This window comes from Pauljensenia sp. UMB10120, from assembly GCF_030212035.1.
GTDB lineage: Bacteria > Actinomycetota > Actinomycetes > Actinomycetales > Actinomycetaceae > Pauljensenia > Pauljensenia radingae_A.
Genome location: NZ_JASODH010000003.1, coordinates 1 through 230,686 on the forward strand (window position 1 = coordinate 1; position 230,686 = coordinate 230,686).

Annotated in this window: 191 protein-coding genes, 6 tRNA genes, 2 pseudogenes and 2 riboswitches (1 of these 201 cut by a window edge); of the genes and pseudogenes, 61 read left to right on the plus strand and 138 right to left on the minus strand. The window is 59.4% G+C overall.

The features are described 5' to 3' along the window. Positions 1 to 617: 617 nt before the first annotated feature. The 11 genes from QP093_RS03490 to QP093_RS03540 form a co-directional block, all read right to left on the minus strand. Positions 618 to 4,523, minus strand: a complete 3,906-nt coding sequence (locus tag QP093_RS03490) for a DNA-directed RNA polymerase subunit beta' (RefSeq protein WP_285014737.1) — start codon at positions 4,521 to 4,523, stop codon at positions 618 to 620. A 150-nt stretch (positions 4,524 to 4,673) separates the two neighbouring features. Next, entirely contained in the window at positions 4,674 to 8,153 is a 3,480-nt protein-coding gene (gene rpoB / locus QP093_RS03495) for a DNA-directed RNA polymerase subunit beta (protein WP_058237177.1), read from the minus strand. Between the two features lie 760 nt (positions 8,154 to 8,913). Continuing rightward, positions 8,914 to 10,263, minus strand: a complete 1,350-nt coding sequence (locus QP093_RS03500; protein WP_058237178.1) for a serine hydrolase domain-containing protein — start codon at positions 10,261 to 10,263, stop codon at positions 8,914 to 8,916. Positions 10,264 to 10,662: 399 nt separating this feature from the next. After that, a complete protein-coding gene (gene rfbB, locus QP093_RS03505) occupies positions 10,663 to 11,676 on the minus strand; it encodes a dTDP-glucose 4,6-dehydratase (protein WP_070725390.1) in 1,014 nt (337 codons plus the stop codon). Positions 11,677 to 11,931: 255 nt separating this feature from the next. Continuing rightward, entirely contained in the window at positions 11,932 to 12,318 is a 387-nt protein-coding gene (gene rplL / locus QP093_RS03510) for a 50S ribosomal protein L7/L12 (protein WP_070725389.1), read from the minus strand. Positions 12,319 to 12,420: 102 nt separating this feature from the next. Further along, on the minus strand, positions 12,421 to 12,942 hold the full coding sequence (gene rplJ, locus QP093_RS03515; RefSeq protein ID WP_058237180.1) for a 50S ribosomal protein L10: 522 nt from the start codon (positions 12,940 to 12,942) through the stop codon (positions 12,421 to 12,423). 1,008 nt (positions 12,943 to 13,950) lie between these two features. Beyond that, positions 13,951 to 14,664, minus strand: coding sequence for a 50S ribosomal protein L1 (gene rplA / locus QP093_RS03520; RefSeq protein ID WP_058237181.1), 714 nt, complete (start codon positions 14,662 to 14,664; stop codon positions 13,951 to 13,953). A 74-nt stretch (positions 14,665 to 14,738) separates the two neighbouring features. Next, positions 14,739 to 15,170, minus strand: a complete 432-nt coding sequence (rplK, locus tag QP093_RS03525; RefSeq protein WP_058237182.1) for a 50S ribosomal protein L11 — start codon at positions 15,168 to 15,170, stop codon at positions 14,739 to 14,741. Positions 15,171 to 15,370: 200 nt separating this feature from the next. Beyond that, positions 15,371 to 16,360, minus strand: a complete 990-nt coding sequence (gene nusG, locus QP093_RS03530) for a transcription termination/antitermination protein NusG (protein WP_307876267.1) — start codon at positions 16,358 to 16,360, stop codon at positions 15,371 to 15,373. Positions 16,361 to 16,460: 100 nt separating this feature from the next. Further along, positions 16,461 to 16,757, minus strand: a complete 297-nt coding sequence (secE, locus tag QP093_RS03535; protein WP_058237861.1) for a preprotein translocase subunit SecE — start codon at positions 16,755 to 16,757, stop codon at positions 16,461 to 16,463. Positions 16,758 to 16,840: 83 nt separating this feature from the next. Beyond that, a tRNA-Trp gene (locus QP093_RS03540) sits at positions 16,841 to 16,914 on the minus strand. 205 nt (positions 16,915 to 17,119) lie between these two features. Here QP093_RS03540 and QP093_RS03545 point away from each other — a divergent pair. From QP093_RS03545 to QP093_RS03560, 4 genes are all read left to right on the plus strand, one after another. Next, on the plus strand, positions 17,120 to 18,334 hold the full coding sequence (locus QP093_RS03545; RefSeq protein ID WP_058237183.1) for a pyridoxal phosphate-dependent aminotransferase: 1,215 nt from the start codon (positions 17,120 to 17,122) through the stop codon (positions 18,332 to 18,334). A 197-nt stretch (positions 18,335 to 18,531) separates the two neighbouring features. Beyond that, complete coding sequence (locus QP093_RS03550) at positions 18,532 to 19,371, plus strand: alpha/beta hydrolase (protein ID WP_058237184.1); 840 nt, start codon at positions 18,532 to 18,534, stop codon at positions 19,369 to 19,371. A gap of 25 nt (positions 19,372 to 19,396) precedes the next feature. After that, on the plus strand, positions 19,397 to 20,497 hold the full coding sequence (locus QP093_RS03555; protein ID WP_480295296.1) for an adenosine deaminase: 1,101 nt from the start codon (positions 19,397 to 19,399) through the stop codon (positions 20,495 to 20,497). A gap of 1 nt (position 20,498) precedes the next feature. Next, a complete protein-coding gene (locus QP093_RS03560) occupies positions 20,499 to 21,479 on the plus strand; it encodes an esterase/lipase family protein (RefSeq protein WP_285014747.1) in 981 nt (326 codons plus the stop codon). Here the strand turns inward: QP093_RS03560 and QP093_RS03565 are convergent. The 6 genes from QP093_RS03565 to QP093_RS03590 all read right to left on the minus strand — a co-directional run bounded on the left by QP093_RS03565 (position 21,476) and on the right by QP093_RS03590 (position 24,679). Continuing rightward, positions 21,476 to 22,690: a UDP-N-acetylmuramate dehydrogenase gene (locus QP093_RS03565; RefSeq protein WP_285014748.1), complete on the minus strand. Its 1,215-nt coding sequence runs from the start codon at positions 22,688 to 22,690 to the stop codon at positions 21,476 to 21,478. The two genes, QP093_RS03560 and QP093_RS03565, sit on opposite strands and share 4 nt — an antisense overlap. Position 22,691: 1 nt before the next feature. Beyond that, positions 22,692 to 23,924, minus strand: coding sequence for an MFS transporter (locus QP093_RS03570; RefSeq protein WP_285014750.1), 1,233 nt, complete (start codon positions 23,922 to 23,924; stop codon positions 22,692 to 22,694). Between the two features lie 151 nt (positions 23,925 to 24,075). Further along, complete coding sequence (gene rpmG / locus QP093_RS03575; RefSeq protein ID WP_074026201.1) at positions 24,076 to 24,246, minus strand: 50S ribosomal protein L33; 171 nt, start codon at positions 24,244 to 24,246, stop codon at positions 24,076 to 24,078. A 55-nt stretch (positions 24,247 to 24,301) separates the two neighbouring features. Next, positions 24,302 to 24,375, minus strand: a tRNA-Met gene (locus tag QP093_RS03580). Positions 24,376 to 24,408: 33 nt separating this feature from the next. Beyond that, a tRNA-Thr gene (locus QP093_RS03585) sits at positions 24,409 to 24,481 on the minus strand. Positions 24,482 to 24,597: 116 nt separating this feature from the next. Further along, a tRNA-Tyr gene (locus QP093_RS03590) sits at positions 24,598 to 24,679 on the minus strand. 137 nt (positions 24,680 to 24,816) lie between these two features. Between QP093_RS03590 and QP093_RS03595 the strand changes: the two genes are divergently transcribed. Further along, a complete protein-coding gene (locus QP093_RS03595) occupies positions 24,817 to 25,320 on the plus strand; it encodes a YajQ family cyclic di-GMP-binding protein (RefSeq protein WP_285014753.1) in 504 nt (167 codons plus the stop codon). Positions 25,321 to 25,671: 351 nt separating this feature from the next. On the opposite strand, the gene QP093_RS03600 is transcribed toward QP093_RS03595, so the two are convergent. The 19 genes and pseudogenes from QP093_RS03600 to QP093_RS03690 all read right to left on the minus strand — a co-directional run bounded on the left by QP093_RS03600 (position 25,672) and on the right by QP093_RS03690 (position 47,662). Continuing rightward, positions 25,672 to 26,562, minus strand: a complete 891-nt coding sequence (locus QP093_RS03600; RefSeq protein WP_070725378.1) for a M48 family metalloprotease — start codon at positions 26,560 to 26,562, stop codon at positions 25,672 to 25,674. A 12-nt stretch (positions 26,563 to 26,574) separates the two neighbouring features. Further along, entirely contained in the window at positions 26,575 to 28,074 is a 1,500-nt protein-coding gene (locus tag QP093_RS03605) for an FAD-dependent oxidoreductase (protein ID WP_117394388.1), read from the minus strand. A gap of 123 nt (positions 28,075 to 28,197) precedes the next feature. Next, positions 28,198 to 29,223, minus strand: a complete 1,026-nt coding sequence (locus tag QP093_RS03610; protein WP_257590299.1) for a polyprenyl synthetase family protein — start codon at positions 29,221 to 29,223, stop codon at positions 28,198 to 28,200. Further along, positions 29,220 to 30,788, minus strand: a complete 1,569-nt coding sequence (gene nuoN / locus QP093_RS03615; protein WP_285015070.1) for an NADH-quinone oxidoreductase subunit NuoN — start codon at positions 30,786 to 30,788, stop codon at positions 29,220 to 29,222. The genes QP093_RS03610 and nuoN overlap by 4 nt, the downstream gene beginning before the upstream one ends. A gap of 5 nt (positions 30,789 to 30,793) precedes the next feature. After that, entirely contained in the window at positions 30,794 to 32,437 is a 1,644-nt protein-coding gene (locus tag QP093_RS03620; RefSeq protein WP_285014756.1) for a complex I subunit 4 family protein, read from the minus strand. An 18-nt stretch (positions 32,438 to 32,455) separates the two neighbouring features. After that, positions 32,456 to 34,411 carry an NADH-quinone oxidoreductase subunit L gene (gene nuoL / locus QP093_RS03625; RefSeq protein WP_285014758.1) on the minus strand — a complete coding sequence of 652 codons (1,956 nt, stop codon included), beginning with the start codon at positions 34,409 to 34,411 and terminating at the stop codon, positions 32,456 to 32,458. Between the two features lie 15 nt (positions 34,412 to 34,426). Then, a complete protein-coding gene (gene nuoK, locus QP093_RS03630; RefSeq protein ID WP_058237190.1) occupies positions 34,427 to 34,726 on the minus strand; it encodes an NADH-quinone oxidoreductase subunit NuoK in 300 nt (99 codons plus the stop codon). Positions 34,727 to 34,917: 191 nt separating this feature from the next. Further along, positions 34,918 to 35,811 (minus strand): annotated as a pseudogene (locus tag QP093_RS03635) (NADH-quinone oxidoreductase subunit J); the annotation flags it as partial. A 20-nt stretch (positions 35,812 to 35,831) separates the two neighbouring features. Beyond that, positions 35,832 to 36,524 (minus strand): NADH-quinone oxidoreductase subunit NuoI, encoded by a 693-nt coding sequence (gene nuoI, locus QP093_RS03640; RefSeq protein WP_285014761.1) that lies wholly within the window; start codon positions 36,522 to 36,524, stop codon positions 35,832 to 35,834. Continuing rightward, positions 36,517 to 37,857 (minus strand): NADH-quinone oxidoreductase subunit NuoH, encoded by a 1,341-nt coding sequence (nuoH, locus tag QP093_RS03645; RefSeq protein ID WP_285015073.1) that lies wholly within the window; start codon positions 37,855 to 37,857, stop codon positions 36,517 to 36,519. The genes nuoI and nuoH overlap by 8 nt, the downstream gene beginning before the upstream one ends. Continuing rightward, the gene (locus tag QP093_RS03650; protein WP_285014763.1) at positions 37,857 to 40,451 is read right to left on the minus strand and encodes an NADH-quinone oxidoreductase subunit G; all 2,595 of its coding nucleotides are present in this window, start codon (positions 40,449 to 40,451) and stop codon (positions 37,857 to 37,859) included. The genes nuoH and QP093_RS03650 overlap by 1 nt, the downstream gene beginning before the upstream one ends. Then, entirely contained in the window at positions 40,448 to 41,749 is a 1,302-nt protein-coding gene (gene nuoF, locus QP093_RS03655) for an NADH-quinone oxidoreductase subunit NuoF (RefSeq protein ID WP_058237193.1), read from the minus strand. Before nuoF ends, QP093_RS03650 begins: the two co-directional genes overlap by 4 nt. Next, positions 41,746 to 42,435 (minus strand): NADH-quinone oxidoreductase subunit NuoE, encoded by a 690-nt coding sequence (nuoE, locus tag QP093_RS03660; protein WP_092648796.1) that lies wholly within the window; start codon positions 42,433 to 42,435, stop codon positions 41,746 to 41,748. Before nuoE ends, nuoF begins: the two co-directional genes overlap by 4 nt. Next, positions 42,432 to 43,787, minus strand: a complete 1,356-nt coding sequence (locus QP093_RS03665) for an NADH-quinone oxidoreductase subunit D (RefSeq protein ID WP_092648797.1) — start codon at positions 43,785 to 43,787, stop codon at positions 42,432 to 42,434. The genes nuoE and QP093_RS03665 overlap by 4 nt, the downstream gene beginning before the upstream one ends. After that, positions 43,787 to 44,473, minus strand: coding sequence for an NADH-quinone oxidoreductase subunit C (locus QP093_RS03670; protein WP_070725414.1), 687 nt, complete (start codon positions 44,471 to 44,473; stop codon positions 43,787 to 43,789). The genes QP093_RS03665 and QP093_RS03670 overlap by 1 nt, the downstream gene beginning before the upstream one ends. A gap of 53 nt (positions 44,474 to 44,526) precedes the next feature. Next, positions 44,527 to 45,081: an NADH-quinone oxidoreductase subunit B gene (locus QP093_RS03675; protein WP_058237196.1), complete on the minus strand. Its 555-nt coding sequence runs from the start codon at positions 45,079 to 45,081 to the stop codon at positions 44,527 to 44,529. Between the two features lie 16 nt (positions 45,082 to 45,097). Continuing rightward, positions 45,098 to 45,457 (minus strand): NADH-quinone oxidoreductase subunit A, encoded by a 360-nt coding sequence (locus QP093_RS03680; RefSeq protein ID WP_058237197.1) that lies wholly within the window; start codon positions 45,455 to 45,457, stop codon positions 45,098 to 45,100. Between the two features lie 73 nt (positions 45,458 to 45,530). Further along, entirely contained in the window at positions 45,531 to 46,811 is a 1,281-nt protein-coding gene (locus tag QP093_RS03685) for a geranylgeranyl reductase family protein (protein WP_058237198.1), read from the minus strand. A gap of 158 nt (positions 46,812 to 46,969) precedes the next feature. Next, positions 46,970 to 47,662: a class I SAM-dependent methyltransferase gene (locus tag QP093_RS03690; RefSeq protein WP_285015077.1), complete on the minus strand. Its 693-nt coding sequence runs from the start codon at positions 47,660 to 47,662 to the stop codon at positions 46,970 to 46,972. Between the two features lie 114 nt (positions 47,663 to 47,776). Here QP093_RS03690 and QP093_RS03695 point away from each other — a divergent pair, with 114 nt between their 5' ends. Continuing rightward, positions 47,777 to 49,063, plus strand: coding sequence for an isochorismate synthase (locus QP093_RS03695; RefSeq protein ID WP_285014770.1), 1,287 nt, complete (start codon positions 47,777 to 47,779; stop codon positions 49,061 to 49,063). 431 nt (positions 49,064 to 49,494) lie between these two features. Here the strand turns inward: QP093_RS03695 and QP093_RS03700 are convergent, their stop codons facing one another. The 4 genes from QP093_RS03700 to QP093_RS03715 form a co-directional block, all read right to left on the minus strand. After that, complete coding sequence (locus QP093_RS03700; protein WP_285014771.1) at positions 49,495 to 52,086, minus strand: glycoside hydrolase family 31 protein; 2,592 nt, start codon at positions 52,084 to 52,086, stop codon at positions 49,495 to 49,497. 77 nt (positions 52,087 to 52,163) lie between these two features. Beyond that, on the minus strand, positions 52,164 to 54,077 hold the full coding sequence (locus QP093_RS03705) for a S1C family serine protease (RefSeq protein ID WP_285014773.1): 1,914 nt from the start codon (positions 54,075 to 54,077) through the stop codon (positions 52,164 to 52,166). Between the two features lie 66 nt (positions 54,078 to 54,143). Further along, positions 54,144 to 55,820 (minus strand): 2-succinyl-5-enolpyruvyl-6-hydroxy-3-cyclohexene-1-carboxylic-acid synthase, encoded by a 1,677-nt coding sequence (gene menD / locus QP093_RS03710; RefSeq protein ID WP_285014775.1) that lies wholly within the window; start codon positions 55,818 to 55,820, stop codon positions 54,144 to 54,146. Next, entirely contained in the window at positions 55,817 to 56,920 is a 1,104-nt protein-coding gene (locus tag QP093_RS03715) for an o-succinylbenzoate synthase (protein WP_285014777.1), read from the minus strand. The genes menD and QP093_RS03715 overlap by 4 nt, the downstream gene beginning before the upstream one ends. Before the next feature lie 26 nt (positions 56,921 to 56,946). Here QP093_RS03715 and QP093_RS03720 point away from each other — a divergent pair, with 26 nt between their 5' ends. After that, positions 56,947 to 57,291 (plus strand): hypothetical protein, encoded by a 345-nt coding sequence (locus QP093_RS03720; RefSeq protein ID WP_070725357.1) that lies wholly within the window; start codon positions 56,947 to 56,949, stop codon positions 57,289 to 57,291. On the opposite strand, the gene argF is transcribed toward QP093_RS03720, so the two are convergent. Beyond that, complete coding sequence (argF, locus tag QP093_RS03725; RefSeq protein ID WP_285014779.1) at positions 57,248 to 58,279, minus strand: ornithine carbamoyltransferase; 1,032 nt, start codon at positions 58,277 to 58,279, stop codon at positions 57,248 to 57,250. The two genes, QP093_RS03720 and argF, sit on opposite strands and share 44 nt — an antisense overlap. A 31-nt stretch (positions 58,280 to 58,310) precedes the next feature. Between argF and QP093_RS03730 the strand changes: the two genes are divergently transcribed. Continuing rightward, positions 58,311 to 59,291, plus strand: a complete 981-nt coding sequence (locus QP093_RS03730; RefSeq protein ID WP_285014781.1) for a 1,4-dihydroxy-2-naphthoyl-CoA synthase — start codon at positions 58,311 to 58,313, stop codon at positions 59,289 to 59,291. Between the two features lie 99 nt (positions 59,292 to 59,390). Here QP093_RS03730 and QP093_RS03735 read toward each other — a convergent pair whose 3' ends face one another. From QP093_RS03735 to QP093_RS03755, 5 genes are all read right to left on the minus strand, one after another. Continuing rightward, positions 59,391 to 60,047, minus strand: coding sequence for a TenA family protein (locus QP093_RS03735; RefSeq protein WP_285014782.1), 657 nt, complete (start codon positions 60,045 to 60,047; stop codon positions 59,391 to 59,393). Next, entirely contained in the window at positions 60,044 to 60,844 is an 801-nt protein-coding gene (thiD, locus tag QP093_RS03740; RefSeq protein WP_285014783.1) for a bifunctional hydroxymethylpyrimidine kinase/phosphomethylpyrimidine kinase, read from the minus strand. The genes QP093_RS03735 and thiD overlap by 4 nt, the downstream gene beginning before the upstream one ends. Before the next feature lie 129 nt (positions 60,845 to 60,973). After that, a complete protein-coding gene (thiE, locus tag QP093_RS03745; protein WP_285014784.1) occupies positions 60,974 to 61,708 on the minus strand; it encodes a thiamine phosphate synthase in 735 nt (244 codons plus the stop codon). Beyond that, complete coding sequence (thiM, locus tag QP093_RS03750) at positions 61,671 to 62,471, minus strand: hydroxyethylthiazole kinase (RefSeq protein WP_285014786.1); 801 nt, start codon at positions 62,469 to 62,471, stop codon at positions 61,671 to 61,673. Before thiM ends, thiE begins: the two co-directional genes overlap by 38 nt. Further along, positions 62,461 to 62,548, minus strand: a riboswitch (TPP riboswitch). (Overlaps the previous gene by 11 nt.) Before the next feature lie 55 nt (positions 62,549 to 62,603). Beyond that, complete coding sequence (locus QP093_RS03755) at positions 62,604 to 64,076, minus strand: L,D-transpeptidase family protein (RefSeq protein ID WP_285014787.1); 1,473 nt, start codon at positions 64,074 to 64,076, stop codon at positions 62,604 to 62,606. Positions 64,077 to 64,203: 127 nt separating this feature from the next. On the opposite strand from QP093_RS03755, the gene QP093_RS03760 reads away from it, so the two are divergent. Genes QP093_RS03760 through QP093_RS03770 form a run of 3 tightly spaced genes read left to right on the plus strand, consistent with a single transcriptional unit; the run spans position 64,204 to position 67,052 of the window. Next, on the plus strand, positions 64,204 to 65,520 hold the full coding sequence (locus QP093_RS03760) for an AMP-binding protein (RefSeq protein WP_285014788.1): 1,317 nt from the start codon (positions 64,204 to 64,206) through the stop codon (positions 65,518 to 65,520). Next, positions 65,521 to 66,402 (plus strand): 1,4-dihydroxy-2-naphthoate polyprenyltransferase, encoded by an 882-nt coding sequence (locus QP093_RS03765; RefSeq protein WP_285014789.1) that lies wholly within the window; start codon positions 65,521 to 65,523, stop codon positions 66,400 to 66,402. Positions 66,403 to 66,443: 41 nt separating this feature from the next. Further along, the gene (locus tag QP093_RS03770) at positions 66,444 to 67,052 is read left to right on the plus strand and encodes a hypothetical protein (protein ID WP_285014790.1); all 609 of its coding nucleotides are present in this window, start codon (positions 66,444 to 66,446) and stop codon (positions 67,050 to 67,052) included. 13 nt (positions 67,053 to 67,065) lie between these two features. Here QP093_RS03770 and QP093_RS03775 read toward each other — a convergent pair whose 3' ends face one another. The 4 genes from QP093_RS03775 to QP093_RS03790 all read right to left on the minus strand — a co-directional run bounded on the left by QP093_RS03775 (position 67,066) and on the right by QP093_RS03790 (position 68,789). Further along, entirely contained in the window at positions 67,066 to 67,263 is a 198-nt protein-coding gene (locus QP093_RS03775; protein WP_285014792.1) for a hypothetical protein, read from the minus strand. Between the two features lie 348 nt (positions 67,264 to 67,611). Then, positions 67,612 to 68,280: a histidine phosphatase family protein gene (locus tag QP093_RS03780; RefSeq protein ID WP_285014793.1), complete on the minus strand. Its 669-nt coding sequence runs from the start codon at positions 68,278 to 68,280 to the stop codon at positions 67,612 to 67,614. A gap of 97 nt (positions 68,281 to 68,377) precedes the next feature. Beyond that, positions 68,378 to 68,476, minus strand: coding sequence for a 30S ribosomal protein bS22 (locus tag QP093_RS03785; RefSeq protein WP_003792170.1), 99 nt, complete (start codon positions 68,474 to 68,476; stop codon positions 68,378 to 68,380). Positions 68,477 to 68,570: 94 nt separating this feature from the next. Next, entirely contained in the window at positions 68,571 to 68,789 is a 219-nt protein-coding gene (locus QP093_RS03790; protein ID WP_070725342.1) for a helix-turn-helix domain-containing protein, read from the minus strand. A gap of 161 nt (positions 68,790 to 68,950) precedes the next feature. Here QP093_RS03790 and QP093_RS03795 point away from each other — a divergent pair, with 161 nt between their 5' ends. The 6 genes from QP093_RS03795 to disA all read left to right on the plus strand — a co-directional run bounded on the left by QP093_RS03795 (position 68,951) and on the right by disA (position 76,725). Further along, on the plus strand, positions 68,951 to 70,024 hold the full coding sequence (locus tag QP093_RS03795; protein ID WP_285014795.1) for a LacI family DNA-binding transcriptional regulator: 1,074 nt from the start codon (positions 68,951 to 68,953) through the stop codon (positions 70,022 to 70,024). A 223-nt stretch (positions 70,025 to 70,247) separates the two neighbouring features. Further along, positions 70,248 to 71,903, plus strand: a complete 1,656-nt coding sequence (locus tag QP093_RS03800; protein WP_285014797.1) for a glycoside hydrolase family 32 protein — start codon at positions 70,248 to 70,250, stop codon at positions 71,901 to 71,903. Positions 71,904 to 71,950: 47 nt separating this feature from the next. Next, entirely contained in the window at positions 71,951 to 73,492 is a 1,542-nt protein-coding gene (locus QP093_RS03805) for a TrkH family potassium uptake protein (RefSeq protein WP_083314336.1), read from the plus strand. A gap of 40 nt (positions 73,493 to 73,532) precedes the next feature. Next, the gene (locus tag QP093_RS03810; RefSeq protein ID WP_058237217.1) at positions 73,533 to 74,201 is read left to right on the plus strand and encodes a potassium channel family protein; all 669 of its coding nucleotides are present in this window, start codon (positions 73,533 to 73,535) and stop codon (positions 74,199 to 74,201) included. Positions 74,202 to 74,245: 44 nt separating this feature from the next. Then, the gene (radA, locus tag QP093_RS03815) at positions 74,246 to 75,616 is read left to right on the plus strand and encodes a DNA repair protein RadA (RefSeq protein WP_092649142.1); all 1,371 of its coding nucleotides are present in this window, start codon (positions 74,246 to 74,248) and stop codon (positions 75,614 to 75,616) included. 38 nt (positions 75,617 to 75,654) lie between these two features. Continuing rightward, a complete protein-coding gene (gene disA / locus QP093_RS03820) occupies positions 75,655 to 76,725 on the plus strand; it encodes a DNA integrity scanning diadenylate cyclase DisA (protein ID WP_070725337.1) in 1,071 nt (356 codons plus the stop codon). An 18-nt stretch (positions 76,726 to 76,743) separates the two neighbouring features. Here the strand turns inward: disA and QP093_RS03825 are convergent, their stop codons facing one another. The 10 genes from QP093_RS03825 to dacB form a co-directional block, all read right to left on the minus strand. Continuing rightward, positions 76,744 to 77,412: a hypothetical protein gene (locus tag QP093_RS03825; RefSeq protein WP_070725335.1), complete on the minus strand. Its 669-nt coding sequence runs from the start codon at positions 77,410 to 77,412 to the stop codon at positions 76,744 to 76,746. 101 nt (positions 77,413 to 77,513) lie between these two features. Beyond that, positions 77,514 to 78,002 carry a DUF3180 domain-containing protein gene (locus QP093_RS03830; protein WP_285014802.1) on the minus strand — a complete coding sequence of 163 codons (489 nt, stop codon included), beginning with the start codon at positions 78,000 to 78,002 and terminating at the stop codon, positions 77,514 to 77,516. Then, positions 77,999 to 80,098: a dihydroneopterin aldolase gene (gene folB, locus QP093_RS03835; protein ID WP_285014803.1), complete on the minus strand. Its 2,100-nt coding sequence runs from the start codon at positions 80,096 to 80,098 to the stop codon at positions 77,999 to 78,001. Before folB ends, QP093_RS03830 begins: the two co-directional genes overlap by 4 nt. Before the next feature lie 8 nt (positions 80,099 to 80,106). Further along, positions 80,107 to 80,931, minus strand: a complete 825-nt coding sequence (gene folP / locus QP093_RS03840; protein WP_285014805.1) for a dihydropteroate synthase — start codon at positions 80,929 to 80,931, stop codon at positions 80,107 to 80,109. Continuing rightward, positions 80,928 to 81,497, minus strand: a complete 570-nt coding sequence (folE, locus tag QP093_RS03845) for a GTP cyclohydrolase I FolE (protein WP_058237224.1) — start codon at positions 81,495 to 81,497, stop codon at positions 80,928 to 80,930. The genes folP and folE overlap by 4 nt, the downstream gene beginning before the upstream one ends. Then, positions 81,494 to 83,599 carry an ATP-dependent zinc metalloprotease FtsH gene (ftsH, locus tag QP093_RS03850; RefSeq protein WP_285014806.1) on the minus strand — a complete coding sequence of 702 codons (2,106 nt, stop codon included), beginning with the start codon at positions 83,597 to 83,599 and terminating at the stop codon, positions 81,494 to 81,496. The genes folE and ftsH overlap by 4 nt, the downstream gene beginning before the upstream one ends. 54 nt (positions 83,600 to 83,653) lie before the next feature. Then, a complete protein-coding gene (gene hpt / locus QP093_RS03855; RefSeq protein ID WP_058237226.1) occupies positions 83,654 to 84,220 on the minus strand; it encodes a hypoxanthine phosphoribosyltransferase in 567 nt (188 codons plus the stop codon). A gap of 135 nt (positions 84,221 to 84,355) precedes the next feature. Continuing rightward, positions 84,356 to 85,600 carry a tRNA lysidine(34) synthetase TilS gene (gene tilS / locus QP093_RS03860; protein WP_285014808.1) on the minus strand — a complete coding sequence of 415 codons (1,245 nt, stop codon included), beginning with the start codon at positions 85,598 to 85,600 and terminating at the stop codon, positions 84,356 to 84,358. Further along, on the minus strand, positions 85,590 to 86,477 hold the full coding sequence (locus QP093_RS03865) for a zinc-dependent metalloprotease (protein ID WP_083314334.1): 888 nt from the start codon (positions 86,475 to 86,477) through the stop codon (positions 85,590 to 85,592). The genes tilS and QP093_RS03865 overlap by 11 nt, the downstream gene beginning before the upstream one ends. 93 nt (positions 86,478 to 86,570) lie before the next feature. Further along, the gene (dacB, locus tag QP093_RS03870) at positions 86,571 to 88,004 is read right to left on the minus strand and encodes a D-alanyl-D-alanine carboxypeptidase/D-alanyl-D-alanine endopeptidase (RefSeq protein ID WP_227469101.1); all 1,434 of its coding nucleotides are present in this window, start codon (positions 88,002 to 88,004) and stop codon (positions 86,571 to 86,573) included. Between the two features lie 173 nt (positions 88,005 to 88,177). Here dacB and QP093_RS03875 point away from each other — a divergent pair, with 173 nt between their 5' ends. Then, positions 88,178 to 88,684: an inorganic diphosphatase gene (locus tag QP093_RS03875; RefSeq protein WP_058237230.1), complete on the plus strand. Its 507-nt coding sequence runs from the start codon at positions 88,178 to 88,180 to the stop codon at positions 88,682 to 88,684. A gap of 21 nt (positions 88,685 to 88,705) precedes the next feature. On the opposite strand, the gene QP093_RS03880 is transcribed toward QP093_RS03875, so the two are convergent. Continuing rightward, a complete protein-coding gene (locus QP093_RS03880; RefSeq protein WP_227469098.1) occupies positions 88,706 to 90,082 on the minus strand; it encodes a C40 family peptidase in 1,377 nt (458 codons plus the stop codon). Between the two features lie 515 nt (positions 90,083 to 90,597). Here QP093_RS03880 and QP093_RS03885 point away from each other — a divergent pair. The 3 genes from QP093_RS03885 to QP093_RS03895 are packed head-to-tail and all read left to right on the plus strand — an operon-like array spanning position 90,598 to position 94,288. Next, entirely contained in the window at positions 90,598 to 91,968 is a 1,371-nt protein-coding gene (locus QP093_RS03885; protein ID WP_070725321.1) for an O-acetylhomoserine aminocarboxypropyltransferase/cysteine synthase family protein, read from the plus strand. A gap of 3 nt (positions 91,969 to 91,971) precedes the next feature. Then, a complete protein-coding gene (metX, locus tag QP093_RS03890) occupies positions 91,972 to 93,120 on the plus strand; it encodes a homoserine O-acetyltransferase MetX (RefSeq protein WP_285014811.1) in 1,149 nt (382 codons plus the stop codon). 4 nt (positions 93,121 to 93,124) lie between these two features. Continuing rightward, on the plus strand, positions 93,125 to 94,288 hold the full coding sequence (locus tag QP093_RS03895; protein ID WP_285014812.1) for an alpha/beta hydrolase: 1,164 nt from the start codon (positions 93,125 to 93,127) through the stop codon (positions 94,286 to 94,288). A gap of 59 nt (positions 94,289 to 94,347) precedes the next feature. On the opposite strand, the gene QP093_RS10005 is transcribed toward QP093_RS03895, so the two are convergent. Next, positions 94,348 to 95,478 (minus strand): hypothetical protein, encoded by a 1,131-nt coding sequence (locus QP093_RS10005; protein ID WP_350309955.1) that lies wholly within the window; start codon positions 95,476 to 95,478, stop codon positions 94,348 to 94,350. Between the two features lie 243 nt (positions 95,479 to 95,721). On the opposite strand from QP093_RS10005, the gene QP093_RS03905 reads away from it, so the two are divergent. Further along, positions 95,722 to 96,354 (plus strand): hypothetical protein, encoded by a 633-nt coding sequence (locus QP093_RS03905; RefSeq protein ID WP_058237233.1) that lies wholly within the window; start codon positions 95,722 to 95,724, stop codon positions 96,352 to 96,354. A 34-nt stretch (positions 96,355 to 96,388) separates the two neighbouring features. Beyond that, the gene (gene mscL, locus QP093_RS03910) at positions 96,389 to 96,802 is read left to right on the plus strand and encodes a large conductance mechanosensitive channel protein MscL (RefSeq protein ID WP_058237234.1); all 414 of its coding nucleotides are present in this window, start codon (positions 96,389 to 96,391) and stop codon (positions 96,800 to 96,802) included. Between the two features lie 39 nt (positions 96,803 to 96,841). Here mscL and QP093_RS03915 read toward each other — a convergent pair whose 3' ends face one another. From QP093_RS03915 to QP093_RS03960, 10 genes are all read right to left on the minus strand, one after another. After that, complete coding sequence (locus tag QP093_RS03915) at positions 96,842 to 97,051, minus strand: hypothetical protein (RefSeq protein WP_058237235.1); 210 nt, start codon at positions 97,049 to 97,051, stop codon at positions 96,842 to 96,844. Between the two features lie 3 nt (positions 97,052 to 97,054). Continuing rightward, positions 97,055 to 101,389 (minus strand): PDDEXK-like endonuclease domain-containing protein, encoded by a 4,335-nt coding sequence (locus QP093_RS03920; RefSeq protein WP_285014814.1) that lies wholly within the window; start codon positions 101,387 to 101,389, stop codon positions 97,055 to 97,057. Between the two features lie 298 nt (positions 101,390 to 101,687). Further along, positions 101,688 to 104,705: a beta-galactosidase, LacZ type gene (gene lacZ / locus QP093_RS03925; RefSeq protein ID WP_285014816.1), complete on the minus strand. Its 3,018-nt coding sequence runs from the start codon at positions 104,703 to 104,705 to the stop codon at positions 101,688 to 101,690. Positions 104,706 to 104,908: 203 nt separating this feature from the next. Then, positions 104,909 to 105,826, minus strand: a complete 918-nt coding sequence (locus QP093_RS03930) for a carbohydrate ABC transporter permease (protein WP_285014817.1) — start codon at positions 105,824 to 105,826, stop codon at positions 104,909 to 104,911. Then, on the minus strand, positions 105,823 to 106,764 hold the full coding sequence (locus QP093_RS03935; protein ID WP_092648818.1) for a carbohydrate ABC transporter permease: 942 nt from the start codon (positions 106,762 to 106,764) through the stop codon (positions 105,823 to 105,825). The genes QP093_RS03930 and QP093_RS03935 overlap by 4 nt, the downstream gene beginning before the upstream one ends. Positions 106,765 to 106,892: 128 nt before the next feature. Continuing rightward, positions 106,893 to 108,221, minus strand: coding sequence for an ABC transporter substrate-binding protein (locus tag QP093_RS03940; RefSeq protein ID WP_285014818.1), 1,329 nt, complete (start codon positions 108,219 to 108,221; stop codon positions 106,893 to 106,895). Positions 108,222 to 108,733: 512 nt separating this feature from the next. Then, positions 108,734 to 108,806: transfer RNA gene (locus QP093_RS03945), tRNA-Arg, on the minus strand. 188 nt (positions 108,807 to 108,994) lie between these two features. After that, positions 108,995 to 109,924 carry a universal stress protein gene (locus QP093_RS03950; RefSeq protein WP_285014820.1) on the minus strand — a complete coding sequence of 310 codons (930 nt, stop codon included), beginning with the start codon at positions 109,922 to 109,924 and terminating at the stop codon, positions 108,995 to 108,997. 188 nt (positions 109,925 to 110,112) lie between these two features. Continuing rightward, complete coding sequence (locus tag QP093_RS03955; RefSeq protein ID WP_285014821.1) at positions 110,113 to 110,781, minus strand: C40 family peptidase; 669 nt, start codon at positions 110,779 to 110,781, stop codon at positions 110,113 to 110,115. 110 nt (positions 110,782 to 110,891) lie between these two features. Next, positions 110,892 to 111,063, minus strand: a riboswitch (cyclic di-AMP (ydaO/yuaA leader). 96 nt (positions 111,064 to 111,159) lie between these two features. Then, positions 111,160 to 111,849 carry a metal-dependent transcriptional regulator gene (locus QP093_RS03960; protein ID WP_092649147.1) on the minus strand — a complete coding sequence of 230 codons (690 nt, stop codon included), beginning with the start codon at positions 111,847 to 111,849 and terminating at the stop codon, positions 111,160 to 111,162. Between the two features lie 262 nt (positions 111,850 to 112,111). On the opposite strand from QP093_RS03960, the gene serC reads away from it, so the two are divergent. Continuing rightward, on the plus strand, positions 112,112 to 113,269 hold the full coding sequence (gene serC / locus QP093_RS03965) for a phosphoserine transaminase (RefSeq protein ID WP_285014823.1): 1,158 nt from the start codon (positions 112,112 to 112,114) through the stop codon (positions 113,267 to 113,269). Positions 113,270 to 113,285: 16 nt separating this feature from the next. On the opposite strand, the gene QP093_RS03970 is transcribed toward serC, so the two are convergent. The 4 genes from QP093_RS03970 to QP093_RS03985 form a co-directional block, all read right to left on the minus strand. Beyond that, entirely contained in the window at positions 113,286 to 114,602 is a 1,317-nt protein-coding gene (locus QP093_RS03970; protein ID WP_092648822.1) for an MFS transporter, read from the minus strand. 30 nt (positions 114,603 to 114,632) lie between these two features. Then, complete coding sequence (locus QP093_RS03975) at positions 114,633 to 116,006, minus strand: NCS2 family permease (protein ID WP_257590441.1); 1,374 nt, start codon at positions 116,004 to 116,006, stop codon at positions 114,633 to 114,635. A 225-nt stretch (positions 116,007 to 116,231) separates the two neighbouring features. Further along, entirely contained in the window at positions 116,232 to 117,044 is an 813-nt protein-coding gene (locus QP093_RS03980; protein ID WP_092648824.1) for a DUF3027 domain-containing protein, read from the minus strand. After that, positions 117,037 to 117,414 carry a cold-shock protein gene (locus QP093_RS03985; RefSeq protein WP_058237249.1) on the minus strand — a complete coding sequence of 126 codons (378 nt, stop codon included), beginning with the start codon at positions 117,412 to 117,414 and terminating at the stop codon, positions 117,037 to 117,039. The genes QP093_RS03980 and QP093_RS03985 overlap by 8 nt, the downstream gene beginning before the upstream one ends. 271 nt (positions 117,415 to 117,685) lie before the next feature. On the opposite strand from QP093_RS03985, the gene QP093_RS03990 reads away from it, so the two are divergent. Further along, complete coding sequence (locus QP093_RS03990; RefSeq protein ID WP_285014824.1) at positions 117,686 to 119,761, plus strand: hypothetical protein; 2,076 nt, start codon at positions 117,686 to 117,688, stop codon at positions 119,759 to 119,761. A gap of 101 nt (positions 119,762 to 119,862) precedes the next feature. Here QP093_RS03990 and QP093_RS03995 read toward each other — a convergent pair whose 3' ends face one another. Continuing rightward, a complete protein-coding gene (locus QP093_RS03995) occupies positions 119,863 to 120,969 on the minus strand; it encodes an alpha/beta fold hydrolase (RefSeq protein WP_285014826.1) in 1,107 nt (368 codons plus the stop codon). Between the two features lie 139 nt (positions 120,970 to 121,108). On the opposite strand from QP093_RS03995, the gene QP093_RS04000 reads away from it, so the two are divergent. Together QP093_RS04000 and QP093_RS04005 are read left to right on the plus strand one after the other, a co-directional pair. Then, the gene (locus tag QP093_RS04000; RefSeq protein ID WP_285014827.1) at positions 121,109 to 121,825 is read left to right on the plus strand and encodes a PspA/IM30 family protein; all 717 of its coding nucleotides are present in this window, start codon (positions 121,109 to 121,111) and stop codon (positions 121,823 to 121,825) included. A gap of 138 nt (positions 121,826 to 121,963) precedes the next feature. Then, positions 121,964 to 122,527, plus strand: coding sequence for an NYN domain-containing protein (locus QP093_RS04005; RefSeq protein ID WP_058237253.1), 564 nt, complete (start codon positions 121,964 to 121,966; stop codon positions 122,525 to 122,527). Positions 122,528 to 123,218: 691 nt separating this feature from the next. On the opposite strand, the gene QP093_RS04010 is transcribed toward QP093_RS04005, so the two are convergent. Further along, positions 123,219 to 124,967 (minus strand): glycerol-3-phosphate dehydrogenase/oxidase, encoded by a 1,749-nt coding sequence (locus QP093_RS04010; RefSeq protein WP_058237254.1) that lies wholly within the window; start codon positions 124,965 to 124,967, stop codon positions 123,219 to 123,221. Positions 124,968 to 125,161: 194 nt separating this feature from the next. On the opposite strand from QP093_RS04010, the gene QP093_RS04015 reads away from it, so the two are divergent. Further along, positions 125,162 to 126,139: a sugar-binding transcriptional regulator gene (locus QP093_RS04015; protein WP_285014828.1), complete on the plus strand. Its 978-nt coding sequence runs from the start codon at positions 125,162 to 125,164 to the stop codon at positions 126,137 to 126,139. On the opposite strand, the gene QP093_RS04020 is transcribed toward QP093_RS04015, so the two are convergent. From QP093_RS04020 to QP093_RS04050, 7 genes are all read right to left on the minus strand, one after another. Beyond that, the gene (locus QP093_RS04020; protein WP_058237882.1) at positions 126,136 to 127,152 is read right to left on the minus strand and encodes an ADP-ribosylglycohydrolase family protein; all 1,017 of its coding nucleotides are present in this window, start codon (positions 127,150 to 127,152) and stop codon (positions 126,136 to 126,138) included. The two genes, QP093_RS04015 and QP093_RS04020, sit on opposite strands and share 4 nt — an antisense overlap. A gap of 501 nt (positions 127,153 to 127,653) precedes the next feature. Further along, a complete protein-coding gene (gene lysS, locus QP093_RS04025; protein ID WP_082628583.1) occupies positions 127,654 to 129,261 on the minus strand; it encodes a lysine--tRNA ligase in 1,608 nt (535 codons plus the stop codon). Between the two features lie 10 nt (positions 129,262 to 129,271). After that, positions 129,272 to 129,796, minus strand: a complete 525-nt coding sequence (panD, locus tag QP093_RS04030) for an aspartate 1-decarboxylase (protein ID WP_371935775.1) — start codon at positions 129,794 to 129,796, stop codon at positions 129,272 to 129,274. Then, positions 129,789 to 130,703: a pantoate--beta-alanine ligase gene (gene panC, locus QP093_RS04035; RefSeq protein ID WP_058237255.1), complete on the minus strand. Its 915-nt coding sequence runs from the start codon at positions 130,701 to 130,703 to the stop codon at positions 129,789 to 129,791. The genes panD and panC overlap by 8 nt, the downstream gene beginning before the upstream one ends. Positions 130,704 to 130,848: 145 nt before the next feature. Further along, positions 130,849 to 131,838: a Rossmann-like and DUF2520 domain-containing protein gene (locus QP093_RS04040; protein ID WP_285014830.1), complete on the minus strand. Its 990-nt coding sequence runs from the start codon at positions 131,836 to 131,838 to the stop codon at positions 130,849 to 130,851. A gap of 11 nt (positions 131,839 to 131,849) precedes the next feature. Then, positions 131,850 to 133,769, minus strand: a complete 1,920-nt coding sequence (locus tag QP093_RS04045; RefSeq protein WP_154955712.1) for a PH domain-containing protein — start codon at positions 133,767 to 133,769, stop codon at positions 131,850 to 131,852. A gap of 5 nt (positions 133,770 to 133,774) precedes the next feature. After that, the gene (locus QP093_RS04050) at positions 133,775 to 134,257 is read right to left on the minus strand and encodes a PH domain-containing protein (RefSeq protein ID WP_058237886.1); all 483 of its coding nucleotides are present in this window, start codon (positions 134,255 to 134,257) and stop codon (positions 133,775 to 133,777) included. Between the two features lie 125 nt (positions 134,258 to 134,382). Here QP093_RS04050 and QP093_RS04055 point away from each other — a divergent pair, with 125 nt between their 5' ends. The 4 genes from QP093_RS04055 to QP093_RS04070 all read left to right on the plus strand — a co-directional run bounded on the left by QP093_RS04055 (position 134,383) and on the right by QP093_RS04070 (position 138,282). Next, positions 134,383 to 135,105, plus strand: a complete 723-nt coding sequence (locus QP093_RS04055) for a response regulator transcription factor (RefSeq protein ID WP_058237257.1) — start codon at positions 134,383 to 134,385, stop codon at positions 135,103 to 135,105. 59 nt (positions 135,106 to 135,164) lie between these two features. Next, a complete protein-coding gene (locus tag QP093_RS04060; protein WP_285015084.1) occupies positions 135,165 to 136,607 on the plus strand; it encodes a sensor histidine kinase in 1,443 nt (480 codons plus the stop codon). 132 nt (positions 136,608 to 136,739) lie between these two features. Continuing rightward, on the plus strand, positions 136,740 to 137,774 hold the full coding sequence (locus tag QP093_RS04065; RefSeq protein WP_285014834.1) for an HD domain-containing protein: 1,035 nt from the start codon (positions 136,740 to 136,742) through the stop codon (positions 137,772 to 137,774). A 220-nt stretch (positions 137,775 to 137,994) separates the two neighbouring features. Continuing rightward, positions 137,995 to 138,282, plus strand: a complete 288-nt coding sequence (locus tag QP093_RS04070) for a WXG100 family type VII secretion target (RefSeq protein WP_058237260.1) — start codon at positions 137,995 to 137,997, stop codon at positions 138,280 to 138,282. Between the two features lie 126 nt (positions 138,283 to 138,408). Here the strand turns inward: QP093_RS04070 and groL are convergent, their stop codons facing one another. From groL to QP093_RS04090, 4 genes are all read right to left on the minus strand, one after another. Further along, the gene (gene groL / locus QP093_RS04075; RefSeq protein ID WP_058237261.1) at positions 138,409 to 140,031 is read right to left on the minus strand and encodes a chaperonin GroEL; all 1,623 of its coding nucleotides are present in this window, start codon (positions 140,029 to 140,031) and stop codon (positions 138,409 to 138,411) included. A gap of 289 nt (positions 140,032 to 140,320) precedes the next feature. Then, positions 140,321 to 141,016 carry a glutathione S-transferase C-terminal domain-containing protein gene (locus QP093_RS04080; RefSeq protein WP_285014835.1) on the minus strand — a complete coding sequence of 232 codons (696 nt, stop codon included), beginning with the start codon at positions 141,014 to 141,016 and terminating at the stop codon, positions 140,321 to 140,323. Positions 141,017 to 141,034: 18 nt separating this feature from the next. Beyond that, complete coding sequence (locus tag QP093_RS04085; RefSeq protein WP_285014837.1) at positions 141,035 to 141,397, minus strand: glutathione S-transferase family protein; 363 nt, start codon at positions 141,395 to 141,397, stop codon at positions 141,035 to 141,037. Between the two features lie 28 nt (positions 141,398 to 141,425). After that, positions 141,426 to 142,049, minus strand: a complete 624-nt coding sequence (locus QP093_RS04090) for a LytR C-terminal domain-containing protein (protein ID WP_285014838.1) — start codon at positions 142,047 to 142,049, stop codon at positions 141,426 to 141,428. A gap of 146 nt (positions 142,050 to 142,195) precedes the next feature. Here QP093_RS04090 and QP093_RS04095 point away from each other — a divergent pair, with 146 nt between their 5' ends. Both QP093_RS04095 and QP093_RS04100 read left to right on the plus strand, forming a co-directional pair. Next, the gene (locus QP093_RS04095) at positions 142,196 to 142,891 is read left to right on the plus strand and encodes a uracil-DNA glycosylase (RefSeq protein WP_285014841.1); all 696 of its coding nucleotides are present in this window, start codon (positions 142,196 to 142,198) and stop codon (positions 142,889 to 142,891) included. 489 nt (positions 142,892 to 143,380) lie between these two features. Continuing rightward, positions 143,381 to 143,773, plus strand: a complete 393-nt coding sequence (locus QP093_RS04100; protein WP_285014844.1) for a hypothetical protein — start codon at positions 143,381 to 143,383, stop codon at positions 143,771 to 143,773. 528 nt (positions 143,774 to 144,301) lie between these two features. Here the strand turns inward: QP093_RS04100 and QP093_RS04105 are convergent. From QP093_RS04105 to QP093_RS04115, 3 genes are all read right to left on the minus strand, one after another. Next, a tRNA-Thr gene (locus QP093_RS04105) sits at positions 144,302 to 144,377 on the minus strand. A 108-nt stretch (positions 144,378 to 144,485) separates the two neighbouring features. Next, on the minus strand, positions 144,486 to 145,292 hold the full coding sequence (locus tag QP093_RS04110) for a DsbA family protein (RefSeq protein ID WP_285014846.1): 807 nt from the start codon (positions 145,290 to 145,292) through the stop codon (positions 144,486 to 144,488). Positions 145,293 to 145,426: 134 nt separating this feature from the next. Beyond that, positions 145,427 to 147,397 (minus strand): serine/threonine-protein kinase, encoded by a 1,971-nt coding sequence (locus tag QP093_RS04115; protein WP_285014847.1) that lies wholly within the window; start codon positions 147,395 to 147,397, stop codon positions 145,427 to 145,429. Positions 147,398 to 147,765: 368 nt separating this feature from the next. On the opposite strand from QP093_RS04115, the gene QP093_RS04120 reads away from it, so the two are divergent. Together QP093_RS04120 and QP093_RS04125 are read left to right on the plus strand one after the other, a co-directional pair. Continuing rightward, on the plus strand, positions 147,766 to 148,920 hold the full coding sequence (locus QP093_RS04120; RefSeq protein ID WP_285014849.1) for an ABC transporter ATP-binding protein: 1,155 nt from the start codon (positions 147,766 to 147,768) through the stop codon (positions 148,918 to 148,920). A 752-nt stretch (positions 148,921 to 149,672) separates the two neighbouring features. Continuing rightward, positions 149,673 to 152,603 (plus strand): Cna B-type domain-containing protein, encoded by a 2,931-nt coding sequence (locus QP093_RS04125; RefSeq protein WP_285014851.1) that lies wholly within the window; start codon positions 149,673 to 149,675, stop codon positions 152,601 to 152,603. A 133-nt stretch (positions 152,604 to 152,736) separates the two neighbouring features. Here the strand turns inward: QP093_RS04125 and QP093_RS04130 are convergent, their stop codons facing one another. Next, positions 152,737 to 153,030 (minus strand): putative quinol monooxygenase, encoded by a 294-nt coding sequence (locus QP093_RS04130; RefSeq protein WP_285014852.1) that lies wholly within the window; start codon positions 153,028 to 153,030, stop codon positions 152,737 to 152,739. Positions 153,031 to 153,179: 149 nt separating this feature from the next. On the opposite strand from QP093_RS04130, the gene QP093_RS04135 reads away from it, so the two are divergent. The 4 genes from QP093_RS04135 (at position 153,180) to QP093_RS04150 (ending at position 158,656) form a co-directional block, all read left to right on the plus strand. Next, a complete protein-coding gene (locus tag QP093_RS04135; RefSeq protein ID WP_285014853.1) occupies positions 153,180 to 154,265 on the plus strand; it encodes an SGNH/GDSL hydrolase family protein in 1,086 nt (361 codons plus the stop codon). A gap of 157 nt (positions 154,266 to 154,422) precedes the next feature. Then, on the plus strand, positions 154,423 to 155,688 hold the full coding sequence (locus tag QP093_RS04140; RefSeq protein WP_257525571.1) for a DUF4032 domain-containing protein: 1,266 nt from the start codon (positions 154,423 to 154,425) through the stop codon (positions 155,686 to 155,688). 46 nt (positions 155,689 to 155,734) lie between these two features. Further along, complete coding sequence (locus QP093_RS04145) at positions 155,735 to 156,535, plus strand: glycerophosphodiester phosphodiesterase family protein (RefSeq protein ID WP_285014857.1); 801 nt, start codon at positions 155,735 to 155,737, stop codon at positions 156,533 to 156,535. A gap of 156 nt (positions 156,536 to 156,691) precedes the next feature. Beyond that, the gene (locus tag QP093_RS04150; RefSeq protein ID WP_285014859.1) at positions 156,692 to 158,656 is read left to right on the plus strand and encodes a glycoside hydrolase family 127 protein; all 1,965 of its coding nucleotides are present in this window, start codon (positions 156,692 to 156,694) and stop codon (positions 158,654 to 158,656) included. 57 nt (positions 158,657 to 158,713) lie between these two features. Here QP093_RS04150 and QP093_RS04155 read toward each other — a convergent pair whose 3' ends face one another. From QP093_RS04155 to QP093_RS04170, 4 genes are all read right to left on the minus strand, one after another. Further along, on the minus strand, positions 158,714 to 160,021 hold the full coding sequence (locus QP093_RS04155) for a hypothetical protein (protein WP_285014861.1): 1,308 nt from the start codon (positions 160,019 to 160,021) through the stop codon (positions 158,714 to 158,716). A gap of 214 nt (positions 160,022 to 160,235) precedes the next feature. After that, positions 160,236 to 161,261 carry a class II fructose-bisphosphate aldolase gene (fbaA, locus tag QP093_RS04160; RefSeq protein WP_285014864.1) on the minus strand — a complete coding sequence of 342 codons (1,026 nt, stop codon included), beginning with the start codon at positions 161,259 to 161,261 and terminating at the stop codon, positions 160,236 to 160,238. A 138-nt stretch (positions 161,262 to 161,399) separates the two neighbouring features. Beyond that, the gene (locus QP093_RS04165; protein ID WP_285014867.1) at positions 161,400 to 162,044 is read right to left on the minus strand and encodes a TrmH family RNA methyltransferase; all 645 of its coding nucleotides are present in this window, start codon (positions 162,042 to 162,044) and stop codon (positions 161,400 to 161,402) included. A 5-nt stretch (positions 162,045 to 162,049) separates the two neighbouring features. Then, positions 162,050 to 162,250 carry a hypothetical protein gene (locus QP093_RS04170; protein WP_285014870.1) on the minus strand — a complete coding sequence of 67 codons (201 nt, stop codon included), beginning with the start codon at positions 162,248 to 162,250 and terminating at the stop codon, positions 162,050 to 162,052. On the opposite strand from QP093_RS04170, the gene QP093_RS04175 reads away from it, so the two are divergent. Next, a complete protein-coding gene (locus QP093_RS04175) occupies positions 162,249 to 163,073 on the plus strand; it encodes an HAD-IIA family hydrolase (RefSeq protein WP_058237281.1) in 825 nt (274 codons plus the stop codon). The genes QP093_RS04170 and QP093_RS04175 overlap by 2 nt on opposite strands. Before the next feature lie 93 nt (positions 163,074 to 163,166). Here the strand turns inward: QP093_RS04175 and pyrE are convergent, their stop codons facing one another. From pyrE to QP093_RS04200, 5 genes are all read right to left on the minus strand, one after another. Next, positions 163,167 to 163,733, minus strand: coding sequence for an orotate phosphoribosyltransferase (pyrE, locus tag QP093_RS04180; RefSeq protein WP_058237282.1), 567 nt, complete (start codon positions 163,731 to 163,733; stop codon positions 163,167 to 163,169). A gap of 152 nt (positions 163,734 to 163,885) precedes the next feature. After that, positions 163,886 to 164,731, minus strand: a complete 846-nt coding sequence (locus QP093_RS04185) for a carbohydrate ABC transporter permease (protein WP_058237283.1) — start codon at positions 164,729 to 164,731, stop codon at positions 163,886 to 163,888. Further along, positions 164,728 to 165,807, minus strand: a complete 1,080-nt coding sequence (locus QP093_RS04190; RefSeq protein ID WP_070727678.1) for a carbohydrate ABC transporter permease — start codon at positions 165,805 to 165,807, stop codon at positions 164,728 to 164,730. Before QP093_RS04190 ends, QP093_RS04185 begins: the two co-directional genes overlap by 4 nt. 77 nt (positions 165,808 to 165,884) lie before the next feature. Beyond that, the gene (locus QP093_RS04195) at positions 165,885 to 167,207 is read right to left on the minus strand and encodes an ABC transporter substrate-binding protein (RefSeq protein WP_070727680.1); all 1,323 of its coding nucleotides are present in this window, start codon (positions 167,205 to 167,207) and stop codon (positions 165,885 to 165,887) included. Positions 167,208 to 167,422: 215 nt separating this feature from the next. After that, positions 167,423 to 168,202, minus strand: coding sequence for an SDR family NAD(P)-dependent oxidoreductase (locus QP093_RS04200; RefSeq protein ID WP_070727946.1), 780 nt, complete (start codon positions 168,200 to 168,202; stop codon positions 167,423 to 167,425). A gap of 106 nt (positions 168,203 to 168,308) precedes the next feature. Between QP093_RS04200 and QP093_RS04205 the strand changes: the two genes are divergently transcribed. Beyond that, the gene (locus QP093_RS04205; protein WP_285014873.1) at positions 168,309 to 169,196 is read left to right on the plus strand and encodes an exodeoxyribonuclease III; all 888 of its coding nucleotides are present in this window, start codon (positions 168,309 to 168,311) and stop codon (positions 169,194 to 169,196) included. Between the two features lie 133 nt (positions 169,197 to 169,329). Here the strand turns inward: QP093_RS04205 and QP093_RS04210 are convergent, their stop codons facing one another. The 9 genes from QP093_RS04210 to dnaK form a co-directional block, all read right to left on the minus strand. Beyond that, a complete protein-coding gene (locus QP093_RS04210) occupies positions 169,330 to 170,124 on the minus strand; it encodes a serine hydrolase domain-containing protein (RefSeq protein WP_285015087.1) in 795 nt (264 codons plus the stop codon). Positions 170,125 to 170,145: 21 nt separating this feature from the next. Continuing rightward, the gene (locus tag QP093_RS04215; RefSeq protein WP_285014876.1) at positions 170,146 to 170,886 is read right to left on the minus strand and encodes a TetR/AcrR family transcriptional regulator; all 741 of its coding nucleotides are present in this window, start codon (positions 170,884 to 170,886) and stop codon (positions 170,146 to 170,148) included. 197 nt (positions 170,887 to 171,083) lie between these two features. Beyond that, positions 171,084 to 173,783: an ATP-dependent chaperone ClpB gene (clpB, locus tag QP093_RS04220; RefSeq protein ID WP_285014879.1), complete on the minus strand. Its 2,700-nt coding sequence runs from the start codon at positions 173,781 to 173,783 to the stop codon at positions 171,084 to 171,086. A gap of 149 nt (positions 173,784 to 173,932) precedes the next feature. After that, on the minus strand, positions 173,933 to 174,679 hold the full coding sequence (locus QP093_RS04225) for a type 1 glutamine amidotransferase (RefSeq protein WP_285014882.1): 747 nt from the start codon (positions 174,677 to 174,679) through the stop codon (positions 173,933 to 173,935). Next, on the minus strand, positions 174,672 to 176,036 hold the full coding sequence (locus tag QP093_RS04230) for a Mur ligase family protein (protein ID WP_285014884.1): 1,365 nt from the start codon (positions 176,034 to 176,036) through the stop codon (positions 174,672 to 174,674). Before QP093_RS04230 ends, QP093_RS04225 begins: the two co-directional genes overlap by 8 nt. A gap of 173 nt (positions 176,037 to 176,209) precedes the next feature. Continuing rightward, on the minus strand, positions 176,210 to 176,743 hold the full coding sequence (locus tag QP093_RS04235) for a heat shock protein transcriptional repressor HspR (protein ID WP_285014886.1): 534 nt from the start codon (positions 176,741 to 176,743) through the stop codon (positions 176,210 to 176,212). Positions 176,744 to 176,746: 3 nt separating this feature from the next. Beyond that, entirely contained in the window at positions 176,747 to 177,793 is a 1,047-nt protein-coding gene (locus tag QP093_RS04240) for a DnaJ C-terminal domain-containing protein (protein ID WP_285014888.1), read from the minus strand. 79 nt (positions 177,794 to 177,872) lie between these two features. Beyond that, a complete protein-coding gene (locus tag QP093_RS10100) occupies positions 177,873 to 178,739 on the minus strand; it encodes a nucleotide exchange factor GrpE (RefSeq protein WP_502929376.1) in 867 nt (288 codons plus the stop codon). Then, entirely contained in the window at positions 178,736 to 180,619 is a 1,884-nt protein-coding gene (gene dnaK / locus QP093_RS04250; RefSeq protein ID WP_285014890.1) for a molecular chaperone DnaK, read from the minus strand. Before dnaK ends, QP093_RS10100 begins: the two co-directional genes overlap by 4 nt. Before the next feature lie 213 nt (positions 180,620 to 180,832). On the opposite strand from dnaK, the gene QP093_RS04255 reads away from it, so the two are divergent. The 3 genes from QP093_RS04255 to QP093_RS04265 all read left to right on the plus strand — a co-directional run bounded on the left by QP093_RS04255 (position 180,833) and on the right by QP093_RS04265 (position 183,688). Continuing rightward, a complete protein-coding gene (locus QP093_RS04255; protein ID WP_285014892.1) occupies positions 180,833 to 181,984 on the plus strand; it encodes an RsmD family RNA methyltransferase in 1,152 nt (383 codons plus the stop codon). A gap of 314 nt (positions 181,985 to 182,298) precedes the next feature. Then, positions 182,299 to 183,081, plus strand: a complete 783-nt coding sequence (locus QP093_RS04260) for a CPBP family intramembrane glutamic endopeptidase (protein WP_285014895.1) — start codon at positions 182,299 to 182,301, stop codon at positions 183,079 to 183,081. A gap of 151 nt (positions 183,082 to 183,232) precedes the next feature. Beyond that, complete coding sequence (locus tag QP093_RS04265) at positions 183,233 to 183,688, plus strand: GNAT family N-acetyltransferase (RefSeq protein ID WP_285014897.1); 456 nt, start codon at positions 183,233 to 183,235, stop codon at positions 183,686 to 183,688. Between the two features lie 33 nt (positions 183,689 to 183,721). Here QP093_RS04265 and QP093_RS04270 read toward each other — a convergent pair whose 3' ends face one another. Then, positions 183,722 to 184,249 (minus strand): MarR family winged helix-turn-helix transcriptional regulator, encoded by a 528-nt coding sequence (locus tag QP093_RS04270; RefSeq protein ID WP_285014899.1) that lies wholly within the window; start codon positions 184,247 to 184,249, stop codon positions 183,722 to 183,724. 6 nt (positions 184,250 to 184,255) lie between these two features. Between QP093_RS04270 and QP093_RS04275 the strand changes: the two genes are divergently transcribed. Continuing rightward, complete coding sequence (locus tag QP093_RS04275; protein WP_285014901.1) at positions 184,256 to 185,566, plus strand: M18 family aminopeptidase; 1,311 nt, start codon at positions 184,256 to 184,258, stop codon at positions 185,564 to 185,566. 317 nt (positions 185,567 to 185,883) lie between these two features. Here the strand turns inward: QP093_RS04275 and QP093_RS04280 are convergent, their stop codons facing one another. From QP093_RS04280 to QP093_RS04290, 3 genes are all read right to left on the minus strand, one after another. Beyond that, complete coding sequence (locus tag QP093_RS04280; protein ID WP_285014904.1) at positions 185,884 to 186,321, minus strand: Ohr family peroxiredoxin; 438 nt, start codon at positions 186,319 to 186,321, stop codon at positions 185,884 to 185,886. Between the two features lie 238 nt (positions 186,322 to 186,559). After that, the gene (locus tag QP093_RS04285; protein ID WP_285014908.1) at positions 186,560 to 187,084 is read right to left on the minus strand and encodes an NUDIX hydrolase; all 525 of its coding nucleotides are present in this window, start codon (positions 187,082 to 187,084) and stop codon (positions 186,560 to 186,562) included. A gap of 29 nt (positions 187,085 to 187,113) precedes the next feature. After that, positions 187,114 to 187,590, minus strand: a complete 477-nt coding sequence (locus QP093_RS04290) for a ribose-5-phosphate isomerase (protein WP_285014911.1) — start codon at positions 187,588 to 187,590, stop codon at positions 187,114 to 187,116. A 177-nt stretch (positions 187,591 to 187,767) separates the two neighbouring features. Here QP093_RS04290 and QP093_RS04295 point away from each other — a divergent pair, with 177 nt between their 5' ends. Beyond that, entirely contained in the window at positions 187,768 to 188,238 is a 471-nt protein-coding gene (locus QP093_RS04295; RefSeq protein ID WP_285014914.1) for an RNA-binding S4 domain-containing protein, read from the plus strand. Positions 188,239 to 188,272: 34 nt separating this feature from the next. On the opposite strand, the gene QP093_RS04300 is transcribed toward QP093_RS04295, so the two are convergent. Then, the gene (locus QP093_RS04300) at positions 188,273 to 189,034 is read right to left on the minus strand and encodes a hypothetical protein (RefSeq protein WP_285014917.1); all 762 of its coding nucleotides are present in this window, start codon (positions 189,032 to 189,034) and stop codon (positions 188,273 to 188,275) included. Positions 189,035 to 189,176: 142 nt separating this feature from the next. Between QP093_RS04300 and QP093_RS04305 the strand changes: the two genes are divergently transcribed. From QP093_RS04305 to QP093_RS04320, 4 genes are all read left to right on the plus strand, one after another. Further along, positions 189,177 to 191,006, plus strand: coding sequence for an ABC transporter ATP-binding protein (locus QP093_RS04305; protein ID WP_285014921.1), 1,830 nt, complete (start codon positions 189,177 to 189,179; stop codon positions 191,004 to 191,006). Further along, positions 191,003 to 193,066 (plus strand): ABC transporter ATP-binding protein, encoded by a 2,064-nt coding sequence (locus tag QP093_RS04310; RefSeq protein WP_285014924.1) that lies wholly within the window; start codon positions 191,003 to 191,005, stop codon positions 193,064 to 193,066. The genes QP093_RS04305 and QP093_RS04310 overlap by 4 nt, the downstream gene beginning before the upstream one ends. Positions 193,067 to 193,151: 85 nt before the next feature. Next, a complete protein-coding gene (locus QP093_RS04315) occupies positions 193,152 to 194,030 on the plus strand; it encodes an aldo/keto reductase (protein ID WP_285014927.1) in 879 nt (292 codons plus the stop codon). After that, a complete protein-coding gene (locus tag QP093_RS04320; RefSeq protein WP_285014929.1) occupies positions 194,027 to 194,830 on the plus strand; it encodes an LmeA family phospholipid-binding protein in 804 nt (267 codons plus the stop codon). The genes QP093_RS04315 and QP093_RS04320 overlap by 4 nt, the downstream gene beginning before the upstream one ends. A gap of 171 nt (positions 194,831 to 195,001) precedes the next feature. On the opposite strand, the gene QP093_RS04325 is transcribed toward QP093_RS04320, so the two are convergent. After that, a complete protein-coding gene (locus QP093_RS04325; RefSeq protein WP_285014932.1) occupies positions 195,002 to 195,460 on the minus strand; it encodes an Hsp20/alpha crystallin family protein in 459 nt (152 codons plus the stop codon). 208 nt (positions 195,461 to 195,668) lie between these two features. On the opposite strand from QP093_RS04325, the gene QP093_RS04330 reads away from it, so the two are divergent. Next, positions 195,669 to 196,199, plus strand: a complete 531-nt coding sequence (locus tag QP093_RS04330; protein ID WP_285014935.1) for an ACT domain-containing protein — start codon at positions 195,669 to 195,671, stop codon at positions 196,197 to 196,199. Here QP093_RS04330 and QP093_RS04335 read toward each other — a convergent pair. Beyond that, on the minus strand, positions 196,196 to 197,404 hold the full coding sequence (locus QP093_RS04335) for an oxidoreductase (protein WP_285014936.1): 1,209 nt from the start codon (positions 197,402 to 197,404) through the stop codon (positions 196,196 to 196,198). The two genes, QP093_RS04330 and QP093_RS04335, sit on opposite strands and share 4 nt — an antisense overlap. Positions 197,405 to 197,628: 224 nt before the next feature. Between QP093_RS04335 and QP093_RS04340 the strand changes: the two genes are divergently transcribed. Together QP093_RS04340 and QP093_RS04345 are read left to right on the plus strand one after the other, a co-directional pair. Beyond that, positions 197,629 to 198,954: a DUF4921 family protein gene (locus QP093_RS04340; protein WP_070727727.1), complete on the plus strand. Its 1,326-nt coding sequence runs from the start codon at positions 197,629 to 197,631 to the stop codon at positions 198,952 to 198,954. 365 nt (positions 198,955 to 199,319) lie between these two features. After that, entirely contained in the window at positions 199,320 to 199,475 is a 156-nt protein-coding gene (locus tag QP093_RS04345) for a hypothetical protein (protein ID WP_285014939.1), read from the plus strand. 888 nt (positions 199,476 to 200,363) lie between these two features. Here the strand turns inward: QP093_RS04345 and QP093_RS04350 are convergent. Next, on the minus strand, positions 200,364 to 201,905 hold the full coding sequence (locus QP093_RS04350; RefSeq protein ID WP_285014942.1) for a type 2 periplasmic-binding domain-containing protein: 1,542 nt from the start codon (positions 201,903 to 201,905) through the stop codon (positions 200,364 to 200,366). Between the two features lie 214 nt (positions 201,906 to 202,119). On the opposite strand from QP093_RS04350, the gene QP093_RS04355 reads away from it, so the two are divergent. Together QP093_RS04355 and QP093_RS04360 are read left to right on the plus strand one after the other, a co-directional pair. After that, positions 202,120 to 202,368 (plus strand): DUF4235 domain-containing protein, encoded by a 249-nt coding sequence (locus QP093_RS04355; protein WP_058237309.1) that lies wholly within the window; start codon positions 202,120 to 202,122, stop codon positions 202,366 to 202,368. A 71-nt stretch (positions 202,369 to 202,439) separates the two neighbouring features. Next, complete coding sequence (locus QP093_RS04360) at positions 202,440 to 204,143, plus strand: phosphoenolpyruvate--protein phosphotransferase (RefSeq protein ID WP_285014945.1); 1,704 nt, start codon at positions 202,440 to 202,442, stop codon at positions 204,141 to 204,143. Here the strand turns inward: QP093_RS04360 and QP093_RS04365 are convergent. The 3 genes and pseudogenes from QP093_RS04365 to QP093_RS10010 form a co-directional block, all read right to left on the minus strand. After that, positions 204,132 to 206,516, minus strand: coding sequence for an AAA family ATPase (locus QP093_RS04365; RefSeq protein ID WP_285014947.1), 2,385 nt, complete (start codon positions 206,514 to 206,516; stop codon positions 204,132 to 204,134). The genes QP093_RS04360 and QP093_RS04365 overlap by 12 nt on opposite strands. A gap of 12 nt (positions 206,517 to 206,528) precedes the next feature. Continuing rightward, complete coding sequence (locus QP093_RS04370; RefSeq protein WP_350309956.1) at positions 206,529 to 206,942, minus strand: sterol carrier family protein; 414 nt, start codon at positions 206,940 to 206,942, stop codon at positions 206,529 to 206,531. Beyond that, positions 206,939 to 207,190: pseudogene (locus tag QP093_RS10010) on the minus strand (NAD(P)H-dependent oxidoreductase); the annotation flags it as partial. The pseudogene QP093_RS10010 and the gene QP093_RS04370, both read right to left, overlap by 4 nt. Before the next feature lie 157 nt (positions 207,191 to 207,347). Between QP093_RS10010 and QP093_RS04375 the strand changes: the two are divergent. Both QP093_RS04375 and QP093_RS04380 read left to right on the plus strand, forming a co-directional pair. After that, positions 207,348 to 208,397: a zinc-binding dehydrogenase gene (locus QP093_RS04375; protein WP_285014949.1), complete on the plus strand. Its 1,050-nt coding sequence runs from the start codon at positions 207,348 to 207,350 to the stop codon at positions 208,395 to 208,397. Positions 208,398 to 208,621: 224 nt separating this feature from the next. Further along, the gene (locus tag QP093_RS04380) at positions 208,622 to 209,083 is read left to right on the plus strand and encodes a hypothetical protein (RefSeq protein ID WP_285014952.1); all 462 of its coding nucleotides are present in this window, start codon (positions 208,622 to 208,624) and stop codon (positions 209,081 to 209,083) included. Positions 209,084 to 209,593: 510 nt separating this feature from the next. On the opposite strand, the gene QP093_RS04385 is transcribed toward QP093_RS04380, so the two are convergent. The 4 genes from QP093_RS04385 to QP093_RS04400 form a co-directional block, all read right to left on the minus strand. Then, positions 209,594 to 210,712, minus strand: coding sequence for a glycoside hydrolase family 172 protein (locus QP093_RS04385; protein WP_502929378.1), 1,119 nt, complete (start codon positions 210,710 to 210,712; stop codon positions 209,594 to 209,596). Next, on the minus strand, positions 210,709 to 211,584 hold the full coding sequence (locus QP093_RS04390; RefSeq protein WP_285014958.1) for a carbohydrate ABC transporter permease: 876 nt from the start codon (positions 211,582 to 211,584) through the stop codon (positions 210,709 to 210,711). Before QP093_RS04390 ends, QP093_RS04385 begins: the two co-directional genes overlap by 4 nt. A 7-nt stretch (positions 211,585 to 211,591) precedes the next feature. Next, on the minus strand, positions 211,592 to 212,398 hold the full coding sequence (locus tag QP093_RS04395; protein ID WP_285014961.1) for a carbohydrate ABC transporter permease: 807 nt from the start codon (positions 212,396 to 212,398) through the stop codon (positions 211,592 to 211,594). A gap of 131 nt (positions 212,399 to 212,529) precedes the next feature. Continuing rightward, the gene (locus QP093_RS04400; RefSeq protein ID WP_285014963.1) at positions 212,530 to 213,810 is read right to left on the minus strand and encodes an ABC transporter substrate-binding protein; all 1,281 of its coding nucleotides are present in this window, start codon (positions 213,808 to 213,810) and stop codon (positions 212,530 to 212,532) included. A 264-nt stretch (positions 213,811 to 214,074) separates the two neighbouring features. Here QP093_RS04400 and QP093_RS04405 point away from each other — a divergent pair, with 264 nt between their 5' ends. Both QP093_RS04405 and QP093_RS04410 read left to right on the plus strand, forming a co-directional pair. Beyond that, entirely contained in the window at positions 214,075 to 215,088 is a 1,014-nt protein-coding gene (locus QP093_RS04405) for a LacI family DNA-binding transcriptional regulator (protein WP_285014966.1), read from the plus strand. Between the two features lie 808 nt (positions 215,089 to 215,896). Then, positions 215,897 to 216,646, plus strand: a complete 750-nt coding sequence (locus QP093_RS04410; protein ID WP_285014969.1) for a GntR family transcriptional regulator — start codon at positions 215,897 to 215,899, stop codon at positions 216,644 to 216,646. 93 nt (positions 216,647 to 216,739) lie between these two features. On the opposite strand, the gene purL is transcribed toward QP093_RS04410, so the two are convergent. The 8 genes from purL to QP093_RS04450 all read right to left on the minus strand — a co-directional run bounded on the left by purL (position 216,740) and on the right by QP093_RS04450 (position 226,144). Beyond that, the gene (purL, locus tag QP093_RS04415; protein ID WP_285014972.1) at positions 216,740 to 219,139 is read right to left on the minus strand and encodes a phosphoribosylformylglycinamidine synthase subunit PurL; all 2,400 of its coding nucleotides are present in this window, start codon (positions 219,137 to 219,139) and stop codon (positions 216,740 to 216,742) included. A 156-nt stretch (positions 219,140 to 219,295) separates the two neighbouring features. After that, the gene (gene purQ, locus QP093_RS04420; protein WP_285014975.1) at positions 219,296 to 220,042 is read right to left on the minus strand and encodes a phosphoribosylformylglycinamidine synthase subunit PurQ; all 747 of its coding nucleotides are present in this window, start codon (positions 220,040 to 220,042) and stop codon (positions 219,296 to 219,298) included. Beyond that, a complete protein-coding gene (locus QP093_RS04425) occupies positions 220,039 to 220,317 on the minus strand; it encodes a phosphoribosylformylglycinamidine synthase subunit PurS (protein ID WP_058237317.1) in 279 nt (92 codons plus the stop codon). Before QP093_RS04425 ends, purQ begins: the two co-directional genes overlap by 4 nt. 58 nt (positions 220,318 to 220,375) lie before the next feature. After that, entirely contained in the window at positions 220,376 to 221,275 is a 900-nt protein-coding gene (locus tag QP093_RS04430) for a phosphoribosylaminoimidazolesuccinocarboxamide synthase (RefSeq protein ID WP_285014978.1), read from the minus strand. 46 nt (positions 221,276 to 221,321) lie between these two features. Next, a complete protein-coding gene (gene purD / locus QP093_RS04435; protein WP_285014981.1) occupies positions 221,322 to 222,659 on the minus strand; it encodes a phosphoribosylamine--glycine ligase in 1,338 nt (445 codons plus the stop codon). Between the two features lie 265 nt (positions 222,660 to 222,924). After that, complete coding sequence (locus QP093_RS04440; RefSeq protein ID WP_285014983.1) at positions 222,925 to 224,127, minus strand: tetratricopeptide repeat protein; 1,203 nt, start codon at positions 224,125 to 224,127, stop codon at positions 222,925 to 222,927. After that, positions 224,117 to 225,115: a VWA domain-containing protein gene (locus QP093_RS04445; RefSeq protein WP_058237321.1), complete on the minus strand. Its 999-nt coding sequence runs from the start codon at positions 225,113 to 225,115 to the stop codon at positions 224,117 to 224,119. The genes QP093_RS04440 and QP093_RS04445 overlap by 11 nt, the downstream gene beginning before the upstream one ends. Before the next feature lie 369 nt (positions 225,116 to 225,484). Then, positions 225,485 to 226,144 carry a TetR/AcrR family transcriptional regulator gene (locus tag QP093_RS04450; RefSeq protein WP_285014986.1) on the minus strand — a complete coding sequence of 220 codons (660 nt, stop codon included), beginning with the start codon at positions 226,142 to 226,144 and terminating at the stop codon, positions 225,485 to 225,487. 20 nt (positions 226,145 to 226,164) lie between these two features. On the opposite strand from QP093_RS04450, the gene QP093_RS04455 reads away from it, so the two are divergent. Further along, positions 226,165 to 227,709: a carboxylesterase family protein gene (locus tag QP093_RS04455; RefSeq protein ID WP_285014989.1), complete on the plus strand. Its 1,545-nt coding sequence runs from the start codon at positions 226,165 to 226,167 to the stop codon at positions 227,707 to 227,709. Positions 227,710 to 227,821: 112 nt separating this feature from the next. Here QP093_RS04455 and QP093_RS04460 read toward each other — a convergent pair whose 3' ends face one another. The 4 genes in view from QP093_RS04460 to QP093_RS04475 are tightly spaced (at most 21 nt apart) and all read right to left on the minus strand, a layout consistent with a single transcriptional unit that may run on beyond the window. Continuing rightward, complete coding sequence (locus tag QP093_RS04460) at positions 227,822 to 228,877, minus strand: vWA domain-containing protein (RefSeq protein ID WP_285014991.1); 1,056 nt, start codon at positions 228,875 to 228,877, stop codon at positions 227,822 to 227,824. Then, the gene (locus QP093_RS04465; RefSeq protein WP_285014993.1) at positions 228,874 to 229,332 is read right to left on the minus strand and encodes a hypothetical protein; all 459 of its coding nucleotides are present in this window, start codon (positions 229,330 to 229,332) and stop codon (positions 228,874 to 228,876) included. Before QP093_RS04465 ends, QP093_RS04460 begins: the two co-directional genes overlap by 4 nt. Further along, positions 229,322 to 230,215 carry a DUF58 domain-containing protein gene (locus QP093_RS04470; RefSeq protein WP_058237326.1) on the minus strand — a complete coding sequence of 298 codons (894 nt, stop codon included), beginning with the start codon at positions 230,213 to 230,215 and terminating at the stop codon, positions 229,322 to 229,324. The genes QP093_RS04465 and QP093_RS04470 overlap by 11 nt, the downstream gene beginning before the upstream one ends. 21 nt (positions 230,216 to 230,236) lie before the next feature. Beyond that, positions 230,237 to 230,686: the 3' portion of an AAA family ATPase gene (locus QP093_RS04475; protein ID WP_058237327.1), read on the minus strand. It continues 549 nt past the right edge of the window; only the last 450 of its 999 coding nucleotides appear in the window; the start codon falls outside the window, past its right edge — the gene reads right to left on this strand; its stop codon occupies positions 230,237 to 230,239.

The following is a 230,686-nucleotide window of genomic DNA, read 5'->3' on the forward strand; positions in this document are numbered from 1 at the left end:
ACACACTCATGGCAAAACGAATCACCCCACCAAACCGTCACACTCACCACCACGTGGGACGTCACACTAACCAACCCATTCACCAACACCACGCACACAATCCCTAGCATTACAAGCACAAGAGAAACCAGCGCCCCATTCCTGTTAACAAAACCCCACCAAGTCCTCACCGACCACGCCGAAAAAACCCACGGACACTAACCAAACAGAGAAACCACAAAGTAAACCGAGAAAACACCAGCTCATTCAAGAAAGATAACCGCCTCGACATCGCAATCGGTACTTCCTTGAAAGAGACAGTGACTGAGCGGGGAGGGAGTCGCCAGACCACACAATGAATCTCTCTCGCGCACCTTAAGCTTTCCCTCACCGCACAAGCTCTCCTTCACCGCACAAGGAAATTCGCCACTCCACAACGAGGAGCCTCCACCACACCGCTTAAGGCAACTCGCCCAGTCGCGGAGGAAATACTCCCCTCAGCGCACAAAGAGCCTCACCACGCCGTAACGAGGGACCTCATCACACCGTGCAAGGCACCATACCGCGCCATAAAAAGAAGCGGCTGGTGCAAGCCCGCCGCAATTCGCGGGCTTACACCAGCCACCTGAGGTTAACGGTCAGTTCTGGCCGTGGAACGGAATTCCGAAATCGATCGAGTCGAGCGAGGCCAGGAAGGACTCAGGAACTTCTCCATCCTGGAAATCCAGTTCGGAATAGTTCGCATCGGCCATTGCCTCAGCAGTGGGCTCCACGACAACCTCGTTGTAGCGAGCCAGGCCGGTGCCGGCCGGGATCAACTTTCCGAGGATGACGTTCTCCTTCAGACCCACCAGGTGATCAACCTTGCCGTTCATGGCGGCTTCGGTCAGGACCTTTGTGGTCTCCTGGAAGGACGCAGCCGACAGCCACGAATCCGTTGCCAACGACGCCTTGGTGATACCCATCAGCATCTGGCGACCTGACGCGGGCTGACCGCCCTCGGCGGCAACTCGACGGTTGGCCGACAAGTACGCTGAACGATCCACCAGCTGACCCGGCATGAACGAGGTGTCGCCCGGCTCCAGAATAGTGATCTTGCGCAGCATCTGGCGCACGATGACCTCGATGTGCTTGGCGTGAATACCCACACCCTGATCGCGGTAGACCTTCTGCACCTCATCAACCAGCTGCTTCTGAGCCACATTGCGGCCCATAATACGCAGGACCTCCTTGGGATCCAACTGGCCTTCAGTCAACGGGGTTCCAGCTTCGATGTGGTCGCCCTCGTTCACCAGGAGTTTCTGGCGACGAGTCACCTCGATGACTGAATCCTCACGGCCATCATCGCGAGTGATCACGATCTTACGTGAACCGGGATCTTCGTCGTCAATATGGACGCGACCGGCGGCCTCGTTCATCTTGGCTTCAATCTTCGGGCTGCGCGCCTCGAAAAGCTCCTGAACACGCGGCAGACCCTGGGTAATGTCAGCAGCCGACGCAGCACCACCGGTGTGGAACGTACGCATCGTCAGCTGGGTACCAGGCTCACCAATCGACTGAGCTGCGATAATACCGACAGCTTCACCGATCGAGACGCGCTTACCGGTGGCCAGCGAACGGCCGTAGCAGCTGGCGCACACGCCCACCGCCGACTCACAGGTCAGCACGGAACGGGTCGTCACCTCGGTCACACCGGCGGCAACCATCTGAGCAATCAGGTCATCACCAATGTCGGTGCCAGCCTCCGCCACGACAGTGCCATCTTCACCCACCGCATCGCGGGCAAGCGTACGGGCGTACGCAGTAGTCTCAACCGCTTCAACGGCTTCCCACTCGTCAAACTCGTTCTTGCGGGCGATCGGCACGCGAATGCCGGCGCGGGTACCGCAGTCCTCTTCACGCACAATCACGTCCTGCGACACGTCGACCAGACGGCGGGTCAGGTAACCAGATTCGGCGGTACGAAGAGCGGTATCAGCCAGACCCTTACGAGCGCCGTGAGTTGCGATGAAGTACTCCAGAACCGTCAGGCCTTCACGGTAGTTTGCCTTAATCGGACGCTCAATGAGCTTCTGCTTCGGGTCAGACACCAGGCCACGCATACCGGCGATCTGCTGGACCTGGCTCCAGTTACCACGAGCACCCGACGACACCATGCGGTAGACGGTGTTGCGCGCATCGAAGTTCTGACGCATGTCGTCAGCAACTTCCTCAGTGCACTTCAGCCACAGCTTGACCAGTTCCTCGTACCGGGTTTCTTCCAGGATGATACCGGTGTCGAACTGGTCCTGAATCTCCGCAGCCTTGGCTTCGTAACGCGCCAGGATTTCTTCCTTGCGGTCTGACGCCTGAATGTCAGAGAACGCGATTGTGATGCCAGACCAAGTTGACCAGTGGAAACCGGCAGCTTTCAGTGCGTCCAGAGATTCGGCGACGAGGACGTTCGGGTAACGCTCCGTCAATGTGTTAACGATCGTTCCCAGCTGCTTCTTACCCACAACGTAGTTGACGAACGGGTAGTCGACCGGCAGAGTCTCGTTGAAGATCGCGCGCCCCAGCGAGGTTTCCAGCAGGATCGGATCGCCCTCTTCCCAGTTCTCCGGGACTTCCCAGCCCTTGGGCGGCACAATGTCGGTGAAGCGGATCCGTGCACGGGCATTCAGATCCAGTTCGCCACGATCAAACGCCATACGTGCCTCAGCCACTGACGAATAGCACGGCACAACCGGCTCACCGTTTTCATCAGTCGCCACCTCAACAGCCGGATCAGGATCACTGGTCAGGTGGAACAGACCAATGATCATGTCCTGCGACGGCATTGCAACAGGGCGACCGTCGGAAGGCTTGAGGATGTTGTTCGTCGACAACATCAGGATGCGTGCCTCAGCCTGAGCCTCAGCACCCAGCGGGAGGTGGACTGCCATCTGGTCACCGTCAAAGTCAGCGTTGAACGCGCCACAGGCCAGCGGGTGCAGCTGAATAGCTTTACCTTCAATCAGCTGCGGTTCGAAGGCCTGAATGCCCAGGCGGTGCAGTGTAGGTGCGCGGTTCAGCAGCACCGGGTGCTCACGAATAACGTCGTCGAGGACGTCCCACACCTCGGGGCGCTGGCGCTCAACCTTACGCTTGGCTGCCTTGACGTTCTGCGCGAACGACTTCTCAACCAGGCGCTTCATCACGAATGGCTTGAACAGTTCCAGAGCCATCTGCTTGGGCAGACCGCACTGGTGCAGTTTCAGCTGCGGGCCCACCACGATGACCGAACGGCCCGAGTAGTCCACGCGCTTACCGAGCAGGTTTTGACGGAAACGACCCTGCTTGCCCTTGAGCATGTCAGAGATCGACTTCAGCGGGCGGTTACCAGGACCGGCCACGGGGCGGCCACGACGGCCGTTGTCGAACAGCGCGTCCACAGACTCCTGCAGCATGCGCTTTTCGTTGTTGACAATGATCTCGGGCGCACCCAGCTCCAGCAGCCTCTTCAGGCGCGTGTTGCGGTTGATGACGCGACGGTACAGATCGTTCAGGTCCGAGGTCGCAAAGCGGCCACCGTCCAGCTGAACCATCGGGCGCAGATCCGGCGGGATGACGGGGATAGCGGTCAGCACCATCGACTCCGGCTTGTTACCGGTTTGCACAAAGGCGTTGACGACCTTCAGGCGCTTGATCGCACGGGTCTTGCGCGGGCCCGACTCGTTGGCGATCGTGTTGCGCAGGTTCTCCACTTCGGCATCCAGGTCGAAGGTCTGCAGACGCTTCTGAATGGCGGCTGCACCCATATCGCCCTTGAAGTACGTGCCGTAGCGCAGCTGCATGGCGCGGTACAGGCGCTCGTCACCTTCCAGGTCACCAACCTTGAGGTCGCGGAAACGCTCCCACACGGTCTCCAGCTGTTCCAGGTCGCGGTCGAAACGGCGGCGAATCTGCCCCATTTCGCGTTCCCCTGCCTTGCGTTCACGGTCGCGATCGGCAGCTTTGGCGCCATCGGCTTCCATCTGTGCCAGGGTCTGCTCCAGCTTTTCGGCGCGCTGGTTGATCGCGTCGTCACGCTGGGACTCCAGGTGGCCCTTTTCAACTTCGAGCTCGCTGCGCAGGTCGGCAAGGTCCTCGTCGCGACCCTTTTCGTCAACCTCGGTGATCATGTAGGCAGCGAAGTAGATAACCTTTTCGAGGTCCTTCGGAGCCAGGTCCAGGACGTATCCGAGGCGTGAGGGCACGCCTTTGAAGTACCAGATGTGCGTGACAGGCGCTGCCAGGTCGATATGACCCATGCGCTCGCGACGCACCTTCGAGCGTGTGACTTCGACGCCACACTTTTCACACACGATGCCCTTGTAGCGCACGCGCTTGTACTTGCCACACGCACATTCCCAGTCGCGGGTCGGACCAAAAATCTGTTCACCGAACAAGCCGTCGCGCTCAGGCTTGAGGGTGCGGTAGTTAATCGTTTCGGGCTTTTTTACCTCGCCGTGGGACCATCCTGAGATGTCATCTGTCGTTGCCAGGGTGATCTTGAGGCTGTCGAACGTCTTAGCGTCGATCAAGGTCTCGCTCCTTGCATTAGTTCGTCGGTTCCAGCGTAAGTGGTCTGCTCAAGCCCGCCGCTGGAGGGGCTGAGGTTCCCCGCAAGCGCGTCGCCCTCGTTCGTCGTCTTGATTGACGAGGGCGACCTGTGCGCCGCGGAACCGACTGAGCTAAATGGCGTCAATGGTTGCTGCTGCGTTCGGACGGGCATCCAAGGTGATGCCCATATCCTCTTGCGCATCGTACGATTCGTCCTCGTCGCGCAGGTCAATCGGGTTGCCTGCCGCGTCGAGTGCTTCAACGTTCAAGCACAGCGAGCGCATTTCCTGGATGAGGACCCTGAAGGACTCTGGAATACCAGGTTCCGGGATGTCTTCACCCTTGACAATGGCTTCGTAGACCTTGACACGTCCAACGGTGTCGTCCGACTTGATGGTGAGCAGCTCCTGGAGGGCGTAGGCGGCACCGTAGGCCTCCAGTGCCCACACCTCCATCTCGCCGAAGCGCTGGCCACCGAACTGGGCTTTACCACCCAGCGGCTGCTGCGTAATCATCGAGTACGGGCCGGTTGAACGGGCATGAATCTTGTCGTCAACCAAGTGGTGCAGCTTGAGCATGTAGGCGTACCCCACTGCGATGGGGTACGGGAACGGTTCACCCGAACGGCCATCAAACAGCTGAGCTTTACCTTCATCGTTGGTCAAGCGCTCTCCATCGCGGTTGGGACGAACTGAACGCAGCAGGCCTTGCAGCTCCTCTGCTTCCAGACCGTCGAACACGGGGGTTGCAACCAAGGAGCCGGGCTCGGCGCTGATGCCGTTCTCAGGCAGGAACTTCGTCCAGTCTTCGCCAGCTTCCTTCGCCTTCGTGGCATCCCAACCCTGGTGGGCCAGCCAGCCGAGGTGGTACTCGAGCACCTGACCGACGTTCATACGTCCAGGAACACCCAGCGGATTCAAGATGATGTCCACAGGTGTGCCATCTTCCAGGAACGGCATGTCTTCGACAGGCAGAATCTTGGAGACGACGCCCTTGTTTCCGTGACGGCCAGCCATCTTGTCACCAATGGTGATCTTGCGGCGCTGAGCCACGTACACGCGCACCGTCTGGCGCACGCCGGGGTTCAGATCGTCTTCTTCGTCATTGAACTCGCGCACGCCAATGACGATGCCCTCTTCACCGTGTGGGACACGCAGGCAGGTGTCGCGCACTTCGCGCGCCTTCTCACCGAAGATGGCGCGCAGCAGGCGCTCCTCACTGGTCAGTTCGGTTTCACCCTTCGGGGTGACCTTGCCGACCAAGATGTCGCCGGCCTGAACCTCAGCACCGATGCGGATGATGCCGCGTTCGTCAAGGTCAGCCAGTGATTCCTCGGACACGTTCGGAATGTCGCGCGTGATTTCCTCGTCGCCCAGCTTCGTTTCGCGGGCGTCAACCTCGTACTCCTCAATATGGATGGAGGTCAGGACGTCATCCTGCACGACGCGGCGTGACAGAATCACGGCATCCTCGTAGTTCAGGCCTTCCCACGACATGTAGGCGACCAGCAGGTTCTTTCCGAGGGCGACTTCACCGTTGTCGGTGGCCGGGCCATCAGCCAGAACGTCTGCTTCTTCAACGCGTTGGCCTTCCTCGACAATGACACGCTGGTTCGTGCAGTTGCCGGGGTTGGAGCGCTCAAACTTTTCGAGTCGGTAGGTGTCGCGGCCACCCTCGTCAGTTTCAACGACGATCAAGTCGGCGCTGACCTCGGTGACGACACCGGCGCGCTCAGCGATCACCATTTCGCCTGAGTCCTGAGCGGCGCGGCGTTCCATGCCGGTGCCGACCAGTGGAGCTTCGGTGCGCAGCAACGGGACAGCCTGGCGCTGCATGTTCGCGCCCATCAGGGCTCGGTTGGCGTCATCGTGCTCGAGGAACGGGATGAACGCGGTGGCAACAGAGACCATCTGACGTGCAGAAACGTCCATGTAGTCAACGTCGTCGCGTGCAACGAGCAACGGGTCTTCGCCGGAGAGACGGCACAGAACCATCTCTTCGGCAAAAGTGTTGTCCTCCGTCAGCGGCGATGATGCCTGAGCGATGTAGTGGCCGTTCTCGTCATCAGCGGTCAGGTACTCGACCTCGTCGGTGACGTGGCCGCCACGCACCACGCGGTACGGCGTCTCGATGAAACCGAAGGGGTTGATGCGCGCGAACGTCGCCATCGTGCCGATCAGACCAATGTTTGGGCCTTCAGGGGTTTCAATCGGGCACATGCGTCCGTAGTGCGACGGGTGAACGTCACGGACCTCCATGCCGGCACGGTCACGCGACAGACCGCCAGGGCCCAGTGCCGACAGGCGGCGCTTGTGCGTCAAACCGGCCAGCGGGTTGTTCTGATCCATGAACTGTGACAGCTGGGATGTTCCGAAGAACTCCTTGATCGCTGCGACAACGGGGCGGATATTGATCAGCGACTGAGGCGTGATCGAATCGGCTTCCTGCGTTGTCATGCGTTCACGCACGGTGCGTTCCATGCGCGCCAGGCCGGTACGCACTTGCGACTGGATCAGTTCGCCCACCGCGCGGATACGACGGTTACCAAAGTGGTCAATATCGTCCGACTCAACGCTGACTTCCACGGCTTTGCCGCCACGCACGCCGGTGAACGTCTTGTCACCCTTATGCATCGAGAGCATGTATTTGATGGTCGTGACGATGTCTTCCAGCGTCAGAACGGAGGTACGAGGATCCGCATCCAGAGCCAGCTTCTTGTTGATCTTGTAGCGGCCAACCTTCGCCAGGTCGTAGCGCTTGGAATCGAAGTAGAAGTTGTTCAGCAGTGTCTGAGCTGCGTCGACGACTGCGGGCTCACCGGGGCGAATCTTGCGGTAGATATCCAGGAGAGCTTCCTCCTGGGTGTCGACCGTGTCCTTCTCAAGGGTTTCCAGCAAAACCGGGTAGTCCGCGAACTGTTCACGGATCTCAGCTTCGGTCATGCCGATAGCCTTGAGGAAGTGAGTCACCGACTGCTTACGCTTGCGGTCGATACGCACACCCACTGCGTCGCGCTTGTCGATCTCGAATTCGAGCCAGGCACCGCGGCTGGGGATGACTTTGGCTCCGAAGATTTCCTTATCGGAGGAGCGGTCAGATGTGCGCTCGAAGTACACGCCAGGCGAGCGGACCAGCTGGGAGACGACGACGCGCTCCGTGCCGTTAATGATGAAAGTGCCGCGCTTGGTCATCAGGGGGAAGTCACCCATGAAGACGGTCTGCGACTTGATTTCGCCGGTCATGTAATTCATGAACTCGGCGGTGACGTACATCGGTGCTGAGTACGTGTAATCCTTGGCCTTTGCCTCTTCGACCGAGTACTTCGGGCGTTCGAGTCGATGGTCGCGGAATGACAATGACATGGTTTGTGCGACGTCTTCAATCGGCGAGATCTCCTGGAAGATTTCTTCCAGCCCGGAAACGTCCGGCACGTCGAATCCGCCTGAAGCTTTCGCAGCCTCAACGCGTTGTTTCCAATTGTCGTTCCCCAGAAGCCAATCGAAGCTCTGAATCTGCAGACCCAGCAGGTTCGGGGCCTGCAAAGGTTCGCGAAGCTTCGCAAATGAGATACGGTTCCTGGGCTGATGTGCAGTGGTGCTACTGGCAGCCAAAGGGTGTCCTTCCCTGCAGTCGGTGAGTGCGCGCTCCCGCCTGCCGCCCCTATCTGATACTGTGTCGCTAGCACACTTAGCGCTGGTCTCGCGTGCGGGCACAGCTCACCTCGGGCGTCATCAGGCGCAAATAGTTATGTTAGAATCCTTCGCCGCCGTCGGCAAGGGGTATGCGCGAAGCTGTGCCCAATCTCACGGACCCCACCGCCGTGTTGCTTGGGGCCTGACCGGCGCTTTCACTTTTCTCTGCCCCTCCCGTTCACTGTTCTTTGCCCCCGTCTACTTTTCTCTGTCCCTCCCCTTCACTGTTTTCCACCCTTTCCATTCGCTGTTTCTGCCCTTTCCGTCTGGCTGGTTGTTGCCGGCGGCTGGTCGCCGTCTTTTCCCAGCCCCGAGTGCCGCCTCTCCCTCCTCCTCCCTCTCCCCCTCTCCCTCTCTCCTCCTCTCCCTCCGCTTCCCTTCTGTCGATCTCGACCGGTTTTCTTCGCAATTGACGAGGGTACCCATCCGTTTATGCAGGTCGCAGGCGCGGACGTGCAATGACACCCGAACTGAGTGCGCTGAGATCGACAGATGGGTGAATCGAAGGGAGGAAGTCAAGATCGACGGTCGGGTAAATGAGGGGAGAAAGTCGAGATCGACAGACGGGAATAGTACGGAAGGGGGTGGTGAGAGAAAGCGAGCACGGGAACGAACGGCGAACCGAATTAGGAACCGCTCGCCAGGTGCTCAATACACGCGAGCCAGCAGACACCAGGCCCTACCGGCCGCCGCCAAGGATGTCGCGAATACAAGCAGACAGCAGCACTGACTTCGGGTCCAGTCCGCCAGGCTCGTTCATGCGGCGCACATTGTATCCGAATGCCAAGCCGTAGAACGGATCAGCAAAGCCCAACGCTCCGCCCGCACCGTCGTGCCCGATAGCCTGATAGGAGCCAAACGGGAACATACCATTGGGCTTTTGAAACACCCGAGCAAAGCACATGACGTTTTGCAGCACTCGATCCATCCCGAACACCTGCTGCGTTCCCATTAGTTTCACCGTGTCAGGCGTTAAGAACGGCTCAGACAGATCATGGCGTGGGTTTCCCTCGTCAATTCGTGAAACAGAACAGTCGTTGAGACCGGTGACAGCTGCTGCGTACAGGCGAGCCAGGCCGCGAGCGGAACCGACCCCACCTGTCGACGCAACGCCGGCGGCACGAATATGGCGGTGGTTCGGTGTGGGTGTGTTGTCTGGCTCAATGACGCCGCCACCGAGTGCGGACAGCGCGCCAAGCGAATCTCCGAGCTCGCACTGGCCTACCGCTGCCGCAAGCTCATCAGCGCTGACAGGCCCGGCGCCAGGATCGTCGGACAGAGCGGCCGTTCCCGGAACCCGTTCGCCACGCTTGTCACGTTCCGCCAGGGCTTTCTCGAAGGGAAGAGACGGCAGGATGGGTTCGTAGCGATCATCTTCCGATTCAGGAAAGCCGATATAGAAGTCAATGTCACGTGGGGCACGAACCTCACGCTCGTAATGGGTTTGCAGGTCCTCGCCGGCGACTCGACGGAAAAGTTCCTCCATCAGCGGTCCGATCGTGCGGCCGTGGTAGCCAAACGCCGTGCCCGGGCGCCACAGCGGTGACATGGCTGCCAACTTTGCCGCCATCCCGCGCGAGTCATAGGGCACATCCATCAAACGCATCGATTCTTCGCCAAGCAGTCCCGCCTGATGGGACAGCATTTGACTGACTGTAATCTGGTCTTTGCCACAGGCGGCAAACTCCGGCCAGTAATACGCAACTCGCTGCTCAAGATCCAAGTCACCTGAGTCAACCAAGCGCGCCAAGGTCAGTGCGGAAGCACCTTTTGTTGCCGAGAAAAACCCTGTAACCGTCTGCCCATCCATGAGACCGCCGCCCCATAAGTCAACGATCTTGTCACCGTTGACGTAGGCGCACACCTGAGCAGAGTAGGTGGGATCGCGCTGGAGCATGCGTGCGAAAAGAGTCTTGACCGACTCGAATCGTTCGTCGACCCAGCCGTGCACCTCTCCGGCGCGGCGCGGCTCATCCGCGTCGATGTCACGTGCGGCTGCATCTGTCCGGCTGTTCATTTCCGTATTCATGGCACTCTCCTTTGCGCGCTTGCACTGTCAGTTTCTCGCAGGTTCACCGCCGCTGCCACCGCTACCGCCGCACGGGCCGATCCGCATACCGCCCTTCGCTCCCTCACACCCCTCGTCCCCCATCTGTCGATTTCAACGGGTCTGAGTGACCTATTGCCGAGCAGACTCCGCTCCTTTTGCAGGTCAGAAGCTCGCGAGCATATACGGCGTGTCTGCAAACGAAGTGAGATCGACAGTTGGGGAATGGAATGGAGGGCGGAGTTGAAGCTGCCGCCTTTGCCGAGAGCTTCGGGAGCACAGAAAACCCGCATACCTGCAATTACACGACGCACCAGTCGCGGCTTGGCGCCCCAGTACACATCCTGCCCCCACACAGCGAGGATGCAGACGGCGAGATCTTCAGTGCCCCCAGCGCGCGTACTGATCTTCAATGACATCCTTGCCGTCACGCCACCACGATTCATGTGAGCGATACCAGGCGATCACCTCAGCCAGCCCCGCTTCAAAATCCCTCTTTTCCGGCTCCCACCCAAGATCCCGGCGCAGTTTGCTCGCATCCAGCGCGTATCGGCGATCATGGCCGGGCCGATCCCCGACCCAGTCGAAGTCATCCTCGTCCCTGCCCATGAGGCGCAAGATCGAGCGTAAAACGTCAAAGTTGGAACGCTCCCCTTCGGCGGAAATCAGGTATGTTTCTCCGGGTATGCCGCGACACAGGATCTGCCAAACGGCCGCCGAATGGTCGTCGACATGGATCCAGTCGCGAACGTTTCGTCCATCGCCGTACAGCTTGGCGCGCCGGCCGGTCAAAATGTTCGTGATCTGTCGAGGAATGAATTTCTCAATGTGTTGATATGGTCCGTAGTTGTTCGAGCTGTTCGAAATTGTCACCCGGACACCGAAGGTGCGAAACCATGCGCATGCCAGCAGGTCAGACGAGGCTTTGCTGGCGCTGTAAGGGCTTGACGGCTTCACAGGTGATTCTTCAGTGAATCGCATGGAATCATCGAGAGCCAGGTCGCCGTACACTTCGTCGGTGCTGACGTGATGAAAGCGCCGCTCATGGTGCCGGCATGCCTCCAGCAGTCTGTAGGTGCCTGAAATGTTAGTGTGGATGAAAGGCTCGGGGTCAGCAATCGATTTGTCATTGTGGCTTTCGGCGGCAAAGTTCACGACGGCCTCGTGGTCAGCGACCAGGGATTCAACCAGCTCCTCGTCACAGATATCCCCAACGACGAGGGCGACTCTGCCGGGCGGCAAACCATCAAGATTGTGCCGGTTCGCGGCATAGGTCAACTTGTCGAGCACCGTGATGCGAATATGAGGATCGCGTTCGAGTGCGAATCGCACAAAGTTACTGCCGACGAAACCGCAGCCACCGGTGACCAGCAGGGAGTTCATGGTGTCCGACATGGATCCTCCTTTCCCCTCGTCAATTGTCACACGGAAAGCACTCCCACTCGGAGCAGCGGGGCGCGGCATTCGCGTGCAGACATCGCGGCCGGGCGGCTAGCGTGCAGACATCACGGTTGCGGGGCTCGCGCGTCACCGCCTGCCCACACTGCGCACAGTGGCCACACCGCCCATATACAAGTGTCGCGGCCCAGCTGATGCTGAACCGCGACAACTTGATATGCGCTTAAGCTAGCGCGAGAGTTTCAAGTGAAATCACTTGAGGGTGACGGTGCCGCCAGCCTCTTCGATCTCTGCCTTGGCCTTCTCGGCGTCTTCCTTGGAAGCGTTCTCGAAGATGGTCGACGGTGCGCCGTCAACCAGGCCCTTGGCGTCCTTCAGGCCGAGGCCGGTGAGGGACTTGACAGCCTTGATAACGGCAACCTTCTTGTCGCCGGCTGCTTCGAGGACAACCTCGAACTCGGTCTTTTCCTCAGCTGCTGCTTCTTCACCGGCAGCGGCTGGTGCTGCAACAACGGCGGCGGCCGGTGCGGCAGCCTCAACGTCGAAGACCTCTTCGAACTGCTTGACGAAATCGGACAGCTCGATCAGGGTCATTTCCTTGAAAGCTTCGATGAGCTCATCTGCGGAGAGCTTAGCCATGAGTGGCATCCTTCCTTGTTTGGCCTGCTACGCGAGCAGATTACGTTGTGTAAATGAGTCCGGGTGCATGGCGGTGAGGCCAGTAACCCGGGGCCTGTCGCGTCAGGCCGCTTGCTCCTGCTTGTCGCGAAGAGCATCGATTGTGCGCACAGCCTTGGTGGGCAGTGCATTGAATGCGTACGCAGCCTGGGAGAGCTTCGCCTTGAGGGCACCTGCAGCCTTGGCCAGCAGGACCTCGCGGGATTCCAGATCAGCAAGCTTCTTGACGGCGTCAGCATCGAGTGCGACACCATCCATAGCGCCAGACTTCAAAACCAGCGCCGGGTTATCCTTGGCAAAATCACGCAGCGTCTTGGCGGCCTCAACCGGCTCACCGCTGACGAATGCAATAGCTGTCGGGCCCTTCAGGTCGTCCTCGAGGAAATCGAATCCGACTTCGCGGGCCGCCAGCCGTGCCAGCGTGTTCTTCACCACGGCGTAGCTCACGTCATTGCCCAAACCGCGACGCAGCTCCTTGAGCTGTGCAACGGTCAGACCGCGATACTCAGTCAGCAGCACGGCATCCGAGTTGCGGAACTTCTCCGTCAGCTCGGCGACAACTGCCTCCTTGTCAGACCTCGCCATGGTCCTCCTTCCGAAAAGTCAGCCGCCGTACCCACGAAAAAGCCCGACACGCAGGTTCGTGTCGGGCTTGCACCACGCTTGTCCAGTTTCCCGCAAGGGAGCTGTTCAAGTCACGTTACCTGCGTCGGTCGCTCTTGCGCTTCGATCTACTGTCAGTAGATGTCCGACGGTCTTTGGCTGTTCCACTATACCAAGATCGATGTGCGGCCTCTACTGTGCGCTGTGTGCAACAAAGCACGTTTGCGTGCCGCTATTTATTCCCGCCCTTATGCCTCTGGCATCCTGCACATTCCCACGTGTTCTCCTCTCGCTTTTTCTCGCCGTTCTCTCCGCTCGCTCTCTTAGCTCCCCTCGGCATCCCTCTTGGCCTGCTCTCGACCTGCTCCTCAGCCTTCCTCTCCGCCTTCCCTCATCTTCCCCCTCCCCCTCATCCTGTCCGCATTAATCCCCAACTGTCGATCTGGAGCTCCCGTTATCGTCCTAATTGACGAGGGAGGCCCACACCTTCCGCGAATAACACTCTCTGACCAGTGAAAACGTTCGTCAGTGTTGAAAGCCAGTAATCCAGCCCGCCTTCTTGGTCCATCGAGATCGACAGTTGGGATTGGTAGGGGTGGGTGGGCTTCGGGAAAAGGGGGCTGCCGAGAGTAAGACGAAATGCGGATGAGACCGGACGCGGAAAAGGTGGCACGCAACGAAGACGTTCCACTAGAGAGTCGCCATTTGCTGAAGTCGGCTCAGGTCAAAATGCCATGCGCTGGAGACGGCGTGCTAGAAAGGGGCCGCGCATTCAAGACAGGGCTCATCGATGACGGCACACAATGGGGGTGGGTTCGCACACGCGTGCGAACCCACCCCCATTTATCAAGATTGCGACGTGACGCGGGCGCTGCGGCACCCTCGTCGAGGATCGCTCAGGCATCAATCCGCCTGGTCATCAACCCAACCGGTCATCTCTGCAACCGATCGCCGAAGCACCGAGAATCAATGCCGTCAGGCATCGAACAATCAGTCGTCAGTGCCGAGCAGATCGCGCGTCTTGGTCGGATCCAACGGGATGCCAGGGCCCATCGTCGTTGAAACGGTGGCCTTCGTGATGTAGCGACCCTTGGAGGAGGACGGCTTCAGACGCAGGACTTCATCGAGGGCAGCGGCGTAGTTTTCCGTCAGCTGCTCAGCAGTGAAGGATGCCTTGCCGATGATGAACGCCAGGTTCGCGTGCTTGTCCACACGGAACTCGATACGGCCACCCTTGATCTCCTTGACAGCCTTGCCAACTTCCATCGTGACCGTTCCGGTCTTCGGGTTCGGCATGAGGCCACGAGGACCGAGGACGCGACCCAGACGGCCAACCTTGCCCATCATGTCAGGGGTTGCGACGGCCACATCAAAATCGGTGTAGCCCTTCTGGACCTTCTCAATCAGTTCGTCGCCGCCGACCTCGTCAGCTCCGGCGTCGATCGCTTCCTGCGCGCGCGGGCCCACAGCGAAGACCAAGACCCGTGAGGTCTTGCCAGTGCCGTGCGGCAGGGAAACGGTTCCGCGGACCATCTGGTCTGCTTTACGGGGATCGACACCCAGTCGGAACATCACCTCAACGGTGGCGTCAAACTTGGTGACAGTGGTTTCTTTTGCCAGTTTCATGGCTTCAAGAGGTTCGTATACCTCACCGGCGTGGATCTTCTCCGCGGCGGCCCGGTAGCTCTTCGAGCGCTTTGTCATTCTGCTATCTCCTTGCAGGTGTGGTGTGTTCGGGCAAGCGCTTGCCCTTCCACAAAGATTGGTTTGGTGACGTATCAGTCGCTGACGGTGATGCCCATGGAACGGGCGGTGCCGGCAATGATCTTGATCGCGGCTTCGATGTCGTTGGCGTTGAGGTCCTGCATCTTGGTCTCAGCGATCTCGCGAACCTGATCTTTGGTCAGGTTTGCCACCTTGGTGGTGTGAGGCGTCGGTGAGCCCTTGTCCACGCCAGCCGCCTTCTTGATCATCTGTGCAGCCGGAGGCGTCTTGAGAACGAACGTGAACGTACGGTCTTCATAGACGGTGATCTCAACAGGGACGATATTGCCGCGCTGAGATTCGGTTGCAGCGTTGTACGCCTTGGTGAACTCCACGATGTTCACGCCGTGCTGGCTCAGTGCCGGGCCAACTGGCGGAGCCGGAGTTGCAGCACCGGCAGGGATCTGCAGCTTGATCAGGCCGGTGACCTTCTTCTTTGGTGCCATATAAGTTACGGGTCTTTCATTGGTGATTCGAAGCGAACCGACGGTTGCCGATCCGCCTGCGCGTCCTACACGCAAATGCAGACGCACAAACAGCGATGATATCGCGTCAGATACCTTGATCCCAAGTTCTCGTGCGCGACATCACTCACTAAGCTGTGCGCAACACCTGGGCGGGCGTGTCCGCCCCTGCGCCGCGGCGACTAGTCGTCGATCTTTTGAACCTGATCGAAGTTGAGTTCCAGAGGCGTTTCGCGCTCGAAAATCGTGACCAGAACTTTCAGCTTCTGGGTCTCGGGCATGATCTCGGAGATTACGGCGTTCATCGTTTCGAACGGTCCGTCCACCACTGTGACAACTTCGCCCACCTCGTAGCTGACCTTGAGTTCCTGAACCGGAGCCGGGCCAGTCTTGTTTTCCTGAGCGGCCTCTTCCATGACGTTCGGGGTGAGCATCATGACAACCTCATCTTCAGACAGAGGCATCGGATTGTGCTGATCGCCAACGAAGCCGGTCACGGCTGGCGTTTCCTTGACAACTCGGTATGACGCGTCAGTGAAGTCCATGCACACCAGGACGTATCCGGGGATGCGCACACGACGCACACGCTTCTTCTGAGAGCCGCGGAATTCCATGACATATTCGTCGGGAACCTCAACGCGGTAGATGTAGTCCTCCATGTTCTGGCTGGTGATGCGCTGTTCAAGGTTAGCCTTGACCTTGCGCTCGTGGCCGGAATACGTGTGGATGACGTACCAGTCGCCTGGCAGAAGGCGCAGCTCGCCACGCAGAACTTCGATGGGGTCTTCGATTTCGTCAGCCGCGGATTCAGTGTCCGCATCGCCCGGCTGCTCGCTTGCTTCAGCGTCGCCAATTTCCGAGGGTGGCTGATCCTTAGCAGGCACCTCATCATGAGCGGGCGCCTCAGCTACAGCCGCATCAGCATCGGATCCACCGTGCTCGGTGGCAGCAACTGACTCAATCACAGCTGCAGTTTCTTCCTGCGCGAGGGTGGAGTCAGCTGTCTCGACGCCATCAGCTGTCTCGGCGTCATCAGCTTTCTGCGCGCCGCTGCCCTCCGATACAGATTCGGATGCAGAGACGAACTGAGGGGCAGAATCAGCGTCGACGTGCGTATCGTTTACAGCGGTAGTCTCATCCGCATCTGGTGCGTTTTCAATGTGGTCGCTCACGTGTCCTCCTTCAGAGCCAACGCGCGTGGGCTTGTCAGCAGTGGTTGACGAACCGTAGAAGAAACCCGCCTGCAGGTTCCTGCCGGCGGGTCAATCGGGTTCAGCCGAATATCAATGCGTTTAGCTTACCGAATATCAGGTCTAAAAGTCCTGTGTATGCCATCACAGCGGTGACGAAGACGATCACGACAACAAAGTACGTCCATGTTTCGTTGCGAGTCGGATACGTCACCTTCTTCATCTCAGCGATGACCTGGCTGATGAACAGGCGAATGCGGGAGAACAGTCCACGCTTTTCGCCTTCCTCATGCGTCGACTTCTCACGGCTCGGAGTCGGTGCACTCTTCGTGCGGTCACGACGCACAGGAGCGCTCGGCTTGTCCGGCACGTCGGGCAGACCGTCATTGTCGGGTCCGCCAAGTGCGCGACTGTCGCTCACAGAACCTCTCCTTGTCGTGTAGGCCGATATCTACAATGTAGCAGGGCAGGCGGGAATCGAACCCACAACCGCCGGTTTTGGAGACCGGTGCGCTACCTAATTGCGCCACTGCCCTTCACCGCTTGTCACAGGCTGACGCCCATGACCCGCCCCGCTAGTTTAGGGCGTTAACGCGCCAGTGTACAACTTCACGCCGCATGTAGAAAATCACAGATCTGTGTTTTTGGCTTCCACCGTCCGCACCAGCACCCCCTGATCATAGCGCGTCCATTCCTAGGAATTTTCTTCCGCACGGCCTCCAATCGTGCAACGATAGAGACATGTCGAACCAAACTGCTCACCGCGCCTCAGCGCGTCTTCGTTCCATCACACCATCAGCGACTTTAGCCGTGGATGCCAAGGCGAAAGCTCTCAAGGCTCAGGGCGTCCCCGTCATTGGTTTCGGCGCCGGCGAACCTGACTTCCCGACCCCCAACCAGATCGTCGAAGCAGCCGCCAAAGCCTGCCACGATCCTCGGATGCATCGTTACAGCCCAGCCTCAGGTCTGCCGGAACTGCGCGAGGCAATCGCAGCCAAGACGCTGCGCGACTCGGGCTACGAGGTCGACCCCAGCCAGATTCTGGTCACCAACGGCGGCAAGCAGGCCGTGTTCGAGGCGTTCGCAGCTGTCCTCGATCCCGGTGATGAAGTTCTCCTGCCAACCCCCTACTGGACGACCTACCCGGAGGCCATCAAACTTGCCGGAGGCACCACGGTTCCCGTTTTTGCCGGTGCTGACCAGGATTACAAAGTCACCGTTGACCAGCTCGAAGAGGCACGCACCGACAAGACTGTGGCATTGCTGCACTGTTCCCCCTCGAACCCGACAGGCACGGTGTACACACCCGAGGAAACTCGCCAAATCGGCCAGTGGGCACTGGAGCACGGTATCTGGGTCATCACCGATGAGATCTACGAGCATCTGCTGTACGACGGCGCCCAGACTGCTCACGTTGTCAAGCTGGTTCCCGAACTGGCTGACCAGACCCTCGTCCTTAACGGCGTCGCAAAGACATACGCGATGACCGGCTGGCGTGTGGGCTGGATGGTTGGCCCGCAGGACATGGTCAAGGCGGCCACATCTTTCCAGTCTCACTTAACCTCCAACGTCAACAACGTTGCCCAGTGGGCTGCCAAAACCGCGCTCGAGGGTGGCCTGGAGGACGTGGAGCGTATGCGCCAGGCGTTTGACCGCCGCCGACGCACGATGATCGACATGCTCAGTGAAATCGAAGGATTGACCGTACCCACACCGAAGGGCGCCTTCTACGCGTACCCATCGGTGGAGGGACTATTGAACACCTCCATTCGCGGCACCACGTGCACCACGTCCGCTGAACTCGCCGACTTCATCTTGAAGGAAGCTGAGGTCGCGGTAGTGCCGGGTGAGGCCTTTGGCCCCAGCGGCTTTATTCGCCTGTCGTACGCGCTTTCCGACGATGATCTGGCAGAAGGCGTTGGCCGTATTCAAAAGCTCCTGGCTGACCGCGACTAAGACTCACTTTCTGCCTGGGCGAGGCTGATCGCTGGTTCAGCATCGGCGAGCGTTGTTTCTGCTTCAGCATCGGCGAATTCCATCTCAGTCTCAGCATGCCCGCACCTGACCATTTGCTGTTGCGGTCGCACCACCAATTCTGCCCTTTTGGCGCTGATAAGCGCTCATCAGCGCCTTTTAACAGGCACAATAGTGGTATGCAGTTGTTCACCCATCACACATCCGATCCCCAGCCTCACGGCACCGTCTTGATCTGCCACGGATACGCCGAGCATCAAGGCCGCTACAGGCGCCTCGTCGATTCTCTCAATCACGATGGCTACGACGCAGTGACATTCGATCTGAGCGGACACGGAAGTGCAGATGGTCCACGTGCTCAAGTCGATGTCGGCCGTCTCATTACAGAGCACCGCGCAGCGCGCGCAGACGCCCTCGCCAATTCGCGCACGTCGCAGCTATTTGTGTTGGGTCATTCCATGGGCGGCATTATCACCGCTGCATCTGTCCTCATCGATCCGGATCATGTTGCCGGCATGGTGCTGACCGGTCCGGCATTTCGTCCCGCCGCGCCGATCACTGCCAAGGTAGCTCGCTCCATGCTGACACTGGCTCGCGTCGCCCCCGGATTGCCCACAGCGAAGCTTGATGCGGGCGGCGTCTCGCGCGACCCTGACGTGGTGGACGACTACGAAAACGATCCGCTCAATTTCCATGGACCCGTCCCGCTGATCACTGCTCTGACGATGTGCGTTCAGGGCGACCACACGATCGCACGAGCCGATTCACTCAGCGTGCCCACCCTGGTCATCCACGGTTCACACGACCATCTTGCTCGCCCGAGTGGGTCAGAGGAATTCGTGCGCAATGCTCGACTGTCACTGGCATGGGGCACGCACACCCCCGACGCGCACCTACGCGTCATCGACGGCGCATACCACGAAGTACTGAACGAGCCTGAAGGTCCCGGCCTGATGCGGGATATCGCCTTGTGGATGGACGCGCGCCGGCCGGCTGCCGATAATGGTGCTGATGCCTGAACATTCTCACAGCATGCCCCCGCCGATGCCGCTGCGTCCGATTGCTTCCCCCAGTCCCAGTGACCAGCCCATATTGACGAAGGCGGCGCCCACGCCCCCCGGCCGGCGGCCCCTGGCCACATTGCCCAAGGCACAGCTGCATCTGCACTTCACCGGCGCGATGCGACCGCGCACTCTGGTCGAACTCGCTGTGGAAAAAGGCGTCCGACTGCCGCCTCATTTGCTGGACATGGATCCGCTCACGGTCCCGGCAGATGCGCGCGGATGGTTCCGCTTCCAGCGCGCCTACGATGCAGCCCGCGTGTTAGTTCGCACCGAGGATGTTATGCGCCGCCTCGTGCGTGAGGCTGCCGAGGATGACGCGGCGGAAGGCTCTGTGCATCTGGAAATGCAGGTTGATCCCACGTCGTATGCACCGTGGGTTGGCGGCATCACTCCCGCCCTCGAAATCATTCTGGACGAGGCGCGCGCATCCAGCGAAGCAACTGGTGTGGATGTCAGCATCGTGGTCGCTGCCTCTCGTATCCGCCACCCCTTAGATGCACGCACCCTCGCCCGCCTGGCATCTCAGTACGCTGGCAGGGAGCCGGGCACCGTCGTGGGATTCGGTCTGTCCAACGACGAGCGGGTGGGCTCAACCGCGCAGTTCGGTGCTGCCTTCAACATTGCGCGTGACGCTGGTCTTGCGTCGGTTCCGCATGGAGGCGAGCTGCTGGGACCCTCATCGGTGCGTGAAGTCCTGGCAGCGCTCTCCCCGACCCGGCTGGGACACGGTGTCAGGAGCGCGGAGGATCCGGACCTGCTCAAGCGCCTGGTCGATGACGGCATTGCGTTGGAAGTATGTCCCACGTCTAACGTGCACCTCGGGGTGTATCCAGACATTGTGCACGTCCCTTTGCCTGACTTGATGGCAGCCGGCGCCACAATCGCCTTGAGCGCCGACGACCCGTTGCTGTTCCACTCGCGCCTGTTGGCTCAATACGAGGCTGCTCGAGATGTTTTCGGTCTGAGCGACGAGCAGCTTGCGGAACTGGCCCGTCAGTCGATCCGCGCCTCCCTAGTGTCATTTGACCGCAGGCGCATCTGGAACGCGCAGATTGATCGGTGGTTGGCCAATGAGCCGTGAGATGAACGAACACGAGAATGCTGCTGAATCGGTTCGGCAGTGGCCGCTGTGGCACTGGTTCGCCCCTGCGGAGACGTTGCGCCAAGAGGTACCTTCGTGGGTCACGATACCGCCAATTCCGCAGCGCCTGGCCGTCGCTGCCAACGATTTAGTGGGCGCTGCGCGCCGTCGCCTCCAGCTCATGACATCTGTCGTATGCGACACGCTTTCGGCGGCCGGTGATTCGTCCGGCAGTCAGAACGGTTCGGATGATTCGGCAGCCTCACCATCGGCCGGCCCGCAGTCACCCTCGTCGATAACCGTAACAAGTAGCGCGCTCGCCCAGCCTTCCACAGACGCGGGTACGCCCACTCAGCCTGCCGCGAGCGCACACACACCTGCGACGCTCGCTGCGAGCACAGCAACGCCTGACTGCGCGGCGCGTCCAGTCGCCATCGGGATTCCCGGCATCTGGGAGTCGCGCCACTATCTCGACCCGTGGGCGCGCGCGCTGGCCGACGCCGGGTGGGACGCACGAATCCTGGAAGGCGTGCGCGCTATGCGCCGCCCGATTGACACGATTGCTCAGATGGCCGAGCGCTACCTTGCGCGAGAAAACCTCACTCATGTGCTGCTCTATTCGCATTCCAAAGGCGGACTGGTGGCCAAAGCGATCATGGCCGGTCCCGAGGGATGGCGTATTCGGCACCTCATCACCTTTGCGACGCCCTTCGACGGAGCACCGATCGCACGCCTGTTGCCGATCCCGAGTTTGCGTGAACTCTCCCCCGGCTCCCCCGCCATTCGCCCCCTGGCCTCACGCACTGACCTGAACGCACGGATCACTCAGATTGAGGCGACGTGGGATGAGAACGTCCCTCCCACTACGCTTCCAGGCGCGCATCGCCGAGTCATTTTGCCCATCTACGGTCACGGTCAGATGCTTGAATCGCGCGGAGCAGCACGAACATTGGTCCAGCTGGCTGAGCCGTACCGCTGTTAAATTTGCTCTCCCAGGACAACGGGTTCTGGCACAAGCGTCACGCCAAAACTTCCCTTCACCCCTGCGCGCACCGCCCGCGCCAGATCACGGATATCCTGTGCGCAGGCTCCTCCTCGGTTAGTCAGCGCCAGGACGTGCTTAGTGGACAGTGAAGCGCGCGCCGAACTGTGGCCACCGCACGGTTCACACTCGTCAGACAGCGCAAACCCTTTTCCAAAACCCGCACGGTCGATCAGCCACGCTGCCGATGTCTTGACCAGGCCCCGCCCAGCGTCAAATCGCGGAGCCTCAGGTGGCAACAGCCGCTCCGCCTCATCGGCATCAAGAATCGGGTTCGTGAAGAACGATCCGGCCGACCACGTGTCATGGTCCCCCTCGTCAATCACCATGCCCTTGGAGGCACGCAGGCGCAGGACCTCGCTGCGTACGCGATTCGTCTCGACCTGCTGTCCAATTGGAACGTCCAATGCGCGCGCGAGCTGGGAATACGCGACGGGTGCAGACATGTGTGAGCGTGTGAGCTGCAGCGTGACATCTAGGACGACCCAGCGCCCGGTAGGCCCCCACTGCGAGCCGTCCATGCGAGGTGTCAGACGCGACTGCTTCAGAATGGATGAACGATAGCCGAGCTCAAGGTCATCGTGGGTCAACTCGACGCGGCGCTGCTCAAGGCGATCCCACGCGCCTATGTGGAGCAGTGTGTGGGCAACTTCGCCGCCGTACGCTCCGATGTTCTGCACAGGTGCCGCCCCAACCGTTCCGGGGATTCCTGACAGTGCTTCCAGGCCCGACAGCCCCCGCTTCACACTCTCATTGACGAGGGCGTCCCACGCCACGCCAGATGCAGCCGTCACGATGACAGGTGAGCTCTGCGGCGCGGATGGCTCCGAGGGGGTCCAGGTGACATCTGTTTCAAGGCTTGCGCGAGCGTCACGAATCACCGTTCCATCAAACGGTGCATCGTCAGCCAGGATGTTCGATCCGCCGCCCAAAATCAGGAGGCGGTCAGGGCTGTGTTCATCGTCGGCGCGGCGCAACGCGTCAACGAAGGCGTCTTCAGTGGAAGGCTCAACGAGGGTGGCCACCGGACCGCCGACACGAAAGGTCGTCATGTCAGACAGGCGGGGGGCATGCGTACGGGCGCGCGGGCGCCTATGCTCCTCGGCGTTGATCGATGGTCGGTTCTTCCCCTGTTCGCTCACGTAGGACATCCTAGCTGTCTGACTCAGGGCGCAGGTAGCGTGTCAGCCACGCACCAACCGCAACCGGAACAACCAGACACGTCAGAGCACGGTGGTACCCGATATGCGAGGCGAGCAAGCCGAGCACAGGCGGACCGATCAGGAATGCGCCGTAATTGATGGTGGACAGCACCGACAGGCGCGCAGCTGTCATCGACGGGTCGTGGGACAGGGCAGAAGCACCGGTGGGATACACCAGGGCGGCGCCGAATGCCCACAACACCACGCCAATCATCGCAATACCCCACACGGGTGCGAAACCGACCAGGACCAGTCCGGGACATGCGGCGATCAGCATGCCACGCAATAAAACATCAGGTGGCCAGTGCCGACGCAGCCACGCCGCACTGAGTCTGACGACCACCACCGTGGCGAGGAAACCGGACAGTACCGCAGAACCTTGCGCCGCCGTCATGTCGTACCCATCAACCATCGCCAGTGCAAGCCAATTATTTGCTGACCCCTCCAGCAATCCCGAGGACAACACCATCAGGCCGATCAACAGCGTGCGTTTTTCGCCCCACGCCTTTCGCGTACGGGCCGTTGATCCGCCGCTTCCAAATATCCGGCGACGCTTGGGAGCGCCGTCGCTCACAGATTGGGCGAGCACATCGTCCTCGGTGAGCAGGAACGCGGTTGCGACTGCGACGCAGGTCAGGCCAAAGACGATCACTCCCAGCAGATGATGGGTGACATGGACGGCCGCCCTCGCCATTGCGGCACCTGAGAGTGCGCCGGTGACTGTGCCGATCGAGAACATCGCGTGGAATCGATCCAGGATTGGGTGGCCGAGGGCGACTTCGATTAGTCCGCCTGCAGTGTTAATTGTTGACCCTGTCAACGACATCCCCATCGACACGAAGATGAGGCTCAGTGACAACAAATCGAGCGACCCCACGTGGATAGATGCCACCACGCAGCCCATACCCACAGCCCACAGCACACCCGCGAGGCGGCCGCTCATACGCGGCCCAATCGCCCCGACTACCGGGCCTGAGGAGGGAAGCGCCACAAGTGACCCGATAGAGCCGATGAGGAGCATTGCGCCGATCTGAGTCGGGCTGAGGTTCAGAGAATCACGCACTGCCGGCAAGCGAGACACCCACGAGGAACTGGCAAAGCCCATGAAAAAGAACATAGCGGCGTCAGCAATGACGGCACGACGTATCCGCGATTGGGGCAGATCTCTGCGTGACAGGCTCATGACAGCCTTCCCTGTGGCCATATTGTGCCGATCGAATAAGTGCCGTGCGTGGCTATCTAGTGCGCCGAGGCGGCGGAAACGCAGCGTGCATAAACCCCCGGGCTGTTGAACAGCTCCGGGGGCATGACAGTTGTGAGGCGTCGCTGGAACGTCACCGAGTTTCGCGGTGCGTCGTCGACTTGCGGCAACGCGGGCAATACTTGGCCAGCTCGAGGCGGTCAGGCGTATTGCGACGATTCTTCCTGGTGATGTAGTTACGTTCCTTGCACTCCGAGCACGCCAGAGTGATCTTGGGGCGAACGTCCTGAGACTTGCTTGCCACGATCTTTCCTTCACTTGAGGTTCTGAGATTATCGCCGGAGACCGGGAGGTCACGGTAGCGGGGGCGGGACTCGAACCCGCGACCTCACGATTATGAGTCGTGCGCTCTAACCAGCTGAGCTACCCCGCCGTGGTAGGTCGCGACTGCGAGGCCGCAAACCAGAGCCCCGAAAGGGAATCGAACCCTTGACCTTCTCCTTACCATGGAGACGCTCTGCCGACTGAGCTATCGGGGCAACGAGAGAAACTCTAGCCTGACACTCATGCTCGAAGCAATCTCCAGGCTTGAGAGCATCCTCACGTCGCAGAACTGAGTACCTCGAGAGCGAAGCACTTGTGGCATTCAGTCCAGTGGCGGGGGAGGGATTCGAACCCCCGAAGCATTCCGCGGCTGATTTACAGTCAGCTCCCTTTGGCCGCTCGGGCACCCCGCCATTGACACCAATCATCGGTGCCGTGAAAGAATAACAAAAATACAAGCGTGAGCGCCAATCGGATCACCGGTTTTGACCCGCTCAAATGCGAGATATCGAGCACACTCATAGCCAGACGCTGATAGGAAGGGATTCCCATGGCTGATTCATCATTCGACATTGTCTCCAAACTCGACCGCCAGGAAGTGGATAACGCTGTCAATCAGGCGGCGAGGGAGGTGTCCCAACGCTACGACTTCCGTAACGTGGACGCATCGATCGAGCTGTCGGGCGATACCGTGGTGATGGAAGCGAACTCCCCCGAACGCGTGATAGCCATTGTGGACGTGCTGCGCTCCAAGCTCACCAAACGCAAGGTTTCACTTAAGGCACTGGATCTGAAGGATCGTGAGCCTCAGCCGTCCGGGAAAATCTATCGAATGGTCGTTCCCCTGCGCGAAGGTATCAGCCAGGACAATGCCAGGAAGATTACGAAGCTGATTCGCGATGAAGGTCCGAAGGGCGTGAAGGCACAGATCCAGGGAGATGAGGTTCGCGTTTCGTCAAAGTCGCGCGATTCCCTGCAAGAAGTCATTGCACTGCTCAGAGGCGAAGCGGGCCGGAAGATCGACTGCGCGTTGCAGTTCGTGAACTATCGGTAGGATCATCGCCGTCAGATAGCGGCCTTCACCCCCTCTGCCTTGTCCCCAACTGTCGATCTCGAGGCAGTGCGGGCGTCCTCGCCCATATCTGAAGCACCCCACTCTCCTGTCCCCAACTGTCAACCTGGAGGCAGCTTCACCTATGCGAGCACTGATTGCTTCCCTCATTGCAAGGTAAAACTGCAGGAAAATAGGGATTTCCCACGTATCAGCCTGACAAGGCTGGCAGGGAAGGTGCAGCCTGGCGTCTTCTGATCGACAGTTGGGAAAATCAGAGAATGCGTGCGCAGGGAGCTCGCATTCGCGTCCTAATCGACAGATGGGAAAATGAGAGAGGAGCCGATGTTCGGCCTAATAGCCGGCCAGTTCCTCCAAGCGGCGGATCCGCTCTTCCATCGGCGGGTGCGTGGACATGAGCGAGCGCACCGATTCCCCACTGAACGGATTCGCAATCATCATCTGGGCTGCTCCCTGGTGCTCCGGTGTACGCTCAAGTGGCACGCGGCTGGTGCCCACCTCAAGCTTCTTCAACGCCGACGCTAAAGCAAGGGGATCGTGCGACAAAATCGCGCCGTCGTGATCCGCCTCGTACTCACGCGTGCGTGAAATCGCCAGCTGGATGAGCATGCCGATCAGCGGCGCAACAATCGCGGCGACCAGTGACAGTATCAGTCCGGCCGCTCCCCCACCGTCACGGTTACGACGGCTGTAGCCTCCCATCCACAGCAGAGAGCGCCCAGCGATTGCCATGATGCCCGCCAGGGACGAGGCGATCGCAGTAATCAGAATGTCACGGTTGTACACATGAGACAGTTCATGCCCGATTACACCGCGCAGCTCACGCTCATTGAGCAGATCGAGGATACCGGCGGTCACGCACACCGCAGCATTTTTCGGGTTACGTCCCGTTGCAAACGCGTTAGGCGCCATCGTCGGCGCAATCCACAGTGTCGGCATTGGCTGATCGGCCTGCCGGCTCAGATCCTCGACAATGCGGTAAACCTCCGGATACAGACTTTGATCCATAGGCTCGGCATTCATCTGGCGCAGCGCCAAGGACGCCGAGTTCCAGTAGGTGAAGAACGTACCGATCAGCGATACGCCGCCCATCACCCACAGCCACACCATCGACCCGGTTGTATGCGCCAAAATCGCACCAATACCGAGGAGCACCGCCCACAGGACGGCAAACAGAAGGATTGTGCGCACTGTGTTGGACGCGACACGCGAACGCGATTTCATATCTCTAGTGTCTCATTCGCCGCGCGGACCGGTGTAGTGATCACCAAATCGCTCAATAGCCGTGGGCACGCCCATCTCACCGGGCTGACCAATCAGGTCCTCATCGTCGTGCGAATGCTCTTCACCGCGAGAAATCGCCGTCATCGCATTGCGGGAGACAACCTTGATGCGCTCACGGATGCCGCGACCACCAGAAAGCTCACCATACCGTGAGCCCAGTTCGCGTTCGTACGCATCCAGCAGCTCCCAGCCTTCCCATGTCGTGTACGCGACGCCACGCTCGTCAAGCAGTTTGATCATCGCATCGTGCCCCACTGCTTCACTGGTGGCATGCAGAGCGCCAGCCTCTGCATCTTCAACCAGGTGCGCAATGGTCTGCTGCGCATCCGACTTCGTGGAGCCGATCAGGCCCACGGGGCCACGCTTCACCCATCCGGTCGCGTACACGCCTGAAACAATTTCCGTTGACCCCGGCTCGGTGACAACGCGTCCCTCGTTATTCGGGATCACGCCACGAACCTCGTCAAACGGCACGCCGGGGATGGGCGACGAAAAGTACCCGACGGCCCGGTACACGGCCTGCACTGGCCAGTCAGTCATCACTCCGGTGCCGCGCACACTGCCGTCACCGACCAGTTCAGTGCGTTCGGTGCGCAGTGCGCGCACGTTACCTTTGCTGTCCGCCAGAATCTCCGAAGGTGACTGGAACAGGTGGATATGGATACGGCGAGAAGCGTGGCGCTCGTCTGGATCCACCGAGGCGTAGTTCGTCAGTGTCTTGACGACCTGGCGCTGCTGGTTGGATGAGCGCATCGTCTGTTCGGAGCCTTCATCAAAATCAAAGTCTTCCTCATCGACAATCACGTCAACGTCGGGCACTTTGCCCAGTTCACGCAGCTCGAGTGGCGTGAACTTGACCTGCGCGGGACCTCGGCGGCCAAAAACATGTACATCGGTGATGGGATTGTCTTCGAGAATTTTCGCCACGTTGTCCGGCACTTCAGTCACCATCAGGTCATGCACATGCTTAGAGAGGATGCGGGACACATCCAGCGCCACATTGCCCACACCGATGACGGCAACCTCGCGCGCGTCAAGCGGCCAGGTGCGCGGGTAGTCCGGATGCCCGTCGTACCACGAGACAAAGTCGGCTGCACCATATGACTGCGGCAGGTCGACACCTGGGATGTTTAGCGGAGCATCACGGTCAGCTCCGGTTGCCAAGATGACGGCGTCGTAGTGTTCGCGCAGATCGTCGATCGTCACGTCGCGACCGATCTCCACGTTGCCGAGCAGGCGGATGTCGCCTCGCTGCAGGATCTTGTAGAGGGCAACGATGATTTGTTTGATGCGCGGATGATCAGGAGCCACGCCGTAGCGAACGAGTCCGTAGGGAGCAGGCAGGCGTTCGAACAGGTCGATATTCACATCGAGATCTGATTTCGACAAGATGTCCGAAGCATAAATACCAGCCGGGCCGGCCCCGACAACGGCAACGTTCGTTGCTGTCACAGTCATTCGTCCCTTCTCAGGCTCACCACGCACGAATGAGCGTGGCTCGAGCCGCGTTTTCGATACAACACACCATCCTAGCGCGCTTCACAGGAACGGCACTATGGCGCCGCCCACGCACGATCAGGACAAGCGGTTGACCATAAGATGAGCGAAAGCAGTCAGCGCCTGTTTGGGTTCAGAATCGTCGAGGGCGTCCAGCACTGCCACTGCATCGTCGCACCACTTTTCAGCTAGGTCGCGAGTCTCCTGCAGCACTTGGTGATGGCGCAGCTTGTCAACAACGTCAGCCAGGACGCCATCGGAACTCAGATCCCCGTCGATTGCGTCCAGGATTTCCTGACCTGCCGCATCGTCACCGTTGTGTGCCACGTGGCGGCGCAACAGCAAGACGGGCAGTGTATCCACGCCTTCACGCAGGTCAGTTCCCGGGGTCTTCCCTGAGGTCTCACCTGTGGAGGCAAGATCCAGAACATCATCAGCGATCTGGAAAGCGACGCCGACCTTCTCACCGTAGGTGGCAACAAGGTCAGCGACCTCTCTGCCGGCTCCGCCGTGGAAGGCTCCAAAGAAAGCTGATGCTGAAAGGAGCGATCCTGTCTTGTCTGCCAAAACCTGCAGATAGAACTCGACCGGGTCGGCGTCTTCGGGTGGTCCGAAGGTTTCGTTGAGCTGCCCCATGCACAGACGCTCAAAGGTGTCTGAGTGATGCGCCACCGATTCAGGTCCCAGGGAAGCTATCAGGCGTGATGCCCTGGCAAAGAGCACATCGCCAGCGAGGATGGCGCGGTTGTTACCCCACATGTGCTGTGCGGAGGTAACCCCGCGCCGAGTGGGTGCGCTGTCCATGACGTCGTCGTGATAGAGCGATGCCAGGTGCGTCAGCTCCATTGCGGTTGCTGCGCTGATGACACGCTCGCTCGTTGCGCGCTCGGGGTCACCGAGCTGCGCACACACAAGCGTCAAAGCCGGGCGGATCCGTTTGCCTCCCGCCACGCTCAGATGACGTGTGAGTTCTTCGACCAGGTCACGCCCGCCTCGAACTGCGTCGTTCAGCAGCTCCTCCACGCTTTCCAGCGCAGGAGTGATACGCGCTTCGAGAGCAGGGACGTCAAGGTCAAGTACGGAATAAGAATTCACAGCTGTCACGGCAAGAAGATAGCGACATTTGAGAGCATTGACAAGACGGGCCCAGGAACGATGCCCAGCAGGATCGTCCCAAGCGCGCACACAGCAATAGCGATCGCAGTGAGGCCTTCGCTCTTAATGACCACGGTGTTCTCACTTGGTTCCGTGAAGAACATCAGGCGAACAACACGGAAGTAGTAGAACGCTGTTGCCACGGAGCACAGCAGGCCGATCGCAACCAACCATCCGAGTTGGCCAGCGAAGGCATCTGAAAATACAACGAACTTTCCAATGAAGCCGCTGGTCAATGGAATGCCGGCGAATGACATCAGGAACACCAGGACGCTGCCTGCCAGCAGCGGGCTGCGTTTGCCCAGTCCGGCCCAGCGATCCAAAGCCGTTGCCTCTCCGCCTACCTCCAGCGAATCACCAGAGCGGGTGCCGGAGCGAACCAGCGTAACTGCAGCGAAGGAGCCGATGGTGGCCAGTGCGTATGCCAGGACGTAGAACAGGACGTGGCCTGCCGATCCCTTGACCAGGGACATGACCGCCAGCAGGATGAAGCCCGCATGCGCGATTGACGAGTACGCCAGCATGCGTTTGATGTCTGTTTGGACCAGACCTGCGACGGTGCCAACCACCATCGTCAGGACAGCGATAATACTCATCGGGATCAGCAGATCCCATGTGAAGTGTCCGGCGAGGACCTGGTAGAAACGCAGGATCGCGGCAAAGGCAGCCATTTTCACTGCAGCTGCCATGAAACCGGTGATCGGGCTGGGTGCGCCGGTGTAAACGTCAGGCGTCCATGCGTGGAACGGGGCAGCACCAACCTTGAAGAGCAGGCCCACCAGCACCATGACGATGCCGGCCAGCAGCAGCCAGTCCATCTCGCCCGTGCTCTGGGTCATGACCTTGTACACTCCGGAGAACTTCAGTCCACCTGAGTACCCGTACAGCAGTGCCATGCCCATCAGGAAGAAGGCCGAGGCGAATGCGCCGAGGATGAAGTACTTCAGCGCGGCTTCCTGTGACAGTTGGCGGCGACGGCGCGCTGTTGCACACAGGATGTACAGCGGTAGCGACATCACCTCGAGTGCCACGAACAGCATGATCATTGAGTCCGCTGCAGGGAACACCATCATGCCACCCAGCGAGAACAGGACGAGGGCAAACATTTCCGAACGTTGGTAGCGCTTCTTTTCTGTCAGCTCCTCATCGACGGAACCGGGACGGTCCGAGGGCTGTCCAGCGAAGGCTCCATCACGAATCTGCGTACGATCCGCGATGACGAGCAACGCCAGGAAGGTGATGACGGCAAGAATCAGTTGCGCACCCACTGTCAGCGGGTCCTCAATGTATTCATCGAAACCCTGCGGCGTGTCAGCTACGACAACCCAGCGCCATGAGAGCACGACGATAGCTGCAGCGGTCACGACGAGGGAGACCCCAATTCCCAGCGGGCGACGAAGGCGTGCGGGGGCAAATGATTCAACCAGGACTGCCAGTACTGCTCCACCGAGCACAATCAGCACTGGTGTCAGGCTCGCCCACGGAACACTGGCCGTAGTTGTAGCGACGTTCATGGGAATCACTTGGAGCTCCCTTCAGTTGACGTATCGGCAGGTGCGTCAGAGGTTTGCCCATCTGTCTGCGCTGGCGCACTCGCCGCGCTTCCTGCGTTCAAGACCTGGTCTGATACCGGGGTCAGTGCTCCGACAATCGGAGCAGACCACAAGCCGATGACTGCCATCGCGATGATCAGCGGCGTCACGACGGCCTTTTCGCGACCGTTCATGTCAGTGAGGTGGCGCATTGGTTCGTTTGGCGGGCCGGTGAAGACCTTCTGATACGGCAGCAGCACGTACAGGGCGGCGATGATGACACCCAGCACAGCGAACAGCGCGATCGGAACTGACACGGAGAAGGACCCCATCAGCACCATGTATTCAGGGACGAACCCTGACAAGCCAGGCAGGGCGATTGAAGCCAAACCGGACACCAACCACGTGCCGGCGATCACCGGAGTCACACGCTGCATTCCGCGGTATGCAGGAATCTCGCGTGTCCCGCCTCGGCGGGTCAGGAAGCCGGAGATCAGGAACATGGCGGCGATCGAGACACCGTGAGCGACCATGTAGATCATCGCGCCGGTCAACGCCAGCTGCGAGCCGATGAAGATGCCCAGCACCATGAAGCCGAAGTGTGACACCGAGGTGTAGGACACCAGTCGCATAATGTCGTTTTGTCCGATGGCGGCCAGACCGCCCCACAGGATTGAGACGATGGCGGCAACGCACATGGCGACGGCACACTTGGCCGCTGCCTGCGGGAAAAGGCTCACGCACAGCGTGATCATTCCGAATGTGCCGATCTTGTCGAGCACGCCGACCAGCAGGACGGATGTACCTGGGCGGGCAACTGCCGCCGTGTCAGGCAGCCATGTGTGGACCGGAACCATCGGCGCCTTGATGATGAAGGCGACCATGAAGGCCCAGAAGATCCCCATTGCCCACGAGGACGGCAGCATCGGGGTGAATTGAGAGAGAGTGTCCAGGCGGAAGAACGTCTCGGACTTTTGCGGGACAACTGCCCACAGTGCCACCAGACCGCCCAACATGGCCAGGCCACCGGCAAGCGAGTACAGCAGGAACTTGATGGCAGCCTTGCGGCGTGCCACGGCCTCGCCCACTCCGTAGGTGCCGATCATAAAGAACAGCGGCACCAGCATCGCTTCAAATGCGACGTAGAAGACGATTACGTCGAAGGCTGCGAAGATCACGACCATGAACATTTCAAGGACGAGGATCAGCGCGCTATAGGCGCCCTCACGCGACTCACGTTCGTCAGCGTCAGCGTCGCGCGCGTCGCCCTCGTGCGTGGAACCGGCGAGGCGAGCAGGCGCAGCAAGCAGAACGAGCGGCACCAGTGCGACGGCCAGCAAGATCATCACAAGGCCGAGGGCATTTACGCCGAGCGCCCATGACACGCCCATCTGCGGGATCCACGAATATGATTCACCGAGCTGGTGTGTGGCAGGTGTGGTCCAGTCGAATTGCGTGGCAACGATGATACCGAGCACCAATTCGCTGAGCGAGGCGCCCAACGCCACAAGGCGTCCGCGCGCACGCAACCCCGGGATGAGGCCGACCAGTGCGCCGGCCACGAGCGGCCAGGCAACCATGATCGTCAGCCACGGGATTGAACTGGACTGGATGAGATCAGTAGTAGTCATTGATTCTCCTCCTCACCCTCACAGCCTGAAGCCGAGGACGATTGCCAAGACGACAAGAACGCCGCCAAGGATGTAAGACGCATAGGTTCGCACCAAACCGTTCTGTGTGATGGCGACGAGGCGACCCGCACCAACGGTGAGCCAGCTCAAGCCGCCCACTGCACCGTCGACCACCTTTCGATCGCCCTCTGTTGCCACGGTGACCAACGCCTGTCCGGGCATCATGAAGAGTTTCTCGTTGATGTGGTCCTGGTACAGATCCTGGCGTGCAGCCTGCGTGAGCGCGTTGCCTGCCGGGACGCCAATCGGGACCGGCTTCTTCACGTACATGAACCACGCAACGGCGACGCCGATCACGACAAGCAGCAGGGTGGCGACCTGGATCAGCCACATCGGCAGGACCGGCTCAACGTGAGGGGTCTCCCCCACTGCGGGAACCAGCCATGAGGTGAATGCTCCGCCGATGCTGAGCAGTCCACCGATGAATACCGAGCAAACCGCCAGAATGATCATCGGGATGGTCATCAGAGGGGACGACTCGTGCGGGTGGACTTCCTGCTCGGGTGTTGAATCTGTCCAGCGTGCTTCTCCGTGGAAGATCATGAAGAACAGGCGCGACATGTAGAACGCGGTGATTCCGGCACCGAACATTGTGACCAGGCCGAATACCCACGGAGCCCAGGGTGTTGACATTCCGGAGAACGAGGACGCTGCAAATGCCGCCTCGATGAGCTTGTCCTTTGAGAAGAATCCGGAGAATGGCGGCACGCCGAGGATGGCGAGCCAGCCGCATGCGAACGTAATCCAGGTGACTTTCATCGCGGTGCGCAGGGCACCGAAGCGACGCATGTTGACCTGATCGTTCATGCCGTGCATGACGGAGCCTGCTCCCAAGAACATCAATGCCTTGAAGAAACCGTGCGTGAACAGGTGGAAGATGGCAAACGCCCAGCCGATGGGGCCAAGGCCCGCACCCAGAAGCATGTAGCCGATCTGCGACATCGTTGATGCTGCCAGCACCTTCTTCATGTCGTCCTTGGCCGAACCGACGATCGCACCGAACAGCAACGTGATCGCACCGATGATCGCCACTGTCAGTGATGCGGCAGGGGCTGCCAGGAAGATCGCGCCGGAGCGGACAATCAGGTACACACCTGCGGTCACCATCGTGGCCGCGTGGATCAGCGCGGACACCGGCGTCGGGCCGGCCATTGCGTCACCGAGCCATGCCTGCAGTGGGAACTGCGCGGACTTACCGCAGGCAGCGACCAGCAGGAAGATACCGATGAGTGTCGCCTGTGCAGTGGACAGTCCCGCAGCTGCAGTGCTGACGTCATTCATGGAGACGGAGCCGACATAGGCAACCATCCCCATCATGGCGATCAGCATGCCCATGTCACCGACACGGTTCATGACAAACGCCTTCTTCGCGGCGGTCGCATTGTCGGGCACCTGGTTCCAGAAGCCGATCAGCAGGTATGAGGCAAGGCCTACGCCTTCCCATCCCATGAAGAGCACTGCGTAAGAATTCGCGATGACCAGTGTCAGCATGGAGGCGATGAAGAAGTTCAAGTAGGCAAAGAAGCGGCGGCGATCCCGGTCGTGTTCCATGTAGGCGATGGCGTATACGTGGATGAGCGAGCCCACGAAGGTCACGAGCATCACGAAGGTCATCGACAGCGGGTCGATCAGGGTTCCGAAGTTGATGGACAGGTCGCCGGCCGGAATCCACGAGAACAGATCGATGGACAGTCGTCGCTCACCTGCTGGAAGTCCAAGCATCTGCACCAGGATAACGACGCCGACAACGAATGACGCCCACGAGGCGATCACACCGAGGATGTGGCCCCATTTGTCTGCGCGCCGCCCAAGGACGAGCAACAGGATTGCGGACGCCAGTGGGATCGCGACCATAAGCCACGCAAGTGCTGCCGGCCCTGTTGCGGCCGTCAAAGCGGGGAGGGTAGTGGTCATTGAAATGGTCCTCCCTTAGTTCTTTAGCAGGTTGTTGTCGTCCACGCCGGTTGTCGCGCGTGCACGGAAGATGGATACGATGATGGCCAGTCCGACGACCACTTCAGCTGCGGCGACAACCATGACAAAGAACGCCATGATCTGTCCGGCAACATCTGCGTGGATACGTGCGAAGGTCACGAGGGCGAGGTTCGCGGAGTTCAGCATGAGCTCCACACCCATCAGTGAGATCACAGCGGAACGCCTCACGAGGACTACGACCGCTCCGATGGAGAAGATCACGCCCGCGAGGATCAGGTACCATGCCATACTCATTTGGCAGCTCCTTCACCAGGTGTGTGCGGCTGAGCATTGTTATTGCTTCCGCCCTGCGTAGGGCCGGCGTTCGCGCCCGGTCCCTGTACATGATCAGTATTGGCTTGTCCGGCATCCGGTGCGGTCTGCACCTCGCCCATGCCCTTCGGATCAGCTTCGTTGGCCGAGGTCTCGGCCTGCGCGTTGCGGTCAGCCGCGGACGCTTCAGGCTGGTTGAGGCCGGTGGGCGCGGAAGGCCCCGGCATGCCCCAGGCTCCGGATCGAGGAACCGACACGTTTTTTCCTGCCTTGAATGGTGAATCGTCCAGCAGCCCGGCGCGCGTCAGCTGCAAAGACTCTGCAATGTCAGGGGCAACCTGGTTCAGTGAACGGCCCAATCCTCGCACGCGGAAGACACGCGGCACGGAATCTTCCACCGGGGCGAGTGTGTCGCCGCCGATTGCCGGAACGTCCGTTGCGTTCGAATGAGCGAACACGCCAGGCGCCGGAAGCTGTCCAATGTGACGGCCGCTTTCCTTGAAGGCCTTCATCTTGGCTTCAGCCGTAGTGCGCTGGTTGAACGAGGGTCCCAGGCGGTCCGTGTGAGCCAGCAGCATCGCGCCGATCGCGGCAGTGATGAGCAGAGTGCCCGCTAGTTCCATTGACATCCAGTGGTCTGCGAACAGTGAGGATGCCAGCGAGGTGACCGGCTCATTGGAGTACGGGTCAACGCTCGAGGCTTTGCTCGCGGACAACACTGTTTTCGCGCCGATACCGGCAAAAATGGCGATCATGCCGAGCCCGCCGATGCATGCGGCAGTGATTGCACCGCGTGACTGGAATTGGTATCCGTCGGTGGCTCCCAGGCCGATCATCATGATGACGAACAAGAACAGCATCATGATGGCGCCGGTGTAGACGACGACTTGGACAGCACCCAAGAACGGTGCTCCCAGAGCGATGAACAATACTGCCAGTCCGATCATCACCGCGACCATACAGATCGCGGAGTACGCAGCTTTCTTGAAGAAGAGCACACCGAGGGCGCCCAGCACCATGACGACGGCGACGCAACTGAAAAGGATCGCCTCGCCTGTGCTGCCCATCAGTGGCCATGCTGTTTCTGTCACCGCGCAGCCTCCTGTTCAACTGGTTGTGCAACCGCCTGCTGAGCGGACTGCAGTGAAGAATCTTCGGGTCGACGCTCGCGTACCCAGTCGATCTGGCGTTGCGTCGGTCCAGCCACCTCACCCTTGTAGTAGTCGTCGTCGGACATGCCTTCGACCATCGGGTGCGGTGGTGCCAGCATGCCGTCGGCAAGGGGAACAAGAAGCTGGTGCTTTTCGTAGATTTCCGCTTCGCGGCGGTACTCCGACAGTTCGAAGTTGTGTCCCATGGTGAGCGCACGCGTGGGGCACGCTTCGATGCAGAATCCGCAGAAGATGCAACGCAGGTAGTTGATCTGGTAGACCGCGCCGTAACGTTCCCCTGGCGAGTACTGTGCGTCAGGCGTGTTTGAGTGGGCTTCGACGAGGATGGCGTCGGCCGGGCAGGCCCACGCGCACAGCTCGCAGCCGATGCACTTTTCCAGGCCGTCGGCGTAACGGTTGAGCTGGTGACGCCCGTGGAAACGCGGCTGCACGAACGGCCCCTCGAAGGGGTACTGTTCGGTGACAGTGGGGCGGAAGAATGACGTGATCGTCACGCCATACCCTGCCACGGGGGCAAAGAACTCACTGACCGGGCCGCGATGATCGTGCTCGTAGAGCAGCTCCTCATCGGGTCCCAGTGGCGGAAGATGCTTGTCTGACTTACTCATCGGTTTCCTCCTGAGCATCAGTCGCGACAGTCGTGTTGGCTGCAACCCCAACTGGCTGGGCTCTGCGGGCTCGCGGTGACGGCGGCAGCTGCTGGCCGGGCTTGGGCGGGACAGGGAATCCGTCGGCTAACGGATCGAACGTTTCGGTCACGTCGTCTCCCTCGCCGGTGGTTTCGCCCTCACCGGAATCCAGGAACCACATGACTGCAAGGGCGATGACGAAGATCGCGAGGATCACGCCGAGGATCACCGGCATCGAGGTGTCAACCCAGGCGGTCACTCCACGCAGCACTGCTACGGCAACGACCCATGCCAGGGCAACCGGGATGAGACGCTTCCAGCCAAACTGCATGAACTGGTCGTATCGGATACGCAGCAGAGTGCCTCGCGTCCAGATCATCAGGAACATGAAGAACCACATCTTCAGGAAGAACCACACGATTCCGAACCATCCGTCGTTGATGACGGGCACGTGCGACAACGGCCACGGTGCGTGCCATCCGCCAAAGAACATGGTGGTTGCCACGGCTGACACGTTCAGCATGTTGACGTATTCGGACAGGTAGTACCAGCCGAATTTCATAGAGGAGTACTCCGTCATGTGTCCGGCGACAAGTTCGCCTTCAGCTTCGGGCAGGTCAAAAGGCAGGCGGTTAACCTCGCCGACTGCCGAGATGCAGTAGATAACGAAGGCGGGTGCCAGCGTCACTGCCCACCAGAACGGAGTCTGTGCGGCAACGATCTGGGAGGTGGACATTGATCCCGACATGATGAACACGGAGACCAGGGCCAGGCCCATCGACAGTTCATAGGAGATCACCTGCGCGGATGAACGCACGGCGCCGTACAGCGGCAGCGTTGAACGCGTCGACCAGCCACCGAGGACGATGCCGTACAGGCCCAGCGAGGTGATCGCCAGGATATACAGCGCAGCAACCGGCATGTCGGCCAGCTGCAGTGGCGTTGAGTGGCCGAACATGCTGACGTTCGGGCCAAGCGGGATTACTGCGAACACGCTGAATGCGCAGAACGCTGCGATGGCCGGGGCCATGAAGTAGAGGAATTTATCGGAGCGCCTGGTCCACATGTCCTCTTTGAACAGCAGTTTCAACGCGTCAGCGAAAGCCTGGAACAGGCCGAACGGGCCGGCAACGTTCGGGCCGGGCCTGGTCTGCATGCGTCCCAGTCCGCGTCGTTCCACCCACAGGGCGAGCAACACGTTGAAAATCAGGAACAAGATGATGAAGACCGCTTTGATGAGGGTCAGCCACCACGTTTCCTGGGAGAAGTCCGCCACTGTGTAGTCGGGAATCGCCAGCGGAAGCGTTGTCATCATCGGGTCACCTCCACTGCGTGTGAGAGCGTCACAACGGAACCGGCTGTTCCCAGTGACTCATGTACAAGTGATCCTTGGGAGCACTCAGGCAGCCAGACCACACGATCGGGCAGATCGGTGACCTCCACCGGCAGCGTGAGCGATCCGCGTTCGGAGCTAACAGTCAGGGCGTCGCCTTGCGACATTCCCAAAGCCGACAGCGTTGCCTGCGAGATGAAGACAACGGGGCGGCGCGCTGTTCCAGCCAGCTGCGGTGCGCCGTCCTGAAGGCGTCCGGCGTCGAGCATCGGTTTGTGAGTGGCCAGAACAGCCTGTCCCTCGCTCACCGATTCGACGGGCGGGGCGGTTGTGGTAGCCACATCCATGACGCAGCGTTCACCGGACCAGTCCATCACGGGGTTGACCTCGTCATACAGATCCTTCAGCGTGGCTCCACCCAGATCGACATCAAATTCGCGCGCCAGTCGCACGAGCACATCGCGATCAGTCAGCGAGCGTGACGAGATCGCCTGGCCGAAGGGGCGCAGTCGGCCTTCCCAGTTGATGAAGGTACCGTTCTTTTCCAGCGGCGGGGCAACGGGCAGCACCACGTCAGCAAGCTCAGTGACATCGGACGCGCGCACTTCCATCGACACGAGGAAGTCCACTGCGTCGAGCGCATTGCGTGCCGCTTTCGGATCGGGCAGGTCACGCAGGTCAACACCTCCCACGATCAGGGCGCTGACAGAGCCGGTGCGCACACCGCCCAGAATGTCCTGAATGTCCATGCCGGTTGTGGTCGGCATGCCTGCCGTATCCCAGCCCATGCTTTCGCGGGCACCGGCATCGGCAAGTGAGCGACCAAATGGCAGCAGGCCGGGAAGAAGTCCGGCTTCAACCGCTGCGCGGTCACCGCTTCGGCGTGGAACCCACTGGAGTCGGGCTCCAGTTGCCTGAGCGAGCTTGGCGGTTGCAGTCAGCAGCCCGGGGGTGCGCGCTGCGCGTTCTCCGACCAGGATGATCCCGCCGTCGGACAGGGATTCGACGAGGGCGGTGCCTTCGGCCGCTGCTCCGCTGGTGAGCGACGCGAGAACTTCGGTTTCAGTTCCGGGTGCGGCGTGCACCACCTGTGCGTTGAGCTTGAGTGATCCACTTGTCGTCATCGGCGCAATGGTCGTGACGTGAGTGGTTCCCTTCAGGACGCCTTTACGCAAGCGCAGGAAAATGGATCCGCATTCGTCTTCGGGCTCGAGTGCGACCAGCAGGACGCTCCCGGCCTTTTCCAGATCCGCATACGTCACACCCAGCCCTGTTCCTGCTACGTGTGCTGCGAGGAATTGGCGTTCTTCCTCGCTGGTTTCGCGAACGCGTGCATCGATGGAATCGGTCCCCACAACAGTGCGAGCAAACTTGGACCATGCCCAGGCATCCTCGAAGGTCAGACGGCCGCCAGGAAGCATGCCAACTGTTCCCTTGTCACGCGCCACCTTCAGTCCTTCAGCCACGCGGTGCAGCGCGTCGGCCCAGGAGGTCGGCACCATCTGACCGTTTTCGCGAACCAGCGGTGTGGTCAGGCGGGATTCACGATCCCATTCAAAGGCGAAGCGATCCTTGTCGGTGATCCACTCTTCGTTCACGTCCGGATCGTTGCCGGCCATGCGGCGCACGACCTGGCCGCGACGCACGTCGATACGGATCGCTGATCCGGATGCGTCGTGTTCTGACACCGACGGTGTGGAAACCAGGTCGAAGGGGCGTGCACGGAAGCGGTAGGACGACGCGGTGAGCGCGCCGACCGGGCAGATCTGAATAACGTTGCCGGAGAAGTACGAGGCGAATGCGCGTCCCGACTGGTCGTATCCTGATGGTGGAAGCTCTCCCCCGTTGATGGATCCAATGACGCCAGCCTCGCCGTATGGGCCAGACAGCGGCACAGTTCTCGCGTCGTGGGCACCTTCGTCGTGGAACCCGATGACCTGGGTGTCGAAGGAGCCGATCTGTTCGCCCATGAAGTAATGGTCGTCTGTCGGTGAGGTACCGCCGCCGCGACCTTGCAGGTCGATGAACGCGTCGCCTGCAATCTCCTTACCGAAACGCACGCAGCGCTGGCACAGGATGCAGCGGTCACGGTCCAGCATGATGTGGCTGGTCAGCTTCAGAGGCTTGGGGAAGGTGCGCTTGGCGTCAGCGAATCGTGACTTTGCGCGTCCTTCTGTCATGGCCTGGTTCTGCAGGGGACATTCGCCGCCCTTGTCGCAGATAGGGCAGTCCAGCGGGTGGTTGATCAGCAGGAACTCCATAACGCCGCGCTGTGCTTTGTCGGCAATCTCGGAGGTGAACTGGGTCTTGACGACCATTCCCGGGCTGACTGTCTGTGCGCATGAGGGCTGCGGCTTGGGCATGAAGCGCAGCTCGCCGGTCTTGCGGTCAGGCATTCCGACTTCGACAAGGCACTGGCGGCATGCAGCTGCAGGTGCGAGCAGTGGGTGATCGCAGAATCGTGGAATACGAATTCCAGCCTGTTCCGCAGCGCGAATGACCAGCGTTCCCTTGGGAACGGACATCTGGATGTCATCGATCGTAATATCGACCATTTCTGGCGCGTCGCTCATCGGGCACCTCCTCTAGTGAAGTTAGCGGACGCTTCGTACGGGAACAGCTCCTGTGCGGGCGTCGTCAAACCGGCTTCGAATTCTTCTCGGAACTTGCTGATGCCGGACCTGATTGGTGTGGCTGCAGCGTCACCGAGTGCGCAGAAGCTGCGACCGGCGATGTTCCCGGCGATCTCTTCGAGCAGATCGACGTCTCCGGGAAGCCCCTTGCCCTGTTCCAGGCGCAGCATGATCTGCTTGAGCCAGTACGTTCCTTCACGGCACGGCGTGCATTTGCCGCACGATTCGTGCTGGTAGAACTCGGTCCAGCGGGTAATGACGCGCACGACCGATGTGGTCTCGTCGAACACCTGCAGTGCACGCGTTGCCAGCATCGATCCGGCCTGTCCCACGGATTCGTAATCGAGGGACACATCAAGTTCAGCTTCGGTAAACAGCGGGGTGGATGATCCGCCTGGTGTCCAGAACTTGAGGGTGTGGCCTTCGCGGATGCCTCCGGCCATGTCGATCAGTTCGCGCATCGTGATGCCGAATGGTGCTTCAAACTGGCCTGGGTTCTTGACGTGGCCTGAGACGGAGAAAATACCGTGGCCCTTGGATTTTTCCGTGCCCATCGAGGCGTACCAGTCGTCTCCGTTGCGGAAAATCCCTGGCACCTGCGAAATGGATTCGGCATTGTTAATAACAGTCGGGCGCGCGTACAGGCCTTCAGCTGCCGGGAACGGGGGCTTCAGGCGCGGATGTCCGCGACGACCTTCCAGGGAGTCCAGCAGTGCGGTTTCTTCACCGCAGATGTAGGCACCGGCACCTGCGTGAGCAATGATGCGCAGGTCTTCCAGCAGGCCAGCCTCTTCAGCTTCGCGAATCGCATTCAGGAGGCGGCGGTAGACGTGGACGACCTCGCCACGCAGGTAGACGAAAGCGTGGTGGCAGTTAATGGCGCGGCATGTGATCGCCATGCCTTCAACCAGAATGTGCGGGTTCGCCATGATCAGCGGGATGTCCTTGCAGGTTCCTGGTTCTGATTCGTCGGCGTTGACCACGAGGTACCGCGGCTTGCCGTCATCGGGAGGCAGGAAGGACCACTTGAGTCCGGTCGGGAAGCCTGCGCCGCCTCGGCCTCGCAGACCGGCAGCCTTGACCTTCTCGACGATGTCAGACGGTTCAAGGGCGCGGGCGGCTTTCAATCCTTCGTATCCGCCACGGCTCAGGTAAGACTGCAGCGTCCATGACCGCTCTGCATCCCACCCGCGCGTCAGGATCGGCGTGAGGGTTGATGGTGCGCTTAAGGAGCTCACTTGTCCTCCTCCTGTTCAGAACCGGTCCGCACCGGAGCATTCCAGTTGTTCTGCTCTGCGATGCGCAGGCCCAGCAGTGAGTTCTCGCCCGCTGAAGGGCCCTCATGTTCGTGACCATCAAGAAAACCGGCAAGTACGTGCTCGACCTCTTTGAACGTGTGGACCGTGTCGGCACCACGCGTCGGGTGGATCGGCTTATCGGCCTCGATGTCGTCGATCAGCTGAATCGCTGATTGCGGTGTCTGGTTATCGAAGAACTCCCAGTTGACCATCATGACGGGCGCGTAGTCACACGCGGCGTTGCATTCGAGGCGTTCCAGCGTAATCTTGCCGGATTCACTGGTCTCATCGGTGCCAACTCCCACATGCTGTGAGACGGCCTCCCAGATTGCGTCACCGCCCAGCACGGCGCACAGCGCGTTCGTGCACACGCCCACCAGGTAGTCTCCCGTGGGATGGCGCTTGTACTGGGTATAGAACGTCGCCACAGCGGATACTTCCGCACGTGTCAGGTCGAGGATGTCAGCGCACAGCGCGATGCCGTCAGCAGTGATGTATCCGTCAACGGATTGCACGAGGTGCAGCAGCGGAATCAGTGCTGAGCGTGAATGTCCGGTGGGATACCGGTCCACAACCACCGCCGCTTCTTCACGCAGACGCTGTTCAACTTCTGGCGCGTAGCTCATCGGTCAACACCTCCCAAAACAGGGTCAATTGTTGCCAGGCAGACAACCACGTCAGCCAGCTGGCCCCCCTCGGTCATGATGGACAATGACTGCAGGTTGGCGAATGAAGGGTCACGGAAGTGCGCGCGGTAGGGGCGCGTGCCACCGCCGGAGACTACGTGGATCCCGAGCAGGCCCTTCGGATGTTCGATGGTCTGGTATACCTGACCGGCGGGAACAGAGAATCCCTCGGTCACCAGCTTGAAGTGGTGAATCAGCGACTCCATCGACTCGCCCATGATTTCGCGGATATGTTCGAGCGAGTTGCCCTGTCCGTCGGTTGCAACCGACAGCCGTGCCGGCCACGCGATCGAGGGGTCATCAACCATGGTCGGACCGCCCTCGCACTTCTCGAGGCGTCGGAGCACCTGCACGACGATGCGCAGTGACTGGTAGATCTCGTCGAAGCGAACGAGTGTGCGGTTGTAGGCGTCGGATGAATCGTAGGTGGGAACGTCGAATTCGAAATCTTCGTACCCGCAGTACGGTTGCATCTTTCGCAGATCAAACGGAATGCCGGCCGCTTTCAGGCCCGGTCCGGTCATACCGAGCGCCATAACTGCTGACAGCGGCATGTAGCCGGTACCAACGAAACGCTTTTTGAAGATCGGGTTCTGCAAGGTGAGGTCCTGCAGTTCGCCCACGTCTCTGCGGATGCGCGGCAGCTTTTCACGGATGAAGTCCACCGTTCCTGCCGGCAGGTCCTGTGCGACGCCGCCAGGTCGGATGTACGCGTGGTTCATGCGCAGGCCGGTGATGCGTTCGAAAATTCGCAGGATTTCTTCACGTGCGCGGAAGCCGATGGTCATCATCGTGGTGGCACCCAGCTCGTTGCCGCCGGTTCCGATTGCCACGATGTGCGAGGCTGCACGGTTGAGCTCCATCATGAGTACGCGGATCAGCGTGGCGCGCTCTGGAATCTGGTCGGTGATGCCCAGCAGTTTTTCCACCGCCAGGCAGTAGCCGACTTCCTGGAAGAACGGTGCGACGTAGTCCATGCGGGTGCAGAATGTGACGCCCTGTGTCCACGTGCGGTATTCCATGTTCTTTTCGATGCCGGTGTGCAGGTAGCCGGTGTCAACGCGTGTTTCGCGCACGAGTTCGCCGTCCAGTTCAAGGACCAGGCGGAGCACGCCGTGCGTCGAGGGGTGCACTGGACCCATGTTGAGCACGATGCGTTCGTTCGTGATCTTTTCGATTTCGGCGAGGACGTCTTCCCAGTCACCGCCCTGCGCCATGACTTCGGGAATGTCGTCGACATCGATGTTGGCTGTTCCGGGGGTTGCCCGGAAATTGACACGTTGTGCGTTCATCAGTTGTACGACCTCCGTGTGTCGGCCGGTGGAACGGTGGCTCCCTTGTATTCCACGGGAATGCCGCCCAGTGGGTAATCTTTGCGCTGCGGGTGTCCTACCCAGTCATCCGGCATCGCAGTACGCGTCAAAGAGGGGTGGCCATCAAAGATAATGCCCATCAGGTCCCACGTCTCGCGTTCCTGCCAGTCGTTCGCGGGGTAGATGTCGACGATGCTGGGGATGTGCGGATCTGCGTCCGGGCACGTGACTTCCAGTCGCAGCATCCTGTTATGGGTGATCGACATGAACGGGTAAATGGCGTGGAGTTCACGGCCCCTGTCGGCCGGGTAGTGCACGCCGTTGGTGCCGATGCACAGTTCAAAGCGCAGGTCCTGGTCGTCACGCAGGTGACGTGCCACGCGCTGAATGTGCTCGCGCGCAATGAAGATCGTCAGTTGATCGTGTTCGACAACGACCTTTTCGATGACGTCGTTGACATCAAGGCCATCCTCGGTAATCAGTTCTTCGAGGATGTCCACGACCGAGTCAAACCACGATCCGTACGGCCGCTGGCTGGGGGCAGCGAACGTCGCGGCCTGCTGCAGCCCGCCGAAACCGGTGGTGTCTCCGGCGTCGTGAACGCCGAACATGCCGGTGCGTTGGGCCACCACGTCGGGGGCCTGGAAGGATCCCAGCGCCTGCATCTGCCCCTGCGGCTGCACCTCATCAGGGGTAGGCGTCACTGATTCAGTTTCGCTCACGACAGGAGTCCCTTCATCTGGTGGGTCGGTGTAGCAGCAAGTGCTGCCTGCTCGGCCTTGCGTGCGATTTCCTGACGGTGGACGCCAAGCGGCTCTTTGCCGATCTGCTCACGCAGGGTGAGGACGGCGTGGATCAGCGCTTCGGGGCGAGGTGGGCATCCGGGCAGGTAGACATCCACAGGCAGGAAGTGATCGCAGCCCTGGATGACGGCGTAGTTGTTGAACATGCCGCCGGACGAAGCGCAGGCGCCCATCGAAATGACCCACTTGGGGTCGGCCATCGAGTCGTAGACGCGACGGATGATCGGTGCCATCTTGTGGGAGACACGACCCGAGACGATCATGAGGTCGGAGTGACGCGGCGAGGCGCGGAACACTTCCAGTCCGAATCGTGACATGTCAAAGCGAGGGGTGCCGGCTGCCATCATTTCAATCGCGCAGCACGCCAAGCCCATGGTGACAGGCCACTGGCTGTGTTTACGACCCAGCCCCAGCAGTTTTTCCATGCTGGTCAGAGCAATGCCTGCAGGTAACGCTTCTTCGATACCCATGAGTCCTCCTTCGCTCCTAGTAGTCCAGCCCGCCGCGGCGCCACTCGTAAATGTAGGGCACCGTGATCAGGGCGATAAAGGTCAACATGACAACAAGCCCGAACAAGCCCAGCTGGTTAAAGCTGACGGCCCACGGGTACATAAAGACGACCTCGATGTCGAAGATGATGAAGGTCATCGCGACGAGGTAGTAGCGCACCGGGAAACGGCCTTCCTCAATGTGCTGAGGGCCTGGATCAATGCCACATTCGTAGTTGTCAGCTTTGGTGCTGTTCTTGCGTGTGGGTCCCAGGATCGCTGATGCGCCCAGGCCGCCCAGCGCCAGCACGATGGCTGCTGCCGCCATAATCAGCAATGGCACGTAGGGATTGGTCATTGTTCCTCCCGGTTATTGACGAGGGCGGTCAGCCCGATGGCACAACTGCAACACGGAGATTGCTGAGTCGATCTCATACCTTGGGCACCACCTTCGTGAGGGTAGTAATCAGACGGTCGTCCCATTGACCGCCGCTACGTTCAAAACCATCTGATAACAGTTTATGGACAAGTGTCATCAAGCGTGGGATTCCAAGCCCCGTATGTGTACACAAGTGCATCACTTTCGGGTTCTCGATCAGCCGCACGAAGATTCGTCCCATGGAATAGTACCCGCCATATTCCTGTTTCATCGCATGAGGGTACTCTTCCATCGCCTTATCCATGCCGGCAAGCGTCGTGCGGGCAAGACCCTGAGCCATCGCCATTGCAGCAAGACGACCCGCTTTCAGGGCCGGCGCGATTCCCTCGCCGTTGAAGGGTGAGACCATTCCGCCAGCATCACCCACCAGCACCAGTGAGTTCGCGTAGTGGGGTGTGCGGTTAAAGCTCATCGGCAACGCTGCGCTGCGCAGGGAGCCAACCTGATTGTCAGGCGTGAAACCCCACTCGTCGGGAAGGGAATCGACCCATTGCTTCAGCACTTTGTGGTACGGCAGTTTGGTTGCCTTCGCATCTGAAGAGACTGATCCCAAGCCGACGTTGACGGTGCCGTCACCCATCGGGAAGATCCAGCCGTAACCGGGCAGCGGTTCGGATTTGCCGGGCTGTCCTGCATACAGTTCGAGGTGGGATTCCATCCACTCTTCATTTGAGCGAGGTGAGCGGAAGTACGTGCGTGCCGCCACTCCGAGGGGACGGCGCGGATTCTTTTCACGTCCCATTGCGGTGGCCAGTCGCGCCGACACGCCGCCTGCATCCACCACAAGTTTGGCGTGGAACTCGACATCTTCAGCGTCTTTACCCTGCCCGATGCGCGCGCGCACGCCAGTGATGCGCCCAGTTGAGTCAGTCAACGGTCCTGTCACCGTACAGTTTTCGACCAGGCGCGCACCACGATTGCATGCGTGCTGAATGAGGTCTTGGTCGAGTTCCGTGCGGCGACGTGTCATGCCGTATCCGGGCAGTGATTTTTGGTCAGGCCATTCCAGTTGCAGGCGATGCCCGCCACCAATGACCGTCAATCCGCGGTTACGCGTCCACGTGCTTGTATCGACGCCCATCACAATGAGTTCGTACACGGCTGCAGGGGTCAGCCCGTCGCCGCATATCTTGTCCCGCGGGAATGATGCTTTTTCAAGTACGAGGGCATCAATGCCGGCACTTGCCAGGTGGTAGGCAGTTGATGCACCTGCCGGCCCGCCACCGACGATTACGACGTCAGCATCATCATGCTTCGCCACACCGTCAGACACAGTGTCTCCTCTACTTGTTGTCAAGCCTCATTCGACTAGCACCCTACTCCGATTGCCCCAAAGGGCGCATTTCGTCATTTTGGCGCGAAAAAAGACTGGTTCTTTGATGTATTTGAGAAAGGGGGCCTTTACCTATTTCAGGTATCGTGAAGCGCGTCTCATTGGGCACGTCGGGCACGATGCAGCGCAACGATGCCGCCTGTCAGATTCCTGTACTCCACGCTCTCCCATCCGCTCCGCGCGATCATCTGCCCCACAGTGATCTGGTCGGGCCAGCTCTGGATCGTCTCAACCAGGTAGTCGTACGCCACGTCGTCAGATGAAACCAGGCGTGCCAGCGTCGGCATGACCACCATCTGGTGGATGCGGTACAGGCGCGAGAAAATCGGGTCAGTCGGGTGGGAGAATTCACAGATCACCAGTCGCCCGCCCGGTTTCGTCACGCGTGCCATTTCACGCAAGGCGCGTTCCGGGTCGCTGATATTGCGCAGCCCGTACGACATGGTCACGGCGTCGAATGTCGCGTCTCCGAATTGGAGGTTGGTGGCATCGCCCTGAACAAATGAGATCTCCGGGTGGCGCTCACGGCCTACCGCAATCATTCCTTCTGACAGGTCGCACGCCGTCACGCGTGCGCCACCGGCAGCGATCGCCGCAGCTGATGCACCGGTTCCGGCAGCAAGGTCGAGGATTTCCTCCCCAGGCTCGCCATCGACTGCAGTGCGCAATGCGCGCAGCCACACATGATCCATCCCACCGCTGGCAAGTGCATTCATCATGTCGTATCGACGTGCCACGGAATTAAACATTGCCGCAACTTCGCCGGGATCCTTATTCAGTTGCGCGCGCATGCCCGCCGGTGAGCTGTCGTCATTGAGGTCAGCGTCCTGGTCATAGACGTCGTAGTTCAGACCTGCCGTTTCATTCATGTCTCTATCTTTTCATGGTCTGGATACGATGGCCTCATGTCTGGCACTTTCGGTTCCGTATCTCTCAATGGCAAACTCCACGTCTCTATTGCTCCACTACCGCCTTCACACCTCTGTGCGACGCGTCCGCTGGCCTCACTGCTGCCCAGCCCTGCAGACGCGTTGACGTGGTTGGGAGATCGCTGTTCGATCGTTGCCGATGGGCGCACTGCCACGATCACTGTGACAGGTACACAGGCCATCAGACAGGCGTCGTCAGAGTGGACGAACGTGTGCCAGGACGCCCTCGTCGATACTGATTCGACAATTGACGAGGGGAGCTCACGCCTTTGTGGACCGGTTGCATTGGCCTCGTTCGGTTTTGCATGGAATACGCGCGGTGTCCTGATCATTCCGCACACCGCAATCGTCGAGCGCGATGGCGCGCGCTTCGTGATCACGACAGCGCTCGACCAGGATCCTGCTGATCCGATTCAGGCAGCCTCCGCTCTTGCCGAGGCAGCGCTCAGTACGCAGCTGACTACGCCGAAAGGACTGATGACACAGGCCGGGCGTATGACGCAGAACCAGTGGCTCAGCGCGGTGCGCCGCGTGATCCGGCGCCTGAACTCGGGAGCAGCATCGAAAGTGGTGATGAGTCGCGACATGGTCGTGGACAGTCCGACCGCTATGGATGAGCGATACCTGGTCACCCAGTTGCACGAGCAGTTTCCTTCGACCTGGACATATGCCGTTGCCGGTTTAGTGGGCGCCACACCGGAGATATTGGCGTCTAAAGAAGCTGATCATGTGTACTCGCGCGTCCTGGCTGGCACTGCAGCTCCCGGAAATGCTGACGAGTTGATGTCGTCAGATAAGAATCGTCGTGAACACGCGCTGGCCGTTGAATCTGTCACCCGCCGCCTCGAACCGATGGCCACGTCCGTCGAGTGCCCGTCCCAGCCTAGCGTGATCGAACTTCCAAACGTCATTCACCTGGCAACCGAAGTCAACGCTGTTGTGCCGGATCACTCCCTCCTCGACGTGGTGGCTGCTTTACATCCCACGGCAGCGGTGTGCGGCACACCGACAACACTGGCGTACGATCTGCTGGAATCCTTCGAGCAGACTCGTCGCGGCCGCTATTCAGGCCCGGTGGGCTGGGTTGATGCGAATGGCGACGGTGAGTTCGGCATTGCGTTGCGATGCGGACAGTTCACGCGTGAGCGCACACAGATCCGTGTCTTCGCTGGTGGGGGCATCATGCCTGACTCCGTGCCGGAGATGGAACTGGCCGAAACGCGCGCGAAGATGTCCCCTGTTCTGGACGCGCTGGGCGTGTAGATTGCGCGATTGGGTACTGGTGGTATCCGCCTAACGGAAGTATCGGCGGCCGTGTGGCGCGGCGTGGTGTGGTTGCCTCGGTGACGACGCTGCGGCGGCGCGGCGTGGTCACGTCGGTGCGGGCGTGCGTGCACCGACCCCTCAAACTGGCGGGCGCACGTGCATATACCCCTAAAAAGTCTCGCCAGAATGCACATACCCCTAGAATTGGCGGTTAGCCATTTCATCGCTTTCCCATATGCGCAGGTCACGGGGTGTTGCGCGGAGAGCGCCAGCGGACGGTCGCGGTTCTTCTAGGGGTATGTGCACAAAATGCCGAAGATTTAGGGGTATGTGCACAAAAAGATCGAAAATCTAGGGGAATGTGCACGATTCAGCCTTAAATCTAGGGGGTCGTGCGCCGACAGTCGGGCGATGCGTGAAAAGAGCCTCTACCTAGATGACGATGCTGGCGGACATGCGGGAACTACATGCGGCTGGGAGGTTCGGGTCAGGATCTCATCGAGAGCGCTGCGCACGCTGTCAGGAACCACAAGGTATTCGGGTTTGTGCGGCCACTGTATCGTCGGGGTTGGCTCACCCAAAGAGACGAGGCCACCCAAAGCGCGTTCACCTTCCTCACGAATCATCTCGATCGCGCGTTCCTTGGCCGGATAGCCGATCTGCGCCTTGAACAGCAGGTCGAATGCGTCATCAAACCACGGATCGTCCGCCACTGTCAGTGCTTCCGCAGACATCTCAACCGTAACCTGCTGATCTGCCGGAACGTCAGCAATCGTGACTTCATAGGACAAGGTCTTGTTGCAGTAGGTCAGCGCCACGCGTTCAGAGGCAACCTTGTCGTTGTTGACGGTGATCGTCACGTCACCCTCGTCAATGGGCGCAACGCCGCGGAAGACGAGGGTCCACGTGCGCGTGGCCGGGAGAACGTCGACATGGTCGGCAGGCGGGTAAATGGTGAAGGTACGCGTGTCGGAATCATCGGCAGGCGACCAGTTCAGTGAAAGAGTGGTTGCGGCCCATGCGACATTTTCCTGTGCGGCTCCGTCATCTTCCCACAGGACGAACTCACCATTATCACCGGGCATGACGATGACGCGCAGATGCTCGGGGTTGTCAACATTGTTGAGCTGGTCGGGCGCGTTATCCTGCAGCGGGATGATTGCGCCTGCGGGAGCGAAAACCGGGTAAGAATCCAGATCGCGCCATACGCGCAGGCGACGGCCGGCTTCACCGCGAGATTCGACTCGTCGACCTGTAAAGAAATCGAACCACGTGCCGCGCGGGAACCAGACGTCGGCCTGGGCTTTCATCGTGTCGTGCTCGCGTGGATCAGTGATGGCAGCGACCAGCAGCTGCGAACCGAAGCGGAATTCGTGCGGGTGATCGCAGGCATCGGCAGTCTCGGGTGCCTGCCAGTACATCGGCTCAACGAGCGGCCGCCCCTCGTAAGCGGTGTGCCTGTTCATCGTGTACAGGTAGGGAATCAGTTGGTGGCGCAGACGAAGTGCCTGGTTCATCACGCTGCGCGTCTCGTCGTGGAAGTTCCACGGCTCCTTTGAGTTGAAAGCTGATTCAGTGGAGTGCAGGCGGTTGATCGGGCTGAAGGTACCCAACTGGTACCAGCGTGCCTCCAGTTCTTCGTCGCGCACACCGAACATATGTCCGCCGATGTCGTGGCTCCACCAGGAGTATCCGATGTTGGAGGCCGTGGATGTGAAGAAGGGTTGGAACTTGAGCGAGTCCCACGACACGACCGTGTCGCCGGAGAATCCAACCGGGTAGCGGTGTGAGCCTGGCCCTGCGTAGCGCGAGAAGGTCAGCGGACGCTCCCCTGCCTGCGCGGAATCGAGGAAATGCAGGTGGTTGATCATCCATAACGGGTCCAGGCCGGGCTGACGGGTTGTTCCGCCTTGCTGCCAGTCAAGCCACCAGAAGTCGACCCCTTCCTTTTCCATGGGGTGAATGACTTCTTCGAAGTAGATCTGCATGAAGCGCGGATCTGTCAGGTCAAATTCGGCCGGGTCCTCACTGGCCGGATCGATTCCCATGCGTGTGGCGACCCGCTGGTACGCCTCTTCAAAGGCACGGATCCCGTCGGCCGGATGCAGATTCAGCGTCGTGCGCAGCCCCCGTTGATGGAGCCAATCGAGGAACTGTTCAGGTTGCGGGAACAGGTCACGATTCCATGTGAATCCAGTCCATCCGGTGCCGTACTTCGGGTCAATGTCGTGGACAAGGTGCCAGTCCATGTCGATTACGGCAACGGACAGTGGCACGCGCTCGTTCTCAAAGCGTGTGATGAGCTCGCGGTATTCCTCGTCCGAATAGGCGTGGTAGCGGCTCCACCAGTTGCCCAGTGTGAAGCGCGGCAGCAGCGGGGTCGGGCCTGTCAGCTGATAGAAGTCGCGCACCGCGTCCGCAAAATCATGCCCGTAGGCAAACAGATAGAAGTCGTGGGACGAGGGTGTCGCTCCGGACGGCTCATCCGGATTACGGGGCTGGACCCACGTACCGAATGCGTTGTCATGCCCGTCAACTTCGCTGACTTCGCGGATCAGGTTGGACTGGGAATCATCGATCACAGCCCACCCGTCGAATGCTGCGAGGCCTTCGTCCAGTTCAACAGGACCGTCGATCTGGTCGAGTGTACGGGCGGTGCCGCCCAGGTTGGCCCGAGCCGGTTCCGAGAAACGCCAGGTGGATCCCACGCCCTTGATAAACGCAGACAGCCCGAAACGGGAAAACGGTTTTTCGTCGTAGGTGATACGCACAGCGTCCGTATCGATCAGGACGCGCCCGTCGCGCCGGGTGACGCGGAATTTTGGAGTATCCCCAAAACTGCGGTTCAGAACGATCTGAGTGGCGTCGTCAACGAATTCGTCGGTGTCGGACCATTCGAATCGGATCAGCCGGTCGGTGATGATGCCGATGCGCCAGTGGGGCCCGCTCACTGTTCGCTGCGGATCCATCGAGGGGCGTGCCCCTATTTTGTCCATACTGAACAGTGAGTCGGCCACCATGGCGCTGTATCCTTCCAAGTTCAGGAGATATTGACCCGTTTAACAAGATGTTGACACGAGCATAGATCCTGGCATTTCTATTTCTGGATCTGCGATTGGAGTGTCACATCTGCGCTGGTCAGTTTGCCGTCACGCACATATTCGATGCTGACGTGGTCGCCTCCAGTGTAACGGCGAATGTAGCCGGTCAGAGACTTTCCGGATTCAACCGCATTACCGTCGACGGCGGTAATGACGTCACCAGCTTTCAGCCCTGCCTCGGCCGCGGCTGAGCCATTGTTGACCTCGCTGATGGCGGCACCCATGCGCGTGGTGCCATCGACTGTGGCTGTGCCGGTTGTAATGAGCACGCCCAACACAGCGTGGTCGACTTGTCCGTTCGCGATGATCTGTTCAGCGACAGACTTCACGAGGTCCGATGGAATTGCGAAACCAAGTCCGATCGAGCCTGCAGATGAGGAATCTGAGCCCATAGATGCGATCGATGAGTTAATACCGATGACTTTGCCCTGGGCGTCAAAGAGCGGTCCGCCGGAGTTTCCCGGGTTGATCGAGGCGTCCACCTGAATCGCATTGGTGATGACCGATGGGCTGGTTTCCTTGTTCTGATTTTGAGGAAGCTGTCCGAAGGGGTCACGTGGGTCGATCTGCTGCTGGTTGTCCTGTTGTTCGGTTGCCACCTCGACTGGGCGGTTCAGTGCCGAGACGACGCCGGTGGTGACGGTTGAAGACAGACCCAGTGGCGATCCGATCGCCATCACGTCCTGTCCCACCTGGACATCCGCAGATGACCCGAATGCGGCGACAGACAGGTCTGCGGGAGGATCCACAATCTGCAGCACGGCCAGGTCGGTACTCGAATCGACGCCGACAATTTCGGCGGCATAGATTCGCCCGTCAGACAAGGTCACGCTGATTCGACCATTTGAGGCATTTTCAGCCGCTGATACAACGTGGTAGTTCGTCACGATGTGACCGGCTGAGTCGTACACGACGCCCGATCCGATGTCGGCTGTTTGCCCGCCTTGGACGTTGATGGACACCGTTGCGGGAGAGACCGCTGCGGCAACTTCTGCCCACGTCGCATCACTGCTGATGACAGGTGCAGGTTGTTGCGAGGCGTGCGAACTCTGCGAACTGGTAGCGGTTGCCGTCGAATTATTTGAACCGACGAATTCATTAATCCCCCACGCGCCGCCAAGAGACAGGGCGACGGCCACAAGCATCGCAGCAGCAACTGCGCCCCAGCCCGGGCCATTCTTCCGCGTCTTTCGTGCACGTTTCGTCGAGGATGCCGGCGCGGCAGTGGCGACTCGACCATAGGAAGCGGATCCGGGCTGAAGGTTCGGTGATGCGTAGGGATTGCGGGAATCGTGCGAGTACTGGTCACCTCGTGACGGACCTGCATACTGGCCGGATTGCGTGTACTGGCCGTTCGCCCCCTGAGCATACTGGCTAGCTCGTGAATACTGGCCGCCCTGCAGGTATTGCGTGCGCTCAGGTGACTCACCTTGGTCATACGACTGCCTGTGCCCGTACGACTGGTTCTGGCCACTCGCCGCACTTTCTCCATACGACTGGGAGCTCGGGGCTACGAAGCCATCGCTGCCGCCTGCGTAGGCCGAAGAACCGCGCCCTGCGTAGCTGGGCCCGTCCGGGCGGATATATTCCGTCGAGTTCGAGGGCGACCCGTAGGCATATCGGGATCCCTGCTGAACCTGCCGGCTCTGCTCGGTTTGCTCACTCGACTGGCCCTGATATCCCTGATCGCCCTGATTTCTCTGATCGCTCTGATAACCTCGCTCCTTGAGATCACTCTGCTCACCCAGATCGCCCCGTTCGGCGCCATCGCGATCGGAACGCGGCAGGTCACTCGGCGGCATATATGCCGACGAGTGGTCAGAGGTTTCCTGTGGCGCGTAAGCGTCGCGCCCATCTGGTGTCTCGTTCTGATCATTGAATTCAGATCGAGGAAATTGCTCGTTTGTCATACGTCCTTCTTTTTCTGGTCTGTGTGATGCCCAGTATGACAAGGGATCTTCCAGATGACCTGAAGGTTATCTGGAAGTTTTCTGAGAACGTGAAGGTGTGAGAATTCTCCGCATACCGTCAGCATCCCTCGTCAATTTGACATGAATCACAGACGGTTCATCGATGGGGAGCGCCAGGGCCTCTGCCACATCATCCAGGCTCACGGCCGCGCAGTAAGACCACCCGTAGGCTCGGCATAGTGATTCGATATCAACGCTCTGCGCGCAGCCAAACCATCGCTCGTACATCGATTGAGGTGCCTGTCCATGTTCAAGCGAGGCGAAAATGGATCCGCCCTGATCGTCCAGAACAATGATCGACAGCGCTCCACCACCGCGAAGCGCCAGTGCCGACGCATCATGGAAAAAAGTCAGATCCCCCATCACCGCGCGCACGCGCGCACCGTTGGCACTGCAGCCCCACGCCGTGGCAATCGTGCCGTCAATCCCGGCCAGACCGCGGTTCGACACGACGCTCGCCTGGGCAGGCGTACGGATCGCCAGGTCGAAAGCACGCACAGTGTTTGATGCTCCCAGAACCAGTACGTCGGTTCCAGTGTCGCGCCAGATCAGGTCCGCCACAGTGAGCATAGAGAACTGCTCGGGATCGAGCGCATCATCGGCATACCCTGAACGCTCACGCAGAGAGTCACGCCACTCGCCCCCCTCGCCCAGAGGCACATCACACAGCGAGGGCACAACACTGCTCGCCCTGCCTGCAACATCTGGCCATTCCGTATGCTCGCTGACCACTACGATGCGAGTATCATCGCGCGCAAGAAGCCTGGAAACAGGGCGCGACAACGTCGGTCGCCCCGTCACGATGACCTGCTCGATCTGGCTGAGCACGTCACTGTCACTGAGAATGCTTTGCTGATGCGGAATCCACGCGGAGCTTCCTGTCAGCCCACTGGTCGGCTCAGCGAGCAGCGGGATCCCGGCGCGCTCAGCCCATGCGGCGCTGTCGCGATGAGCACCGTCGCCGGCAATCATCACAGTGCGCAGATTCGGATCCACCACCTGCCGCCACGGGACCGGCTCACGCTCACATAAGAAGAAGCGGGTCGCAGAAACGGCGGGGTCACCCTCGTTCATCAGGATTTTCTCAAGGTCACCGGCACTGGCAGGTGCAAGAGGATCACGAAGTGCGACATTGAGGTGGACCGGGCCGCGATCGGTGGCTGACCATCCGCGAGCGGCAGCGACGAGGCGTCCAACGCGGGCCGTCAAAGCCCGGTCAGCAGTGGTATCAGCGGGAATGTCACACGTCATCGACACCTGCGAGGCAAAGATCCCCGCCTGCGTCGTCGTTTGCGAAGCTCCCACGGATCGCATTTCGAAGGGACGGTCAGCGCTGACCACGATCAACGGCAGATGGGAATGGTGAGCTTCGGCGATGCCGGCGTGCATCTCGGCAACGGCTCCACCTGACGTCATGATCAGCGCAACGGGCCGAGGCTCATGTGCCGCAGGAGTGAAGTCAGGTGTGGCCAACTCGTCGGCGCGAGACAGGCCGCCTGCAAAGAAGGCGGCATCACGCTCATCGAGCACAATCCACGTTCGGATATCGAGGTGGCGCTCACACGCGTCAAGCGCATAGGCGAACGGGGCTGATCGCGACCCGGGACTGTAGACGAAGTCACGCACACCGTGAGCTGCGAGCGCACGAACGATTCCAAGAGCAAGGCGAAGTGACTGAGTCATTGGCGTTCCTCATTCAGCACGGCGCACATGGCGTCTAATCGGTCGATCCACCTGTCCCGGCATCCGGCCGGCAGGGGGCATGCGTCAATCAATTTCTCATCCACTCTCATGTCATGCATCTGAATTCGGCCTGACTCCACTTTGAGCGGTTCGCGCACGGTGTCAGCATCGAACAGTTGCGCAGTTGCCAGTCCGCACGCCGTTTCGACAGGCAGGCAAGCCGCCAGTTGGAGGCCGCGCGCCAGCCCAATGGATGATTCGAGGGCGGAGGAGACCACTACTTTGATGCCAGCTCGTTCAGCAATCTCACGTGCTGCGCGCGCCCCTCCCAGCGGGGCAAGCTTGATGATCGCCACGTCGGCAGCGTGGGCACGAATAACGGCATAGGGATCTTCGGCACGTCGGATCGACTCGTCAGCGGCTATTGGCACGTCAACGCGGGCCCGCACGCGCGCCAGCTCTTCGACTGTGCGGCACGGTTGTTCCGCGTATTCCAGGCCACCGGCGCTGGCCGCTGCTTCGTGCAGCGCAGTAATCGCCGCGATAGCAGTGGGCACGTCCCACGCCATGTTGGCATCGATGCGCACATGCGGATCATCGCTGATGCGGGCAAGCTCGCGGGCAACAGCGGCAACGCGTTCACAGTCCTGGTCCACAGTCATCCCCGGGTCTGCCACCTTCACTTTGGCGGTAGTACATCCTCCGCTGGCTTGCACACGCTCGGCTGCCTCAGCTGGCGTTCCGACAGGGATCGTGACATTGACGGGGACGCTGGTGCGCCGGGCCGTGGGCGGCGTCTGCGTTGCAGCTTCGAGGGCGGCCATCAGCCACCGTGAGGATTCAGGCGGGCCATAATCCCAAAACGGCGCCGCTTCTGACCAGCCTTCAGGGCCGTGCAGCAGGAGGCCTTCTCGCTCCGTGACTCCACGAAAGCGCGTGATGAGCGGCGTGTGGTAGATCAGGACGGTGTCGATAGCGTCCAGCGTGCGGCGCGTGGCCGGTGCCAGCTCAGCGATGCGGACCTGTTCGATCGCGCATGAAGCGCCCGATCTTTCGCGAAGCGGATCGCCTGAGATTTGAGAGTGGTCATTATGTAACATCGCAGCCCTCCACGTAGGGTGGGATCATGATTCTGATTGCCTTGCTCTTCGGATTGGTGGTGCTGGCAGCGGCACTGTGGCTGCGTACCGATTCTCCGCGTTCACGATGGTGGCAGAACGCGAACGGACTGGTGGATGAGAAAATGGCGTTCGCCACGATCCCGGGCCTGGCTGGCGTGCTGCTCGGCATCAGTATCCTCGCATTGGGGTCGATGATTCCCAACCCCGCTGGCCGCTGGATTACAGGCGCGGCAGGTGCTCTGCTCCTCATAGCCGGTATTGTCGTCTCCATGATGGCCTTTGGACGAAAGCCGTTGCCGTCGTGGCTCACGCCTTCGTGGTATCACTCCGACCCAAAGCGGCGACCATAACAGCTTTAATCGTGTGCATGCGGTTCTCGGCCTGATCGAAGACGATGGAGCGCGGCCCCTCAAACACCTCGTCGGAAACTTCGATTCCATCCAGGTCAAACTCGTCAAAGATCTGCTGTCCGACGGTGGTCTTCAGATCGTGGAATGACGGCAGGCAGTGCATGAATTTCGCATCGGGACCGGCTTGTGCCATGAGCGCTTCGTCAACGCGGTAGCTGCGCAGCAGGTCGATGCGGTGCGCCCACACATCCTTAGGCTCCCCCATCGACACCCAGATGTCCGTGTGGACAAAGTCGACGCCAGCGACTGCGTCGACATCCTCGGTAATGGTCAGACGCGCACCCGACTCGTCGGACCGTGCCTGAGCCGCCTCGATGACGTCTTGCGGTGGCCATAGTTCCTTCGGTGCAATGATGCGGGTGTCCATGCCGAGGATCGCGCCGTTCACCAACAGGGACCGCCCCATGTTGAAACGCGCGTCCCCGACGTAGGCGTAGGCAATGTCATGGTCGTCCACGCCCTCGCTGTGTTCTCTCATCGTGAGTGTGTCAGCCAGCATCTGCGTGGGGTGCCATTGGTCGGTCAGGCCGTTGAATACCGGAACGCCTGAGTACTGTGCCAGCGTGTCCACAACTGATTGGTCGTCACCGCGGTACTCGATCGCGTCGAACATACGTCCCAGCACACGAGCGGTGTCCTCGATGGATTCTTTGTGTCCCATCTGTGAGCCTTGCGGATCGAGGTAAACGGTGTGGGCTCCCTGGTCTGCTGCCCCGACCTCGAATGCGCAGCGCGTGCGTGTCGATGTTTTCGCAAAGACGAGGGCGACGTTGCGTCCACTCATGAGTTGTTGTTCAGTGCCATTCTTCTTGGCTGCTTTCAGCGCTGCTGACAGGCATAGCAGGTTGTCCCATTCTTCGCGCGTGAAGTCAAGTTCACGAAGCAGGGATTGTCCGGGGCGCAGCATGGATGACAGATCTGTACTCATGGCTTCCAGATTAGCCGCTAGTGTGGAGGTCATGAGTGCTCTTCCATTTGTGTCCGACACCTTCGATCCTGATCGCTGGCGTGTTGTCGAGGGGTTCGAGGACCTGACCGACATGACGTATCATCGCGGAATTTCGCGCGGATCTTGCGACGGAGCGGCAGCCGGACAAGATCTGCCCTGGGTTCGTATTGCCTTTGATCGCCCAGACATTCGCAATGCTTTTCGACCGCTGACTGTCGATGAGTTGTACCGCTGTCTGGATCATGCGCGGATGAGCAGTGATGTTGCCGCGATCATCCTGACTGGCAACGGGCCGTCTGCCCGTGACGGTGGCTACGCGTTTTGTTCGGGTGGTGATCAGCGTGTTCGAGGCAACGACGGGTACCGCTACGAGGTGGATGGTGCTGACGCGGACGCCGATGTGTCGAGCCGGCGTGAGCAGATCGATCCGGCTCGGGCGGGACGTCTGCATATTTTGGAGGTTCAGCGCCTGATCCGCACCTGTCCGAAAGTCGTGATCGCTGCAATTACCGGGTGGGCTGCCGGTGGCGGTCACTCATTAGGAGTCGTGTGTGATCTGGCGGTCGCTTCCCGCGAACATGCTCAGTTCATGCAAACGGATGCCAACGTGGGGTCCTTTGATGCGGGGTACGGTTCGGCGCTGCTGGCCCGTCAGGTCGGTGATCGGCGCGCACGCGAGATTTTCTTCCTGGCTCGCCGCTATGACGCGGCAGAGGCGGAAGCGTGGGGAGCCATCAATCGTGCGGTGCCGCATGAGGATGTGGAAAACGTGGCGCTGGAGTGGGCGCACACGGTTGCCGGCAAGTCTCCACAGGCGATCCGCATGTTGAAGTTTGCGTTCAATCTGGCTGACGATGGTCTTGCCGGGCAGCAGGTGTTCGCCGGGGAGGCAACCCGGATGGCGTATATGACGGCGGAGGCTCAGGAGGGGCGTGACGCGTTCCTCGAGCACCGCTCCCCCGACTGGTCGACCTTCCCGTACTACTACTAAAGCCGGCCGGCTGACAGCTGGCCATTCATACTGCTGACGCGTGGCCCGTTGTCGGGTGACCTCACTGCGCCGGCCGACAACTGTCGGTGGCCTCGCGCATTACAGTGGCCACTGCTGACCTGTCCACGCAGCGTCGAAGAACATCCACTCATAGCGCGACGCAACTTCGAAGGCTTTCGCCATACGTTCCCTCCCCGCATCATCGCTGGCCTGCGCATACTGGTCCGCGTAGTCCTTTGCGCGCCGTGTTGCTTCCTCGAATTCTGGCCCCGTGTAGGTTCTGATCCAGTCACCGTAGGGGTGTGCGTCCAGCTCATCCTCGGAGTGGACACCCTCGCGGAGCCGATGCCCGACGAAATCGTAGAGCCAAAAGCATGGCAGCACTGCTGCAATGCCAACCCCCTGCGTCTCGGCATGCGTGCTGGCCAGCAGGAATGACATGTAGGCGCGACATGTGGGGTTCATGATTGCCCCCTCAAGGACGTCCACATGTGAGGCGTGCAGCGAACGCTCATCCACCATTGTCTGATGCGCACACCCCGACCAGAACGTCACTTCGTCAGCGTCACTGGCGCCAGCTGCCAGTGCGGACAAGGCGCGCGAATAGTCGATCAGGTACAACGCATCTTGGCGTAGGTACTCGTGGAATGTCTCCAGCTCAAGCGACCCGTCGGCAAGTGCGCAGACAAAGGGATGCTCACTGATCGCGTTGCGCACCGGTTCGATGCGCTGCCATACCTGGTCGGTAAAACTCATGATTCCTCCTTCCACAGGTCGACAAAGTGATGAACGGGACCGTGCCCCCTGCCCACATCGAGCGAGTCGGCAGCCAGGAGCGCGCGCGTCAAGTAATCCTTTGCCTGAGCAATCGCATCAACCCAGGTGTCTGTGCGGGGGCGTCTGGCCGCTATGGCACTGGACAGCGTGCATCCGGTGCCGTGAGTGTTCTGTGTGTCAACACGCGTCCCCTTCAGGAATGTGACCCCGTCACCATCAATCAGCACGTCTGTGGACGTGTCGGTCAAGTGTCCGCCTTTGATGAGGACGCGGGTCATGCCGCGCGCGAGAAGTTCCTTGCCCTGGTCGGTTGCTTCGTCCAGCGTTGTCGCCACATCGCAATCCAGCAGCACGGCTGCTTCGTGCAGATTCGGGGTAATCAGGTCAGCTTTCATGCACAGGTCGCGTACAGCGTCAACTGCGTCCTCGTCAACCAGTCGGTCACCGGAGGTCGCCACCATGACGGGGTCAAAAATCGTGTTCGAAAGGCGCGGCAGATACTCACCGATTGCGGCCGCAAGTTCCGCGCTTGCCACCATTCCCACTTTCGTGGCGTCCGGAGTGATGTCGTCCAGCAGCGTGTCCATCTGTTGGCGCACGAAGTCCACCGGGACGGGGAACACGCCTCGCACTCCTTGCGTCGATTGGGCGGTCAGCGCCGTAATGACACTCATTCCGTAAGCTCCTGAGGCGCTGAACGATTTGAGATCTGCCTGAATGCCTGCCCCACCGCTGGGGTCCGATCCGGCGATTGTTAGGGCTTTGACTGTTTTCATAAAATGTTCTCCTTCATCGCATGGATGATGCATGTGCTGCCATTCGGGGCTTGAATCATGAACTGGCGGGCGCACTGGGTACATGGCCGGCAAGTGCTGAGTCCCTTCCTCGGGGTCTGAATTGGGTGGTTAGTGACCCGCGCTGCGCAGGCCTTCTGCCCATTGATCTGCCAGTTCGCGTGCAGCTTCGCGCGCGTCGGGTGCTAGGCAAATTGCGGATACGACGGCCGCTCCGTCCAATCCTTCACGTGCCAGCGGTGCCATATCCGGTGCTTTGATGCCTCCGATTGCCACCGACGGCAGGTGTGTGCTGCGTGCGATCTGTCCTGTTCCATCGATGCCATGTTCCTCGGGAGCATCGGTTTTCGTGGAGGTATCACGCACGACGCCAATGCCGATGTAGTCGACGCGCCCCGGGTTCTCTTCGGCTTCCTTCAGTTCCTCAGGGGTGGAGGCCGACAAACCGATGATGGCCTCGGGGCCGATCAGCTTGCGGACAAGGGCAACCGGCAAGTCGGTTTGTCCAACGTGGACGCCTGCAACGTTCGCACCTGCCAGGCGTGCCGCCAGGAATACGTCCACACGATCATTGATCAGGAGTGTGACCGAGTCAGCGACAGCGTCGGCCACTTCCATCACTTCGTTGAAGAAATCCAGTGACTCGGCATCTTTACACCGAAGCTGCACGCATGTCACTCCTCCGGCGACAGCTTCTGCCACCGTTTGCGCAACGGTGCGTCCCGCAGCGTGGCACATGTCTGCGTCCGTGACAAGATAGATGCTCAGGTCGAGGGATGAGACAGCCTTGTTCATCACTGGCCTGGCCTCACTGCGCGATGATGGTGACGCGTTCAAAGTCCTCATCGCGGAAGTTGTCCAGCGCGTCGAGGAACTCCATTTGGAACGTGCCGGTTCCGCGTGCACGCTCCGCCGCGATTTCCGAGGCCGCCGCATACAGTGCGTGAACAGCAACCAAACCGTCAAGCTGGGTCCGAGCCACAGAGGCGAACGCGCCGGCCAGCGCGCCAAGTGAGCATCCCGCCCCAGTGATGCGGGTCAGCATATCTGAGCCACCCTCGACACGCACGATTGCGTCGGCTGAGACGATCGCATCGGACTTGCCGGACACAGCCACCAACGATCCATATTCGCTGTTGATGCGGCGGGCGGCATCGATGGCGGCGTCCACCGCATCAGCGGAGTCAACACCGCGGCCGCCTTCTCCCAGACCTGCCAGAGCAATGATTTCCGACGGGTTGCCTCGCACAATTGACGGGCCGAGGGCGACCAGCTGATGCGCGAGCTGTGTGCGCACCGGCAGTGGCCCGATGGCAACCGGGTCAAGAACCCAGCATGTGCCTGCTTCCTTGGCGCTGGTGGCGGACTCCAGAGCGGCTTCGCACTGAGTCGGCGTCGGGGTTCCCAGGTTGATCAGCACAGCGTTGGCAATTGCGGCAAAGGGGCCGGATTCGCCGGGAATATCGACCATTGCCGGTGCTGCCCCAATGGCAAGCAGGGCGTTGGCCGTAAAGTTCGTGACTACCGAGTTGGTGATGGCTCCAACGAGCGGGTGGTGTGTTCTGACAGCGTGTAAAGCGTCGACGCATTGGGTATGGAAATTCTCCATCGGACATTCCTTCGTCAGCATTATCTGGACAGGTTCAACGGGTTTGATCTCAGCGTGAAGCACCCCGTGTCACTGATCACAATGCTATCAGGTTTATACGAAAAGGTCGAACTGCAATGATGAGCCTGCTGCTCAGTAGTGTGACACCACCACTGTGCCGACAGGGGCCCAGTTATAGATCCACTGCGCACCATCAACCGGCATATTGACACAACCGTGCGAGCCACCTTCACCTGACCAGCCAAAAGAGCTGCGTGAGGGCGCGCCGTGCAACGCGTAGTCACCGTGGAAGTATGACACCCACGGTGTGTATGTGCAGTAGTCGTAGCCGGGGCTGCAGCCCATCATCTGGTCCTGATGCTTGAGGTAGATGCGGAACGTCCCGGTAACGGTTTCCCACCCGGGCTTGCCGGGAACCATCGGGATCGGGCCCTGGACAACAGTTGCACCTTCGTAGGCGGTCACTGATGCGTTCGACAGGTCCACGTCGATCCACTTTTCACCAGGAGCTGCCTGATACACCTTGTCGCCAGCACCATCCGCAATCTCGCGGGTGGTGAATTCGGGTTCGGTCTGGTCGTAGTCAAAATCGCCTTCGTAGGCGGTGCCGTCTTTCAGGGCTGCGAGCAGCTCATCGGCCACCTCGCCAGCGTTGTTGACGGTCCATCCGCTCTTACCTGGATCCGCGACCGCGACAACGTCCCCACGCGAATTGACGTTCTTGACACCCTTCGTGGGCTCTTCGTTGGTGGACAGCGCGGTCGATTCAACCCACGCGCGAACCGGTTTCTCATTCCACGTGACATCAAGTGCGCCTGTGTTGGCGGCAGCACCCTTGCCACCAGCTCCGCCCGCGGCGTTCAGATCCGGCAGCGCGATCCACGTCGAGCGTTCACGCGCATCGGGTGAGTAGGTGTGAATACCGTCAGTAATCGATACAGGAATTTCCAGCATCGTGTTCGCCTTGTCTGCAAGCTGCTGAGCAATTTGCGTGGTCACCGTCGGGCTGACGGCGATCATCGGCAAGTCAATGTCCTGGGTAGTCAGCGTGCGCGCAGCTTCATCGCATGCACTGGCAAGCTGCTCGAGGTCGACACTGTGCCCTTCCTGTGCTTCAATCACGCTGAATGTGCCACCGTCTTCGTTGAACTGGATGGAACCTTCGCGTACGGGCTGGTCAACAGAGGCGGAAACTTTCTGGGTCAATGCCTGCGCAGCCGCATCATCTCGCGAGGTCACCACCTGGACATCCCGCGAGGTAAACAGTGAGGAGATGCGTGACAGGATCGAACCGTTGGGAGCGAACACATCATCCAGCGTGGCGTCGGTGTCGATGGTGATTCCCGCTTCTTCCAGCGTCGCGCTGGTCAGCGTACCGTCAACCGTCACATTGATGCTGGCGTGTGAGGCTCGCTCTTGCAGGCCTTGGGCAATTTCGTCGCGGTTTTGTCCGGACACGGACTGTCCGGCGACAGTGGTTCGCGGCAAGGCGCGGTCAGCGAAGTAGGCCGCGTACGCACCCACACCGATCACTGCAACGAGCAGTGCTCCCAGTAATGCGATCAGCGCCCATGAGGCTTTCGCTGAGAGCTTCCCAATAGTCATACCTCGATAGTAACGAGGCTATCGGTGCAATTCCATGTCGACTTGCCCACGATCTCATCTCCGCACACGTTAATTGACCGATTGGGCATTACGATGGTTCAGAAAAGCCGTTTGTAAAGGAGGACAAGTGCAGACCCCTCGTGTCTTAGTCGTTCCGGGAGGCACTTCCGTTGGAGCAGCGGCTTTGGCTTACGCCTCGCTCAGCAAACTGGCTGAACAGGCACGCACAGCATCAGACGGCGCCATGGACGAGGCACCCTCGTCGCACAAGCGAACAGTCGTGGTCATGCGTCCTCCCAGCGAGATCCCCCATACGTCCTTGCGCCATCTTCAAACCGATGTGTCACACGCTTTTCCTGAACTACCCGAAGACGTCCGCAATGACTTGGCTCTTCTGGACGGCGTCGACGTGGTGATTCCGACGTCGGGGTCATCAACGGGAACGCCTCACCTCGTTGGCCTGTCCACCGAGGCATTAATCGCATCCGTGCACTCCACTCACGCGGCGCTGGAGGGGCCGGGGCGTTGGATTCTTGCGCTTCCTGCCCATCACATCGCCGGTGCTCAGGTCCTCATGCGCAGTGCAGTCGCCGGTTTCAGCCCGATGGTGGTGGACACGGATTCAGGTTTCCGCCCCGCTGACCTGCTCTCTTCCATCGCGGGTGCCACTCAGGATTCACAGGTGCCAGGGTATCTCTCGCTGGTACCCGTGCAGCTGCGAGCGTGTTTGGATGCCGGTGAGGAAGTTATTCGCGCACTGGCCTCGCTTGCCGGTGTCCTCGTCGGCGGTTCTTCCATAACCAAGGAACTCCTGCAGGCTGCGCGCAACCACGGCATTCGGGTGGTCACGACCTATGGCATGACTGAAACGGGTGGCGGCTGCGTGTACAACTCGCGTCCCTTGCCGGGGGTAACGGTCCGCGCTGTCGACGTTGACGGGCAATCACGCCTGGCAATTGCCGGGCCCATGCTCATGACAAAGTACCTGGACGGCCCCTCCCCCTTCATTGACGAGGGTGGCGCACGGTGGCTGCTGACAGGTGATATCGGTCGAATTGCCTCCAATGGCGACGTTCAGGTGCTGGGGCGCAGCGATGATGTCATCGTGACGGGCGGCCTGTCAGTGGCACCTGGTCCGGTTCGTGATGCCGTGTTGTCAGCTCCGGGTGTGCGTGACAGTTGGATCCTCGATCTTGAAGACGAACGCTGGGGGCACGTGGTCACCGCCGCGGTGGTGCGCGATAGCTCGCACAGTGCGGATCTGGATTCATGGGCGCGCTCCATTCGCGATCACGTGGGAGCGCGTCTGGGCCGAGCGCAGGCTCCACGCGTTGTCGTACCGCTTCACACACTGCCCATGCTGGAATCCGGGAAAGTTGACCGGAGCCGTGTGCGGGCACTGGTGATGGAACAGATCGAACACGGGGAGCACTGGCGACGCTAAATGGCAACTGTTCAAGACTGGATTGAGGGCGCCCGCCTTCGCACACTTCCGGCCGCTCTTGCGCCCGTGATTGTGGGAACTGCGGCTGCAGCTGAGCTGGATCAGTTGCACTGGGGGCGCGCATTGCTCGCACTGTGTGTGGCGCTGGCTTTGCAAATCGGTGTGAACTTTTCGAATGACTATTCTGACGGCGTGCGTGGAACGGATGACTTTCGCACCGGACCGCCGCGTTTGACGAGCGGCGGCTCGGTCTCTCCGCGCGTCGTCCTGGCAGTGGCGCTGGCTTGTTTCGCTGTGGCAGGCGTGGCCGGTCTGGTTCTGATCGCATTGTCTGGCCAGTGGTGGTTGCTGGTGGTGGGCGTCGCGGCAGTTGCCGCCGCATGGTTTTACACTGGTGGACGCAATCCGTACGGGTATATGGGTGTGGGGCTGTCCGAGCTGATGGTGTTCATTTTCTTCGGGTTGGTCGCAACTGTGGGCACCACATGGACGCAGACTCTGGGTGCTCCCTGGTGGGTGTGGTGTGCCGGAGCAGGCATGGGGTTCGAATCGATCGCCTTGCTCATGGTGAATAACTTACGTGACATTCCCACGGACAGGGCCTCTGGGAAGATGACGCTGGCTGTACGTTTGGGTGATCCCGCTTCGCGAGCGGCGTATTGCGCGCTCCTCGTGGCCGCAGTTGTGGTGCTGGTGATCAGTGTGCATTCCCCGTGGTGGGCGGTGTGTGTGGCCGCTGTTCTGATGGCCGTCACCGTCATTCCCGGTATTCGAATCGTTCTTAGCGGTGCGGTTGGCCGCGATCTGATACGCGCCTTGAAGTACACGGGGATCGCGACGCTGGCGTGCGCCGTCATCGTTTCAGTGGCCATCGTCATCTAAGTCGTGTCGAGGCATGGTCGTTCCTGACCTAAAATGGTGGGATGGTTCGTATTCTTGCCGTTGTCCTGTGGATTGCCGTCACTATTTACGCAATCGCTGACTGGGCACGCACTCCTGATGATGAAGTGCCTGGTCGTATCGGCCGTATGTGGTGGCTGACGATCATCGTCATCACGATGCCGTTTATTTCCATCGGGTCAATCGTGTGGATCCTGCTGCGAACCATCACGCGCGCCGAATCCGGGGAAACCACGGGGTTGTCGGACTTGACATCAGAATCGAATCCGCTGCGTTCTGGATGGTCCCGGCGACCTGACCGTTCGCAGTCCTCGCAGCGTCGCGAACCACTGGCACCCGACGATGATCCGGATTTCCTGTTCCGCCTGGAACGTGACATTCAGCGCCGCCGACGCGAGCAGGCTCGCAATGAGGAAGCGCACGGAGATCACGCGAAGCCCGTTGACAGCGATTCTGACGTTCTCGACGAGCGCGATCATGAAGAGCCGCCGACTGGTTCCGGTTCGGCTTCCGGTCATGACGCCCCCACCGACACTGGCGTTTCTGACTCTGAATCGGGCTCTGATTCGGATTCCGACTCCGACTCTGGCGCTGGCCGTGACGATCCGTCGGATGAAGACCCCCAGCGCTAGGTTGCGCTGACGCTCAGCCCTTTTCTGGTCGGAAGTGCATCTTGTGCCCCGTCCCTCCCGCCCCGTCCCGTCCCCACGTGTCGATCTCGCGCTTATTTGAGCGCGCCGCCACTGTCTGTCGCCACTGTTTGCGCAGGTCACGCGTGTCCGGGTGGAAATGCTGGCTCGCGCGCCACGGCCAGATCGACAGTTGGGTGTCTGGAGTCGACACGTGGGAATCCGGAATCGACAGGTAGGGACACCGGGCCGATTCGGCGATGCGTGCCTTGAAATCCGACAGATGATCAACGAGTCAAGGTCATTGAGCCCCCGAATGATCAACCAGTCAAGGTAGATGCGTCATCTGGGCGACAACACCACGGAAGCAACAGTGACTTTTCCGCAGTATTATGCGGTTCTCACGTGGTGAGATGCGCGACTGTGGCCCGATTACCTTGACCGGTTGACTGCCCGTTTTCGTAAGACCTCGACCGGTTGATTCTTACCTCGACCGGTTGATTCTTACCTCGACCGGTTGTCAGGTACCTTGACCGGTTGACGCGCCGCGCTGGCCCCCCAGCTACCGTTTGAGCTGAGCTTCCGACGCACCTGGAGTCATGTCGGCCGCATGAGCCAACATGTCCTTGCATGGTTCGGAATAGTCGAGACCCACCAGCGTCGAGCCGCTGAAATGGAAGCTCGTCACCGATGCCAGGGAACACACACGAGACAGTGTCGAGTGTGCCAACATGCGACCCTGCACGAAACGAGTCAGCGCTGTGATCGGCATTTGGTGAGAAACCACCAACGCTTCATGCCCGCGGGCCTTGTCCAGGGCTGAGGAAACTGCCGCACTCATTCGCGACGCAGCATCAGCATAGGATTCTCCCCACGAGGGACGTAACGGATTGAGATAGAGGTGCCAGTAACGCGGATGCAGTAAGAGTGCACGGTTGGCGTTAATGGGCAGACCCTCGAAAGCTGAATCTGCTTCGATCAGGCGCACGTCCGCCTGGACAGGTACGTCAAAGGCCCGCGCGGTCGGAGCAGCGCTCTGCTGAGCACGTTTGAGTGGCGATGCAATAATGGCCGTGACATCGGCGCCCTCGTCAATGAGGTACTGAGCGACCCGTTCCGCCATCGCGTGCCCGAGCTCAGTCAGGCCGAATCCAGGGAGCCTTCCGTACAGAACACCGTCGGGATTATCGACTTCCCCGTGGCGCATCACGTGGATCGTTGTCAGTTCCATGGTTGTCACCCTTCGATGGGTTTGTGCCGCTGGTCGGCTACTCAGGTTGATCAGATATAAAACGAGACCCGACCACGATGGCCGGGCCCCGGTCGCGTCACTTCTTGTTACGACGCTGGTGCCGTGTCTTGCGCAGCAACTTGCGGTGCTTCTTCTTTGCCATGCGCTTACGGCGTTTCTTGATAACGGAACCCATAGGGCCCTCCCTCGTCATTCACAAATTGAATGCAGTCATGATGGTGCATGACAGCTACGGTCTGGGGTACCTCGAAAGATACAACCCTACTATCCTACCCGCTTATTCCACTTTGACGTTCATCGGACCATTGCGCAAGGCCGGCATCGATGATGTGACTCACTGCAGCCTCGGGCACTCTGAAGCTGCGGCCGACGCGAAGAGCAGGCAATTCACCCTTGTTAATCAAGCGGTAGACAGTCATTTTGGACACACGCATGAGATCTGCCACTTCCGCAACCGTCATAAAACGGGGCGCAGGTGAAGAGTCCATTGCGTCTCCCAAAAACAAAGAGGCGGGCAGGTCTGATCACTGCTCCGAGAAGCCTCGAGCCCTATCTTAATGCCATTCAGGACTTTTTCAGCAACTATCGACGAAAAACCTCCTCATCCACTTTCACTCTTTTGTATACACAGAGGTTTATTCTGATCCACATGGAAAGCCGCATTACGATCGCTGATATCGCGCAGCATGTCGGGCTGTCCACCGCGACGGTCAGCATGGCGCTCAATAGCGTTCACAAGTCACGCATCCCTGAGGCCACCATTGAACGCGTCCAGCAGGCTGCTCGCCACCTTGGCTATGTACCCAATCTCACAGCGCGTAATTTACGTACCGGCACGACATCGACGGTTGGATTCGTTTCCAGTGGAGTGACCGTTACTCGATTCGCATCGCAGATGATCCGTGGAATCCTCGACACCGCAGACGAGCATTCCTTCTCAGTCCTCATGATGGAAGTCGACCGAAGCCCCGACGGCATGGCGCGCGCACTGAGCGGCCTCAGGTCCCGCGCAGTCGAAGGATTTGCAGTCGGCCTGATGTCCCCACGCCTGGTCTCCTTGCCGCATTTGACGTCAGGATTGCCCGGAGTAATCATTAACGGCCAGGCCGACGGGTGGCATTCGATCATGCCTGACGAGGAAGACGCGGGTCGCCGTGCCATTGCCTACCTGCGAGCGCATGGGCACCGTCGCGTGGCTCTGATCGGGCGCTATCCGACTGACCCCGCACCCGAAGTATCCATCTGCATAGGAGCCCGCTTGCGCGGTATTGACGCAGGATGCGCTGCGTCAGGCGTACAGATCGTTGATGAGGCTCCTGGGGAAGCATGGGAGTCTCCGCTGGGCTTCGAAGGTGCGAATGCGATCCTCGATCGACTGGATCGCAGCGGCGCAGCGGCCATCGTTGCAGCCAACGACCGAATCGCGATGGGCGTGTACCAGGCGCTCTGTGATCGGAACCTGCGGGTGCCTGACGACATGTCGGTGCTCTCGTTTGACGATGAGCCACTTGCCAACATGATGCGCCCGCCGGTGACGACGCTGCATCTGCCGTACCTGGAGATGGGCGCCCTTGGGATGGAGTTCCTGGTTGACTGTGCCCGCTCACATGGGCGGGCACAGAAGAATGCAGATAATCAGTCATCGCAGTCGGAGCCCCACTCGGAACCAACCCTTGTTCATGTGCCGATCGTGGAGCGGGACTCCGTTCGCACAATTGGGTAGCGCCCTCTGCTGGGCACGGCCTGGCGCCCTCTGCTGGACAATGACTCGCGCCACCAGCGAGGCGGCGCTACCTGGCGCCTTATGTGAAAGCTGCCTCGCAGCGTCAGGTGAACGCTGGCAGGCATCGCCTTGAAGCGCGCCACCGATGCTGTTTACAGTGACGGGGACAGCTTGGATACCTTTTCGCGCCCATTACTGGCGCATCACAGGAGGCTGACACCTGATGAGTACGCCGACGGATTCGCACAATATCGAGCCGACCAATGAAGGCGCACAGATCCCCGAACAGGAAGATCACCTGAACGCTGGGAATACGCATGCCTTGGCACACGAGCAGCATCCCCTGCCCCACGCACCGCTCACCCTCACACACGAGCAGGCGCTGGAACGCGCTGAAAGAGCCTCTGACCAGCTTGAGCGCGCACGCAACGACCGCTGGTACCCCACCTTCCACATTGCTGCTCGAGCAGGGTGGATCAACGACCCGAACGGACTGTGCTACTTCGACGGTCGCTATCACGCGTTCTATCAGCATCACCCCTACGGCTCCGCATGGGGTCCGATGCACTGGGGCCATGTCTCATCTGCTGACCTGGTGACCTGGCAGCGCGAACGAATCGCCCTCGCCCCCAGCATTCCGGCAGATCAGGACGGCGTTTTTTCCGGCTCCGCCGTCGAGGGGCCAGACGGCCTGCTGTATGTGTTCTACACCGGAAATCGCTGGCTTGACGGCCACGCGGACGGTCGCAACGAGCAGACGCAGTGCCTGGCGGTATCCGAGGACGGCCTGACTTTCCACAAGGAAGGCGTCATTATTGACGCCCCTGGCCTCCCGAACTTCCGTGACCCGAAAGTGTGGCGTCAAGGCGACACGTGGTGCATGGTGCTGGGCGCGACCTCTGAAGCTGCTCGCGGCCAGGTTCACCTGTATACCTCACCGGACCTGCGCACCTGGAGCTTTGACCGCGTCCTGTTCGAAGATCCTGACCCGCACGTCTACATGCTCGAATGCCCTGACTTGTTCCCCTTGGGTGACCACTGGGTACTGTGCTACGGGCCGATGACCAACGCACGCGCATCCGGCTACGCCATGCGTAACGGGCATAACGCCGGTTACGTCGTAGGCGATTGGACGCTGGGCAGCGATTTCCATCCATTGACCGATTACGCCCTGTCTGATTGGGGCTCAAACTACTACGCTCAGCAGACCTTCGAGGCTCCTGATGGCCGACGCATCGCACTGGCATGGATGGGAGCATTCATGCTGCCTCTCGCACCCCAGTACAGCGACAACTGGTCCGGCCAGTTCACCGTGCCGCGCGAGTTGACACTCACCGAGGACCTCAAGCTGGCCGCCACTGCCCTGCCTGAACTCAACAGGCTGGAATGTGGTCGGGACACCCTCGGCACTTTTGTTCTTGACGCGAACCGCGACAGGCTCCTGGTTGACGACGGGGACGCATTCGCCATTGACATGGTTGTTGACCTGTCTGCCACCACCTCTGAGCAGGTTGGATTGCGTGTCAACGAAACATCGGACGGATCCTACACGTGGGTGGCGTACGACGATCTGGCGCGCCGCATCGTTGTCGACAGGCGTACGAAGGCAGGAACTGATCGCGGCTACCGCAGCGCCCCCATCGACATGGACGAGGGTGACTCCCACCTGCGGATGACTGTCCTGGTTGATCGCGGATCGGTGGAAGTGTTCGCGGGGCGCAACACGGCGACTCTTTCTGCTTGTGCTTTCCCTTCTGAGGGTAAACGCCGTACCTCGTTGTCCAGCATCTCCGGGATCATCAGCGTTGAGGAGCTGACCGTGCGCCACTTCGACTCCATCTATTCTGATAACGGGTCCAACCCGCGTACGATGGGCTAGCATCACAGTGCTGACCCGCCTCACGTGATCTGCTTAAAGGAGTTGTTATGGTCCGTTCCTCGCGCCCGCACCGGCGCTCGCTGAAACGGATCAACCGGCCGATCACCACTACATTACTCAGACGGCGACGCTCCCCTATTCGACCGGGTGAACCGCCGAGCCTTGAGTCATCATCAGCGGCACCCCTGGTTCGGCGTGTGGACGGCCCACAGCTCACGCTCCTGCGCAAATCAGGCTGGGACCACCTGCGCGAATGGGTTGAGCAGCGAGCGCGCACGTCACCGGCGCGCCTGGCGATCGCCGTGTTCGCCACGATCGCGATAATCATCACATTGCTGTTACTCTTGCCGTTTTCTTCTGCGACGGGACGGCCCGCGTCATTTGTGGACGTGCTGTTTACCGCAGTGTCGGCAGTGTGTGTCACAGGTCTGACAACGGTCGATACTGCAACGCAGTGGTCCTCTTTCGGGCAGGCTGTCATCGCCACCGGTATTGCGATCGGTGGCCTCGGCGTCATGACCCTGGCTTCCATCCTCGGCTTCGCCGTGTCGCGTCACCTGGGGCTCACGCAGCGCATGCTCGCCGCCATGGAAACAAAGTCGTCCGGTATGGGGCAGGTCGGTTCCCTGCTGCGCGCAGTTGTGGGCACGTCGCTGATTGCCGAGGCAATCCTATTCGTCATATTTCTGCCACGTTTCCTGCAGCTGACGGACTCCGTGGCAGGTGCAATCGGACACGCATTGTTTCTGTCGATCTCCGTATTCAATAACGCCGGATTCGTCATCATTCCAGGTGGTCTTGCGCCCTTCGTGTCCGACTGGTGGATGCTGTTCCCCATCGCACTGGGCACGGCTGTAGGAGCGGTAGGTTTCCCCGTTGTCACCGATGTGGTCGCGCGGTGGCGCACGCCTCGCCGCTGGACGCTCCACACTAAATTGACCATCACGATGTACCTGCTGCTGCTGGTAGTCGGCTCAGTGCTGATGGCTCTGACGGAGTGGGGCAACCCGCAAACCCTGGGGCCGCTTGATACGAGTTCAAAGGTTCTCAATGTGTTCCTGGCGGGAGTCAATAGTCGCTCTTCAGGTCTGTCCGCCCTGAATGTGGGCGGTATGCAGCCTCAGACACACTTCGTCCAGGACATCCTCATGATGATCGGCGGCGGTTCGGCTTCAACTGCAGGCGGTATCAAGGTCTCCACATTTGCCGTCCTCATGCTGGCTGTCGTGGCAGAAGCTCGAGGCGATCACGATATTGAAGCGTACGGCCGCCGCATCCCGCACTCAGTGGTACGTCTCGCCGTTGCCGTGGCGCTCATCGGCTCAGCAATGGTGGCGACCGCAGTAATCATTTTGCTGTCCGTGACGAACTACTCCCTGGACGTCGTCCTCTTTGAGACGGTGTCCGCATTCGCCACGGTGGGTCTGTCCACTGGTATCACTCCGACCCTGCCGACTTTCGCCAAGTATGTGCTCACTATCCTCATGCTCGCCGGACGTATGGGCACGATGACGGTTGCTGCAGCTCTGGCACTGCGTGAACGACGCCGCGTGATCAGAATGCCGGCTGAGCGGCCCATCGTCGGATAGGTCTGCCTCGTTCATCCCGACGCTGTGGGACAATACCACTATGGCAGAAGAAAAACCGCTCGCGTCCGGCACGTTGGTGATCGGGCTGGGACGCTTCGGATCAGCCGTTGCCGCCACGTTGGATCGGCTCGGGCACGAAATTCTCGGTGTGGAAAAGGATCCACGACGCGTCCAGCAATTTGCGGGTCGTATCCCGCTGGTTGAAGCTGATGCGTCCAATGCGGAGGCGCTCGAACAGCTCGGCGCACGCGAGTTTGCGTCGGCAGTTGTCGGGATCGGCTCTTCGCTGGAAGCGTCCGTGCTCATCACTGCCAACCTGGTTGATATTGAGATCCCCTCGATTTGGGCGAAAGCCATCTCACGTGAACACGGACGCATCCTCAAACGCATCGGCGCACACCACGTGGTCTACCCCGAATTTGATGCCGGTCAGCGCACTGCGCACCTGGTGGGTGGCCGCATGCTTGACTACATCGAAATGGATAAGCAGGGCTTCGCCATCATGAAGCTGCGGCCGCCTCAGGAAATTCAGGGATTCACCCTGGCAGAGCTGGATCTTCGCGCACAGTACGGCGTCAACATGCTCGGTGTGATGCGCCCCGGTAAGCCCTTCGAATACGCCGACTCGTCCACACGCATCAACCCGGAGGACATCATTATCGTGTCCGGCGATGCGATGCTGCTTGAGCACTTCGCCCACAGGCCCTGAGCGGTAGGTCTCCAGATGCACATGACGACCTTTATCGTGTGACCATGGCGAAAGACAAAACCACCTTCGAATGCACTGAGTGCGGATGGACGTCCCCGAAGTGGGTCGGTCAGTGTCGTCAGTGCCATGAGTGGGGCACACTGGAAGAAGCTGGCCGTCCCTCCGCGCTGCTGCCGGCTACCGCCACGCCTTCGCGTCAAGCTCAGCCCATTGTGCAGGTGGACGCTCACGCCGCTGACTGCCGATCGACAGGCGTCAGTGAGCTTGACCGTGTCCTTGGCGGTGGAATTGTCCCCGGTGCGGTGGTGTTGCTGGCCGGTGAACCTGGGGTGGGTAAATCGACGCTTTTGCTCGATGTTGCCTCACGCGCCGCCGCGCTGGCGCGGCGCAATGGTGACGGGCCGGTTCTGTACATCACGGGTGAGGAGTCCGCTTCCCAGGTGCGCAACCGCGCAGCCCGTATCGGCGCACTGGATGATGCCCTGCTGCTTGCTGACGAGGCTGACGTGGCCGTGATCGCCGGTCACGTTCAAGCGCAATCTCCTTCACTGCTGATTGTGGATTCCGTTCAGACGGCTTACTCACGCGATGAGCAGGGTGCGGCAGGCGGTGTCACGCAGGTTCGTGCGGTCACTGCGGCGCTGATCAGGCTGGCCAAGGAACGCAACATGCCTGTGCTGTTGGTCGGGCACGTCACCAAGGATGGCGGCATTGCCGGCCCACGCATTCTGGAGCACCTCGTTGATGTGGTCTGTCAGTTCGAGGGTGACCGGCACAATCGCCTGCGTCTGCTGCGCGCTGTGAAGAACCGCTACGGGCCGACCGATGAGGTCGGATGTTTTGAGCTGACCGATACGGGCATCCGCGGGCTTGCTGACCCGTCCGGCCTGTTCTTGTCATCGAACGGGCTGCATGTGCCTGGCTCGTGCACCACGATCACGCTGGAGGGGCGCCGACCGATGCCATTGGAAGTGCAGGCGCTGGTCGCTGCGAGCGCGGGCGGATCACCACGCAGGACAACCGCCGGAGTGGATCATTCCCGTGTCGCCATGATTCTGGCGGTTTTGCAGGCGCGCCTGGGGTTGGACACGTCGTCGGAAGATGTCTACGTGTCGACGGTAGGTGGCGCGAAAGCCAGCGAGCCTGCGGTCGATTTGGCGTGTGCACTGTCAATCGTGTCGGCCTACCGTGGCGAGCCGCTGAGAGATAACCTCGTCGTTTTCGGTGAGGTGGGTCTGACCGGTGAGGTACGCGCGTGCGTGGGAGTACAACGCAGATTGCAAGAGGCAGCGCGTCTGGGTTTGACGCACGCTGTTATCCCTGCGCGCGGAGCTGACGACGTTCGGCCCGTCGACGGTATCGAAATCTTTCCGGTCAGTGATCTAGCCACTGGCGTTCGTGTCGGACTGCCGTAAACTGCAGGTAGGGTGACTTGAAAGAAGGAAGGTGCGCGATGACATCCGATGAGGCGACGTTGCGTGGCGCGCTTCAGGCGATCGCTCCTGGCACCGCTTTGCGTGAGGGGCTGGATCGTATCCAGCGTTCACACACCGGTGCTCTCATTGTCATGGGGATGACTCCTGAGATTGAAGCGATGTGTTCGGGTGGTTTCGAACTCGATGTCGAGTTTTCCGCCTCGGCACTGCGCGAACTGTGCAAGATGGATGGCGCAGTGATTCTCGAGGCCGATTCATGGCGCATCAAGCGAGCCAACGTTCAGTTGCTTCCTGATCCGTCCATCCCCACCAATGAATCAGGTATGCGTCATCGCACTGCGCAACGCACCGCACGCCAGACTGGCGTGCCCGTGCTGTCACTGTCGGCATCCATGCGTCTGATCTCCATTTATGTCGGCGCACTGCACCACTCGGTCGACGAGCCGGAAACACTGTTGTCGCGAACAAATCTGGCTGTGGATACTCTGGACCGCTATTCGCAGCGCCTCGACGAGGTCCTGCAGACCCTGACGATTTTGGAGATGCGCGATTCTGCAACGGTGCGTGATGTTGCCACGGTGATGCAACGCATGGAGATGATCAGGCGCATCACCTCTGAAATCAACGGGTACCTTGAAGAGCTGGGCTCCAATGGGCGTCTCCTCGCCCTGCAGGTGGATGACCTGGTGCGCGGCTCTGCCTCTGAACGTGCCCTGGTTCTGCGCGACTACATCCGGCACACGTCAGAAATTGCGCGCGCCGAATCACACCTGTCCACCCTGGAGGGTGACAAGCTGGTCGATCTGACTGCCATTGCAAACGTTCTGGGACTGCACGTTGCCGACATGTCTGACCTGGATAACGCCATTCAGCCGCGCGGCATACGCGCACTGTCGATGGTTCCCCATCTGCCGTGGAGCATCATTAAGGTGATCGCCTCTGAGTTCACATCGTTGTCAGAACTGCGCGAAGCAAGTACGGAAGATCTTCAACGCATTGAAGGCATTGGCCCGTATCGCGCTGGTCTGATCGTGGAGAATCTGGAACGTCAGCAGGCTATGGCACTGTCAGGAATCGTCGGCTGGTAGCACCAGGAACATCGGCACTTACTCATAGCGCACCTCGAACGTCAAGGGTGTCTTTGTCAGGACGCGACCTGCGAATGAGAGTCGCGCCGTATACCCGCCGGCATCCGCGATATCTGCTTTCCCATCGGAGTCAGTGTCCACGGCCTGGCAGGATGCGTCGTAGATTCGCCCATCCCAGGCTATGTGCCCCGTCCATGACTGATGAGGTCCGAACAGCAATGGGACCTGCCCTGACTGGGATTCGCATGAGGTCGTGTCGTATACCGTGTACCCACCTGTGTCGACCAGCAGACCTGCCTGATCGAATGTCGTGAAGCACTGACGGTTGCTCTTGTTGGTGAACGTGACGTCGAACGAGGTGCCCTGCCCGATCAGGACTGGCGATGCGCCAAGGGCGATGGTGGCCTGAAATGACTGCGGGTCGCACACAGGCACACCGCCGACGGTGGCACCTGACTGTGAACCCTGGCCCGACTGTGCATATGTGTCGCCCGATTGCGCGTGTGCGGTCTGACCGGACTGCACCGCTGTTTGCACCTGCCCTGCCCGCCGGCTTTCCGGTCCGATCGCTCGAGAGATGAGCGTCACGAGGCCCGCGACAAGCGCCACAACGATCAGGAGCAACACCGTGGTCGAAATGATGCGGCGCGGCCACGGATTACGACGGCGACGCACAGATGACTTCATAAATACGACGCTACCGTTCCAGGCTCGATGGGAAGCCGGTGCCACGCCGGTTCGTCACTCATGAGCGTGCCTGCGCGGCGCTTGCAGTGCTCGGTGTGCGTCTACGCGGGGCTTGCTGACCGTGAGGCCTGCGACGCATTTGAATCGTCGTCATCTGACATGTCCACAACACACCAGCGTTCAACAATCAATGCGATCACAGTCAATGCCAAGGCCGCCACTGCGGCGACCAGTGATCGCGTCACACACATCTGCATTGCGGGTGCGTCGATGCGCGCCAGGCACGGCAGAAGGATGCCAACAAAAATACCCACAGAACCTGACCCCACATATGCGCAGGAGCGGGCTGTGACGGCCACGCGAGCAGCGGTCAGTGCGTCGATCCTGTCACTCTTGCGTGCGCGCCACCGACGCACCAACACACCGTAGTAGCCCAGTAGTGCGGAGATCAGCAGATACAGGATCGCCAGGAAGTAGGACACCAGAAGGGGTGAGAGCCCACGTTGGATGAGCAGGGAGTTGACCACCGCACCACATACAGCCGAAACCACAGCGATAACGATGAGGTGAGCGACTGACACAGGTTTCATTGAGCCTGTCCCTCATCGCGCCTGATGACAGGGATATGCCCCGTCACCGTCGGTCGCACTGTTCGTCCACGCACCACCGAAGTGGTCGTTGTCTCATCGTCTGGCAGTGGCCCATGTGGGAACTGGTCAGCGATATGTGGATCGAGGATTGAACGGCGCCGCACGGGTGCCTCGTCCGCATCGTCGATAATGCGCGCCGGGGAGGAAGACTGGAAATTCCAGTCCGGCAGCGCAGGAACATGCGCCTTCCCGCGTCGGCTCGTACTCCGAGAGGCTGCGCCTCGTCTACCACGAGTATCACCCTCAGGCACAGGATCATCGGCGCCGGCATCAGGGTCAGATTCAGCGTCGGTGTGGGCGCGCTCCCCCTCGCCTGAGTTGTGCTCCGAACGCACAGGCACCCACCGTACAGAGCGGTGCCGAAGCAGGGATGAAGGGATCATGATCTCCGATGTGTCCGACATATCCTCACGCGTGGAGGCAACGGGTGGCTCCGGCAATTCGTATCCGCCCTGCTGCGACCCGGCCACTGGTTCGTCGGCGGCAAGCGGCTCATCGGCTGACTCGTTGATTGGCTGGTCGGCCGGCAGGTCGGCTGGCTCGTCGACTGGCGCTTCAGCGGGCACGTCGTCCTGCTCGCGCCTTGCTGCGTCACTGGGCGCAGGCGGCGTTGGTAAAGCGTCGGCTGACACGTCGGTGGGCACGTCGCTTGACGCTTGGGCAGGCGCTTCGGCCTGTTCATGGCGTTCAGAATTGTCGAGGGGCGAGCTTTGCCACTGTTTCCACAGATTGCGCCACAGGACATCCGTACCGGATTCGCTGGGACGCAGCCCGATCTTGGATTCCGGTGGCAACAGATCAAGTTTCGACAGCGGTTCATCCACCTGTGAGGCAAGGACACGATCCGATTCGTCCATGACGCTGGCTGGATCGTCCAACCAGTCTGTCACCGCATCGCGTATTCCGTTGCGATCCGGTGCAGCTAATGCGAGTTGAGCAACGGATGTGGCATTGCCGTGCGCATCCACCAGTTCTGCAAGCGGATCGGCCATATTCCAGGGAACAAGGACAAACGCGCGCTGATGTACGTATGGATGAGGCAGGGTCAGCGTGGGTGTATGGCACGTCGTGCCTTCCACGGTGACGATGTCGATGTCCACTGTGCGCGGCCCCCAGTGTTCGTGGCGCACTCTGCCCAACTCGGCTTCGAAGCCCTGGCACCGTAAGAGCAGCTCTTCAGCGTCGAGCGTCGTGCGTCCAAGCACAACGGCATTCCAGTAATCGCGCTGCGGGGCTGTCCCCTCGTCAATGACTGCCTGGGTACGCAGCAGCGGCGACACGTTATCAACTTCAAAACCGTCCAAGTCAATGAGCTTGCCGACGGCGGCGGCCAGCGTGACGGGCACATTGCCTTCGTTGCCGCCCAAAGCAAGGACAACGTGACGAGTTTGCGCGGCATCATCCAGTCCGTGAGGCTGGTAGGTGGAGGTGCGACGCGGTGGCAGCACTATCGCGTAGTCCACTCTCCTGTTAGAGCTGCCGGCTGTCTTAGCCTCGCCCGGATGCTCACGTACAGCGGAGGTGTTGTCAGCTACCGGACGCTGCACCAACGATGCGGGCACCGGTGGCAGGGGCGGCAATGTCGGACTGGATTTTTCGAGGGGGCCGCGAGCATCCTCAGCTTCATCGGCTCGCTGCAACGTTTCGACATGCAGCGGTGCCTCATCGCACGTGCCGCGGCGAATCGTGACAAGGACATCCGAGAATTGCTGGGCCAGCGGTGCCATCGGCTTATGGACGGTCACTTCCACGCCTTCGACGCGCGGATGCGCCAGAGCGGCATCGGCTACGCGCTGCGCCAGTGTTTCGAGCAGGGACACAGAAGGCCCGGACAAAACGGCGACTGCTTCTTCAGCTATGTCCGCGTAGGACACTGTCTGGTCGATGTCGTCGGAGTGGGCTGCTTCGGTGGTGTCTACCCACAGGGAGATGTCAACGTGGAAAGGCTGTTCTGATTGGCGTTCGGAGTCGAATACTCCGTGCCGTCCGGCTGCGCTCAAGCCTCGTAAGGTGATGATGTCCAGCTTCCGTGCCATCTCTCCTCCTAGCGGCAAGTGCTTCGAACCATCGTGGCATGATCGTCCACGTGATGCACGCGCACCGCCCACATATTCGCCTCAATCGCCTGACGCGTCACCTCAAGGGTAGCTGCGTCCGGCCCGTCTGGATGTGAGTGGGCAAGGAAACGCTTGCGCGACGCTCCGATGAGCACAGGATAGCCGGATTCGTTCAAGCGCTCCATATGGTCAACGATGAGCCATGATTGCTCGTTCGTCAATGAGAATCCTAAACCTGGATCGAAGATGATTCGCTCGGGTGCCACCCCTGCAGCCACAGCCTTGTCGATCTGTGCGCACGTTTCAGCGATAACGTCCTCGACCACATTGGTGTAGTCGAATGATTCACCAGTGGTACCCGGCAGGCCTCTCCAGTGCTGGACGATATACGCGCAGCCGGTGTTGGCCACAACGTCATTCATATCCGGGTCGAAACAGCCTCCCGACACGTCGTTGATAATGGCTGCCCCCGCCTCGCCGGCACGCCTGGCAGTTGCGGCGTGGAGTGTATCCACGGAGACAACGACCCCCTCGGCGGCCAAAGCAGTAATGACCGAGCCGATGCGGTCCCATTCTTCGTCAGCTGAGATGCGCTGAGAGTGCGGCCGTGTTGATTCTCCCCCCACGTCGATGAGGTCTGCACCGGCGTTGAGCATGGCGTGTGCATGATCGAGAGCACGGTCGGTGTCGTTCCACTGGCCGCCATCTGAAAAAGAGTCGGGCGTGACGTTGAGGATCCCCATGACGAGGGTGCGGTCGCTCGGAAGTGTCATCCCATCTGGAAGTAAAGGAGTGCGCCCGGTTTCAGTCATGGCCGCCCCCTCATGACCAGCGCCATCATCTCTGAGCGGGTGGCGGCATTGTTCATGACGCCGCGCATCGCTGATGTCACGGTGGAGCAGCCCGGCTTGGAAACTCCGCGCATTGTCATACACATATGTTCGGCCTCGAGGATGACGGTAACGCCCTGCGGGTGCAGGATCTCCACCATTGCGTCGGCAATTTGACTTGTCAGGCGTTCCTGCACCTGGGGCCGGCGTGCGTACCCCTCGACAAGGCGTGCCAGCTTCGACAATCCGGTGACTGTGCCGTCAGAGGGGATGTAGCCGACGTGGGCCTTGCCGTGGAAGGGCAGCAGATGGTGCTCGCACAGTGAGAAGAACTCAATGTCACGGACGAGCACCATTTCATTCGTCCCGGTTGTGAAGGTCGTGCGCAAGTGCTCACGCGGATCTTCAGCCAGGCCGCCGACCAGTTCCCTAAAGGAGCGGCCCATGCGTGCAGGTGTGTCTTTCAACCCGTCACGCTCTGGGTCCTCCCCAATTGCCACCAGAAGGTCGCGAATTGCCTGTTCGACACCAGCTTGGTCATACATCAGTGCTGCGTCCCCGCCTCTGGGCCGGCTGCTGGGCCCGTCGAGGGTGGTGCCACGGGTTCACCCGCAGTGGTCGACCCCGGCGTCGGGGTTGACGAGGCAGGCTCGCCGTGAGTATCAGGGGCGAGGGTGGGAGCCTGCTGGGTGGGCGGCTCCTCGGTGTTCACGCCGATCGGATCACCAAAACGGGCACCTTCGATCGCAGCGTCCGCCTGGTAGTTCCAGACTTCTCGCTCCGGCTGCTTGATGACAGGTTCGAAGATCTGAGCCAGTTCCTTTTCGTTGAGGGTTTCCTCGTCGAGCAGGCGCTGCGCCAGGTCGTCAAGGACATGACGGTTCTTCGTCAGGATCTGCCACGCTTCACGCGTCGCGTCATCCAGGAGCCGGCGCACTTCCTCGTCAATGATGCCCGCCAGTGTTTCGGACACGTCGCGTCCTTCACCTCGTCCCATCTCGCGACCCACGAACGGGTCCGTGTTGGACTGGCCGAGTTTGACCAGGCCGACACGATCCGACATGCCGTAATCCGTCACCATCGCACGCGCGGACTGCGTCGCCTTCTCAATGTCGTTGGCGGCACCTGTCGAGGGGTCACGGAATACCAGCTCTTCAGCAACGCGGCCACCCATCGAGTACACGAGGTCGTCAAGCAGCTGGTTGCGTGTCTTGTTGAAACGGTCCTCAGTTGGCATCACCATCGTGTAGCCCAGTGCGCGTCCACGCGGCAGGATCGTCACCTTTGTCACCGGATCCGTATAGCGCAGTGCCGCCGCGCACAGCGCGTGGCCACCCTCATGGTAGGCAGTGACTGCCTTATCGTGATCATTCATCACTCGGGTACGCTTTTGCGGGCCGGCGATGACGCGGTCAATGGCCTCGTCGATCGCGCGATTGTCAATGAGGTCCGCATTCGAGCGGGCCGTCAGCAATGCGGCCTCGTTGAGCACGTTCGCCAGGTCAGCGCCGGTGAAACCGGGGGTGCGTTTGGCGATCTGCTGCAGATCCACATCGTCCGTCATCGGCTTGCCGTGAGAGTGAACCTTCAGAATTGCAGCGCGGCCCTTCAGATCCGGTGCCTCCACTGCGATCTGGCGATCAAAACGCCCCGGACGCAGCAAGGCAGGGTCGAGGACGTCAGGTCGGTTCGTCGCGGCAATCAAGATGACGTTGGTGCGTTCATCGAAGCCGTCGAGCTCAACCAGCAGCTGGTTCAGCGTCTGCTCACGTTCATCGTTTCCACCGCCAATGCCGGAGCCGCGATGACGCCCAACTGCATCAATCTCGTCGACGAAAACGATGGCAGGAGCCGATTCTTTGGCTTTATCAAACAGGTCGCGCACACGCTTGGCCCCCATGCCGACATACAGTTCCATGAACTCCGAGCCTGCAATGGAGAAGAACGGCACGTTGGCCTCGCCGGCAACTGCCTTGGCAAGCAGTGTCTTACCTGTTCCGGGAGGCCCGTACAGCATGACGCCACGCGGAATTTTCGCACCGACCTTATGAAACTTTTCTGGTGCGACCAGGAACTCACGGATCTCTTCAAGTTCCTCAACGGCTTCATCTTCACCGGCCACATCATCAAATGTGATATCAGGGCGTTCCTGGTTGATTTCGCGCACGCGGGACTGGCCGAAACTGCCCATCATGCGTGTGCCCATCATGCGTGATGCGAAGAACCAGATCAGAGCGAAAATCAGCAGGACCGGCAAGAAGAGCTGCAGCATCGTCATCCAGGCGCTGGGCTGCGGGTAGTACGCGTTCCACCCCTTCGTCGGCTCCAGATCCTTCACCGTTGACAAGATGTCATCAGCCTGGGCACGCACGTAGGTAAAGGAGATTTGGGTCCCGAGGTTGCGCTCGCGGTCCATCTCGTCCACTGCCTTGTGCGTGTACGGCTCGGACAACGTGAGGTTGATCTGCTGGGTCGAGTCATTGACCACGACGCGTTCAACAGTGTTGCCTTCAAGGATCTTCAGCCCTTCAGAGGTGTCAACAGTTGACGGTCCGAAAAGTCTTCCGAGCATGGAGGCAAGAATGATGACCGCGAGCACGGGGATGATCACGTACAGCCAGTTGATTTTCTTCTTTTTCTTTTCAGCCACTGCAGTTGCCTTTACCGAATATTCTTGTCAGTTCCGTGATGGTCGCGCGCGGCCTCAGTGCCGTTCGGTCCCGCCGTACACGTGAGGTGCGAGGGTGCCGACGAAGGGCAGGTGGCGGTAGCTTTCAGCAAAGTCGAGTCCGTATCCCACGACGAACTCGTTGGGAATATCGAATCCCACATATGTCACATCGACATCGACTTTCACCGCGTCCGGCTTGCGCAAAAGGGTTGCGATTTTCACCGAGGCCGCGCCTCGCGTCTCCAGGTTGTCCTTGAGCCACGACAGTGTCAGTCCAGAGTCGATGATGTCTTCAACGATGAGGACGTGACGGCCGTGAACATCAGTGTCGAGGTCTTTGAGGATCCGCACCACACCCGATGATCGAGTACCGGAACCGTATGACGACACTGCCATCCAGTCCATTTCGAGGGGGCAGTGAATCTTGCGTGACAGGTCCGCCATCACCATGATGGCGCCGCGCAGCACACCAACCATCAAGATCTCTTCGCCCTCATAGTCGGCGTCAATCTGCGCCGCCATTTCCTCGAGCCTGTCGCTGATCTGCTGCTCGGTTAAGAGAACCTTCTCGAGGTCTTCACCCATGTCTTGAGCGTCCACGCGCCTGGTCTTCCTCTCGGTTACACGACTAATAGTCCAAGAGTGCCACATTTCGCGCTCAAGGTGACACTCAACGTGGGCAGTCTCGCTATCGGCTGACTTGCTGCACCACCCAGCGGCGCTGGCGATTCGCCTTCACTCGACACGTTCCACGATCAGGCGTCGCATCGATCGACGAGGTCCGGACCGCTCCGCCCTCGCGTGCCCACCCGGCACGTCGATACGGGTCCCGTGAGCGCCGCTAAGCGCCATCTCGTCAAGCTGCCTGACGTGGACAGAAGAGACGGAACCTGGTGAGTTCGACACCTGTGCCAGGAGTCGGTGCAAAACGCGCCTGCGGATAGGAGCTGCCAGGTCTGCCAACTTGGTGCAGTCAACGATCCAGTGTCGCCCGCGGCCACGCGAAGCTTTGCCGCGAGCACTGTCATTGTCCTCTGACTGCTCACAGGCATCTACCTGCCCGCGTTCTGCACCCCGGACGCCCTCAGCTTCCGACGACCGTCCGTCTCGAGCTCCCTCGCTTTCGCGCACACACGCATCGAACAGGTCGCCGGCCTGTGCGCTGAGATAGGCGTCATCTTCTCCGAGCATGTCGGCGCTTCGTGCAAGCGCCGGAATCGGATCAACTCCCAGCGCACGTTCCAGTGCAGGCAGTGCCCACTGGCGCACTGCAGCACGACGCAGCGCACTGCCATCAGATGCACGCCACGGCCCATCGACCGCATTGGTCGGATCATCGACCCACGCGAGCTTCAGATCCCGACACACCTGGTGAGTATCAACGCGACGCTGATCAAGCAGGGGCCGCAGCCACGTGATCGCTACCCCACCACATTCCATCAGGTCACGCCTGCGCATAGCAGATAAAGAATGCGCACCCGATCCGCGGGCCAGGCGCAGCATTACTGTCTCGGCCTGGTCATCCATTGTGTGACCGAGAAGAATCGTCGCTGCTGTCGTGCCGCTTTCTCGTGCCCATTGCGTCGCATAGCGGACAAGGGCGTCCCGCCGCGCCGAACGTGCACGAGCCTCTGGTCCGCCTTCGCGATACGCCTCCATGTCAGCATCCACAATTGCCGGATGTGCGCCCACAGACTGCACCACGTCATACACATGGCGGGCCTCGTTGGAGGATTCAGGCCGAATGTGGTGATCAACGTAAACACCGGCTACCGGGATATTCCACCGTCTGCACAGGTCGGTGGCGACTACCAACAAGGCCAGGGAGTCTGGTCCGCCGGATACTCCAACCACAACGGCGGTCGGGACGCCCTCGTTTATGATCTGCTGCAGGCAGCGGCGTGTTGCCAGCGACAATCGCCGGACGGCACCTGTCGGGGTCGAGCCAACCAGTTGTGAGGCGCGGGACTCACACGACACGGTCGCGCCACGATTCGTAGGAGACAAGCTCTTCGCGCGTGGGCATATGGGTACGGTCAGACAACAGTGTGGCGACCTGACCATCGAGGACGACGTGGCGGGCAAAGGAGAACGCTCCCTGACGTTCTGCCTCAATGGAACGCACGGATGCGCCCAGGCGCCGCAGCTCCATCAACCCAGTCATGCCGGCAGACTCAGGCGCATTGTTGCGGATCCAGCGTGCCGAGGAGATCTGGCGCGGAGAAATCTGTTCCATCTGCGCGCGCACGATCCCGTCCATCATCATGACCAATCGGGCCAGCTGCGCTGTGGACGAGGGGAACTTCGCGGCAGTGATTGACAGCTCGTCACGCAGCCAGGGTGCGGCTGAGAAGAGGATGCCCCACAGTCCGGCACGGATCGCTACCCATGAGCTGAAATCCTTGTGGTCGAGTGTGCCGCGCTGGGCGGCTTCAAGAACGGAGGGTGCGATGAAGATGCGTCGCTGTCCGAATGGGTCCCAAATTCCTTTCACGTGCGGCGCAACGGTGCGGAGCACTCCGATTTCGCTCAGGGTAGTCAGAGGCGATGCAAGGAAGGATCGCGATGAGGGGGCCTGGTCAGTCAGGTCCAGTCCGGCGGTAATGAACTGGTCAGTGATCTGGGAAATGATTTGGACGGCGGCGCGGCGATCCACGATCAGCACGGGCGCTGAGGCCACGTGCTCGGCAGCTTCGGGAAGGCTGGATAAGCCAGCAAGCAGGGGGTTGGTGCGTGAAATTGCTCTGCGTAGTCTGCCTACTGTTGCCGCTGCAGCTGAATGGCTGACGGTCGGGCCGGCCAGGGTCGCGCTGGACATGAGGCGCCCCAAGCGGTGCCATTGTGCTGTCCGATTCATGGTGTCATCCTACCGACCTGGCGGCGCGCTGGCTAAAAGGTGCGGCATGTGTGCCGGCTGCATGCAATTTTCCGACGAGGCGAGGCGTCAGAATCACTGAGCTCGAAGAGCGGCCAGGCCGGCTACGAAGTCGTCCAGAATCGGTCGAGTGGAGTACGCACCATCGTTTGGAACATTGTCGTGCCCGATGGCGAACAGAAGCTGACGACCATCAGCAGTGCTGACCGCTCCTGCCAGCGTGGACACAGTAGACAGGGATCCCGTTTTGGCCTGCAGGTTCCCGCCTGCCGGGGTGTCGGGGAAGCGTGCCCGAACAGTTCCTTCCAGTCCTCCCCACGGTAGGAATCGAATGACGTCACGCACCTGAGAGTTTTCGGAGGTCATACTCGCGTGGAGCGTGTCGACCAAAATGTGCCCCGTCAAGCGGTCGTTGCTCGACAGGCCGGAGCAGTCCTCAAGGGACAGGCCGGTTGTGTCAATTCCCATCGTGGCGATCGTATCGGACACCATCTGCGTTGACCCTGTATAGCTCGCGTCATATCCAGCCCGGCGCGCTGCGATTCTACACAGTTGGTCGGCCAGCGTGTTGTCAGAGTCGTGCAGCATCGTGCGAATCTGCTGCCCGAGCGTCGCCGAATACACGACTGCCAGTTCATCGGACTTGCTTGCCTGAGCGGGTGCATCTGCTGTAGTGGTTCCCGACGACGCGGTGTCGGATGAGCTGACGGTTGGTGGCGGTGTGGAATCACCGTCAGATCCAAGTTCGACGGTAATTCCTTCGTCGCGTAGGTGCTCGGCGAACGTGGTGGCAACGTCCCGTCCAGGATCGAAGGTGGGATCAAATCGCGCATAGCCGTAGGCGCCGCGGTCGATCGCGAATGCGCCGACCTGACCTTCGTAGGAAGCCACTTCCTGCGTCGTCCACGCACTCAGGCGTGCCGGGCCGTCGAAAATGTCGTTGTTCCAGTTCAAGGTCACCGAGGTGACGCCGCGTTCCTTCAGGCCGTCTGCTGTCTGGCGAGCCAGGTCAGCCAGCCCTGCGTGGCCATCGATGACGGTCGGGTCGCCCTCGTCAGAAGACAGCAGCAGGTCGCCCTCGCCCCACAAGTGCAGTGTTGTGTCGGTCAGGAAGGTTTCGGTGCGCAGGCGGGTGTTCGCATCGATGTGCGTCAGGATTGTCGTTGCGGTGAGGATTTTTGCTGTCGAAGCTGGCACGTGCACGCCCGTGCCGTCAGCGTCGAGCAGCACCTCCCCTGTCAGCGCATCCATCACCACTGCCCACGCTTTCCATTTGCCCTCCTGCGCGGCCTGAGCAACTGGTGACCACAAGGTCTGGATCTGCGCGGCGGTGGGAGCGGGAGCTGAGGCAGAATCGGTGATGTTCAGAGTCGATGACTGGCCATCAGACTGGCCGGTGGCATCGGGAATGTTCAGCCCCGACTGGGATGCCAGATCTGGTGGCGCGACGGCCTGAACTGGCGCGGAGATCGTCAGGAGGCCCGGCACGACATCGTAGACATCGCCCACTGCGTACGCCCCACACGCTAAAGTGCATAGTGAAGCGCATACAATCGCACCTATAGTTCGACGTTGCACGCGCGTCTCCTTCGCCTTGGGTGAGTCGGTCTCGACCCACGGCTCCACAGTAGTGGACAATGGCGGATGAGACAGATACGGCCACTCAGGAGGAACACAAATTGATGGAATTCGACGTGACGATTGAGATCCCGAAGGGCAATCGTAATAAATATGAGATTGATCACGAGACCGGTCGTATTCGTCTGGATCGCATGCTGTTCACGTCGACCCGCTATCCCGATGATTACGGTTTCATTGATGACACGCTCGGCGAGGACGGCGACCCTCTGGACGCATTGGTGTTGCTCGAAGAGCCCACATTCCCGGGATGCGTGATCCGCTGCCGCGCTTTGGGCATGTTCCGCATGCGCGACGAGAAAGGCGGCGACGATAAGGTTCTGTGTGTTCCAGCTTCCGATCAACGCGCGTCGTGGCGCACAGAAATTGAAGACGTGTCGGAATACCATCGTCTTGAAATTCAGCACTTCTTCGAGGTGTACAAGGACCTCGAACCCGGCAAGTCGGTCGAGGGCGCACACTGGGTGGGCCGTGAAGACGCCGAGGAGGAAATCCGTCGCTCCTACGCGCGAGCCAGACAAGCCGAAGCTGGCGAGCACGCGCACGAGTAGCGACTAGCTCACCAAGCAGTTTCAGAGGCGAACGACGTACGGCATCAGGGAACCGCTCCAGCCATAGATGCTGGTGACGCGCACCGTGGTGCCAGGATACGGCGCTTCGATCATCTGGTCGCCGCCAAGGGCGATCGCCACGTGGTAAATACCGCTTTGGGAACCGTCGCTGGACCAGAAGAGCAAATCGCCCGGTTGACGCTGGCTCAGCGGAATACGGGTGCCATATCCATACTGTGAGGCAGAGTAGTGTGGCAGGTACACGCCCGCCTGCCTCCACGCCAGCATGACCAGGCCGGAGCAGTCCACACCGGCGTATGATTCGCCAGCCCATACGTAGGGGACGCCCAGGAAGCTATACGCAGCGTTGACCGCTGTCTGCGCTCCGCCGCTGCCGCCGTAGGACGGTGCGGGTGCCGGATCAGGAGTCGGCGCTGGGGTCGGCGTAGGAGTTGGCGTTGGGCGCGTCTCACGCGAAGGCGGAGTATACGTCTCTTCCTGTCGACCCTGAGTAGCCGCTTCTTCTTCCTGGCGCGCAGCCAAAGCCGCCAGGCGAGCTGATTCTTCTTCGGCCGCCTTGCGCGCTGCTTCCACGCGACGACGTTCCAGTTCGGCTTCACGCTGATTAATCAGCTCAACAGTGGTGTTTTCCTTGCGTGCCAGCTCAGCCACAAGTTCACTGCGGCGCGCTTCAGTGGCCTGCTGAGAAGCCAACGCCGAGTTGGCAGCATTTTGCGCAGCATCGGTGCGTTCCTGCACCTCGTTTGTCGCCTTTTGCTGACGCTGTTCGGCAGATTCAGCCGATTCCTTCATCACCGATGCTACTTTTTCGAGGGCGGCCACCCGTTGCATCTTCGTATCGGCATTATTGGCGAATGAATCGAGTGTCGTCTGTTTGAACTCAACGGAGCGCAATCCGTCGGCCTGCAAATATGCTGCAGCGGCATCAAGAGACGAACCTTCAGAGCGGTAGGCAGTCTGCGCTATAGCAGCCAGCTCCTGACGACCTTTGTCAAACTCAGCCTGAGCCTTATCCGCATCATCGCGAGCTTTATTTGCCGCAGCAGTTGCAGCATCAAGATCCAAGCGTGCTTTGTTGAGCTCTTCGCCGGCAATCTGCGCATTGCGCATGGCATCTGAAGCGCGCTGAGAGACCGCGGCCAATTCGACTTCGATCTGCCCCACTGACATCTTGGCGGCATCGGCTTCGGCACGCGCCTGGTTGATGTCATCTTGAGAGGGCGTGTCATCTGCATATGACGCCGGCATCGCAACGCCGGCACTGACAGCAAGCAAACCTGACATGAATAGAGCGGTCAGTGCGTATCGGCCAGATGCGCGACGCGGAGCCTTCTGGCCAAAGTGGCTCAACACCTTACCGTAAACCTGTCTTTTCACCTGATCCACCTAATGACACTCTGACTTTTCCCGCACGCTCCCCCACGCCATGTGGACATCGCGCACGACATATAGCACTTACACTAGCCCATCGTCGAACACTTTGGCAACAATTTCACCATTTTTCACGTTATTCACATCAGTCACAGTTTTCACATTCGTCACACCAGACACATCCCCCTCGTTCATCTTTCGCACACCCCACCATCCACATCGTGGACACGCCTCTGACCTCATCTTGCATGATCACGATGAATCTCTTACTGTGATGGACATGTTCCAACGAATGCGAATGTCCAACTGACTGCACGCTCGTCACACGACCAGCTGTGCAGCACCGCCCTCATCTAGCGCGGGACGTTGGACGCTGCCATTCGTTTTCAAGTTTCAGACATCTGTTGATTGCGTCAAAGACTGACTTGTCGACAACTGGCTCACCAATTCACCACACCACAAGTGTGAGTCCAGCTCATCGCGCCCCCAAAGATTCTTGACACTATTAAAGGAGCACACTCATGTCTGACCGCACCGAAATCGAACGCACCTGGGCTTTTGAAACCCGCCAGATTCACGCCGGATGGGATCGCGATCCTCAAACGGGCGCAACCAGCCTCCCCATTGTTCACAGCTCATCTTTCGCCTTCGAGACACCCGAACAGGCAGCGAACCGCTTTGCGCTGCGCGAACTCGGCCCCATTTATTCCCGTCTGACGAACCCCACCAACGACGCCGTCGAAGCCCGTATCGCCTCGCTCGAAGGCGGCGTGGGAGCACTGTTGGTGTCCTCGGGCCAATCAGCTGCAGCTCTGGCTATTCTCAACATCGCTCAGGCAGGCAATAACGTCGTGGCGTCACCCTCGCTGTACGGCGGATCGATCATCCTGCTGAAGAACTCACTGGGACGTTTGGGAATTGAAACACGCTGGGTGGATGATCCCGCAGATCCGGCTCAGTGGGAAGCACTTGCCGATGACAGGACGGTCGCATTTTACGGCGAGACGATCCCGAACCCCAAGGGCGACATCCTCGATATCGAGCCAGTCGCGCAGGCAGCGCACCGAGTCGGAGTTCCGCTGATTGTGGACAACACGGTGGCCACGCCTTACCTCGTGCGACCACTGGAATGGGGCGCCGACATCGTGATCCATTCGGCCACGAAGTACTTCAGTGGGCACGGCACCTCAGTGGCAGGCGTCATCGTCGATGGCGGCACCTTCGACTTCGGATCAGACCCTGCCCGCTACCCCGACTTCAATGAACCCGACGCCAGCTACAACGGCATAGTCTTTGCGCGCGATCTCGGAAAAGACGGGCAGTTCGGCGTGAACCTGTCCTTCATTCTTCGAGCCCGCACCGTCGGACTGCGTGACTTCGGTTTCACGCTCTCCCCGCTCAACACGTTCCTGATTGAGCAGGGCATCCAGACACTGTCACTGCGAGTTGAACGCCACGTCGACAACGCGCTGACGATTGCCCGATACCTGGAGGCACACGCAGACGTGGAATCGGTCAACTACGCAGGCCTCGACGCTTCGCCCTACCACCAGTTGCAGCTCAAGTATGCGCCGAGGGGTGCCGGTGGCTTGCTCTCCTTCGTCATCAAAGGTGGCGCCGATGCGGGGCGCACCTTCGCTGAGTCACTCGAATTGATTCCCACCGTCGCCAACATCGGCGACGCAAAGACTCTGGTGATTCACCCAGCCTCGACCACGCACTCGCAACTCACGGAAGAGGAGCTGCGCAAGTCAGGAATCGAGGGCGGCACGATTCGCCTGTCCGTCGGCATTGAAAACGTCGACGACATCATCGCTGATCTGGAGCGAGGTTTCGCAGCTGCTGACGCGGTGAGCGGCGAGGAGTCGAGTGCACGAAAGACACAGGAGTGACACATGAGATCCAAACCGACATGCCCTGGCGGGCGGCACCTGTGCGATATTGGGCCGCTGCGTCTTGAAAACGGAGACGCACTGCCACAGGCACATCTGGCATACGAAACGTGGGGCACCCTGAATGCGGAGCGCTCCAACGCCGTGCTGGTCCTGCATGCACTGACCGGTGATTCTCACGTGACATCCTCATCCCACGATCCGACACCAGGATGGTGGGAGGGCATCGTCGGGGAAGGATCTCCTATTGACACGCGCGAGCACTTCGTGGTCGCTGCAAATATCCTCGGAGGCTGCCAGGGGTCCACCGGCCCCTCCTCCCCTGCTCCCGACGGCACACCGTGGGGGTCGCGTTTTCCTCTCATCTCCACTCGCGACCAGGTCCATGCCGAAGCGCGGCTGGCTGACGCACTGGGAATTGATCGCTGGTCACTCGTGATCGGCGCGTCGATGGGAGGTCACCGAGCGCTGGAGTGGGCCATCACCTACCCGCAACGCGTCGAACGCCTTATCGTCGTTGCCTCGGGTGCGCAGACAACTGCTGATCAGGCGGCATGGATTCACAGTCAGCTGGGCGCAATCCGCCTCGATCCCCTGTGGAAGGGAGGCGACTATTACGGTGGGCCGCCTCCCGCGCAGGGACTGGGGCTGGCCCGGCAGATTGCGCACACAACGTATCGCAGTGCGCCGGAGCTGCAGGAACGCTTCGGCAGGTTCCCGCAGCATGAAGAAGATGTGCTCGAGGGGGGCCGGCTGGCTATCCAGTCATACCTGGATCATCACGGTGTCAAGCTGGCCAACCGTTTCGATGCAGGCTCCTACGTCGCGCTATGCCACGCCATGTTGACGCATGACGTGGGGCGGGATCGTGGCGGCATTGCGCACGCGCTGCGTTCAGTGACGGCCCGCACGCTGGTGATTGCCGTTGATTCGGATCGTCTGTTCCATCCCAATGAGTTGTGGAACATTGCGGACAACGTGCGCGGCGCGTTCTATCGAGAGGTGCACTCCGACCACGGTCATGACGGTTTCCTGATTGAACGTGATCAGGTGGCACGACTGATCCGAGAGTTCATTGATCGGTATCGCGGCGGGCATGAGGAATACGAGCCTGGCTCTGCATCAAACCGATGGGTCCAGTCGATACAGTAGGAGTGTGAGTGAGCATTTGAACGATCGCGATGAACTGACTGAACAGGACGAACCCGTAGTTCGGGATCCCCTGGCACCGTGGGGCACAGACGGGCCACCGCCATCGGGCCAGTGGCGCACTGACGTGCTGGGCGAAGGATTTGTGTCACGAACCATCGATCTTCTGCCCGACGATGAAGGCCCGGTTGTGGCAACGTTGATGCGTCACGATCCAGAAAACGACCCGAACGCAGATGACCTGCGTTTAGTCGACCGGCCGATTATCCGCCTCGAGAACCCCGTGACTGTCCTGTACCTGCATGGCCGAAATGACTATTTCTTCCAGCGGCACCTCGCACGCCATATTTCGGCGCTGGGCGGGCGCTTCTACGCACTGGACCTACGCAAGTACGGCAGATCACTGCGCCCGTGGCAAACAATTGGCTTCATCAGCGATATTGACGACTATGACGAGGACATGGGTGAGGCGCTCGACATTATCCGCGGCGAATGCTCTGACGGCCCGCTGATCGTGATGGGACATTCGACGGGCGGCCTGATCGCAACCTTATGGGCGTGGCGTCACCCCGGAGCGCTCGATGGACTGGTTCTGAATTCGCCGTGGCTGGAGATGCAGACGCTTGCAGCGGTGCGTTCGGCTGTCCAACCCGTCCTTGGCCGCATCGCTGCCCGCACTCCCCTGTGGGAAATTCCTGCATCAACAGGGCCGGATCATTATGGCCGTTCCCTCATGGAGGGCTGGTCGACTTCGGGTTTCGACCTGCCAGAAGAGCTGCGTGATTTTCCTGACGACGACCCTGCTTTCACAGGGTGGGACTACCTGCATGAATGGAAGCGCCCAGAAGGCTACCCGGTGTACGCTCAGTGGCTCGATGCCATCCTGGTGGGGCACGAGAAGATCGAGCATTCTGTCTCGATTGACTGCCCGATTCTGTCGATGATGTCCACGCACAGTTATTTTGACGAGAAGTGGAGCCCGGAAGTTTTCCGTTCTGACACGGTGCTCGATGCCGATGTGTTGGCTACGCGGTCAGCCCACCTGGGTTCTTTGGTGACAATCGCGCGCTTTGACGGGCGCCATGACCTGGTGTTGTCGGATCCTGATGTTCGTCAACGCGTCTGGTACACGATGGATTCCTGGCTGGAGTTCATGGCTCACGCACTGTAGCAGTGAACTGCGGCAGCACTGTCGGGCACACGTCAGGCGTTCCCTCGTTCGAGCGGCATTCAGCGAACGGCGCGAATTTCTGCGAGCGCTTCTGCCAGCGTCGGACCTTCAGCGTTGTCGATATGCCAGGCGTGCCACCCGTCAATTCCGCTCAGACCCAAACTTGCCAACGCATCTGTCGGGTCGGAGAACTCCGCTTCAGCCACGACGATCACGCCCTGTTCGGTCAGGTGGGCACGCTCCTCGCTGACCTGCGTATCTGTAGCCAGCTCAGTATCCAGAACCAGTGCGATCTGTTCGCCCACCATGTGCGCAACGAGTTCGAGCGCTTCATCGTCTGCGCTCACGGATACCGCTTCTGAAGTGTCGTCGTGGCGTTGCTGCGCGTGCCTGGCATGACGTCGCTCGGATCGAGACGGCAGATGCGGGGCGATAATGCTGATCGCGCCGGTTTCGGGATCCTCCTGAGCAGTGGCGTCATCAAAATCAGCACGCAGGTAATCCTCGTCCCCCTCTGATGGGTCCCACGAAGTCTCGCCGCGCGCGTACAGCCCATTGTCTGCCGAGGGGGCCGGGCCGATCGTGGCCTGCGACTGAGCATCCGACACGAGGACATGCGGGACGTGCCCGTACAAGCGTGGCCCCACTGTCTGAACGTCCAGGAAAATGCGGCCAGATGACAGGGCCCGCATCGACAGTTCGTGCACTTCCACACCTGAGGAGGCGAGCACATCCAGGGCGGGCCGCACCTGGTCGTCGATGGATCCGACCACCAGGATGAGGCGTGGGCCAGCTGAAATGGTGGGTGGCATGGAATCGCGGAACCGTAGCCATCCGGTCCGGAATGCTTCCACCCCGCCTGCATATTCGCGTGCCAGGTCAGTCCACGACAATGCTGCCGAGTCTGACAGTCGCGAAAGGGAGGCGATCAGCAGATCTGAATCCAGATGTGAAGTAACTTCCACGCACACCACTTGGCCGGTTGCGTCCAGCGCAGTCAGGCGAGGGGTGCCGGCCGCGTCAGGATGGTGGGAGGTGTCTCGCCATGTAATCGGAAACAGTGGGCGCGAGACAATCTCCAATACCTGGTTGCGCACCGAGTCCAGCACATCCTCGCCTATTGGCCCCTGAACAGGATGGCCGAACTGTGCTGCCACCAGGCGCCCGTTTTCGACCTCAAACAGTGCCATTCAATGCCACCCCCGGTCCTCTGCTGCGTTCCGCTCGCCGCAGTGTTTCTTATGTCAGTCTACGGCAATCGTACAGTGATCTGCCTCGATCAACAGAACGGCCGCAGTGGCCCTGACAATGCGGCGGCATCCACAGGAGTGGGTCGAAACTGTGTTATCCACACTGTCGACGTGAATCTCGCGCGATCCACAAGTGGAGCCACTGCGCTTTGGGCGAGTGCACACCCATGATGAGGTGATCGTATGGATGATCTGACACGAATCCGACGATGGAACTGGGCCGTCCGTATCACAGTGGCTGTGAGTATGTGTCTGGCCTTGTGCGGAACACTGATGTATCTGCGTCCGCCTCCCCCAGGGGTTGACGTCCTCGTCACGTCAGCCCGTCTGACATCTGGAATGGCGAGCAGTTCCGCAGTTCACACAGTCGCAGTGCCACCGGCTGCGGTGCCAGCAGATGCGCTGAGCGCTGACGCGGATATCCCGCCTCGATGGGTGGGTGCCGACATCGAGGCGGGGACGGTGCTGACTGAATCGAATGTGGCAGGATCTGCGGATTCTCGCGCTCTGGCAGATGACGAGGCTCAAGTCACGATCGAGCTGCCTGTCGATCAGCTGACTCGAGTGTCGGCTGGAGACACGGTGCAGCTGTGGGCATCTGACTCATTCTGCGCCGATGAACAGCGAAAATGCCCGGCGACCCTGCTTGCTGATGGTATCCGTATCGCCTCGATTTCCGACCATGATTCGGGGCCACTGGCCGATTCGCCCACCCAATCGGTATCGATCATCATGAAAGCAGACGAAACTGAGCGGATCGTCGGGCACGTTACCTCAGACATCATCACGCTCGTATTACGATCTCCTTCGGGGTAAGAATCCCCTTTGTCTATTTTTCAAGGAGACGATCATGATCCAGGGATTCAAGGAATTCATTTCCAGAGGCAACGTCGTCGACCTGGCAGTTGGTGTCATTATCGGCGCCGCGTTTTCACAGATTGTGACCGCCCTCGTTGATGGCGTGATCAATCCGCTGATTGGCGCCATCTTTGGCCAGCCGAACTTTGACGACGTCCTCAAGTTCACCATCGGCACGTCCGAGATCAAGCCAGGACTCGTTCTGACTGCCCTTGTCAACTTCCTGCTCATCGCATTCGCCATCTACTTCTGCATCGTGATGCCCATGAATAAGCTGGCAGAGCGTCGTCAGAAGAAGACCGAACAGAATGAAGCCGAAGAGCCCGCTTTGACCGATGAAGCAAAACTGCTTGTCGAAATTCGCGACCTGCTCTCCACAAATGGCTCAACGCCATCCGTACGCTAACCTCGCTTCTGACCCTGGTGGCGGCCTGATGGCCATCACCTAGGAATCGGATCGCACCTGCCAATGCGGCGGGACATTGTCAAGGAGCCTGGCGTCATTTTCATGATCATTATGACGCTGGGCTCCTTCGCGTTCACGGTCACGTGAGGTTACTTTCTCGTCCCACGAGGGTGCCACGCCGTCATCGATCAGCCGCTGATCAGTCGGGCTGATGCGTATGACGCGCCGACGTCTGGAGTGCTCTGCCATCGCCTATTCCTGAGTTGGCTGGGTACGCCTGACAACGTTACGCAACACTGCATCGGTTTGCGCTCCACGACGGGTTAGCCCCACAGCGAAACGCAGTTCATCAATCAGCTCGTCTTCCGTGCGTTCCTCACCATCAGCGCGCACCCAGTGTGCCAGCTCATCGAGCTGATCATCACCGTAGGCAGCCAGCGGAAGGCCTTTGGCGATAGCTGGTCGCGGTCCACGCTTGTCAGCATCCGCCGATTCCTTCGCCGCTTCAAGATCGATTCGGGAAATCTCTGCGGTCAGTCCCAGCTCGATTTCGTCAGCTCGGGCACGAGCCCGATCCTCACTGCTCATTGCCGGTGATGGCGAGTCCAGTGCTCGCGCACCTTCGGAGCCTTCCGTCCCGCTCTCGACGCGCGTACCACCAGCATCCTCATCATCAGTGATGCTGCCGGTTTGACCATCTGCGCCGGGCGCGCCGGAGTGGGCACCGCGATCAGACTCTGAAGAACCGTTAACTGGCTCGGACGAGGCGTCAGCGTTCAGTGAGCGATCCAGACCCGGCGCGTCATCGGAGTCTGCCTCGTCGATATCAATGATGTCGGGCACCGTGATATGCGCTGCCGACCCGTTGGCCTCATCAACTGCATCAAGGACGAGCTGCACAATCGCGTCAGTTTCGCGTTCGGGATCAATGAAGACTGCCATGGACAGTTCGGTTCGGACTTTCCATCCCTGGGCCTCCAGGAGTTTAGGCCAGATCCGATCGCGCACCCGCAGTGAAGGCTCGTTGACATATGCATCATCATCAGTGAGCACTGCGACGAGCAGGCGACCAGGTACTTCGGGATGACCGATTGCCAGCGGAATACGCATTCCTCCGGGCACACCCACGTTCGGTACCACTTCCAGACCAAGTGAATACAGCCGCTCAGCCAAGTCGATCAGCAGCGGATCGGGGGCATCCTGCAGGGTCGGCCATGTTGCATCTCTTTCGTCCTCTTCTGCCCCTTCAGCTACTTCCAACAGATCGAGCAGCAAGTGGGCTCCCTCGGACGTGACACGTGAGCGATCAAATTCCTCGGGACGAATTGACGAGAATACGGTCAGTTCCGAACGCACCGTGCGCAGCACATCAATAAGGACGGGCAGGCCCGACGCAGCGCTGATCTGGCCAAAATCGTGCAGGACGCGACCGTGTGGTGTCTTCGCGTAGCCCACCGTGAGCATAATGTGATCCCGGCTCAGGCCACGCGCGTCTTCGGGACTCACCACGACGAAAGGTTCAAGAGCATCAGGATCAAAGAAGGATGTCAGCCCCGGAGACGATGCCACTTCCCGTTCGAGGGCGGCGCGGATGCGTGTGGCATGCCGTTCATTGAGCGCGATCACAGCAAGGGAGCGGTCGGGGTGCTCGAGTGCATGGCAAATGACCTGCTCGACAACTGCGTGGACTTCGGCGGCCGACGACTCGACTGCAGCTACACCCGGTGCAGGCATACCTGAGCCATCGGGCCAGATCGCCTTGATCGGTGAACTGGTCGTGCTCCAGGGAACCGGGATACCCATTTGAGCTGAATCGTATTGGCTCACCAATTTGGCAACACGGTCATTGAGATGACCCGGCAGCACGCTCAAACGCGTGTGAGGCAAAATCTGAGCGAGCGCGCTCACGGCTCCCTGCGGTTTGCTGGAATCCGACTGCTCGGAAGCGGTGCCGCTGGTCGACAGGTCGGCGATCACCACGATCTGTCGCGCACGCGCGATGATGGGAATAAGTTCTGCCAACGGCAGGCTATCGACATCATCGAGCACAACGAGGTCAATGCGGTGTCCATGCGGCACAAGGAGCGGTACCAGAGTCGGGACGGTCAACACCAGCGGAATGAGGTGCGAGGACAGGAGGTGTCGCGCGAAGAGGTCAGTCCCGCTGGCACCAGCTTTCAATGAGGCAACCAAGTCGGCGTGCTGTTCAGGTCGCGTGGCAAGAGCCTGCTGGCGCAATCGGCGTGCACGCTGGAGCGCAATCGGAGCCAGCGATTCGATTTGTTCTTCGTCCAGCCGGCGACCTTCAACAATGAGGTCTTCAAGTTTTGTCGGGTCGAACCCGCCGAGTTTGGGTTCTTGTGCCAGCATCAGTCCAAGAACGGATGCCCACCACGCCAGATCGAGTTCACTATCCAGCATCTCATCGACGACACTACGTTTACGGAGGTCAGCGACGAGGTCATCCAGTCCGATCTGAGCCAGTTCCTTCAGAACAGCGACACGTTGCGGAAGTTCGCGAGCACCATCCGGATCTGCTGCCAGACGATCGAGCAGTCTGCCCAGATCGGTCATATTCATACGGGCAAGGTCAGGGTGAGAGGTGCCAAGAATCGGCGCCAGACGGTTCAGGTCAGCACGCACTGATGCGGCCAGCTCAATGATCTCATCCATGCGTTGCGGCAGTGTGGGCCAACCGTCGGAATCACAATGCTGTCGCCACACATCACGGCGCTCCTGCACGAGCAGAAGTTCACGGTGAAGGTCTTCAACGTGACGTCCGGGCCGCACATAATCGCGTGCCTGTCGGATCAGGCGCTGACGCTGCGAATGTTTCATGGAGATGCCGTGCGAGCGACGCCATTGCTTCGACGCGGTTGCAATCACCATATCGGCTGCGCTGCGTTCAAAAATGGCCGGCTCGAACACGTCGAGGACATCGCGCACGCCTTCGAGCATTTGAAGCTGAGCTTCCCACTGAGTCAGGCTGGTGGCAGGGACAAGCCCCGTTTCGCCGGCAACCGTGCCCATCTGCACTCGCATCTCAGGCAGGGATTCGGTGGCGAGCCTCTTGACTCGTTTCAAGACATCGGGAACCTGCTCCGCTGCGTTGATGACCGCTCCGCGCCACGCGCCGCGCTGCGTGAATGATGAGAACAGATTCAGGCCGCTGGCTCGGTGCAGCAGCGTGCGGGCGCGCTGTCCCTGATCCTGCGCAATGTCTAGCAGGACATCCTCGCGCAGCCTGACGCGGGTGCGTGGAGCAGGGTGCATGCTGGTCAGATCTGTCAACACCTGTAGGGCATCGTAGGCGGATACGCCGAAACGGTCGAACGGCTTATGAAGGTAGGTCGTATGTGATGACAGGGCCTCCCGGACGCGACGCAGTCGCGTCCGCACCGCTTCGATCTGCGTGGGATCGGTGATCACATCGGACGTGTCGGCCATGGCAAATTCGAGGCGCTCACGCACAATCTGCGCCGACTGGGCACTGCCATCGACGCGCACGGAGATTTCACTGACTCCGTGCTGGTCAAGATACGTTTCCACTCGCGTGGTGCGCGACGGGGATCCTGCAATATGCATGGTGGAACGCCCTCGTGACGCAGCATCTGTCATGATGGCAGCAATCACGGCGGTATCGTCCGCACCGTGCGGAATATCGATCATGAGGGATGCGCCGTCAGCAACTGCCTCGACGATGTCCTGCTGGGCAGGAGCCAGGTCACCGATGCCTTTTTCATCCCACGGGTCACGATCCGCGGGGTTCGCGCGAGGCAGTTCCTGGCCGATTTCTCTGACCGCTTCTTCATCGCCTGCCAGCGCTCGAATAATCGGGTGGTTCACCAGGTCCTGCTGGTGGTCAAACTCGCGCAGCAGCACACTTGCCGGATGCTCAAAGATGCCGAGAACCAGGCCTTCCCTCAGGTCAAAGCGCTCCAGACTGGCACCGATGTCGCGTAGCTGCGCCAGTGCACGGGTGGGTGAAAACCCGTGCAGCGACGTTGCGTCATCCAGGATCACGTGCGGGTCCACGTTGAGATGAGCTGATTCAAATGCCTGCGACAGGCTAGGTCCAATCGATGCTCCCTCACGCAGGGAAATGACGATATCGCCGTCATCAGTTTCTTCAACAGTGACTGGTCGCAGCAATGCCGGGGAGCCTCGCCGTACCCCCGCATCTGTCCACGATGCCTGTCCGATCGCCAGGTGGATGGGGCCGATTCCGTGCGTCGCAGCCAGCTGGCGCGCGCGTCGTATCACCGTTAACGTTTTTTCGCGTGCCCGCTCGTACGCGCTTTTTTCCCGTACGAGGTTCGACAAGCGCGTGGGGTGCTCTGCGTACAGTTGCGCCAGACCTCCGGGGTGGGCCTGTCCGAGCGCAAGGCGTGGGGCTGCTTCGTTGGTTCCTGCAACGGTGGGTTCATTCACCGTGAGTGTGGATAGATCCTGACGCCATTGCGCCAATACGTCTGTCAGCTCGTCGGCGATCGGCGTGTGTTGGGCGCGCACATCGTCCGCGGCTTCGGAGCGCCGGCGAGGGCGGGACGAAGCCGAATTTGAACGGGAGAAGATACTCGGAACCACTCTCCTAAGCTAATTGCTAATGGCCACGCTTTTGTGGAAGCGCCGCGGTATGCCCCCAATTGCCACGAGGATGACGCCGACGCATTCCGGAGCTGGCCAGCTGGCAGGAATCGCACGGACGGTAAGTCTCATGTGAGGGTCTACTCCGCGTGTCCGAGATTGATGTCCTTAGTCGCGGCAATGAGTGTGTCTTGAATCTCAAACCTGTTCGATATGACTGATGACCTGTGGTGCGTACCGAGGGCAGACACCACAGGTCATCAGGTCACGGTTTATTCAAGCCGGTTGATGCAGCCGTTCAGTACGAGGCGTGCACAACGCCACAGAAACTGAAGGTGAACTGGAGTTTCTCACCTCGCGGCAGCTCATATTCAGGGTGGGTGCGAGCACCCCACGTATCATCGCCGGCCACGCCGCGACGCATCAGCGCCGGTCGGGCAACAGTCTTGACCGGGGCGGGCAACTCGTTGGGATGGGCAGCGTTTTCGATCTCAAACGGGGTCCACGGCAAAGCGGAGAACTCCATCGGCTCGTCAGCCTCGAAACGGATGCCCCAGCCATCCTCGTCGGTCAATTCCGCCCAGCGCACGCCCGTGCGTGAGCCTGCTTCCTGAGGACGCAGGTACGGGGTCAACGCGTCGGCCACTTCCAGGTCGTAGACACCCAGGCGCGCCCCCTGACGGCGGTCCACATAACACTCCTCGGGCCCTTCGCCGTACCAGCGCATGTGGGTCAGGCGGTCCGACAGTTCAAACAGTGCACCATATTCAGGCATCGACGGCAGCTTCGCGTCAGGCGTTGTCGTCATCGTGACTGTGATACGACCGTTTCCGTCAACCCTGTACGCCACGGTGAGCATGGCATCCGGGGCGGTCAACAGGTCATAGCGGAACGTGATTGTTACCGAGGTGGCGTCTGTTTCCACCTTCGCTTCCTCGTCGACCGGTCTTGCATACCGTGAGGCAATAAGCCACGGAGCGCATTCGCGCTGCATGTTCCACCCGTTTTCATTCGAGGTGGGTGCGTGCCAGAAGTTCGGGCGCACTGTGCTGTGAAGCAGTTCGCGCCCGCCCTCGCTTGTCATGCCGTACCGGTAGGACGTCAGTCCACGCGCCGAGGTGAACAGAGCGGAGAAGTGTTCGCCGTGCACACCGATATTGCGCACGCCTTCCACTACTCGAGGTGCAGGAATGCCCGTAGCCGGAGCCGCAGCTCCTTCTACAGCGAAGACTCCCTGCCCGTAGGCGACGACGTGTCCACGCTCGGCCCATTCGGTGTCCTCACGCAGGCGCATTTCCACGTTGATGACGTATTCGCCTGCTTCTTCAGGCAGGCTGAACGGCAGGTCGTAGGTGGCATTTTCTCCCGGTTCAACATGAGTGTCGAGGGCCCTCTGAGCCAGCGTGGCACCTTCATGTTCCAGGCTTACCACGCATATGAACGCATCGGAGTTCGTGAACATGCAGCGGTTTTCAATTGTCACTTTCGCACGCTCAACTGTGATGTCGAAATCCTGGAACAGATAGCTGACTTCCTGAATCTTCGGGGTAGGCGTGTGATCAGCGAAGTAGATGCCGTTGCCGCAGAATTCGTAGTCCGTTGGCGCCTCGCCGTTGTCCCCGCCGTATCCGAAGAACGGGCGGTTGTATTTGTCGCGCATGGCGATTGCCTGGTCAGCGAAGTCCCAGATGAATCCGCCCTGGAAAAGTTCCTCGCGGCGCGCCAGGTCAAGGTACTTGTCAACGGCGCCGAACGAGTTGCCCATGGCGTGCGCAAACTCGCAGAGGATCATCGGCTTGTCGCGGTGCTGAGCCAAGAATTCTTCGACTGTTGCGGCCGGTGTGTACATCTCTGAGTGGATGTCAGTGGAGTTCGGGTAGCGGTTGTCGTGAACGACGCCTTCGTAATGTACGACCCGCGAGTCGTGTTCGCGGAAATAGTCGGCCACCGCTGCGATCATCGAACCGCCGTAGGACTCATTGCCGCATGACCAGATTACAATGCTGGCATGATTGCGGTCGCGCATCAGCATCGAGGCGGCACGATCCAGCAGTGCGCCTCGCCACTCTTCACGATTACCCGGCAAGGTGTGATCGATCGGTTCACCGCGCAGCAACATCCTGTCCCACACGCCATGGGATTCCAGGTTCATTTCGTCGATGACCATCAGTCCGTAGCGGTCACACAGTTCATACAGGAACGAGTTGTTCGGGTAGTGGCTGGTGCGGATCGCGTTGATGTTGGCCTGCTTGAGCATGATGATGTCGCGTTCAGTTTGCTCGCGGCTCATCACGCGACCATCAAGGCCGAATTCGTGCCGGTTCACTCCAGTAAAGATCACGCGTTTGCCGTTGAGTTTCATCACGCCGTCTTCGATGGCGAAGCGTCGAATGCCCACGGTCTGAGGGATCACTTCACGCAGTTGCCCATCGTTGTCACGCAACTCCAGCGTGAGGTCATACAGGTACGGATCTTCGTGGCTCCACAGGTGCGGCTGCTCAATGGTGATCTCGTAAGTGCCGTCGTCGGAGCGATTGAGCTCCCCCACGTCGTCCAGCGCCACGGTCAGGTCACCCTCGCCAATGACGACTGGTTTGACGCGCACGATGGCACGTGAGTAATCGTCAGTCAGCTCGGCGCTTACACACAGGTCTTCGAGGTGGACAGCGGGCCGCCGGTAGAGCACGACGTCGCGGAACAGGCCGGAGAATCGATAGAAGTCCTGGTCTTCAATCCATGAGGCGGCGCACCATTTGATGACCTGTACTGCGAGCTTGTTGCTCCCCTCGACCAGCGCGTCGGTAATGTCGAATTCACTGGGCGTGAAGGTGTCGGTGGCGTATCCGATATATGTGCCGTTCAGCCACACAACCAGCGCACTCTCAGCGCCCTTGAAGGAGACGGAAATTCGCTCCCCTTCTTCGAGCGGCCGGTCAAGGGTGAAGGTACGCACGTAGGAAGCGACGGGATTGAAACGCTCGGGAGCGCGGCCTTCATCGACATCCTCCTGACCATCCCACGGATACTGTACGTTCACGTATTGCGGATTGTCGTATCCGTGCATCTGAATGTGCGCGGGGACTGGGATGTCATCCCACGCCGCGCAGTCGAATCCAACGGCTTCGAAGCCCGGCACAGTTGCCGCTAGGTTTTTTGCATAGTGGATTTTCCACAGTCCGTTCAGGCTTTGCTCGTATTCAGAATTGCCGAGGGCAGCGCTGCGCGCACTGTTGAACCATCGGTGGTCTGAGTGAGCAGGCATCCGATTCTCAGCGAAAGACTGCGGGTTGTTGATCTTTGCGGAAATATCAATCACGAAAAGCTCCTCTTGTTCCTTCCTTTGGAGCTACATGCCGAGCATGCACGAGCCCAATCCACCCACGTGTGCGTTGTGTGGGACGTTTATGTGTGTTCAAGCTTATATGGTTACGTAACCGGATGTGATCTCAAGTGAACTCCTCGCTCACCTTCGTGGACGAGCGTGATCTCGTCCCCACGCAAGGACCTATACGCTGAGGTTTACCCCTTGACGGCCCCTGAGGCCAAACCTGCTTGCCAATAGCGCTGCAGGCCAATAAAGATAACGATAAGCGGAATAACACCTAGGAGCGCCCCCATCATGACCGCGCCCTTTTCCGGATTGAAATAACTCATCATGCCGTACAAACCCAAAGTTACGGGCTTGATCTCAGGACTAGACACCATAATCAAAGGCAGCAGGAAGTTATTCCATGTCGCTACGAAGATAAACAAGAATATGGTGACGAGTGCAGGAGCTAAGAGACGCATGACGATATCGAAAAAGATTCGAGTCTCGGAGGCGCCGTCGATTCGAGCAGCCTCAATAAGCTCAGTCGGAACCGATGAAGCGGAATAGACACGCGCGAGGAAGACACCAAAAGGTGACACTATTGACGGAATGATAATCGCCAACATCGTATTCGTGATGCCTAGGCGTAGAAACATGATGTACATCGGTATCGTCAGCAGGGTCGCGGGCATCAAAAGTCCTGCCATGATAATTCCGAACGAAATGCGTTTGCCCGGAAAAGAGAACTTCGCAAGCGCATATCCTGCCATCGCTGACAGTAAAGTTCCCAAGGCCGCTGAGACGATCGAGTATATAAGCGAATTGAGAATCCAACGCCAAAAATATCCTTGGGTCCACTCCATCAGTCGGCTGTAACTGGCAACGATCGCGTTGGGCAGATTTTGCAGGTCTGTCGCAAACCACAACCCATTACTTGATACGAGCTCGCCATTCGTCTTAGTTGAAGAGATGATGACCCAGTAGATTGGGAAAAGGAAGTAGATCAAAACGAGCGTTAGTAGAACTAACGTCAGGATTCGCGACAACGGCTTGGGAGCTAAAGCTCTCGGAATCGAAGCCTTAACTTCGACGTTGCGTCTCTTTTCAACACGACTTGAAGAAATCACTTGTTTATCCTCCGCTCAACCAAGGCATACGTCACTGCAAGAACACCTGCAATCAAAGCCATAACCACAGCAGTCGCCGATGCCGGACCGTCACCCGAAGGAGTCATCGTTCCCATCATCGTGTTATAAGCCATCATCATCGGGGTGAAGTCTTTTGGTATCCAAGTCTGACTCGTTGCCATAACAGTAGGTTCATTAAAGAGCTGGATTGTTCCTACAATCGATAGAAGAACAGTCAGCAGTGCTGCTCCGCGAACCATTGGGACCTTAATCTTGACTGCAATTTGGAAGCCGCTCGCTCCGTCGATTCTACCTGCTTCATATAGTTCCCGCGGAATTGCTTGCAAGGCCGCGAGGAAAATGAGCATGTTATAGCCCGTGAAAGTCCACGTCGTCATATTTGCCATCGACGCGAGGATAATATTCTTTGAGAAGAAATCTACGTTCACACCCAAATAAGAAAAAGCGCGCACAATCGGCGAGACCTCTGGCGTGTACAGATACATCCATATCATCGCAGCCACCACACCTGGAATCGCATATGGCAGAAAATACCCGAGGCGATAGATCGCCACATGCCTAACCAAAAATGAATCCAGCAGGAGCGCCAAGAATAGAGCAGCGCCGATCATGATGGGAACTTGGAACAAGGTGTAGATTCCAACACGCAAAACGCCATGCCAAAACCCTGCACTCGTAAGAACGTACGCGTAGTTACCGAAACCTACAAAAACATTCTTCAGCTCTCCGCCACCAAAAGCACTGCCACCGGACGTCATCTGCTGAAAGAAACTGTAGTAAATAGCAACACATATTGGGAGCAGGAAGATTAGCGTGTAGCCCAACATAAACGGACCAAGGAACTTCCAGCCCGTCTTAGTATCTGCAGCTCTGTATTTTCGAATCTTTTGAGTAGCCGACTTCTCACCCTTGAGCATCAGAGTTCTTGCCTCCTATTTCCTAAGCTGCTCTTAATGGACTCCAGCCTTTTTCTCCAGCCTTAGCGGTAAAGATTGGCTTGGAGAGCCTGTTTCTAGGCTCTCCAAGCCGTGGTATGAAACTTCACCTACTCAGCTACCTCAAGCCCAAGATTCTGCAAGGTTGCTTTCGACTCGGTCGTGGCAACATCAAGCAGGTCTTTAGCCTTGAGCTTGCCTGCAATCAGATCGCTGGCCGCTTGATTGATCTTCGGCATTACAGAGGAATATCCGGGAATTGTCAAAACGTTCGAAGCCATGTTGTTATTGGCCTGAAGCAATTCACTCATCACGTCCTGGCCTCCGTAGAAAGCCTTCATTTGCTCCGGGGTATCAGGAGTTTCTTTAGATGACGCGACAACCAATCCCTGGCTAGCCAAGGAGGCGGTTTGCTGATTAAACCAATCGTTGAACTGCATCGCTTCTGCTGGATACTGGCATCCCTTCAACACCGCTACGCCAGAACCACCATTAGGTCCAGTTACCTGGCCGTTACCAAAGTCAGGAAGCTGGGTTACGGCCCACTCACCCTCGTTTTCTGAGCCGGTCATGTCGCCTTGCAAAAGAGCTGCATCCCAAGCAGCTCCGATTGTTCCAATTATTTCCTTGGAGTTCAGAGCGGCTTTGAATGAGTCATCCCAACGCGGGAGCGTAGATGTGAGTTTCTCGTCAAGCATCGTCTGCCAAAAATCGGTTACCTTGACGGCACCAGGCCCATCAGCATTGATGACCCATTTTGATCCGTCGATCTCGTACCAAGGATTACCAGCAGCGGCAGAAAGTGCAGGCAGGATGCTGCCAGCCTCATCCGGAGGCAGGTTGACGATGTACTTACCAGCGGCTGCCGCCTTGGCAGCAGCCTCATGGAATTCGTTCAGATCCGTAGGAGGCGCAATTCCTAACTTGTCAAATTCCGCCTTGTTGTAGAAGTAAACGAGAGGACCGGTATCTTGCGGAATTCCAAAGTACTTGCCGTCAATTGACATTGCATCGAATGCACCTGATGCGTATCCATCCTTGTATTTTTCTGCTTCAGCAGAAACGTCTTGAACAAGTCCTTTTACATACACTTCAGCCAGTTCACTGTATCCAACTTGAGCAAGACATGGAGCATTATCGGCTTTCACATCTGTCTCAAGCTTCTTGATCAGTTCATCGGCCTTGCCGTCAAACTTGACCGAGTCGACCTTAATGTCGGGATGTTCCTTATTCCATTCTGCGACGATGTCTGCAACCTTGACCATACCTTCCCCGTCAGGCAGGCGGTGAACGTAGGTGAGCTCAACAGCTCCCCCATTCGAGGACTCGGCACTAGCAGACTGTTCACCCGAATTGCCTTGCGAGGAACATGCTGTCAAAGCAAAGGCACCAACTGTCAAAAGCGACACTGGCACAGAAAAACTTCTCGATACACGCATTCTGTAGGATCCTCCCTATCTACGTATCTATTTGGTAGCGTTACCAGCCGGAGAACTCAGCGAAGATTTAAGTCAATAAGCCACTACTGCGTGACCTTAATGAATCGATTTTGAGTTCTACTGCTAAAAGAATGCTAGCTCACGTGCCTTCATAAACCAAATTGACCGAATGGTCTAAACTCTTGGCGTAAGGATCAGGCTTGCAAACCCCTAGCCCTTTGTAACCGCATGCATCAACACTATTTCACTTCACACAGCTGGCTTCAGCCGCAACTCTTCTGTTCACCATCTTGTTCATAATCAAGAGTGACCTCACAACAGTGAGAAAGTACCCGTAGCAGAACAGGCGCCAATCCAAGGAGCACGCGCTACGCGCTCCACATTTTCTGCACAACTCTGGCCGTGGGCGCTTAAAAGAGCAGGGGACGAAGCACTTCGAAATGTCCCCAGCAACAAGCTCACGCCCCAAAGCTAAGGTCGCCTCCGTGGCAGAAAATTCCCAGAGCATTTTGTGCCCCCGAGACGATTCGAACGTCCGACACCCGCTTTAGGAGAGCGGTGCTCTATCCCCTGAGCTACGAGGGCAGTGCGCCAAGGCGCAAGGAATAGAGTATCACCCTCGTTTTGGTTCGCCACATCGCGGCCGCATGCGACTTAGGTCGTCTCAGCTACCTTGCCGCGCTCAGCACTGGCTAGCACACTACCCTCATCTGTCTTGAGACGCTCGGAACTGACCAGCGGCACGCTAGGTACCGTGCGCCGCTCCGAACTGACTAGCGGCGCTCCCAAGTGCCTTGCGGCGCGGGTGAGTCATCTGTGCGTTCAGAGGGGACGATCATGACCGGGCAGGTTGAATGGCCCAGAACCGTCTGAGAAGTCGATCCCAGCAAGACCCCTGCAAACCCACCGCGCCCACGTGTTCCCACAACCACTAAGTCAACGGCTGTTGAGAACTCGATGAGAAGCGACGCGGGCGATCCGTCCAACGCGTGACGCGCCACATGGATGTCACGGCTAGCCAGCGCAGAATCAATCGCCATGTTCAGTCCCTGACACACGTCGGCCAGCAGCGCTTCGCGGTCAATTGACGTCGGCATCCATGCCATCATCGAGTTGCCCTGCGCGATCGGTACCGCCGAAATTGCCGTCAGTTCAGCATCCCACGCTTCAGCTTCATCAATGGAGCGCTTCAAGGCGGCAGAGGCGACCTCGGAGCCATCACTGCCGACCACGATTCGCTCCACAGGGGTGAACGATTTGCCGCTGGTATGGCGCGGCACGACAACCACAGGGCACTTCGCGTGAGCCGGCAAGGCGCTGGAAACTGTTCCCAGCAGCCGATCGGCAAACCCGCCACCGCCGCGCGACCCGACAACGATCATGTCCACTTCTTTGGACATGTCAACCAGGACGCCTGCAGGATCCCCCGGCTCAATCGAACTGGAAACGTGGATGTCTCCCTGCTTCTTCGCATGTTCGACAGCTTCATCGACGACAGTTTGTGCCCCACGCTTGAGAGCTTCGTCGTCCAGCATGGCGTACCCGCCGTCGAGGGCGGCCGCAGAATACGAGGCAAGCGCATAGGTACAGATCACATGGACTCGCGCACCCGTTCGAACCGCGCGGTCACTCGCCCACTTCACAGCAGCCAGAGACTCAGTGGAACCATCAGTTCCAACGAGGATAACTTCCTTGGACCCCATATTGTCCTCCTTCATGAAGTGTTACCACCATTGTGCCCTGAAGTTGGCCTTTGTGGGGCGAATAGAGATCGAAACGGCGTAAAACGATTCCTGCTCGCATGAAAACGTGGGCCTCACCTTACGGTGAGACCCACGCGTGACAATCAGGTCAGAGCCCGCATCCAAGGAGCCCTGCCGCCTTGCTGAGGTCAGTGAGCGACGCGGATGAACTCGTAGCTTCCCCACAGACCCTGGACCTTGGTAACGGATCCAGGTGTGGTGGCTTCGATAACCATTCCGTTTCCGGCGTAGATGCCGACGTGGCCGTATGCGTGCCACACGAGGTCACCAGGCTGAGCTTCCGATGCAGGAACCGACACGCCGGCCGCTCCCTGCGCTCCGGAGGTGCGGGGAATGGAAATGCCCGCCAGGCCGTAGACGTACTGTGTGAAGCCCGAGCAGTCGAATCCAGCCGGTGAGGAACCACCGTAGACGTAGGGCACACCCAGCAGAGACATGGCGATCGAAACGATATCGCCAGAAGCAGCGTTCACTGCGATCGGAGCCTGCTCACCGTCGGTAAGTTCCGCGCGCGCCTCATCGCGGTTGGCGGCCTCCATCCCGACAGCTTCTTCAGTAGCTGGCGCTGCCTCTTCAGAGGCTGCTGCCGTGACTGCAGCTTCGTCACCGATCAGGTCAGATGCTTTCCAAGCGATGTTCGGAACGCTCAGGGTCGGTGCTGCTTTTTCAGTGCCAGCAGTAATGCCTTTGACGTGAGTGGAAGGCGCATCGGCACCTTCCGGGGTCGCCTGAGCGGTGCCGACAACAGCAGCGGTCAAAGCAAGACCCGTCACGGAAACAAAAGCTGTCCCACGCACGGGCTGAAGGGTAACCGACGACACGGCATCAGTAATCGGTGTCAAGGGTGTCAAAGGGCGGCATGCCTTGCGATGCCGCAGAACGGTTTTCGTTCGTTTCACTTCTTTTAAAATCTCCACTTATTCGCTTACGAGGTCAGCTGTCGGGTTCGGACTGGAGTGTCCGGTCCACTTTGGGACTTCACCCCAAGATCGCCAGGCGATCACGTCAGGTTTTGGGTCCCCCGCGCCAAACAGGTGCTTCCCACGCTCACCATTGTTTGGCTTAAGCGGATGGTGTGTGGGTGGATGCGTCGCAACCAAGAGATACATTAGCGCGTCTACCCCTCAAATGTCACGCAATGATAACGGTGATGTACGCAATTATTTGCAGCACCCCTACTTGCGTTCCATCGCAAAGAACAGATGCGGGACGAAAGCCACATCCAGCCGAAGGAAATGAGCGTCCTCACCCTCGTCGCTGAGCGCCCGAATCAGGACATCTCCCGTCTTCTCATCAGCCACGGCAACCGCCATGACCGTGGGAAACAGGCCGAGTTCTTCGAAGCGTGCCAGCACATCAACCTCTGCCTGGATGGGTTCACCAATGCGCGCAATGGGAGCTACAACACGTTCCGATTCTCTGAGCGCAACCTCCACGGACACTTCCGGACGGTCAATCTCAATACCCGGAAGAGGGTTGCCATACGGATCCGTCTGTGGGACACCTAACAGTTTGACCAGGCGCGCTTCGACCTGTTCGGACATCACGTGTTCCCATCGGCATGCTTCCTCGTGGACGTCCGCCCATCCCAGACCGATGATGTCGAGGAGGAGGCGCTCAGCGAGACGGTGCTTGCGCATCACTTCCCGCGCCCGGTACCATCCGTCTCGCGTCAGTTCAAGGCGTCGATCCCCCAACACGTGCAGCAAACCATCGCGCTCCATGCGCGACACCGTCTGTGAAACAGTAGGGCCGGAGTGACCGAGCCGGTCGACGATCCGGGCACGCAGAGGTGTGACCCCATCTTCTTCCAATTCAAAGATGGCCTTGAGGTACATCTCCGTCGTGTCGATGAGCTCTCCCACTGTGTCCTCCATCCCCATTTCGTGACGTGGTATTAGCCACAACGTTAATGACTTTAGTGTCGAACAGTGAAAAACGCCGCAGATAGCTGCAGAACGCCGAAAAGTCAAGGTGCCTGCCGGCCGCTGTAAACGCTCGTATTCGGAAGGCGGGCGTTGCCTTATTCGCGGCGGTGCGCATGCAGCGCAGATGCTACGACGGCACGAGTGTCCACCCCGCCAAGGCTGGCACCCTCGAGCCTGAAAAGGGACTACCTTGGGGGCTATGACAGATCAGTTGGACGCTCAGTGCCCTCGCATTCCTGACACGCTCTTGCCTCACGATGGCCGGTTCGGTTGCGGCCCGTCGAAGATTCGCACCCAGCAGCTCGACGCGTTGATGCGTCCACTCATCATGGGAACGTCTCACCGTCGGCAGCCTGTCCGCTCCATAGTGGCATCGATCCGCAGTGGGCTACGCGATCTGTTCTCCCTGCCCGAAGGGTGGGAGGTCGCCCTCGGCAATGGTGGATCCACAACATTTTGGGCCGTCGCTACAACCTCACTGATTCGCAGGCGCAGCGCCCACGCCGTTTTCGGCGAGTTTGGCTCAAAGTTTGCTGACGAGGCCGCCCGCGCGCCCCACCTTGCCGCACCCCTGATTGTGAAAAGTGAGCCTGGCACGGTGGCCACACTCATTGACGAGGGTGCCGTCGTCCATGATTCAGGGGAACCGATCGACGTTGCGGCATACCCGCATCACGAGACTTCCACTGGTGCTCTCAGCCCGCTGTATCGGGTCAACGTTGATGACTGTCTGACCGTTGTGGACGCCACGTCGATCGCCGGTGGTGTACGCGTCGATCTGAACAATGTGGACGTCTACTATTTCAGCCCTCAGAAGTGTTTTGGCTCCGACGGAGGCCTGTGGGTCGCGCTGCTCTCCCCTGCGGCTCAGGAGCGCGCCGAAAGGTTGCACGGCGATGATGCACGCTGGATGCCGCAGATCCTGGATCTGTCAATCGCATGCAGGAATTCGAGCAAGGATCAGACGCTGAATACTCCTGCCATCGCCACGCTCATCATGCTGGATCAGCAGATTCAGTGGATGCTGGCCGGTGGCGGCCTGCAGGTGATGGAAGCTCGCTGCCTCGAATCTTCGGACGTGCTGTACCAGTGGGCGGATGCGCACTCGCACCTGACGCCGTTCGTCTCCAATGCTCAGTGGCGCTCCCCCGTTGTTGTCACGGTGGACTGTGACGACACCGTCGATGCGGCGCGCGTATGCCGGATTCTGCGTGCCAACGGGGTTGTCGATGTCGAACCGTACCGTAAGCTCGGGCGCAATCAGCTGCGCATCGGTACATTCCCCTCGGTGGAAAGCCGGGACGTTCGCGCACTCACACAGTGCGTGGACTGGGTGATCGACAATACCCTCGCCTAGCGCCTGAACCAGGTCGCTATCCACCTTCGGATGCGCGTCGGGTGGCCTCGGCCGCATCCTGAACGGCCCTGGCGCGTTCAACAGGGCCGACCGCTTCGAGCGGGTGGAATGACCAGTGCAGTCGGACGCGGATTTCCCAGTGGATAATCGCCCACACGCCGGCTGCAATAGCGATCAGGAGGGAGAAGATTCCTCCGATCAGGATTGACCAGCGGGCACCGAACTGCTGCCCTATCCAGCCGATCAGCGGGGCTCCCAGCGGAGTGGATCCCATGAAGATCATCGAGTACAGTGCCATGACCCGTCCGCGCATCTCCTCAGCAGTGGAGATCTGGATGGCGGCATTGGCCGCGGTAATCATGGTGAGCATCGCCAGGCCAGTCGGAATCGAAATGAGAGCGAACGACCAGTAGTTGGGTGCAAGTCCCAGAATGATTTCAACCAGTCCGAATGCTGCTGCAGCCAGAACAATCAGGCGAAGGCGCGGTACGCGTCGACGTGCTGCGATAAGGGCGCCGGTCAGCGCTCCGATCGCCATGAAGGAACCAAGAATTCCGTAGTCGCCGGCCTGACGGTGGTAGACCTCTGTGGCCATCATGGCGGAGGTCATCTGGAAGTTCATGCCAAGGGCTGACACCACGGACACGACGATGAGGATCAGGATGATGTCTGGGCGCGAGCGCACGTAGGCGAGACCTTCGCGGATCTGACCCTTCTCGCGCTTGACGTGGCGCTGAGCGTTCAACTCATCTGTGCGCATCAGTGCCAGCGCAATCACAGGCGCCGCAAACAACGCACCGTTGATGATGAAGACCCAGCCCGGACCCACCCAATCAATGACCAGGCCAGATAGTGCCGGTCCGATGAGGCGGGCCGAGTTGAAAGCAGTTGAATTCAGTCCCACTGCGTTCGGCAGTGATTCAGCGGGAACAAGTTCGGACACGAATGCCTGGCGGGCAGGTGAATCGAGGGTCGATCCGATTCCACCGATCAGGGCCAGCACGTAGACGTGCCACAGTTGGGCGGTGCCCGTCAGCACGAGGGCACCCAGGATCAGCCCGAGAGCCGCAGTCAAGACCTGCATGGCCTGAATGAGGTGTCTGCGGTTGAGGCGGTCTGCCAGGACACCGGCCCATGGTGACAGCACCAGCAGTGGTATGAACTGCAGTGCTGTCACCACGCCGACCTGGAACCCTTCGTTATCCGTCAGGACGGTGAGAACCAGCCAGTCCTGAGCCACACGCTGCATCCACGTACCGGTCGAGGCAATGATGTTGCCGATGAACCAGTAGCGGAAGTTGGTATAGCGCAGCGAGTGGAAGGTCCGGGACACCTGACGAACTACTCCTTAAAGGTTGAGCGTTCAGCCAAGCAGTGCGCGCTGAATCGGGCCCAAGGCGAAGTAGGCCACGAACAGAATCGACACGACCCACATGAGCGGGTGAATCCTGCGTGCTTTGCCGATCGCTATTTGAATGGCTGTGTAAGCGATGAATCCAACGCCGATACCTACCGAAATCGAGTAGGCGAACGGCATGAAGGCAATCGTCAAGAATGCCGGAATCGCTATTTCGGGCTTGTGCCACTCCATGTCGGTGACCTGCACCATCATGAGGAACCCGACGAAGACCAGAGCCGTTGAGGCAGCCTCGGTCGGCACCAGGTTGACGATCGGTGCAAGGAAGGTCGAGACGAGGAACAGACATCCCGTCACTACCGATGCTAGACCAGTTCGTGCGCCTTCGCCCACGCCGGCCGCTGATTCGATGAAGGACGTGTTCGAGGAGACGCCACCCATACCGCCAGCCATTGCTGAAACGGAGTCGATGAGCAGAATCTGCTTGGATCGCGGCGGGTTGCCCTTTTCGTCCAGCAGGTCACCCTCGGCGCCCACGGCCACCATCGTTCCCATCGTGTCGAAGAAGTCAGCCAGCATCAGCGAGAAGACCAGCAGAATCACTGCGAGGGGTCCCAGCTTGCCGAATGCGCCGAACATGTCGACCTGGAAGAGGGAGGAGAACTGAGGAAAAGCCACCGGTGCGCCATCGATTTCAGGAACTGACTGTCCCCAGCCGGTCGGGTTTTCGTCGGACTTCTGCCCGATCTTCACGAACGCCTGGATGATGATGGCCAGAACGGTCGATGAGAGGATGCCGATCAGGATGGCGCCACGCACCTTGCGCACGTACAGGATGATCGTCAGGAACAGGCCAAAGACGAAGATTACTGCGGGCCACCCGTCGAGGGAGCCGTCAACACCGAGCTGGACGGGTGTTCCGCCCGGACGGATGATGCCGGCGTTCAGCAGACCGACAAAAGCGATGAACAGACCGATGCCCACAGAAATAGCGGTCTTCAACTGGCGCGGAACCGCCTTGAAGACCGCTTCCCTGAAGCCTGTCAGCACCAGGATCGTGATGAGGATACCTTCCCACACGATCAGGCCCATTGCTTCCTGGAAGGTCAGACCTGATGCGCCGACCAGGGTGAATGCCACCATAGCGTTCAACCCCATGCCTGCTGCCAGGCCCAACGGGTAGTTGGCGACGACACCCATCAGGACGGTCATGATGCCTGCGACAAGCGCGGTGCCGGCGGCGACTGCCTGGGTCGAGATGTTCTCAGGAAGAGCTGACGACAAGATGATCGGGTTAATCACCAGGATGTAGGCCATCGAGAAGAAGGTGACGAAGCCGCCGCGGATTTCCCGGCCCACCGTGGAACCACGTTCAGTGATGTGGAAGAAACGATCGAGACCGTTTTGTGCAACACCGCTGCTTGCAGAACGCTGTGACTGAGCTGCGGCGTTTTTCTGATTCTTTACACTGTGATTGCGCGCATTGTTGCGCTGCTTGGAATTTTTGGAGCTCACCTGAAAATGGTGCCCCGCTCGACATGACTTTTTCAAGCTGGGTAGCGCTGAAAGAGACCGATATAACGCCGCGCCACCTCGTCAGGCACCTTAAGGCCTCGTCACGGGCACAAATTGACGAGGGAGACCTGCCTGGTTCGCCTGCCCCAGCTCGACCGTTTCCACTCCAAAATCGTTGACGTGAGATGGGCGCACAGGCCACTGAGTTTTCCGATTCGGTGTATCGGTTTCCGAGTGTGCACCACACGCATGGTCGAGGCTGACAACCTTTCCATCGTCCTGAGCCCACTCATTGGCACACACACCAAATACTGTGCGGAACTCCCCTGGCAGCTTCACCAGGAATCCACAGGTCGAACACGGATTTTTCGCCAGGCGGCCTCGTGCCGGACCCTGCTGAGAGTGGTACCAGCGTTCACTGGCACTGCGACGGCCCTCGGTTGAAAGGACGCGCGCACGGCCCAGGCCAAGTTCACGCGTCGTCGGCAGGTCTGGATTCTCCCCGGCGTCCTCGTAGGACTGATCGAGGCGCTCATCATCTGCGCGATACGGCAGGACATCTGAGCGTGAAAGGTCGTCGGGAGTCAGACGCTCAGCCCACGGCACCCACGGCGGTGCAAGCAGCGAGTCGTCACCGGGGATAAGGTCGACTTCGCAGATCGTTGCTTTGCGTCCACGCGGAACGCGGGCAACTGTCACTGCCCATGTCCACCCGCGGTAACCGGGATCGAGGTTGTCGAACAGATGGGTGAGCAAGCGGTCACCGTCAACGCGGATGCCGACGTGTTCACCAACTGTGCCGGGGCGTGCGACGTCTTCAGCGGCTTGGCGCGCAATCTCAACCGCGCCTTCCAGCACGACGTCTTTCTTGCGACTCCTGGGTCGCGTTGTCTTTTCAGGCATCGAAATCCTCTGCGACAGCTTGCAGCATTTTGGCTACCTGTCGCGCATTTTCTGGGTAGTGGCCACGTCGAAGTGAGTTCGACGCGTCATCGAGCAGTTTGATGAGGTCCTCAACAACGGGAACCATGGCTTGGGGACGGCGACGGTGCGCTTTTGCGATGGAGTGAGCTTCCTTAATGACGCGCACGGAAAGAGCCTGGGGCCCTTTACGTCCGTCAGCAACCGAGTACTCAACGCGGGTTCCTGATTTGAGCGTAGGTGTCTCGGGTGGCAGCGCAGAGGCATGGAGGAAAACCTCAACTCCATCGTCTCCACCAATGAAGCCGAAGCCACGGTCAGCATCGAAGAACTTCACTTTGCCGGTCGGCACGATCGCGCTCCTTTTAAAGTAGAGTCCCTCAGGGCAGCTGTGCCGCCCTTCGGGGTCGGTGTGCGCGCCGCGGTGGCGCGCATGTGTCCTGTCTATGATAAGCCGGGAACCTGTCCCGGGCGATTCTCCAGGCTGTTTTTCGCCAGCCGCGCAGCGAGGCGACCGACGGACACCCTCATAAATCTATCGAAGAAACGTCGAAAACAGTAGGCTATCAAGAGAAAGAATTATGCCGACATTCTGATGAAGCGGCAACCCGTGAGGAGCAGCGATGAAGACGTTGAAACGAGCATGGATGCTGGCGATCGGGTTGATTGCCGCTTGCGTGATTGCCTCACCTTCGTGGGCAGTATCTCCCGATGAGCTGGATTTTGAGTCAGGATCGTGGGTGGTGGATCCGTCTTCGATGCTCTCGCCAGATCAGCACTCCACCCTGCAAGAACGTGCATCTGCGGCGCAGAGCGACGGCCACCCGGTGCTTTTTGCCGCTATCTCCTCATTTGATTCACTTTCTCCTGAAGACTGGTGTGAGGACGCCCTCGACAATTTCATCGACGCGACCGGGCAGGACAAAGCGAGCCTGTACGTGCTGGCCTTGGATGACCAGCTTCAGGGCATGTGCGGGCATTCCGAAGCCAACTCAAACCTGTCTGCAGCATTCGACGCGGCAACTGACGTCATCAATCAGGGCAGTGGGGCCATTACGAGCGATGAGTTCGTCGCCGCAAGTACCGCGGTTGCTGATGCCTTGACCAGGTCGGGTGCACCGTCACCGTCAGATTCCTCGTCAGGCTCGCCGTCGCAGTCCGGGTCGGGCACCTCGTTCTGGGCGATCGCGGTGGTGATCGCGGGTTTTCCCGTGCTGTTCATTGCCCTGTATTGGCTCAGGCGCCGCAACAGGCCGCAGCAGAGGCAGCAGGGGCAGCAGGGTGCGCGTGGTCAGTATGCGGATATGAGCACCGAGGAGCTGGTATCGCTGGCGGGTCAACGCCTGCTCGCCGCTGACGAAACTGTTCGCAGTGCCACCGATGAGCTGTCGTATTCTCGCGCCCAGTTTGGTCGCAACCGCACTCAGGACTACGACGAGGCGATCCGCCGCGCGCGCAAGACTGTAGACGCTCAATTCGCGAATCAGCAGAAACTGCTCGAATCAGATGACGAGGGCACGAAGCGACAAGCCGCATTGACTATCCTCCAGGCGCTCGAAGAAGCGATGGGGCCACTCGCTCAACAGCACGACGAGTTCGCTGTGATGCGTGAGAAAGAGGCCAGCGCTGATGAGCGTGAACGCGCTGTTCGCGAACGCATCAACCAGATCGAAGGCAATATTCGCGTTGCCGAGGGTGAATTGCGCACCCTGACGGCTGCATATTCGCACACGATGATCGCCTCGCTGCTCGACAACCCTGAGCAGGCGCGCACCTTGATCGAATCGGCTCGCACTTCTGCCGATGAGGCTCACGGACTGTTGAATACGGACCGCGGGCGCGCCAACCAGCTTCTCGATATTGCCGAGCGCGCGCTGGGTCTTGCGCAGGTGCAGGTTGACGCGATTTTGAAGGCGCAGGAAAATGTGGCGCATGCTGCGGACAATCTGTCACGCGCGATTGCCTCGATCAGCTCGGATCTTGCGGACGTGACGAAGTTGGGTGCCGACCAGGAGGCCTTTGCGCCGATGCTTGCCGATGCGCATGAGGCGGTGGATAAGGGCAGGCTGGCGCTGAAGAAGCAGGCGGATCCGCTGGAAGCCCTGGAGTCGCTGCATCTGGCAGAAAGTGCACTCGACGCCGCGTTGGATCCATTGCGCTCCCAGGCTGAGCAGAGCGAGCGCGCAATTGAGCGTGCCCACAAGCAGCTGTCCAGTGCACGACTTTGGGTTGAGCGTGCGCGTCAATTTGTGCGCTCCTCGGGCGCTTATTCGCCTGAGGATGCTCGCTCAGCTCTCGCCCGTGCCGAAGAAGCCTTGCGGCGCGCTGAAGAGCTGGTTGACTCCGACCCCGCTCAATCCGAGGAAGCGTCCAAGACTGCCTATCAGGCGGCGCATCAGGCCATCGAGGCGAGTAAGTGTGGCAATCAGGATAATCTCTTCGATTCCGATTCGTTGCTGAGCAATCCCTTCTTGTGGACCCTGTTCGGCTCCACCCTGGGTTCTAACCGCGGCGGAGGCTACTGGGGCGGTTCCGGTTCACGCTACGGTGGCGGAAAGTTTACGCGTCGCGGCGGTGTGGGTGGCTCTGTCGGTGGCAGTTTCACGCGTCGTGGCTCTAGCGGCCTCGGCGGAGGATTCGGCGGCGGCTTCAGTCGCGGCGGTTTTGGTGGGAGCTTTGGCGGCGGCTTTAGCCGCTGACGTCTTGGCAGCGCCTTTGGCGGCGATTTCAGCCGCTGGCCCCTCCGGTTCACTGACGACACCGGCTCGCTGGCAGGGAGCCTTCCTGGCGCGCGATTCACTTACTCGCTCGAGCCAGCCGGGCCTTCAGCCACGTCACCGCCCACTCGCGTCGACCAGTGATTTCCTCCCCCCTTACCACTGGCCTCTATGCGCGCGATAAACGGGAGGACCGCATCAAAGTAACCCTGCGGCCGCGAGCGCCGCACATTGTGCACTCCGCCGTGCACGATCACGCATTCCACACACCGGTTGCCGATTTGGCGCAGGATCTCCATCCCCTCGAGCCCGACCCGCGATTCACCCACAACATCGCCAGTGACAACCAGGGTCGGCACCTTCAGTCCTGCCATGACTTCTTCCCATTTGATTTCGGGCGCGACGACTCCCGTCTGAAGAAGCCGCGGGTCACACTGCTGGCTCGCCCACAGACCCGGTAAAATCTCACTGCTCGGCGCGGACCCTGCCGCCAGCTCACGCGTCAGTGCACCGACCAGGTCATTCGCAGTTTCTTGAATCTTAGCTGCGCGCAGTTTCCCTCGTTCATGAAGTTCTTCCAGCGAGCGCGTCCCAAAACGTGCGGGGTCTTCAGCCACGACTGCGTCCACCAGGTCCGGTCTGCGCAGCGCGACTGCCGCCGCCGTCGCTGCTCCCATCGAATGCCCGATCAGGATTGTTCGCGGCCCACGATTTGTGCTCGAGGGGGACGCTGCTTGGTGAAAGATCTGGTGCGAGGGAGATCGTCTGCACGCCCGGTCCCGTTCGATCGCGTTCACAACATCGTCGATCAGCTGGTCGCCTGCTCGCGCAAGTTGATCGTCACTCCAGCGAGGCGATAAACCGTGTCCCCTGGCATCCAAGGCGATAATGCGACGCGAAGGATGCGCCAAGCGAAGCTGAAGGTCGGCCATCGCACCGGCGCAGCTCGTGATGCCGTGGAGCAGGTAGATCGTGGTGGGGGCCGAGGGATTGCCGGTTTCAATGCGCGCGAGCGGCTGACTGTCTTCATCTGAGTGCTCAGGTGCACCAACCGTGGGTGAGGGTGCGCCCCAGCTGGGAGCGCCGTTCGCAGGTGCGGGCGCACCCTGGTCAGGTGCACCCCGGTCAAGAGCATCGTTCTTCGGTATGGGTGAGCCCTGGTCAGAGTCACGTGTGTGCCTGCTCAGCATTTCTTGCCCCTTCCATGGCATCGCTGAGAGCCGAAAAGTAACTGAGTTGTCGTCGTCACCAGGCAGCGGATGCCACAGATCTATAGTATTGAATCGAAGCGTGAGACGAATCACGCCATGAGATACGGGAGGAGCCCCGATGGCAGAGAAGCAGACAATTCTAGGACGGATGGCACAGCTGGCGAAAGCCAACATTAACGCTTTGCTGGATCGTGCCGAAGACCCCCAAAAGATGCTTGATCAGCTGATTCGCGACTACACCAACTCGATTGCGGAAGCTGAGAATGCTGTCGCACAAACAGTTGGAAACCTGCGTCTGGCCGAACGCGACCATGAGCAGGACACCAAGCTTGCTTCTGACTGGGGTCAGAAGGCGGCTGCTGCCTCGAACAAGGCTGATCAGGAACGCGAAGCTGGCAACCAGGAGGAAGCCGACCGCTGGGATAAGCTCGCGCGAGTCGCAATCGGCAAGCAGATCCAGTTCGAGAACGAAGCCAAGCAGGCTGAGCCGATGATCGCCTCGCAGACCGAGGTTGTCAACAAGCTCAAGGACGGCCTGGCTGTCATGAAGGACAAGCTGTCTGAGCTGAAGTCGAAGCGCGATTCTCTGGTTGCTCGTCAGCGCACCGCCGAAGCACAGACGAAGGTCAACGATGCGCTTGGCACGATCAACGTGCTGGATCCGACGTCTGAATTGTCACGCTACGAGGATCGCGTCCGCCGCGCCGAGGCGCTCGCTCAGGGCAAGATGGAAGTCGCATCCTCCAGCATTGAGGACCAGTTCGCAGAGCTGGAAACCGATTCGTCGCAGATTGAGATCGAGCAGCGTCTGGCTGCATTGAAGAAGCACGAGTAGTTCGCCGCGTGCACGCCGAGATTCTTCAAACGTCCCATCACCTCTATTGTGATGGGACGTTTTATATGTTGAACTTTTAAAAGACTGAGTATGAAAACACGTTTCCTTTCTGAAACGCCTGGGACTAATCTGTAATCCATGGATGAAATAACATATTTAGTCGTCGATGGCGAAAACATAGATGCAACATTAGGTATGTCAGTTCTGGAACGCCGCCCTAATCCGGAGGAACGTCCCCGCTGGGACCGCGTTCTCGATGCAGCGACCCACACATGGAGTCAGCCAACGAAAGGATTGTTCTTCCTCAACGGCTCCAATGGGCACCTCCCGATGGGTTTCATACAGGCTCTGACCGCCATGAATTACACACCAATCCCTCTGGCGTGCGAGTCCCCCACCGTCAAGGTTGTCGACGTCGGCATTCAAAAAACCCTGTCAGCCATCGCAGAACTCGATGGCGCCTCAGTGATCCTGGCGAGCCATGACGGAGACTTTGTCCCGCAGGTCCGCGAGCTTCTGTCAATGGGGCGCAAGGTCGCGATCGTGTGCTTCAAGGAGTTCCTTTCCGCCCAGCTCCAGGAGCTTGTTGACGAGGGACTTGAGGTGCTCGACCTCGAGCATGACCTCGACGCTTTCCAGGTGGTGCTTCCTCGGCTTCAGATCATCGATCTGGAGGCTTTCGACCCCTTCGCATTCCTGTAAGCCCCTCCCTCAACGCTTTTCGGAAGCAGCACCTTTCCGATGCACTCGTGCCGCGATGGCATGCTGGCGTGGTTGTGCTACAGGCTCGGCTTTCTCAGTGACCAAACCCGCGTGAGGAGTCCCAGATCAGATAGCTCGCAGTGCCCGCTGTCCGCTCACCGCGAGCCTCGTGCACCATGCCCTAGATCTGTCTTTCGCACATGCACGATCCCCTAGATCTACCCCTCGCACATGCACGATCCCCTAGATTCTCCCTGTTTTTTGCACGATCCCCTAGATCTAACGCCCCGTCATTTTGACGCGTTCCTTAACACGCAGGTCACAGGACATTCCAGTTTCCGAGGGAGTCCCTATCGTCTGTTGATCTAGGGGGTTGTGCACAAGTCGCCCTAAGATCTAGGGGTTCGTGCAGGAGAGCATTCAGGATCTAGGGGTTCGTGCACGAAAGAGGTTAAGATCTAGGGCATTGTGCAGCGAGCGGTACATGGCCTGATCAACGGAGCACCCACGACAGGCCCAACGAGCACCCGTCAAGATAGTGCGGACTCGTGGCGACAACCGGTCAAGGTCTTACGAGGCCACGCTATCCGGGGTAAAGCGTGAGGGTGCATCATCCCCGAGCCTCCGCGCAACGCACCGTTAGCCAAGCGGGGCGACGCGGCGTTGACCGGGGACAAAGCTGAGTGCTGATTCAGCCCTGGACGTCAGGAGCAACGTCCTTGAAGGGCCGGATCGGTTCTACCTGCTCGCGGACGGCCTGCGCTTGCTTCTCATCCCAGATGCCTTCGGCTTCACGCTCAGCATCGCATCGCGCCTGATACGACGCCTTCTCACGCGCGGTCGTTTCTTCATCCCAATCCAGCATTGCAGCCGCGATCTGAGCCACCGCATCCAGGGATTCCACTCCGCGATCCTTGTGCTCATAGTGGATGCGGGTACGACGTGTCAGCAGGTCCTCGATGTGCAGGGCTCCCTCGTACGCAATGCCGAATGCAATTTCCGCCCTGAGATATTCGGGCGCGCCGGGCAACTCGTCTCCGAGAGAAGGATCCTCCTTAATCATTGACAGCACCAACTCGATATCGGCCCCGTATCGATCCAGGAGATCTTCGACGTGGTCGACGCTTAGACCAGACTCCTGCGCCAATTTCTTGCGGGATTCCCACATCGCGAAGTAGCCGTTCGCTCCCTCGAGCGGTGTCTTTTCTGTGACGCACGGCTTGTTCTTCGCCCCAGAGCCGAGCGCAAAGTCCACTGCGTCCTGCGCCATCTGGCGATACGACGTCAGCTTGCCTCCCGCGATCACCGTCAGCCCAGGAGCGGCTTCCGTCACCGTATGTTCACGCGACACTTTCGTGGACTTGGTTTCGTCATTGTCGAGGGTTCCGGGTTGAAGCAGCGGACGCAGACCGGCATACGTGCCGATAATGTCGTCACGCGTCAGCGGGGTCGCCAGCACCGAGTTGGCATGTTCAAGCAGGTAGTCGATATCCTCCCTGTCGGCAACAGGTTCGAGGCGATCCTCATGGTAGGCGGTGTCTGTCGTACCAATGATCCAGTACCGCTTCCACGGAATAATGAAAAGCACGGATTTCTCGGTACGCAGGAAGATACCGACTTTCGACTTGATCGCATCTTTGGGCACCACGATGTGAATACCTTTCGATGCCAGAACTTTCAGTCCCCCGCCGGTGTGCGCCAGCGACTGCGTTTTCTCAGTCCACACACCCGTCGCATTGATGACGCTACGGGCTTTGATATGCAAGTCTTCGCCAGTTTCGAGGTCCACCACATGCGCCCCTCGAACCCGGCCGGAGGAATCCTGATCAAGTTCCTGAACCTGAACTCGGTTGGCAGCCAGCGCACCGTAACGCACCGCCGTGCGCACAAGCGTCACCACCAGGCGCGCATCATCTACACGCGCGTCGTAGTAGACGATCGATCCTGTTAACGCATCGGGTTTGATGGCGGGCGCCAGCTTCAGGGACCCTTTCTTCGAGTAATGCTTCTGGATCGGAACAGACCCGCGGTGCGCAAACTGGGCCAGTACGTCATACATCCCGACACCGATAGCCGAATACGTGCGCTCAATGACCGGAATCTTCAACGGCCACAAGAACGGCTGCGCCTTCACCAGGTGAGGAGCGTTCTGCGTCAGCAGCAGACCGCGTTCCCGCAAGGATTCGTTCACGAGTTTGAAGTCGAGTTGGTACAGGTAGCGCAACCCGCCGTGCACCAGTTTCGAGGAGCGCGACGAGGTACCCGAGGCCCAGTCCTGCGCTTCCACGATTCCCACCCGCAGGCCACGCGTGGCGGCGTCAACGGCGATACCTGCTCCTGTCACTCCGCCACCGATGACGAGTACATCCAGCTCGGGGCCTGACGCCATCTCCTGCAGGGCATCGTGTCGGGCTGTGGGTGATAGAACTGGGATACTCATCTGCGTCTCCATCGATCGTGTTGTTGGACCGTACTTCTTTATCGCGACATCTAGTCGCGCTGTCTGCTCGCGCTAATCGATCACGCTCTTAGACGCGCTTCTCGATCGTGCTTGACGAGTTGTTGCTTTCATTATCTCAGAAATGCACGTCTACCCAAAGGTGTTGGGCATTTGTGCATGAGAGACTGGTAGTCATGAGCAAACGTGATGAGCTGGCACTGCAAGCGGCCGTTCTGTACTACATCCGCGAAGAAAAGATGGAGGCGATAGCCTCCCAATTGAACATGTCGCGCTCGTCGGTTTCACGCCTGCTGTCCTACGCCAAAGAGGTGGGACTGGTGCGCATCCAGGTGCAGGACCTGGCCGGTGCGCGCACCGACCTGGAACGCGAAATTGCGCAGGCGTTCCACGTCAACGCAGTCGTCGTCCCTGTTTCATCAGTAGACACCCCTGTCGCCACGCTTGAATCGGTGGCGCAGGTGGCCGCGGCGCAGCTCGCCAACTTGATGCAACCTGGCGCCACGCTTGGAATCGCCTGGGGCAATACAACAGCAGAAGTCACGCGCCACTTGGCCAGGACTCCCCTGCCCAACGTCACGGTCGTCCAGCTCAACGGGGCCGGCAATGCGGCACAGTCAGGTGTCCCGTACGCGGGTTCAATCATGTCGCGCGCTGCTGAAGCGTTTGGTGGCCAGACGGTCTACTTCCCCGTCCCCGCGTTCTTCGACTATGCCGACACTAAAGAGGCACTGTGGCGCGAACGCTCAATTCGCCAGGTCCTGACGACGATCGAGTCGTCAACCGTGGCACTGTTCGGTGTGGGTTCGCTCGACGCAGCGCTCCCCTCGCACGTGTATTCGGGCGGATATCTTGACGCCACCGAACTGCACGCAGCACGCGCCGACGGAGTAGTGGGCGACGTCTGTACAGTACTGATCCGCGAAGACGGCTCAACGAATATGGAGCTCAACCATCGAGCATCCGGTCCCATGCCCGACGTATTGCGGCGCATCCCCGTGCGGCTGTGCGTCGTTTCTGGCGTCTCGAAAGCGATTCCCCTGCTGGGAGCGTTGCGTGCAGGGGTGATGACGCACCTGGTGGTCGACTCCGAAGCGGCACGCGCACTGCTCAACCGGATGAACCGCGAGCACGGTCAGCGATCGTCTCGCTAACGGGCCCGCTCACGCACGTCAAGCAATTCGAGCGCGGGGGTTGCCACATCGATGCCTGACACGCTCATCACCTGCTCGATGACGGTGTTCGGGAAGACACTGACACCGCATGTCGCACCCAGCATTGCGCCGGTGATCGCGCCGATTGTGTCCGTGTCGCCTCCAATATTGGCGGCCTGGATCAGAGCTTTATAGGGCTGCTGCGCGTAGCGGCGCGCCAGCGCGAACGCGGCCGGAACAGCTTCATTGGATTCGACGGATGTTCCCACCATTTCGCGCAGCCAGGTTGCGAAGTCTTCCTCGTTCCTCTTGCGGGCATGATTGTGGGCGTACTGCGTGCGTGCAACGACGCTGGCTCGCGGACTCCAGTGTCCGGGCGAACCCAGTCGGTCGATTTCGGTCAGCGCAAGTTCAAGTGCTGACAGGGTATCCAACCCGTTGATCCCCAGGCTGACGACTCCGGCGACGAGCGCAGCACTTTCAAAACCCTGCGTCGTATTGTGCGTCACCATGCATGATTCGCGCACTACGCGCGTGAACGCTTCGGCCTCGCGCATGTCGATGGCTATGCCCACCGGCGCCACCCGCATCGCGGCGCCGTTGGTCGTGCCTTCCGTTCCAGTGGTGCCGTATTCGGCGCCGGCACGGATTTCTTCGAGTGCACTCTTGGTGGAGGGGCCGAGCAGGTCGAGGGATCCTCGCGCTCTCATCGTGTCTTCCCACGCGAGCAGGCGGTGCGCCAGTTCAAGCGAATCAATGTGCCCGTCACCGTCGATCAACAGGGAGGCAACCAGGAGGGCCTGTTCGGTGTCGTCGGTGACATGGCCAGCTTTCATGGAGGGCGCGATGGGCTGCGTCGGGCTCGCATCGACGAGGCCGTCCACACGGATGTACGCCTGATGAATCTCCTCATGGCTCATCGATTGCGTGGGCATGCCGAGCGCATCACCGAGAGCAAGTCCAGTCAGAGCGCCGATCGCCCGATCCGCTTTGAGCGCTTGCGTTTGCTTCACGAAGTTCGTCACGAATTACTGCCTTAGTGGTTCTGCGTCGTTTTATTGATGTACGAGGGCATCTTTGGGCGCTGCCACATGAAAGCACATGGGAGCCAGCAGGTGCCTTTCGTTTAATGTAAACACAGAACCTGCATGTTGGCTGAGAAGTTTCGGAGCGTAGGGCTCGTGAGCAGATACGGCCGGCATATATGTGTCCTGCCAGGCAGATGCGCTCAACAGGCGAAAGTCACTGCCAAGCGGGCACGGTCGACGGGCGAAAGTCGCCGGTAAGCAAGTACGTCCAGCAGGTAAATGCCACTAGCAAGCAGTACCCGTATTTGAGCTCCACTGCTTGCGCCTGCGCAGTCGATTGGTCTGCACCGCGGCATCAGGCTGTGAGCAGCGCTGCCATCATCGATCCAACAATGAGCAGTCGCTTCTGGCTCGCCCGGCTCCGATTCATCATGGTCGTGTCCTTCTCATCGATGCAGTGTGGTGGTGCAGGCAGCTCGTAGCGGATCAGATCTTCTTGACCAGCGGGAACGTGATGGTTTCTCTGATTCCCTGCCCCGTCAGAGCCATGAGCAGGCGATCCAGCCCCATTCCCATGCCGCCCGACGGAGGCATGCCGTATTCCATGGCCATCAGGAAGTCCTCGTCCAGCACCATAGCTTCCGGGTCGCCTTCAGCAGCGGCGAGTGCCTGGGCTTCGAAGCGCTGGCGTTGGATCACGGGGTCGACCAGTTCCGAATAGGCTGTGGCCAGTTCAAACCCTCGCACATACAGATCCCACTTTTCCACCACGCCGGGCTTTGAGCGGTGTCCTCGTACCAGCGGTGAGGAATCTTCCGGGAAGTCGCGCACGAAAGTCGGTGCCCACAGACTGTCCCCCACGGTCTTTTCAAAAATGACTTCCGCAATCTTGCCATTGACGTAGTGGTCGGGGATCTCTTCGCCCAGATCCGTTGCGATGCGCACCAAATCCTCGCGAGAAGTCTGCGGGCTGATCGCGGTTCCGACCGCATCCGAAATCGAGTCATACAGGCTGATCGACTCCCACGATCCCGACAGGTCGTAGGTCGAACCGTCGGGCAGGGTGACGACTTCGGTTCCCAGTGCGTCGCGCGCGGCTTTCTGAATGAAATCACGGGTACGCGTGGCCATCGTGTCGTAGGTTCCGTACGCTTCGTACGCTTCCAGCATTGTGAATTCAGGTGAGTGCGACGAGTCAGCGCCTTCATTGCGGAAGTTACGGTTGATCTCGAAGACCTTGTCAACACCACCGACAACTGCGCGCTTGAGATACAGCTCAGGGGCGATACGCAGGTACAACTCCGTGTCGTAGGCATTCATGTGTGTTGAGAACGGGCGTGCTGCCGCACCGCCGTGCAGGACCTGCAGCATCGGCGTCTCAATTTCGATGAACCCTGCGTCATGGAAGTAGTCGCGCAGTGAACGCACAACGTTGGCTCGCATGCGCACCATCTCGCGAGCTGCGGGGCGCACGATCATGTCGAGGTAGCGGCGGCGCACGCGCATGTCCTCCGACAGCGCCATTTCCGTGCCGTCTTCAGCGGTGTAGGTCTTGGGAAGTGGACGCAGTGCCTTGGATGCGATCTTCCATGCGGGGGCATCCTCGCCCTCCCCCGGCTCTGCCATAATCGACAGTTCTCCGCGCCTGGATGAAATCACTCGCCCGTGGACGAAGAGGTGGTCTCCCAGGTCAACCTCGGACTTGTAGGTTGCGAGCGAGTCCGGTCCGACGGAGGCGGCGGACAGCATCACCTGGATGCGCACACCTGCGCCGTCCTGCAAGGTGGCGAAGCAAAGCTTTCCGCCGTTGCGCATCAGCATCACACGGCCGGCGATTCCCACCACATCGTCGGTTTCTTCACCGGCTTCCAGATGTCCATACGCCTCGCGCACCTGAGCGATGGTCGACGTGATCGGCAGTTCAACCGGGTAGGGCTGCTTCCCCTCGTCCAGCATGGTTTGACGTTTACCTGCACGGATCCGCATCTGTTCAGGCGCGTCGTCACGGCCCTGTCCCGCTTCCTTTCGAGGAGCGTTTGAGTCGTTGTGTCCGGCCGGTTTCTGGGGCGTTAGTTCTTCACTCACGTGTGCCATGGTATCTGTTTCAGTCTTTCTTCGAAAAACGAGGGAGGCCTCCACTGTCTTCGTTCATACCTGAACTGTGCAGGTCCAGCTCGCGGGCGCGTTCGGAGTCTTCGGGCACGCGACCAGGATGAGCGCCGCATTCCACGATGTGATTGTCGCGGTCAACGAAGACCACATGAGGCTGCCAGGATTCCAGTCGTGATTCTGGAACGGACACGTACGCCATGATAATGACCAGGTCCCCCACGCCGATTTTTCGGGCTGCGGCACCGTTAAGCTGCACCACGCCCGAACCGGCCGGCCCGGCGATGGTGTACGTCGTCAACCGCTCACCGTTATTGATATCGACGATATCCACCTGCTGGCCTTCACGGATGTCGGCTGCTTCCAGCAGATCCGCATCAATCGTCACCGACCCGACATAGTGCAGGTCGGCATCGGTGACGCGCGCACGATGAATCTTGCCGCATATCATCGGGCGGTACACTTCCGCGGGCGAGCTGGCCGCGCGCGGGCCCATCGCTGGTGCGCTCTGGTCAGTCATTGGCATCCCCCGAGGCGCCCTTTGGGCGGTCAATGATCGTATTGTCGATCAGGCGGGTCGACCCCACGCGCGCTGCCAGCAGCACATATGCGCGGTCGGGCCACTGATCGGTGGTGGGCACCGTTACTCCTGACTGGTCAGAGTCTGCGAGCGCCACGATCTGAAAAGTCGCTTCGTCTGTCAATGCCACATAGTCACGCTCCACGCCTTCGGCTTCGTCGAGCACCTGCGCTGCAGCTTCCACGACTGCGCTGGGCGAGTCACCCTCGTTGGCACGTTGATGAGCGGTGCGCAGGGCGCGCGACAATGTCAACGCGCGTTCACGTTCCTCATCCGAGAGGTACTGGTTGCGGCTGGAAAGTGCCAGGCCGTCTGTATCGCGCGCAATCGGCACGCCTTCGATGCGCACCGGCACGTCGAGTTCGTCCATCAGGTTGCGTACCATCGCGAGCTGTTGCGCGTCCTTTTGGCCAAACAGCGCAACATCGGGGCGGACGCGCTGGATGACCTTGGTGACGACAAGCGCCACGCCAGCCAGGTGCGTGGGCCGGGTCTTGCCTTCCAGAACGCGCGCGATTGGCCCCGGATCAATGGTCACGGCGGGTTCGTGCGGATACACGTCATCGGGCGTCGGGGCGTACACCACGTCCACATCAAGGCCACTGAGCTTGGCGAGGTCGGCGTCAAATGTGCGCGGGTAGGCGTCAAAGTCTTCACCGGGTGCAAACTGCGTCGGATTAACAAAAATCGACACGATCACGTGATCTGCCAGTTCCTTGCCGCGCCGAACGAGCGACAGGTGTCCTTCGTGCAGGGCGCCCATCGTCATGACCAGTGCGCGCGTGCCCGTCAATTGTGCCAGCGCATCATGTAGTTCGGCGCGAGTATGTGCAACGATCGGGGTCATCGTTTCAGCCTCCTTCAGACCCTTCTATTGTTCCCCCGTTTGAGCCTGCTTCCCACCACAATTGGTGCGCAACTGGTCACGATTGACGAGGCTGGCGCACGCGCCGCTGATCGCACGCGACATTGAAGGTGCTGGGGCGAAGCGGTTATGACTCCATCAGGGCGGTGCGCAGCTCGTCGGCTGCGCGTTGGGACAGACGGCCACTGCGCGTGAGCATCGTGATCGTTGCCTGCGCCATATCTGCGTAGTTGTCGGCAGAATCGGTCAGCCGCGCGCCTGCCTGCTCGTTGTCCTCGGCGGCCAGGCGCGCAGCTTTGTGGAGTGCGGTGATGTGTGCGCCGACAGTTCCTGAATCGGCGCGCACGATCGGGCCGGTCAACCCCTGATCTCCTTCGGTCAGTGCGCGATCCAGCGCAGCTTCGACCAGGGGTCGCAGGTACGTGCCGGACTGTTCGACTCCGGCAGCTTCCAGCATGCGTCGGGCGTGCACGATCAGTGTGACGAGGTGGTTGGCACCATGCGCAAGTGCCGCGTGATATAAGGTGCGGTCGTTTTCCTGTACGATCACGGGTTCTCCACCCAACTCCACCACCAGTGCCTGCGCAATCGGCACCAGCGCAGCAGGCGAGGTCACGGCGAATGGTGTGCCCACCAGGCGGGACACATCGATGGACGTGCCGGTGAACGTCATTGCCGGATGCAGTGCGATCGGCAGTGCGCCTGCCTGTTGGGCTTTGTTCAAGATGGCGACGCCGTGCGTTCCGCACGTGTGCGCGACGATCTGGCCAGGACGGAACGCTCCCAGATCTGCCAGTCCGCTCACCAGTGGTTCGATCGCATCGTCAGGGATGGCGATGAGGACCAGGTCGGCGGCGGAGATGACGTCAGGAATATCCATGATCGGCACTCCCGGCAGCATGACCTCTGCACGTTCGCGCGCCTGGGGTGACGACGCATTCACCGCGACGATATCGTGACCGGCTGCACGCAGCGCGGATCCCAGGGGAGGACCGACATGCCCCATCCCAATGATTCCGATATGGAGCTGGTCAGGGCGCGGACGACGCGACGGTTCGCCCGCATGCTCATGCGCGCTGCGCCTCGGGCGCTCATGCGCGTCGTGCAAGGGATTCACAAGTGTTTACCCTACCGCTCGTCAGAGCCCGCTGCGGGCAAGGCGCCGGCAGCAGGTGCACTAGCTGCGGGCGGGGCGTCAGTGTCAGCTCCAGCTGCGGGCGAAACATCCTCAGGTGAATCCTCGTAAGCATTGGCACTGTGTTCAATCTGCTCGGCAACCTTCGGATCGGACACTGACTGGGCCACGCGACGCATCCAGCGTTCAGGCGGCTCATGGTCACGGCGAAGTCGCCCTCGTTCCATCAGGGTTGCAACCATCGTGGTGGCGAATTCCAGGTCAAGATGGTGAGCAGCAATCGGTGCCTGACCGTTGACCAGTTTCGGATTGACCACAGCGAGCTTGCGTCTGCGCAACCACGGCCCCTGGTAGATGCTCACAGACTGGAAACGCTCATAGGGCATGATCGTCAAGGTGTGAGTGACGCGCCCATCGCGCACCGCCATCACCCGTTCGGTCAAAGCCGAGCCGCGCCTGCGCCAGACAATCGGATCCATGACTTTTGAGCGCTCCGGGTTGGGCACAAAGTAGCGGCTGGAACTGCGGTTATCCCCATGCAGGCCGTCGTGGATCAGGGCGAGGGGGTCATCCACACCCAGGTCCTGGATCACCATCCACACAGCCAGTTCAGCTTCTTCGCGCGTGCCGACCGGGAGCAGCACGTAGGAGGCGTCAGCCATTTCCGATCCGTTGGAAGAATTGCCTGCGTAGCCGGCCATCGAGACGGTGACGCGGTACCAGTCTTTGGTGCGCCACAGGAAGGGTTGCGTGATGCGCACGGAGTGGACGCGTCGCGGCGGAATGGTTTGGGAACGCGTCGAAGTCAGGCCCTTGCGAATACGGATGCCCGAAGCTGAGATGCCTGCGCGGAAGTCAAACGCGCCGGCAAAACGGCTCCACACAACACTGCCGATGGGCAGAATACCGACGATGATCGGGATGAAACCTGACACGCCTGCCAGCCCCTCCGTCAGTATCAAGGCGATCATGCCGATCATGGCGGCCAGGAACACCAGGAAGGAGATAATCAGGCCAACCGACATGAACAATGAGGCAATGAGACGTCCAGATGGCACACGGAAGACTTCATTTTCCTGTGCCTCCGGAGCAGGAGCACCAGTGCCGATACTGTCACTTACGGCGACCTGTTCACCGAAGTCAACGTCGGGAGCTTCCGCGGCAGCTTCACGTGCCTGACGCGCCAGTGCAGCGGATGCTGATCCGGATGTGACACCCGCAGCCAGTGCGAGGATTTCGGCGCGCAGATTGTGGAGTGTTTCAGTTTTCAGGTAACCGAACTCCAGGTTCGAATGTGACCCGCCTGCCACTTCGATGGTGACTTTGCCCAGACCGAAAATCCTGCCAAGCAGAGGCTGGACGATGTCAACCGCCTGGATTTTTTCCAGTCGGGCGTGGCGTTGTACTCGGAAGATGATGCCCGACCGGTACCAGACGGCTTCATCTGTGAGAGCGTAGGCTGTGCGCTTCCACGCACAATAGGAGTACACGCCCACCAGCACCGAAAAGAGCGCGATTGCTCCCAGAATGTAGCCCGCGATATGGAGGGCCGGCATGTGGGAGATGACGTCCGAGTCAAGCAGCTCAGAGATCACACCGGTGCCTTGGTAGGCCAGGAATGCCACCAGGGCAGCAAAGAACTGCCACGTGTTGAGGACCGGTGAAATGCGGTGGACTTTACGCCAGCCTTCCTCCGGCAGCGCATTGTCGAGGGCGCTCGCCGTGCGCTTCTTTCGCTCGGACTGTGACGGCGTGTGTGAAGCGGGCAGAGTCGCCCCCGTATGCGGAGTCGATGCAGCGGACGAAGGTGACTGCGAAGGCGAGCATGGCTGTGCGGGCGTCGTTCGCATTGTCGGCTCTACTGGTTCTGTGGGCGCAGGTGCGCCCGATGGGTCTGCGGTCTCGTTGCTCATATCGCTCACAGTCCCGTCAGTTCTTCAGAGCCACGCTTAGCCAGCATGTCGCGCAGCTGGGCTGCCTGGTCGGTCGGCAGGCCATCAATCGAGCCGGCCGTTTCGTTGGACGCTGTGTTGATCTTGATGGACGCAATGCCGTAGTGACGGGCTATCGGCCCCTCGGACACATCGACATACTGGATTCGACCGTAGGGGATAATGCTGAGATTGCGGAACATGATGCCGGAACGGATCATGAATTCGTCGTTGCTGAATGCGAATCCCAGCGCGCGCACCTGCCGCTGGATCAGCCAGATCTGCCAGATGCTGTACGCAATGATGACTCCGGTGCCGATCCACCACCAGGGAAACGACACGATAGCCAGCACTGCGAAGATCAGGGCAAGCGGAATGACGAAGATCAGAACTCCAATTGTGCGCACTCGAGCCAGCGCCGGCGACACCGGCGTAAATGTGATGCCTTCCGGACTCATTGGATCTGTCATCACGGTCTCCCTCATCATTCGTTCAATTTTCATCGTCAATAGTGGCACATCGTTGGGGCGAAGAACATGCTGAACTCTCACGCGTCGTTCAGCCAACTTTCAGGATGAACCGCCACACTAACTGTATGGCTGTTCATATCCCGACTTCATCCGACTCCGCTGAAGCACGTCTGCTCGTCGTCGATGACGAGCCGAATATCCGCGACCTTCTCGCATCATCATTGCGTTTTGCTGGATTCGAAGTGATCGCTGCTGCGGATGGTGCCAGCGCTTTTCACGAGGCCACTCAATCCCACCCTGATCTCATCGTGCTGGATGTGATGCTGCCCGACATGGATGGCTTCACGGTGACGCGGCGTTTACGCGAAGCGGGTATCACGGTTCCGGTCCTGTTCCTGACTGCGCGTGACGATATGCGCGACAAAATCCAGGGGCTGACAGTGGGCGGAGACGACTATGTCACCAAACCTTTCGGCCTGGAGGAAGTCGTCGCTCGCATCCGCGCCATCCTGCGCCGCACTCGCCACAGCGGCGAAGATGACGGCATGCTGCGTGTGGGGGATTTGGAACTGGACGAGGATGCTCACGAGGTTCGCCGCGCGGGCGTCGATATCGAGCTATCCCCCACCGAGTTCAAGCTCTTACGCTACCTGATGATCAACGAGGGGCGCGTCGTCTCCAAGATGCAGATCCTTGATCACGTGTGGGAATACGACTGGGATGGTGAAGCAGCCATCGTTGAGTCGTATATTTCCTACCTGCGTCGCAAATTGTCAGTCGAAGGATCGTCGGGCGAGCTCATCCACACTCGCCGCGGCGTGGGCTACATGCTGAGGGAAGACAGCTGACAGTGCAACCCGTCCAATCTGCCCGGCAGATATGGGAACACCGGCCCCTGTCATCACGCATGGTGATCTTGACAGTGGCCTTGCTGGCCCTCGGCCTGACAATGGCTGGAGCAGCAATGATCGGCCTGCTTCAGCGTCACCTGACCTCACAGATCGACGCGCAACTGGTCTCGTCAGCATCACCCCTGGCCCGGCAATCCCTCACCGAATTGACGAACACCAACGCTTATGTTCCAACCCGATTTTTCATTCGCGCGGTGCACGCCGACGGGCAGACCTGGACCTATACGTCGCCTGAAACCTTAGAGTACTCGGGCACGCCGAATATTCCCGACCTGCTCGAGCCGGGCGAATTTGCCAATACTGAATCCGGGTGGACGCGGCCCGTCACCGTCTCATCGTCACTGCCCGGCTCCACGTGGCGGGCAATGGCGATTCCGCTGGGAGTGCGAGGCAGTCAGGATCCCGTTGGGGTCATGACCATTGCACTTCCACTCACTGACGTCCAGCGCACACTGTCAGACACCGCTTTCTACTTCCTGCTGACCTCCATGATTATCGTCATCGCAGGAGGGACGATCGGCCAGTACCTGGTGCGCAAGTCTCTCAAACCGCTGCGCAATATTGAGGTCGTTGCCGGTCGCATCGCTGCCGGAGACCTGAGTCAGCGCATCCCACCCGAACCGCCAACCACTGAAGTCGGATCGCTGGCATTGTCACTCAACACGATGCTCAGTCAGGTCGAACAGTCATTCCATACGCGCGCCGAGTCTGACCGTAAGATCCGTCGTTTCGTCTCTGACGCGTCACACGAGCTGCGCACTCCTCTTGCCGCCATCCGCGGGTACGGCGAGCTCTATCAGATGGGAGGCGTGCCCGGCAACCAGGTTCCAGAAGTCATCAATCGTATTCACTCCGAGGCCACGCGCATGGGAAACCTCGTGGAGGATCTGCTGACGCTGGCACGAATTGACGAGGGGCGACCTCTTGCCCTGACTCCGGTGGACCTCGTCAAAATTGCTGACAATGCTGCCTCCGACCTTGAGGCGCTCGATCCTACACGCGACATCACCGTCAGGTCACTGTCCGGGCGTAAAGCTCCGATGACGTTGACGGTCAATGTGGACCGTGACCGCATTCAGCAGGTTTTCACGAATCTGGTAGGCAACATCAACCGCTACACGTCCAGCGATACGCCAGTGGAGCTGGCTCTGGGGCTCAACGACGGCATGGCGATCGTGGAATTCCGTGACCACGGTCCCGGCATTGCTGAAGACGAACAAAAACGCGTCTTTGAGCGCTTCTACCGCACTGAGGATTCACGCGCGCGTACGACGGGCGGATCTGGCCTGGGATTGGCGATCGTTGCTTCGATTATTGGGGCGCACAACGGCACCACTGAGCTGAAAACGACCCCTGGTGGCGGCTTGACGGTGCGTATTGAACTGCCCACACATTTGACTGCGGAGGACCTCACAAACGAGGCAGATCAAGGCATGTGAGGCGCTGTGCGCTGGGCGCGCGATGCTATTTCGCCCACACATCCGCCTTTTTTGGGACTCTCGGGTAGGAATATGACACCAAGTGCGGCTACCATAGCTCGGTATCATCCCTTTCAAGGAGTGTGAATCGTCATGGGTGCTGAAGCACCTCAGTGGCTGTTCAGTTCATTTGTCCAGTCGATGGAGGAGTTGGGGGCTACCGCAACGCCCGCTCAACTTGACGCCGAGGCTCGTGAACTCCTCAGCCGGTGGAATGAGCCGGGTCGAACGCTGCACAATGTGCGGCACCTGATCGATGTACTGGCGCATCTCGATGAGCTGTCGGGGTCAACACACGATCCCGATGTTCTTCGTATCGCAGCGTGGTACCACGGTTTGATCCTGAACCGCGCTGTGCAGGCGGCTTTGTGGGGTTCAAGCCCGCAGGCCGTCAGCGCCGAGTGCGCCGAATTGACTCACGAGCACTTGACCGGACTGGGAATCAGCGACGACGTGGCAATGCGGGTTGCCGACCTGATTCGCATGGTCGCCATCCACACCGCCCCGCGTGATGACGTGGACGCGCAGGTCCTGGTGGACGCTGACCTCGCTTCGATCGCTGCCGCGCCACAGGAGTACAAGAAATTCCGTCAGTCGCTGCGTGAAGAATACGAACAAGTCGATGATTTGGCCTACTTGCGTGCCCGCCGGATCGTGGTGCGCCGCCTGCTGGCTCGCGATTCGGTCTTTCACTCCCCTGGCGCTGCTGATTGGGAGTCGCGTGCCCGCGAAAACCTGGAAGCTGAGCTGGCCAAGCTCGATGAAGCAATTCTTGAGAAGGATCCTTCTGATATCTCATCGGCCAGTGACAACACCTCCGGCATCGAAGTGGTGGATGGACCCACAACCGGTCAGTTTGACGATGCGCAAGTAACATCGTCGGGTGCCATCATCATTCGCCGCAAGCATTTGAAGCGGAATAACTGCTCGCAGATGCAGGATGAGGCTGACGACGATGACGTCGAGACGACATCCACCATCCCTGCGCTGGCTCCCGAGGCAGCGGATGGTTACGCGGCGCGCCCCGGTTCCGATGGGGATGACGACTCCGACAACGAAGATGCTTCCTCACTGGAAACAGCTATCGAGACGCTGGATGTGCCCAGCCGCCCCAGTTCTCAGTCCTGAAGACGCTCGTCAGGCTCCCCCTCGACGCGCGTTCACAGGAGGAGGCGTTCTTCCCGCGCGTCCACAGAAAAAAAGCTTTCTCCCCGCGCATCCACAGGAGGAGGTATTCTCTGCGCGCATCCACAGGTTCCAGGCGCGATGTTTTCGAGGGTGGCTGGCCTTCCTACGGTATGTGTGACGAGCCCACCGCGGGTTCGCGCAACCGAAAGGATGATCCCCGATGGCAACATATAACGTCGACTCAGATCTAGTTGCTGCATCTGCGGCCAATATCGGCGCCACCGCCGAACGTATTCGAACAGAAGTGGCATCCATGATGGCTGATCTTCTGGCCCTGCAGGACACATGGACGGGAGTTGCGTCAGCTAATTTCGCTGAGTTGACCGCCTCCTGGCGCGCAACTCAAACGCAGGTTGAATCGTCATTGGATTCGATCAGCACGCAGCTATCCGCTGCTGCCAACGTCTACGCTGATGCCGAGTCGCAGACCGTGTCGTTGTTCGCGTAAGTGACGATGTCGCGAACATGCGAGGAAGCCCCGCCGAGCACGTGTGCTCAACGGGACTTCCTCGCGCTTAACTGGATATGCGGTCAGCGCCTTCCAGTCAATTGGTGTCTGTAGATCAGATGCGGCTTAGTACATTCCGCCCATGTCATCGCCACCGGCAGCGGGCGCTGCTGGCGGTTCTGGCTTGTCGGCCACAACGGCCTCAGTGGTCAGGAACATTCCGGCGATGGATGCTGCGTTCTGCAGTGCGGAACGAGTCACCTTGACCGGGTCGGAGATTCCTTCAGCCATCAGGTCACCGTATTCGCCGCTGTCAGCGTTCAGGCCTTCGCCCGGCTTCATGGAGGACACGCGATCCACCACGACGCCGCCTTCGAGTCCGGCGTTCTCAGCGATCTGCTTGATAGGAGCTGCAACAGCCAGGCGCACAATGCCCACGCCTGTTGCCACGTCACCTTCGACCTTGAGGTCGTCCAGCGCTGCGTGTGCGGCGTGGAGCAGTGCCACACCACCACCGGCCACGATGCCTTCTTCAGAGGCTGCGCGGGCGTTACGGATAGCATCTTCGATGCGGTGCTTACGCTCCTTCAGCTCAACCTCGGTTGCGGCGCCGGACTTGATAACGGCGACACCACCGGAAAGCTTGGCGAGGCGTTCTTGCAGCTTCTCGCGGTCGTAATCGGAATCGGTGTTCTCGATCTCGGTCTTGATCTGGCGGATGCGACCATCGATGGCGTCCTTTTCACCGGCGCCGTCCACAATGGTGGTCTCGTCCTTGGTGACGACAACCTTGCGGGCGCGACCCAGCAGTTCCAGATCGGCGTTCTCGAGGGAAAGGCCAACGGTCTCGGAGATGACCTGACCGCCGGTCAGGATGGCCATATCCTGCAGCATTGCCTTGCGGCGATCGCCAAAGCCGGGAGCCTTGACGGCCACTGACTTGAAGGTTCCGCGGATCTTGTTGACGACCAGTGTAGCCAGCGCTTCACCTTCGATGTCCTCAGCAACAATCAGCAGGGACTTGCCGGACTGCATGACCTTCTCAAGCAGGGGCAGCAGATCCTTGACATTGGAGATCTTGGATTCCATGAGCAGAACGTAAGGGTCCTCAAGGACTGCTTCCTGACGCTCAGTGTCGGTGACGAAGTACGCGGACAGGTAGCCCTTGTCGAAACGCATGCCTTCGGTGGTCTCCAAGGTGGTGTCGAAGGAGTTGGTCTCTTCAACAGTCACAACACCTTCGGCTCCGACCTTTTCGAAAGCTTCAGCGATGAGCTTGCCGATGGCCGGATCATTTGCCGAGATCGACGCGGTTGCAGCGATCTGGTCGGTGGTTTCGATCGGCTTGGCGTCCTTGTGCAGCTGCTCAACGATTGCTTCAACTGCCTGGTCGATGCCGCGCTTGATTCCAATCGGGTTGGCGCCGGCTGCGACGTTACGCAAACCTTCGTGTACGAGTGCCTGGGCAAGAACGGTTGCGGTCGTGGTGCCATCACCGGCGACGTCATCGGTCTTCTTGGCAACTTCCTTCACCAGTTCGGCGCCGATGCGCTCGAACGGATCTTCGAGGTCGATTTCCTTGGCGACAGACACGCCGTCTTTGGTGATCGTGGGAGCTCCCCACTTCTTGTCGAGGACAACGTTGCGGCCCTTGGGGCCAAGCGTGACCTTGACGGTGTCAGCCAGAAGATTCAGACCGCGCTCCATGCCACGGCGCGCTTCCTCATCAAAATGAATGAGCTTGGACATGCTATGTATATTCCTTCCGCATTGCGGATCGTAGGGACGGTGCCCGCGACGGACGATTCCACTGGCAACGTTCTTGTCTCGTTGCCGGTGTAACCTCACCAGCCCTAAGGTCTTTTATCACTCTGCCTTGGCGAGTGCTAATCTAATTTTGGCACTCTCGACCCGAGAGTGCAAGGCGGGCATAGTCGCTCATAGCGAACAGTCATGAAGCGGGTTGTACCGGCGGATAGCCCGTCCAGCGGCCACCTTGCCCGGCAGCTGTGACCGACAGTGCTGAGCTGCGCGTTCTTTAACATTCAGTCAATGCGGGAGGGCGCTCGTCTTCTCGCACAGGGCCAGGCGCTGTTCCTTGTCCGAACGGTTGGCCGCCCAGCTGCTCGCGATCATGTTCTTCCAGAAGGTACGACAGATCCGGTCCCACAGGGACAACGCGGGTGGGGTTGATTTCCTCGTGCACGATGTAGTAGTGCTCTTTGATCTGTTGGATGTCCACCGTGTCACCGAAACCCGGTGTTTGGAACAGGTCCTGCAGGTAGGCACGCAGTACCGGCATGTCACGGATCATCATCCGATTGGCTTTGAAGTGCCTGAAATAGACTGCATCGAAACGCACAAGGGTGGTGAACAGTCGCACGTCAGCCAGCGTGATGTGGTCACCGACCAGGTAGCGGCGGGAGGTGAGCCGATCACTAACCCAGTCCATTGCGCGCCACAGATCTCGATAGGCGTCCTCGTAGCTGGATTGGTCAGCGGCGAAACCGCACCGATAGACACCGTTGTTGATGTTCGGGTAGACCTCGTCGTTGACGGCTTCGATTTCGTCCACTAACGACTCTGGATACAGGTCCGGAGCGCCGTCACGCTGCACGCCTGACCACTGTGTGCACATGTCGATGGTCATCTGGTTAAAGTCATTGGTCACCACGGCACCACTGGGGACATCCACAATCGCAGGGACGGTGATCCCTTTCGGATAGTCGGGCACGCGCGCAAAGTATGCGTCCTAGAGGCGCTCGATGCCAAGCACCGGATCACGGTCGTCGGGGTACATCCCACTGTAGTTCCATGACCGGGCATCGTGGGTGGGGCCTGCCAGACTCAGTGTCAGAGCGTCCTCCAGACCCATGAGTCGGCGGATGATGACAGCGCGGTGTGCCCACGGGCAAGCTCGGGCGGCCATGAGGCGGTAGCGGCCAGACTCGACCGGCCACAACATGTTCCCCACTTCACGTGCATCGCCTGATCGCGGTTGCGGAGCGGATCCTGGCGGGATCGACGACACAATCCTGTCAGCAATGTAGGCGGTGTCGCGTACGTACGCGCCTTCGGTTGCGGCTTTGTGAGCTTTCTGAGCGTCGTCAGCCATATTTCCGCCTCTTCTTGAGGGGTTCCTCTTATCTGAGCAGGACGACCACGTCGTAGTCACCGACATCATCGAAGTTCTCGCGAACCTCGTCAATTCCCAGGACTCGGGCGATTTCGTGGGCGGATTTTTCGATCTGCGGATCGGCGTAGTACACCACAGAAACGTCGGAGACCCAACCTTCTGCGTTCTCAGCGGTAGTTCCGGGGAATCCTGCCTCGTTCAGCGCTGCGGATTTTTCGGCCGCAAGCCCCTCGATACCCGTGCCGTTGAGGACGCCGATCTTGACATGCTTGTCGATGATTTCTTCAGTTGGCTCATCTCCGGACGATTGAGTTTCTTCGCCTGATACCTGTGTGTCGGTTGAGCCAGTTCCCGAAGCTTCTGGCTTCTCATCTGCCTGCTCGCCCGATTGCACATCGCCCGAGGGGGGCGCGACCGACTGTGCGACCGACTGAGTCGAATCGGACTGTGACGGCGTGATTCCTGCATTGGTGAGGACTCGCGCCAGACCCCATCCGAGCAGCGGGATAACGATGAGAAGAATCAAGAACGGCGCGACTGAGCGCCATTTCGAGGGCTGGGCGCGGTGCATACCGACCGGCATATCTTCGCCAGCTCGATCAAATTCATCCTTCGGATACTGTGAGCTCACGCGCTTAGACTATCTGTAACTGTCACTTTTGTGCGGCCAATCGGCCGGGTGTCGCATCGGCAGCGCCGGTTACGGCTGTCTCAACATACCGCTCAGACCGCGGCTCGAGGGGCACCCTCGTCAATAAGACGGGATACGCTAGGTACGTGAGCGAAATTGAAGGCGGCACCGGTCCGCGACCATTGAGTGAGCTGCTTGATCCGGGATGGGCGCGGGCGCTGGCTCCGGTTGAAGAGCGCGTGCATGAGCTTGGACAGATGTTGCGCTCGGAGATTCAATCTGGTCACGGGTACTTTCCTGCCGGACGGGACGTGTTGCGCGCGTTCACATATCCGTTTGACGAGGTCAAGGTGCTCATCGTCGGCCAGGATCCCTATCCGACACCCGGGCACGCCATGGGGCTGTCGTTTTCTGTTGCTCCCGGGGTTCGCCCGCCTCGATCCCTGGAGAATATCTTCACTGAGTTGGTGGAGGATCTGGGTGTGCCTCGTCCGACCAGCGGTGATTTGACTCCCTGGTCACGCGAGGGAGTGTGCCTGCTGAACCGCGTCCTTACTGTGCGCCCTGGCGCGCCGGCTTCGCATCGTGGCCGCGGCTGGGAAGAGGTGACGGATTGCGCGATCGATGCTCTTGTTGGACGAGGGAGGCCTCTGGTCGCTGTTTTATGGGGTCGCGATGCTCAGGGACTGAAGCCGCGACTGGGTGCAACACCTGTGGTGGAGTCTGCTCATCCGTCGCCGCTTTCTGCTCGTCGCGGGTTCTTCGGTTCTCGGCCGTTTTCGCGTGTCAATGCGCTGCTGCAGTCTCAGGGTGCGGAGCCGGTCAACTGGCAGTTGCCGTAGGAATCTTAGGGGTCACTCTTTCAGGCGGGACCGCTGGCCGCGGATGCAGATAGCGCCGCAGAGGCCGGCAATCTGAAAGCGGACTTTCGAGGACGGATTGGACGCCATTAGGCAGAACTCTGCTCTCACGGCCGTGCTGACCCCTGAAAGTTGGACAGTTATGTGTTCAGTCGTGAGTGCGAGGAGTCAGTTCATTCAAAACGGCAGGAGATACGAGCGCGCCGCTTTTACTCTTTGCTCTTGTCTACGTTGCGTTGGCGATGTGGAGATTCACAAGGAAGCGAGGGATCAGACTGAGCCTTTGCCAATTGGCGGAGGCTAGCCCCGTAGCGGCATACCTGATTCGGCAGCATCCCCTGGCAGCCACCAGTAGCCACTTTGTATCCATTTCGTACCAGTTCCCGGTCCGGCCTGTGGTAATGTACCGCGGGACGCTGTTGACGCGCCCATACGCATCGTACTAGCAGATAAAGAAACAGAGGACACGCGGTGAAACGTTACGCACTACCACTTCTGACACTTGCAGCAGCTTTGACACTCACTGCGTGTGGCGGAAGCAATGCCGCCGAAGGCGACAAGACAGCGTGCGGGCTGTACAAAGAGGCCGTTGATATCTTCGCCACCATCGAGGATCGCTCGGCGCCGAATGAGGACACACTGTCGCAGATCACCGACAAGCTCAATAGTGCGGAAGACGCAGCGGAAGATCTTCACCTTCAGGACAAGCTCGTGCGGACAAGAAACAATATTGAGAAGTTCAGCGAGACCCAGAATCCTGGCATGCTTGACTCATTTGCCTCCCAGACAACCGGAGTTGTCGAAATGTGCCAAGAGCTCGGTGTCACAGTTAAGCTGACTGAGGACCTCCAGACGTCCAGGTGATCGACACAGGACAGCACTTTGACGCGTTTCTTAAGGTGTAGTCAAGGCGTCACCAACAAGCGCACCTGCTGTTCACTGCGATAGACGCAATTCCTCTGAAAACGAATGCGTCGAGCATTCACCGAAACTATGGAGATTCCGGGTTAATGCCCGGATTTCTACTGCCCATTTCAGACATCATCGACGCGGGCAGTGTTGTACACACTCGCATACAAGTGAGGCGCTCCGTTTGATACCCTTTTCTGGTAACTCTCGCAGCGCCTCGCTGCTTTTCCAACGCGCCGTCTCCGCTCACACAACCAGGCCAGCGACGACTGGCATCAGCTCCAGCTGGGGGCACTCCCGATGAGCAGATGGCGTACAGGGTGACGCCACTCCGCTCCTAGTTGGCTTCGCAGGATCAGTAACAGCTAACGGATCACATAGTTGCTGAAAAGTCCGCTTAGGGATTGAAGGGATTGCGCGCCCGCTGACACACCAACTATTCGTCGGCTCAACGCCGGCCTGACGTCATCCAATTCGAAAGTATGGAGCCACCTGCGAGACTCGAACTCGCGACCGTCCGCTTACAAGGCGGGTGCTCTACCAACTGAGCTAAGGTGGCCAGCTCACATATCTTGCCATGAGCACGCCAGTGAACACCAATCGAATCTATTGAGTGTGAAGAATCCCTCGAGACGACTACTCACCGCTTACGGCAGGCGCGAACCGCTTACTCAGCCATCCCCGAAATAATGTCGGAGGCAAAGTTCTCCAGCGTGAACGGAATAACCTTCGTGCCATCCTTCACGTATTCGGGGGTGCCGTACGAATCGCCGCGACCCGCGAACTTCTTCTCGCCCCATACTTTAGTGGAGTTCGCCAAGTAGGTTTGCACCGCATTGGCGTCGAAGGTCGAGACAACTTCGTCAGGAACTCCCACGGAACGGGCGAGTTCCGCCACCTTGTCAATGGACTGATCCATTGATTTGACGACGCGTGTATCGCCAGACGTCCACTGCTCATTGAAGAAGCCCATCAGCGCGTGGTGGAACGCCACCCAGTGTTCGGGATCCTTCTGTGCAACGATCAGCGATGCTGTGGTCGCGGGTTTCGCGTAGTCCATGCCAACTGTTGTGACGGGCTGGTAGGCAATGTTGAACTTCCCGTCAGTAGCAGCCTGGACGATTTCTTCACCGCCCGCGGTGTCAACCTGCGCACATACGTGGCACGAGTAGTCAAAATAGATCGTCAGCGTCGGCAGGTTGGGATCAGGATCCTCAATGCCGTTGTGGGAGTACACCACCGGCGACGAATCTGCGTAGGGTCCCAGCAGCGCTGCGGCCTCCTCGTCAGGCAGAGCCGAACCTTTCGGGCGATACGTCAGCATCACTGCCGCCACAGCTGCAACCACGGCGACGACAATCAGCACGACCACGCCGATGATGATGACGCGGGTACGCTTTTCCGACTTGAGCTGGGCTTCGCGCATCTCCCGCGCCTTCGTGCGCGTATCACGCGATGATTCTGACTTCGCCATCGGTTATGTGCTCCTCGCTTCGGGCAGATACTGATTTTCACGCAGGATCATTATGACGCGATGACCCACCTGACGCGAACCCAACAGGCCAGAGCATCCACAGCCGCCTTCCTCGAAAACCGCCGTCAGCACATCTAGGAAACCGTCGTCAGCCAGAACGCGACCGGGATCGCCAGGAAAGCCGCACTCAACAGCGCACGCCCCCACCACGGCGGCGACACGGTGCGGAACACGATCGCCATTCCATCACGCACCGATTCAGTAAGCTCGAGGATCCTGAAGCTCATCAGCAGCACCAGTGAGACAGCCATCAGCGCCGTCAGCGGAATCATCTGAGTCGCAACTCCACTGGGATCGGAGAGTACCCCGCCCCATAGCACCAGGTCACCGGGCCATTGAAGGGTTTCCAGAGACATCTCAAGATAATCCCTCAGCACCGTCACAATGGCGATGGCCCACACGATCGCCGCCCATATACATGCGATCACCGAAGCGACGGCTATGCTCAGCACACCGACCACCACCATGATCGGCACTTTGAGAAGTGTCATGGCCGTATCTCCCGGCCCCGGCCCGTTGCGATCCCTCTGCCGGTTGACCTTGCGTTCGCGGAACTGCCCGATCACGCTGAATACCAGGAGGGTTGCGAGCGCTGCGACCAGTCCCGACATGCCGTATGCGACAGGCAACAGCGAGAGGGCCGCCATCAGGCAGGTCGACAAGACCCCCGTTCTCTTCAGAGGGGGAGGTTGCCATGCAGGTTCACCATCGGTTTCCTCGACGTCCCCTTCGCCCGGCTCCGCCAGTTCGAGGGGCGCAGGCTTGTCCACCGTAATTGCCGAGGGTGACTGCGCATCATCCCACGTCGGAAGTTTCTTGAACGACTCGCCGCCCTTGTTGACCAGGAAGGGGCCTGCGCTTTGCCACCCTGGTTGCGCCTCATCAGGCGGAAGCGGAGGCACGTCGGTGGGGATGACAGCCGTCTGGTCGGGAGGAGACACCGGGTAGGGCACGGTGACAGGCGGTTCCCACTGATTGGGCTGCCCGGCAGAGAGCTCTGGCTGGCCGGGTTGCGGTGCGCGATACACGTCAGTGCTCTGAGTCAGAGGCTGGGTGTACGCCTGATTGGTGGTCATATCGGGATACTGTGTTGTCTCAGGCGTGTCGCTCGTGTAGTCGTCCTCGTCAAATGATGAGGGCATGAATGTTGAGCCCAGGTCACCCAGGCTGGACGTGACCAGTGAGCTCCCCGTCCATGTGTCTGAGTACTGATCAGTTTCGTCGTCGTGGCCGGAGCCGTATCCATCGCGAGCGTGCGAATCTGCCGCACCGTTCAGAACGGAGCACAGGCTTTCGAAGCTCATACGGTTGTCGACAGTAGGATCCAGGCATCGTTTCATGGACGATGCCAAACGAGGAGGCAATCCCGCGATATCCGCATCACCGGCAAGGACGCGCGAAATGATGACGCCGGGCGCTCCGCCTCCAAAAGGTGGTCGGCCGGTCAATGCGTGCAGGATCGTGGCGCTCAGGGACCACCAATCAGCCTGAGGAGTCACCGGACTGCCCGTCATTACTTCCGGTGCGGTGTAGCCCGCAGTGCCGGACACCAGTCCGGTCGCCGTCAGCCGGTCATCCCCATCCCCGACCGCGATACCGAAGTCGATGAGCACGGGGCCGCGTTCGGACAGAATGATGTTCGACGGTTTGATGTCACGGTGAACCACCCCTGCCCCGTGGACACGTTTGAGGATACGGTTCAGTGCTGTGGCTAGGCGTGCCACTTCGCTCAGTTCCATTGTCCCGCTGCGGATGCGCGAGGCGAGGGTTGGGCCGTTCACGTATTCGGTGACAACGAAGGGTTCGGCGGCTTCCGTTTCAACATCGAGGACGCGCACGACGCCGTCTGATCGGATTCGATTGACCGTGGCAGCTTCTCTGCTCAGACGCTGTCGGGCTTCCTCCGTGGCAGCCTGAGCCGGGTGCAGCATTTTCAGGGCGACTTGTGCTCCTCCATCGTCACGAGCCAGCCAGACAGTGCCGGCACCTCCCGTGCCCAGACGGCTGACCAGTTCGTAGCCGCCAACGCGTTGCCCGATATCCACATCCTTGAGCGTATCGAATGTTGACGCTCTGCAGGACTTAGATTCGAGGATTTTCGACTTTCACGTAAGAGCGGGCGCGGGAAGAAGCTCCCAGTGAGACTGTGGGCCATACGCGAGTCCAAGAATGACGAGACCTCTTTCACTCATGGCTGATTCTTGCACTGTCATAGCTGATGATGCTGGTCAGTGACATGCGCAACAGGACTGATTCACTATCTCAGGTATCCCCCGCTGTCGATCTCATGGTATTTTTAATCCAGTGCTTTCGTTCACAGGGGGAACGGCAGCATCGGCAGCGGTGAAGACGCCGTTGTCCCGGCTCTCTACTTGGATCGTCCGGCACGTACCTGTCGGTGGAGGTTAAAAACATGGCAACAGTAACGTTTGATAAGGCAACCCGCATTTACCCGGGTTCAGACAAGCCAGCTGTGAAAGAACTGTCCCTGGAAATCGCTGACGGCGAGTTCCTCGTCCTCGTTGGTCCTTCCGGCTGCGGAAAGTCAACGTCACTGCGTATGCTTGCTGGTCTTGAAGACGTCAACTCTGGACGCATTTTCATTGGTGACCGCGATGTCACCGATGTTCAGCCCAAGAACCGCGACATTGCAATGGTCTTCCAGAACTACGCTCTGTACCCGCACATGACTGTGCGCGACAACATGGGCTTTGCTCTGAAGATCGCTGGCACGGATAAGAACGAAATCCGTGAGCGCGTGAACGAAGCAGCACGCATCCTTGACCTAGAGCCCTATCTGGACCGCAAGCCGAAGGCTCTGTCCGGTGGTCAGCGTCAGCGAGTCGCAATGGGACGTGCAATTGTTCGTAAACCGCAGGTGTTCCTGATGGACGAGCCGCTATCCAACCTGGATGCCAAGCTGCGTGTTCAGACCCGTACACAGATCGCATCACTGCAGCGCGAACTCGGTGTCACAACCGTGTACGTGACCCACGACCAGACCGAAGCTCTGACAATGGGTGACCGCATCGCGGTTCTCAACAACGGCATCCTTCAGCAAGTTGGCACACCTCAGGAAATGTACGAACGCCCCGCCAACGAATTCGTGGCAGGATTCATCGGTTCACCTGCAATGAACCTGGGTCGTTTCAAGGTCGAAGGCAACTGGGGCGTCCTCGGAACTGCTCGTGTTGCCCTGTCGGATGCCACCATTGCGGCTCTGAAGCCAGAAGACAACAACACGGTCGTCATCGGCTTCCGTCCTGAGGGACTTGAGCTGGTTGGTGAAGATGTCGAAGGCACCATTCCGATCGAAGTCGACTTCGTTGAGGAACTCGGCTCTGACGCCTACATCTACGGACACCTTGCAGGTGTCGAGGGAGGCCACGGCCTTGGATCGGGTACCGACGAGAATCCTGATGAGAATAAGGAAGACAAGAGCGATCAGCTGATCGTTCGCGTTCCTCCGCGTACCGCCCCGAAGCCGGGATCTGTGATCCACGCTCGCGTCATTCCTGCGCAGCAACACAACTTCTCGGCGGCAACTGGCGAGCGTCTGCCTGCCTAAGCTAAGACTCACGAGGGTCAGCTGACGATGCAAATCTGATGCTGTTGCCCCACTGAAATATCACCGGTGGCTCGCCCCAACACGGGGCGGGCCACCTTTTCGTATCTCTTCTAGACACAAATTTTACACTCTGTCAAATTTGGATCGAACACTTTGCTCTTCACTGGTGCAGTTGAGGGCTTGGTGGAGGCAAGCAGCGTTCTACCAGGGGCTCTAGCTCGTGGGGAGTACGACAAGATGGAGCGGTCCCAAAAATTTGCTTGCATATCGGTTCAGTTTCGAACAGGCCGTTGATGGTTTCAGGCGAGGGCTTCCGCGTCAGAATCACATACATTACCCGTTGCCGGTTTATTCCTGCACGTCAGCGACGTTTGTCGTTTGAGAAAACACACGCTGCCATCGGCCCACCATCGGTAGGACGATCCGCAACCATCCTGACCTCGCAGCACCTCAACTCCCGCCAATACCTCCCGACCACATTCCCAAACCTCCGAAACACGTAGAACAAAAGCGCAACGCTTCGTTTCAAGACCACTGAGGGAATCTTCAGCGCACTATTTGCCTGACTCATCCTTCCACGAGCACTTGTCACGACCCGTGGCCGGTGAGGCGGGCGATGGTGGTGGTGGACATCCTCCCACGAGCACTTGTCACGACCCCTTTTTCTTTACTCCAACCTAGTGGTAAGCTTTCGTTGATTGTCTCTCACAGTTGCACGGCAGCATAACTCAAATCCATTGACAGGTGATCACATGTTTCTTGCACCCTCTCGTCCAGGGCACAGTCCGACACGCACTCGCACATCAGCTTTCACACATTTGGCAGCATTATGCGCGGCAGCGCTCGCGTGTACCTCGAGCCTCGTAGTTGGTTTCGTCTCCCCGACTTGGGCTGATGACGCCGCCTCCGACTCTCCCGAAGCCTCCAATACCATTGCAGATTCACCGCAAAGCGGTACTGAATCGCCCTCAGAGCAGGGAGGTCTTCATATTCCTGAAAATCCGGGGGATCCCGCTGTTGTCGGTACTGTGGAAGATGAAGACTACTCCACAGCAGCCGGCGCGCCGATGTCTGGAGCTACCCCATTGATGACAGCGCCGGCCACCGATTCAGCACGCACCCGTACTCAACGGTCAGCCGCAACCGAATCGGCGCCAGATGCTGAACGCACTGAGGTCTATTGCTACACGCCTCAGCAAGATCTCACGTGCAGCGAGGACCAATTCCGTTCACTGATCACACAGGCTGGCTCCACACCAACTCGCATCGTTCTGGGAATGGTCGGCCCCTATCTCACCGACACTGTCACGATTCCACGCGGAGCTGACATTGAGCTGGTCAATTATCCTGCCAATGCGTGGGGAGCCAATTCCTCGTCGCTCATCGCTGAGGACGGGTTCAGGGGTTCTGCTCTGTTCAACGTCGAGGAAGGCGCTACCCTGACCATTTCTGCTCAACCCGAAGGCGGCGAGATCGAGATGGGCGCTCGCGGCGAGTACGTTAAGAATGGGCAGATCCTTGTCCACTCACGAGGAGCATTTGTCCTCAATCAAGGCACGCTCAGCGGCGTACGCGACCACTCAGGATTTCACATCGGTGCAGTGACCGTCACGGGTTCCAAAGCTTCGTTCACCATGAATGGCGGCACCATCACCGATAACCACAGGCGACAAGATCCCACCACTACTCAAAGGGGTGCAGGCAATATCGCAGTCAGCGATGGTGCAACGTTCATCATGAATGGAGGACTAATCACCGACGGTTGGGGCTCCGGCGTCAGTAAACACTCACAGTACGACTACGGTGAAGCAGGAGGGGTCGGCCTGTACAACGGCGGCCACATGGTGATGAATGGCGGTGAGATCTCCAGCAACAACGGCTTCGCCGGAGGCATTCTCGCAATGTCGTGGCCGTTCTCGAAAGAAGAAGCTGAACAGACCAAAGAATCAGCACGCAATACAGTAGAAATCAACGGCGGAACGATCACCAACAACACCAGTCGATTCAGCGGCGGCGGAGTTTTTTCATTTGGCAACTCCGTTGTGACAATGAACGGCGGAACGATCACCAATAACACCGCTCCCAATGGAGGCGGCGTAGGAACATTCGATGACTACGTAAAAGGCGCTGAAAAGACATGGGCAGAGATCCCCAGCACAGGAAAGCAGGCTGGGTACACCGCTGATGCCTGGGCAGACCTTTCTCCGGCAGCTTTTATCATGAATGGTGGAACGATTTCCCACAATAGCGCGGACCGCACCGGTGGCGGAATTAACGTCGTCAGCAACCGCGTTACTTTACGCGGCGGAAACATCGAAGCGAACACGGCGAAGCAAATGGGCGGCGGCGTGTACGTGTCGACCAAGTCCTACTCAGCGCACTTTGAAAACGTTGCAGTCAACCGTAATGAGGCTAAGCATATCGGTGGCGGAGTATGGGTCTGCCCGACCGGCTCCATCGACTTATACGTGACAGAAGGTGCCGGGATTTTCAATAACTCTGCCAGCCATTTCGGTTCCGATATCGCCCACGACAATTACGGTTCCGCCGGGTCGATCAATTTACGCTTGGCCAATCGTATGCTGGGTGGCGGCGACGTCACCTACTACTTCGATAACGAAGACCAACGTTTCTCCCCAGAGGCTCCAGGAGATCCGCAAAATTTCTGGGATCGGCCGCTCCGAAATGAGGGTCTCCACTCAGAGGCTACAGATCACACGAAGAATGATGCATCAACGCTGGCCAAGCTCACAATCACGGAAAACAGTGCCGAACGAGGTGCAGGAATCGGTTCAAACGGTAACGTCACTTTCGGAAAACCCGACACAGTTGATCTGGAAGTCGCTAAGCAGTGGCATGACAGTGAAGGCACCGAGATTCCCGGTGCGTCGCCCTCGTTGCCCTCAAGCATCACGATCCAGTTGATGCGCCAAATCGGGCAGCACGATCCGACTCAGCTCGGCGATCCCATTACCATTACTCCTGATAAGGACGGCAACTGGCGTCACACGTTTAAAGGTCTTCCAACAACCCTCATCGTCGCAGACAGTGCTGAATCACAGGAGGTCTCATACTCGGTTCGTGAGCTGCACGTTGATGGCTACGATTCACTCATCTCCCCGACCACCGTGGTTTCGGATAATCCCCAAGTACAGGCACTCACCGTCACGAATACGCAGACTCCAATGACTGTGACGGTCAACAAGATCTGGCAAGATGTTGATGGCGAAACGCTTGAAGGCACCTCCCCCGCCATCCCGGACAGCATCACGGTCCAGCTCACTCGCCAAATTGGCAAGGGCGACCCAACCAACGTGGGCGACCCCGTCACCATCACCCCAGATGCTGACGGCAATTGGACTTACACCTTTACGAACTTGCCACGAACCGTTGCAGGCGAGCCGGTCCGGTACGCAGTGGTCGAGACGCCAATCGAAGGATTTGACTCAGCTGCGCAGCAGGCAGCAACGCAGGAGGGCTCTCACGATGTGGTGGTGACACTGACGAACAGGCAGAAGCCACCGACACCGCCTACTCCACCCACCCCGCCGACACCCCCGGCACCGCCTCGTCTGGTGAAAACGGGAGCTGATTCCACGGCGCTGTGGTTGTTCGGCGCACTGGGCGCTGCAGGAGTCGCTGTCAGGGCTGGAGCGCGTTTACGGCGCAGGGCTGAGAGATGAGAAGCTGCCCTGATGGCGAAGACCACGCCCCTGCACGGTTTTCACCATCAGGGCTGATCACCTGATCGTACAGCTTTCGCTGGAAGGCAGGGCGATATCGAGGACGACACGGATCGCCGTCAGGCCCCCACGGTCAGTGATCGTCGCGATAGCGTTCGACCCGCAGATGCAGCGCGTACTTCTCACGTAGCTGCGCGATCTGCGTCATCATCTCAGAATGGTGATGCTGGTCAAGGGCTTCTTGGTCATGCCAACGGTCGATCAACAGAACCGTCTCCGGATCATTCATCGGGAAGAAATACTCGTAACGTTCATTACCTTCCTGGGCGCGAACTCGATCAACAATGCCGCTGGTTACCATTTCCTGAGCAAATGCGCGGGCGCTCCCATTGTGTCCTGTGTAATACAGATTAACCGTTAGGCTCATCTTGACCCCCTGTGTCGCTACGTCCAGCGATTTACCGACCAGCCTATTCCTGGCGGCCTGTTCACGCGTTCTGTCCCCTTCACAAGGTATTGTCATGACAGGAGGGGCCAGCTGCGGCCGCTCCTCAGGCCATCATGGAAGGATGTCAAATGCGTCGTCTAGTTGCATCAGGCATTGCAGTGGCATGCCTCAGTCTCCTCGCACCGCTTACCGCGCACGCTGAGAGCGCCACCGCATCTGAGTCACCCTCGACCCCGCACAATATTCTGCAGCTGGGCGACTCCTACTCGGCCGGGAACGGCGCGCAGAACTACACGGAAACGAACTGTTACCGCTCGCCCAATAATTACGGTGCTGTCACCGCTGAACGCCTTGGCGCCTCGTACACAAACCGTGCCTGCTCAGGTGCACAGTCGAAGGACTTCTACTCCTCACAGTCCCTGGGGTGGAAGAAGTCGGTGACGAAGACCTACGTTCTACCCAAGTCGACCTACCCTGACCAGCCCGCTGAATGGCAGCGCCGCGTCGAAGAATCCCAGATCTGCGGCGCACTGCCCGAGGGGAACTTCACGTGGGATATTCGCCAGGTCGCACCCGCACCGGCGGGCTCTCTCTACACAGCCACCGCCGAATGCCACCTGTACGCGCTCCCCCAGCTCGACGCCGTCACCCCCGACTATGACTCCGTGTTCCTGACAATTGGCGGCAACGATGCCAACTTCTTCGGCATCATCGTGTCCTGCTTCATCGGGCGTGATGCCTCGTCCTGCCAGCAGCGCATGAACGAGACTGCGGTCACCGTCAACACCTTCCGCACGCGCCTCACCACCCTTCTGAGAGATATTGACGAGCGTGCCGCCGGCAACGCTGACATCTATCTGCTGTCCTACCCGGATCTGCTGAGCACGCCGTCCTACACGCTTCCCGAAGGTCCTGCAGGTTGGTTCGATGCCGGCACCACGCTGCGCACCCTCCAGGCTCGCTACACCGACCTGCAAGCCAGCATCATCAGCGATCTGAACAAGGCCAATGGGACGACCCGCTTCCACCTTGTTGACATTCGAGACGCCTTCGACGGGCACGGCCTCGATCCGCACATGGCGGCGTCCCAGGATCATTCCTGGATCTCAGCACCTTTCGCCTCCACCGACCTTATGGGCTACATGCATCCCACGCCCAGTGGCTGGGCAGCGGAAGCCGACACGCTCACCGACGCGATTCTTGCGCAGCGTTAAACTCGCGCACAAGGCAGGAGCCGGGCTGGCCAGTTGCCCCTCGTGATGCTTCACTTTTGCCGAGGGGGCGGCCCCACCCCGCGCATCTGCAAGCCGGCGTCCGCCGGTCCATCCATGCGTCCCACATGACACGCCAATAAAGTGCGAGAATAGACCTATGCCTCAGTCCATGGAGATCACTGCTGCACGCGTCGATCCTGCGTTGCTGGACCTTCCGTGGGAAGTTCCGCTGGAAGACTGGCCCAGTGAGATTCTGGCCGCGCTGCCGCGAGGAATTTCGCGACACATCGTGCGTTTCGTCAACCTGTCCGGGCGCGTGATCGCCGTCAAGGAGATTGGCGAGTCGGTTGCCCACCACGAATATCAGCTCCTGCGCGATCTCGTGCGTCTGGATGCTCCGTCCGTCCAACCTACAGCTGTCATTACTGGCAGACGCGACCCGCAGGGCGAAGAGCTCAACGCCGCACTGGTTACAGAGCACCTGCAGTTTTCACTGCCCTACCGCGCATTGTTCAGCCAGTTCATGACTCCCGACACGGCGACTCGTCTCATCGACGCGCTTGCCGTGCTGCTCGTTCGCCTCCACCTGCTCGGCTTCTACTGGGGCGACGTGTCCCTTTCGAATACACTGTTCCGCCGCGATGCCGGGGCATTTTCGGCGTACCTGGTGGACGCGGAAACCGGCGAGCTGCACCCGAACCTGACGCCCGGTCAGCGTGACTACGACGTTGACCTGGCGCGCACGAACATTATCGGTGAACTGATGGACCTGCAGGCTGGCGGTTTCTTTCCGGAGGACGAAGACCCGATCATCGTGGGTGACCGCATCCGTTCGCGCTACGAGGACCTGTGGCACGAACTGACCGCATCCGAATCCATCGAGCTGAATCAGCGGTGGAAGGTCGCTGAGCGCATCGAACGCCTCAACGACCTGGGTTTCAATGTGGGTGAACTGCAGATGGTGTCAGATATTGACGGCACGCACCTGACGATCACGCCAAAAGTGGTGGATGCAGGGCACTACCATCGACAGATCATGCGTTTGACGGGAATGGATGTGGGCGAACAGCAGGCACGCCGCATGCTGAATGATCTGCAAACGTATCGTGCGATCACCGGTCGTCAGAACATGCCCATTGAAATCGTGGCGCACGAATGGATGCGTGATGTGTTCGAACCGATCGTCACCGGCGTGCCGCCCGAGATGACCCGGAAACTCGAGCCGGCGCAGATTTTCCATGAAGTTCTGGAGCACCGCTGGTACCTCGCTCAGCAAGCCGGACATGATATCCCGCTCGCTGACGTCATCGATTCCTATACGCGTTCCGTTCTGCCTCAAAAGCGTGACGAGGCTGTGCTTCTCGATCCTGACCCGCTCGATACTGCAGAGTTGCCTGCCTTCCACAATGAGGATATGTATTAACGAGGGCGACGTTGCACCGCCCCTGACTACGTCTGAAGGAGAATCCGTGTCTGAGTTTCCTCACCTTTTCGCCCATCGCGGGGCCTCATCCCTTGCGCCCGAAAACACGATGGGAGCGTTCGTCAAGGCAATGGAAGTCGGGGCTCGTCGAATCGAGTTCGATGTCGACATCATGGGCGATGGAACATTACTGGTCATGCACGACCAGACTTTCGACCGCACCACGTCCGGTACCGGCGGCTACTACGACAAAGGTTTCAAGGACCTGCGTCGCCTGGATGCGGGCGCGTGGTTTTCCGACACATATCGCTTTGAGCGAGTTCCTGAGCTGAGCGAGGTGCTCACGTTCCTGGACGCCAATCAGATGATCGGCAACCTGGAGATCAAGCCGTGCCAGGGTGGGCAGACGCTGCGCAGCGAGCTGATCGACCGTATTTGCGTGCTCGTGGCCGGTATGAAGAATCCGTCGCAGATCCTGGTGTCCTCCTTTGATCACGCCCTCCTCTGCGACTTTTCCGTCGCATGGCAGGCACATCACCAGGGCGGCCAGGCCAGCGCCTTCGGTACGGTGCGTCGATCCCTCGATCTGGGCTGGCTCGTTGACCCCGAATCCGAGTCGATCACCAGTGCCGTCGATGCCGCCGCCAAACTGGGGTGCACAGCGGTTCACCCTGCAAATGAGGCTGTCACACATCGCGACGTGGAGTATGCCCGTCAGGCTGGCCTGGAAGTGAACGTGTGGACTGTCAACAATGTTGATCGCGCACGCGAACTGGCCGCATGGGGTGTCACGGGTATTTTCACTGATCGGGTTCAGGACTTCCCGGCTGAGGCTCTACGCGCCTAGGAGACGTTATGGTGCGTCGGCGTATGCCGGTCGACGCGCCGCCTCCTTCTGGCAGGTTCAGATGCGCCAGGTGCGCAGCGTATCAACGCACATTCGACGAATGGCCATCAGGCTACTACCATCAAAGAAAACCGGTTCGGAAGGATTCACACTGCCGTGATTTGTGAACGTTCACATTTATCGTTTTTTTCTCCGTTACCAGGCGCACTGCCTCTCAAGTCAGTCACAGTTACTGATGATTTCTGGTCTCCACGTCGCGAAATCGTCCGCACGCGCTCACTTTCCCATCAGCAGGCTCAGATGAGCGAACCGGGGCATCATTTTGATGCGCTAAAAATGGCGTGGAAACCTGGCCAGACACCAGAACCTCACATCTTCTGGGATTCAGATATCGCCAAATGGATCGAAGCTGCATCGAATTCTCTGGCCTCCCATCCAGATCCCACCCTCGAAAAAGCCGTTGATTCCACGATTGAACTGCTTGCCGGCGCCCAGCAGGACGACGGCTATCTCAATACCCATTTCACGCTGGTCGAGCCTGACAAGCGCTGGACAAACTTGCGAGATCAACACGAGCTGTATTGCGCCGGCCATCTCATTGAGGCTGCCGTCGCGCATACGTATGCAACCGGCTCGACAAAACTGCTGGGTGTTGTCACCCGCTATGTCGACCTGATTGACCGTGTGTTTGCAGATGATGGACCCTGCAGTGGCGGCTACCCAGGTCACGAGGAAATTGAACTCGCTTTGGTAAAGTTGGCTCGTCTTACGAACCAGACACGCTATCTTGAATTGGCGCAACGCTTTATTGATCGGCGCGGCCAGAAACCCTCATACTTCGCACTCGAAGAACGCGCGCGGACAGGCATGCAGTCAGATGACACATACGAATATCATCAGGCGCATCGACCCGTACGCGAGCAGGATGAAGCGGTCGGGCACGCAGTGCGAGCCATGTACCTTTATACCGCAATGGCTGACCTCGCAATCGCCACTCACGATCAGCGTCTGCGCGACGCATGCGAGACCCTGTGGAATGACGTGACGACACGCAAAATGTATGTCACGGGCGGGGTGGGGTCCGAACCAGCACTCGAATCCTTCGGGCCTGCCTATCATCTGCCGAACGAACACGGCTACGCCGAAACATGCGCAGCTATCGGCCTCGTTTTCTGGGCACAACGCATGGCGTACATGACCGGTCAAGCACGTTACATTGATGTTCTTGAGCGCGCACTGTACAACGGGGTGCTTTCCGGAGCCTCACTCGATGGCATGAGCTATTTCTACGATAATCCTCTTGAGTCCGATGGGACGCGTTCGCGCTCACCGTGGTTTGGGTGCGCATGTTGCCCGCCGAATTTCGCACGTCTGCTCACTTCGCTCGAACACTTTATTTACTCCATCGACGAGGGCGACTCTCCTGCCACTTCGACTGAAGATACCACGTGTCACACTGCTGACGATCACAAGGCTGAAGTGATGACCGTCAATCTCTATATCAGCAGTGAGGCATCGTGGCCTGTTGCAAACGGCGCCATGAAAATCCAGCAGACGAGCAACATGCCATGGGATGGCCACGTCAATCTCACTGTCAGTGCCAGTTCCCCGACAGAGCACATGCTGCGTTTACGAATTCCGCAATGGGCTTCGTCATTCACACTGGCCATCAATGGCGAGTCCGTTACCCCTGCGATGCGCGACGGGTACGCGTGCATCGAACGAACGTGGCACGACTCGACGCAGGTGGACCTTCGTCTTGCGATGGACACAACTCGCGTGTGGGCAAATCCCCGCGTAGGAGACTGCGCCGGCAAGGTGGCAATTGAACGTGGACCTCTGGTGTATTGCGCTGAAGAGATTGACAACGATGCACCCATACCATGCATTGCCATAGCCGATTGCTCTGACGCCGATACTTCTTTCAACAATGAGCTTGGTCTCTACGAGCTTCATCTTTCTGCCGCCGCGGCCACCTCCTCGGACAACGCGGCACTGTACTCGCATCACTCGCCGTCATTGACAAGCACTCGCGCAACATTGGTGCCGTACTACGCATGGAATAACCGCGGCCAGGGCGCAATGGCCGTATGGCTCCTGGATGCAGAAAGACTGCGGTAACAGCCTCAACATCCCATGCCGTCTCCGCCCACAACGCTCAGTTCCCCAAGAAAGAAACTACTGTGCGGAAGCGTCCGTGCGCCGGTCGGCTCGCAGTGCCAGCAGTTTCGCCAGTGACACTTCAGCAACGGAGTCAATGATGAGCAGTGAACCGAGGACACCGGCGACCTTGCTCCATCCGGATCGGGGTTTCGAGGTGCGGATCGCCGTTGCCACCAGCATCGCACCGGTTGCAGCTTCCACCGCTGCGCCGACGCGCACAATCCAGGGCTTTTCAAGCGCGGTCGAGTGGTAAGCCTCCCAGATGTTGTGGCCGGTTGCTTCCGGTTCCCGCAGCAGAATGTCAACGCTTCGACCAATTGCATTGGAAATTCCGCGCGCCATGTGAGGCTGCGTTCCCTCAACTGCTTCAGCCTCGCACCTGCCGAGCAGGAAGTCGGCGGCACTATCCGGCAGGCAAACTGCCGCCACGGCGGCTTTCACTGCCTCGTCACCGCTCTTTGTGGTGGCGTCAATGAGTGCGTCGGCGTCGGCACCGGGAATCATCGCGGCGATTTCTTTCATATTCGTGTTTTCGCCGACGAGCGCGTCGATTTCGTCGGTGCTTTTCCCGCTGACACCGCGTTTGCCGGGGACCATCAGGTATCGCATTGCCCAGTTGAAGGAAATGACATGTTCAAGATGGTCGTCAGTCACCAGGAATATCTGGAATTCGTCATCTGCCATAGACAGCGTGACCAGCGGCAAATCGCCGAAGTTCCAGCCCAAACGTTCCGGGGGCAGTTCGGCAAAGAGTGCGCGTGCATCGCCGGGCAGCTCGAGATCTGCAATATCGACACCTTCGAGTGCCGCCAACAGTGGGACGGACGATGCGGGAGTCCGTCCGATTTCGATAATGCGCGATTTCACTGCATCGAGCGGTTCGTTCATGTCGCCATTGAATTGTGCGCGCAGTTCGTCCTGGCTTAATGAGGCTGTTTCGTCGGCCGTATCTGGTGCGTCCTTGTCGGAAACGTCGTCGCCTGCCTCGTCCGCCCGCGCATCGTCGTGCGATCCGTCAACAACTTCATCCAGGTGGTCTGACTGGCCGGCGCCAAGTCGCACCTCAGCCTTGTAGGTGGCGGCAAGTTCGTCAGCGAGTTCCTGTTCGGTCGGTCCCGGTTTGAGGATCTCGGAGCGAGGTCCGATGGTGGCGAGCTTGCCATCATCGTTGGATGCCATGACAAAGCCCAGCAGCCGCGTGCTGCGGTCAAACCACTCCAGTCGCGCGACGATTCCTCTCTTGGACAAGTCTTCAGCGACTTCTTCAGGATTGAGTGTCTGGGCAATCATCATGCCGTCAATCCGATTCCACTGTTGCGTCATTGGATCCTCCCACGTTGATTTCACTACCAGTATCTCATCACGAGCAGACGTCTTGCGCCCCATTTTGAGCGGTCAGGCGCCGTTTTCTGCCTTTGCACAGCGAAAAGGCTCGGATGGTCACGCTCGACAGCGCGCCCATCCGAGCCTTCTTCACGTCAGTCACCGGCAAGGTGACCGTTCGCGGATGCTGTCAGTGACAGCGGCTCGCGAATGCTTACTTCATCTTGGTGCCGGTGGAGCCCAGACGCTCACATGCCTCGACAACGCGAGCAGCCATGCCAGCTTCAGCAGCCTTGCCCCATGAACGAGGATCGTACTGCTTCTTCACGCCGACCTCGCCGTCGATCTTCAGAACGCCTTCGACGTTCTGCATCATCCAGGCGGCAACGGGACGGGTGAATGCGTACTGCGTGTCGGTGTCGACATTCATCTTGATGACGCCGTTTTCGACAGCGGTGGCGATTTCCTCAGCGGTCGAACCGGATCCGCCGTGCATCACCAGGTCGAAGGGGCGGTTGCCAGCATCGAACTTCTTGCCCACAGCTTCCTGGATCTCTCCGAGGATCTCCGGGCGCAGCTTGACGAAACCAGGCTTGTACGCACCGTGGACGTTACCGAAGGTCAGCGCTGTGATGTAGCGGCCCTTTTCACCCAGACCCAGCGCCTCGACGGTCTTGATGCCGTCTTCAGGAGTGGTGTAGAGCTTTTCGTTGATCTCGCCCTTGATGCCGTCTTCTTCGCCGCCGACAACACCGATCTCAACTTCAAGAATGGTGTTGGACTTCTGCGACAGCTCCAGCAGTTCCTGAGCGATCTTCAGGTTCTCGTCCAACGGAACGGATGAGCCGTCCCACATGTGGGACTGGTAGAAGGGCAGACGTCCTGCCTTGACTTCTTCGGCTTCCAGTTCCATGAGCGGACGAATCCAGGAATCAATGTTCTGCTTGGCGCAGTGGTCAGTGTGCAGCGCGACGGTGACTGGGTAGTTCTTGGCAACCTCGCGTGCGTATGCAGCCATAGCGAGTGAGCCGGCAACGCGATCCTTGATCGTCGAGCCGGACCAGTATTCTGCGCCGCCCACAGAAACCTGGATGATGCCATCGGATTCTGCTTCCGCGAAGCCTCGCAGAGCTGCAGTCAGAGTTTGGGATGAGGTCACGTTGATCGCAGGGTAAGCAAACTTGCCCTTCTTGGCGCGATCGAACATTTCGTTGTAGACCTCAGGTGTTGCGATAGGCACAGGAGCCTCCTCTTTGAACGACAGTCGGTCAATCAGTATTATCTCATGTTTTGCTCGGCCGTGGAGGGGAGAAAGTCCCGTCCGACCATTGCACACTTATTGGCAGCAGGCCCAGCGCATGAGTGTTGACAATGGCCTCTAGCTCGTCGCCTTTGTTTGCACAACCCATGCCCACATAGCAATGGCAGCGGCATGACCCACATTCATCGACCGGGTCGACCCATACTGCGTGATGTGCAGGATCTGGGAACAAGCCCGCCGCATAGCTTCGCTCAGCCCGCCGCGTTCGGCACCAAAAACCAGGCATGCCCGCTCGGGGAGCACGGCCCCTTCGAGCGGGCGCGAGCCCTCCACATTGTCGATACCGATAAGCGTGATTCCCTGCTCGACGCACTGGCGAGCGAGTGCCTGACAGTCGTCAACATGCGCTACATCCAGGTAGCGATCAGTGACCATCGCGCCTCGACGATTCCACCGCTTACGCCCCACAATCCACACACGTCTGGCGCCAAGAGCGTTTGCGGTGCGCACAATCGAGCCGATATTGAAATCATGCTCGACGTTTTCAATCGCCACATGCAGCCCGGTGGAGCGCTGTGCCATGTCGGCACGGATGGCATCCATGGTCCAGTAACGGTACTGGTCTTCAACGTTTCGCGTATCGCCGTTCGCCAACAAGTCGGGGTCGAGTCGCTCGTCATCAGGCCATGAATTTGATCCCCCTGGCCACGGCCCTACCCCTGCAGGAGCGTTGGATGCTGTTGAACGATTCGTATCCTCCACGGCGACTAGGGTACACGGATAATGAGCACCTCGGTTTCACAGGTCGCCTTGACACTGCACTCCAGCTTGCCCCTCGCCTCGTCTTGCCACTTCTCGACCTGAATACCGCGCACCGCCATACACGCAGACACATGTCGCGACAGCATCTGCACCTTCTTGCCCCGCATCTGCCCACTAACGGTTGATCCTCGATACATTAGAGCCATGAACGAAAACCTCTACGACACGGTGCCGCTCTCGCAGATGCCACCGGCCACTGCCTGGCTGTCCGACATGGATGGCGTCCTGGTCAAGGAAAACCGCGCGCTTCCCGGCGCGCAGGAGTTCCTCGACGCATTGAAATCGCACAACATGCCGTTCCTGGTGCTGACGAATAATTCAACGTTCACGAACCGCGACCTGTCCGCCCGACTGGCTCGTTCCGGCCTGGACGTTCCGGAAGACCGTATCTGGACGTCTGCCAACGCGACCGCTGCGTTCCTGTCGCAGCAGTCCCCGCAATCATCGGCTTACATTATTGGCGAGGCCGGCCTGACCACTGCGCTGCACAATGCGGGCTACATCATGACCGACACGGATCCTGAATTCGTGATTCTGGGCGAAACACGCTCCTACGACTTCAACGCCCTGACTCGCGCGATCCGTTTGATCGAAAAAGGCGCGAAGTTCATCGCCACCAACCCCGATGCAACCGGGCCTTCCGACGAGGGCACCCTTCCGGCAACCGGCTCCATTGCCGCGATGATCGAGCGTGCAACAAACCGCTCGCCCTACTACGTAGGTAAACCGAACCCCATTATGATCCGGGCCGCGCTCAATAAAATCGGCGCACACTCCGAGACCGCGGCGATGGTCGGTGACCGTATGGATACCGATATTCAGGCCGGTGTGGAGGCCGGACTGCGCACACACCTCGTGCTCACTGGCTCAACCGATGAACACGAAATTCAGAATTTCCCGTACCGCCCGTTTGGTGTTCACCAAGGCATTGGCGATCTGGTCGAATTGGTCGAAGCCGGGCGCGGCTAAGCTCCGGCCAATCCGCGCGCGGTTGGGATCAATGCGCAGGCTACCCTCGTGAATCGACCTTCCGGTCGGCACTCACTGAGATCGAGGTAGAAACTAGTCGAGGTCGAGGTCGGCCAGTCCGAGGGCACTGAAATACGGCAGTCCTTCTGCTTCGATACGCTCTTTGGCGCCCGTGGCGCGATCCACAACAACGGCAACTGCCAGGACTTCTGCCCCGGCTTCACGCAGAGCATGGACAGCTTCGATCGGTGAGCCACCCGTGGTGGAGGTATCTTCCAGGACGATCACGCGCCTGCCCTGAACGTCTGGGCCTTCGATGCGGCGCTTCATGCCGTGGTCCTTGGCTGCTTTGCGCACCACGAATGCGTCCAGGTTCAGGCCGCGAGAGGCGGCTGCGTGCATCATGGCGGTGGCCACCGGGTCGGCGCCCATCGTCAGACCGCCCACCGCGTCGTAGTCTTCAGGGCCGAAACCAGCTTCTTCCAGCATGTCCAGCATGACGTGGCCGATCAGGGGACCCGCCTCGTGATGGAGGGTGGCTCGGCGCATATCGACGTAGAAATCAGATTCTTTGCCCGATGCCAGCGTGACGTGTTCGTGGATCACGGCGAGTTCACGTACCAGTTCGGCCAGGCGCGATTTATGGGAGTCATTAGTCATGGGGCAAGCCTACCGCGTGCAGTGCCGGCGCGGAGAGCTTGCCCCATGACATCACATTGGGCATTTCACCTGGGGAGTATTCGCGTGTAGTGAAGTACCCTGGCGCCTCGGTTGCCCGTTCCGTCTGGCGTTCCGCGGCGCCTGTGCCTCCTTTACTGTTTGACGCCACCTGCTGCCAGGCCGGCAACGATGCGGCGCTGGAAGATCAGCACCATGATGACCAGCGGCACGGTGACCACCACGCCGGCCGCCATCTGGGAGCCGAACGGCGTCTCAAACCCGGATACGCCACCGAACTGGGACACAATGACCGGAGCAGTCTTCATGTCCTGCTTGTTGACCATCGTCACGGCAATGAGGAACTCATTCCACGCATTGATAAAGACGATGATGGCAGTGGTGAAAATGCCAGGAGCGGCGATCGGAATGATGACTTTGCGGAAGGCCTGACCTGGCGTGCAGCCATCGACCATTGCGGCCTGTTCCAGTTCGCGCGGCATCTGCCTGAAGAAGCTGGTCAGATTCCACACGGCCAGCGGCAGTGCGAATGACAGGTCGGGCACAATCATCGACTGATAGGTGTTGATCCATTCCCACTGTGTAAACAGCTTGAGCAACGGCACCACGATGGCGACCAACGGGAACATCGACGAGGCGATGACAATGGTCAGTACCAACGTCTTGCCCGGGAACTCCAGTCGCGCCAGAGCGTACGCGGTGAACGTCGCGACCAGCAGTGCCAGAATCGTCGTCACGCCGGCAACGATCAGCGAGTTCAACAGTGACTGCGTGAACAGGCGGTCTGGCTTGAAGACCTCAACGTAGTTTTCCATGCTCACTTCGCGCGGCCACAGCGTCGTGTCGAAAATGTCGCGCGTGGGACGCAGTGAGGACACGATCATCCAGTAGAACGGAGCTAAACAGAACACCACGATCGCGATGATGCCGATCCATGAGGACGTGTCGAGCAGAGCCGCCTTGACACCTTTGCTTTTCATCGTGACACCTCCGCAGTCAATCCGGCCTGGGCAGGCGCGTCAGCTCCCCCGGTGGTGGACGAGGGTGGCCTTTGGACTTCTTTCGCTTCCTTCGAACGCTTGAAGAACGCGCTCAAACGCAGCTTCGAGCTCTTCTGCGACTGGCCGTCATCTTCAAACAGTTCTGCGCCGAGCAGCTTGATGAAGGCGAAGGATATGAGGAAGACGTAGAGGAACAGGATCACTGCGTACGCAGCACCTGACCCGTATCTCAGGTTTGTTGCCTCATCCTGAACCAGCATGGACAGCGTTTCGACAGATCCTTTACGCGGTCCGATCAGAATGTAGGGCAGGTCGAACATGCGCAGAGCATCAAGAGCGCGGAACAGGACTGCGACAACGAGTGCTGGTTTGACCAGTGGAAGCGTGATGGACAGGAAACGACGCCATGCGTTTGCACCGTCAATCTTGGCTGCCTCGTAGACTTCCTCGGGAATGATCTGCAGACCGGCCAGGGTTAGCAGTCCGATGAACGGCGCCGTCTTCCACGTGTCAGCGATGATGATGGCGAATTTGGCGGGCCATTCAGATGTCGCCCACAGGATCTGCGTATTGAGCAGAGCGTTCGCAGCTCCGTGCGCATCGAAGATCCACTTCCACAGCACGGCCGAGATGGCAGTGGGGATTGCCCATGGCACGAGGATTGCCGCACGGACGAACCCGCGCGCCTTGATGGCCTGGTGCATGATGAGCGCCATGATCACGCCGAGGACAGCTTCGATACTGACTGTGACAAACGCGAAGAATGTCGTGTTCCAGAACGCAGTCCAGAATCGTGCGCCGGTGTCTCCGGCGAAGATGTTGATGTAATTGTCCAGTCCAACGAATGGCTCGGTATCGTTGACGAATCCTGTTTCAGGATCGATTCCCTTGGCGCCGAACAGCGACTGATACAGAGCCGAAATCGTGGGGAACAAAATGACGATTGAAATAACGATGATGGTGGGCGAAACAAGCAACGCCGCCAAGCGACTTTGCTGTTTCTGCGACTCAGATTTTCCGCGACGTTGCGTCTTCTGAGTGGGTGCTTTCGCCATGAGTTCTTCCTCCTGGAAAGCGCGCTAAGGCTCCTGGTTGGGTGGCACAAGCCACCCAACCAGGAGCGGTGACAAACTTACTGCTGGCCAGCCGTGAGCTCGGTGAGCTTGGCGCTCAAATCCTTAAGGGCCTGTTCAGGCGTTGCCTGTCTCTGCAGAACAGGGAAGACGGCATCCTGAATCGCTGCCGACACGTCGCCATAGTTGACAACCTGCGGGCGCGGTGCAGCGCTCTCGATGGAGCCCTTCAGCGCCGGCAGATACGGGTACTGATCGATCAGTTCCGGATCCTCGTACAACGCGGTGTAGATCGGAGCCAGCGTCTGCTCGGTGAGCATGCGCTTTCCGATTTCCTCTGAAGTGAACCACTTGATGAAGTCGTACGCGGTCGCCTTGTTCTTGCAGAAGCTGGAGATGGCGACGTTGTGGCCGCCCAGTGAGGACACGCCTCCTTCAGGCTGATCTGCGGTCAAACCAGGCAGCGGAGCAACTCCGAACTTGTCGCCCAGCTTTTCCTTGGTCAGGGAGTACTGGTATGGCCAGTTGCGGTAGTAGACCAGGCGGTCGGCTTCGAATGCGGCGCGGCCTTCTTCTTCCTTGTAAGTCAAGGCTTCTTCAGGAATGAAGTTATCCTTGAAGGCATTTTCAAGCGTCTGCAGACCCTTGAGGGCTTCAGGCGAGTCGACGACTACTTCGCCCTCGGGGCTGACAATCTGTCCGCCGGCGGAGTGAATGGCTTCGTCAACGTTGACCGTCAGGCCTTCGTACTTGGCCATCTGTCCGCCATAGCACCCGATGTCTGAATGACCGTCGAGGCCGCGCACAGCTTCGCAGCCCTTCTTCATGTCATCCCACGTCTTGGGCGGATCGGTCACACCGGCCTGCTCAAGCAGATCCTTGCGGTAGTACAAAATGCCACCATCAGAGCCATGGGGCATGGCGTAGAGCTGGTCACGGTACAGGCCTGTCTGCCACACAGCCGGCAGAATCTTGTCCTTGGGAAAGTCTGCCTCGTTGAGCGGCTCAACCCAGCGGTGAGCAGCAAATTCGGCGACGTGGATGTTGTCCAGAGAAATAACGCAGTATGCATCTGATTGGGTCTGAGCGTTCTGAACCATCGAGTTGCGCTGCTGATCGGCTTCGGCCGACAACTCGATCATCTCAACCTTTTCGTTCGGGTGGTCCTTGTTCCAATCCTCCAACATGGGAGCCATCAGACCGGAGTTGTCTTTACCCTGCACATAGGTGATGGGGCCGCGCCCCTCGAATTCACCGGTTGCGCCACCACCAGAGGCACCTGAGTCCCCTGATGCCTGTCCGCCACCGCCACTGCTACATGCCGTCATCAGCACCATCGCAGCAGCGCCAGCTGCCAAGGCAATTCCTTTTCTGGTTGCCATTTTCGTTCACTCCTTCGTGTCAAAAACCTGAATTCGGTGGCCTCTCAGATCGAGCCGCCTCTCAGGTGCCGATCAACGATCGACGTTGCTTTTACTCTACAACGTTGTCTCCACAAAATGTATGCAATTGCAGCGCGTTACATTTGTTTACATTTGGTAACAATTTTGGCAAACTTGCCCGCACAACGCCCCGCGATGCTAGCAGCCCCGTCACGCTACATGTGCGGAACGGCGCGCATCACCTTACGCATCAACCACCGCGGAGTCAGCCGAGAGACCACATTCGCGCTCTTATACAGCGCAGTCGCCGTCACCAGCACCCGCCCGCGACGAACGGCCTCAAGAGCTTGCGAGACCACCGTTTCCGCATCCGACCAGATCCATCCCGGTGTGTCGGACACATCAACATCAGCTGCCTTGTGGAAGTTTGTGCGCGTCATGCCCGGTGATACAGCGGTGACAGTCACCCCGGTTCCTTCCAGTTCGAACGCCAATCCTTCGCTGAAGGCTTTCACCCACGCTTTGTGCGCGCTATAGGTACCCATCCCGGTCTCTGCAGCGATGGAGGAGATGTTGCAGATGGCGCCTACTCCTCGTCGGCGCATGGCACGACCAGCGTGGTACGACAGCACCATGACGGCTCGCACCATCACATCCAGGGCCTGCTCTTCCGTCTCCAGTTCGTTGTCGAGGAACTCCTCCCCCAGACCCATCCCTGCGTTATTGACCAGCAGGCCCACCGGTGCACATCCAGATTCATCATCAGGCTGAACGTCGAGACGCTCGGCAACCCGCTGTACGTCCCCGGCTTGCGACAGGTCAGCTGCGATCACCTCGGTCGTGATGTTCGCGATCTGCTCCAGACGATTGGACAGGTCATCGAGTTTTTCCTGCGTGCGGGCAACCAGAACCAGATCATGTCCCGCCTCGGCAAGTTGCCAGCAGAATTCTTCTCCCAGACCTGATGTTGCTCCCGTGACTAAAGCTGTACCCATAACCTCATCGTAAGGTCGCCAGCGCGTGCATGCTCGCTCAGTGACCAGCATGCGCCGACGGATCCGTGCTCGCTCAACGCGTAGCCTGCGCCGGTAGGGTGGAGGCATGAGGATTGGAACGTGGAACATTAACTCAGCCCGTACCCGCGTCGACCGCGTCATCGAGTGCTGCGCGCGGTGGAATCTGGACGTACTGGCAATGCAGGAGATCAAATGCAAGCCGGATCAGTTCCCGATTGACGCGTTCACCGATGCCGGCTACCGCGTGGAGGTTCACGGACTCAACCAGTGGAATGGCGTGGCGATCGCTTCCAGGCTTCCCATTCTCAGCGTATCCCGCGACTTTCCGGGAGCACCCACATGGGGAGATCCTGCGCGCGTCGAAGCGCGTGCCCTGCGAGTGCGGATCGACGATGGAACGCCTGAAGGACTGGATGTGTGGAGTCTGTATGTTCCGAACGGCCGCGAGATTGACCACCCGCACTACCAGTACAAACTCCAGTGGCTCGCCGCACTGCGCGCTGCCGTTTCACCTTACGTTGCAGGCGATTCCAGCGGGGTATCCAAGGGTGATGCCCCGGGTGAGGATACACTGGCCGAGGGCGGCGCTGTCCCACCTGCAACGGCATCGGATGAGGGCGGCTCACCGAGCGCACTGCTGGTGGGCGACTGGAATGTGGCACCGCGCGATGAGGACGTGTGGGATATCGACTTCTTCGACGGCCGCACCCACGTCACACAGCCAGAGCGTTCCGCCTTTGAGGCTTTTGAAGCCGATGGATGGGTGGAAGCGACTCGTCCTCGCGTCACGAACTACACGTACTGGGACTACCAGCAGCTGCGTTTCCCTCGTAACGAAGGAATGCGCATTGACTTCATGTATGCGACGCCTGCACTTGACGCCCGCATCACGCAGGCGTGGATTGATCGCGATGAACGCAAAGGCAAGGGAGCCTCTGACCACGTGCCGGTCATCGTTGAGATCGCACATTAGGGTCCCTCTGCCCGAGGTGGCCGCACGACGCATACTCTCGATGTGTGGAGCGCAGACAAATGGGCCGGCAGCAGAGCGTTATCGGAGGCTGTCGCCAGCAGGGCACCGTTGCAAGGCGTCGCCAGCAGTGCCCTTATGCGAAGCGCTCAAGAATCTGATCATTGAGCAGGCACCAATTCTTCTTGTGCCAACTGCCAAACTTCTCTGTGCCGACGAATACAGCCGCCAGGTCTCGACCACGGTCAACCCAGATGAACGAGCCGGACACTCCGAAGTGCCCAAACGTGGCGGGGTCGGCATGCTGAGATGTCCAATGCGGCGATTTGTGGCCGCGGATCTCCACGCCCAGCCCCCAGGGGCACGGGCGGTGCTTACGGTATCCAGGCACGAAGCCATCCAGATCAGGGAACTGCACTGACACGGATTGTTGATCAAGGTCCTCGCTGATCAGCGTGGGAGCGAGGAGCTCCTGAGCCAGAGCAATCAGATCAGCCGCACTTCCAACCGCGGAATAAGCAGGAGATCCGGGCGCATCTGCTGTTGTCATTCCCAGCGGCTCCAGGACACTCAGCTCGATCCAGCGACTGAGTTCTTCACCTGTGGCCTCGCTTGTTGCCTCCCCTAAGATGTCGAAGCCTGCGTTGGAATAGATCCGCTCCGTTTCTGGGGGCACCTGCGCCTCGCGCGAGTCGGCTGCAATTCCGGAGGCGTGAGCCAGCAGGTGACGCACGGTAGATCCTGTCGGCCCCAGCGGATCATCAAGGTTCATCAGGTGCTGGTCAATTGCCACAAGGATGGCGCGTGAGGCGATGACTTTCGTGACCGATGCCAGAGGGTAGACCACTGACTCATCGCCTTGCACATACAGCGTGCGGTCGCTGCGCACCACTGCGAGCGCGTGTCCGAACGGGACGGGGTACAGATCCATGTCAGCCACTATGCCTCCAGGTTACGAACTGAGAGTCCCTGCCACTCGCAGGAAACGTGCATAAACGTCACCGACTTCTTCAGGGATCGCCTGGCCCACTTTCAGTGTTGTGTCCGAATCCAGTCCGAGGAGTCGGTGGGTCTGTGCCAGGAAGATAGCCACTGTTTGGCGCCCCGCCTGCTCATCGTCGGAGTAGCGGGCCTGCAGAGACAGGCCGAACCATATCTGCATAAGGGTTTTCGCCAGGAACGCCGGACTGAGATCGGTCTTGGCAATGCCCTCAGATGCCAAGCGGGTCACCTCGTCGCGCAGGAAATCGTGGATCGCATAGATCCTCGCGACGAAGTGATCGTGAACAGGGTGCGTCGTTGATGCTGCTTCGACTGCAAGAATGCACTCCAGGTCAATAATCATCGAGACATCCGGGTTGTTCGCCAATCTCATCATGGCGATCGCAAAGTCGAACAGCGTTTCGGGAATGACGCGCGCCTGAACGGTCCGGCCATTTTCGGCGTCTTCCACGAAATCAACCAGCCCCGCTCGTTCCTCCATGCGGTTGATCACAGAACCCAGCAGCGCTTCTTTTGATGGGAAGTGGTAGATGACCGCAGGATGGGATATTCCCACTTCACGACCGATGTCACGCAATGATATGCCGGCGAAGCCACGGCGCGAGATGAGCGACATCGCCGCGTTCAGGATAGATTCGCGGGTGGCCAGGCCAGTCGAGTATGAACCGCGATTCTTGCGCCCTGTCGTCACGATTGCCACCTCAACATGTCTTTGAACCGGTGCTTTGAATGCGCCACGGATAGATCCGTCCCCAGTCTATCTGCAACTCGGCATCAAACTGAGCCGCCCTCGCCAAACTAGACGAAGGCGGCACCAGTGATCACCCCACCAATTATTCACTTGCGATTTTACCTGTCAGGAACGGCGGGTGCAGGATTTCCCGACGCTTACTCGGCGCTGTCGTCCGGCGTGTATTCGCTTTGCTCGGCGCTGTGGTCCGGCGAATGATCGCCATACTCGTCGCCATCAGGCTCGGATGGCCTGACGCGCTGCATCGTCAGGGATCTGAGATCCTCGCTGACATCCACGCGCACTTCGTCACCGTCATGCACCTGGCCGGACAGAATCATCGTGGCCAGTCGGTCCCCCACCTCGCGCTGAACAGTGCGACGCAACGGACGGGCACCATAGGCCGGATCGTATCCTGCACGAGTCAGCCATCGGCGTGCCGGTTCGGTCACCGTCAGCGCGATGCGCCGGTCAGCCAGTCGACGGGCAAGCGCCGCAACCTGAAGGTCCGCGATCTGCGCCAGCTCTTCACTGGTGAGCGGTTCAAACATGAGGACCTCATCAAGACGGTTGAGGAACTCAGGTTTAAATGCCATCCGCACCTGCTGCATGACCGCGTCATGGCGTTCCTGCTGTGACAGCGCGCTATCGGCCAGGAACTGTGAGCCCAGGTTCGATGTCAGAATAAGGATCGTGTTGCGGAAGTCAACCGTGCGTCCCTGTCCGTCGGTCAGTCGCCCGTCGTCCAGGACCTGCAACAGGATGTTGAAGATCTCAGGATCGGCCTTCTCGACCTCGTCCAACAGAATGACGCAGTACGGGCGGCGGCGAACAGCCTCGGTGAGCTGACCACCTTCCTCGTATCCGACATATCCGGGCGGAGATCCGACCAGGCGGGCAACCGAATGCTTCTCGGAATACTCACTCATGTCGATTCGCACCATGGCGCGCTCATCGTCGAAGAGGAAGTCCGCCAGCGAGCGTGCCAGCTCGGTCTTACCGACACCAGTGGGTCCGAGGAACAGGAATGATCCATCGGGACGGTTCGGGTCAGACAGCCCGGCGCGCGAACGACGCACCGCATCGGCTACGGCGCGAACAGCCTTCTTCTGACCGATCAGTCGCTTGCCGATCACGTCTTCCATCTCAAGCAGTTTCTCGGTTTCCCCCTGGAGCAGGCGCCCCACAGGAATTCCGGTCCATGACTCGACGACTTCCGCGATGGTGGTGGCATCGACTTTCTCCGCGATCATCGGCTCAGGCGCGCTGCCGTCTGCCGCGTCACGTTCGGCCTCCGACTCGGCTTGCTCGATCTGGTGTTCGACAGCGGGGATCTCGCCGTTTTGCAAGCGACCGGCTTCCTCCCATTTGTTCTGGCGGATCGCCAGCTCCAGTTGAGTGCGCAGGTCATCGAGCGTGACACGCAGGTCACCGACCTTGTTGTGTCCGGCCTTTTCAGCCTCCCACCGGCTGGTCAGCGCGTTGAGTTCTTCCTGCCGGTCAGCCAGGTCCTTGCGCAGCTTCACCAGGCGTTCCTGCGTGGCAGCATCCCCCTGATCGGGGTCGGACTCGGCAAGGTAGGATTCCTCCATGCGCAGCCTGTCCACCTGGCGACGCAGCTGATCAATTTCCACGGGGCTGGAATCCAGTTCCATACGCAGCCTGGATGCGGCCTCGTCAATCAGGTCAATCGCCTTGTCGGGTAGTTGCCTCCCGGTAATGTAGCGGTCGGACAGTTGCGCAGCAGCGACGAGGGCACCGTCGGAAATCGTGACTTTGTGGTGTGCTTCGTACTTGGGTGCAATGCCGCGCAGAACGGCGATGGTGTCCTCCACTGACGGCTCCCCGATAAAGACCTGCTGGAAACGGCGTTCCAGCGCAGGGTCCTTTTCGATGTTTTCGCGGTACTCGTCCAGTGTGGTGGCACCCACCATCCGCAGCTCGCCGCGCGCCAGCATGGGTTTGAGCATGTTGCCCGCATCCATTGATCCTTCAGCGGCACCGGCGCCAACAACTGTGTGCAGCTCATCAATGAAAGTGATGATCTGCCCGTCCGAACGTGCGATTTCGTTGAGAACGGCTTTGAATCGCTCCTCGAAGTCGCCACGATACTTGGCACCTGCCACCATCGATGAGATGTCCAGTGACACGACTCGTTTGTCTTTGAGCGAGTCGGGCACGTCACCGGCAACAATTCGTTGCGCCAAGCCTTCGACCACAGCGGTCTTGCCAACACCGGGTTCACCGATCAGCACAGGGTTATTCTTCGTGCGTCGTGACAGGACCTGAATGATGCGGCGGATCTCGTTGTCACGGCCGATGACCGGGTCGAGTTTTCCTTCACGCGCCACCTGCGTCAGGTCGCGACCGTATTTCTCGAGTGCTTCAAATGACCCTTCGGGGTTGGCCGACGTGATCGGGTCAGGGCGCAGCTGCGAAAGTGCACGGGTCAGCGCTTCTTCCGTCGCCCCCTGATCGGTCAGGATCTTTCCTGCATCCGTGCCCGAGGCTGCGAGCGCGATGAGCAGGTGTTCGGTTGACGTGTACTGGTCCCCACCCTCTTTCGCCCTGCGCTGCGCGTCGGTGATGACGGTGAGCAGCGTGCGGGATGTGGCGGGCTGAGTGGTCGTGGCACCTTGTGTGGAGGGCAGTTTCACCAAAGCGCTGCGGGTGCGTGCGCCCACGACCTTCCGGTCTGCTCCAACGCTTGCCAGCAGGGACAGGGCAATACCCTCGTTTTGTTCGAGCAGTGCGCCCAGCAGATGCAGGGGCTCGACCTGCGGATTGGATGCGGCTGCCGCTGACTGCAGCGCCGATCCGATGGCTTCCTGAGCCTTCGTTGTGAACTCTTCGCTCACGTGTACCTCCTAAAGTGTTGCCCCTCAGCCACCTTCCGGACCGTTAGTTTTCGGTCGACGAGGGAGTCTGACGGGCTTCGTTGTCTGATCTACTCATTACAACGACACACGCCTTGAGTCTATTCCACTCAACTTTGTGATTCAGGAGTTCAGTTGCCGACCTCACTGTGCACAGCCTGCAGGCGTTCTTCGCGCAGGCGCTGCACGCCGGGAACAGCCAGTTCAGACAGGTCTGTCATCGCTATTCCCATTGCCTGGCTCAGCAGGTAGTCAGCCAGCTGCGGGTTGCGCGCCAGGACGGGGCCGTGCATATAGGTGGCGATGATAGATCCCTGGTGGACACCGTCGCATGCTCCGTCGCCAGTATTGACGCCGTTGCCCGTTCCGCGGATGACGGTTCCCAGTGGCGTGGCATCCGGTCCGCATGTTGTGGCACCGCCATGATTTTCAAATCCTGTGAGCAGGTCGGTCAGCCCGTCGATTTGGGGAGTGGTGAGAATCTCACCGATAGTTCTGCTGCCCTGAGGCGCGGTGGTGACGTCCAGGAATCCCAAACCGGGCACGCGCACTGCGTTAGCATCCTCGTACCATTGGCCCAGCACCTGCAGGGAGGCGCAGATCGCCAGAATGGGGGCACCCCGCTCAACAGCGCGTTTCAGCCCGGTGCCGTCACTCATTTTTCGAGCGGCGAGAGCCTGGGCGGTGTCCTCTCCCCCACCCAGGGTGTACAGGTCAAGGTCTTCAGGCACGCATGTGTCCAGGTCGACGCTGATGATGTCAGCATCAATTCCGCGCCTGCGTGCGCGTTCGCACAGCACCACCGCGTTGCCGGTATCGCCGTACGTGCCCAGTACTTCGGGGTAGAGCACACCGATCCGCAAGGTTGATTCACTCATCGCGTCCTCCCTCGGCCGTCGTCTGCGTGCCCTGCGTACCAGCGTGGCGTTCTTTTTCGCGCCGGTCAATTTCACGTTTCGTGTCACGAAATGACGTGTAGTTTGCCAGGAATTCGATGCGTCCTTCAGCACAGCGCGTCAATGCCTCGATCGTGTCGGGTACGCACTCGCAATGGATACCTGCATATTCGAGGCGCACAGCCAGATCCGCCGCGCGTTCCCCCGACGCCACGACGCGTTCGGCGCACGGATACTGTTGAAGCACTGAAAAGTCCACGTCCCACAGCCACGACAGGTCTTCGCCATCAGGGATCTGCCCGTTCACCGCGATGACCAGTCCGTTCGCAGTGGCATCCACCATCGTCATGGCTTCCTGCCACCCGGCCGGGTTCTTCGCCAGCATCATACGCACGCGGCGACCATTGACCTCGTGAGTGGAATACCTCCCTGCTACTTCTCTGACCTCACCGATCGCCCGACTCGCGTCGTCAATGTCGACGCCCACTTGATGCGCAGCCACGATCGCGTGCGCCGCGTTGCCGAGGTTCGCTGCTCCAGGCAAATTCAGTTTCACGTCGGTGGCGTGGCCCTCGCGCGAACGAAGTGTCGCCTGGCCGGACGCCTCGACCTTTTCCAGCCACCAGTCAGGTTCGGGACGCCGATAGGGGTGGTCTGCCCCGACTACATGCCAATCATCGCCTTGACGCACGAGCCTGCCGCCGCGGGGAAATCCTGCTGAGTCCGCCCCCCACGTGGTACCGGCTGCCACCCAGATCACCGACTTCGCATTCCATGCGGCTGAAGCGATCAGGGGATCATCACAGTTCGCAACAATGGTTGCATCGGGGTGGGCGTTGACTGCCTGACGCAGCCGCCGCTCCACTGTGCCGATTTCACCGACACGATCCAGCTGGTCGCGTGACAAGTTGAGCAGCACCATCACTGCAGGGTTGACCTGTCCGGCAACGATCGGCAGGTGCATTTCATCGACTTCCAGAGCGGCGAATTGTGCGCGAGGCGCCATCATGAACGCACTGACAATGCCGGGCGGCATGTTGTCGCCGTTCACGTTCGAGGCAACCTGCCCGCGTGTGGACAGCGCTGCGCGAATCATTCGCGTCGTCGTGGATTTACCGTTCGTGCCGGTGACTGTGACGCAACGGCACCCTCGGGACACTTCCGAAAGAACGTTTGGAGCCAGTGCGAGGGCGACTCTCCCACCGATCATTCCGCCTGAGCCTCGCCCCAGAGCACGAGAGGCGGTGCGAGCCAGGGATCCGAATCCCGTTGCCACGCGGGAGCGAAGAGATCGCGACGAGTTCGACGATGGTCGGGTCGAATCATGAGGCACTGTCATGAGGTCACATTAGCGCGACGAAGGCCCGCACCTCCACTTTCAGCTGGTGTGGTGCGGACCTTGAAAAAGCACATGCGCTTCCATGTCGATATGGTGGGGCATATCGCTGAGATCTCGCCTCGTGGGGCGCATCGGTCGGGTCCTAGCCGTCCCGAGAGGCGTAGAGGTTGAGCCTAGCCGTCGCGACGCGCTTGCCAGTCATTCATCCAGAAACTCACCAGGTCCATCAGCTGAGTCGGCACCCATCTGACCAGTGCTCCACCGTGGAACGTCAGTTCAGTCCCTGTTGAGGCGCCTGTGTCCACCGGCGTGTCAGCACCTCGCCGGGCCGAACCCGGACGCTCGCCACGACGCAGTGAAGAGACTTCACCTGTCGGCGAGGCGGCAAAGACACGGTCGCGTCGCCGCCTGATTTCATCGAGCTGATGTTCGAGCGCGTCACGTTCGCCTTCAAGCTGTTCGAGTGTCCGCTCCAGGTCGAGGATTCTGCGAATTCCCACCAGATTAATGCCCTCTTCCTGAGACATGGCCTGGACGGCGCGCAGACGTTGGATGTCACGGTGCGTGTAGCGCCGCCCTCGTCCCTTGGTGCGGGCAGGCGTCACCAGGCCCAGGCGGTCATACTGCCGAAGCGTCTGCGGATGCATGCCTGCCAGTTCTGCCGCCACAGAAATCACGAACGTCGTTTGCGAGTGAGAAGGCAGCATGTCTTACGCCTCCGCCCGCTTTGCAAGGTCAGCGCGCGGATCCCAGTCACCCAGCGACGCGCTGAAGGCTTCGAGCGCCTCGCGCTGCTGTTTCGTGAGCTTCGTGGGGACAGCGACCTGGACCTCCACCAGCAGGTCACCACGACGCTTCCCGTTGGGCGCTCCACGGTGGCGCAGCCTCAACACAGCGCCTGACTGCGTGCCTGCAGGGATCTTCATGGCGACATGTGATCCGTCAGGAAGGGGCACGCTGACTTTGGCACCCAGCGCTGCCTCCGACATAGTCACCGGCAGCTGCATCCGCAGGTTGTCACCGTCGCGCGAATAAACAGGGTGCCTGGCCACGTTGATCGTGACGATCAGGTCACCGTTCTTCCCGCCATTTGAGCCGGGACGCCCCTTGCCGCGCAGACGGATCTTCTGACCGTCCTTCACGCCAGCAGGGATGCGCACCGTCATCGAATGGCCGTCAACGGTCATCCGCACGGTGGTGTCTTCCATGGACTGGCGGAACGTCAGTGTGGTGGAGGCACGCAGGTCGTTTCCGCGTTGCGGTCGAGGACCGCCAAAGCCTGCTCCGGGCGCTCCCTGACCGAATGCACCCGACCCGTACGGGCCAGATTGTCCACCGCCACCGCCAAACAGGTTCGAGAACATATCCTCAAAGCCTGCTCCGCCGCCACCCTGAGTGCTGTAGCGCACTCGGGTCTGGCCGCCCGGCCCACCGCCGCCGCCGAACAGGTTGGAGAACAGGTCTTCAAAGCCTGCTCCGCCTGCCGCGCCGCCGGGGCCTGCCTGGAATCGTGCCCCGCCACCTGCCATTGAACGCAGCGCATCGTATTGTTTGCGCTGTTCAGGATCTGACAGGACGGCGTAGGCTTCACCGATTTCCTTGAAACGCTCTTCGGCTTTCGCATCTCCAGGATTCTGATCGGGGTGCCACTTTCGGGCAAGCTTGCGGTAGGCCTTCTTAATGGCTGCCGCGTCGGCGTCTTTCCCGACTCCCAGAGTCTTGTAGAAATCTTTTTCCAACCAATCTTGTCCGCTCATGTCACCTCATCTCCCGGTTGTCTGCCTGTGAGCAGTTCGTTTTCTCGTGGGCATCGGTTAATGCCCGTCCTTGTACGTGTCACTGTGGGTTGTGAACCATCACTTTCGTGGGGCGCAGAACCTTCTCACCCATGCGGTATCCGGGCTGCAGAACCTGGCCGATCACAGGGTGGTCGACATCCTCACTGGCTTGTGCCATCAGCGCCTCGTGCAGCGAGGGGTCGAAGTCGTCCCCTTCCACGCCGTAGCGTTCCATCGCGAACTGACTCTTGAGAACTTCTTCAAGTTTGTTAGCGATCGCTGCGAAAGGTCCGTCTTCGAGGTCGCCGTGCTGACGCGCTGCGTGAATATCATCGAGGACGGAAATCAGCGCTTCTGCCACTTCCTGCTGACCGCTCACGCGGTGGGCGGATGCAGCTTCCTTGGAACGGCGCACGTAGTTGCCGTACTCCTGGTTCAGGTTGTACAGGTCGGCGCGTGCCCGAGCCAGGTCGTCATCCAGCTCTCCGATTCGTGCCATTGCCTTGGCCAGCTCGGTATCTTCGACATCATCCTCAAATGCGGACATATCGTCGGTACTTGCTGGCGCAGCATTGGCGCCATCAGCCAATTCGCTGTTTGCATCGTCTGCGCAGACATCGGAGGTGCCGTCAGATTCATTGGACGTGGTGCCATCGCGAGGGGCGGTCGAAGCTGAATCGTCTGCATCTGAGTTTTCGCGTGCTGAGCCTGCTGGTTCAGACGCATCACCTGTGTGCGACGCATCGGCCTCACGGGCGGCAGCGCCATGCTGTGAGGCGCTGCCGGTGCCGTTGCCCTCGGCGTGTGCATCTGACTGTTTGCCGGATGCACACGCGTTCTGGTCGGTGGGACCCGATGGCGACACGCGCGGATCAGACTCGGAGGGCCCGGTCTGGCTCTTGTCGTTCATCGGTGTCTCACTCACTTGTCGTCGTCCTCCTCATCAACGATTTCAGCGTCAATGACGTCGTCATCGCTCGATGATGCATCTGCCTGGCCGGCGCCGGCTTGCGGACCGTCTGCCTGAGCCTGGGCCTGGTCACCCTCGGCCTGCTGCGCGGCGTAGATTTCCTGACCGATCTTCAGTGATGATTCGTCGAGCTTGGTCATAGCCGACTTCACTGCTTCAATGTCGTCACCCTCGAGCGCCTTCTTGACCGCGTCGATATCCGTCTGGACCTCGTTGCGCGTACCTTCTGACACCTTGTCGCCGTCATCCTTGAGGAATTTCTCGGTCATGTAGACCTTCTGCTCGGCCGTGTTGCGTGTTTCAGCTTCCTCACGACGCTTCTTGTCATCGGCGGCGTGCGCTTCAGCTTCCTTCACCATGCGGTCGATCTCATCCTTAGGCAGGGCAGATCCACCGGTAATGGTCACCGACTGTTCCTTGCCTGTGCCACGATCCTTTGCGGAGACGTGCACGATGCCGTTGGCGTCGATGTCGAAGGTGACCTCGATCTGCGGCTTGCCGCGAGGTGCCGGGGCGATGCCGCCCAGTTCGAAGGTTCCCAGCAGCTTGTTGTCGCGGGCGAACTCGCGCTCACCCTGGTAGACCTGAACCAGCACGGATGTCTGGCCGTCTTCCGCTGTGGAGAACAGCTCCGAGGACTTCGTCGGGATCGCGGTGTTACGTTCGATCAGCTTGGTCATGAACCCGCCCTTGGTTTCAATGCCGAGGGACAGCGGGGTCACGTCGATGAGCAGAACGTCCTTACGGTCGCCCTGGATGACGCCGGCCTGCAGGGCTGCGCCGATTGCCACAACTTCGTCGGGGTTGACACCCTTGTTCGGTTCGCGACCGTCGGTCAGCTTGCGGACCTCTTCAGCCACTGCCGGCATACGGGTGGAGCCACCGACCAGCACAACGTGGTCAATGTCGGAGACCTGGATACCTGCGTCACGAATCACGTCGTGGAACGGCTGCTTCGTGCGGTCAAGCAGATCAGAGGTCATTTCCTCGAACTTGGCGCGCGAAAGCGATTCGTTCAGGTGGATAGGACCGTCAGCCGTCATCGACAGGTACTGCAGTGAAATGTTCGTGGTCGAGGCCGAGGACAGCTCCTTCTTGGCCTGCTCGGCTGCTTCCTTGAGGCGCTGCAGCGCGACGGTATCCTTCGACAGGTCAGCGCCTGACTTGGACTTGACTTGCTGGATGAGCCAGTCAACGATGCGCTGATCCCAGTCGTCACCACCGAGCTTGTTGTCACCGGCAGTTGCACGCACCTGAATGGTGGAGAAGCCGTCATCATCCTTGCCGATTTCCAGCAGGGACACGTCGAACGTGCCACCGCCAAGGTCGAAGACCAGAATCAGTTCATCTTCCTTGCCTTTTTCCAGGCCATACGCCAGAGCTGCTGCGGTTGGCTCGTTGACGATGCGCTGAACGTTCAGTCCGGCGATCTGGCCGGCTTCCTTCGTGGCCTGACGCTGCGCATCAGAGAAGTATGCGGGGACGGTGATGACCGCATCGGTCACCGGTTCACCGAGGTATTCTTCCGCGTCATGCTTGAGTTTGCCGAGGATACGCGCGGAGATTTCCTGCGCGGTGTAATCCTTATCGTCGATGGACACTTTCCAGTCGGTGCCCATGTGGCGCTTGACTGACGAGATGGTGCGGTCAACGTTTGTGACGGCCTGCCGCTTGGCCAGTTCTCCGACGAGGACTTCGCCGGTGCTTGAAAATGCGACGACCGAGGGAGTGGTGCGCGCGCCTTCGGCGTTGGCAATAATGGTGGGCTCGCCACCTTCCAACACCGCAATAGCGGAGTTCGTTGTTCCCAAGTCAATGCCAATTGCTCGTGCCATTGAATCTATCCTTCCAAGTTGAGTCTGTTGCACTCAAGTTTAGAGGGAGGATGACGTCATGGCAAGTCCTACGTCCTCAAACTTGAGTCTAATATGCTCAACTTCATCGCGGTGAGGCTTATTCCCTCGTCACATGTGAGCAAGCCGACACAGCCTCCGGACACATCACCTTGCGATCGGGCACCCTCGCAGGCACCGTGACACAATTCCCCTATGCAATGTGGGTATTTCGAGGCCGGGCTGTGCCATTCGTGCACCCTGCTACCCACACCGTACGAACGTCAACTTGCAGACAAGGATGCGAAGGTTCGTCGCGCCCTCACCGAATTCGGCACGCCCGATCTGCAGTGGCTGGCACCTGCTGCATCGCATCAGAAGGATTTTCGCTCCAAGGTAAAACTCGTGGCGGGAGGGACACCCTCGGACATGCGGCTGGGAATACTGGGGGCGGATTTGAACGTGCAGGACCTGCGAGACTGCCCGATCGTCGTGCCTGCAATCCGCGATCAGCTCCCCCGACTTGCCCGTTTGATCGAGCGCATGCGCATCGAACCGTACAGCGTCAAACGGCGTCGAGGCGACCTTAAGTACGTCATCGTGACGGCAGGCGATGACAGACAACTAATGGTGCGCTTCGTGTTGCGCTCGCGCCGCCACATGTCGACTCTGCGCACTCATCTTGATGCAATCAGACAGGCGGTGCCGACCATTCGAGTGGTGACGGCCAACATTCATCCCACGCACGCAGCATTGGTCGAAGGGCCGGATGAGTACGTCCTCACCGACGAGGTAACACTGCCGATGACGGTTGGACGGACGCGACTGCAGGTTGGGCCGCGCTCCTTCACTCAGACCAACACGCGGGTGGCTTCAGCACTGTACATGCAGGTGGCGAGCTGGCTGACGGATGTAGATGCTCGCAGCGTGTGGGATCTGTATTGCGGCGTGGGCGGGTTTGCGTTAAATGCTGCAGCCGGGGGTGTCCAGGATGTGACGGGCGTGGAGATTTCCGGCGATGCTGTCGAGGCTGCGAAGAGCGCTGCGCAGCACCTGGAGGTGGCAGGCATGCGTGCGCGCACGCGTTTCATTGCGGCGGATGCGACCAAGTGGGCGCAAGAGCAGTCCGAACGCACGGTTCCAGATGCTATCGTGGTCAACCCTCCCCGACGCGGGCTGGGTGAGGAGCTTGCGACGTGGCTCAACGGGTGCGGAGCGCACCACATCGTGTACTCGTCATGTAATCCGGCAACACTGGTTGAGGATCTTGCGAGCATGCCGTCGTATCAAGTGAGTCTGGGACGCATTTTTGACATGTTCGCGCACACCCGTCATGTCGAGTGTGCGGTTTTGCTTGAAAGATGTTAAGAGCGAAAGTTTGCTCGATATACGATAAGGGAACGGGCCTGCTTGAAACACGTTTGACTGCTCAATTCTGCTCGATAGGAGCGCGGACGCCTCCTGAGATACACACAATCCCACAAGGAGCGATACGACTTCCCCATCCACATGAGCCGACGCGCATTTATCATTTTGTTACCGACGGCCTGATTCGCGCTGGATACAATGAAAACACCAGTGAGATTAGCGGCTTTGTGAGAACTTCATGTCATGCTCTTTCAGGTTCATACGTGAGGTCGTTCAGCTCCTCGATCCCCGCGTCCACGAAACGAGGCGTCACGATGAAGGCGTTGTATCAGAAAAGTGAAATGACGTTCGCAATCGTCATGATTGTCCTCTACGTCGGTGGGACCCTCGTTGCGCAGCAAGTCACCGATCAGATCGGGGTCACAGCGCTGATCCCGGCGATCTTCCATATCGCACTTGTCGCAATTCTTGCGTACTGGATTATCTCCAATGGCCTGGCGAGAAAGTACGGGCTCATCAAACCGCCCTACCCCTCAAGTAAAGCCTGGTTCTTCATTCCCCTGCTGATCGTTGCCACAAGCGGACTGATCACGGGTTTCCACTTCATGTACAGCCCTGCGCCAACTCTTTTCCTGATCATCAGCATGCTGTGCACCGGCTTTTTGGAAGAAGTCATTTTCAGAGGATTCCTTTTCCTGGCAATGGCGAAAAGCAATTTGATGGCAGCGATTGTCGTATCGTCGTTGACGTTCGGACTGGGGCATATCGTCAACCTGCTCAATGGCGCGCCACTGATGAATACGCTCATGCAGATCATTTTTGCGATCGCCGTCGGCTTCACCCTTGTATTGCTGTTCTACAACGGTAAGAGTCTGATTCCGTGCGTCATCTTCCACAGCCTGAATAATTCTCTGGCCGTCATCGAAAAGACGAGCGCCGATGCTGCTTCCTCCTTGTCGATGACTGAGACAGCTTTTAACGCAGCGCTTGTGTCGTTCTGCGTTGTGCTCTTGGTGGTGTACTGCATCTTCTGTCTGAAGAACCTGCGTGTACACCAGGATCAGGGCGTACACGAAGAACCGAGCATCGCCCAGTAGAAGGGCCGCTTCGCATCTCTGATTGCTGCATATCGCCCACAGTCATCACGTATGCGGCGGATTACCGACACCTGCCCGAGCGTCACGCGCACGCATCGGTGGCTGATCGTGTCACAATGCTAGGGAGATTGCGCAACCCACAGGAGGCCTCATGGCGATCGAACGCGTCGATGATTTTTCGCCCGAACTGACCGAAGCAATGAAGCTGCTCATCCCTCAGCTATCCCGCTCATCAGCACCGATGGAAGAAGGCGCCATCCGCGACTTTATTGCCCAGCCCGGTGTCCACCTGTTTATCTACCGCACCGATGAGGCAACCGGCGATTTAGCCGCCGGTCAGATCGCCGGAATGCTCACGCTGGCTACTTTCACGATTCCCACCGGTTTGCGCGCCTGGGTAGAAGATGTGGTCGTTGACGGCAGTACGCGCGGCCAAGGTGCCGGCCAGAAGCTGGTTGAAGCAGCGGTTGACTTTGCCCAGGAGCTTGGCGCACGCACGATTGACCTGACATCGCGTCCCTCGCGCGAAGCAGCTAACCGCCTGTACAAGCGGTGCGGTTTCGAGCTGCGCGAGACGAACGTGTACCGCTTCTCCGCCGGCAAGTAGTTCGTCAGCGGTTCTTTGCCGGCAAGTAGATTATCAGCGGCCGCACGGCGAGGCGTCCTCGTCTTCCTGTTTAATCATTTCACTTTGCCGCGCCCCCATCTCTGCGCGCAGATCCAGACCAATCTGCTCAACGCGGCGACGTTCATCGGCAGTGGCGACTGCACCGAATAGCTGAGCGCCGTGCTCCTGAGTGATGACAGCGGCTTCTTGCTGCGTGCGCTTTCCCTCGGGCGTCAACGACACCAGCATTGATCGTTTGTCCGAGGGTGACGGGGTGCGCTCAACAAGGCCAAGCTTTTCCAGACGAGCGATCGCGCGTGTCATTCCTGAGCGGGTGAACACCGACACGCGTTCGGAGGAAACACTGGCTGCGCTCGACCACATGGCTCGCCGCACAGTCGAGATCGCCGACAAGCTGAACTCCTGAGCCTCACTCGCGTGTTCGACGGCGGTTCGCGTCGCCTCGAACACACTGCGACGCAGCTCCTTACTGGTTGTCGCCTGTTCGTTCGGCAGGATTGACGAGGGCGACTCCACCGGCGTTGTTCCATCGCCTACCATGGAGTCATGTCCAACGTGAAACCTGCCGGCACGGCGACGGCCAGTGCCTTTACCTGCGATTATCTGTCTTTTCTGAGCGATTCCCCGTCCTCGTACCACGCCGCTGACCTCATTGCTCAACGTTTGGAGGATGCGGGGTGCGTGCGCCAGCGCGAAACTGACACGTGGGATACAGCACCGGGTGGACACGTGGTTGTCCGCGACGGTGCCGTTATTGCGTATGTGATCCCCGAGTCTGTCACTGACTCGTCTGCGTTCCGCATCGTCGGCGCACATACCGACTCCCCTGCTCTCGTGCTTAAGCCGTCTGTGCAGGCCACCACCGCCGACGGGTGGGGGCAACTGTGCGCAGAGATTTACGGCGGAATGCTGCTGAACTCGTGGCTGGATCGCGAACTCAAAATCGCTGGACGCATTCTCACGCAAGGCGGCGAGCAGCGCCTGGTCGCAACCGGCCCACTCGCACGCATCCCGCAGCTGGCCATCCACCTGGACCGTACAGTGAGTGACAAGGGCCTTGTGCTCGACAAGCAGCAACATATGAAGCCCGTATGGACTGTTGACGAGGACGACGCGTCGGTCCTTGATCTCGTGGCTCAAACGGTCGATCTGGATGACGCCGATCAGATCGCATCCTTTGATCTAATCCTGACTCCCTCGCAGGGGCCTGCCGTCTTCGGATCGCACGGACAGTTTGTCGCTGCTGGCCGTCAGGATAATTTGTCATCGGTGCACAGCGGCCTCACCGCAATAGAGCGCCTACTGGCTGACGGCATCAGCGGCAACGATGTACTGATTTTCGCCTGCTTTGATCATGAGGAAGTAGGATCGTCAACCAGTTCGGGGGCGGCCGGGCCGTTCCTCGAAGACATTCTGCGTCGCACGGCGGCGAGCCTGGGTCGAGACTTTGACGGGACGGCTCGGATGATGGCCGCCTCATCGTGCATCTCTGCTGATGCCGGGCACAGCGTGCATCCCAACTATGCTGATCGGCACGACCCTGACAACCGCCCGGTGATGGGCCGCGGACCACTGTTGAAGTTGAACGCCAACCGCCGGTATTCCTCTGATGCTCCCGGGATCGCGTTGTGGAAACGCGCGGCTCAGGCAGCTGACGCCCCCTGGCAGAATTTCGTGTCCAACAATGCGATGCCGTGCGGGACGACAATTGGACCGATCACGGCTACCCGTCTGGGAATCTGCACGGTTGACGTCGGGATCGGTTTACTGTCGATGCACTCGGCTCGCGAAATGAGCCACGTCGCCGACCTTGAATCGCTCAGTGCAATTCTGGAGGCCTACTGGCGCGGAGCCTGAGGCACGAAAGCGCTCTGCGCAGCGCCCTGCGCTCTGGCTCCCAGCTGCCTTCCTCCAGCTTCCTCTCGCGCCCGGCTGTCTCCACTCCCCCTCTTGTCCCCAACTGTCGATTTGGACGACGCGTCGACTGATTCGCGTGCCGGAAAGAGCTTTTGACCTGCACAAACAGTGGCAGGGTTGCAACACCCTCGCCCTATAGTCGATCGAGATCGACAGTTGGGTCAATGAAAATGGACGTACACAACAGGTACGGGCTACAGCTCACGCGCTGCAGCCCGCACCTGACACACAGTTAGAGAACTGACAAGAACAAGACCTTACTTCGACTTTTGGCCGGTTGTGATCTGAACCGGAACGTTGTCAGCGATGGCCTTGGAATACGGGCACAGCTGGTGCGTGCGAGTCGCCACGCGCTTGACCGTCTCATCGTCGAGGCCAGGGATGTCAACATTGATCATGACTGACAGAGCGAAGGATTCGCCCTCGGGTCCGATGCCTACCGAGCAGGTGACCAGCGAATCAGACGTGTCAACTCCGAGTTCTTTTCCAGCAAGTGCAAGCGCACTTTGAAAACATGCGCCGTAGCCTGCGGCGAACAGCGCTTCTGGGTTCAGTCCCCCACCGGGGCCACCCATCTTTTCCGGGGTACGCAGATCGGCCTGGAAGTCCAGCGTCGGAATCGTGACGGCTCCGTCGCGACCTCCCGTGCAATCGGCTTCAACTCTGTAGACGATTTTTTGAGGTGTATGTGCCATGAGCTCAATCTCACCACGTCCCCGATCTGTCGGCAAGTGCCGTTCCAGTCGGTGAAACAGTGCCACACGCTATCTACCCTGCTGGCCAAGCGCGCTCTCCACTAATCCCCGATCTCTCCACTAATCCCCCATAACCGGCACGCACGGAGAATCTGCACGCCTCGGGCGGGAGTTGCTGTGTCTTACACTGTCCTATCTATGAACGGTTAGAAGCTGCACGTTTTGGGCCTATGGAGTACTACCGATTGAACACCGCCGGCCCGTTTTTGCCTGACAGTGCCCGCTTAATCGCAGTTCGGAAGCGCTCATTAGTGGGAGGCAGGTCGTTGGCAGGGAAAAATGCCGCTTCTGTGTTTTCACCATCGGCAGGCCACGGCTCGCCCTGCTTCCATTCACACACGAATGAGCAGTCCAGATAGCTCGACACATCACCATTCGGGTAGGTCACAGGCCCCACGACCTCCACCGACAAGAGGCGCTGCGCAACCGCTTCAACACCGGCTTCTTCACGGATTTCACGTTCAGCTGCAACAGCCGGTTCCTCACCTGGATCCACGATTCCTGTCACGGGCGTCCACTGACCGTTGTCAGCGCGCTTGACCATCAGCACTTCAATATCAGCCAGGTCAACGCTCGCGCCGGTCACCCTCGTCAATGAGGAAGACGCAGCGGGACGCAATACGACTGCCGTGCACCCTGGTATCCACAGCGGTGCGTGTCCGATTTTGGAGCGTAATTCAAGGATGAAAGGAGGAGTTGCCATGCATCTACCCTAGTGGCTCGTGACGCAGGTCAGGCTCGGTCGGCCTCGAACTGGCTGATTTGGCCGATGCGACGGACGTGACGCTCCTCGTTGGAGAAAGGCTCGTCGAGGAAGAGGTCGATCAGGTGAATCATTTCCTCCTCGGGGTGTTGACGGGCTCCGAGCGCGACAACATTCGCATCGTTGTGCTGGCGGGCCAGCAGCGCGGTCGATTCGTTCCAGACGAGGGCGGCTCGTACACCATCGACCTTGTTGGCGGCGATCTGTTCACCGTTTCCGGACCCACCCAGCACGATGCCGAGGGCGTCTTTTCCTGCCTGCTGGTCTGCGACAACGGCCTGCGCGGCGTGAATGCAGAAAGCGGGGTAGTCGTCTTGCGGATCGTAGGTCTGAGGGCCATGGTCGTGAACCTCGAATCCGCGCTCACGCAGGTGTTCCTGAATCGCATGCGACGCATCGAGCCCCGCGTGATCTGTAGCAATGTGGACGATACGAGGAGTGCTCATGTCGAGTCCTTTCATCATGGTGAAGCGGCGTTGCTGACGTGAGGTCTGTACAGTGACCTGTTCCAATCGTAGCCATCGCATCGGCCAGATCCCAATTGGTTCGCACCTGTGTGCGTCGTCCGCCACCCGCCCGGGGTGCGCAGGGTAGAGCGGCTCTTCACGCTTTAGGATCTGTCTATGAGCAACCACGATGCTGAATACGGTTTTCCGGCTGAGAGCGCTGATCCTGCTGACGCGGAAGTGCCGATCCCTGCGGGCGCACTCAGCGACCAGCTCTTCGTGCGGGTCGATACGTGGTTGTGGGCGACTCGGCAGGTGAAATCGCGTTCGGCTGCGACGGCTGCCGCCCGCGCCGGTCACGTGAAAGTCAACGGTGAGGCAGCGAAAGCCGCACAGAAAGTCAGAGTCGGCGACGAAGTCCGCCTGCGCGTCGAAGGATTCGATCGCGTGCTGGAGGTGCGTCACCTCCTGGCTAAACGGATGGGCGCCCCTATCGCGCGGCAGTGCTACGTTAATTTGTCGCTTCCTCGGCCCCGCCTCTCAATTCCGGTGGCTCGGCGCGAAAAGGGCACAGGTCGTCCCACCAAGAAAGAGCGTCGCGAACTTGATCGCCTGCGCGGACGCGACTCATCGATCCGCTGGCGTTAGCCACCCTCGCTCAGCTGAGCACGCCGCGCCGCGCTCAGCCCTCCTGCTCAAAGGCCTCATGCAGTGCCTTTTTCCACGACCGGTAGCGCTGGCGAATCGTGGCGCCTGACACGATCCGCTCGCCCGCAGCCCGCTGCTCAGAGGCCCACTCGCAGTAGTTCTGATAGGTCAGACGATCCGACACCTGCGAGCTGGAGGATTCCTCACCGGATTCTTCGCGCAGTTCGTCGTTAAATTTGCGCAACGCCTTCATGATGTCCTCATCACTGAAGCGCGTGGCTCCAACCCGCCTGCCTGAATACGTCGCAACTCCCAGACGGGACAGAGCTGTGTTCCACCTGCCATCGCCAACACGCGTGGCGACAGTGCGGGCGGTCGGTGGCCACAGCGCCATTCCGGCGATCGATCCTACGTTCCAGGCTTCCAGCAGAGCCGAGCGGGCGCGGTCAAAATCAGCCACAGAGATCGACGCCTGAGAGGCCTCACCAGGCACCTTGTCATTCACCTGTGTGACCCACCACACAGTACGAACGATGTTTTGTGCGATCTTCTCCGCAAGTTCATCCGGGTGGTCGAGACCATGATGACGGATAACAGGCTCAACAATATCGTCGATTTCGTGCCAGGTGTGAGGCGTGCCACCCTCGGTCAGAGGAACAGCTTCAGTCGGTTCACCATTATTCGCAACATATTCAGCCACTTTTCCGGCATGAACATAGGCGAGCACCAACCAAAAACCTGCAATAAGCTCATCAGGTGAAAACGCAGGTGTTCTGTATGACGTAAACATGGGCACGTCGGAAGTTTACTCGATTAACCTGAAATGTCCATCGGTCACGCAACAGCGCAAAAACGCCATCGTGAGCATGATGACACAGCGTCTCTTACCATATGTGAGTGCGTGAAAACGTCACGCACTTCGATGGAATGGAAAACGCGTGCTTTTTCGTTTTGTTTGGCGCTATCTGCGTACACGCCTTCTTGAAGTGATCGGCATTATCGTGCTGCAGGTAATCGCAACCATAGCCGCACTGAATCTGCCGAGCCTCAACGCCCGCATCATCGATGAAGGCGTCGCACAAGGTGACACTGACCTGATCTGGAAACTCGGCGCAATCATGATGGGGATCACTCTCGTCCAGGTGGTCACCACTGCGTTCGCTGTCTACTTCGGCGCCCGTACGGCGATGGGTCTGGGCGCCTGGGCACGTCACCGGCTCTTCACTCATGTGCAGTCGTTCTCCGCTCAGAACATGCATGACTTCGGTGCCCCTTCCCTGATCACGCGTTCCACCAACGATGTGCAGCAAATCCAGATGGTCACCCTGATGACCTTCCTTATCATGGTGCAGGCACCCATTAACGGCATCGGTGGAGTCCTGATGGCTGTGCGCCAAAATCAACGCCTCTCACTATTGCTCTTGGTCGTCGTCCCCATCCTCGCGGTCGTTGTCGGCGTCATCATGGCGTTCCTCGCACCGCAGTTCGCCCGCCTGCAAAAACGCATCGACACGATGAACACCGTCCTGCGCGAAGAGCTCACCGGCATCCGCGTCATCCGCGCATTCGTGCGTCAGCCGTTTATCCGCGAGCGCTACGACTCGGTCAACGCGTCTGTACGGTCAGTCTACCTGCGCATCGGTATCCTCTTTTCGATCATGTTCCCCTCGGTGACGCTGATCATTTCGATCTCATCGGTTGCAGTGGTGTGGTTCGGCGGATTCCTGATCGACAGCGGCAACATGCAGATCGGTGCGCTCTTCGCCTTCATCAATTACCTCGGCATGATCTTCATGGCCGTCATGATGGCCGCCATGATGTTCGTGATGGTGCCTCGTGCCGGCGTCGCCGCACACCGTGTCACCGAAGTTCTTGACGCAGCTCCCACAGTCGTCACGCCCGCGGAAGCCCAGTCCCCCTCGAACATGGCGACGCACATTGACGAGGGCGACGCCGCCGCATCCGAGGATTCTCACCACGACACCGCGCCTGACCCGGGCCAATGGGTGTTCAGTCTTGACCACGTCAGCGTGCATTACGACGGGGCACTCTCACCAGTCCTGGATGACATCTCGATCACTCTGAAACCAGGAACGACAACTGCAATCATCGGCTCAACTGCTTCAGGCAAGACCACGCTGGTGAACCTGTTGCCGCGCCTGATGGATCCCACAGGCGGAACTGTCCGGGTCAATGGCGTCGATGCGCGCGACATAGACCTGGCTCAGCTACGCCAGCGCATCGCGATGGTGCCACAGCATGCGTACCTGTTTTCCGGCACCATTGCGCAGACAGTGTCCGGTTTGTTGGACGTGACACGAACCGACAACCTGACAGACGAGCAGCTTTCCAGGGTGGAGCGCGCACTCGAGGGCGCTCAGGCCACGGAGTTCGTCTCCAAGCTTGATGGCGGTGTGAATTATGACGTCGATCCGGGCGGGTCGAACTTCTCCGGCGGTCAGCGCCAGCGCCTGTCGATTGCGCGTGCCCTGTACCGCGATGCCGACCTGTATATCTTTGACGATTCTTTTTCCGCGCTGGACTACGCCACAGATGCGCGCCTGCGGGCAGGTTTATCTGATCACACCGGCAACGCAGCGATCGTGGTGGTCGCCCAACGCGTCGCGTCGATTCGGCACGCCGACACGATCATCGTGCTGGAAGATGGTCACATCGCCGGTCGCGGCACGCATGAGGACCTGATGAAGAGCTGTACGACGTATCAGGAAATTGTTGCCTCACAGCTCAGCGAGGAGGAGGCAGCATGAGCACTGATTCTCAGCCACAGCGCCGGCGCCGCGGCGGGCAGTCCAACCGTCCTCGCGGCAACCGCGGGGTCGCACCTGGAGGCAAGTCGAAGAACTTCTCCGGCTCGTTGAAACGCCTGATCAAGTCACTGCGACCCGATGCATTCATCATTTTCATCACGTTGCTGGCATCTGCAACATCGGTGGTTCTGTCAGTGATTGCACCGAAGATTCTCGGCCGCGGCACAGACATTATCTTTAACGGCGTCATCGGGAAGATGATGGCGGACGCGCCCTCGAAAGAAGCGGCAATCGAGGCGATGCGCGCCTCGGGTCATGATCGTTTCGCTGACATGCTTTCTGCGATGGACGTCGTGCCCGGCCAGGGAATCGACATGAGCCAGTTGGGCAAGGTCCTGCTGACGGTGTGCGCAATCTACGCCGCCTCAGCGTTGGTGGGGCTGGTCGGTGAGATTCTGCTGCGCATTGCCGTTCAGAACGCCGGGTGGCGGATGCGCGATGAGATTCAGCGCAAGATCGAACGGCTGCCGCTGAGCTACCTCGATCAGCATTCGCGCGGTGATCTGATCTCTCGCGTCTCCAACGACGTCGACAACGTCACGCAGGTCATGAACCAGACGCTCTCCCAGTTCTTCCAGTCAGTCCTCACCGTCGTTGGCATTGTCGCCATGATGGTGTCGATGTCGTGGAAGCTCACGTTGTTGGCGATGGTGATCATTCCCTTCGGTGCAGCGATCGCCGTCTACCTGATGAAGAAGGCGCAGCCGCAGTTCGTTGAGCAGTGGAATGCGACCGGCGAGGTTTCCGGCGTCGTGGAGGAAGCGATGACGGGGCACGAGGTCGTTGCGCTGTACGGATTGGAAGAGCGTTTCACCGACGAATTCAACGACGCCAATACGCGGCTGTATCACTCATCGTTCAAGGCGCAGTTCATCTCCAACCTGATGATGCCGTTGATGGGGTTACTGTCCAACGGGTCGTACGTGGTGGTCGCCGTGGGTGGCGGGCTGATGGTCGCCAACGGTGGAATGACGTTAGGCCAGGTTCAGGCCTTCATCCAGTATTCGCGTCAGTTCTCGCAGCCTCTGGGCCAGTTGGCGTCGATGGCGAACTCCCTGCAGTCCGGTATCGCTTCGGCTGAACGCGTCTTTGAGTTCCTCGATGCACCTGAGATGGAGCCGGATAACGGGGCGTCCTCGTTCGCGCTGGCCCATGTGGAGGGCACTGACGAAACGCCAGAAGCTGCCAGCAGCCAGACATCCTGGGACGGTCAGGCAAGCACGGCAGAAAATGAGCACGTGCGCGGGCACATCGTCTTTGACCACGTGCGCTTCGGCTATTCGCCAGATAAGCCCGTTATCAAGGATCTGTCGGTGGAGGTACAGCCTGGCCAAACTGTCGCGATCATCGGGCCAACGGGTGCCGGAAAGACCACGCTGGTGAACCTGCTCATGCGCTTCTACGAGCTGGACTCCGGTGCGATTCGGATCGACGGCGTGGATATTTCGACGATCAACAAGGATGTTCTGCGCTCCCATATGGGGATGGTGCTGCAGGATACATGGCTGTTCGAAGGCACGATTGAGAAGAATATCGCGTTTGGGCGTGAGGGCTCCACACCTGAGGACGTCAGGCAAGCCGCGAAGGAGACGGCGGCGCATCGCCTCATTACGCAACTTCCCAATGGGTATGACACGAAGGTTGCCGACCAGGACGACCAGATTTCGGCCGGTGAGCGCCAGCTTTTGACAATTGCCCGTGCATTCATCGCGCACCCGGACCTGATGATCCTCGATGAGGCAACATCCTCGGTTGATACGCGCACCGAGGCACTGGTACAAAAGGCGATGGATCAAATCAGCCAGGATCGCACCTCGTTTGTCATTGCGCACCGCCTGTCAACGATTCGCGATGCGGACCTCATTTTGGTGATGGAAGACGGCGACGTGGTGGAAACTGGCCGTCACGTGGAACTGTTGGAACGCGGCGGCGCGTATGCCCGCCTCTACCAGGCTCAGTTTGCGGGCCCAGCAGTGACGGACGAGGACGATATCGCATAGGCTCATGAATGGACGCTTGGGCACGTAAGCTGAAGTGGAGCACGTGCCCGAGCATGTTGACAGATCATGAGAGGAGCCAGCCATCATGGCGACCGCATCGGCAGACATTCCACAGATCCCCACGCTTTCCCTGGCCACAGGAGCCACGATTCCTCAGCTGGGTTTTGGAACCTACAAGATCACTGAGCATGTCGTCGAAGCAGTGTCCAACGCGCTTGCCCTGGGGTACCGCCATCTCGACACGGCACAGATGTACCACAACGAGGCCGAAGTCGGACAGGCCTGGGCACAGTCAGGCGTTGCGCGTGAAGAATTGTTCATCACGACCAAGCTGGACAACCCCAACCACGAGCCTGATGTGGCGCGCGCCGCGTTCGCACAGTCACTGAAGGATCTGCGCACCGATTATGTGGACCTGTTCCTGATCCACTGGCCACTGCCCACGCTCTACGGCGGCGACTTTGTCACTACGTGGAAGGTGCTCGAGGAGTTCTACGAGGACGGCCGCGCCCGCGCCATTGGTGTGTCCAACTTTGAGCCACACCACCTGGAGGTACTGCTGGAGCAGTCCAGCGTCGTCCCGATGGTCAACCAGATCGAGTCACACCCCTACCTGCTCAACCAGGAGGTGCATGACTTCGATGACAAGCATTCGATCATCACTGAAGCGTGGTCGCCGCTGGCGCGTGGCCGGGCAGCATCTGATGACCGCCTCAGTGAAATCGCGCGCGAGGTCAGTGAGCAGGCGGAGCGCGACGTGTCAGCTGCTCAGGTGGCTCTTCGCTGGGCTTTGCAGCGCGGCGATGTTATTTTTCCGAAGTCCGTGACACCGGAGCGACAGCGTGCCAACATGATGCTCTTTGATTTCGAGCTCACCGATCAGCAGATGGCTGCGGTGACTGCCCTCGACGAAGGGGAAGAAGGCCGCACGGGTGCTCATCCTGACGTGATGGATCGTCTGTGAGCGCGCCACCCCCCTACGCGCCGGAAAAGTCACGTTCGCACACAGGCCTGTGGATCACGCTGGTAGTGATCGTCGTGCTCGCCGCCGCCCTGGTGGGTGCAGACCGCTACCTGGCGCACCGCGTCGAAAGTGACCTCGCGTCCAGGGTTGAAAGCGCGCCTGGTGCCGTCACTGCCCCTCAGGGAACCACGGACGAGGGGGACGCTGCTGACGGCGAGGATGGTGTTGACGTGTCAGTTGTTGACATCCCGTTCCTCACGCAGGTTCTGGGTGGGGCGATTTCGACGCTGGATGTGCATGTGCCCGGATGGGACGTGGATGTGTCCGGGAGCCAGTTACGGCTGAACGATATCGACATCAGCGTGCACAATGTCGGGACGTCCTCGCCCTACCACGCGCAGTCGGTTGAAGGCACCGGGCGGGTCAATCAGGATTCGTTGCAGCAGGTCCTCGATGACCAGCTGCCTCAGTACATCTCAATGCCCGCTACTGTCAGCGTCACCGATGAAGGCGTGAGCCTCGGCATGGAAATCCTGGGCCAGCAGGTCACGGCGATGGCAACACTGGCGATCGGTGACAACGGTCGATCCTTGGTGATCACGCCCACCACCATTCAGGCCGGAGCGCTCAATCTTCCGCTGGATGACCTGCTGACGGAATTCAATCTGGACGATCTGCGCGTTCCACTGGATCCGCTGCCATCCGGGCTCATGATTTCGTCACTGCAGACCTCGGACAGCGGCCAGATCACCGCAACGCTGACCGGCGCTGATATCGATCTGGAAACGCTCTTCCGATAATTGCAAAACCGCATAAGAAACCACCCGCCTGCCGGACTTATTTCAGATCCCAGCAAGCGGGTGGTTCTGTACCGCGCTAATCGCCGGATCTATGCGGACCCCGACCTAGCAAGGCGTCAGTGCCGCAGCCTTCTGGCCTCAGCACTTCGGCTCCTCGTGCAGAAGCCGACCTCAGTTTTCCTCGGAGTCGCGCGCGTCAGCTTCGATGGTCTGCGCTTCGTCATGAGCACTGTCCTCCACCGCAACAGCGATCTTGCGCGGTTTGGCAGCTTCTGCGACCGGAATGGTCAGCGTCAGAACACCGTCACGGTACGAAGCGGAAATTCCGTCCAGAGCCACTCCGTTGCCCAGTGTCAGCTGACGGGCAAACGCACCGGATGGGCGCTCGTGAGAGAGCCACTGAATATCTTTGACTGTCTCCGCCTTACGCTCAGCGCTGATGGTCAGCGTGCGCTCTTCCACGTCAATGTCAATCGTGGAGGGGTCAACACCGGGCAGATCCATCTTCGCGATGAACTCATCGCCGCTGCGGTACAAATCCAGCGGCATGCCGGGGTTGGCCGGAGCCTCACGCATCACTGAGTTGAAAATACGGTCCATGTCACGCATGGGATCAAAACGAGTCACCATAACAATCTCCTTCACTTGTCCAAGGCTCTCGGCCCCCTCGTGACCGCACCTTGGTGGCTCTTTCCAGAGCCTCTATTCGCTTGATGGTTCTAGTCTGCATCGACGAGGGTGACTCCGCAAGCAAAGTTGAGTCTCTTTCACTCAAGGCTGAAAGTTGACACACCTAGACTCAACTTTCAAAAGTAGCTGCACTTGTCGATGACTCACTGTGACGATCACCGAATTGCAGGCCAATGTCCCCCAACAGAAGTCCCTTCAACTCGCAGGTCTTCATTGTGAGACACCCTCGCAAACAGACGACGCGATCGGTATCGTCGAAGACATGTCCGGATTAAAAGATCTTGATTCAGTTCTTGCATCGCTTGACGCCACCCCACAGGGTGTCTACGTCTTTGCGTCAGTTCACTCCATTCCCGAAGGGCTACAGCCTTTCGCAACAATCCAGGAAGACGAAGGCATCACCGTTGTCGTCGCTGAAGACGATGCGCGCGAGGCTGGCCTGCCGACGGACGAACGCTATGCTCTGATCACGTTGGGCGTGCATTCCGCACTGGATTCAGTGGGCATGACCGCCACCATCACCCAGACGCTCGCATCGCGATCCATCAGCTGCAACGTAATCGCCGGCTACTACCACGACCACCTTTTTGTTCACGTGGATCGAGCAACGGAAGCGGCATCCATCCTCGACAATCTGGCACGTCAGGCACGAGGCTGGCTACCGCCAGCTCAGGCCTAGTACCGCGCGGTGCCGCGCAGATACGGATCTGGCCACGCCATCTCGGAGCGAAGACGCACCGCCCATACGTGCGGCAGCATCGGATCAGTCAGAAGCGGGCGCCCCACTTCGATCATGTCGGCGCGACCGTCCACCAAAACCTGTTCAGCCTGCTCAGCTCCCGTAATAAGGCCCGCGGCTGACACCGGCACATCGGTAATTCCTGCATCATGCAGGCCTGTGCGGACAGCCTCCGCGGCGAACACCTGATATCCCACACCACCGTGGATACGGGCATCCGGCACGTTCCCACCCGTTGACATATTGATCATGTCCACGCCGCGAGCGTCTTCGTGAGCACTGAACTCAGTGCCGGGGCGTGCCAGTTCACGGGCAAGACGTACTGTTTCTTCCAGTGTCCAGCCGTCGCGACCATCCTCGGGGTATTCCTTCGTCCAGTCAGTGCCCGACAGGCGCACGCCCAGGACGGCCTCGTCACCAATACGTGAACGGATTTCCTGTGCAATGCGGCGCAGGAAACGCGTGCGACCCTCGAAGTCACCGCCCCACTTGTCAGTGCGTGTGTTGGAAAATGGTGAGAGAAACTCGTGAATCAGGTAGCCGTGAGCGCCGTGGATCTGCACGCCGTCGAAACCTGCGCGCATGGCCCGCTCTGCCGCGTCACTAAACGCGCGGATCAGGCCGTCAATTTCTTCGCCTGTTAACTCACGAGGCGTCCCCAACCGCTCATTGAACGCCACGGCCGACGGGGCAACGGTTTGCCACTCAAGTTCATGGTCGCGTTGATCCGAGATCGGAAGGTCACGCCCTGCCTGGCGTGCCCAGCGGCGAGAATGCTCCACCGCCCAATCCACCGGATCTGACGCCTTACGTCCGGCGTGGCTGAGTTGGATCAGGGCAGTCGAACCGCCAGCGTGGATCGCATCAGCTATGCGCGCAAAGGCCGGGATTTGCTCGTCCGAATGCAGGCTCAGACAGTACGGGGAGATACGCCCCTCGGGCACGACCCCGGTCGCCTCGACAATGACGGCTGCTGCACCGCCGAGCGCCCTCGCACCATAATGCACCACATGCCAGTCGGTCGGCTGCCCCATTGTGGGGCCTGACGGGAGGGCGGAGTATTGACACATCGGAGGCATCCACACGCGGTGTGCAATGCGGCGCGCTCCCACTTCAATCGGTTCAAACAAACGCACACGAGCCATGCCTCCACCCTACCGATGTTCGGCGTCCTCACGATAGCCCGACAGCAGTGCACCACTGAATTCACTGAGCGCATACATGGAATCGGGGAGCTGCCGCCACGAAGCGGCGTCTGCCTCGTTACCCCTGATGAGAGGGCGAACATACGCCGCAAGAGAACAGGAAATTGCTGTCGAGCCTGTGCCGGGCCCGTCAGATGAGGGCGAGTGCGACTACGCTAGGAGGTATGGCGAAGGAGCAAGAGACCCACGACCGGGCCATTGTGCGGCTAGCTGATGGCACCGTCAAACAGACGAACCTGCTGTCCGGCACTGAAGTGTGGACCGTTCCCGGCCGGGGACACCGCCCTTTATCCGTGCCAGTTGAGACGCCCGAGCAGCTCGACCCAGATCAGCACGGCAAATACTGCGCCTTCTGTGAGCAGCGCTATCTGGAGACTCCACCCGAAAAGGCTCGTCTGATTCGCGACGAGGACGGCAACTGGAAACAGCTCGAAGCACTGCCAGCCGATGAGCTGACGTCGACTGTCGCTGAGTTCCGCCGCATCCCAAACCTCTTCGAAATCGTGTCCTACAACTACTGGCACCTCAACCACGGTCACGTTCCATCTGAAGCTGAGCACCGTCGAATGGCTGAATACCTGGCTTCCTCGACAGGCTATGACCACGTGATGCGGGTTGTGCGCGCGCGGATGATGGCGGGCGGCATGTCCGAGGAGGACTTCGATGCTCTGTCCGATTCAGAAAAGCTCCAACAGGCGAACGGGTTTTTCTCCGGTGGTCACGACGTGATCGTTGCGCGCCGACACTATGTTGATGGCGCGACGGATAATACGCAGCTGGCGGGGTCTGGCACCCTCACCCCGGAGGAGCACTATCAGTACACGGCATTCACTACCCGCGCGATGGCTGACCTGTACGGGTTGGATCCTGCTGTCAAGTACGTGGCAGCGTTCCAGAACTGGCTTAAACCGGCCGGCGCGAGTTTCGATCACCTGCATAAACAGCTGGTCGCAATTGACTCTCACGCGGTTCAGACTGAGGCAGAGCTTTCCCGCCTGCGAGCGCAGCCGGATCTATACGACGACATTTTCTCGGTCGGTGTCACGCGACGCCTGCTGATTGCGCAGAATGAGCACGCCATTGCGCTGGCCGGTTTTGGTCACCGCTACCCCACCATTGCGATCTGGCCGCTGGGCGAGCCGGTCAACCCATGGCACGCCTCCGATGAGCAGGTTCGCGGAGTTTCTGACTTGCTGCATGCTGCGCACGTGGCCACCGGGGTCGACGTGCCATGTAACGAGGAGTGGTATCACCGACCGCCCGGGGTGTCGACGCCGATGCGGTGGAGGATTTTGCTCAAGTGGAGAATCTCCACATTGGCCGGGTTCGAGGGCGGCACTCGCATCTACCTCAACACGATCGACCCGTGGACTGTGCGCGAACGCGTTGTGAAGCGCCTGCTCGAAGAGCGCGGAAAGGGCACGATTGCACCGATGAAGATCGGTGATGAATGTTCGGCTGATCCGAGCCTGCTGCACGGCGAGGGGTGACACTCTGCCCGTGGGCCTGTTCGCGCGGCGCGGCCCGACCTTGGGCTTCGAGTGCGCACAGACCTGCTCTGCCGTTCAACGCCTGACGCGCTATCCAACTCGACACCCCGCGTCCGCATCTGCACCGCGCAAACGGAGCAGTGGACACCTCAGCCTCAAGCGCTGGACACCTCAGCCTCAAACGCTGGACACCTCAGCCTCAAACGCTGCGCCGCTCGCGTCTCGCAATTTGGGCATATTCCCCCATTAATCTGAGAATTACCTGAAAACTCTTGAGTATGGATTTGATGCCAGCTACTGTGTGGAGAACGTTATTCCGATCAGGGGTGATCCGGTAATCATCCCACCGAAGGAGATGAAACATCATGGCTTCACGTTCACAGATCGCACGAATCGGAGCTGTTTTGGCCATTGCAGGTCTTGCAGTCGCGGGCTGTTCAGGTGGCGGCGCGACAGACGGTGGCGACATGTCAGTGCCGGGCCAGTCAGAGGTAACTACGGACACCACGACCCAGAGCTGACCCCATCGCTCTGCGAGTGATCAGCGACTGAGCTATTCGTAACCCCGGTGCCCCTGCTGTTTTTCGAAGCAGCAGGGGCACCTTCTGTCACTATCACCCCATCTCTCGTATCTCCTCCACCCGCTCACGTTCCCTCTCGCACTCACGTTCCCTCTCGCACTCACGTTCCCTCTCGCACTCACGTTCCCTCTCGCACTCACGATCCGCAAACTGACCGCACCACGCCATCTGCTCGCCTCGCGCCCCCGTTTCGGTTTTCCCGCGCAAGACACTCTCTCAGATCTGTCGACTCGCTCGCCTCGCGCCCCCATTTTCAGCTCTCCGGCAGGCAGTGCTTCCTGGTATCTGCGTGCCTGCGCGCACGCTGCCCTGGGTTTACCTCTCGCGAGTGCACATTCCCCTAGATCTAACCTCCACGGGTGCACATTCCCCTAGATTCTCGCTCCTTTTTGCACAATCCCCTAGATCTAACGCCCGCCCATTTCACCGCGTTTGTGAACATGCAGGTCACCGGGCATTCTCATTTTCGAGGGTGGCCCCGCCCGCTGTTGATCTAGGGGCTTGTGCATCTCAGCGCCTTAGATCTAGGGGCTTGTGCACCACAGCGCTTTAGATCTAGGGGTTTGTGCACGATGGAGCCTAAGATTTAGGGGTTTGTGCAGCACACAGACCATGATCCGATCACTGCTCCACCCCGCGCCCGGAACCACAACACAACCAGCCAGGCAAGAACCAACCCGCCGCGACAAGAGCCGACCGATTGACGACATGACGCATTTCGGGACGGATCGGCACCGTGGCCAAGCACCGCACCGATATTGCAATGCCGGGAAAGCCGCCAAGCGCTGAAAGCTACAGGGAACCGAAAGCCACCCCGAGCTGAAGCCGTCAGGAATCAAAAGCACCCGCCCATTTTGCTTGGAGGATTGATGAGGCCGACCACTGCTCCTCACTCAGTTCCAACGCGCTATCTACGGGAGCTGCCACCCAACTCAATACGCTGTCGCTTGCCAGAGCGGCCGCCTGGTCACCCGGCCATGCAGCCGGCCAGGCAACAGCGTCAAGCGCCATAATGCGCTGTGCCATTGCGCCTTGCACGAAGTCGATCCACGCCTGCGCCCCGGCACTAGGCAGGGAGCTGGCAGTAGGAACAGTGCCCGCAGTAGCTTGAGCCCCAGCAGTAGGCTGGGAACCCCCAGTAGGCTGGGCACCGGCGGTGGGAACGGTGTCCGCAGTAGCTTGAGCCCCGGTCGGAGCTTCGTCACCCGGCCAGGGCGCGACGAACACGGAGCGCTTCACGCAAGTCCCACCGATCAGCGCGCCATATGACTCGACGCCGGTGTTGACCAGCAGCGGCGCATGCGCCAAGTCAGAGGCGGCGACCACGGAATAGTAGGACGGCGCTGCTGTCGACGAGGCTGCTTGGTTGCTTCGCGACGAGGTTGCTTGGTTGCTTCGCGACGCGCCCGGCTGGTTACCTTGGGATCCGGCCGCCTGGCCGCGCGCGCTTTGAGTTCCCGCCGAGCTATCTTCCGCCGCACTATCGCCCGTGGCGCTGTCGCCAGTTGCGCGCTGGCCACTCGCCCCCTGGGTGTCCGCACTCACAGGTGCCCCGTGGTCAAGCGCGCTCCACGAGGCGGTCGCGCCGCTCCCCTTGTCGATTCTCACGCCACGCTTTGCGGCGTCCTTCCACCAGGTCGGAGCTTCGTCCCCTTTCACGCTCGCCGTTGCCAGCATGAATGCTCTGCCGGCAGCAGAGGTCACCGGGTCGGGAACAGTAAACAGCACGGCATGCGCGTCATTAACCAGCTCATCAAAGGAGGCGGCAACTTTCCCGCGATTAGCCTCGATAAACAGTCGATCGACCGCGGTGCACACATCATCACGGCCATAGACCGTTGCATCTTCCAGTCCCAGATCGGCCAGGTCGGCCGGATCCAGTCCCATCAGCACGTCGGGAGCACCCTCGTCAATAGCGGACAACAGGCTGCCAGCTTCACCGCTGCGGCTGATGGGGAGAATCTCGGCCTTGAAGCCGCTGCGTTCGGTGAATTCCTCAAGTAGACGCGGGGGCAGCGAAGCCTTGTTATCTGCTACCACGCCGATGCGCACGGTTCCCGATCCGCGTGTGACGGCAGGGCCTTCGTCAGGCCCAGGGGCACCCTCGGGCCACGACTGGCGCAGCGAATCAGCGGACTGACTGGTATCGCCTGCTGCGCCCGACATTGACGAGGGAGACGCGCCATCGGCCGACCCGACTGACTGGCTCGACGCGAACGGGTCGGTCACCGCGGTTGGATCGACTGAGGCGGTGCAAGCGCTCAGTGCAAGGGCGACGCTCACGCACGCTGCCGCGCCTAGACACATGGGTCGGCGCGCGGATGGGTGTAGGCGCGCTGTGCTGAAGCGTCCTTGTGGCGCAGTGTTCATCGCGGCAGCCTCCCTTGTCGTTTCTGGTTCCATTGTCGCCTGTGCGCGGGCGGTGGCGGCGCACCCGGAGCGTATTTTGCGAACGCGATATTCTTTTTATCACGCGCCGCGCACGCAAATGGGGCATGATTACATCAGAGCCACGCCGCCACGCGTTGAGCTGGCGCTGCGTTGTTCGCCTTTTTGACAACACGTTGAGGAAACGGAGAACACTATGGATATCGGGTGGAAGATTGCAAGCGCCGGGTCAATGGCTCTGTCGGCAATGGTGGCGAACAAGCTGGTCGAAGGCGGTTGGAAGCTTGTCACCGGCAAGCCGATTCCACGCGAAGACGATGACAATGTCCAGATTGTGCAGCTTCTGGCGTTCGCAGCCCTGTCAGCGGTGTGCGTGTCGTTCATTCAGCGTTACGCCATCAAGGGTGCGAAGAAGTGGTACGGACCTGGTCAGATTGACGACTGATCACCACGACGATGTGTGGGCACGACGAATGGTGAATAATGCGTAGTCCCGCATGGTGATCGGAGTTTTCAGTGAGTGAGTTTCATGAGGGGTCGCCGTGCGTTCACTACGGCACTCCGGTTGTCTCTGGTGTGGCGTGGGCGCCCTCGGCGTGGGCCAGGCGCCCGACGCTGCCCGCGCAGGACGAGGCGGAGCTGACGCCTGATCAGCGGCCAGGCGCAATCGACGCGTACATGACGGCAACTGACGTGGTGGCGCAGCGCCTGTTTGAGCGTGCCGAGCACTCTGAAGGCAGCGCGGCCGAGGTTCTTGCCGTCACCGCGTCAATGGCGACCGACAAATCATGGCGCAAGGAGACGGTCAGGTACATCGAGGCAGGCGTTCCCGCTGTTCAGGCAGTGGTACGTGCTACCGCGAAACTGATTGATTCCTTTGAACGCTCCGGCGGCATTTTGGCCGAACGCACCACTGACCTGCGCGATGTGCGTGACCGCGTCATCGCTGAGCTGCGCGGGGAGCCCGAGCCAGGCATTCCGCGCACTGATCACCCGGTAGTGTTACTGGCTGATGATCTCTCCCCTGCTGATACCGCAGGGCTTGACCCCTCGATGTATTCCGCGATCGTCACAGAGTTCGGCGGCCCGACCTCGCACACGTCGATCATTGCTCGCCAGCTCGGCATCCCGTGCATCGTGGCGGCCCGCACCATTGGGCAAATTGCCGAGGGTGTCCATGTGCTTGTCGATGCGCATACCGGAACAATTACGACGGGCGCCCGCCACTGTGACGCTCACGACGCAGTTGCTCATGAAGCTGAACGCCTGGCGGCGATCCGTGCCTGGCACGGGCCGGGACGCACGCGCGACGATGTGCGTGTTGAACTGTTGGCAAATGTGCAGGACGATGTGACGACGAGGTTGGCGGCACACTCTGGCGATGCGGAAGGTATCGGCCTGTTCCGCACAGAGTTGTACTTCCTCAACACTCAGGTCGAACCCAGCGTGGACGATCAGGCTGTGCTGTACGGGAAGGTGATGCAGGAGTTCCCTGACTCAAAGGTTGTGGTGCGCACGTTGGATTCCGGCTCCGATAAACCTGTTCCATTCGCCCCGCTGCTGGAGGAAGCAAACCCGGCTCTGGGTGTGCGCGGTATCCGCACCACTGGCCACAACCAGGAATTTCTGCCCCGCCAACTCGACGCGATTAGATTGGCAGCTTCTTCTGTTGGGCATGAGCATGTGCGCGTGATGGCACCGATGATTTCCACAGTTGCGGAAACCCAGTGGTTTGCCGGCCTTGTCCATGATCGCGGCCTGAAAGCCGGCATCATGGTGGAGGTTCCCTCCGTTGCCATCATGATTGACAAGTTTGCGCCACTGGTGGATTTCGTGTCGATCGGGACGAATGATCTGACGCAGTATGTGATGGCTGCTGACAGAATGTCGCCCCACCTGGCCGAGTACACCGACCCGTGGCAGCCGTCGGTGCTGCGCCTCATTGCCCACACTGCGAAGGTGTGCCGCGAGACCGGCACAGATGTATGCGTGTGTGGTGAGGCTGCTGCTGACCCCTTGCTTACGTGTGTCTTGGTCGGCATGGGTGTGCAGTCTCTGTCGATGGCATGCCCGGCTATCCCACCGGTGGGTGCTCGTCTGGCGTCAGTGACACTCGAGCAGTGCCAGGCAGCTGCCGCAGCCATCCGCGAAGCAACCAGCCCAGGCGAGGCGCGTCATTTTGCCCGTACCCAACTACCCCCGCTCGCATCAGCTCACTGAGCGCGCCCAGGAGATGAACTCGTCGGCCGAGTAGACGGGCTTACCCCACTTTGCGGCGTTCCTGGCTTTGCCGGACATAGTGGTCACGTCCGCAGCGATCAGAACGTCACATCGCGTCTTTGACACATTGGGCGCGACAGCCAGGCCACAGGTGTGTGCGAAGTTTTCCATCTGCTCGCGCGACCACACCTCACCGTCACACACAGCCGTGCCGGTGAAGCACACGCGCATGGGCATGGCCGCATCACCGCTGTGTTCCTCAATGAACCGCGCCCACGTGGTCTGCTCGCCCCGAGTGCGGTAGCTGATCGCCACTGCGTACCGCGTGCAAAAATCGTCAATGAGCTGCGCGGCGCTGTCACCGAGCGTAAGCCCAGCGACACGTTCTTCGATCAGTGCGGCCACTTTCACCGGATCCCCGTAGGGCACGATTTGTCGCGGTGAGCGCGGCAGGAGCCATGCGGCTCGAGGCTCGTCGACCGGCGTGTATGCCGGTGCACGTTCGGGCAGGTTCGCACCTGCTGCATGTGCTGCGTCGCGCAGCTTTTCGGCCCGTGTGAGCGCGCTTGCTGCGCTTTGTGGCACCTGAACGGTGAGCACTGATTCGAGGGGTGCGATGATGCCGGTACGTTTGAGCTCATCATCCCAGATTCGCAACATGTCGTCGTGTGCCTGTGCGACGAGGGTGTGGCCGGAAATGCGTTCTTCAACGGCTGGCCATATATCAGCCAGGCGCGGCGCTACCTGCAGGTCAGCTGCGTGAATGTCATAGGTCGCTGCGGCATCTCCGATGTCACGCGTCGGGTTGATCAGTGAGGTGAGTGGGGCACCCTCGTCAAATGTGAAGGCGATTTCGAGGGTGCGTATGAATCCGTCGCCGTGACCGCAGGTGAGCGCGCCGCAGTATGCACGACGGCCAGTGGGCAGGCCGGTTGTGTCTGCTAGGAATGAGCGGATGCGGTGATCGATTTTCACGTCGCGCGGGTAGATGGGGCGTGTCAGCACGATGCCGTCGAGGCTGCGGCACCGTGATAGCGCTACGTAGAGTTGACCGGCGGCGAATGTACCTCCTGACAGGTCGATGACAGCGCGGTCGAGGGTTTGGCCCTGAGACTTGTGGATCGTGATGGCCCACGCCAGTTTGAACGGCATCTGCGTGAAGGAGCCGACGACGCTGTGGCGCAGGACTCCACCTTCGACGGTGGGGTGGGTGATCTCCCATGCGTGTGGTTCAACGCTGACTGTCGAGCCGTCGCGCAGTTCAACGAGCACTTCGATGTCGTCATCGACACTGCATTCGATCGAGTCAGTCGCGGCGGTCGCGGCGGTGGGGTCGAAAGTGGGAACGCGGCCGGGCACCGTAGGGGCAGTATCGGGCACGGTACCTGCTCCGATGGGGTCGGACGCGGCCTGGTCGATCCCGTCGCCTCCTGCGATCCCGTCGATCCCGACGATGCGCCCGAGCGAGCCGTTCACCCACCTGTCAGCCGGGTCGTTGGTCAGCATCATGACCTGGGCGCCAACTTTGAATGACAGCACGGGGTCGGTCGGCGGCTCGAACTTGTCGAGGTTGCCTGATTGTGCCCCGCGGCACTGGATGAGTGGTGTCGGCAAATCGTCAAGGTGTCGCCGGTTGCGCGCACCGACGATCCGGTTTGTCGTGGCGAGCGTGAGCCAAAATTCGTCCTCTGGTGGCGTGAAATCGTGGTCGACCTTGCTGTTCAGGACGCTGGTGATCGAGCGTGTCATGCGCCCCGACCTGATCGCGTTGAGCATCTGCGTCATCTGAGAATCACCGAGCTGGCGAAAAACCTTCGTCAGGTTGACGGTCGGGAACCGCTCAGCACTGTACGCGCTGGCAGAGAAGAAATACGGGGTGCCAAAAGCGGACGCGAAGTAGTCTTCTTCTCCCGTGTTGACCACGGGCGGCAGCTGGTAGAGGTCTCCGACCAGGACCAGTTGGACTCCTCCAAGAGGCTCCCCAGGGTGTGGCCCGTATTTTTCGAGGGCGAGGCACACCTTGTCGAACAGGTCGGCTCGCACCATCGACGCTTCATCAATGATGAGTGTGTCGATTGAGGCCAGCATACGCGAGAACCGCGAAGGCTTATACGTGCCGTTTCGCACGTCGTCGATCGTGGTATGCGGGGTGAATGAGAACAGGCGGTGCAGGGTATAGCCGTCGACGTTGAGCGCTGCCACTCCGGTGGGGGCGGCGACCACGACTTTACGCTCGGTTGATGCCATGAAGTAGCGGATCAGGGTGGATTTGCCCGTGCCGGCGTTGCCGGTCAGGAACAGGGACCTGCCGGCTTCCAACATGTCGAGTGCCCGACGGAATTCGTCGGTGATCTCGATGGGTGGGGTGCTCACAGGGTCATGGTCTCACAGCCCACCGGCATCTGCGGACTGCGAGTGTACGGCAAGGTCGCGGCCATCGAACAGCGGCAACAGCGCGGCGAGATCTGTTCGCTGGCCGGATGCCTGGATCAGGCCGGCGGCGTCCCCCTCGTCCCACGACAGGTTGCCGGTTGCGAGGCGCAGCCACGTGGGCATCGACATTTCGACGACGGCAGGTGGGGTCCCTCGGCGATGAGTGGTACCTTTCAGGATCTGGACGGCTCCGGCAGGAGGGACGCGCACTTCGACCGCGCGACCGGGGTGACGCTGCTCGAGCTCCTCCAGACAGAAACGCACTGCCGTCATCTGCTGTCGGCGCGGGGTGCCATCGCCCTGTTCGCGCCACGTGCGCAGCGCACCCATGCCGGCATCGAAGTCGATTTTCCGTCGAGGCGTCATGGCGACCATTCTAGGCGCTGATATACAGCTCGGGCCGTGTCATCAGGTATGCGTTGAAGTATGCGAGCTGTGAGCGCAGGTTTTTTGTGCCATCGCTGCGCCGTAGGGCGATTCTCTGGCTCCGGCAATGATGGTGGGCTTGTTCCCCAGGGGTTTGATCCGTAGAGTCGCGACATCCAGTCGAGGGCGTTCCTGAGAGCTCCGGGAATGGATCGGTTGTACTCCGGGGTCACGATCAGTACGGCGTCTACTCTCTCAACATAGGACTTTCTACCTAGACTGCGCTAAAATGAACCTGCACAGCGAGTTTCACAGTTGAGACGCAGGGGGCATGAAAGCAACGATGCATACCTGATTGCACCGTCGCCTCGTCGCTGAGCTGAGAACAACCAGAAAGGTATCAACATGGACGGAACAATGCGCGCCCAGCGCTTCTACGCCGACAGCAAGACCATGAAGGTTGAAGACATCCCGATCCCCTCCCCCGGACCAGGCGAGGTCCTCATTAAAGTTGCCTACTGCGGCATCTGCCACTCTGACCTGTCACTGATCGACGGGAACTTTCCACCACAAGTTGACGTGGTGACGCAGGGCCATGAATGCTCGGGTGAAATCGCAGAGCTGGGCGAAGGTGTCACCGGGTGGAAAGTGGGCGACAAAGTTATTCCCGTGTCCGGCAGGTCGTGCGGCGAGTGCCGTGAATGTCGCCGCGGCAACGAAGGAGCCTGCCAGAATCTTGAGCTGATGGCGTTCGCCTATGACGGCGCCTGGGCGCAGTACACCATCACTCCCGCTGCTGGCCTCACGCGAGTTCCCGAGGGTGTCCCGATGGATCAGGCAGCGATCTTGGCTGACGCTGTTGCTACACCTTTTAGCGCGGTCAAGCGCACAGGGCGGGTGTCGATCGGCAATGCGGTTGCGGTGTGGGGCCTGGGCGGCGTGGGAACGCATATCGTTCAGCTCGCCAAGCTCGCCGGCGCCATCCCGGTCATCGGGATTGACATTAACGACGCGGTCTTGGAACGTGCGAAGGAGTTGGGTGCTGACTATACGTTCCGGTCAGATGATCCGGACTTGATGGAGAAGATTACGGACGCGACAGGCGGGCGAAAAATCGATGTCGCGTTCGACGCCGTTGGTTTGCAGTCCACGTTCAAGCAGGCCATTGCCTCGTTGGATTTCAATGGGCGAGCTGTCCTCGTTGGCCTGTCAGGTCAGGAAATTGACGCTGGCCCCATCTTGTCTTTCGGTTTGCAGCGCAAGCAGGCGTTCGGCCACCTGGGCTACAAACCTGTCGACATTTACCTGTTGGCAGAGCTGTTGAAGGACGGGCGTCTTGACCTGTCGCAATCGATCTCTGGTGTGGTCCCATTGTCCGAGATCGAACGCGGTATTGAAATGATGGAAACGAAGGAGGGCAACCCGATTCGAATCCTCGTCGATCCGTGGAAATAGTTCCCCAATGATCCCGCCACGGCGGCACGCTGCGTGAAGGAACGCATCGCTGAGAAGTCAGGCCTTCACATCACGAACGCCAAAACGTAGCGAGTCGCTGGAACTGCTTGACCTCGATGTGGGCGTCAGTTCTGCGAACTGACGCCCACAGATGGGATCAGGAAACGCGAGTTGTATGCGCTGATCGCCCTGCTCCTTCACAATAGATAGCGGGGGAATTCGAGATGGATGACGTGGATTTTCAACAAGCAAAGGCGATGTACATAGCCGCTCGTAAGAAGGAGCGTGCACGTATCCGAAGCGCTCTGCAAGGTGCAGGATTCCAAGTCAAATCAGGGAACAACGCCGGGCAAGGATTAAGATCCTACACAAGCGGCGGCCGCCTTTCGCCACCTTTTGACCTTTCAAATTGGATGTGGATCGAAGCACAGCGTGATGGCGTGTGCAAGACGCCGGTTCAGCGAATCATCGGAAACAGAACCGATAATCGTCGCCAATGGCAACATCATGAGAGATATTCTTTCACCTGCCGCCAATACCAACCAGCAATGCACGAACGTTCGCACCCGGTGTTATGCGCGAAATTGATCGTCGATACCTGTTCTTGTCGTGCCTACTCGCAGTCCTTTTCACTCGCCAATGCTCAGTCTCTCCATGCCCTTGAATCAAAAGACATTTCGTCCTAAAAACCTCAGCACGAAAACAACTATAGCCCTATAGAACGGTTCGCACCTCGACAGTTTCACGTTGAAATGTCACTCAACAGCAAGCGTAGCGCTCGTTCAACGCTGTCCTATCGTCGATCGAGCCAATGGGGAGAGTAGCAGTGGAACCCCTAGAACACGTTCAATATCGAGCAGCTCCCTTAGTATCTCCAACTTCGAGATTACTCGCAAAATAACAGTGATGTGACGCCATTTAAATAGTAACAACATCAATCTGCGCGAAAGAATATTGGAACTGTACTCAACAGAACAAAACAAGAGTCGCCAAGACCCCGGTCCCTTTAAGAAGAAACTCTCTCTATACCGCGTATCTCGAACGTCCATTTTCACTAGACGAAAACAAATAGAGGAACCTGACGCACGTTATAAGATAATTGGAACCCGGATGGCTGCTCAACTTCAACTCAATCTTATTCTTGAAGTTGAGCAGCCAAAGGAACTTCCATTCAAACCGCCGCAAACACCAAACATCTACCGTGGGCGCCGTTGCTCTTTTTCAGGCAAGACCCAATCGTCGCCGCTTGGATCAGTTTGGTACCAAAAGGCAACGGTAGTGACATCATCACGACGCTCAAAAAGATAATCACCACGATCCCCGATTTGTTGGAGAGTAACTTTAAGCCTTCGAGAAAATCTCACAGGATCCAAAAGATGCCATCTATACATCCCATGTCCTGGTGGCAGATCTTTGGCATAAGGTGAAACTCGGCTGTTATCACGACTAATCTGCTGATGATACCCCAAGTACAGAGAACAATAACCCACTGATTTTGGATCTTCATACCCATCCCACTGGTCACGAAAACCCCAAGCGCCACCGACATAGTCTTCCAAGCCAGTTCCGACAATTGTGGCAAAATCTTGGTCATCATCAATATAAAACTTGGGCTCTCCTTCGCCGTACCAAAATCTCTCTAGTTGGCTCAGAAAAATGAAGGTACCAACGTAAGCTCCCGATCCCTGCGTGTCGAGAACGACATGATCTTGTCCGAGCTGGTTAGTGCCATTAGTGCGTCGCCATTGTGAGTGCAAATAACACAGATCATCGGGAAATGATTCCTCAAGCGAATAATCAACCTGATAGAAGAATCCTTCGACCACTTCAGGGTGGTCACTAACTATTTCAACTACAGCTCTTTCTCTAAATGGCATTTGGAGATAGCAGTTAAGCCCCCCAGTTGGCGCGGCGACCATAACTGAGGAAGAATAGTTAGCCACCTCGCCGAATCCACATCCAAAGAAGTCTCCAATTGGAACGTCTATGGCTGGGTTTTCCGCCGAATCCCACGTTATTCTTATCCGGATATTTCTCAGAACGAATGGCTCAGACTTAGTTCTCGCTGGCATAGTGAACCACAGGTGACGAATCTGACCGGGTCCCTTAATATCCACAATCTTGACTGTTTCTCCTGGAGGAATAGATATGCAAGGCCTACCCTTCCTGCCAACTCCTAGCTTCGAGGAGGATTTTCCTCCGTTTCCAGGCGAACCGCACGGGTTTTCTGCCGTTATAGAACGTGAAAGGACGGGGAGATTCCTCGCATAATCAGGGAAATTCATATTAGTTTTCAAGTGACTAATCCTTTTCATTTAACTGCTCCAGCAGTGACGCCCCTCGTCAACGTTCTCTGGAAGAACGCGAAGAAAATGAGCGTGGGTAACAACGTGAGTAGAGATGCGGCCGCCAGTTGGGTCACGTCAAGCGTGTTCTGTCCCTTTAGATTTGCCAGAGCAATTGGTAAAGTCTGAGAATCCGGTCCAACCAGCATGATCATCGGAATCAGGAATTCATTCCACGTCCAGACGAAGAAAAACACCAGCAAAACAGAGAGCGAAGGACGCATGATCGGGTAAACAATGCTAATTAGGACCCTGAAACGACCAGCACCATCCACCTGGGCCGCCTCAAGCATTTCTCTCGGAAATGTAGACATTACGGAGGACAACAGATAAGTCCCCATCGCTGCCTGCAGAACAGAGAAAATAATAACAACCGACCAGATCGAGTTATGGAGGCCTATTGCTTGAACACCGTAAAATAGAGGATACAAGAGTGCCTCTTGCGGCAACATCGTTGCGATCAAGAGGACAAAAATAACTCCAGTACGCCCCTTGATTCGACCAATACCAAGTGCGTAAGCAGCCAGAAGTGACAAACACGTGCCGACTAGAGAAGTTACACCTGCTGTAACTATGGAATTAAACAGAAGTCTCGAAAAATTAACCGTTTCCAAGTAACGCTGAAACGCACTCACAGTCCACTGCTCTGGTAGAGCTAACGGGCCATTGATGGAATATTCAGCTGGACTCTTGAACGAGTTAATCACCACCAAATACAGGGGTGCAAGCATCAATACGGCTACAAGGGCGGCAATTACTAAGACGCCATATTTAGTCAAAATAAAAGAAAGCGGTTTTCTCGCCTTATAGGCATCGCGAGCATAGTGAGATGTTTTTTGCATCGAACTCTTACTCCTCCTCAATTGCCTTCGACTGCCAATAGACAAGCCCACCAGCTATGACGCAGATCGTTACCGCCAAGACAGTCGCAGATGCCGCTCCATAGCCAACCTTCGATAGCTCAAAGAAGTTCCTGTACGAGAAGAAAGAAGGGACGTACGTCGAGAATTCAGGTCCTCCACGGGTCAGCACCATCACAGGCGCGAACAACTTTAGCGCGCCGATAGTTGCTGTCAGAACAACAACGAAAATGTCGGCGCGGATGTTCGGAATAGTAATATGCCTGAATCGCTTCCACCAGCCCGCTCCATCTAACTGAGCTGCCTCATACAGAGACGGATCAACTCTCTGCAAACCTGACATGAATATCACAACCGGATATCCGATCTGCAGCCATATCATCATCAACATGATTGAGTACAGCGCTAAGTCCGTGTTCCCCAGCCAGTCAGGCGCGAGTCCTGTACCTACACCACGGAGTATCTCATTTAGTGCTCCATCTCTAGTGCTTAAAATCCAACTCCATAAGACGCCCGCCACGGCGACAGGCAAAATCTGCGGAATGTAATATGTGGCCCTCAAAAATGACGCTATCGCACTATTAAAATGCCTGCCGATAAAGTCAAACAGGGTAGCCGCCAGGATCAAACCAATCACAGTCGGTATAATCGCTATCGCGAAAATCATGTATATAGTGTTCACAAAAGATGACCAAAATAGTTTATCATGCATTAGATCTACATAGTTTGACACTCCAACCCATTTCATCTCAGCCTTACCACCCTTCCAGCTGTAGAAGCTCAAAAGTGTGTTCACGATGAGAGGAAGTAGGACCACTACACAAAAACCGATAGCCAATGGTGATAAATAGGCCCAATAACTACGTCGCTCTTTATCTCTCCACCTCATAGGTCGCGTCTTTCGATAGAGCGTTAACTTATCTAAGTTCACTTGTTACTCTCGTAGTAGTCTTTCATTTCTGCGAGGAATTCCTCGCCACTCTGCGATCCAGACACAAGTCCCTGCAGCCCAGCCACCTGATGATCAAGAAGTCCGGGAACTGGATAGTCAGGGTAGAAAGACAGGCGATCTTCAGATTTTAACAACTGGAACGTCTCATTCATTTCTTTCATGCGTTCATCTTCAATAGTCGACGGATCCACCATGACCGGAATTCCACCAAGTCTTCCAATCTCACCTTGAACCGATTCACTCAGAGTCTTTTCTATCCACGCTTTCGCGCATTCCTTGTTCTTAGCGTCGCTCGGAATCGCCCACAAATGTCCCGAGGTTCCCGCCGTTAACTTCGCTTCGGGAAATTCCAACAATCCCCAGTCAAACGGAGCCTCTTCGTTGATTCGATTAAAGGACCAAGTGCCATTTGCCATAAAAGGCATTTCGCCAGCAATAAAGGCTCGCTCCATATCATCAGCTTTCAGTCCAGCAAGCTGATGACCCAAGTACCCCTTGCTAATCCACTCTTCGAGGTGCTTCGTCCCCTCTGCAAACGCACCGCCAGTAATGTCTGCGGGGCCGGCGAGCAGAATGAAGTTGTCGACTTCTTCTCGCGAAGCATCTTGCGAGATCAGCTGCCACCATGTCTGCAATACAGCATGCTCGCCCGCATTCGAGGAAATTGGCGTAACCCCAGCCTTTAGCAAATCATCGAACACTGTTTCTAGCTCGGCCATTGAGCTTGGCATTTCAGTGATGCCATGCTCAGCTAACAAGTCTTTATTGTAGTAAAATGTAAAGTAACTTGCAGTCGACGGCACGCCATACCATTCACCAGCTCCCGCATTACCATTATCATCGTATTTTGCTAGGGCTGATACAGCCCCATTCAGCTCCTTATCCCAGCCATTCTCCTCCACAAGGTCCGTCAATGGATCAAGAAGTCCCTGGGATGCTAACTGGCCCGCATCCGCATTACCCGTGTTAACGAGCACAACATCAGGCACGCTTCCTCCCGAAAGCAAAACCTTCGCGTTCGAGCGGAAAGACTCAAAATTGGTCGACGACCACTCCACATCAAGTGAGGGATTCTCTTCTTGAAACTCTGCCAGCCCTTTTTGCCACCCCTTGTACTGCGCAGTAGCTGTTGTCTCATACTGTAGAATGGTACATTTACCTTCCAGCTCCCCGGACGCTTTCGCCTCACCAGACGTTGCATTAGATGACTCACCACCTGCGCTTCCACAAGCAGAAAGCATGATGCTCAGAGCCATAACCCCAGTGCATGCAGTTCGAATTCTCGACATCATCGTCCCTTTCTAAGAATCAATATTACGGAAGCTCATCCGTAGCGATAACGTTACCTCGCATTGTTGCTATACACAAGTCACGAAAGACTACACGAAACCTCTGCCCAAGTAAAAGCAGCCTTATATTCGCTGAGGCCTCTCGGGCTTTCGACCCTCCACCACTCCTCGAGACGAGCCTTCGAAAGCCTTTAATGTTGGGCAAATAGACCATGATACGATTGAAGAACGATGATTACGATAAAGGATGTTGCCAAAGCCGCAGGGGTTAGTCCAATGACGGTGTCAAGGGTCGTGAATCATACTGGTAACGTTAACTCTTCTATGCGGAAGCGTGTATTTCGCGCGGTTGAGCAACTCGGATACGTGCCGAACCTGTCGGCATCTAAGCTGAGGAGGAAAAAGGACGCCCATTGGACAATTGGGCTAATTCTAAGAGACGTCTCGAACCCATTTTCTGCAGAGCTTCATCGCGCAATCGAAAAATCTCTTCGCGACTCTGGATCTCTAACTCTTACGGCGAGTAATGATGACGATCGGGATTACGCCCGCGAGCTCGTCATGACAATGCGCGCACACCAAATCGATGGTTTGATTATCGCACCTCCACCAGGAAACCAATCGTATCTGGGTGCAGCGGCAGAAACCGGTTTACCGATCGTTATCGTCGACCGTCCATCCGACTTCGAGCAGGTTCCCTGCGTTATCTCGGACAACTATGATGGAATGCGACAAGCCACGCGTCACTTGATTTCGTATGGACACCGACGCATAGCGTATTTAGGAGACGAAGCCTCAGTTCCGATGACCGCTCGTCGCGATGGATTCCTAGCAGGGCTTCAGGAGGCAGCAATAGACACCACTGAGGCTATTATTCGCCTCGACCAACTTGACCCAATACAGGCGAGAGAGACGGCTGTACCGCTTTTGGAATCCAATAATCCACCCACCGCGTTCATTGGCTCCAGAAACCGAATTAATGTGGCCATTATTCAAGCGCTTCGAGCGACCAAGCGTAGCGAAGAAATAGCGATGGTTGGATTCGACGATATAGAACTTGCCGCAGAACTGGATCCAGGTATGACTGCAGTTGCGCAGAATCCAATTTTGATCGGACAAATTGCTACCGCCATCCTAATAGATATGCTTGAGAACAATCGGGTTCAGGATCAGTCGGTTGTGGTATCGACGCGGCTGATCAAGCGCGGCTCAGGAGAGATTTCACGTACACAACCACTTAGCTGAAGCGGGATTCCTTTCACGCTGATACACAAGCAGCTATCTAATTTGAAGGTTACTATCCCTTGCCACAAGTTACGCGATTCTGCTTCAAACACATGCAATCACCTGGCATTTATTCGCTGACACGCACAGAAGCTAGTTTTCGCGAATTGATCTACAATGCCGCTAGGCATCCGCTTACTCTCGTATGAGGCTTTGTAATCCTGACAACGGTTTCAAACACTACTGTCTCGAAGCCAGTATCACGATCTCTTCCCAGCCATTTTGCGTATGGACTTTTGTAGGGTGCCAGAATTTTTACCGCTAAATTTTAGCCCTTTCACCATGGGCCTAATCTTGGCGGCGGCTGCATGTCTGGGCGTGTATCCACCTAGTCCGAATGCGGGCTGAAAGATAAGCGACACACAGGTAGGTGACTACTCTAGGTTTCGCAAGTGTGGTTTCTTTTGATAGTCGCTGTCCAATCTGTTGCATAAGCTGCCTCGACCGTAGAAAGGAGGTTTTGAGCGCAGCAGACTCTGTCGTCTCAACAGTGGCTCATCACGCGCATCGGGCGCACTTGACGCAGCATTGGTCACATGTGACCCCGCATGAGGGTGTGCCCGCTCCCCTGCCTCAGCCCGGGAGCAGACCTACAGTGTTACTTCACATCACTGCGCTTGCGGCGCGTTGTCAACGCAACATCTCCCAGCAAGAACACTCCAGTAAGAGATGCGATCAGGACAAGCATCTCAACACGGCGTGCTAACCTGCGGTGTGCCCGACCGACGCCACAGGGAAAAACCCACCGTACTGCAATAAGATGACCCTGATGCAAGAAACACACTTGTCGGCCAGAACATGCCAGGAACTGCGATCTCACATCGACCAGCATCTAAAGCCCGGTGACCGTCTTCCCTCGGAAAAAGACCTCGCCACACTGCTGTCGGTGTCGCGTACCACTGTGCGCGCAGCCCTCGAACAGCTCTGGCTTGAAGGCAAGGTGGAACGCCGCTGGGGTGCCGGTACATTCGTGCGCAAATCCGCCGAGCTCCCCCAACATATTGACCAGGTCTTCGTCGACGTCCAGCCGATCGACACAGTGTTCGGCACATTCGTCCAGCGTGGCCACCAGGTTTCCTACCTGGAAACCGCATGCGACAAAATCACGCCGCCACCTGTCGTGCGTCAACTGCTGCCACCGGCCACCGACGGGAAATGCTGGCGCACCACTCGCGTCATCGGTGTGGATGGGGCTCCCGCAATGCTGGTCTACGATCACATTCCGCTCAGCATTGACGGTGTTGACCTGGATCCGAGCCCGCTGATCGAGTCAGTGACCACGCTGACCAAACTCACCGACGAATGGGGTATCCGCATCGAACGCAACGACGCGACTGTGGAAGCCATATGCGCTCCGCTGGCAGTTGCCGAAACACTCGGCATCAAATTGCGCACCCCCATCCTGCGATCCACTCAAACCGCCGAAGTGCGCGACGGCCTGGCCGTTGCCGTCACGCTGATCTATCAGAACCCAGCAGTGATGAGCGCACGCGTCGTCCGCGCGCAGCGATCCAACTGACGCCCGAAGATTCGATCAGCACACGGCATCACCCTCGCCAATTCTCCAAAAAGAGTTATTGACGAGGGCGCCCGACCGCCGCGAACCGGCGACCTAGAAACGCGAACGCAGCGCGCTTTCCTGCATGTCGCGAAGCTCGGTGATGTCAGCCATCCAGCCGTTGCCGTTGCCTGAATCAGTCAGCACGTCACCGCCGGTGATCACCACCATGTCGCCACCGGTCGTACCGATGCGCGCCGCCTGCACGCCCTCAGCCTCTGCAGCTGCGTACACCGCCGGCAAGGATTCTTCGGCCACGGCCACCATCGCGCGGCCCTGCGACTCAGACAGCAACATGACGAAGTCATCCACGCCAGCAATGCCGGCTGCCTGCGCAATGTCGAAACTGCCGCCGATGCCGAAACGAAGTGCCGAATCCACCAGCGACTGGATCAGACCACCATTCGACAGATCATGTGCCGCGCGGATCAAAGGCTGTCCATCAGGGCCGTCAGCGGCGGACAGAGCTGCCAGAACCCGTCCCAGCGCCATCTCCGCTTCCAGATCGACCTTGGGTGGCAGGCCACCGAGGTGGTCATGCACGATGCGTGCCCACGCCGACCCGTCCAGCTCATCGCGTGTGGAGCCGAGCAGCACCACAGCCAGCCCTTCAGCGGTCCAGCCAGACGGATTCGCACGACGCACGTCATCCATCACGCCCAGCATGCCGACCACCGGGGTGGGGTTGATCGAGGAATCAAACTGACCTTTTTCCGTTCCCGAGGAGTTGTACAGGGAGACGTTTCCGCCGGTCACCGGCACACCCATCTCCACGCACCCGTCAGCCAGTCCTTCCATCGCGGTGACCAGCTGCCACATCGCGTCCGTATCCTCCGGATTACCGAAGTTCAGGCAGTTCGTGATTGCCGCGGGGCGAGCACCCACCGTCGCAACATTACGGTAGGCTTCCGCGAGCGCCTGGCGGGCACCCTCGTACGGGTCAAGTTTGGTGAACCAGCCGTTCGCGTCCGTTGACAGCGCCACGCCCGCACCGGATTCTTCATCGACACGCACCACGCCGGCATCATCGGGCTGTGCGAGCGCCGTGTTGCCCTGCACGTAACGGTCGTACTGATCTGTCACCCACGATTTCGATCCCTGGTTGACGTCCGACAGCACCGTGCGCAGCACCTCGTCCAACTCGGCGGCGGTTTCGGGGCGGGCAAGACCTGCTGCTTCCACAGTGTTGTCCTGCAGCTCGTCCTGCCATGCGGGACGCGCGTACGGGCGGTCGTACACCGGGCCTTCATTTGCCACGGTCTTGGGATCCACATCCACGATGCGCTGGCCGAAGTGGTCGATCGTCAGGCGGCCATCACCGGTGACCGTGCCGATCACAGCGGCTTCCACGTCCCATTTGTCGATGATTTCGAAGAAACGCTCACGGTCCTCAGGGGTCACGATCGCCATCATGCGTTCCTGCGATTCGGACATGAGGATCTCACCGGCCGTCAGGGTCGGGTCACGCAGCAGCACGTTTTCCAGATCCACGTGCATGCCGGAATCGCCGTTGGCCGCCAGTTCCGAGGTGGCGCACGAGATTCCCGCCGCGCCCAGGTCCTGAATGGCCTGCACCACGCCTGCGTCGAACAGCTCGAGGCAGCATTCGATCAGCACTTTTTCCATGAAGGGGTCACCGACCTGCACCGAGGGGCGCTTGGTGGGCATGCCGTCGTCGAAGGTTTCCGACGCCAGAATCGAGGCGCCGCCGATGCCGTCGCCACCGGTGCGTGCACCGAACAGCACCACCAGGTTGCCTTCACCGGACGCGTTCGCCAGGTGGATGTCGTCGTGACGCAGCACGCCCAGGCACAGGGCGTTGACCAGTGGGTTGCCCTGGTAGGACGGGTCGAACTCGGTTTCGCCGCCGATGTTCGGCAGGCCCAGGCAGTTGCCGTATCCGCCGACACCGGCCACCACGCCGTGCACGACACGGGCGGTGTCCGGGTGGTCGAGTGCGCCGAAACGCAGCTGATCCATCACGGCTACCGGGCGTGCACCCATCGACATGATGTCGCGGACGATGCCGCCCACACCTGTGGCAGCACCCTGGTAGGGCTCCACGAATGAGGGGTGGTTGTGTGATTCGACTTTGAATGTCACAGCCCAGCCGTTGCCGACGTCGACGACGCCGGCGTTCTGTCCCATGCCGACCAGCAGGTGTTCGCGCATGTCGTCAGTGGTTTTCTTGCCGAACTGTTCACCCAGGTGTTTCTTCGAGGACTTGTATGAGCAGTGCTCGGACCACATCACCGAGTACATGGCCAGTTCCGCGTTGGTGGGGCGACGTCCCAGGATCTCGCAGATGCGCTGGTATTCGTCGTCTTTCAGGCCGAGTTCGCGGTAGGGCATCGCTGTGTCGGGCGTGCGCGCAGCGTCCTCAACGGTGTCGGGGGTTTCGACCGGGATAGGCGCGCCTGTCGCGCCGCGGTCAGCGTCATGTGCGGGGGTCATGTCAAGCTCCAGATTCTCAGTTGCCCACAGGCTGTGTCCACATGCTTGTGGACGGTGGCACCGTCGTGCCTGTTTCCCTGTGGATCAAATTGTGTATGGGTTGTGGATAGCGGGGTCATGGACGAGGGCGAACGCCGCTGCGTCGTCATGCCTCACTTACCCCACCAATGTGGCCAGTGCGGAAGCGAACAGTGTCAGGCCGTCGGTGCCGCCATGTCCGGAAACCTCAACGGAGCCGTCCCCGCCGAATGATTTCGAGCGCTGCGCGCGACGAACCGGTCCGAAACCGCTTTCCACGGCGTGCTCGGGGTGCGGCATGAGCCCAACAACGTTGCCCTGCTTATTCGTGATGCCGGCAATGTCGTGAGCCGACCCGTTCGGATTGACATCCACGTAGCGGAACACGACGCGACCCTCATCCTCAAGCCGCTTGATCGTGTCGGCGTCAGCCTGGAAGCAGCCTTCGCCATTCTTGAGTGGGACTGTGATCGTCTGTCCCTGCGTCAGGCTCGAGGTCCACGCGGTGTCCGCGTTCTCCACACGCAGCGTCTGATCGCGGCAAATGAACTTCTGGTGCGTGTTGCGGATCAGTGCGCCTTCCAGCAGGTGTGATTCGCACAGAACCTGGAAACCGTTGCAGATGCCCAGCACCGGCATGCCTGTGCGGGCCGCATCAACGATCGGCCCCATAATGGCGGACACCGCTGCAATGGCGCCGCACCGCAGGTAGTCACCGTAGGAAAAGCCACCGGGCAGAATTACTGCGCCCACGCCCTGCAGGTCCGTGTCCTTGTGCCACAGGCGCACCGGCTCACCTCCGGCCAGGCGCACAGCGCGAGCCGCATCCTGGTCATCGAGCGTGCCCGGGAAGGTCACGACTCCGATTTTCTCCTTCGGACTCATTGCGCATCACCGTGAGCGCCCTCGTCAACGAGAAGTTCTTCGACGCGCACGACGTCCTCAATAATCGGGTTTGACAGGACTTCTTCAGCGGCGCGGCGTGCCTGGGCGAGGTGCTCATCCGTGACGGCGCCCTCCACATCCAGGTGGAAGCACTTGCCCTGACGCACAGATGTGAAGCTGGAAATTCCCAGTCGCGGCAGTGCGGATCCGACTGCTTTTCCTTGCGGGTCAAGGATTTCTGGTTTCGGCATCACTTCAACAATGATTCGGCCCACTGGGTCCTCCTGGTTTCTTAAGGTGTCGGCGGTTAATGTGGTAGCTCTGTCAAACGGTTCACTGACGTGGCTGGTTGCGCGGTTCCGGTGCCTGACCGGTGAGCAGCGTGTACGCATCAACGTAGCGTTGACGTGTCGCCTCAACGATCCGGTCAGGCAGGCGCGGCGGCTGCTCGCCGCTGGCGCGATCCCACCCGGATTCTTCGGAGGTCAGCCAGTCGCGCACATACTGTTTGTCGAAGCTGGGAGTCACCTGGCCTTCAACCCACTGGTCGGCGGGCCAAAAACGCGACGAGTCCGGCGTGAGTGCCTCATCAGCCAGGACCAGCTCACCGTTGTCCGGGTCAACACCGAACTCGAACTTGGTGTCAGCGATGATGACGCCGCGCTCGCGAGCGATGCGCGCCGCCTCCGAATACAGCTTGATGGACGTGTCGCGCAGCGCTGCCGCCACGTCGCGCCCCACCATGTCGGCTGCACGCTCGAAGGAGATGTTCTCGTCGTGTTCACCCAGTTCAGCCTTGGCTGCGGGGGTGAAGATCGGTTCAGGCAGTTTCGAAGCTTCGGTCAGGCCTTCCGGCAGGCGGATCTCGCACACTGTGCCGGACTGCTTATATTCCGCCAGACCGGAGCCGGTCAGGTATCCACGCACCACGCATTCGATGGGATACATGGTGAGCTTCTTGCACACTACTGCGCGCCCTGCGACCTGGGCGGGCACCGGCTCATCAAGCAGATGGTTCCCCACAATCGAATCGAGCTTGTTCATCCACCACGTCGACAGTCCTGTCAGCACCAGGCCCTTGCCGGGGATTTCGGTGGGCAGAATATAGTCGTAGGCGCTGATACGGTCCGACGTGACCATCAGGAGTACGCGCCCGTCCTCACTTTGGTACAGGTCACGCACCTTGCCAGAATTAACGTGTGTCCACCCGTCCAGTTCGACTGCCTCACTCATTTTCTTCTCCCTCACTCCTTGCGCTGAACTGCTGATATGCGTGTGCCTAGGCGCTGAGTCCGTCTGGCCATTGCGCGATGTCACGCCGAAATTGGCATTCAGGGAAGTCAATGCGTTCGATTGCCTCATACGCTGCGCGGCGTGCCTCGCCAATGGTTGCTGCACGCGCCACAACGTCCAGCACGCGTCCCCCATCAGCGACGAGGGCGGCGCGCGCTTCACTGTCCTGCGCTGCGTCAACTGTCTTTGTGCCGGCGTGGATGAGGTGGACTCCAGGCAGTTCCTCTGCGGCTTCGGCTCCGCGGATCGTTTGGCCGGTGCGCGCACGAACGGGGTATCCAGGTGAGGCCAGGACAACGGTGACTGCCGCATCGTCACTCCAGGTCGGGGCCGCGACTTGGTCAAGGGTGCCGCGCGCTGCCGCGTCGAGCAGGTCAAGCAGTGGGGATTCGAGACGCTCGAGGACGACCTGTGTTTCCGGGTCACCGAAGCGGACGTTGAATTCGACGACGCGCACTCCGTTCGAGGACATCGCCAGCCCGCAGTACAGCAGACCGGTGAACGGTATGCCGCGCTGCGCCATGCAGCGCACCGTTGGTTCTGCGATGGTGCGAACAACCTCGTCGGCAAGTCCGTCGTGGAGCCACGGCAGCGGCGAGTAGGCACCCATTCCACCGGTGTTCGGGCCTTCGTTGGCGTCCTGAAGGCGTTTGAAGTCCTGTGCCGGAACCAGTGGGACGACGTGTGTACCGTCGCTGATGCAGAACAGGGAGACTTCCGGCCCGTCGAGGTAGTCCTCGATGACAACGGCACCGTCGGGACGGTCCAGGCAGTGGCGCGCGTGCTCGCGTGCAGCGTCAGTGTCAGCGGTGACCAACACGCCTTTGCCTGCGGCCAGTTGATCGTCTTTGACAACGTGAGGGGTGGTGCATGTGCGGAGCGCCTGGTCAACCTCGTCCATCGTATGACAGGTGAAGGAGCGGGCAGTGGCGACGCCGGCCTCGTCCATGACTGTTTTGGCAAAAGATTTTGATGCTTCGAGGCGGGCAGCTTCCTTGCCTGGGCCGAAGCATGCGATGCCCTGCGCGCGAACCGCGTCAGCCAGTCCGGCGACGAGGGGGGCTTCCGGTCCGATGATGACCAGGTCAGCGTTCAGGTCGCGTGCGCGCTGCGCGATGGCGTCGGAATCGTTGGGGTCAGCGGGGTTGACATCACCGAAGTCCACAGGTGTGGCGATGCGGTCGATTCCGGGGTTTCCGGCTTGAGCGAACAGTTCAAGCGGTGTGCCGCGTTCAGCCAGAACACGGGAGTGTGCGCCAGTACGGATCAGTGCGCGCGCGATGGCATGTTCGCGCCCACCATTGCCAATGAGCAGAACCTTCACACCTTCAGCCTACCGAACTGTCAGGCCGTAAACGACGCCTCAGTCCCCTACTTTCGGTTAGACCAGTCACCCCCACAGGCTTTGTCATGTCCTATGTCGAGTACATATGACCGGACAAATGTGGAGCAGCCTGAGGGGGTTGCCGGCTGCAATGCGTGTGTAGCGTGAGCAGAGTCTGCCGGCTGCGAGCTGTGGAGCGGGCACAGACTCAACCGCCACCCTCATCATGCGAAGCGAGCGCGCCGAGGTGCCCGAGCCGGTCGTGTCACCACTTCCCGTTCGGCCTGGTGTCGCGGCTGCCATCCAACGGATCGACGTCACTGTTGGTTTCCTTCGAGCGCCGGTTGAGTTCCTCGCGACGGTCCTTCTCCTCCTGGGTTTCATCCGCGTACGGATCTTCGCGCTTTTCCGGAGCAGGCGTGGAGTTCGGATCATTGCCTTGATCGGGCTTCGGCTGGGGCTGACGGGTGCCGCCACCCTGGCCATCAGAATCGTCCTGTTCCCCGTCCTTTCGATCCTTCTGACCGTCAGGCAGCTGGTCATTCGCACGATCGCGCTTAGGTGAAATGCGGTCATTTGTCTGATCCGCCGGCGAGGACTGCTGATCGGACTGCGAGCCAGAAGGTGAGTCAGAGTCGGAATCCGAGTCGGAATCTGAATCTGAGCCGGAGTCCGAATCCGACCCGCCACCGCTTTGCGGCTGGTCGCTGCTTTGCGACTGATCACTGCTCTGGGATTGATCACCGCTTTGGGAATTATCGCCACTTTGTGACTGATCGCTTTGCGGCTCGTTGCCGCTTTGAGACTGGTCACCACTTTGCGGCTGACTGGTGTCATCGGGCGCCCGGCAGATCTGAATCAGTTCGAGCGCCTCGTCGTAGGTATCACGCGCGCCCAGATGATCACCCTGAGCTTCCAGCCCGTCAGCCATGATCTCTTTTCCAACGGCCAGGTTATTCCTGACCATGCACTCATAGGAGTAAGGCTCGATCGTGCCGTCCTCGTTCCTGACGGCCTTGGGCACCAGCTCGAACGCAGTCGACAGCTGAGAGACACCGCCGTCAACCTCGCCTTCAGCCAGGAAAGTCGTGCCCTTGTTGTAGAACGCAAGCCATCGCTCCGGTCCGCGCTGAGTGACCGTCATCTGACCGTCGTAGCCGCCCATCGCTTTGTCGTAGTTTCCGGAGCGGTATGCCACCCCAGATGCGTGCGACCACAGTGTCAATCCGATCAGGAATGCCGCTGCCAGCAAGACGATCAGCATGAGCGGCAACGTCCACCACAATAATGCGAGCGACCCGCGGGCACGGGTCTTCGACGCAGCTTTACCGGCAGAGCGCCCACCGTGTGACGACGCACCTGCACGCGAAAGATGCGCGCTGGCATCGTCATGTGGAGCCTGCGCACTGGCTCCGCCCGCAGAGGATTGCGGACAAGCAGAGTCGTACGGTGGCTGATCAGATGACATGAGCCCTCCTCATCTTGCGCATGCGGGCCACGATTGCCGAGGCTTCCCATGCCAGCAACACGGCAAACACCAATGCGAACGGCCAGACGTAGTAGCGGTACACCTCAACTGTGTCACGTGACTCCGATATCAGCTTGCCCTCAGAGTTGAACTGAGCAGCATGGTCAATAATCGACCCGTTATCGGGCGAATGGACATAGTCAGCACCGAGCTGACTGGCGACCTCACGCAAGGCACCTTCATCAGCAGATGAGATCCCGTCCCTGGAAGGGTCCTGCGGGTCGGGGATGTAGCCGGATTGGGATTGATCGAGTGAACGCGCCTTCATCCGGCCCCCCTCGGCAGTTCCATACCCGATGACCAGCGCACCGTCACATGCCTCTGCCACTGAACGCCAGTCCCCAACTCCCTGCGAGGCGTCCTCGGTGTTCTCCCCATCGCCCATGACGACGACATAGCGCGAGTTTCCGCCGCGCGATTCCTGAGCTTTGGTGAGGTAGCTGCGCAGGTCACTCACAGGGCGCGCCAATGATGAGCCCTGGGACGAGGAGGACAGTTCCTGGCCCATGATCTGCATGTACGAGTCGATCGCGCCGATGTCGCTGGTGACGGGCAAAACCCGCTCAATGTCACGATCCCACGTGAAGATTGAGAACCTAGCGGCAGGCATGTGGTCAACGATCGTGGCGACATCCGCTTTGACGCCGTCGAGGCGCGGCAAACGGTCAGGACCATAATCTTCGGCCGCCATCGATCCTGTGCGGTCGATGACGAACCACAGTTCAACATCCGAGGTGGTGCTGTGCGACTCCTGCCTGATGGACGGGCCGGCAAGCATGAATGTCATGAGTGAGACGATCAGGAGGCGGCGAACCAGATTCACGCGCGAACTCATCGCACGTCTGCGAGCGCCCCAGACGCACAGTGCCACGCATGCAATAAAGAAGATGGCGAGGACCCACAGGGAGATAATGGGGCGGAAAATCACGCGTCTATCTCCTTCGCCTCAGCTCGGTTGCCTGGTGCGCCGACCCGTTCCCACAAGTGGAAACCTCCTGCGAGGAATGCTCCCCGTGAAGGTCGCTTCCGCCATAGGGGACTTCTCGCGCAGAAACTCAGGTCTGCAAGTACCACAGTAGCGGAAATCTGAAAATTGGAACATCCGTCACGACCCATGATGCTCAAGTCGTTTTCCATCCGTTACGCTCGTGTCATCACAGCTGCCTCACACTAGCGCGGGCAGTGGGCTGGCGGCGCGCGGGAGCACCCACACGCCCGAGATATCACGCTCTGCTCTCCCCACACAGGCGCGGATGCATCGCTGCACCCCACGAGTAAGCGCCCGGCCAACTCCGACTTACATGCCCCACGTGCTGCGAATGGCCTGGGCAAGCATGCGGGTTTCGGTGACCAGGTCCGTGCCGAACACGGTGGCCTTGTCTTTGTCGCGGCACGCTCGGGCCGCCAGCCACTGCACCTGCAGTCCGTCAGAAAGAGCTACCAGACAGCGCGCGAGAGATCGAGACGGCGCATCCGGTCTTACAGTTCCCGCTTTCTTCCCTTCGTCAAAAGCGCGGGTCAACATTTCAATCGTTGTGGCGAGGTGACCGGTAAACCATTCATGAGCCGGATGCTCATCGCTCACGGCAGCGCCACTCATCACCGAGTAGAGCGCCACCCCGGTGGGATCCTGCACATTCCGTTCAATCAGGTGCACCCACTGGTCAAGGAGCTTCCACGGGTCGTCGGTCGAATCGAGGAGGAATTCCTCGTGAGTTTTCTGGTCACGCTGGGTCAGAACGGCCGCGAAAAGCGCATCCTTGGACGGGAAGTAATGCAGCAACCCGGCTTTGGAGATCTCCGCTGCCCGCGCGATCTCCGCCAGAGATGTTCCCGCATATCCCTGATGAGCGAAAAGCTCGACCGCCTCGTGCAGGACTCGGGCGCGCTTGTCTTCACTGCCGGCGGGAGGACGTCCCGGCTGACGGCGCTTTCGTGGTTCTTCGCGTGTGGCCATAGTGTGATTGTTCCCCGAGGATGGCTCATTTTCAATCACCATGCGCAGCTCACCGGTTTTCGACATGCTGTCACGCTACAAAACAGCAACAAAGCGACCATATTGCGGGCGTCAGTGCCTCCTCACGCTTCGCGCAGCCACCGACCGGTCCTCTGCGTTTCCTCGCCCCACGGCGCCGCTCACCCTGGGAGCAGCCCATCGACGCCACGCGCCCCGGCGCCACTGCGCAGAGGCATGCGCTCCTTGATGTCACCACCATCCCTGAACCGTCAATCGCCGGCGATGACACGCTTCTAGTCAACGTTTTTACGCCTCATCCCGGCCGCACCGATGCGCGCGCACCCGTCATGGTGTGGATCCACGGCGGTGGATACGTCGCAGGGTCTCCCTCGTCCCCCTGGTACGACGGGAACGCCTTCAACCGCGACGGCATCGTGACGGTCAGCGTGTCGTATCGCCTTGGCTTCGACGGTTTCGGCTGGGTCGACGGCTCCGATGCGCCCACGAACAGAGCGCTGCTCGATCTGATCATGGCGCTGACCTGGGTGCGAGACAATATCGCGAGCTTTGGCGGTGACCCCGATAACGTCACCGTGGCCGGTCACAGCGCGGGAGCAGCCTGCATCCACGCACTCATGGCATCCCAGCAAGCCGAGGGGCTATTCCACGCCGCCATCTGTCAATCTCCCCTGCCCATCACGCTGACCGTTGACGACTCTCACGTCACGGCCGTACACATGGCCCTCGCAGCGGGTATCCCCGCCACCCTCGACGGTTGGTGTTCCCTGAGCGAGGAAACCATCTACTCCGCTCAACAGCACCTCATCATCGCGCTGGGCGAGACGGCACAGATGCAGGTTGACGCTGACGGTTGCGATCCGCTCACCATCGAATGCCCGCAGCGTTCCCCCTTCGGCCCCGTCATCGGAGACCCGGTCCTGCCTGATCACCCGGCCGTAATTGCGCGTACGCCCGGCCACACCTCGGTGCCACTGCTGATCGGTTCGACGGCGCACGAGTTCGCAGGTGAGAACGGCACAGGCACTAACCCGGCCACCACCGAGCAGGCCGCAGCCATTGCCTCCGCGCTGCAGACGTGCGGCTGGACCGCGGACGATGCCCGCCGATTCGTCGCACGCTGGAGCGCCTTGCGCGACCCTCGCCAGATCCTGAACCAAGCGATCAGCACCGAGCCGCTCGTCCACGCCCCGCTTCGTCGCTGCCTGCAGTCCAGGGACGAGGGTGGCGCTGCTACCTGGCGCTACTGTTTTCAATGGCCGTGGCCGCGTCAACTCTCCCAGCACTGCTTCGATCTGCCGTTCTCATTCGATGTGCACCACAATCCAGAAGCTCAGACCGCGTTGGTACGCTTCCCCACTGACATCGAGCCGCCGCAATCCGCGCTCACCACGCTGCGCAACAGTTTCGACGCGCCGGTTTATGACGGGGAACTGGATGAGGACAGTCTCTCCATGCATGAGGACTGGGTGTATTTCATTCGCCACCACAGTGCGCCGTGGCCGCGGTGGGATCCGCATTCCGCGCAGGTGCGCCTGTACTTCTAGCGACCGACAGCGTCCACGTTTTCAGCGCCATCTGCGCCCGCACTCTCAGCAACCACACGTGACAGTGGCGCCGCGGTCCCCTCGTCAATGACCCTGACGAGCGGTAGTGGTGCTAGATGCGCATCCATGCCGCCAATGCAAGCAGGCCGAGCAGGCACCAGCCGCCGAACGACAGAGCACCTTCAGGCCGGTCCGTTTCCACAACCTCACCCGTTGACAGTTCGGCGGTCTGCTCATCCTCGATCTCCTGCACCACCGAATCTGTCAGGCTCGGGTCACCCAGCGCGTACATCTGCCCACCGGTGCGTTCGACCTGCTCCTGCATCTCTTCTGCTTCACCGAAGCTCAGGGACAGGTCCGGGTACAGGCCCGTGACAGTCACGCCGTACTCGATCGCCAGGTCAGTGGCCTCCTGCAAGGTATACAAAGGCGTGCCCTGAATCATGTTGTCGGTGGCGAACAGGACCGTGCGTGAGCGCTCCTTGTCTGTGTGGTCGAAGCCGTACACACAGGACGCCAGGCCGTCACCCGACTGCGAGGAGACGATGTCGGAGGTGTCCGGATCAGGGTCGTTGGGGTCAATATCCCAGATCTTCGGGTCATTGATGTGGCGGAATAAACGCTCCACCTCCGGTGTCATGACCCAGAAACTGTCCGGCAAGTTGAAGTTGCCGGAATCGATCGTGTCAATAATCTCGGCAAAGACTTCATGCACCATGTCGTAGTCATCGGTCAGAGGAAACACAATCCAGGAACGGCCCGACCACAGCTGCAGGGAGACACGCTCGCCGGCAAATCCCGACACAATCGAATCGAAGGTTTCAATGATCTGCATGTCGTATGGCAGCATCGACCCTGACGCATCCAGGCACATGATCATGTCACGAGACTGCACGCTGTGGTTATCCACTCGCCGGTCAACCGGCGATGCCGCCACCACGGCAGTGCTCAACGTCAAACCCAACAGCAGCATCACCACACCCAGCAACGCCAGGCGCGAAAGGTTTTGCAGCTGGCGGTACTTCGGCAACGTCCGCACGAACCCACTGTTGGCGACCCACGCTTCGTGGCGGTGAGCGCGCGACCGGTCACGAAAGAAGATCCAGCTGGTCAGCGCCCCTAAAACGACAATGCCGATGACGACGGCAATAAACAGTGGGAATTTCATGAGTCCACCACCTGCCGCGCCTGAGCGATCACGGCACGCGTGTCAGCCTGGTTCTCCTCCTGGAACGAGGGGTCTTCGCACGCGTTCAGCACGTCAGCCAGCTCTGTCCACGTGGGCACCAGCTGGCGGATCTCTTCAACGGTGGCCACTTCCAGGTCACGCCCCGTTCGCTGAGTTCCCAGCGCACGCATCAAACCGGCAACGGCCAGGTGCACGCCGCGTGTGTCCAGGTCGCCCTCGTCCTGCCGGGCGGCAATCTGCGTGAGAAGTTCGTTGTAGCGTTTCTTTTCGGCCTGTGAAATCGTCATCAGTTCGGGGTGGTCCGCTTCGCGCGCATTGCGCCACCTCCACAGGCAGATCGACAGCCATGCAATGACCAGCAGGATCAGGACGCAGCCGGTGATCCACATCCAATGCGGGTAGGTCAGCGTATCCTGCAGCGAATCAGTGGGCACGACCGCTCCTTTCAAGCGCTGTGACAAGGGCACCAGGCACCGCCGCAACCGAATCCATCGACACCTGAGTGACCCCCACTCGCGCCAGCATCTCCGACACTGCCTGCTTGCGTTGACGCGCCACGATCGCGGCCTGCTCCGCCAGTTTCTTGTCACCGATGACGAATTCAGGCAGCTGACCGGCGTTGACGTCGATCACTTCAGTCCCTTTCGGCAAGGATGCCGCCAGCATGTCCCCCACCTGCATGACGATCACGCGGTGACGCACTGTGAGGCGTTTCAGAGCCTGCTCATCGGACAACTGCGGGCGCGTCTCATCTGTCACGATGACGATCAGGGATCGGCGGCGGGTTGCGGCGAACGCCCTCGTCAATAGCCTGTGCATGTCCGAGGGAGGCGCTGTCAGGTCGATGTTCGCCTTGAGCTGGCGCAAAATCATCTCCGCATGCTGGTTGCCGGAGCGAGCGGGCACGTGCCGCAAACGACGTGAATCGCCCGCAACCATACCTACCTGGTCGCCGCGCATGGAAGCCAGCCACGCGACAATGCGGCACGCTTCCAGGGCAACTTCGTTCTTTGACTCCCCCGAAGGTGCGAGGGCGCCCATGGATCGCCCGGCGTCGACCACCAGCATCATCTGCACGTTGGCGGTTGCTTCACGACGCTTGACGATGGGTTCCCCGGCTCGGGCGGTCGCTTTCCAGTCAATGTCCTTGACATCGTCGCCGCGCTGGTAGACCGCCATGTCACGAAACTCCATGCCCCGCCCGGTTCGCTCGGACGAGTGCCGACCTTCCATCACCGACAGGAGACGCCGCATGACAGGCAATTCGACGCGAGTGCCGATTGCCTGGAGCGTGCCGCGAGACGTGCCTGATGCCATGATGCAGATCCTTCTGGGTGTTTACGGCACCGGGACGGCGTTGAAGACAGAATCGATCAGGCGATCCACGTCCACACCGTCAGCGATCGCATCATAGGTGCGGATCATGCGGTGACGCAGCACTGCATGGCGCATCGCTTTGATTTCCTCAGGGGTGACGTAGTTGCGACCTGACATCAAGGCGAGGGCCTGAGAGACGCGCATCAGGGCGATACCGCCGCGCGGGGAGGCTCCTACGCGCAGCAGTTTGCTCACCGGCTCGACGTAGCGAGGACCCTGGCCGCGCGTGGTGTTGATGATGTCAACGATGTAAGCCTTCAGGGTGTGGTGAATGAAGACGCGGTTCGTCATCTTCTGCAGCGTTGTCAGATCCTCGAGACTGATCGGTTCTTCCTGGATCTGCGCATCCATCGTGCCCGCATCGATGCGTTCGAGGACTTCGAGTTCTTCACGAGGCTGAGGGTAGGTGAT

Excerpts from the sequence above, each read along its gene's own strand:
- QP093_RS03500 (WP_058237178.1), bottom strand. The coding sequence starts at position 10,263 with ATGAATACGGAAATGAACAGCCGGACAGATGCAGCCGCACGTGACATC.
- rfbB (WP_070725390.1), bottom strand. The coding sequence starts at position 11,676 with ATGTCGGACACCATGAACTCCCTGCTGGTCACCGGTGGCTGCGGTTTC.
- rplL (WP_070725389.1), bottom strand. The coding sequence starts at position 12,318 with ATGGCTAAGCTCTCCGCAGATGAGCTCATCGAAGCTTTCAAGGAAATG.
- rplJ (WP_058237180.1), bottom strand. The coding sequence starts at position 12,942 with ATGGCGAGGTCTGACAAGGAGGCAGTTGTCGCCGAGCTGACGGAGAAG.
- rplA (WP_058237181.1), bottom strand. The coding sequence starts at position 14,664 with ATGACAAAGCGCTCGAAGAGCTACCGGGCCGCCGCGGAGAAGATCCAC.
- rplK (WP_058237182.1), bottom strand. The coding sequence starts at position 15,170 with ATGGCACCAAAGAAGAAGGTCACCGGCCTGATCAAGCTGCAGATCCCT.
- QP093_RS03545 (WP_058237183.1), top strand. The coding sequence starts at position 17,120 with ATGTCGAACCAAACTGCTCACCGCGCCTCAGCGCGTCTTCGTTCCATC.
- QP093_RS03550 (WP_058237184.1), top strand. The coding sequence starts at position 18,532 with ATGCAGTTGTTCACCCATCACACATCCGATCCCCAGCCTCACGGCACC.
- QP093_RS03555 (WP_480295296.1), top strand. The coding sequence starts at position 19,397 with ATGCCGCTGCGTCCGATTGCTTCCCCCAGTCCCAGTGACCAGCCCATA.
- QP093_RS03560 (WP_285014747.1), top strand. The coding sequence starts at position 20,499 with ATGAACGAACACGAGAATGCTGCTGAATCGGTTCGGCAGTGGCCGCTG.
- QP093_RS03565 (WP_285014748.1), bottom strand. The coding sequence starts at position 22,690 with ATGTCCTACGTGAGCGAACAGGGGAAGAACCGACCATCGATCAACGCC.
- QP093_RS03570 (WP_285014750.1), bottom strand. The coding sequence starts at position 23,924 with ATGAGCCTGTCACGCAGAGATCTGCCCCAATCGCGGATACGTCGTGCC.
- QP093_RS03595 (WP_285014753.1), top strand. The coding sequence starts at position 24,817 with ATGGCTGATTCATCATTCGACATTGTCTCCAAACTCGACCGCCAGGAA.
- QP093_RS03600 (WP_070725378.1), bottom strand. The coding sequence starts at position 26,562 with ATGAAATCGCGTTCGCGTGTCGCGTCCAACACAGTGCGCACAATCCTT.
- nuoN (WP_285015070.1), bottom strand. The coding sequence starts at position 30,788 with ATGAACGTCGCTACAACTACGGCCAGTGTTCCGTGGGCGAGCCTGACA.
- QP093_RS03620 (WP_285014756.1), bottom strand. The coding sequence starts at position 32,437 with ATGACTACTACTGATCTCATCCAGTCCAGTTCAATCCCGTGGCTGACG.
- nuoL (WP_285014758.1), bottom strand. The coding sequence starts at position 34,411 with ATGACCACTACCCTCCCCGCTTTGACGGCCGCAACAGGGCCGGCAGCA.
- nuoK (WP_058237190.1), bottom strand. The coding sequence starts at position 34,726 with ATGAGTATGGCATGGTACCTGATCCTCGCGGGCGTGATCTTCTCCATC.
- nuoI (WP_285014761.1), bottom strand. The coding sequence starts at position 36,524 with ATGAGTAAGTCAGACAAGCATCTTCCGCCACTGGGACCCGATGAGGAG.
- nuoH (WP_285015073.1), bottom strand. The coding sequence starts at position 37,857 with ATGACAACGCTTCCGCTGGCGATTCCCGACTACACAGTGGCGGACTTC.
- QP093_RS03650 (WP_285014763.1), bottom strand. The coding sequence starts at position 40,451 with ATGAGCGACGCGCCAGAAATGGTCGATATTACGATCGATGACATCCAG.
- nuoE (WP_092648796.1), bottom strand. The coding sequence starts at position 42,435 with ATGAGCTACGCGCCAGAAGTTGAACAGCGTCTGCGTGAAGAAGCGGCG.
- QP093_RS03665 (WP_092648797.1), bottom strand. The coding sequence starts at position 43,787 with ATGAACGCACAACGTGTCAATTTCCGGGCAACCCCCGGAACAGCCAAC.
- QP093_RS03670 (WP_070725414.1), bottom strand. The coding sequence starts at position 44,473 with ATGCAGGCGCTGGGATCCTTCCAGGCCCCCGACGTGGTGGCCCAACGC.
- QP093_RS03675 (WP_058237196.1), bottom strand. The coding sequence starts at position 45,081 with ATGGGTATCGAAGAAGCGTTACCTGCAGGCATTGCTCTGACCAGCATG.
- QP093_RS03680 (WP_058237197.1), bottom strand. The coding sequence starts at position 45,457 with ATGACCAATCCCTACGTGCCATTGCTGATTATGGCGGCAGCAGCCATC.
- QP093_RS03690 (WP_285015077.1), bottom strand. The coding sequence starts at position 47,662 with ATGCGCGCGCAACTGAATAAGGATCCCGGCGAAGTTGCGGCAATGTTT.
- QP093_RS03695 (WP_285014770.1), top strand. The coding sequence starts at position 47,777 with ATGTCTGGCACTTTCGGTTCCGTATCTCTCAATGGCAAACTCCACGTC.
- QP093_RS03700 (WP_285014771.1), bottom strand. The coding sequence starts at position 52,086 with ATGGTGGCCGACTCACTGTTCAGTATGGACAAAATAGGGGCACGCCCC.
- QP093_RS03705 (WP_285014773.1), bottom strand. The coding sequence starts at position 54,077 with ATGACAAACGAGCAATTTCCTCGATCTGAATTCAATGATCAGAACGAG.
- menD (WP_285014775.1), bottom strand. The coding sequence starts at position 55,820 with ATGACTCAGTCACTTCGCCTTGCTCTTGGAATCGTTCGTGCGCTCGCA.
- QP093_RS03715 (WP_285014777.1), bottom strand. The coding sequence starts at position 56,920 with ATGTTACATAATGACCACTCTCAAATCTCAGGCGATCCGCTTCGCGAA.
- QP093_RS03720 (WP_070725357.1), top strand. The coding sequence starts at position 56,947 with ATGATTCTGATTGCCTTGCTCTTCGGATTGGTGGTGCTGGCAGCGGCA.
- argF (WP_285014779.1), bottom strand. The coding sequence starts at position 58,279 with ATGAGTACAGATCTGTCATCCATGCTGCGCCCCGGACAATCCCTGCTT.
- QP093_RS03730 (WP_285014781.1), top strand. The coding sequence starts at position 58,311 with ATGAGTGCTCTTCCATTTGTGTCCGACACCTTCGATCCTGATCGCTGG.
- QP093_RS03735 (WP_285014782.1), bottom strand. The coding sequence starts at position 60,047 with ATGAGTTTTACCGACCAGGTATGGCAGCGCATCGAACCGGTGCGCAAC.
- thiD (WP_285014783.1), bottom strand. The coding sequence starts at position 60,844 with ATGAAAACAGTCAAAGCCCTAACAATCGCCGGATCGGACCCCAGCGGT.
- thiE (WP_285014784.1), bottom strand. The coding sequence starts at position 61,708 with ATGAGGACTTTGAACGCGTCACCATCATCGCGCAGTGAGGCCAGGCCA.
- thiM (WP_285014786.1), bottom strand. The coding sequence starts at position 62,471 with ATGGAGAATTTCCATACCCAATGCGTCGACGCTTTACACGCTGTCAGA.
- QP093_RS03755 (WP_285014787.1), bottom strand. The coding sequence starts at position 64,076 with ATGACTATTGGGAAGCTCTCAGCGAAAGCCTCATGGGCGCTGATCGCA.
- QP093_RS03765 (WP_285014789.1), top strand. The coding sequence starts at position 65,521 with ATGGCAACTGTTCAAGACTGGATTGAGGGCGCCCGCCTTCGCACACTT.
- QP093_RS03770 (WP_285014790.1), top strand. The coding sequence starts at position 66,444 with ATGGTTCGTATTCTTGCCGTTGTCCTGTGGATTGCCGTCACTATTTAC.
- QP093_RS03780 (WP_285014793.1), bottom strand. The coding sequence starts at position 68,280 with ATGGAACTGACAACGATCCACGTGATGCGCCACGGGGAAGTCGATAAT.
- QP093_RS03785 (WP_003792170.1), bottom strand. The coding sequence starts at position 68,476 with ATGGGTTCCGTTATCAAGAAACGCCGTAAGCGCATGGCAAAGAAGAAG.
- QP093_RS03790 (WP_070725342.1), bottom strand. The coding sequence starts at position 68,789 with ATGGACTCTTCACCTGCGCCCCGTTTTATGACGGTTGCGGAAGTGGCA.
- QP093_RS03795 (WP_285014795.1), top strand. The coding sequence starts at position 68,951 with ATGGAAAGCCGCATTACGATCGCTGATATCGCGCAGCATGTCGGGCTG.
- QP093_RS03800 (WP_285014797.1), top strand. The coding sequence starts at position 70,248 with ATGAGTACGCCGACGGATTCGCACAATATCGAGCCGACCAATGAAGGC.
- QP093_RS03805 (WP_083314336.1), top strand. The coding sequence starts at position 71,951 with ATGGTCCGTTCCTCGCGCCCGCACCGGCGCTCGCTGAAACGGATCAAC.
- QP093_RS03810 (WP_058237217.1), top strand. The coding sequence starts at position 73,533 with ATGGCAGAAGAAAAACCGCTCGCGTCCGGCACGTTGGTGATCGGGCTG.
- radA (WP_092649142.1), top strand. The coding sequence starts at position 74,246 with ATGGCGAAAGACAAAACCACCTTCGAATGCACTGAGTGCGGATGGACG.
- disA (WP_070725337.1), top strand. The coding sequence starts at position 75,655 with ATGACATCCGATGAGGCGACGTTGCGTGGCGCGCTTCAGGCGATCGCT.
- QP093_RS03825 (WP_070725335.1), bottom strand. The coding sequence starts at position 77,412 with ATGAAGTCATCTGTGCGTCGCCGTCGTAATCCGTGGCCGCGCCGCATC.
- QP093_RS03830 (WP_285014802.1), bottom strand. The coding sequence starts at position 78,002 with ATGAAACCTGTGTCAGTCGCTCACCTCATCGTTATCGCTGTGGTTTCG.
- folB (WP_285014803.1), bottom strand. The coding sequence starts at position 80,098 with ATGGCACGGAAGCTGGACATCATCACCTTACGAGGCTTGAGCGCAGCC.
- folP (WP_285014805.1), bottom strand. The coding sequence starts at position 80,931 with ATGACTGAAACCGGGCGCACTCCTTTACTTCCAGATGGGATGACACTT.
- QP093_RS03865 (WP_083314334.1), bottom strand. The coding sequence starts at position 86,477 with ATGAATCGGACAGCACAATGGCACCGCTTGGGGCGCCTCATGTCCAGC.
- QP093_RS03875 (WP_058237230.1), top strand. The coding sequence starts at position 88,178 with ATGGAATTCGACGTGACGATTGAGATCCCGAAGGGCAATCGTAATAAA.
- QP093_RS03885 (WP_070725321.1), top strand. The coding sequence starts at position 90,598 with ATGTCTGACCGCACCGAAATCGAACGCACCTGGGCTTTTGAAACCCGC.
- metX (WP_285014811.1), top strand. The coding sequence starts at position 91,972 with ATGAGATCCAAACCGACATGCCCTGGCGGGCGGCACCTGTGCGATATT.
- QP093_RS10005 (WP_350309955.1), bottom strand. The coding sequence starts at position 95,478 with ATGGCACTGTTTGAGGTCGAAAACGGGCGCCTGGTGGCAGCACAGTTC.
- QP093_RS03905 (WP_058237233.1), top strand. The coding sequence starts at position 95,722 with ATGGATGATCTGACACGAATCCGACGATGGAACTGGGCCGTCCGTATC.
- mscL (WP_058237234.1), top strand. The coding sequence starts at position 96,389 with ATGATCCAGGGATTCAAGGAATTCATTTCCAGAGGCAACGTCGTCGAC.
- QP093_RS03915 (WP_058237235.1), bottom strand. The coding sequence starts at position 97,051 with ATGGCAGAGCACTCCAGACGTCGGCGCGTCATACGCATCAGCCCGACT.
- QP093_RS03935 (WP_092648818.1), bottom strand. The coding sequence starts at position 106,764 with ATGCTCAAGGGTGAGAAGTCGGCTACTCAAAAGATTCGAAAATACAGA.
- QP093_RS03940 (WP_285014818.1), bottom strand. The coding sequence starts at position 108,221 with ATGCGTGTATCGAGAAGTTTTTCTGTGCCAGTGTCGCTTTTGACAGTT.
- QP093_RS03950 (WP_285014820.1), bottom strand. The coding sequence starts at position 109,924 with ATGGGGTCCAAGGAAGTTATCCTCGTTGGAACTGATGGTTCCACTGAG.
- serC (WP_285014823.1), top strand. The coding sequence starts at position 112,112 with ATGACAGATCAGTTGGACGCTCAGTGCCCTCGCATTCCTGACACGCTC.
- QP093_RS03980 (WP_092648824.1), bottom strand. The coding sequence starts at position 117,044 with ATGCCTGAAAAGACAACGCGACCCAGGAGTCGCAAGAAAGACGTCGTG.
- QP093_RS03990 (WP_285014824.1), top strand. The coding sequence starts at position 117,686 with ATGAAGACGTTGAAACGAGCATGGATGCTGGCGATCGGGTTGATTGCC.
- QP093_RS03995 (WP_285014826.1), bottom strand. The coding sequence starts at position 120,969 with ATGCTGAGCAGGCACACACGTGACTCTGACCAGGGCTCACCCATACCG.
- QP093_RS04000 (WP_285014827.1), top strand. The coding sequence starts at position 121,109 with ATGGCAGAGAAGCAGACAATTCTAGGACGGATGGCACAGCTGGCGAAA.
- QP093_RS04005 (WP_058237253.1), top strand. The coding sequence starts at position 121,964 with ATGGATGAAATAACATATTTAGTCGTCGATGGCGAAAACATAGATGCA.
- QP093_RS04010 (WP_058237254.1), bottom strand. The coding sequence starts at position 124,967 with ATGAGTATCCCAGTTCTATCACCCACAGCCCGACACGATGCCCTGCAG.
- QP093_RS04015 (WP_285014828.1), top strand. The coding sequence starts at position 125,162 with ATGAGCAAACGTGATGAGCTGGCACTGCAAGCGGCCGTTCTGTACTAC.
- lysS (WP_082628583.1), bottom strand. The coding sequence starts at position 129,261 with ATGGCACACGTGAGTGAAGAACTAACGCCCCAGAAACCGGCCGGACAC.
- panD (WP_371935775.1), bottom strand. The coding sequence starts at position 129,796 with ATGACTGACCAGAGCGCACCAGCGATGGGCCCGCGCGCGGCCAGCTCG.
- panC (WP_058237255.1), bottom strand. The coding sequence starts at position 130,703 with ATGACCCCGATCGTTGCACATACTCGCGCCGAACTACATGATGCGCTG.
- QP093_RS04045 (WP_154955712.1), bottom strand. The coding sequence starts at position 133,769 with ATGAGCAACGAGACCGCAGACCCATCGGGCGCACCTGCGCCCACAGAA.
- QP093_RS04050 (WP_058237886.1), bottom strand. The coding sequence starts at position 134,257 with ATGACAGATCCAATGAGTCCGGAAGGCATCACATTTACGCCGGTGTCG.
- QP093_RS04055 (WP_058237257.1), top strand. The coding sequence starts at position 134,383 with ATGGCTGTTCATATCCCGACTTCATCCGACTCCGCTGAAGCACGTCTG.
- QP093_RS04060 (WP_285015084.1), top strand. The coding sequence starts at position 135,165 with ATGGTGATCTTGACAGTGGCCTTGCTGGCCCTCGGCCTGACAATGGCT.
- QP093_RS04065 (WP_285014834.1), top strand. The coding sequence starts at position 136,740 with ATGGGTGCTGAAGCACCTCAGTGGCTGTTCAGTTCATTTGTCCAGTCG.
- QP093_RS04070 (WP_058237260.1), top strand. The coding sequence starts at position 137,995 with ATGGCAACATATAACGTCGACTCAGATCTAGTTGCTGCATCTGCGGCC.
- groL (WP_058237261.1), bottom strand. The coding sequence starts at position 140,031 with ATGTCCAAGCTCATTCATTTTGATGAGGAAGCGCGCCGTGGCATGGAG.
- QP093_RS04085 (WP_285014837.1), bottom strand. The coding sequence starts at position 141,397 with ATGGCTGACGACGCTCAGAAAGCTCACAAAGCCGCAACCGAAGGCGCG.
- QP093_RS04110 (WP_285014846.1), bottom strand. The coding sequence starts at position 145,292 with ATGGCGAAGTCAGAATCATCGCGTGATACGCGCACGAAGGCGCGGGAG.
- QP093_RS04120 (WP_285014849.1), top strand. The coding sequence starts at position 147,766 with ATGGCAACAGTAACGTTTGATAAGGCAACCCGCATTTACCCGGGTTCA.
- QP093_RS04125 (WP_285014851.1), top strand. The coding sequence starts at position 149,673 with ATGTTTCTTGCACCCTCTCGTCCAGGGCACAGTCCGACACGCACTCGC.
- QP093_RS04130 (WP_285014852.1), bottom strand. The coding sequence starts at position 153,030 with ATGAGCCTAACGGTTAATCTGTATTACACAGGACACAATGGGAGCGCC.
- QP093_RS04135 (WP_285014853.1), top strand. The coding sequence starts at position 153,180 with ATGCGTCGTCTAGTTGCATCAGGCATTGCAGTGGCATGCCTCAGTCTC.
- QP093_RS04140 (WP_257525571.1), top strand. The coding sequence starts at position 154,423 with ATGCCTCAGTCCATGGAGATCACTGCTGCACGCGTCGATCCTGCGTTG.
- QP093_RS04155 (WP_285014861.1), bottom strand. The coding sequence starts at position 160,021 with ATGACGCAACAGTGGAATCGGATTGACGGCATGATGATTGCCCAGACA.
- QP093_RS04175 (WP_058237281.1), top strand. The coding sequence starts at position 162,249 with ATGAACGAAAACCTCTACGACACGGTGCCGCTCTCGCAGATGCCACCG.
- QP093_RS04170 (WP_285014870.1), bottom strand. The coding sequence starts at position 162,250 with ATGGCTCTAATGTATCGAGGATCAACCGTTAGTGGGCAGATGCGGGGC.
- pyrE (WP_058237282.1), bottom strand. The coding sequence starts at position 163,733 with ATGACTAATGACTCCCATAAATCGCGCCTGGCCGAACTGGTACGTGAA.
- QP093_RS04185 (WP_058237283.1), bottom strand. The coding sequence starts at position 164,731 with ATGAAAAGCAAAGGTGTCAAGGCGGCTCTGCTCGACACGTCCTCATGG.
- QP093_RS04190 (WP_070727678.1), bottom strand. The coding sequence starts at position 165,807 with ATGGCGAAAGCACCCACTCAGAAGACGCAACGTCGCGGAAAATCTGAG.
- QP093_RS04195 (WP_070727680.1), bottom strand. The coding sequence starts at position 167,207 with ATGGCAACCAGAAAAGGAATTGCCTTGGCAGCTGGCGCTGCTGCGATG.
- QP093_RS04200 (WP_070727946.1), bottom strand. The coding sequence starts at position 168,202 with ATGGGTACAGCTTTAGTCACGGGAGCAACATCAGGTCTGGGAGAAGAA.
- QP093_RS04205 (WP_285014873.1), top strand. The coding sequence starts at position 168,309 with ATGAGGATTGGAACGTGGAACATTAACTCAGCCCGTACCCGCGTCGAC.
- QP093_RS04210 (WP_285015087.1), bottom strand. The coding sequence starts at position 170,124 with ATGGATCTGTACCCCGTCCCGTTCGGACACGCGCTCGCAGTGGTGCGC.
- QP093_RS04225 (WP_285014882.1), bottom strand. The coding sequence starts at position 174,679 with ATGAGTGAATCAACCTTGCGGATCGGTGTGCTCTACCCCGAAGTACTG.
- QP093_RS04230 (WP_285014884.1), bottom strand. The coding sequence starts at position 176,036 with ATGACAGTGCCTCATGATTCGACCCGACCATCGTCGAACTCGTCGCGA.
- QP093_RS04235 (WP_285014886.1), bottom strand. The coding sequence starts at position 176,743 with ATGCTGCCTTCTCACTCGCAAACGACGTTCGTGATTTCTGTGGCGGCA.
- QP093_RS04240 (WP_285014888.1), bottom strand. The coding sequence starts at position 177,793 with ATGAGCGGACAAGATTGGTTGGAAAAAGATTTCTACAAGACTCTGGGA.
- dnaK (WP_285014890.1), bottom strand. The coding sequence starts at position 180,619 with ATGGCACGAGCAATTGGCATTGACTTGGGAACAACGAACTCCGCTATT.
- QP093_RS04255 (WP_285014892.1), top strand. The coding sequence starts at position 180,833 with ATGCAATGTGGGTATTTCGAGGCCGGGCTGTGCCATTCGTGCACCCTG.
- QP093_RS04260 (WP_285014895.1), top strand. The coding sequence starts at position 182,299 with ATGAAGGCGTTGTATCAGAAAAGTGAAATGACGTTCGCAATCGTCATG.
- QP093_RS04265 (WP_285014897.1), top strand. The coding sequence starts at position 183,233 with ATGGCGATCGAACGCGTCGATGATTTTTCGCCCGAACTGACCGAAGCA.
- QP093_RS04270 (WP_285014899.1), bottom strand. The coding sequence starts at position 184,249 with ATGGTAGGCGATGGAACAACGCCGGTGGAGTCGCCCTCGTCAATCCTG.
- QP093_RS04275 (WP_285014901.1), top strand. The coding sequence starts at position 184,256 with ATGTCCAACGTGAAACCTGCCGGCACGGCGACGGCCAGTGCCTTTACC.
- QP093_RS04280 (WP_285014904.1), bottom strand. The coding sequence starts at position 186,321 with ATGGCACATACACCTCAAAAAATCGTCTACAGAGTTGAAGCCGATTGC.
- QP093_RS04285 (WP_285014908.1), bottom strand. The coding sequence starts at position 187,084 with ATGGCAACTCCTCCTTTCATCCTTGAATTACGCTCCAAAATCGGACAC.
- QP093_RS04290 (WP_285014911.1), bottom strand. The coding sequence starts at position 187,590 with ATGAGCACTCCTCGTATCGTCCACATTGCTACAGATCACGCGGGGCTC.
- QP093_RS04295 (WP_285014914.1), top strand. The coding sequence starts at position 187,768 with ATGAGCAACCACGATGCTGAATACGGTTTTCCGGCTGAGAGCGCTGAT.
- QP093_RS04310 (WP_285014924.1), top strand. The coding sequence starts at position 191,003 with ATGAGCACTGATTCTCAGCCACAGCGCCGGCGCCGCGGCGGGCAGTCC.
- QP093_RS04315 (WP_285014927.1), top strand. The coding sequence starts at position 193,152 with ATGGCGACCGCATCGGCAGACATTCCACAGATCCCCACGCTTTCCCTG.
- QP093_RS04325 (WP_285014932.1), bottom strand. The coding sequence starts at position 195,460 with ATGGTGACTCGTTTTGATCCCATGCGTGACATGGACCGTATTTTCAAC.
- QP093_RS04335 (WP_285014936.1), bottom strand. The coding sequence starts at position 197,404 with ATGGCTCGTGTGCGTTTGTTTGAACCGATTGAAGTGGGAGCGCGCCGC.
- QP093_RS04340 (WP_070727727.1), top strand. The coding sequence starts at position 197,629 with ATGGCGAAGGAGCAAGAGACCCACGACCGGGCCATTGTGCGGCTAGCT.
- QP093_RS04345 (WP_285014939.1), top strand. The coding sequence starts at position 199,320 with ATGGCTTCACGTTCACAGATCGCACGAATCGGAGCTGTTTTGGCCATT.
- QP093_RS04350 (WP_285014942.1), bottom strand. The coding sequence starts at position 201,905 with ATGAACACTGCGCCACAAGGACGCTTCAGCACAGCGCGCCTACACCCA.
- QP093_RS04355 (WP_058237309.1), top strand. The coding sequence starts at position 202,120 with ATGGATATCGGGTGGAAGATTGCAAGCGCCGGGTCAATGGCTCTGTCG.
- QP093_RS04370 (WP_350309956.1), bottom strand. The coding sequence starts at position 206,942 with ATGACGCCTCGACGGAAAATCGACTTCGATGCCGGCATGGGTGCGCTG.
- QP093_RS04375 (WP_285014949.1), top strand. The coding sequence starts at position 207,348 with ATGGACGGAACAATGCGCGCCCAGCGCTTCTACGCCGACAGCAAGACC.
- QP093_RS04380 (WP_285014952.1), top strand. The coding sequence starts at position 208,622 with ATGGATGACGTGGATTTTCAACAAGCAAAGGCGATGTACATAGCCGCT.
- QP093_RS04385 (WP_502929378.1), bottom strand. The coding sequence starts at position 210,712 with ATGAAAAGGATTAGTCACTTGAAAACTAATATGAATTTCCCTGATTAT.
- QP093_RS04390 (WP_285014958.1), bottom strand. The coding sequence starts at position 211,584 with ATGCAAAAAACATCTCACTATGCTCGCGATGCCTATAAGGCGAGAAAA.
- QP093_RS04400 (WP_285014963.1), bottom strand. The coding sequence starts at position 213,810 with ATGGCTCTGAGCATCATGCTTTCTGCTTGTGGAAGCGCAGGTGGTGAG.
- QP093_RS04405 (WP_285014966.1), top strand. The coding sequence starts at position 214,075 with ATGATTACGATAAAGGATGTTGCCAAAGCCGCAGGGGTTAGTCCAATG.
- QP093_RS04410 (WP_285014969.1), top strand. The coding sequence starts at position 215,897 with ATGCAAGAAACACACTTGTCGGCCAGAACATGCCAGGAACTGCGATCT.
- purL (WP_285014972.1), bottom strand. The coding sequence starts at position 219,139 with ATGACCCCCGCACATGACGCTGACCGCGGCGCGACAGGCGCGCCTATC.
- purQ (WP_285014975.1), bottom strand. The coding sequence starts at position 220,042 with ATGAGTCCGAAGGAGAAAATCGGAGTCGTGACCTTCCCGGGCACGCTC.
- QP093_RS04430 (WP_285014978.1), bottom strand. The coding sequence starts at position 221,275 with ATGAGTGAGGCAGTCGAACTGGACGGGTGGACACACGTTAATTCTGGC.
- QP093_RS04440 (WP_285014983.1), bottom strand. The coding sequence starts at position 224,127 with ATGTCATCTGATCAGCCACCGTACGACTCTGCTTGTCCGCAATCCTCT.
- QP093_RS04450 (WP_285014986.1), bottom strand. The coding sequence starts at position 226,144 with ATGGCCACACGCGAAGAACCACGAAAGCGCCGTCAGCCGGGACGTCCT.
- QP093_RS04455 (WP_285014989.1), top strand. The coding sequence starts at position 226,165 with ATGGCTCATTTTCAATCACCATGCGCAGCTCACCGGTTTTCGACATGC.
- QP093_RS04460 (WP_285014991.1), bottom strand. The coding sequence starts at position 228,877 with ATGAAATTCCCACTGTTTATTGCCGTCGTCATCGGCATTGTCGTTTTA.
- QP093_RS04470 (WP_058237326.1), bottom strand. The coding sequence starts at position 230,215 with ATGGCATCAGGCACGTCTCGCGGCACGCTCCAGGCAATCGGCACTCGC.